Source organism: Thiocapsa bogorovii, from assembly GCF_021228795.1.
GTDB classification, from domain to species: Bacteria; Pseudomonadota; Gammaproteobacteria; order Chromatiales; family Chromatiaceae; genus Thiocapsa; species Thiocapsa bogorovii.
On record NZ_CP089309.1, the window covers coordinates 5099109 to 5329794 of the forward strand.

196 protein-coding genes, 1 tRNA gene and 2 pseudogenes (2 of these 199 only partly in view) are annotated in these 230686 nt (G+C 63.0%); 115 read left to right on the forward strand and 84 right to left on the reverse strand.

All coding sequences use genetic code 11. The features are described 5' to 3' along the window. Both aceE and LT988_RS22735 read right to left on the reverse strand, forming a co-directional pair. Positions 1–514, reverse strand: the 5' portion of a protein-coding gene (gene aceE / locus LT988_RS22730) for a pyruvate dehydrogenase (acetyl-transferring), homodimeric type (RefSeq protein WP_232407786.1). 2141 nt of this gene lie to the left of the window's left edge; 514 of the gene's 2655 nt are visible here — the first part of the coding sequence; it begins with the start codon at positions 512–514; the stop codon falls past the left edge of the window. 476 nt (positions 515–990) lie between these two features. Further along, positions 991–1218, reverse strand: coding sequence for a cysteine-rich CWC family protein (locus tag LT988_RS22735; protein ID WP_232407787.1), 228 nt, complete (start codon positions 1216–1218; stop codon positions 991–993). Between the two features lie 268 nt (positions 1219–1486). On the opposite strand from LT988_RS22735, the gene LT988_RS22740 reads away from it, so the two are divergent. The 3 genes from LT988_RS22740 to LT988_RS22750 all read left to right on the forward strand — a co-directional run bounded on the left by LT988_RS22740 (position 1487) and on the right by LT988_RS22750 (position 5855). Next, positions 1487–2686, forward strand: coding sequence for an adenosylcobinamide amidohydrolase (locus LT988_RS22740; protein WP_232407788.1), 1200 nt, complete (start codon positions 1487–1489; stop codon positions 2684–2686). Continuing rightward, a complete protein-coding gene (gene cbiB / locus LT988_RS22745; RefSeq protein WP_232407789.1) occupies positions 2677–3642 on the forward strand; it encodes an adenosylcobinamide-phosphate synthase CbiB in 966 nt (321 codons plus the stop codon). The genes LT988_RS22740 and cbiB overlap by 10 nt, the downstream gene beginning before the upstream one ends. Before the next feature lie 278 nt (positions 3643–3920). Next, complete coding sequence (locus tag LT988_RS22750) at positions 3921–5855, forward strand: tetratricopeptide repeat protein (protein ID WP_232407790.1); 1935 nt, start codon at positions 3921–3923, stop codon at positions 5853–5855. 209 nt (positions 5856–6064) lie between these two features. On the opposite strand, the gene LT988_RS22755 is transcribed toward LT988_RS22750, so the two are convergent. Both LT988_RS22755 and LT988_RS22760 read right to left on the reverse strand, forming a co-directional pair. Continuing rightward, positions 6065–7360: a DUF3422 family protein gene (locus LT988_RS22755; protein ID WP_232407791.1), complete on the reverse strand. Its 1296-nt coding sequence runs from the start codon at positions 7358–7360 to the stop codon at positions 6065–6067. Between the two features lie 177 nt (positions 7361–7537). Beyond that, the gene (locus LT988_RS22760; RefSeq protein WP_232407792.1) at positions 7538–7714 is read right to left on the reverse strand and encodes a hypothetical protein; all 177 of its coding nucleotides are present in this window, start codon (positions 7712–7714) and stop codon (positions 7538–7540) included. A 509-nt stretch (positions 7715–8223) separates the two neighbouring features. Here LT988_RS22760 and LT988_RS22765 point away from each other — a divergent pair. The 6 genes from LT988_RS22765 to phoU all read left to right on the forward strand — a co-directional run bounded on the left by LT988_RS22765 (position 8224) and on the right by phoU (position 13492). Beyond that, a complete protein-coding gene (locus LT988_RS22765; RefSeq protein WP_269752156.1) occupies positions 8224–8418 on the forward strand; it encodes a TraR/DksA C4-type zinc finger protein in 195 nt (64 codons plus the stop codon). Positions 8419–8925: 507 nt separating this feature from the next. Next, positions 8926–9879, forward strand: a complete 954-nt coding sequence (locus tag LT988_RS22770) for an acetylxylan esterase (RefSeq protein WP_232407793.1) — start codon at positions 8926–8928, stop codon at positions 9877–9879. A gap of 8 nt (positions 9880–9887) precedes the next feature. Beyond that, a complete protein-coding gene (locus LT988_RS22775; protein ID WP_232407795.1) occupies positions 9888–10616 on the forward strand; it encodes an esterase family protein in 729 nt (242 codons plus the stop codon). 364 nt (positions 10617–10980) lie between these two features. After that, the gene (locus LT988_RS22780; RefSeq protein ID WP_232407796.1) at positions 10981–12321 is read left to right on the forward strand and encodes a glycosyltransferase family protein; all 1341 of its coding nucleotides are present in this window, start codon (positions 10981–10983) and stop codon (positions 12319–12321) included. Between the two features lie 12 nt (positions 12322–12333). Then, the gene (locus LT988_RS22785) at positions 12334–12699 is read left to right on the forward strand and encodes a DMT family transporter (RefSeq protein WP_232407798.1); all 366 of its coding nucleotides are present in this window, start codon (positions 12334–12336) and stop codon (positions 12697–12699) included. 124 nt (positions 12700–12823) lie between these two features. Beyond that, positions 12824–13492 carry a phosphate signaling complex protein PhoU gene (phoU, locus tag LT988_RS22790; RefSeq protein WP_232407799.1) on the forward strand — a complete coding sequence of 223 codons (669 nt, stop codon included), beginning with the start codon at positions 12824–12826 and terminating at the stop codon, positions 13490–13492. 27 nt (positions 13493–13519) lie between these two features. On the opposite strand, the gene ppk2 is transcribed toward phoU, so the two are convergent. The 3 genes from ppk2 to LT988_RS22805 form a co-directional block, all read right to left on the reverse strand. After that, positions 13520–14440, reverse strand: coding sequence for a polyphosphate kinase 2 (gene ppk2 / locus LT988_RS22795; protein ID WP_232407800.1), 921 nt, complete (start codon positions 14438–14440; stop codon positions 13520–13522). A gap of 530 nt (positions 14441–14970) precedes the next feature. Beyond that, entirely contained in the window at positions 14971–15411 is a 441-nt protein-coding gene (locus LT988_RS22800; RefSeq protein WP_232407801.1) for a hypothetical protein, read from the reverse strand. 205 nt (positions 15412–15616) lie between these two features. After that, a complete protein-coding gene (locus tag LT988_RS22805; protein WP_232407802.1) occupies positions 15617–16564 on the reverse strand; it encodes a CHAD domain-containing protein in 948 nt (315 codons plus the stop codon). Between the two features lie 118 nt (positions 16565–16682). Between LT988_RS22805 and mgtE the strand changes: the two genes are divergently transcribed. The 6 genes from mgtE to LT988_RS22835 all read left to right on the forward strand — a co-directional run bounded on the left by mgtE (position 16683) and on the right by LT988_RS22835 (position 22529). Further along, positions 16683–17810, forward strand: a complete 1128-nt coding sequence (mgtE, locus tag LT988_RS22810) for a magnesium transporter (protein ID WP_232407803.1) — start codon at positions 16683–16685, stop codon at positions 17808–17810. Between the two features lie 381 nt (positions 17811–18191). After that, positions 18192–18749, forward strand: a complete 558-nt coding sequence (locus LT988_RS22815) for a hypothetical protein (RefSeq protein WP_232407804.1) — start codon at positions 18192–18194, stop codon at positions 18747–18749. Continuing rightward, entirely contained in the window at positions 18746–20380 is a 1635-nt protein-coding gene (locus tag LT988_RS22820; protein ID WP_232407806.1) for a bifunctional metallophosphatase/5'-nucleotidase, read from the forward strand. The genes LT988_RS22815 and LT988_RS22820 overlap by 4 nt, the downstream gene beginning before the upstream one ends. A gap of 360 nt (positions 20381–20740) precedes the next feature. Continuing rightward, a complete protein-coding gene (locus tag LT988_RS22825) occupies positions 20741–21001 on the forward strand; it encodes a hypothetical protein (RefSeq protein ID WP_232407808.1) in 261 nt (86 codons plus the stop codon). Positions 21002–21104: 103 nt separating this feature from the next. Then, the gene (gene pstS / locus LT988_RS22830; protein ID WP_232407809.1) at positions 21105–22151 is read left to right on the forward strand and encodes a phosphate ABC transporter substrate-binding protein PstS; all 1047 of its coding nucleotides are present in this window, start codon (positions 21105–21107) and stop codon (positions 22149–22151) included. Positions 22152–22172: 21 nt separating this feature from the next. Beyond that, positions 22173–22529: a hypothetical protein gene (locus LT988_RS22835; protein WP_232407811.1), complete on the forward strand. Its 357-nt coding sequence runs from the start codon at positions 22173–22175 to the stop codon at positions 22527–22529. A 286-nt stretch (positions 22530–22815) separates the two neighbouring features. Here LT988_RS22835 and LT988_RS22840 read toward each other — a convergent pair whose 3' ends face one another. The 13 genes from LT988_RS22840 to LT988_RS22900 form a co-directional block, all read right to left on the reverse strand. Next, on the reverse strand, positions 22816–23586 hold the full coding sequence (locus tag LT988_RS22840; RefSeq protein WP_232407813.1) for an HAD family hydrolase: 771 nt from the start codon (positions 23584–23586) through the stop codon (positions 22816–22818). A 188-nt stretch (positions 23587–23774) separates the two neighbouring features. Beyond that, entirely contained in the window at positions 23775–24773 is a 999-nt protein-coding gene (locus LT988_RS22845) for an SRPBCC family protein (protein WP_232407814.1), read from the reverse strand. After that, complete coding sequence (locus LT988_RS22850) at positions 24767–25045, reverse strand: hypothetical protein (protein ID WP_232407815.1); 279 nt, start codon at positions 25043–25045, stop codon at positions 24767–24769. Before LT988_RS22850 ends, LT988_RS22845 begins: the two co-directional genes overlap by 7 nt. 29 nt (positions 25046–25074) lie before the next feature. Continuing rightward, positions 25075–25428 (reverse strand): M48 family metallopeptidase, encoded by a 354-nt coding sequence (locus LT988_RS22855; protein WP_232407816.1) that lies wholly within the window; start codon positions 25426–25428, stop codon positions 25075–25077. Between the two features lie 402 nt (positions 25429–25830). Continuing rightward, positions 25831–27741, reverse strand: a complete 1911-nt coding sequence (locus tag LT988_RS22860) for a pyruvate kinase (protein ID WP_332460502.1) — start codon at positions 27739–27741, stop codon at positions 25831–25833. 184 nt (positions 27742–27925) lie between these two features. Continuing rightward, on the reverse strand, positions 27926–28588 hold the full coding sequence (locus LT988_RS22865) for a hypothetical protein (RefSeq protein ID WP_232407818.1): 663 nt from the start codon (positions 28586–28588) through the stop codon (positions 27926–27928). Positions 28589–28719: 131 nt separating this feature from the next. Further along, complete coding sequence (pstS, locus tag LT988_RS22870) at positions 28720–29796, reverse strand: phosphate ABC transporter substrate-binding protein PstS (protein WP_232407819.1); 1077 nt, start codon at positions 29794–29796, stop codon at positions 28720–28722. A gap of 78 nt (positions 29797–29874) precedes the next feature. Further along, positions 29875–30702, reverse strand: a complete 828-nt coding sequence (gene pstB / locus LT988_RS22875) for a phosphate ABC transporter ATP-binding protein PstB (protein WP_232407820.1) — start codon at positions 30700–30702, stop codon at positions 29875–29877. Positions 30703–30723: 21 nt separating this feature from the next. Next, positions 30724–31614: a phosphate ABC transporter permease PstA gene (pstA, locus tag LT988_RS22880; RefSeq protein WP_232407821.1), complete on the reverse strand. Its 891-nt coding sequence runs from the start codon at positions 31612–31614 to the stop codon at positions 30724–30726. Next, positions 31611–32588 carry a phosphate ABC transporter permease subunit PstC gene (gene pstC, locus LT988_RS22885; RefSeq protein WP_232407822.1) on the reverse strand — a complete coding sequence of 326 codons (978 nt, stop codon included), beginning with the start codon at positions 32586–32588 and terminating at the stop codon, positions 31611–31613. Before pstC ends, pstA begins: the two co-directional genes overlap by 4 nt. 527 nt (positions 32589–33115) lie before the next feature. After that, a complete protein-coding gene (gene pstS / locus LT988_RS22890; RefSeq protein WP_232407823.1) occupies positions 33116–34171 on the reverse strand; it encodes a phosphate ABC transporter substrate-binding protein PstS in 1056 nt (351 codons plus the stop codon). A gap of 239 nt (positions 34172–34410) precedes the next feature. Further along, positions 34411–35586 (reverse strand): YibE/F family protein, encoded by a 1176-nt coding sequence (locus tag LT988_RS22895; protein ID WP_232407824.1) that lies wholly within the window; start codon positions 35584–35586, stop codon positions 34411–34413. Between the two features lie 96 nt (positions 35587–35682). Then, positions 35683–37251, reverse strand: coding sequence for an alkaline phosphatase (locus tag LT988_RS22900; RefSeq protein ID WP_232407825.1), 1569 nt, complete (start codon positions 37249–37251; stop codon positions 35683–35685). 140 nt (positions 37252–37391) lie between these two features. On the opposite strand from LT988_RS22900, the gene LT988_RS22905 reads away from it, so the two are divergent. Together LT988_RS22905 and LT988_RS22910 are read left to right on the forward strand one after the other, a co-directional pair. After that, positions 37392–41537 carry a hypothetical protein gene (locus LT988_RS22905; protein WP_232407826.1) on the forward strand — a complete coding sequence of 1382 codons (4146 nt, stop codon included), beginning with the start codon at positions 37392–37394 and terminating at the stop codon, positions 41535–41537. After that, the gene (locus LT988_RS22910; RefSeq protein WP_232407827.1) at positions 41534–42286 is read left to right on the forward strand and encodes an aminodeoxychorismate lyase; all 753 of its coding nucleotides are present in this window, start codon (positions 41534–41536) and stop codon (positions 42284–42286) included. Before LT988_RS22905 ends, LT988_RS22910 begins: the two co-directional genes overlap by 4 nt. 205 nt (positions 42287–42491) lie before the next feature. Here the strand turns inward: LT988_RS22910 and fabA are convergent, their stop codons facing one another. Next, positions 42492–43007, reverse strand: coding sequence for a 3-hydroxyacyl-[acyl-carrier-protein] dehydratase FabA (gene fabA, locus LT988_RS22915; RefSeq protein ID WP_232407828.1), 516 nt, complete (start codon positions 43005–43007; stop codon positions 42492–42494). Between the two features lie 165 nt (positions 43008–43172). Then, positions 43173–44894 carry a proline--tRNA ligase gene (locus LT988_RS22920; RefSeq protein ID WP_232410639.1) on the reverse strand — a complete coding sequence of 574 codons (1722 nt, stop codon included), beginning with the start codon at positions 44892–44894 and terminating at the stop codon, positions 43173–43175. Between the two features lie 268 nt (positions 44895–45162). Between LT988_RS22920 and LT988_RS22925 the strand changes: the two genes are divergently transcribed. The 4 genes from LT988_RS22925 to ilvC all read left to right on the forward strand — a co-directional run bounded on the left by LT988_RS22925 (position 45163) and on the right by ilvC (position 49893). After that, on the forward strand, positions 45163–46191 hold the full coding sequence (locus tag LT988_RS22925) for a PilZ domain-containing protein (protein ID WP_232407829.1): 1029 nt from the start codon (positions 45163–45165) through the stop codon (positions 46189–46191). Positions 46192–46331: 140 nt separating this feature from the next. Then, positions 46332–48119 carry an acetolactate synthase 3 large subunit gene (locus tag LT988_RS22930; RefSeq protein WP_232407830.1) on the forward strand — a complete coding sequence of 596 codons (1788 nt, stop codon included), beginning with the start codon at positions 46332–46334 and terminating at the stop codon, positions 48117–48119. A 31-nt stretch (positions 48120–48150) separates the two neighbouring features. Beyond that, positions 48151–48642 (forward strand): acetolactate synthase small subunit, encoded by a 492-nt coding sequence (ilvN, locus tag LT988_RS22935; RefSeq protein WP_232407831.1) that lies wholly within the window; start codon positions 48151–48153, stop codon positions 48640–48642. Positions 48643–48876: 234 nt separating this feature from the next. Continuing rightward, positions 48877–49893, forward strand: a complete 1017-nt coding sequence (gene ilvC, locus LT988_RS22940; protein WP_232410640.1) for a ketol-acid reductoisomerase — start codon at positions 48877–48879, stop codon at positions 49891–49893. A gap of 781 nt (positions 49894–50674) precedes the next feature. On the opposite strand, the gene moaD is transcribed toward ilvC, so the two are convergent. From moaD to moaB, 3 genes are all read right to left on the reverse strand, one after another. Further along, positions 50675–50929, reverse strand: a complete 255-nt coding sequence (gene moaD, locus LT988_RS22945; RefSeq protein ID WP_232407832.1) for a molybdopterin converting factor subunit 1 — start codon at positions 50927–50929, stop codon at positions 50675–50677. A 97-nt stretch (positions 50930–51026) separates the two neighbouring features. Next, positions 51027–52277, reverse strand: a complete 1251-nt coding sequence (locus LT988_RS22950; RefSeq protein WP_232407833.1) for a molybdopterin molybdotransferase MoeA — start codon at positions 52275–52277, stop codon at positions 51027–51029. Between the two features lie 2 nt (positions 52278–52279). After that, positions 52280–52810 carry a molybdenum cofactor biosynthesis protein B gene (gene moaB / locus LT988_RS22955; RefSeq protein ID WP_232407834.1) on the reverse strand — a complete coding sequence of 177 codons (531 nt, stop codon included), beginning with the start codon at positions 52808–52810 and terminating at the stop codon, positions 52280–52282. Between the two features lie 76 nt (positions 52811–52886). Here moaB and LT988_RS22960 point away from each other — a divergent pair, with 76 nt between their 5' ends. Further along, the gene (locus LT988_RS22960) at positions 52887–53048 is read left to right on the forward strand and encodes a hypothetical protein (RefSeq protein ID WP_232407835.1); all 162 of its coding nucleotides are present in this window, start codon (positions 52887–52889) and stop codon (positions 53046–53048) included. A gap of 197 nt (positions 53049–53245) precedes the next feature. On the opposite strand, the gene LT988_RS22965 is transcribed toward LT988_RS22960, so the two are convergent. Together LT988_RS22965 and LT988_RS22970 are read right to left on the reverse strand one after the other, a co-directional pair. After that, positions 53246–53884, reverse strand: a complete 639-nt coding sequence (locus LT988_RS22965) for a CBS domain-containing protein (RefSeq protein WP_232407836.1) — start codon at positions 53882–53884, stop codon at positions 53246–53248. An 83-nt stretch (positions 53885–53967) separates the two neighbouring features. Next, positions 53968–54450: a hypothetical protein gene (locus tag LT988_RS22970; protein WP_232407837.1), complete on the reverse strand. Its 483-nt coding sequence runs from the start codon at positions 54448–54450 to the stop codon at positions 53968–53970. Positions 54451–54908: 458 nt separating this feature from the next. On the opposite strand from LT988_RS22970, the gene LT988_RS22975 reads away from it, so the two are divergent. Together LT988_RS22975 and LT988_RS22980 are read left to right on the forward strand one after the other, a co-directional pair. Then, a complete protein-coding gene (locus tag LT988_RS22975; RefSeq protein WP_232407838.1) occupies positions 54909–55448 on the forward strand; it encodes an HPP family protein in 540 nt (179 codons plus the stop codon). A 79-nt stretch (positions 55449–55527) separates the two neighbouring features. Then, positions 55528–55905: a nitrous oxide-stimulated promoter family protein gene (locus tag LT988_RS22980; RefSeq protein ID WP_232407839.1), complete on the forward strand. Its 378-nt coding sequence runs from the start codon at positions 55528–55530 to the stop codon at positions 55903–55905. A gap of 23 nt (positions 55906–55928) precedes the next feature. Here the strand turns inward: LT988_RS22980 and LT988_RS22985 are convergent, their stop codons facing one another. Further along, positions 55929–57110, reverse strand: coding sequence for an NnrS family protein (locus LT988_RS22985; protein WP_232407840.1), 1182 nt, complete (start codon positions 57108–57110; stop codon positions 55929–55931). Between the two features lie 389 nt (positions 57111–57499). On the opposite strand from LT988_RS22985, the gene uvrC reads away from it, so the two are divergent. The 3 genes from uvrC to LT988_RS23000 all read left to right on the forward strand — a co-directional run bounded on the left by uvrC (position 57500) and on the right by LT988_RS23000 (position 60163). After that, positions 57500–59383 (forward strand): excinuclease ABC subunit UvrC, encoded by a 1884-nt coding sequence (uvrC, locus tag LT988_RS22990; RefSeq protein WP_232407841.1) that lies wholly within the window; start codon positions 57500–57502, stop codon positions 59381–59383. Positions 59384–59386: 3 nt separating this feature from the next. Beyond that, positions 59387–59962 carry a CDP-diacylglycerol--glycerol-3-phosphate 3-phosphatidyltransferase gene (gene pgsA / locus LT988_RS22995; RefSeq protein ID WP_232407842.1) on the forward strand — a complete coding sequence of 192 codons (576 nt, stop codon included), beginning with the start codon at positions 59387–59389 and terminating at the stop codon, positions 59960–59962. Positions 59963–60088: 126 nt separating this feature from the next. Further along, positions 60089–60163, forward strand: a tRNA-Gly gene (locus tag LT988_RS23000). A 140-nt stretch (positions 60164–60303) separates the two neighbouring features. Here the strand turns inward: LT988_RS23000 and LT988_RS23005 are convergent. From LT988_RS23005 to LT988_RS23030, 6 genes and pseudogenes are all read right to left on the reverse strand, one after another. Next, a complete protein-coding gene (locus tag LT988_RS23005) occupies positions 60304–60729 on the reverse strand; it encodes a hypothetical protein (RefSeq protein WP_232407843.1) in 426 nt (141 codons plus the stop codon). A 67-nt stretch (positions 60730–60796) separates the two neighbouring features. After that, positions 60797–60928: pseudogene (locus LT988_RS25665) on the reverse strand (hypothetical protein); the annotation flags it as partial. Positions 60929–61134: 206 nt separating this feature from the next. After that, positions 61135–62772 (reverse strand): NAD-dependent malic enzyme, encoded by a 1638-nt coding sequence (locus LT988_RS23015; RefSeq protein WP_232407845.1) that lies wholly within the window; start codon positions 62770–62772, stop codon positions 61135–61137. Positions 62773–62859: 87 nt separating this feature from the next. Next, on the reverse strand, positions 62860–64275 hold the full coding sequence (gene fumC, locus LT988_RS23020; protein WP_232407846.1) for a class II fumarate hydratase: 1416 nt from the start codon (positions 64273–64275) through the stop codon (positions 62860–62862). Between the two features lie 281 nt (positions 64276–64556). Then, positions 64557–64766 (reverse strand): hypothetical protein, encoded by a 210-nt coding sequence (locus LT988_RS23025; RefSeq protein ID WP_232407847.1) that lies wholly within the window; start codon positions 64764–64766, stop codon positions 64557–64559. Positions 64767–64888: 122 nt separating this feature from the next. Then, positions 64889–65119 (reverse strand): hypothetical protein, encoded by a 231-nt coding sequence (locus tag LT988_RS23030; RefSeq protein ID WP_232407848.1) that lies wholly within the window; start codon positions 65117–65119, stop codon positions 64889–64891. A 212-nt stretch (positions 65120–65331) separates the two neighbouring features. Here LT988_RS23030 and LT988_RS23035 point away from each other — a divergent pair, with 212 nt between their 5' ends. From LT988_RS23035 to LT988_RS23045, 3 genes are all read left to right on the forward strand, one after another. Next, complete coding sequence (locus LT988_RS23035; protein WP_232407849.1) at positions 65332–66801, forward strand: transglycosylase SLT domain-containing protein; 1470 nt, start codon at positions 65332–65334, stop codon at positions 66799–66801. A gap of 258 nt (positions 66802–67059) precedes the next feature. Continuing rightward, entirely contained in the window at positions 67060–67308 is a 249-nt protein-coding gene (locus LT988_RS23040) for a hypothetical protein (RefSeq protein WP_232407850.1), read from the forward strand. 514 nt (positions 67309–67822) lie between these two features. Continuing rightward, positions 67823–71209: an autotransporter family protein gene (locus LT988_RS23045; RefSeq protein ID WP_232407851.1), complete on the forward strand. Its 3387-nt coding sequence runs from the start codon at positions 67823–67825 to the stop codon at positions 71207–71209. Positions 71210–71300: 91 nt separating this feature from the next. On the opposite strand, the gene LT988_RS23050 is transcribed toward LT988_RS23045, so the two are convergent. Next, a complete protein-coding gene (locus LT988_RS23050) occupies positions 71301–72191 on the reverse strand; it encodes an alpha/beta fold hydrolase (protein WP_232407852.1) in 891 nt (296 codons plus the stop codon). A 328-nt stretch (positions 72192–72519) separates the two neighbouring features. On the opposite strand from LT988_RS23050, the gene LT988_RS23055 reads away from it, so the two are divergent. Then, the gene (locus tag LT988_RS23055; RefSeq protein WP_232407853.1) at positions 72520–73281 is read left to right on the forward strand and encodes a tetratricopeptide repeat protein; all 762 of its coding nucleotides are present in this window, start codon (positions 72520–72522) and stop codon (positions 73279–73281) included. A gap of 8 nt (positions 73282–73289) precedes the next feature. Here LT988_RS23055 and LT988_RS23060 read toward each other — a convergent pair whose 3' ends face one another. Further along, positions 73290–76910, reverse strand: a complete 3621-nt coding sequence (locus LT988_RS23060; protein WP_232407854.1) for an SUMF1/EgtB/PvdO family nonheme iron enzyme — start codon at positions 76908–76910, stop codon at positions 73290–73292. Between the two features lie 444 nt (positions 76911–77354). On the opposite strand from LT988_RS23060, the gene tagH reads away from it, so the two are divergent. From tagH to LT988_RS23170, 22 genes are all read left to right on the forward strand, one after another. Then, on the forward strand, positions 77355–79049 hold the full coding sequence (tagH, locus tag LT988_RS23065) for a type VI secretion system-associated FHA domain protein TagH (RefSeq protein ID WP_232407855.1): 1695 nt from the start codon (positions 77355–77357) through the stop codon (positions 79047–79049). Between the two features lie 81 nt (positions 79050–79130). Continuing rightward, positions 79131–79652, forward strand: coding sequence for a type VI secretion system lipoprotein TssJ (gene tssJ, locus LT988_RS23070; protein WP_232407856.1), 522 nt, complete (start codon positions 79131–79133; stop codon positions 79650–79652). 9 nt (positions 79653–79661) lie between these two features. After that, positions 79662–80999, forward strand: coding sequence for a type VI secretion system baseplate subunit TssK (gene tssK / locus LT988_RS23075; protein ID WP_232407857.1), 1338 nt, complete (start codon positions 79662–79664; stop codon positions 80997–80999). Positions 81000–81002: 3 nt separating this feature from the next. Further along, a complete protein-coding gene (icmH, locus tag LT988_RS23080) occupies positions 81003–82361 on the forward strand; it encodes a type IVB secretion system protein IcmH/DotU (protein WP_232407858.1) in 1359 nt (452 codons plus the stop codon). A gap of 12 nt (positions 82362–82373) precedes the next feature. Next, positions 82374–85934 carry a type VI secretion system membrane subunit TssM gene (gene tssM / locus LT988_RS23085; RefSeq protein ID WP_232407859.1) on the forward strand — a complete coding sequence of 1187 codons (3561 nt, stop codon included), beginning with the start codon at positions 82374–82376 and terminating at the stop codon, positions 85932–85934. Next, positions 85916–86689 (forward strand): type VI secretion system-associated protein TagF, encoded by a 774-nt coding sequence (gene tagF, locus LT988_RS23090; protein WP_232407860.1) that lies wholly within the window; start codon positions 85916–85918, stop codon positions 86687–86689. The genes tssM and tagF overlap by 19 nt, the downstream gene beginning before the upstream one ends. A gap of 65 nt (positions 86690–86754) precedes the next feature. Next, complete coding sequence (locus LT988_RS23095) at positions 86755–87423, forward strand: PP2C family protein-serine/threonine phosphatase (RefSeq protein WP_232407861.1); 669 nt, start codon at positions 86755–86757, stop codon at positions 87421–87423. A 209-nt stretch (positions 87424–87632) separates the two neighbouring features. Continuing rightward, complete coding sequence (locus tag LT988_RS23100) at positions 87633–89114, forward strand: autotransporter outer membrane beta-barrel domain-containing protein (protein WP_232407862.1); 1482 nt, start codon at positions 87633–87635, stop codon at positions 89112–89114. Positions 89115–89318: 204 nt separating this feature from the next. Then, a complete protein-coding gene (locus tag LT988_RS23105) occupies positions 89319–91502 on the forward strand; it encodes a type VI secretion system Vgr family protein (protein ID WP_232407863.1) in 2184 nt (727 codons plus the stop codon). 28 nt (positions 91503–91530) lie between these two features. Then, complete coding sequence (locus LT988_RS23110; protein WP_232407864.1) at positions 91531–92091, forward strand: DUF6484 domain-containing protein; 561 nt, start codon at positions 91531–91533, stop codon at positions 92089–92091. 21 nt (positions 92092–92112) lie between these two features. Beyond that, positions 92113–92349 carry a hypothetical protein gene (locus LT988_RS23115; protein ID WP_232407865.1) on the forward strand — a complete coding sequence of 79 codons (237 nt, stop codon included), beginning with the start codon at positions 92113–92115 and terminating at the stop codon, positions 92347–92349. 5 nt (positions 92350–92354) lie between these two features. Beyond that, positions 92355–93461, forward strand: coding sequence for a DUF2169 family type VI secretion system accessory protein (locus LT988_RS23120; protein ID WP_232407866.1), 1107 nt, complete (start codon positions 92355–92357; stop codon positions 93459–93461). Between the two features lie 11 nt (positions 93462–93472). Beyond that, positions 93473–94504, forward strand: coding sequence for a hypothetical protein (locus LT988_RS23125; RefSeq protein ID WP_232407867.1), 1032 nt, complete (start codon positions 93473–93475; stop codon positions 94502–94504). A 2-nt stretch (positions 94505–94506) separates the two neighbouring features. Further along, entirely contained in the window at positions 94507–95637 is a 1131-nt protein-coding gene (locus LT988_RS23130) for a PAAR-like domain-containing protein (RefSeq protein WP_232407868.1), read from the forward strand. 21 nt (positions 95638–95658) lie between these two features. Next, positions 95659–96546 carry a hypothetical protein gene (locus tag LT988_RS23135; protein ID WP_232407869.1) on the forward strand — a complete coding sequence of 296 codons (888 nt, stop codon included), beginning with the start codon at positions 95659–95661 and terminating at the stop codon, positions 96544–96546. A gap of 225 nt (positions 96547–96771) precedes the next feature. Then, positions 96772–97020, forward strand: coding sequence for a type II toxin-antitoxin system RelE family toxin (locus tag LT988_RS23140; protein WP_232407870.1), 249 nt, complete (start codon positions 96772–96774; stop codon positions 97018–97020). A 3-nt stretch (positions 97021–97023) separates the two neighbouring features. Beyond that, on the forward strand, positions 97024–97230 hold the full coding sequence (locus tag LT988_RS23145; protein WP_232407871.1) for a type II toxin-antitoxin system Phd/YefM family antitoxin: 207 nt from the start codon (positions 97024–97026) through the stop codon (positions 97228–97230). Positions 97231–97759: 529 nt separating this feature from the next. Next, positions 97760–99094 (forward strand): group II intron reverse transcriptase/maturase, encoded by a 1335-nt coding sequence (gene ltrA, locus LT988_RS23150; protein ID WP_232407872.1) that lies wholly within the window; start codon positions 97760–97762, stop codon positions 99092–99094. Positions 99095–99284: 190 nt separating this feature from the next. Then, complete coding sequence (locus LT988_RS23155) at positions 99285–100547, forward strand: TIGR02270 family protein (RefSeq protein WP_232407873.1); 1263 nt, start codon at positions 99285–99287, stop codon at positions 100545–100547. Between the two features lie 273 nt (positions 100548–100820). Then, positions 100821–101561, forward strand: a complete 741-nt coding sequence (locus tag LT988_RS23160; RefSeq protein ID WP_232407874.1) for a M15 family metallopeptidase — start codon at positions 100821–100823, stop codon at positions 101559–101561. Beyond that, on the forward strand, positions 101558–102370 hold the full coding sequence (locus LT988_RS23165; RefSeq protein WP_232407875.1) for a hypothetical protein: 813 nt from the start codon (positions 101558–101560) through the stop codon (positions 102368–102370). The genes LT988_RS23160 and LT988_RS23165 overlap by 4 nt, the downstream gene beginning before the upstream one ends. 441 nt (positions 102371–102811) lie before the next feature. Further along, entirely contained in the window at positions 102812–103597 is a 786-nt protein-coding gene (locus tag LT988_RS23170) for a TIR domain-containing protein (RefSeq protein ID WP_232407876.1), read from the forward strand. 118 nt (positions 103598–103715) lie between these two features. Here LT988_RS23170 and tssH read toward each other — a convergent pair whose 3' ends face one another. The 11 genes and pseudogenes from tssH to LT988_RS23225 all read right to left on the reverse strand — a co-directional run. Further along, a complete protein-coding gene (tssH, locus tag LT988_RS23175) occupies positions 103716–106505 on the reverse strand; it encodes a type VI secretion system ATPase TssH (protein WP_232407877.1) in 2790 nt (929 codons plus the stop codon). Beyond that, a complete protein-coding gene (tssG, locus tag LT988_RS23180; RefSeq protein WP_232407878.1) occupies positions 106502–107593 on the reverse strand; it encodes a type VI secretion system baseplate subunit TssG in 1092 nt (363 codons plus the stop codon). Before tssG ends, tssH begins: the two co-directional genes overlap by 4 nt. Further along, positions 107557–109434, reverse strand: a complete 1878-nt coding sequence (tssF, locus tag LT988_RS23185; RefSeq protein ID WP_232407879.1) for a type VI secretion system baseplate subunit TssF — start codon at positions 109432–109434, stop codon at positions 107557–107559. Before tssF ends, tssG begins: the two co-directional genes overlap by 37 nt. A gap of 7 nt (positions 109435–109441) precedes the next feature. Next, positions 109442–109954 (reverse strand): type VI secretion system baseplate subunit TssE, encoded by a 513-nt coding sequence (gene tssE, locus LT988_RS23190; protein ID WP_232407880.1) that lies wholly within the window; start codon positions 109952–109954, stop codon positions 109442–109444. Next, positions 109947–110768: a type VI secretion system accessory protein TagJ gene (locus LT988_RS23195; protein ID WP_232407881.1), complete on the reverse strand. Its 822-nt coding sequence runs from the start codon at positions 110766–110768 to the stop codon at positions 109947–109949. Before LT988_RS23195 ends, tssE begins: the two co-directional genes overlap by 8 nt. A gap of 153 nt (positions 110769–110921) precedes the next feature. After that, positions 110922–111410 (reverse strand): Hcp family type VI secretion system effector, encoded by a 489-nt coding sequence (locus LT988_RS23200; RefSeq protein WP_232407882.1) that lies wholly within the window; start codon positions 111408–111410, stop codon positions 110922–110924. 114 nt (positions 111411–111524) lie between these two features. Further along, positions 111525–113018 carry a type VI secretion system contractile sheath large subunit gene (tssC, locus tag LT988_RS23205; protein WP_232407883.1) on the reverse strand — a complete coding sequence of 498 codons (1494 nt, stop codon included), beginning with the start codon at positions 113016–113018 and terminating at the stop codon, positions 111525–111527. Continuing rightward, on the reverse strand, positions 113011–113556 hold the full coding sequence (gene tssB / locus LT988_RS23210; RefSeq protein ID WP_232407884.1) for a type VI secretion system contractile sheath small subunit: 546 nt from the start codon (positions 113554–113556) through the stop codon (positions 113011–113013). Before tssB ends, tssC begins: the two co-directional genes overlap by 8 nt. 28 nt (positions 113557–113584) lie before the next feature. Further along, a complete protein-coding gene (tssA, locus tag LT988_RS23215) occupies positions 113585–114637 on the reverse strand; it encodes a type VI secretion system protein TssA (RefSeq protein ID WP_232407885.1) in 1053 nt (350 codons plus the stop codon). A gap of 1074 nt (positions 114638–115711) precedes the next feature. Further along, positions 115712–117058, reverse strand: coding sequence for an IS701 family transposase (locus LT988_RS23220; protein WP_232407886.1), 1347 nt, complete (start codon positions 117056–117058; stop codon positions 115712–115714). A gap of 448 nt (positions 117059–117506) precedes the next feature. Beyond that, positions 117507–117875: pseudogene (locus tag LT988_RS23225) on the reverse strand (IS4 family transposase); the annotation flags it as partial. On the opposite strand from LT988_RS23225, the gene LT988_RS23230 reads away from it, so the two are divergent. The 3 genes from LT988_RS23230 to LT988_RS23240 all read left to right on the forward strand — a co-directional run bounded on the left by LT988_RS23230 (position 117817) and on the right by LT988_RS23240 (position 120000). Then, positions 117817–118104 carry a hypothetical protein gene (locus LT988_RS23230; RefSeq protein ID WP_232410677.1) on the forward strand — a complete coding sequence of 96 codons (288 nt, stop codon included), beginning with the start codon at positions 117817–117819 and terminating at the stop codon, positions 118102–118104. The pseudogene LT988_RS23225 and the gene LT988_RS23230 overlap by 59 nt on opposite strands. Before the next feature lie 277 nt (positions 118105–118381). Further along, a complete protein-coding gene (locus LT988_RS23235; RefSeq protein WP_232407887.1) occupies positions 118382–119314 on the forward strand; it encodes an aldo/keto reductase in 933 nt (310 codons plus the stop codon). Further along, positions 119314–120000 (forward strand): DUF6064 family protein, encoded by a 687-nt coding sequence (locus tag LT988_RS23240; RefSeq protein WP_232407888.1) that lies wholly within the window; start codon positions 119314–119316, stop codon positions 119998–120000. Before LT988_RS23235 ends, LT988_RS23240 begins: the two co-directional genes overlap by 1 nt. 69 nt (positions 120001–120069) lie before the next feature. On the opposite strand, the gene LT988_RS23245 is transcribed toward LT988_RS23240, so the two are convergent. From LT988_RS23245 to LT988_RS23260, 4 genes are all read right to left on the reverse strand, one after another. After that, positions 120070–120504: a nuclear transport factor 2 family protein gene (locus tag LT988_RS23245; RefSeq protein ID WP_232407889.1), complete on the reverse strand. Its 435-nt coding sequence runs from the start codon at positions 120502–120504 to the stop codon at positions 120070–120072. Beyond that, a complete protein-coding gene (locus LT988_RS23250) occupies positions 120501–121136 on the reverse strand; it encodes a Uma2 family endonuclease (RefSeq protein WP_232407890.1) in 636 nt (211 codons plus the stop codon). Before LT988_RS23250 ends, LT988_RS23245 begins: the two co-directional genes overlap by 4 nt. Positions 121137–121251: 115 nt before the next feature. After that, complete coding sequence (locus LT988_RS23255) at positions 121252–122850, reverse strand: ABC transporter permease/substrate-binding protein (protein WP_232407891.1); 1599 nt, start codon at positions 122848–122850, stop codon at positions 121252–121254. Between the two features lie 14 nt (positions 122851–122864). After that, a complete protein-coding gene (locus LT988_RS23260) occupies positions 122865–123617 on the reverse strand; it encodes an ATP-binding cassette domain-containing protein (protein WP_232407892.1) in 753 nt (250 codons plus the stop codon). Positions 123618–123714: 97 nt separating this feature from the next. Between LT988_RS23260 and LT988_RS23265 the strand changes: the two genes are divergently transcribed. Both LT988_RS23265 and LT988_RS23270 read left to right on the forward strand, forming a co-directional pair. After that, positions 123715–125793, forward strand: a complete 2079-nt coding sequence (locus tag LT988_RS23265; protein ID WP_232407893.1) for a molybdopterin-containing oxidoreductase family protein — start codon at positions 123715–123717, stop codon at positions 125791–125793. Between the two features lie 150 nt (positions 125794–125943). After that, entirely contained in the window at positions 125944–126786 is an 843-nt protein-coding gene (locus tag LT988_RS23270; protein ID WP_232407894.1) for a hypothetical protein, read from the forward strand. Between the two features lie 76 nt (positions 126787–126862). Here the strand turns inward: LT988_RS23270 and LT988_RS23275 are convergent, their stop codons facing one another. Further along, entirely contained in the window at positions 126863–127828 is a 966-nt protein-coding gene (locus tag LT988_RS23275) for a hydrolase (protein ID WP_232407895.1), read from the reverse strand. A gap of 256 nt (positions 127829–128084) precedes the next feature. Here LT988_RS23275 and LT988_RS23280 point away from each other — a divergent pair, with 256 nt between their 5' ends. The 7 genes from LT988_RS23280 to LT988_RS23310 all read left to right on the forward strand — a co-directional run bounded on the left by LT988_RS23280 (position 128085) and on the right by LT988_RS23310 (position 137577). Next, positions 128085–129437 carry a TolC family outer membrane protein gene (locus LT988_RS23280; protein ID WP_232407896.1) on the forward strand — a complete coding sequence of 451 codons (1353 nt, stop codon included), beginning with the start codon at positions 128085–128087 and terminating at the stop codon, positions 129435–129437. A gap of 2 nt (positions 129438–129439) precedes the next feature. Then, on the forward strand, positions 129440–130531 hold the full coding sequence (gene aroC / locus LT988_RS23285) for a chorismate synthase (protein ID WP_232407897.1): 1092 nt from the start codon (positions 129440–129442) through the stop codon (positions 130529–130531). 198 nt (positions 130532–130729) lie between these two features. Continuing rightward, positions 130730–131881: an MFS transporter gene (locus LT988_RS23290; RefSeq protein ID WP_232410641.1), complete on the forward strand. Its 1152-nt coding sequence runs from the start codon at positions 130730–130732 to the stop codon at positions 131879–131881. 277 nt (positions 131882–132158) lie between these two features. Further along, complete coding sequence (gene glgX, locus LT988_RS23295; protein WP_232410642.1) at positions 132159–134249, forward strand: glycogen debranching protein GlgX; 2091 nt, start codon at positions 132159–132161, stop codon at positions 134247–134249. 291 nt (positions 134250–134540) lie between these two features. Beyond that, positions 134541–135770 carry a polysaccharide deacetylase family protein gene (locus LT988_RS23300; protein WP_232407898.1) on the forward strand — a complete coding sequence of 410 codons (1230 nt, stop codon included), beginning with the start codon at positions 134541–134543 and terminating at the stop codon, positions 135768–135770. Between the two features lie 50 nt (positions 135771–135820). Further along, on the forward strand, positions 135821–136822 hold the full coding sequence (locus LT988_RS23305; RefSeq protein ID WP_232407899.1) for a DUF4912 domain-containing protein: 1002 nt from the start codon (positions 135821–135823) through the stop codon (positions 136820–136822). 161 nt (positions 136823–136983) lie between these two features. Next, the gene (locus LT988_RS23310; protein WP_232407900.1) at positions 136984–137577 is read left to right on the forward strand and encodes an SOUL family heme-binding protein; all 594 of its coding nucleotides are present in this window, start codon (positions 136984–136986) and stop codon (positions 137575–137577) included. Between the two features lie 74 nt (positions 137578–137651). On the opposite strand, the gene LT988_RS23315 is transcribed toward LT988_RS23310, so the two are convergent. Both LT988_RS23315 and LT988_RS23320 read right to left on the reverse strand, forming a co-directional pair. Then, positions 137652–137840 carry a hypothetical protein gene (locus LT988_RS23315; RefSeq protein ID WP_232407901.1) on the reverse strand — a complete coding sequence of 63 codons (189 nt, stop codon included), beginning with the start codon at positions 137838–137840 and terminating at the stop codon, positions 137652–137654. A 165-nt stretch (positions 137841–138005) separates the two neighbouring features. After that, positions 138006–138329 carry a DUF1840 domain-containing protein gene (locus LT988_RS23320; protein WP_232407902.1) on the reverse strand — a complete coding sequence of 108 codons (324 nt, stop codon included), beginning with the start codon at positions 138327–138329 and terminating at the stop codon, positions 138006–138008. A gap of 415 nt (positions 138330–138744) precedes the next feature. On the opposite strand from LT988_RS23320, the gene LT988_RS23325 reads away from it, so the two are divergent. The 5 genes from LT988_RS23325 to fghA all read left to right on the forward strand — a co-directional run bounded on the left by LT988_RS23325 (position 138745) and on the right by fghA (position 144129). Continuing rightward, positions 138745–140418: a glutamine--tRNA ligase/YqeY domain fusion protein gene (locus LT988_RS23325; protein WP_232407903.1), complete on the forward strand. Its 1674-nt coding sequence runs from the start codon at positions 138745–138747 to the stop codon at positions 140416–140418. Then, entirely contained in the window at positions 140415–140996 is a 582-nt protein-coding gene (locus LT988_RS23330; RefSeq protein ID WP_232407904.1) for a DinB family protein, read from the forward strand. The genes LT988_RS23325 and LT988_RS23330 overlap by 4 nt, the downstream gene beginning before the upstream one ends. Continuing rightward, on the forward strand, positions 140993–141670 hold the full coding sequence (locus tag LT988_RS23335; protein WP_232407905.1) for a uracil-DNA glycosylase family protein: 678 nt from the start codon (positions 140993–140995) through the stop codon (positions 141668–141670). The genes LT988_RS23330 and LT988_RS23335 overlap by 4 nt, the downstream gene beginning before the upstream one ends. Positions 141671–141963: 293 nt before the next feature. Then, positions 141964–143073, forward strand: a complete 1110-nt coding sequence (locus LT988_RS23340) for an S-(hydroxymethyl)glutathione dehydrogenase/class III alcohol dehydrogenase (protein WP_232407906.1) — start codon at positions 141964–141966, stop codon at positions 143071–143073. Positions 143074–143283: 210 nt separating this feature from the next. Then, positions 143284–144129, forward strand: a complete 846-nt coding sequence (gene fghA, locus LT988_RS23345; RefSeq protein WP_232407907.1) for an S-formylglutathione hydrolase — start codon at positions 143284–143286, stop codon at positions 144127–144129. Positions 144130–144158: 29 nt separating this feature from the next. On the opposite strand, the gene LT988_RS23350 is transcribed toward fghA, so the two are convergent. Then, positions 144159–144854, reverse strand: a complete 696-nt coding sequence (locus tag LT988_RS23350) for a cupin domain-containing protein (RefSeq protein WP_232407908.1) — start codon at positions 144852–144854, stop codon at positions 144159–144161. Between the two features lie 236 nt (positions 144855–145090). Here LT988_RS23350 and LT988_RS23355 point away from each other — a divergent pair, with 236 nt between their 5' ends. After that, positions 145091–145528: a rhodanese-like domain-containing protein gene (locus tag LT988_RS23355; protein WP_232407909.1), complete on the forward strand. Its 438-nt coding sequence runs from the start codon at positions 145091–145093 to the stop codon at positions 145526–145528. Between the two features lie 35 nt (positions 145529–145563). On the opposite strand, the gene LT988_RS23360 is transcribed toward LT988_RS23355, so the two are convergent. From LT988_RS23360 to cowN, 4 genes are all read right to left on the reverse strand, one after another. Beyond that, positions 145564–146496, reverse strand: a complete 933-nt coding sequence (locus LT988_RS23360) for a DMT family transporter (protein WP_232407910.1) — start codon at positions 146494–146496, stop codon at positions 145564–145566. Positions 146497–146707: 211 nt separating this feature from the next. Continuing rightward, positions 146708–147328 (reverse strand): trimeric intracellular cation channel family protein, encoded by a 621-nt coding sequence (locus tag LT988_RS23365; protein WP_232407911.1) that lies wholly within the window; start codon positions 147326–147328, stop codon positions 146708–146710. A 326-nt stretch (positions 147329–147654) separates the two neighbouring features. Next, on the reverse strand, positions 147655–149568 hold the full coding sequence (ilvD, locus tag LT988_RS23370; protein ID WP_232407912.1) for a dihydroxy-acid dehydratase: 1914 nt from the start codon (positions 149566–149568) through the stop codon (positions 147655–147657). A 308-nt stretch (positions 149569–149876) separates the two neighbouring features. Next, entirely contained in the window at positions 149877–150173 is a 297-nt protein-coding gene (cowN, locus tag LT988_RS23375; RefSeq protein WP_232407913.1) for a N(2)-fixation sustaining protein CowN, read from the reverse strand. A gap of 345 nt (positions 150174–150518) precedes the next feature. Between cowN and LT988_RS23380 the strand changes: the two genes are divergently transcribed. Beyond that, entirely contained in the window at positions 150519–151448 is a 930-nt protein-coding gene (locus tag LT988_RS23380; protein WP_232407914.1) for an alpha/beta fold hydrolase, read from the forward strand. A gap of 119 nt (positions 151449–151567) precedes the next feature. Here the strand turns inward: LT988_RS23380 and LT988_RS23385 are convergent, their stop codons facing one another. From LT988_RS23385 to LT988_RS23425, 8 genes are all read right to left on the reverse strand, one after another. Continuing rightward, entirely contained in the window at positions 151568–154891 is a 3324-nt protein-coding gene (locus tag LT988_RS23385) for a pilus assembly protein (RefSeq protein WP_232407915.1), read from the reverse strand. A 21-nt stretch (positions 154892–154912) separates the two neighbouring features. Beyond that, positions 154913–155509, reverse strand: coding sequence for a pilus assembly PilX family protein (locus LT988_RS23390; RefSeq protein ID WP_232407916.1), 597 nt, complete (start codon positions 155507–155509; stop codon positions 154913–154915). Then, on the reverse strand, positions 155509–156558 hold the full coding sequence (locus tag LT988_RS23395) for a PilW family protein (protein WP_232407917.1): 1050 nt from the start codon (positions 156556–156558) through the stop codon (positions 155509–155511). The genes LT988_RS23390 and LT988_RS23395 overlap by 1 nt, the downstream gene beginning before the upstream one ends. Positions 156559–156569: 11 nt before the next feature. Continuing rightward, a complete protein-coding gene (pilV, locus tag LT988_RS23400) occupies positions 156570–157145 on the reverse strand; it encodes a type IV pilus modification protein PilV (RefSeq protein WP_232407918.1) in 576 nt (191 codons plus the stop codon). Continuing rightward, a complete protein-coding gene (locus LT988_RS23405) occupies positions 157145–157663 on the reverse strand; it encodes a GspH/FimT family pseudopilin (protein ID WP_232407919.1) in 519 nt (172 codons plus the stop codon). The genes pilV and LT988_RS23405 overlap by 1 nt, the downstream gene beginning before the upstream one ends. 27 nt (positions 157664–157690) lie before the next feature. After that, complete coding sequence (locus LT988_RS25345; RefSeq protein ID WP_269752080.1) at positions 157691–158191, reverse strand: type IV pilin protein; 501 nt, start codon at positions 158189–158191, stop codon at positions 157691–157693. A 303-nt stretch (positions 158192–158494) separates the two neighbouring features. Continuing rightward, entirely contained in the window at positions 158495–161698 is a 3204-nt protein-coding gene (locus tag LT988_RS23420; RefSeq protein WP_232407920.1) for an efflux RND transporter permease subunit, read from the reverse strand. A 3-nt stretch (positions 161699–161701) separates the two neighbouring features. Next, on the reverse strand, positions 161702–162727 hold the full coding sequence (locus LT988_RS23425; RefSeq protein ID WP_232407921.1) for an efflux RND transporter periplasmic adaptor subunit: 1026 nt from the start codon (positions 162725–162727) through the stop codon (positions 161702–161704). 569 nt (positions 162728–163296) lie between these two features. On the opposite strand from LT988_RS23425, the gene LT988_RS23430 reads away from it, so the two are divergent. After that, positions 163297–165693, forward strand: coding sequence for a penicillin-binding protein 1A (locus tag LT988_RS23430; protein WP_232407922.1), 2397 nt, complete (start codon positions 163297–163299; stop codon positions 165691–165693). A gap of 193 nt (positions 165694–165886) precedes the next feature. Here LT988_RS23430 and LT988_RS23435 read toward each other — a convergent pair whose 3' ends face one another. Next, complete coding sequence (locus tag LT988_RS23435; RefSeq protein ID WP_232407923.1) at positions 165887–166768, reverse strand: DUF6279 family lipoprotein; 882 nt, start codon at positions 166766–166768, stop codon at positions 165887–165889. A gap of 199 nt (positions 166769–166967) precedes the next feature. Between LT988_RS23435 and LT988_RS23440 the strand changes: the two genes are divergently transcribed. The 6 genes from LT988_RS23440 to LT988_RS23465 all read left to right on the forward strand — a co-directional run bounded on the left by LT988_RS23440 (position 166968) and on the right by LT988_RS23465 (position 173466). Next, positions 166968–167480, forward strand: a complete 513-nt coding sequence (locus LT988_RS23440) for an MOSC domain-containing protein (protein ID WP_232407924.1) — start codon at positions 166968–166970, stop codon at positions 167478–167480. After that, on the forward strand, positions 167477–167887 hold the full coding sequence (locus LT988_RS23445) for a hypothetical protein (protein ID WP_232407925.1): 411 nt from the start codon (positions 167477–167479) through the stop codon (positions 167885–167887). The genes LT988_RS23440 and LT988_RS23445 overlap by 4 nt, the downstream gene beginning before the upstream one ends. Positions 167888–168018: 131 nt before the next feature. Further along, a complete protein-coding gene (locus LT988_RS23450; protein WP_232407926.1) occupies positions 168019–170091 on the forward strand; it encodes a protein-disulfide reductase DsbD family protein in 2073 nt (690 codons plus the stop codon). 98 nt (positions 170092–170189) lie between these two features. Further along, complete coding sequence (locus LT988_RS23455) at positions 170190–170810, forward strand: thioredoxin family protein (protein ID WP_232407927.1); 621 nt, start codon at positions 170190–170192, stop codon at positions 170808–170810. Positions 170811–170887: 77 nt separating this feature from the next. Next, positions 170888–172090: an alanine transaminase gene (gene alaC, locus LT988_RS23460; protein ID WP_232407928.1), complete on the forward strand. Its 1203-nt coding sequence runs from the start codon at positions 170888–170890 to the stop codon at positions 172088–172090. A gap of 59 nt (positions 172091–172149) precedes the next feature. Next, on the forward strand, positions 172150–173466 hold the full coding sequence (locus LT988_RS23465; protein ID WP_232407929.1) for a homoserine dehydrogenase: 1317 nt from the start codon (positions 172150–172152) through the stop codon (positions 173464–173466). A gap of 241 nt (positions 173467–173707) precedes the next feature. Here the strand turns inward: LT988_RS23465 and LT988_RS23470 are convergent, their stop codons facing one another. From LT988_RS23470 to LT988_RS23515, 10 genes are all read right to left on the reverse strand, one after another. Further along, a complete protein-coding gene (locus tag LT988_RS23470) occupies positions 173708–174160 on the reverse strand; it encodes a DUF535 family protein (RefSeq protein ID WP_232407930.1) in 453 nt (150 codons plus the stop codon). A 209-nt stretch (positions 174161–174369) separates the two neighbouring features. Continuing rightward, positions 174370–175893, reverse strand: a complete 1524-nt coding sequence (locus LT988_RS23475; protein ID WP_232407931.1) for a fused MFS/spermidine synthase — start codon at positions 175891–175893, stop codon at positions 174370–174372. A gap of 420 nt (positions 175894–176313) precedes the next feature. Then, positions 176314–177369, reverse strand: a complete 1056-nt coding sequence (locus LT988_RS23480) for a DUF4340 domain-containing protein (protein WP_232407932.1) — start codon at positions 177367–177369, stop codon at positions 176314–176316. A gap of 217 nt (positions 177370–177586) precedes the next feature. Further along, a complete protein-coding gene (locus tag LT988_RS23485; RefSeq protein ID WP_232407933.1) occupies positions 177587–180526 on the reverse strand; it encodes a Gldg family protein in 2940 nt (979 codons plus the stop codon). Beyond that, positions 180519–181457 carry an ABC transporter ATP-binding protein gene (locus LT988_RS23490; RefSeq protein ID WP_232407934.1) on the reverse strand — a complete coding sequence of 313 codons (939 nt, stop codon included), beginning with the start codon at positions 181455–181457 and terminating at the stop codon, positions 180519–180521. Before LT988_RS23490 ends, LT988_RS23485 begins: the two co-directional genes overlap by 8 nt. 366 nt (positions 181458–181823) lie before the next feature. Continuing rightward, positions 181824–182021 carry a CPXCG motif-containing cysteine-rich protein gene (locus LT988_RS23495; RefSeq protein ID WP_232407935.1) on the reverse strand — a complete coding sequence of 66 codons (198 nt, stop codon included), beginning with the start codon at positions 182019–182021 and terminating at the stop codon, positions 181824–181826. Next, complete coding sequence (gene zwf / locus LT988_RS23500) at positions 182008–183498, reverse strand: glucose-6-phosphate dehydrogenase (protein ID WP_408648089.1); 1491 nt, start codon at positions 183496–183498, stop codon at positions 182008–182010. The genes LT988_RS23495 and zwf overlap by 14 nt, the downstream gene beginning before the upstream one ends. 161 nt (positions 183499–183659) lie before the next feature. Next, positions 183660–184676, reverse strand: coding sequence for a phosphogluconate dehydrogenase (NAD(+)-dependent, decarboxylating) (gene gnd / locus LT988_RS23505; protein ID WP_232407937.1), 1017 nt, complete (start codon positions 184674–184676; stop codon positions 183660–183662). Positions 184677–184904: 228 nt separating this feature from the next. Then, complete coding sequence (glgX, locus tag LT988_RS23510; protein ID WP_232407938.1) at positions 184905–186983, reverse strand: glycogen debranching protein GlgX; 2079 nt, start codon at positions 186981–186983, stop codon at positions 184905–184907. Between the two features lie 147 nt (positions 186984–187130). Continuing rightward, positions 187131–187538: a hypothetical protein gene (locus LT988_RS23515; protein WP_232407939.1), complete on the reverse strand. Its 408-nt coding sequence runs from the start codon at positions 187536–187538 to the stop codon at positions 187131–187133. 388 nt (positions 187539–187926) lie between these two features. Here LT988_RS23515 and LT988_RS23520 point away from each other — a divergent pair, with 388 nt between their 5' ends. The 4 genes from LT988_RS23520 (at position 187927) to LT988_RS23535 (ending at position 193951) form a co-directional block, all read left to right on the forward strand. Then, on the forward strand, positions 187927–190434 hold the full coding sequence (locus tag LT988_RS23520; RefSeq protein ID WP_232407940.1) for a DUF2868 domain-containing protein: 2508 nt from the start codon (positions 187927–187929) through the stop codon (positions 190432–190434). Continuing rightward, positions 190434–191867, forward strand: a complete 1434-nt coding sequence (locus tag LT988_RS23525) for a GTPase/DUF3482 domain-containing protein (RefSeq protein ID WP_232407941.1) — start codon at positions 190434–190436, stop codon at positions 191865–191867. Before LT988_RS23520 ends, LT988_RS23525 begins: the two co-directional genes overlap by 1 nt. Positions 191868–192176: 309 nt before the next feature. Next, entirely contained in the window at positions 192177–193475 is a 1299-nt protein-coding gene (bioA, locus tag LT988_RS23530; protein WP_232407942.1) for an adenosylmethionine--8-amino-7-oxononanoate transaminase, read from the forward strand. A gap of 119 nt (positions 193476–193594) precedes the next feature. Continuing rightward, the gene (locus LT988_RS23535; RefSeq protein WP_232407943.1) at positions 193595–193951 is read left to right on the forward strand and encodes a hypothetical protein; all 357 of its coding nucleotides are present in this window, start codon (positions 193595–193597) and stop codon (positions 193949–193951) included. A 208-nt stretch (positions 193952–194159) separates the two neighbouring features. Here the strand turns inward: LT988_RS23535 and LT988_RS23540 are convergent, their stop codons facing one another. The 3 genes from LT988_RS23540 to LT988_RS23550 are packed head-to-tail and all read right to left on the reverse strand — an operon-like array spanning position 194160 to position 195998. Further along, positions 194160–194645: an EVE domain-containing protein gene (locus LT988_RS23540; RefSeq protein WP_232407944.1), complete on the reverse strand. Its 486-nt coding sequence runs from the start codon at positions 194643–194645 to the stop codon at positions 194160–194162. Positions 194646–194680: 35 nt separating this feature from the next. Beyond that, complete coding sequence (gene rsgA / locus LT988_RS23545; protein WP_232407945.1) at positions 194681–195694, reverse strand: ribosome small subunit-dependent GTPase A; 1014 nt, start codon at positions 195692–195694, stop codon at positions 194681–194683. A 4-nt stretch (positions 195695–195698) separates the two neighbouring features. Then, a complete protein-coding gene (locus tag LT988_RS23550) occupies positions 195699–195998 on the reverse strand; it encodes a c-type cytochrome (RefSeq protein ID WP_232407946.1) in 300 nt (99 codons plus the stop codon). 209 nt (positions 195999–196207) lie between these two features. On the opposite strand from LT988_RS23550, the gene orn reads away from it, so the two are divergent. Further along, a complete protein-coding gene (orn, locus tag LT988_RS23555; protein WP_232407947.1) occupies positions 196208–196756 on the forward strand; it encodes an oligoribonuclease in 549 nt (182 codons plus the stop codon). A 187-nt stretch (positions 196757–196943) separates the two neighbouring features. Here orn and queG read toward each other — a convergent pair whose 3' ends face one another. After that, on the reverse strand, positions 196944–197990 hold the full coding sequence (gene queG / locus LT988_RS23560) for a tRNA epoxyqueuosine(34) reductase QueG (protein WP_232407948.1): 1047 nt from the start codon (positions 197988–197990) through the stop codon (positions 196944–196946). A gap of 278 nt (positions 197991–198268) precedes the next feature. On the opposite strand from queG, the gene LT988_RS23565 reads away from it, so the two are divergent. The 29 genes from LT988_RS23565 (at position 198269) to LT988_RS23705 (ending at position 227017) form a co-directional block, all read left to right on the forward strand. Then, entirely contained in the window at positions 198269–199780 is a 1512-nt protein-coding gene (locus tag LT988_RS23565; RefSeq protein ID WP_232407949.1) for an NAD(P)H-hydrate dehydratase, read from the forward strand. After that, positions 199777–200289, forward strand: a complete 513-nt coding sequence (gene tsaE, locus LT988_RS23570; protein WP_232407950.1) for a tRNA (adenosine(37)-N6)-threonylcarbamoyltransferase complex ATPase subunit type 1 TsaE — start codon at positions 199777–199779, stop codon at positions 200287–200289. Before LT988_RS23565 ends, tsaE begins: the two co-directional genes overlap by 4 nt. Before the next feature lie 76 nt (positions 200290–200365). Then, positions 200366–201730 (forward strand): N-acetylmuramoyl-L-alanine amidase, encoded by a 1365-nt coding sequence (locus LT988_RS23575; RefSeq protein ID WP_232407951.1) that lies wholly within the window; start codon positions 200366–200368, stop codon positions 201728–201730. 237 nt (positions 201731–201967) lie between these two features. After that, a complete protein-coding gene (gene mutL / locus LT988_RS23580; protein WP_232407952.1) occupies positions 201968–203800 on the forward strand; it encodes a DNA mismatch repair endonuclease MutL in 1833 nt (610 codons plus the stop codon). A 93-nt stretch (positions 203801–203893) separates the two neighbouring features. Continuing rightward, a complete protein-coding gene (miaA, locus tag LT988_RS23585; protein ID WP_232410644.1) occupies positions 203894–204817 on the forward strand; it encodes a tRNA (adenosine(37)-N6)-dimethylallyltransferase MiaA in 924 nt (307 codons plus the stop codon). A 393-nt stretch (positions 204818–205210) separates the two neighbouring features. After that, a complete protein-coding gene (gene hfq, locus LT988_RS23590; RefSeq protein ID WP_232407953.1) occupies positions 205211–205462 on the forward strand; it encodes an RNA chaperone Hfq in 252 nt (83 codons plus the stop codon). Between the two features lie 59 nt (positions 205463–205521). Further along, a complete protein-coding gene (gene hflX, locus LT988_RS23595) occupies positions 205522–206808 on the forward strand; it encodes a ribosome rescue GTPase HflX (protein WP_232407954.1) in 1287 nt (428 codons plus the stop codon). 303 nt (positions 206809–207111) lie between these two features. Then, positions 207112–208287, forward strand: a complete 1176-nt coding sequence (hflK, locus tag LT988_RS23600) for an FtsH protease activity modulator HflK (RefSeq protein WP_232407955.1) — start codon at positions 207112–207114, stop codon at positions 208285–208287. After that, positions 208284–209153 carry a protease modulator HflC gene (gene hflC, locus LT988_RS23605; protein WP_007194655.1) on the forward strand — a complete coding sequence of 290 codons (870 nt, stop codon included), beginning with the start codon at positions 208284–208286 and terminating at the stop codon, positions 209151–209153. The genes hflK and hflC overlap by 4 nt, the downstream gene beginning before the upstream one ends. A gap of 249 nt (positions 209154–209402) precedes the next feature. Continuing rightward, positions 209403–209606: a DUF2065 domain-containing protein gene (locus LT988_RS23610; protein ID WP_232407956.1), complete on the forward strand. Its 204-nt coding sequence runs from the start codon at positions 209403–209405 to the stop codon at positions 209604–209606. Between the two features lie 51 nt (positions 209607–209657). Further along, positions 209658–210842: an ATP phosphoribosyltransferase regulatory subunit gene (locus LT988_RS23615; protein WP_232407957.1), complete on the forward strand. Its 1185-nt coding sequence runs from the start codon at positions 209658–209660 to the stop codon at positions 210840–210842. Positions 210843–210852: 10 nt separating this feature from the next. Continuing rightward, positions 210853–212148 (forward strand): adenylosuccinate synthase, encoded by a 1296-nt coding sequence (locus LT988_RS23620; RefSeq protein ID WP_232407958.1) that lies wholly within the window; start codon positions 210853–210855, stop codon positions 212146–212148. A gap of 15 nt (positions 212149–212163) precedes the next feature. Beyond that, positions 212164–212430, forward strand: a complete 267-nt coding sequence (locus tag LT988_RS23625) for an OadG family protein (protein WP_232407959.1) — start codon at positions 212164–212166, stop codon at positions 212428–212430. A gap of 169 nt (positions 212431–212599) precedes the next feature. After that, on the forward strand, positions 212600–214387 hold the full coding sequence (gene oadA, locus LT988_RS23630; protein WP_232407960.1) for a sodium-extruding oxaloacetate decarboxylase subunit alpha: 1788 nt from the start codon (positions 212600–212602) through the stop codon (positions 214385–214387). A 5-nt stretch (positions 214388–214392) separates the two neighbouring features. Beyond that, on the forward strand, positions 214393–215526 hold the full coding sequence (locus LT988_RS23635) for a sodium ion-translocating decarboxylase subunit beta (RefSeq protein ID WP_232407961.1): 1134 nt from the start codon (positions 214393–214395) through the stop codon (positions 215524–215526). 133 nt (positions 215527–215659) lie between these two features. Beyond that, positions 215660–216172 (forward strand): YceD family protein, encoded by a 513-nt coding sequence (locus LT988_RS23640; RefSeq protein WP_232407962.1) that lies wholly within the window; start codon positions 215660–215662, stop codon positions 216170–216172. Between the two features lie 141 nt (positions 216173–216313). Beyond that, a complete protein-coding gene (rpmF, locus tag LT988_RS23645; protein ID WP_007194663.1) occupies positions 216314–216490 on the forward strand; it encodes a 50S ribosomal protein L32 in 177 nt (58 codons plus the stop codon). 62 nt (positions 216491–216552) lie between these two features. Continuing rightward, positions 216553–217581 (forward strand): phosphate acyltransferase PlsX, encoded by a 1029-nt coding sequence (gene plsX / locus LT988_RS23650; protein WP_232407963.1) that lies wholly within the window; start codon positions 216553–216555, stop codon positions 217579–217581. Then, on the forward strand, positions 217581–218537 hold the full coding sequence (locus tag LT988_RS23655; protein ID WP_269752081.1) for a beta-ketoacyl-ACP synthase III: 957 nt from the start codon (positions 217581–217583) through the stop codon (positions 218535–218537). Before plsX ends, LT988_RS23655 begins: the two co-directional genes overlap by 1 nt. 46 nt (positions 218538–218583) lie before the next feature. Continuing rightward, positions 218584–219534: an ACP S-malonyltransferase gene (fabD, locus tag LT988_RS23660; RefSeq protein ID WP_232407964.1), complete on the forward strand. Its 951-nt coding sequence runs from the start codon at positions 218584–218586 to the stop codon at positions 219532–219534. Beyond that, entirely contained in the window at positions 219521–220261 is a 741-nt protein-coding gene (gene fabG / locus LT988_RS23665; RefSeq protein WP_232407965.1) for a 3-oxoacyl-ACP reductase FabG, read from the forward strand. Before fabD ends, fabG begins: the two co-directional genes overlap by 14 nt. Positions 220262–220415: 154 nt before the next feature. Beyond that, positions 220416–220652 (forward strand): acyl carrier protein, encoded by a 237-nt coding sequence (acpP, locus tag LT988_RS23670; protein WP_007194668.1) that lies wholly within the window; start codon positions 220416–220418, stop codon positions 220650–220652. Between the two features lie 115 nt (positions 220653–220767). Further along, positions 220768–222006, forward strand: coding sequence for a beta-ketoacyl-ACP synthase II (gene fabF, locus LT988_RS23675; protein ID WP_232407966.1), 1239 nt, complete (start codon positions 220768–220770; stop codon positions 222004–222006). A 114-nt stretch (positions 222007–222120) separates the two neighbouring features. Continuing rightward, entirely contained in the window at positions 222121–222948 is an 828-nt protein-coding gene (pabC, locus tag LT988_RS23680) for an aminodeoxychorismate lyase (RefSeq protein ID WP_232407967.1), read from the forward strand. Beyond that, positions 222933–223946 (forward strand): endolytic transglycosylase MltG, encoded by a 1014-nt coding sequence (mltG, locus tag LT988_RS23685; protein WP_232407968.1) that lies wholly within the window; start codon positions 222933–222935, stop codon positions 223944–223946. Before pabC ends, mltG begins: the two co-directional genes overlap by 16 nt. Continuing rightward, on the forward strand, positions 223943–224644 hold the full coding sequence (tmk, locus tag LT988_RS23690) for a dTMP kinase (protein ID WP_232407969.1): 702 nt from the start codon (positions 223943–223945) through the stop codon (positions 224642–224644). Before mltG ends, tmk begins: the two co-directional genes overlap by 4 nt. Beyond that, positions 224641–225669 (forward strand): DNA polymerase III subunit delta', encoded by a 1029-nt coding sequence (gene holB, locus LT988_RS23695; RefSeq protein ID WP_232407970.1) that lies wholly within the window; start codon positions 224641–224643, stop codon positions 225667–225669. The genes tmk and holB overlap by 4 nt, the downstream gene beginning before the upstream one ends. Positions 225670–225672: 3 nt before the next feature. Next, positions 225673–226044 carry a PilZ domain-containing protein gene (locus tag LT988_RS23700; protein WP_232407971.1) on the forward strand — a complete coding sequence of 124 codons (372 nt, stop codon included), beginning with the start codon at positions 225673–225675 and terminating at the stop codon, positions 226042–226044. Positions 226045–226243: 199 nt separating this feature from the next. Next, positions 226244–227017: a TatD family hydrolase gene (locus LT988_RS23705; protein WP_232407972.1), complete on the forward strand. Its 774-nt coding sequence runs from the start codon at positions 226244–226246 to the stop codon at positions 227015–227017. Positions 227018–227101: 84 nt separating this feature from the next. Here LT988_RS23705 and pap read toward each other — a convergent pair whose 3' ends face one another. Further along, complete coding sequence (gene pap / locus LT988_RS23710; protein WP_232407973.1) at positions 227102–228679, reverse strand: polyphosphate:AMP phosphotransferase; 1578 nt, start codon at positions 228677–228679, stop codon at positions 227102–227104. Between the two features lie 236 nt (positions 228680–228915). Here pap and LT988_RS23715 point away from each other — a divergent pair, with 236 nt between their 5' ends. Together LT988_RS23715 and LT988_RS23720 are read left to right on the forward strand one after the other, a co-directional pair. Continuing rightward, positions 228916–229383 carry an NfeD family protein gene (locus LT988_RS23715; protein WP_232407974.1) on the forward strand — a complete coding sequence of 156 codons (468 nt, stop codon included), beginning with the start codon at positions 228916–228918 and terminating at the stop codon, positions 229381–229383. A 164-nt stretch (positions 229384–229547) separates the two neighbouring features. Then, positions 229548–230501 (forward strand): stomatin-like protein, encoded by a 954-nt coding sequence (locus LT988_RS23720; RefSeq protein WP_232407975.1) that lies wholly within the window; start codon positions 229548–229550, stop codon positions 230499–230501. A gap of 89 nt (positions 230502–230590) precedes the next feature. Here the strand turns inward: LT988_RS23720 and LT988_RS23725 are convergent, their stop codons facing one another. Beyond that, positions 230591–230686 carry the end of an undecaprenyl-phosphate glucose phosphotransferase gene (locus tag LT988_RS23725; RefSeq protein ID WP_332460587.1) on the reverse strand. 915 nt of this gene lie beyond the right edge of the window, so only the last 96 of its 1011 coding nucleotides appear in the window; the start codon falls outside the window, past its right edge; the stop codon is at positions 230591–230593.

Sequence of the window (230686 nt, forward strand, 5' to 3'; positions counted from 1 at the left end):
GGCCGTTGCCGTCGACCTCCTGGCGGAAGTTGTAGAGCTGCTCCTCGCTGATGCGTCCCTCCAGAAACGCGCGTGCATAGATGCCGGGCGCCGCATGGCCCTGGAAGAAGATGAGATCACCGCCGTGATCCTTGTCGCGCGCACGGAAGAAGTGGTTGTAGCCTACGTCGACGAGGGTGGCCGAGGAGGCGAAGCTCGAAATATGGCCGCCGAGCTCGGTCGAGAGCCGATTCGCTTGAACCACCATCGCCATCGCGTTCCAGCGCACGAAGGAGCGAATGCGCCGCTCCATCGCGCGATCGCCGGGGAAGCGTTCCTGCTGCTGCACCGGAATGGTGTTCACGTAGGCGGTGTTGGCGGTGAACGGGAGATAAGCCCCCGAGCGGCGCGCCTTGTCGATCAGTCGCTCAAGCAAAAAATGGGCGCGCTCGACGCCTTCGTTCTCGAGCACGGCATCGAGCGAATCGAGCCATTCCTGTGTCTCTTGGGGATCGATATCGGGCTTGTTGGTCATGATGTTTCCCGGAAGCGGTCGAAGCGGTCGGCACGGGCAAAGCGCGGATTATACCAGCGCTCCGAGTCTGCAATGCTAAGAATGTAGGTGGTCAATGCACGTCGGGACGGAGGCAGCCTCCAGCTTTCAGCCTTCAGTCTCCAGCCTCCAGCGATCAGCCGCCGGCCTTTCGGTGAGCGCGCCGCAAAGCGCCGGGGCGCCGGTGTAAAACCGCACGACTGTCTCGTACTGGATCCGGTTCGTGTGGAAACCCCGTCGGGCTCGCCCTGGACCTGCGGCGCCTGCTGGCCGTGTGAAGGGTCGTCGGCGCTCGCGATGCCGCCTTCAGATTCATCTATCCGGCGGCATGTCCGGGCTTTTCCCGGTGTCTTTTCGGTCCGTTGTTTGGGCCTTGATGGCGCCTTAAGTCGGGTCTCGGACGACGTCGCGTTGACGCGCGTATGTTGCGAAGTGCAGCCGCTGTCTCGTTCGAGGTTTCAATCGGCCGCTTGGCGATCGACGTCCGATGCGCCGCGCTCGCTGCACAAGCGGTTGACCTGCTCCAGACAGGTCACGCAAAGACAGTCCCGATACCGGTCTCCGAGGTATTCGAGCGCCTCCGCGGTAAGCACGACGCTCAGGCATCCGCATCGCTCGACCCGGTTTGCTTTGCATTCGAAGCTGGATCCGCAGCGCGGACAGGTCTTCATCTCGTGCTTGCCCATGCGCGTTGCTCTCGCTATCCGTGTTGGCGGGTGGATTGATCGACCGTCTTTTCGGTGTGGCCGAATGATGGGGCACAGAACCCGGTAGACGGATCCACTGATGCAGGTGATTTGCACACAACCAGAGTCTACACCCTCGCCGCGACACCTCGCAGACCCGTATGCGCCGTCTTCGTTGCAGCCGCGCCGTCGCTTGCGATAGCCTCGCGCGGCTGTCGCTCCGTCGCGCGATGGCCATCCATCCCCGTTTCCGTGATCGAGGTCCCGCATGTTGCTCGAAGAGACCGACCGTTACGCCCTGCATCGGCAGGGGCGCTATCTCGTCGTTGCCTTCGCGCGCCCGCATCGCGTGCTCGGCACCTGTCGGGTCAACGGCGGGATGTCCGAGTCGCTGACCCATCTCGCGAACCATCAGAGTTGCGAGGGCGTGGCCCATTTGGCGCGCTACGAGGCGGTCCTGGGTCTCGGAGCCCTGGACTATCACGCACGAAGCTGCTCAGAAGCCGGGCTTCCGCCCGAAACGACGGCCCTGATGGGGACCGCCGCCAACATGCAGTGCGCGGTGGTGGCGCACGCGAGTGCAGAGGATCTTCGCGCGACGGTGGTCGCCACCGCCGGGGTGACCGGCAACGCCGTTCGCGCGGGTGATCCGGCCGCTTGGCACGAGGAGGCCGAGGGCAGCCGTCCCGCTCGTCGCGGGCGTTCCGCGGAATCGGCCGATCAGCCCGGATCCGAGGGCGAGAACGTCCACGATCGACCGCCCGATGAGTCGGGCTCGGGGACCATCGTCACGCTGGTCCTGCTCAATCGGCCCTGTACGCCCGCATGCCTGGTTCGTGCGGCGACCATGGTCACGGAGGCGAAGAGCACGGCTCTGCTCGACCTGCGTATGCCCAGCTTGCAATCGCGAGGCCTCGCGACGGGCACCGGGACCGATCAGCTCGCCATCGCCGCCCCGTTGGTCCGCGCGGACGAATGGGAGCGTCACTGGGCGGGCGGTCACAACACGCTGGGCGCGTTGCTCGGGCGAGCGACGCACGACGCCGTCACCCGCTGTTTGCTGCTGCAGAACGGCATCGTTCCCGAGCTCAGGCGAACCGTCTGTGCGGCCTTGAGCCGTTTCGGTTGCGACGAGGCCGCGCTGCGGGCTTGCGCCGAGTCCGAGCTGGATGCGCCGGGCGCGGCGGTCTTCGCCGCGAATCTCCAGGCCATCGTCCATGATCCGCACAGCGCCGCCGCAGCCTATGGCCTAGCCGAGATCTTGGACCTGGTGCGCGCCGGGGTGCTGCACGCGGAGGTTGCGCGCGAGGCGATCCTAAACCAGGCGGCGTTGCTCGGAGCGGCCGTCGCCGTGAAACCCGAGCGGTTCGTCGCGCTGCGCAAGGAGCTGGTACCGCATCAAGGGTTGCCGGACGGACGCTTGGCCGCGCTCGCTGTCGTTCGGGGTTTCGCTCGCAAATGGGACTGACCGAGCATCTCGCACTCATCCTCGCGGCCTGTCTGCTGGACGTCTTGATCGGGGATCCCGTCTATCGTTTTCATCCGATTCGGATCATCGGGGCCTGGAGTCTCGCCTGTGAGCGCCTCTTGTTTGCCGTCGGGTTGAAGGGGCGGGCCGGCGGCGTCCTGCATTGGCTGCTGGTGGTCGGGGGCGCGTTGGCGGCCTGGTGGGGCGTTCGAGCCGGTCTCGGCGTGCTGCACCCGTGGGCGGCTTTTGGCTGGGATGTCTTCATCGCCTACAGCCTGATTTGTACCCGCGACCTCCTGGACCACGGACGCCGGGTGCTCGAAGCGCTCGACGATCTCCCGCAAGCCCGCGCGCGGCTGCGAATGCTGGTCGGTCGCGATACGGATCACTTGGAGCGCGACGGCATCGTACGTGCGACCGTCGAGAGCCTCTCCGAGAATCTGACCGACGGGGTTCTGACACCCCTGTGGGCGCTCTGTCTCTTCGGGCTGCCGGGTCTGATTCTGGTCAAGGCGGTGTCGAGTCTGGATTCGATGGTCGGCTACAAGAACGAACGCTACGGCCGGTTCGGCTGGGCCGCGGCGCGCTCCGACGATCTCGTGCATTGGCTCCCGGCACGGCTCTCGGTCCCCTTGATCGCGGCCGGGGCGGCACTGCTCAAGCTGCACCCGCGGCTGGCCTTCCGCGCCGCGCGCGACTATCACGCGATGCTCCCCAGTCCGAACTCAGGCTGGAGCGAGGCCGCCTGCGCCGGCGCGCTGCGGGTCAGGCTGGTCGGTCCGATTCGCTACGGAGGGGCTCTTGTTACCGAAGACTACATGGGTGATCCGGATTGGCCGGCCGATCTCGGGGGGGCGGACCTCGAGCGCGCGCTGCGTCTGATCCTCGTGGCCTGCTTCTTGGCGCTTCTCGTCGGGATGGCGGTTGCGCCGCTGCGAACGGTTCTGCCATGGTGAAGGTTCTGCGCGGCCGGTGACGTGAGCTGCCGGCGACCGGCTCGCTCGGAGCGCAATCTGTTCTAAACCGCGTCCAGAGCGAGATGCTCACTTTCGGGTGAGCTCGAAGTTTGATGCATCCATGGCCCTTAGCGGGGACGCGGTTTAAAATTTTCAGGTTTTTTAAGATTTTAAACCGCGCCGACTCCAACGGTCGTCAAGTCTGCCGGCGCCGATCCCATCCACAAACATCGCATACCGCGCTGGGCGCGGTTTAGTGTTCAGGTCTCGAGGTTCTCATGTCCAAAAAGTCCGCCAAGCCCAAGTCCAAGCCCGCGACGGGCGCCTCCGCCGTGCTGTCCAGTCAGCTCAAGGCGATCGAGCGTCTGATGGAGCGCCGGGACTACTCGACCGCAGCTCGCCGGCTGCGTGCCTTGATCGAGGCCCACCCGGATCAAAGCGGTCCCAGGCGCCTGCTCGTGGAGGCGCTGGAGAGTGGCCAGGGAAGCGGCGCTGCGGCCATCGCCGCCTTCGACTGGGCTGAGCGTCGACCAAAGAGCTTGCCTGCGCAGGAGATGCTCTTTCGGTACGCACTGCAGTTCGGGCATGTCATGTTGGCGGATCGCACCGCAGAGCGGCTGCGTGCGCTCGGTGCCGAGACGCGCGGGTTTCCGATGGCGCCCGCGATACGCGCGGATCTGCTGCGGCAGCCCGACGGGTCGAGCGCGACCGCCGAGCAGATGCTGCGCTTCGATATCGGAAAGCTCCATCTGGACGGGCATGATTTTGCCGGCGTGGTGCGTTGGCTGGACGGGGTCGATCTGACGCCGGCCAAGAACAATCGCGCGATGTCGCTGTTCCATCTCGATCGCATCGAGGATGCCCTGGCGGCCTTCCTGGCGTTTTGGAAGGAGGATCCGGACAACCTCTTCGCCTTGGGATGGGCAGCGCGCTTGCGACTCTATCAGGGTGACGAGACCGGCGCCCGACGCCTGACGACGCCCTTGGCCGCCGCGACGGCTCGCCGGGTCGAGGATGCCGTGCCCCAGCTCGATGCCCTGCTGCTGCTGGGCGAGGACAACGCCGCGTTGAGCGCCTTCGCCCGTGTCGAGCGGTCTGATTGGTTCGGTATCGGAGAGCCTCAGCAACAGGCCATGCTGAGCCATTTGGCCGCCTGCGCGGCGAGTCGGCTGGGCGAGGCAAAACGGGCGCGGGCGCTCTGCAAGGCATCGCTCGAGCGCGTGCCGAATTTCAAACCCGCCCTCGAGAGTCGCACCGTGATCGACGCCGCGGGCGATGCCCTGGCGTATCCGCCCGTGTTCGGTCTCGGACAGGCGTTGCCGCTGACCTGGCTGAACCGGATGCGTGATGCCGGGAACGACGCCTTTTCGCACCTCGCGAAGGTGACGGCCTCCAACGACTTTCTCGATGCACTCTATGTCGGCGGCGACGACGGCCTGCGCGGGCTGGTCGCCTTCATCCTCCAATACCGCGCCGAACAGGGCGATCCGGGCGCGGCCGAGCGTCTGAAACGATTTGCGCGCCTGCCGATCGGAACCAAGCAGACGCGCTTCGGGTTTCTTCGCACGCTCTACGACAAGGGTCTGCTGCCGCGCGACGAGCCGCTCGAGATGTGGGACGGCGAGCACGTCACGCAGGTCAAGCTGATCAACACCGAGATCAGACGCGATCTCGTACCGAGCCATCTTCCCGAGGATCTCGATATGCTCCTCGGACGCTCGATCGAATGTTTCAACACGCGTGACTATGCGGGCGCGGAGATCCTGCTGAAGCGGATCCTCGAGCACGCCCCCGGTCATCGTGTCGCACTGGGCAATCTCGCCGCGGCCCTCAGCGCCCAGGGTCACGATCAGGAGGCGCGAGAGCTGCTTCGCGATGCGGTTGCGCGTCATCCGGACTACATCTTTGCGCGCTGCAACCTGGCTGTCATGCTGATCGAGGACGGTGATCTCGACGAAGCCGCTCGTTTGCTGGAGGGGCTCTACGAGAGTCCGAGCCTGCACGTGCAGGATATCTTCGTGCTCTACGGCGCACTGGCGATGCTGAGTCGGGCACGCGGGGATCAGGCTGCCGCGGATGCTCTGATCGCAAATCTCGAGTCACTGGTCGAAGACGAGGACGACGCGCGCCGTCTCGCCCTCGCCAAGCGCTTACAGGGGCGGGTCAGGCCCGTTGCAGCCAAGGGCGGTTGGTTCAAGCGCTCGGGTGCTTAAACCGCGCCAGGCGCGGTATATGGTGTTTTTGGATGGGATCGGCCCCGGCGGACTTGACGTGTGTTGGAGCTGGCGCGGTTTAAGGTGATTTCGGGGAAAGGAACTACCGGCAGAGCCGAACCAAAAAGCGCTCGAAGGCTCTGCTCGGCGGTTTGCTTGAGACTTGTGACGTCAGGTGCTGGATGCCTTCCGGGCATGCGCAGTCGGGATCACTCCGATCCGGCGAGACGCCGCTTGATCCGTCTGAGTCCGAACCAGGCGAATCCGATTACGAAGGGTAGGGCGATCCCCATCCAGAGCGCGGCGTCGATCGGCGCGCCGCCGCTCTGCAGACCCTTGAGTGCGTATCCGATCAGGCCGACGCCGTAGTAGCCGATCGCAATCACCGACAGTCCTTCGACCGTCTCTTGCAGGCGCACCTGCAGATGGGCGCGGCGATCCATAGACTCCAGCAGCCGCCGATTCTGCTCCTGCAGCGAGACATCCACACGGGCGCGCAGGAGGCTGGTGATGCGGGCCGCGCGCTCGGCCAGATCGTGTTGGCGGCGTTGGGTCGCCTCGCAGGTCGCGACCGCCGGGGCCAAGCGCGCGTCGAGGAATTCGGACAGGGTCTGCAGGCCTTCGATCCTGTTTTGGCGCAGCTGCTCGAGCCGCTGTTGGATCATCCCGTAGTAGGCCCGCGAGGCATCGAAGCGATAGGTCGTTCTGGCCGAAACCGCCTCGATATCCGCGGCGAGGCTGGTCAGCTCGCCCAGCAGCTCGCTCTCGAAGGCCGGCTGATCGGATGCGCCTTGACTCGACAGGCGCGATGCCACCATCGCCAAGCGGCGATCGGCGTCGCTGAGCGCTCCAGACACGCTTCGCGCCAGAGGAAACCCGAGCAGGGCCATGGCCCGATAGGCGTTGATCTCCAAGACACGTTTGGCCAGTCGCCCGGCCTGATTGTCGGACAGACCGCAGTCGCGCAACAGGATCCACGAGTACCCGTCGGCATGGATCTTATGGTCCGACCAAGCACGCCCTGCACCCCCGACCACTTCCGATCCGATGACCGGGTTACCGTCGAAGAGCGCGACCAGCTCCTCGTTGGCGCGTTCGGGCTGATTGCAGGTCTCGATGGCCAGCGAGGTGGCGGTGATGACCTCGCCGGGCAGCTCGCGCAGCCAGTCCTGCGGCAGATCGTCGAGCAGCGGCTCGGCGAACGGGTGAACGAAGGCGCCGCGTTTGCTGAAGGTGTAGGTGACGAACTCGGTATGACGTTCCCAACGCAGACGCATGGGTCCGAGGTCGGTCCAATAGTGTTGATCCACCGTCTCCGGGATCGGTAGCCCGAAGTGCGACAGCAGCCGCTTCAGGTGCTCGACGTTGCGACCGCTCCCGCGCTCCCCGGAAACCGCAGCGAGGTGCGACACACGCTCGGGCGCGCGCAGCGGCTCGAAGGTCCGGGCGTGCAGCTCGTCGGTGACGACATGACGGAGCCGATGCTCTTTGAAGGGGAGTGACATGCCGTGATGATCCTTGTTGGGCAGCGCGAGTGTAGTCGGCGGTTGTGACGAAGACGAGTCTCGCTCCCGGCTCGATCGTCGTTAGCAGGTCGATCGCGCTTGTCCTAATCTTTTGCCGGCCGCGCAGGCGCGCGTGGGCGTTCCGGGCCGTAGCCTCTTGCTCGGCATTCTCGGGAGTCAGCTCACGCCCTGACCGGCGTCGGTCTCCGGCAGGTCGCCCTCGGGCTGCTCGACATCTGTCGCTTCGGATTGGGTGCTGCTGTTTTCCGCCCTGCGTTTCTGCTTCTCCTCTTTTTTCTTTTTCTTTTGCAGGTCGCGCTGACGTTTTTCGAACGCATAGTTTGTCTTGGCCATCGTCATCATCTCGCGATTCGGTGCCGCGACAGTCGAGACTGCCGGGCCCCGTCAAGAGGTTGGGGAAGGGATCGCGTGCGTCGGATCCCATTTTTAAACCGCGCCAAGCGCGGTATGCGATGTTCTTGGATGGGACCGGCCCCGGCCGACTTGACGGCCGCTGGAGCTGGCGCGGTTTAGGGTGATCTTCGAGCGTAACAGCATCCGCTCGATTGCTCTACTCAGGAGGGGGTTCTCGCACGGCGGAGCGGCCATGAGCGACGGCGATCGACCGTTCCGCGTTCCGCCCCGTTCTCTTGGGTGCCGCCCCGTTCTCTTGGGTGCCGCCGCGATCGTCGACGCCCGCCATCCGTCGAAAGGGCGGGAAGTCATACGCTTGTCACGGCCATCTGCGATGCTCCCGGCCATCCGTGGCTGATTCGGGGGCAGGTAAATTGGAACGCTTTGCAGATGAGCTCGACCTTACGCAGTTTCGAATCGATCAGCTGACTGCACTGGCAGTCGCCGCAATGCGTGATCAGGCAAGCCGTGTTGCAGGTCGCGAGCACTGTCTCGACTGTGGCGATATGATTCCTGCGAAGCGTTTGACATGTGTGCCGAACGCGACTCGCTGCGCACCCTGCCAGGATCGCGAAGAGCGTCTTGGTCGTGGCTTCGTGCCTGGCGCGCTGGTTGACGGGCCCCAGGCTCGTCGTTCCGTGTAAGTCTCGCTGGGGTCGCGTGCTCGCCGCACCAGGAGATTCGCCGGAGGAGTTCTTCGGCGGGATAAGACGGATGCCGTTGTCGCGGACGCGATCGTCGTCATTTTTTGGCGTCGGAGAGCGGACTCGGCTTCAGGTGCCGGCCGAGTACCTCGTTCCACCTTATTTTGGGTGCTCAGCGAGGCGAGAAGCGTTCAGCGGCTAGGCGCGCGAGTGAAGGAAGAGTGACCCTCTTTCAAGCTTGCGCAACAACGGCGCTGAACGCTTCTCGCCTCGCCCTTCGGGAGCCCCCCAAAGGCGCCAGGGCAGCGTTACAGCCCTTGGAAATAGCACCCACTATTCCCGGCGGTCTGTGCCTTGCCCTGACGCCTTTGGGGGCTCTGAGCATGCAAAATAAGGTGGAACGAGGTACTAGCGTCGAAAGAGCACCCGCGGGTATCGGGCGGCGACATCGGCACACCGTCGGCCTCATACTCTGCGCCTAGATCCAAGCTCGACGAGCCCCCTGCGATGCCTTTCGCCCACGGCTTTGCATTTGATCCAAGCTACGGCTATAGCCTGGATGCGCTCCTGGCTGTAGAGCCGCCGCCCGAGCCCGCCGAGTTCGGCGCCTTCTGGCGCAAGCGCTACGCGTGCGCCTTGACGGTCGAGCCGAACCCCCGCTTGAGCATTTCACGCGAGACTCACCCGCGTTTCAGAGTCCACGACCTTCAATATGACTCGACCGGCGGATTCCCGATTCGCGGCTGGCTTCTGACACCGCGCGTTGGCTCGCCTCGGCGAGGATTCGTGCTGGGGCACGGCTACGGCGGCATCGACGCTCCACCCTACGACCTTCCCCGCGACGACGGTGTCTATCTGGTGCCCTGCTTCCGAGGTCTCGGCCGCAGCCAGCGCCCGCCGATCTCGGCGGACCCCAATTGGCATGTGCTCCACGATATCGACAGTCGCGACAACTACATCCTGGGCGGCTGCGTCGATGACCTGTGGGTCGGGGTCTCGACCCTCCTTCTGCTCTTTCCGGAATTGGCCGGCCATGTCGGGTATCTCGGCATCAGCTTCGGCGGGGGGATCGGAGCCATGGCGATGGCCCGAGATGCGCGCATCGCACGCGGGCACCTCAACGTACCCAGTTTCGGTCACCAGCCTTTGCGGCTTGCGTTACCCAGTATCGGCAGCGCGGCTGCCGTCCAACGCTGCGTCGGTACCCAAAGTCGAATCGGCGATACCGTCGCCTATTACGATGCGGCGGTCGCTGCGCGGTCGATCCGTCAACCGATGCATGTCGCCGCCGCCCGCTTCGATCCGGCCGTGGCGCCGCCCGGACAATTTGCGGTCTACAACGCCATCCCCGGAGACAAGCGGCTGTTCGTTCTCGACGCCGGGCACTTCGACCATCCGGGGCGGGCGCGCCAGACACAGGATCTGCTTGCCGAGCTCTGGGCCTTCTTCGCGCCGCTGTGAGGTCAAAAATGAATCGCGAATACCACCGATGGTACAGCGACCGGCTCGGCCGGGACATGGAACTGCTGGTCTTCGGGCATGCGGGAGCCAAGGTTCTCGTGTTTCCGACGCGCGATGGGCGCTTTCACGAATATGAAGATCTGCGCTTGATCGAAGCACTCGGTCACAAGATCAATGCCGGCCAGCTTCAGCTCTATTGCGTGGACAGTATCGTTTGGGAGTCGCTCTACTGCGATTGGTGTCACCCCGCCGATCGCATCCGCCGGCATTGTGCCTTCGAGGACTATGTCCTCAACGAAGTGCTGCCCTTGATGGCGATGAAGAATCCGCACCCCTGCACCATCGCGCATGGCTGTAGCTTGGGGGCCTACCACGCCGTGAATATCGCGCTGCGACACCCTCATCTCTTCAAGAAGATCGCAGCCTTCTCGGGGCGCTATGACCTGACCTACGAGGTGGACTGCTTCCGTGATCTGTTCAGCGGTCATCGGGACGAGCTGATCTACTTCCACAGCCCCGCTCAGTTCCTCGCGAACCTCGACTGTCCAAACCGACTTGGCGCCCTGCGCGGCATGGATATCACCTTGGTTGTCGGCAACGAAGATCCATTTCTCGATCACAATCGCCGGTTCAGTCACTTGCTCTGGGTGAAAGGGATTTGGCATGCGCTGCACGTGTGGGACGGCCGTGCGCACCGCGGCCACGATTGGCGGCGCATGGCGCCGCTCTATGTCTGAGACCTGGTCTGGGACCGTGTCCGAGACCGGTTCTGAAACCGGCCCATTCTCGATCGCGGATCGGGATGGCATGCCTTTCGCGCTTCGATTGCGCGGGATCGGATCGGGCCCCGGCGGGCGGCCTCGCCGAGCCGATCGACCCCGCCTCCACACAGCGCTCGATGGTGAACGGCTCGGTGGTGGTGACCGATTGCATGACCCGCATCGACGGGCGTCACACGATTGTCACCGGAACCGTCGATAATCCTGCCTACCCTGACCGGATGTGGCCCAGCCGCCTGGAACCTCGCGTCGTGACTCTTCTCCCGCTGGCTGAACACCACAGATCCCCTCGCCGTTGCCGTAGCGCTCGGCGAATTCCCTCATGACGACCGTCGATCTGATCTGGTTCAATGCGGGCGGTGGTCATCGCGCCGCAGCGCTGGCACTGGAGCAGGCCATCCAAGATCAGGGTTTGCCCTGGCGTGTGCGCAAGGTCAACCTGGTACAGGTGTTGGACCCGCTCGGATACTTTCGCCGCGTCACCGGGATGGAGCCCGAAGAGATCTACAATCGGCGCCTGTCGACCGGTTTTACGCTCGGGCTGACGCAAGAGCTGAAACTGCTGCAAGGCATGGTCCGCTGGACGCATCCCCTCATGGTGCAGCGGCTGGCGTTGCATTGGCGAACGACCCGACCCGATCTCGTCGTCTCGCTGATCCCGAATTTCAACCGCGTGCTGCATGACAGTCTTGCCTTGGCGGACCCGGCCGTGCCATTCGTCACGGTGCTCACCGACATGGCGGACCACCCGCCGCACTTCTGGATCGAGCCGGATCTCGCTCAGCATCTGGTGTGCGGTACCGACTACGCGTACGCGCAGGCCGTGGCCGCCGGCTGCTCGCCGGACCGCGTGCATCGCAGCAGCGGGATGATCCTGCGCCCGGAGTTCTATACCCAGGCGCCTATCGCACGCTCCGAAGAGCGACTGCGCGTGGGACTGGATGCGGCGACACCGACCGGTTTGGTGTTGTTCGGCGGCACCGGGTCGCGGGCGATGAAGGGCATCGCCGCTCGTCTGCCGAAGACCCCTCTGATTCTGATGTGCGGTCGCAACGAGAAGCTGGCGGCGCAGCTCCGCGCTCTGCCGTCACAGGCGCCGCGTGTCGTCGTCGGCTTCACGACCGAGGTTGCGCGATGGATGCAGCTGGCCGATTTCTTCATCGGCAAACCGGGACCGGGCAGTCTGAGCGAGGCCGTTCACCAGGGACTGCCGGTGATCGTGACCCGCAATGCCTGGACCATGCCGCAGGAGCGCTGGAATACCGAGTGGGTGCGCCAACACGGCCTGGGGGTCGTGCGACCCAGTCTTCGGTCCATCAGCGCAGCGGTCGACGACATCACGCGGAACCTGCCCGAGTACCAAGCCAGGGTGCGCCGGATCGAGAACCGTGCTGTTTTCGAGGTGCCGCAGATCCTCGCGAAGATCCTGGAGCAGGCGCGACAGCCTGCTCGTTTCGCGAGCCGAGGTCAGGTGTCGGGTCTGGTCGAGTCATCCTCCGATCACCGCGAGCCGGTCGCGGCGGACCGGCCGGCAGGCCCGGGGTACCCGGCCCCGTTCCGGCGCTGTCCGTCGAAGGCGTTGCCCAAGATCTCGAAGCTCGGCCGCGCAATGCGTAAAAAGCGCACTCTCGTTGCCCCTGCGATCGTGACCAAAGAATCGTGAGCGGATGAGCCGATGAACACGACATTCGCTGCGATTGGCTGCGTTCTACTGTCTGTCACCGCGCAGTTTCTGATCAAGGCAGGCATGTCGAGCGTCGCGGTCAAAGCGGCCTTGGCGAAGCCCGCCGCGCTGCACGTGGCAGGAACCGTCATGCTCAATCCCGCCATCATCGGCGGCTTTGCGCTCTACACCCTCGGCGCCGTCGTCTGGTTGTGGGTGCTGGCGCGTTGGGACGTCAGCAAGGCCTACCCGTTGGAAGGCCTTGGATTCGCGCTGGCGTTGCTGGTTGGATTCTTGATCGGGGAGCAGGTGACCCTGCTTCGCACCCTGGGCGTGGTGTTGATCTGCGCAGGCGTGTTTGTCATCAGCGCGAGTTGAGCACGCGCATGGGATTTCCCGCGGACGGGTCGCGGTCATCGCATCGTCAAACTTGCTCGGTATCGTCCCTGGTCAACGATCGACCCCTCGGGTCAATCACCCTGAACTGCTCCGGAGATCGAGCATGGCTGAATCACTGTTGCTGGTTGAGAAAAAGCGCGACGCATTGCGGCAGGGCTTGCTCGTCCTCGGTGAGCACGTCGAGGTGGCGTTGCGTCAATCACTGGACGCACTGCGTGAACACGACCTCGACTTGGCTCGGAAGATCGTGGATGGTGATGAAGCGATCAACCTCCGTCGGCGCGTCCTGGAACAGGAGGCGCTGCTCGTGTTGGCCGCGTATCAACCGGCTGGCGCCGACCTGCGAATGGTTGGCGCCGCTCTGGAGATGGCGACGGAAATGGAGCGGATCGGGGACTATGCGGCGGACGTCGCACGGATTCTGCTGCTCGACGCCGATCAGGTCTTCCCGGCGCCCTTGATGATGTTCGTCGTCGAGATCGGCGAGGCCGCCGTCGCCATGTTCCGGGATGCCATGGCGGCCTATGGTCGCAACGGTGGAGACGCGGTGGCGGCGCGGGAGGTCGCGATACGCGATGATCAGGTCGATGCCCTCCAACGAGAGCTCATTGCCGCAATCGTCGCGTCGATCCGGAGCGAGCCGGAGGTCGCAGCTCGTTGCGTTGCACTCTCCTGGATGGCTCACAACTACGAGCGTGTCGCAGACCGTGCAACCAATATCGCCGAACGGGTGGTCTACATCGCGACCGGACAGCTGCCTGAGCTGAATTGACGCTCAGGCCTGACTGATCGCAATGCGTCAGTAGTGATTAGGGACGAAGAGTTGCTCCGGCAGGGGCTCGCGATCGTAATCCGGATTGAAGACGCGGTCGGGTAGCGAGATCTGCTCGTGCGGCACCTCCGCGTAAGGAATCTGGCTCAGCAAGTGGCGGATGCAGTTGAGCCGTGCCCGCTTCTTGTCGTTGCCTTCAACGACGAACCAGGGTGCCTCGGGAATATTGGTGCGCGCGAAGGTCTCTTCCTTTGCCTTCGTGTAGTCCTCCCATCGAACCCGGGATTGAAGATCCATCGGACTCAGTTTCCATTGTTTGAGAGGGTCATGGATGCGCATGAGAAAGCGCAGCTGCTGCTCCTCGTCGGTGATGGAGAACCAGTACTTGATCAAGCGGATACCCGAGCGCACCAGCATGCGCTCGAACTCCGGTACGTCCTGAAAGAACTGTTCGACTTGATCCGCGTCTGCGAAGCCCATGACGCGCTCGACCCCTGAACGGTTGTACCACGAGCGATCGAACAGCACGATCTCCCCGCCGGATGGCAGGTGCGGAACGTAGCGCTGGAAGTACCACTGGGTCTTCTCCTGCTCGGTCGGTTTCTGCAGCGCGACCACACGAACGACGCGCGGATTGAGGCGCTGAGTAATACGTTTGATGACGCCGCCCTTGCCGGCCGCGTCGCGCCCCTCGAAGATCACCAGGACCTTCTCGCCGGTCTGCTCGACCCAGTTGTGGAGCTTGATGAGCTCGCCTTGCAGCGCCAGCAGGGAGCGAAAATAGGTCGACCGATCCAGAGCCGCCGGGTGCTTGCGCTTGTAGGTCCTGCGAAGCTCTTCGGAGAGTGCCGGCTCGGAGATCTCGAGCTCGTAGTCTTCGTCGAGCGTATCCGCGAGCTCGGCCGTCAGCCAGTCCATAGCTTCAGGGTTTTCGTCGTCGATCGTCATCTTGTCGCTCCGTAAGGCCGCGAATGAAAGGTTTGTTTGAACGGACGTTCGCTATCACGAGGATCGAGCTGGCCTTTCTCGATCCTCGACGCCGCGATTGGATCGGCCCGCCAACACCGGGATTGCATGATCCCGGGACGCTTCATAACCCCCTGGACGGAAGTAAATCAGACGGAAATGAACCTTTCATGAACCTTAAGGTGATCAACACCATCGCTTCCAGTGCAATGCGTCGCTGCGGAGGCGTCCGGATCAGTGGGGTCCGTGTCGATCTCGGTTCTCGACGTCGAATTGTTGCGGTTCGATTGCGAGGGGCGGAAAGGTTGTCGCCGGCAAGGCCGGTCAGCCGACGCCGCCGAACCAAAAGGCGGTGTCTTGCTAGGCCAAGTCAGTTGGGATGTTCCCCGAGACCAACAGAGGGTGCGGGCGGTGCTTAGGACTCGCGGATGCCCTTCGGTCAATAGGTGTCCCGTCGTCGCGGCGGATTCGCACGCGCCTGGATGCGGCGTCAATAGGGTTCAGCCCAGAGCTCAGACCAAGCGGGCCGTGACGATTCCTGCGAGCTCGGTTTCGATCCGCTTCCAAGCGGCCTCTCGGTCGCAATCCCGGCCCTCGCCGGCGCGCCGGATCGACCAAGCCGAATACGCGTCCCAGGCCGGTGAGTCGCTGGTCAGGCGCTCCGCGAGAAAGGGTTTCTGATAGGCAATGCAATGGGGACCGTAACGCGGTTCGTGGTCGACCCAGCGGGTCTCGGCCGCCTTCTCGAGTGGATCGGCATATGAGATTCGACACACCTTCCGGGTCGGCATCTCGCACCAGAAAGGCTCAAGCCAAATCACGGCTGCGCCGAGCGTGGTTTCCGCCAAGAAGATATCGGCCACACTCCGGCGATCCAGCTCGAAAGGTCGATGGCGGTTCGGGAGAACAACCTGGAGCGCGATGCCCTGCTTGATGGCCTCGGCGAACGTCATACCAGCACCTTGTGACCGAAACGGCGACCGATTTTACCCGAGAGGTCCAGTTCGAGAAAGACAATGTTGTGAAGACGAGACGTACCGCGTAACGACCTCTGCCGCAGCGGCGGTGCTCGGGCCCGCCGCCGGGATGCGATGGCCGTGATCGAGCCCAAGCGTTGTTCGATGGAAGCGGCCGGGCGGCAAGGTTTTTTCGAAGCCCTCAGTCTTGGTGTCGTCCGTGGCCGTGCTTGTGCCACCAAGGATGCTTGCCCTGCACGAAAGCCTGCCAGTGGTCCTCGAAGCTGTCCAACAGCTCGCAGGATTGCCGCGTACGCCACCCGACCAGGCCACCGGAATAACGGATGACATCAGGGTCGGACTGTCCGGCGAGCAGGTCGTCGAGCAGGCTGCTCATGACCGATACGTCGTTGAGGACACCCAGCAGATCCTGTAGGCCCTTCAACCGGGTGATGTAGACGTCGAGGCCCGGTGTGATGGCGGAGAAGAACTCGGCGGCGTAACGCAGCTTCTTGCATTGGATCCGCAGCCGATGCAGCTGCCGGGCGTCGTTCTTGTCGAGGTCCGTGCCAGCCTCGAGGACCTTGCGCTCGGAGCGGTCCAAGCGCTTGCGTGCGTACTTGGCGACGTCCATGTCGAGCCGGGTGCGCTGTTCCTCCGCGAGATCCGCCTGCTCCCAGGCCCTGGTCTCGGCCCACTGCGGAAAGGCGAGCTTGATCTGTGCATAACGATCGCTGTCGAGCATGGCTCGAACCACCTCGTAGGCGGCCGCGCGGTGCTGCTCCGCCAACGTCGACAGCTTGTCTGCGCCGGGGAGCGGCAGCCTCTCCCGCACGGATGCCAGGCCCTCGGCGATAAAGACATCGAGGTCGCGAGCCCGACCAAGTTGGCTCGCCACCCAGCCCAATTCCTCGCTCCAGTGCCGGCTGATCTCCTTCGGGACGGCCGAGCGAAACGACGACAAGGCCGCGCGCATGCGACGGGAGGTGACGCGCATCTGGTGCACGCCCTCGAGATCATCCCAAGACCGGGCCTTCGCTTCCCATTGCGTCATGTCATCGAAGTTATGGCGCAGGATCGTCGCCAACGCCGCACTGACCGTCATTCCCTTGCGCAGCGGCACTTGCGTTCTCGCCTTCTTGTCAGTCACGGCAGGACTCTCCCCCTCGTGTCTCGGATGGGGTGATCCGGATAGGGAACGAAGCATGCGGCTGCGCGTGCCATTTCGCCGCCGTTTTCCGCCGTTTGCCTCTTCCCGAAGTATAGGCTTGATCCATTCGGGCGGTCCGGCGCAATGGAGCGAAGAGCCGCCCAAGCCGTCGGATGCCTTCGATGTGCTGGATGATTTCCCGGACGCGGTGGTGCGGCAAGTGCTCCCGCGGCTGCGCGAGCGCGAGGCGATCGCGGCGCTGCGCGGTTACCGGGAGGAATCGGCCGGCAGCATCATGAGCCGCAAGTTCGTCGCCGTTCCGCCGGACTGGAAAATCGGTCAAGTCACCGACGAGGTCCGCGCCCATGCGCCGGCGATCGGAAAACTCTATGCGGTCTACGTCGTCGATGCAGAGCGGCGACCGGTTGGCTACCTGCGGCTCCGTGATCTGATGCTGTCGCCCAAGGAGGCGCCGGTTCGCGACGTCATGAGTACCGACTTCGTTGCGGTCGGGCCGGATACCGACCGAGAGGAGGTGGCCAAGCTGGCGGATCGCTACGAGCTCTCGGTCGCCCCGGTCGTGGACCGCGACGGGCGGCTGATCGGGCGCATTACGCCGAAGCAGCTGCGCCGGGTGCTGCGCGAGGAGGCCGAGGAGGACCGCAACCTGATGGCCGGCCTACCCGCCGACGCGCGCCCCGACGAGTCGATCGGACGGATCGTGCGCGGGCGCATCCCCTGGCTCTTGGGCGGACTGGCCGGCGCCTCGATGTCCGCGGCGGTGGTCGGTGCCTTCGAAGACGAGCTCGCCAAGGCCGCGATCCTCGCGAGCTTTATCCCGATCGTCATGTCGATGGCGGGCAACGCCGGCATTCAGGCCGCGACCGTCGCCGTACAGGGCATCTCGACCGGCACCGTGACCTTCGGGGACCTCGGCTGGCGCCTGGCCAAGGAGCTGCTCGCCGCGCTTGCGAACGGCAGCATCGCCGCGGCGATTCTGATGCTCTTGGTGCTGGGCGTCGCGCAGATCGCGGCCTTCGACGCGCCGATCACCTTGGCTTTGACCGCCGGGCTTGCCTTGCTCGCCGTCGTCACGGTCGCGGTCGCGGTCGGCGCGACGATCCCGATCGTGCTGGATCGTATCGGGATCGATCCGGCGATGGCCACCGGTGTCTTCATCACCACCGGCAACGACATCCTCTCGGTGATGATCTTCTTTGCCCTGGCATCGTTGTTCTACCTCTAAGAGGCTGTCCCTTAGGTCTGCGACGCGCTCCAACGCGAAACTCAGCCGTTCTCAACAAGTAAAACTTGCCGGAATCACAGTAGCGCACCGATTCGAGAAGACCATGTTGTCGAGACGCGGGGTACCCGCGCCGACCTCAGCGGCAGCGGCGGTGCTCGGGCCCGCCGCCCGGATGCGATGGCCGTGATCGAGCCTACGCCGACGTCTGCTCTGCGATCCCGATCAGGAATCATCCAAGCGTCACCGTCCCTTCGATCGACTGTCACGGAACCTTGCCACACTATCGTCCCCGGTTATCGGATGGATCGCGGCTCGAACGCGGCTTCGCGACTCACCGGCGGGGATCTCAAGCCAGCATCGAACCGACCGGAGGACTCCAGCATGATCGACATCCGAGCCCCTTTGCTCGCCTTGGCGACCGCGTGGATCGCGTGTGTCGCCCTCGCTGCGCCCGGCGCGGCAAACGCCGGTCTGCCCGGAAAGCCCAGCCGCCCCGTTCTTTCGGTCCAGGATGCCGTTGCCTACGAGGGCGAGGGTCTGCTGTCCTTTCCGGTCATCCTCGACCGACCCGCGCCGAGGGCGCTGCGCGTCATCGCCGTTCCGCTCCGCGATTCGGCAATGCCGGTCAGGGACTATCGTCCCGGCGCCGTGTTGACCACGATCCCGGCCGGTGCCACCGAGGGTTCTCTCGGGGTCCGGATCCGTGACGACAAGGTCGTCGGTCCGGATGCCACCTTAAACCTGCACATCGTCGCGGCGCCCGGTGTAACCGTCGAGAAGGGTAGGGCCACCGGCACCATCCGCGACGATGAGCCGCTGACGATCAATCTGCTCCACATCAACGATCATCACTCGAACCTGCAGCCAACCAGCACGACGCTCGACCTCGGCTCATCGGGGGGGCGTTCACTGCCCCGATCGGCGGCTTCCCGCGGGTGACGGCCAAGATCAGAGAGCTCGAATCGCTGCTCGACAATGTCGCGAAGATTCACGCGGGCGACGCCATCACGGGCACACTCTTCTACACGCTGTTTCAGGGCGAGGCCGACGCGGATCTGATGAACACGGCCTGCTTCGACGTCTTTGCGCTCGGTAACCATGAATTCGACGACGGTGACGCGACTTTGGTGAAGTTCCTCGATGTCCTGGGGTCGGATCAGACATGCGATACAACGACGATCGCCGCTAACGTGATTCCGGCCGTCGGAACGCCGTTGGCGCCCGTGACGGCAAACGATTACATCCAGCCCTACGTCATCAAGGAGTTTCAAGGCCAGAAGGTCGCATTCATCGGGATCGACATCGCCGATAAGACGCGATTCTCATCGCAGCCCTTGCCGACCACGCAGTTCCTCGACGAGGTCGAGACCGCGCAAGCCTATGTCGACGCGCTCTCGGCGATGGGGATCGACAACATCGTCCTCGTGACCCACTACGGTTACAAAAACGACTTGGCGCTTGCGCAGGCCGTGACCGGTGTGGACGCCATCATCGGCGGTGACTCGCACACCCTGCTCGGCAATCTCGGTCAGTACGGTTTGCCCTCGGCCGGTGACTACCCGACCCTCACCACGAACGCGGACGGCGACCCGGTCTGCGTCGCGCAGGCTTGGCAGTATGCCCAGGTCGTCGGCGAGCTGGCCGTCACCTTCCGCGAGGGCAAAGTCGACACCTGCGGCGGTACGCCGCACCTCTTGCTCGGGGATGCCTTCGAGCGAAACCGTCAGCCGATAACCGAGCCGGAGCGTATCGAGATCCTGGGGCTCATCGACGCGGATCCGGACCTCGGTGTCGTGACCCCGGATCCAACGGCCGAGGCGATCCTCGCCGCTTATGCGGACCAGGTCGACGAGCTCAGTCAGGAGGTGATCGGCGAAGCGGGCGAGGTCATCTGTGAGCGGCGCGTGCCGACAGAGCCCCGCGGGAGCGCACCCTGCGACGGCGACGCCGTTTCCCTTTCGGGGGCGCAGCTAGATGTGAACGGCGGCTTCAGCCAGCAGGTCGTGACCGACGCCTTCCTGGCACGTGCCTTCCGGGCCGACCTCGCGCTGCAAAACGGCGGTGGCGTCCGCATCACGATCCCCGAGGGGGAGATCACGATCGGGACCGCCTACACCCTGTTGCCCTTCTCCAATACCCTGGTCGAGCTCGAGCTGTCGGGCCAAGAGGTGCTCGACAGCATCGAGGACGGTCTTGCCTTCTACGCCTCGAATCCCGGCGGCAACACAGGGGCCTTCCCCTATGGCTCGCGGATCCGCTGGAACATCGATATGAACCAAGCCAAGGGCGCGCGGATCAGTGCCGTCGAGGTGAAGGATCGATCCACCCGGATCTGGTCGCCTCTCGACCCCGCGGAGACCTATATCGTCGTGACCAACAGTTTTCTGGCCAACGGCGGTGACGGTTACGCCACCTTCAAGGCCGCCGCGGACGACGGGCGGGTGACCGACACCTTCATCAACTACGCACAGGGTTTCGTCGACTACCTGGTCCAGGATCTCGGCGGTGGAGACCTCTTCGTGCCGCTTCCCGAGGACTTCTCGACCCAGTCGTTTGAGCCCTTGCCTTAGCCTGACCGGTTTTCTCCCGTCCGGCATGGCTGCCGGCCGGGAGAAAGGGGGGATCGCGCAAAACCGAGCAAGCGAGCTCGTTGCAACCGGAATGGAATCTCTATATCGCGATGCCGACGACGGTAATGCCGCAACGGTCGCAGCCTCGATCCCCGTGGGTCCCGCGTCCGAGGAAGCCTAGCTCGACACGGAGGACGCCGACTCGTCGGGTTGGACACCTCACTGTCATCTGTTGAACACATTCAACAACTATCGTATGGGCTCATGGGCGATTCGGCCGAACATGGATCCCGGGTTCGACTCGCGGGGATGGAGTCAGCACCCCTTTGATCGCCCGAACCCGACGACTTGGTGCATCACATGGCGGATTCGGATCGCAAAACACCTCTCGAGAAGGTCGAAACGCTCTATGAGGAGCTCGTCGACTGGTACGAGGAGGGCTCGGATCGCGAGCTGCGCGCCGCATCCAAGCTGCTGATGATCGGCCTTCTCAAGCTTAAAGCGCATGGCGGGTTCGGGTGGCAAGGACTCGTCGAAGACTACGTCCTGATGCTCAAGCAGGATCCCGAGCGCTATGCGCGGATCCTCGAGGCCAACCGAGGCGAGAGCAAGAAAGCCTAAGGATGCTTGCGCGTGCTCCCGAACACCCCGTCCGGAACGGAGACCGACCGAACGGCCCACCAGATCGCACCCTCACCAGATCGACGACCGAGAGGAACTCTAGATGCCGTTATCTCCTGCCCTGCGTGTACTGGCGCTCGCCTTCGGCGCGCTGGTCTCCACAACCTTCTGGCAGCCATCCATTGCTGCGGACCCGATCAAGATCAACGGCGCGGGGGCGAGTTTTCCGGCTCCGCTCTATCAGCGCTGGTTTCGGGACTATTTCCTCGCGCATCCGAACATTCAGGTCGACTATCAGCCGATCGGCTCCGGACCGGGCGTCAACAGCTTTATCGAAGGTCGGCTCGATTTCGCAGGATCGGATCAGCCCTTGACCGATGAGCTGGCGCAGAGGGCAGGGGACAACATCCTCCAGCTCCCGTTGACGGCCGGGGCGGTCGTCTTGACCTACAATCTTCCGGGGATCGACGCGCTGCGGCTCTCGCGCGAAGCCCTCGCCGGCATCTTCCTCGGCTCGGTCGCACGCTGGAACGATCCGTTGATTCTTGCGGCCAACCCGGGTGTCGAGATCCCGGATGTGCCGATCGTGGTGGTCACGCGGGTCGACGCAAGCGGCACTTCCTTGGTCATGACACGGCATCTGAGCGCGATCAGCGAGGCGTTCGCGAAGGAAGTAGGCGTGAGCATGTCTCCGGACTGGCCGGCATTGCTGCGGGCGCGAGGCGGCCTGATCCGCGGAAGCGGCAACGGGGGCGTGGCGGCCTTCGTTCAGGCGACGGTCGGTGCCATCGGCTATGTTCAGTATTCCTATGCTCACCTACCCAACATGCAGATGGCTTCGATCGAGAACCGCGAGGGTGATTTTGTCTCGGCCGGGAGCGAGTCGTTCCGGGCGGCGATCGAGGCCTTTCGGGCGAAGCTTGATCCATCGCAGCTGAGCGATCCGGAAGGTGCGGGGGCTTATCCTATCTTGTCGTTGTCTTGGTTGGTGATGCGCTCCGGCGGGGATGATGCCAAGTCGCAGGCGATGCGCGACGTGGTGCGCTACGCGCTCGTCGACGGACAGGCGGATGCCTCCAAGCTGGGTTATATCCCCTTAAGTGAAAAGGCGGTTTCCTTGATTCTCGAGGAGCTCGATTCGAGGAAATAGCATGGATCGAGGAAAGCTGAAATGGTGAAATCGACGGCACTTCGAGGGGTTGCGCTCGGTGTGGCGGCCGGTCTGCTGGTCGTCGGCTGTACGCAAGAGACGCAAAACAAGTTCGGTCGGACGCTTCAGAATTGGACCGGGGCGAACGGGGTCCTTGAAGTCTATGCAGGGGAAAAGCTGGTCCGGCGCTTTATCAAGATCGACAAGCTCACGACGGCCAGCGCGACCCAGGGGGCAGGAGCACGACCCTATCGTTTCGGCTACGGGGTGTTGGATCTGAATCAGAACGGCGTCCAGGACGGCGGCGAAAAATCGGTCTATTTCGAGATCAGCGACTATTCCACCAACTACGTCTTCTACGGCGATCCTGGCTCCTGAAAAGGGAGGCAGTCCGGCATAAACATCCAGCCGAGCGGGAACCATAGCCGACTCGGTCGAATCAGCGAGGCTGGAGGCTGGAGGCCAAACCCTTAGGCGATTTCCGGGAACCAACATCCCAACTGCACATCGGATTCGCCGGAAGTGATGCCGACGGTGGTCGCGACGTTGCTTCCGGCCGATCAAATTTGCACGGAACGATCGACGTGTCGATGCGCATTTAGGTGCACCTCAGGCACCTTCAGGTTGTGCGGGCATGCGCAGTCGGGATACTGATTTTCGGAAATCACTTTAGACCTCCCCCCCGCAGCACGTCGGCAATCTCCCCCATCAGCCGCTCGAACGATGGCGCCAGGTGATCGATCACCCCTCGGTCCTTGCGTTTGAGGCTATTGCCGACGTAGACCGCTCCACCGCATCCGACCTCGCGTTTCGCCGCTCGGACATTCTTGCGGCTATTGTCGACAACGATACAGGACCGAGGCTCGACATCGAGCTCCTTGAGAACGAAGCGATAGCCTTGCGGATCCGGTTTGGGATGCAGCTTGTTCTTTTTATCGAGCGTCGAGATCGCATCGAAGATGTGCTCGGGCGGAAACATCTCGGTAAGCCCCTTGACCTCGAGAACCCGGAAGACGTTCTCGCGGACCCCGTTGGTCAAGATGGCAACCTGGATCTCATGATCCCTGAGCAGATCCAGTCCCTCGCGGATCCGGTCTTCGGCTCGACTGATGCCGCGATAGTCGAGGTTTCCGGTGCAGGCGTCGATGAGCCTCGCGAGGGTCGGCTCGATCGGGTCCTCCGCGGGCTTAAGCAATTTGGCGGTATGGTACAAGAGCGGTCCGAGCTGGAGACTCCCGCCCGCATCATAGATGGCGCGGCCTGCGAGTCGCATCATCTTGAGGGCGCGCTCGCCGAAATGCGTGCTGATCGCTGCGAAGACCGCCAGGGTCTGCGCCTTCAGCGCCACATCTTCTGCTTCGGTCGTGATCACGCCGTCGAAATCCAACAACAAGAGCCGCGCATCGCGGATGAGTCGGGCAGGCATTCCCGTCATGGATGACCTCGGATTCCGAGTAGGCCCTGGACGGGCCGAAGCTCGTCAAGGCGGAAACAAAAGGCCAGGCGAGCGGCCGCTGTTCGATACTACTCCAAGACGCCGATCCCGGGCGCAGCGCAACGAACTGCCCGAGTCGATACGGCGGTATTCGTCTATCGCGCGGGGGTGGCTGATCCCCTCGCGCCTCAGCGCAGCGGAATTAAGAGGGCGGTGCGCAGTTCCTTGGGGCTCTCGGCGCTGGACGGGTCGTTCTCGTAGATCTCCAGCATTGGGCGGTGCTTGTCGAGCTTGAGCTTGAGCATGCGGACATGGGCCACGGCGGCGTACCAGGCCAGCTCCAGAAAGTCATAGCTGCCGGTGAGGGTGACCCGGTAGTGTCGGCCGCCGTTGAAGTCCTTGCGGGCGAAGGGGCCGGCGGCGATGTCTGCGGGCGCCGGGATCGCCATGTCGCACTCGAAGCGGTTTTTCTTCACGTTCACCTTGTTATAGGCGCTGAAAGGCGGTCCGACAGGCGCAACACCGAGGGAAGCGAGATGGCCCGCGAGCTTCGGGAAGCCGTCCTCCATGGCCCGCACCATCGCATCCATCCTGCCGCTGAAGGGGATCAGCAGCGCGCTCTGCGGCTGCAGAGTGGTCTCGCCCTCGAAACGCAGCTCGGGCCGCGGGGCGTCCGGATCAAGCTGCCCGCGAAGCAGCGCCAGGCCGAGCTCGTAGTCCTTGCCGATCATCTCGCGCACCAAGGGGATCATGGGACGCAACAGGAAGGGCATGCTGCCGCGCAGGTACCAGGCGACCTCTGTCCCCTCGTCCGTTTCGGCGAATTCCCACCAGACATCCGACCCTGACTTGAAGGGTCGCTGGATCTCCAGTCGTTGCTCGATCCGCCCAGGCGGATCGAAGCGGATATGGGTCAGCCGGCCGGCGCCGATGAGGCGTCCATCCCAGGTATAGGAGCCGCCCGGCTGATCTTCGGCCGCACTGAAGTCACGCTTGGCATCGGGTTCGTGCAGCAGCCAGGGACTCCAGTCGTCCCAGCTTCGGAAATCGCGTACCCGGTCGAAGACGGCTTGCCGGTCGGCGTGCATGGTCAGACTGCGCCGGACCTCGTAATCCTTTGGAAGTCGGCTTAGATAGACGAGCCCGGCAGCGAGGGCGATGGCGAGGACAATCAGGACAATCAGCATGGCGATCTCCCGGTAGGCTGGATTCTCGGAAGTTTAGCCTTCCATTCGTTGCACGTGGATGAATCGAGACGTTTTTCGACGTCGAGGTCACCGATCTCGAAATACTGGATGCGCTCCATCACCTCCGGGAAGTGCTCGCGCACCATCGGCTCATGTTCGCGACGGCTGACGGCGATGATGCGATGGGCGGCTTTAAAATCCTTCGGCCGTGCGGCGATTGGATAACGGGCGCCGCCGCGAACCGGGATCGTGCGGCGTTGCAGCTCGGTCATGGCGAAGGCGGAGTTCGGCCCCTGCGTTCTTAAACGTCGAGCGCCGCCCCGTTCCTTCGCAGCCATTCCTTCCGCTCCCGGAAATCGGGTAGGACCTTGTCGACCTCGTTCCAGAATGCGTCCGTATGGTCGCGGTGGTGGAAGTGGCAAAGCTCGTGGACCAGGATGTAGTCGATGACGGTCTGAGGAGCCATCATGCACTTCCAGTGAAAGGCGAGCTTGCCGGAGGCCGAGCACGAGGCCCACCGGTGTCCAAGCTCCTTGACCTCGATGCCTGCCGGCTCGACGCCCACCTTGGGGGCGAAGTAGCCGACACGGCTGCGCAGTCGCTCGGTGCCCTTGGCGGTATGGTAATCCCGGAACGCGGATTTGGCCGCCGCCATCTCGCCATGGTCAACGAGGTCGCGCCGCAGCGTGAAGCGGCCATTCTTGAGCTAAAGCTTCTCTGCCTGGTCGGCGACCAGCAGAAGACGGTAAGCCCGCCCCAGGTACAGAAACCCCTCGCCGTTCATGTATTCGCGCAGCACCCCCAGTCGGCTTGAGATCCTGCCACTAGGCGAGGCTCCGGCAGATCCAGTATTGTTTGGACGCGACGGAAGATCTCTTCGAATCGCCTGCCACCTTCGGAGCCGAAGCGCTGCAGCTCGACGCGGTTCGAGCCGTCCGAAAGGGTCGGCAACAGCGTCCAATGCGCGACCGGGGAGACCGGCCAAGGCGATCCCTCGGATGCAAACGCCGACCGCGTGGACGGACTCGATACCGGCGATGCTCCGCGCCGTCTCTTGCTATTTGAGCTGCGCGACCGAGAGCTTGCGCAGCGTCGCCCGCCGCTTGACGTAATGCTCGTCCATGCGTCCGATGATGCCGTCGAGGAAACGGACGGTCTCGACGATGTTCGGCCCCTTGTTGAGCATGGCGCATTCGGCCTGGATGCTCATGGCGGCGTCCGAGACCTCCGCGCGCGACGGTGCCCCCTTCTTGGCCATGCCCTCGAGGATCTGGGTGGCCCAGATCACCGGGACATGCGCCGCCTCGCAGAGCCAGAGGATCTCCTGCTGCACCTCGGAGAGGCGCTCGAAGCCGACTTCGACCGCCAGATCGCCCCGCGCGATCATGATCCCGACGGGAGGCGAGTTGAGGCTTGCGAGCAGGATCCGCGGGAGGTTCTCGAAGGCCTGACGGTTTTCGATCTTGAGCACGACGCCGAGACGGTTGGCGCCGAGTCGGTAGAGCGCGTCGTGCAGATGCTCGACATCCTCGGGCCCGCGCACGAAGGACAGCGCGACCATGTCGGCAAACTTGACGACTGCCGGCAGGTCCTCGAGGTCTTTCTCGGTCAGGGCGGACATCTCGAGCGCGGTGTCGGGGAAGTTGATGCCCTTCTCGGCGCGCAGCTTGGCGCCCTGCGGCCCGGTATGGGTGATCTTGACCCGGATGCGCTGGCCGTCGTTTTCTTGAACAAGGCCGCCGATCTTTCCGTCGTCGAACCAAACCCGGTGTCCGTGCGCGACCTGCTCGAACGCCGCATCGAGGGTGCAGTGGATCTGTGCCGGCGCGACGATGCGACCGGATGCGTCCCGCTCGGCGTCCGTACCGGGTTCGTCGTCACGGGTCAAAATCAGGGTGTCTCCGGGCAGGAGGCCGATGGGGTTGACCACCTCGGGGATCCCGACGATGCGCCCTTCCCCGATCGACTTGCCGTCGCGCAGGCCCGTCACCGGTGTCTCGTCCTGAATATAGGCGGTCCGCTCGGTTTCGGCGATGAATGATCGACCGGCCGTCTCGACGATCTTCAGCTCATGGTTTTGACCGCGCGTGTCGGTCAGAGCAATACAATCGCCGACAGCGAGCCGCTCGAGCAGACCGCACTCGATCCGCAGGGTGTAGCGAATATCGCCGGGGGGCGGCTCGGCCGCTGCCGCTGTAGTCAGCCAAATACAAGCGGGCCTAGCGATGCGACCGAAGACATCCCGCTCGGGCGCCAATCGTTTCACCCGCCCGCTCGCGCGAATGGCGCCCGTGCGGAGCTTCGGACCGGCTAGGTCGGCCTGCACGCGACAGCTGCGCCCGACGACGCGCTCTGCGCGGCGCAGGTTTTCCACCATCGCGAACCAGGCATCCGGACCGTCGTGCGCGCAGTTGATGCGCATGACATCCATCCCGGCAATGAGGAGATCCTGGACCAGTTGCGCATCCGAGGCCGCTTCACTGGGCATGGTCACCATGATGCGAACGAATCGGTCCCGCGGCTCGGGACCCAGGAGCGCACGGGTATGATCCCGAAGCAACAAGGGGCCGGTACGGAAATCCACCGGCGGCTCCGGCGCCGGACCGAGATCCTTGCCGCTGAGCTGCTCCAAGATGGCCATGACCGAGTTGAGGCTGGCCAGGGCATGGGGCTCCAGGACGCCGAGCGACGAGAGCCCCAAGGCGCCGAGGTCCTGCTGCAGACTGCGGATGTCGTGTTGACGAATACTCAGATAGTGAAGGAAGTTGCGTGCGCTGTCGCGATGGCTGGGCTCGACCTTCTCGATCTCGGCCTCGTAGGCTCGCTCGAACTCGACGGCACCCTCGCGGAGGGTGGCGAGTTGGGCGATCGGTCTTTCCAACTGTCGGGATGTCGGGGTCGTGGTCATGGGGCGGGTGCCTGCGCGTTGGATCTTGGCCGCGCGGTGACGGCCGAATCCGGAGAACATAGGGCAGATGTGTTTCAGTTGTGTGATCCTGCTGCGAGGCGGGGGCTGCCGCAGCGGCACCGATCGAGGCTGATCCGCAGGGGTTGTCATCACCTGCGAAATACCCTCGAGCCGGACCGGCGCAGCGAGGTGTGCGGGTTGGGGTCGTCCCCGAGGAGGCGAGCTCAGTCTCCGGCCTGGATCGTCAGACAGCAGGCAAAAGATAGTCGGGTGCGCCGTTTCCTTTCAGGAGACGTGCAAGGCGCTTTTTGAGCTTCGGGATCGTAAACAGCATGCCGAGGCTGTGTTTGCGCGCGTCCTTGACCAGCGTGGAGGGGTCGAAATAGGCCTTGGCGTTGTCGACGGACAGCACGAAGGGCGGTCGGCCCTCACGCGCCAGGACGTAGCTCATAATCAGGGAGCCGGTGCGGTGGTTGCCTTCGAGAAAGAGCTGTGGACGACTCAGGATGTAGACGTAGAGACCGGCCGCGCGAAACCAGACCTTCTCGTCCCGGTGACGCGCGAGCCATTCCATAAAACCGCCGATGCCGGCACCCTCATGCTGGTAGAAGTGCCGCTCGGTCGAGGCGATATGCGTGGAGAACTCACGGCGCCTCTCGACATCCTGTCCGCACAACACGCAGGTATTGAGCTCCAACAGCCATTGCGAGTGTCCGACTTCGAAGGGGTCGAGCCCGCTCGCCAAGGCGTCGTCGACCATTCGGTAGCCGGCCATCATGTTCCGGCGCACCCTGTCGGTCATCGGATCCCGGGGTGTGCTCAGGGTCAGGTTGATCTGCTCGAAATCGGCCTGAACGGCGCGCAGGGACGTGTCGATTGCGCTCAAATTTAGACGCATGGGTTCCATGGCGCGATCTCCGGAGTCAGAACGGCCGGTCCCGCTGGCAGCGGTGCGGAGTTTGCGCGGGACGACCCTATGCGCGCGGGGCACACGGCTCGGGGCATCGACGGATCGATCCCTGGATCGACCTGCTTCGCCTAGCGGATCGTATCGAGGGCGCGTGTCGCTGCGGAGACGATGTTGGTCGGAAGCGGAATGTAGCCCAATGCCTCGGCGATCGGCTGTCCCTCGTTCAGGGCCCAGGTCACGGCAGCCTTCAGCGCCGCCGCCTTCTCGGGCTCCGGATAGGCGCCATAGAGCAAGAGCCAAGACAGACTGACGATGGGGTAGGCATCCGGCGCATCCGGATCGGGAACGAAGAGCCGCAGGTTCTCGGGCATGCGCTCCGCCGCTGCCGCTTCGAGTGTGCGCCGCCCGCTCGCGGCATCCGGCTTGACGAAATTGCCGGCCTGATTCTGCAGGGTCGCCATCGGCAGTCCCAGGCGCTTTGCAAAGAAGTATTCGACGTAGCCGATCGAGCCATGGCTGATCTTGATCTTGTGCGCGACCCCCTCGTTGCCGGTACCCGTCATGGCGCCGCCCGGCCAATCGAGCAGGGTTCCGACCCCAGGCCCCTCATTGCGCCAAGCCGGTTTGATGGTGCCCAGATGGTTGGTGAAGACGAAGGTGGTGCCGGAGCTGTCGCCACGCACGACGGTCTGGATGAGTTTCGACGGCAGCCCGAGATCCGGATTGGCTGCGACGATCCGCGGATCGTCCCACTTCCAGATCCTGCCCTTGAAGATGTCGACGTAGACGTCCCGAGGCAGACGCAGCTCCCCGTCGATCCCGGGCAGGTTGTAGGCGAGCACCACCATGCCGGCAGTCACCGGGATCAGCCTGGCGCCGCGGCTCACCTGAGCCATCTGCTCGTCCGTCATCGCCGAGTCGCTGGCACCGAAATCGACCGTCTCGGCGATGAAGCGTTTGACGCCCTCGCCGCTGCCCACGCCTTCATAGCTGAAACGCGCGTCGGATTGCTCCGCGTTGTAACGGCCGATCCACTCCTGGTAGAGCGGCTCGGGGAAGGTTGCGCCGGCCCCCGTGATGTGCAGCCCGGTCGGGGAATCCGCCGTCGATTCCGTAGATTCCGTCGACTCCCCGCCGCACGCCGCCAACAGGACCGAAACAAAGAGCGCCGAAACGGCGCGTGTGACCCCAAGAAACCTCGTCATGGCCCGTCCTCGTGAACTGAAACTGATGTGCGAAGGCGCCGCGCCCGCATGGGGCAGGGCGGGTGCGCGTCCGCAGGATCAACTGAACTCGCCGGAGACGTATTGCTTGGTGAGCTCCTCTTGGGGATCCTCGAAGATCCGGCGGGTCTCGCCCATCTCGACCAGGTAGCCGGTGCGTCCGCCTTGCGAGATATCCACGCCGAAAAAGGCGGTGGTATCGGCCACGCGAGTCGCTTGCTGCATGTTGTGCGTGACCAGGGCGACCGTGTAGCGCTCCTTGAGCTCGAGCATGAGCTGCTCGACCTGACGGGTTGCGATGGGGTCGAGCGCCGAGCAGGGCTCGTCCATCAGCAGGACATCGGGCTCGGTCGCGATCGCCCGGGCGATGCACAGCCGCTGCTGTTGACCGCCGGAGAGGGAGAGGCCGCTCTTGTTTAACTTGTCCTTGACCTCTTTCCAGAGTGCGGCGCGCTCCAGGGCCTTTTGCACGCGCTCCTCGATATCGCCCTTGTAGCGGTTCAGCCGCAGCCCGAAGGCGACGTTGTCGAAGATGCTCATCGAGAACGGGTTCGGCTGCTGAAAGACCATCCCGATATAGCGCCGGACGACAACCGGGTCGACATTCTTCCCGTAGACGTCTTGCCCGTGGTACTTGACGTGGCCTTCGAATCGAAAGATCGGGATCAGATCGTTCATCCGATTGAGGCTGCGCAGCACCGTACTCTTGCCGCAGCCGGAGGGGCCGATGAAGCCCGTGATCTTGCCCTTCTCGATCGGGACATTGCTGTTGCGCACGGCGAGAAAATCGCCGTAGAACACCTTCTGGAGCTGACAGTCGATCACGGTCGGGCCGACCGGCGTGAAAGCCGCTGCTCGCGGCGCCATTGCTTCAGCTGTTGCGCTCATGACTGATACCTCGGGATTGGGTTACACCTTGGACTGCCCGATGAGGCGCGCCAGGATATTGAAGACAAGGACGATCAGGACCAGCACCAGGGATGCGGCCCAGGCGAGCTCGATCTGGTTGTCGAACGGCATGGCCGAGAAGTTGTAGATGAGGATGGACAGCGAGGCGGTCGGCTCCATCAGCTCGGACATGAAGTAGTTGCTGAAGAGTGCCGTGAAGAGCAGCGGAGCGGACTCGCCCGCTGCACCGGCAACCGCAAGCATGATGCCGGTCAGGATGCCGGGCAGGCCGGTCGGCAGCACCACCTTCCAGATCACCTGACTGCGGGTGCAGCCCATCCCGAAGGCGGCATCGGTCATCTTCTGCGGCACCTGCTTCATGGACTCCTCGGCGGCCAGCACGACTGTCGGCAGCATGAGGACCGCAAGTGCCACACCGCCGGCGACCGCCGAGTAGCCGAAGTTGATGACCAACACCGCGTAGGTGAAGACACCCGCCAGGATCGACGGGAAGCCGGTCAGGGTCTTCGCCACGAAGCGCGCCGTTCCCGCCAACGGGCTGTGGGGATCGAGGATCGCAAGATAGATGGCCGCGAGCAGACCGATCGGGACGCTGATCGCGGTCGCGATGGCGACCATCACCAAGGTGCCGATGATGGCGTTTGCGAAACCGCCGCCCATCTCGAAGCCGGCCGGCGGCAGCGAGGTCAACGCCTCGATGTCCAGGCGGGCGCCGCCCTGGGTCACCAGCATAATGATGACCGAGAAGAGCGGGATGCTGCCAAGGATGGCGATGCCCCAGGTCAGGCCCGTCAGGATTCCGCTGGTGAGTGCCCGCAGCTCGAAAGGTCGGCGCTCCAGGCTCAACCGCTGTATGTCCTGCGGCCGGGATGTCAAGTCGATGTCGCTCATGCCTTGCCCTCGAACTTGCGAACGGTGTATTGCTGGATGCCCAGCCCGACAACGTTGACGACCAGTGTGATCAAGAGGAGCACCACGGCGGCATACATGAGCGCCTGGACCTCGATCTGGCCGGCCTCCGGGAAGCTCGAGGCCAGGAGAGAGGCCAGCGTGTTCGCCGGGGCGAACAGCGACAGGTTGATCTGGTTGCTGTTGCCGATGAGCATCGCCAGGGCCATGGTCTCGCCGAGCGCGCGTCCGAAACCCAGAACCAACGCCGCCAGGATCCCGGAGGAGGCGGTCGGCAACATCACCTTGAGAATGGCTTCCCAGCGAGTCGTGCCCATCCCGTAGGCCGCTTCCTTGACCTTGTAGGGGATGCGCCGGAAGGCATCGACCGTGATGGCGGCGACCGTCGGCAGGATCATGATGGCGAGCACCAAGGCCGCGGGCGCCATGCCGGGACCGCTCAGCTCGGTCCCGAAGATCGGGACAAAACCGAGCTCGCTATGCAGCCATTCGGCGACGGGGCGCAGCATCGGGATGACGACATAGATGCCCCAGAGACCGTAAACCACGGAAGGAATCGCGGCCAACAACTCGACGATGGTCCGAAAGACCGCGGCGAGGCGGGCGTGGATGAAGTCCTGGGTCAGGAAGATGGCGATCGCAACGCCGAAGGTTCCGCCTAGGATCAGCGCCAAAAAGGAGCTGTAGAGCGTTCCCCAGATCTCGGGCAGGACGCCGAATTCCTGAGTGCCGACATTCCAGGTCGTCCCCGAGACGAAGCTCAATCCGTGCTGCGCCATGGCCGGCAATGCCAGGCCACCGATCTCCCAGAGGATGAAGAGAATCAGGAGGATGATGAGCGCCGCACAAGACAGCGCGATGATGCGAAAGACTGAGTCGGCGAGGTAATCGCTCCCGGAGGGTGGTCCGGAAACGCTGCTTGCCGAGTCGGCATGCTCGAATGGATTCAGGGCCATGGGTTTGTATCTGCCTGGATGTGCGTCGATCTGAACGATGGACCTGCGGTCTCCTCAGCCTCGTCGGGCGGATCGAATGCGGTGGCTCCGCCCGTATGGGTCGCCTGTGAGGGCGATCCGGACGGAGGATCCGCATGGGCGCTCATGCCGGCTCACCCCATGTGAACCGGCGCGCCCCATCCCCCCGACATGCTCCGAAGACCCGGATCCTGTCCCGCTAAGCAAGGGTTCAACAACAAGTGATCCGACTTGGCCCCTCCCCCCCTCGCGGGAGAGTTTGGTGAGAGGGGAGAACGAACCGGAATGGCTCAGTTGTTTTTGAACCGTTACTAAACCGCGTCCAGAGCGACAAGCGTCATTTTCACTTTGTGTCGGGATTAGGGATTTTTCCTAACCTCGTGGAGACGTGGTTTAGAACTTTAGATTTTTTAGAACTTTAAACCGCGCCGTCTCCGACAATCGTCGAGTCTGCCGGGGCCGATCCCGTCCAAAAACATCACATGCCGTACCGGGCGCGGTTTAAAGGACTACTGGATCAGCGCAGAGACCTCGCGGACCTTCTCGACCACGTTTGCGGGCAGCGGGATATAGCCCATCGAATCCGCGCTCTTCTGACCTTCGGTCAAGCAATACTCGACGAGGTCACGCGCGACCTGCGCCTTCTCGGCGTCCTGCGTCTCCGGGAAGATGAGCCAGGTGTAGCTGACGATCGGATAGGCCTCGTCGCCGGCGGGATCCATGATCCAGGCGCGCAGATCCGGAACCTCCGAACCCGGCAGGTTGCCGGCGGGGAACTCGGCGGTCGCCAACGCCGCAGCGCCGCTCTCGGCACCGGCTGCGACGAATTTGCCGTCTTGGTTTTCGAGGATGGCGCTCGGGGCCTTCGTCAGCTTTGCGAAACCATATTCGACATAGCCGATGGCCCCGGGGGTCTGTTTCACCGTTGCGGTGACGCCGTCGTTTTTCGGTGCCTTGACGAACGTCGTGCTCTTCGGCCACTGCGGCGACTTCCCTTGGCCGATCGTGGTCTTGAAGGACTCGCTGACGGCGGAGAGATGTCCGCTGAAGACATAGGTCGTGCCGGAGGAGTCGGAGCGGACGACGACCGTGATGTCGTCGTCGGGCAGCTCGACACCCGGATTGGCTGCGGTGATCTTCGGATCGTTCCACTTCGTGATCTCGCCCGAGAAGATGGCCGGATAGACGTCGCGCGGGAGCTTCAGCTCCTCGACACCATCGAGGTTGTAGGTCAGAACGACCTCGCCCGCGGTCATGGGCAGCAGCACGACGCCGCTCTTGGCCTGCGCGATCTCCTCGTCGCTCATGGCGGCGTCGCTGCCCGCGAAATCGACGACCTGGTTGACGAAATCCTGGATGCCGGCGCCGCTGCCCTTGGACTGGTAGTCGACCCGCACGCCCTTGTTCGCGGCACTGAAATCCTTGAACCATTTGGCGTAGATGGGTGCCGGAAAGCTCGCGCCCGAGCCCATGAGCTTGACGTCGGCAAAGACGGCGGGCGAGAAGGCGGCGGCCGAAAGGCCCCCGGCGATCGCGACTGTCTTGAGTAGAGATGAGATTTGCATGAGAAAAAAACCTCCAGGTCGGACCGTGTCGGGTGTGATGGTCGGGTGTGATGAATCGACCGAGTAAGATTGTCCCGAAAGTGTCTGCCAAATCCGTGACGGCGACGTGATGATTAGGTGACGGTTCTGCGAAGGGTTGTGTTTGGCGTGGGCTTAACCGCGTCCGGAGCGCTAGGAATCGTTTTCAGTGTGCGTTTGGCTTCGGAGATACCCTTGATCCCGGTGAGGTTCGGTTTGGATCAGGCCGTTTCGTTTCGGGAGACCAGCCGGATCCAACTCGCCAGCCCGAGCTTTGCCGGCCCGAGCTTCGTTTGATAAAGCAGCCCGGCAATCAAGGCGGTGAAGGGAGCGACCGTGATGAGCCCGAAGCTACCGACCAGGATGTTGAGTGTCTCGGCGGCGACGAAGGGCGCGTTGAGGATGTTCTCCGCCGGCAGGCCTTTGGCCATGAAGAGCAGGAACATGCAGATGTGACTGCTCGAATAGGCGAGCAGCAGCGTGGTCGTCATGGTACCGATGACTGCGCGACCGACGCGCAGCCCCGACGCGATATGCTCCAACACGCCGATATCCGGTTGACTCAGCTTGATCTCCTCCATGCTTGCGGCGATGTCCATCGCCAAATCCATGACCGCGCCCGATGAGGCGATGAAGACACTGGCGATGAAGATATCGGTGAGTCGCAACTCGTAATAGCCCGAGTAGAGAAGCGACTCTGCGAAGGGGCGGATGGCGCCGTGCAGGTTGAATGCATGCGCGAACCAGACGGCGAGGCCGCAGGTCAGCAAGACGCCGAGCATGGATCCCGAAAAGGTCGCGATGCCGCGTCTGGTCAGTCCGCCGACCGAGAAGGTCACGACGCCGGTCAAGACGGCGACCACAGCAAGACCGGTCGGGATCGGCGGATAGCCGAGGAGCAGAAGCGGGAAATAGAGCTTCCAGAGAACCAGTGCCGCAAAGACAAAGGAGAGTGCGGCCTTCAGTCCGGTGACCCCGGCAACTCCGATCAGCAGAGCCACGAAGCAGCCGATGAGCAGCAACTGCATCTGTAGTCGATAGTGACCGCGGGCCATGCCGTGGGCCGGCTGCCCGTCGAGGAGATCGTATTCGACCAGGATGACCGAGCCCGTTTCGTAGAATTCGTCGAGTTCCAGCTTGCCGGTGAGCATGTTGGTGACGGCGATCTCCTCGCCTTTGGCCGGTCCGTCGAGCAATCGGACGGACAAGACCTGGGCCTCGGTCTTGATGATGAGGTTCGTGCGGACGCGACTGTTGTCGACGTCGACGATCAGTCCACGCGCATGAAGTCCGCGCTCGGCCGGCGGGCCTGGCGGTGCCAAATCCAGGTTGAACAGGAGGATGCAGACGACGGCGATGACCGCGGCAAAGAGCCATTCGCGACCTATTCTCGACACGGAGCGATACCTCGAATACAAGGATCTGAAACACGAAAAAGGCGCCGCGAAGGCGGCGCCGGGGCGCGGCGGGTTCGATCTAACCCGTCGTTGCGATCAAGGGCATGTTTTCGTGACCGGCATCTCGGGCAAACGCATGATCTTGGCGAGGCGCTTGGCGATGTCCGTGTTGTCGTAGAAGCCCGCCAAGCGCTCGGCAGCCCATCCCTGTGCGTACAGGGGTACGGGTACGCCGGTGTGGGAGTAGGACGTCCAGCCGATGCTGGCGCGCTCGTTGAGCAGATGGGTGATGGTGACGATGACCGGCTCGTAGCCGCCGTAGAGGAGCTTGTTCTCGTCCGTGCTGTTGTCATCGGCGCCGCACATGGACTTGTCATAGGCGTCTTCGAGCTTCTCCTTCTGATAGGTGTTCAGATCTGCCCAATCGAGGCCGAAGACATCGGCGATGAGTCCGAGCATGACCGTATCCTGCTCGAGGTTGTTCGATGCCTGCCAGCCGTCGCCCGCGCAGATGCTCTCGCTGTTGGCGGCCTTGTGCTCGGCCCATTGGTTCGCTTGGAAGTGCTCGTAGCTGTTCTTCTGACCGAGCAAACGATCGTAATAGGCCGTATAGGCGGTCGTCGCATGGCCGACGGTCATGCCGCCGGTCTCGTGATCGCCCGTGACGACGATGAGGGTTTCGTTCGGATGCCGGCTGGCGAACTCGATGGCGACCCCGACCGCGGCGTCGAAATCCAAGATGTCGCCGATATTGGCGACCGCGTCGTTCGCATGGCCGGCCCAGTCGATCTTGCCGCCTTCGACCATCAGGAAGAAGCCTTTGCGGGCCGAGCCGCGCTCCTTGTCCCAGCGTTTCTTCGGGCGATCTTCGAGATTGGCGATCGCGACCTCGACCATCTCCTTCAGCGAGAGATTGCCCTCCGGGCGGTCGATGGCGTACGGCATGGCAGAGCTGCGATCGAGTGTGGGGTTGATCGCGACCACCTTGTCCATCGGTTGAGTCTTGAGCGACAAGATGGACGAGCGGTCGTTGAGGACCGTGTAGCCGTTGGCGCTCAGCAGATTCCAAATATTATTGTCGGTATCGCCCGAGCGCGCTGGTCCCTCCGGTGCGACCAAACCGCCGCCGCCGAAAAACTCGTACCCGCTCTCGGCCAGCTGAGTCGCGATGTTGTTCATCAAGCCGCGATTCGTCACGCTGGCGTAATAGGTGGCCGGTGTTGCGTGATTCAGAGAGACGCTGCTGATCACCCCGACCTTCCTGCCGCTTTCGTGGGCGAGCTCGGCGATGCTCTTGTAACAGACCGATTGCGTCTCGGGGTCCATGTTGATCACGCCGCTCTTGGTCTTGAGCCCACTCGCGAAGGCCGTCGCCGAGGATGCCGAGTCCGTCATCAAGGCGTAGGCATCATAGGTCGTCTGCATGCCCGCAACGGGCATTTTGGTCATGTTGAGCCGGTTCTCTGGGCGCATGAGGTCTTCCGCGACCGTCGCCTCCCCGCCGTTGATGGTCGTCAAATAGGCCTCGGTGGCTTGGATCTGGGTATTCGACATGCCGTCGCCGAGGAAGAAGAACACATACTTCGGCAGCGCCGCGCTTGCCGATGTCGCTGCTGCAAGCAACGCGGTGGCGGACAGACTGAGGATCAGATGTCGGTGTTTCACTTGCCTTCTCTCTACTTCTCGTCATAGTTGGCCCTGGATGGACGGGGCCGGCGGACCGTTCCGGGGGCGACCGAGGTGTCTGGCGCTTCCCGAATGGCACGGAGCAATCTACAGAAAGACCCTTACTTTCTTGTGACAATATGCCGAACATTCTGCGACATCTGCTGCTGCTTCTCTTGATCCTGTCGGCGCCCTTGCGGGCGCAGATCGATGCCGTTGCGGAGGATTCCGGGCCGCTCGGCTCCGGACCCAGTTCCTCACCGAACATCCCCGCGGCGTTGCAGCCTTGGATCCCCTGGGTTCTGGAAGGCGGTCCCGAAGGGCAGGATCAACGCGACTGTCCGATTGATCCGGCCGACGGCGCACGCCTCTGCGCCTGGCCCGGGCGGCTGGAGCTGGCGCTGAGCGGCGCGGGCGGGATCTTCGCGCAGGTCTGGGAGGTCTTTGCCGAGTCCGCGGTTCCGCTGCCGGGCGGCGCGGATGCCTGGCCGCTCGGAGTCGAGGTCGACGGGGCCGCAGTCGCAGTAGTCCAGCGTGACGGCCGGCCAACGGCGACACTCGCGACCGGGATCCACCGCGTCACCGGACGCTTCGTCTGGGACCGTCCGCCGGACGCGCTCCTGATCCCGCCCATGGTCGGGCTGGTCGAATTGGTGCGCGACGGCCGCGCGGTGCCGACGCCGCGATTGGACCGGACCAACCGTCTCTGGCTCGGTGACCCCGCGGGGTCCGAGACCGAGCGCTCGGGCGATCGTCTGAGCCTGGAGGTCTATCGGCGCATCCAAGACAGTCTGCCGCTCGAGGTCCTGACCCGGCTTCGGCTCGAGGTGTCCGGCGGTGCGCGCGAGGTGCGGCTGGGCCCCGTGCTGTTGCCCGGCGGGATCCCGTTGCGGATCGACAGCCCCTTGCCGGCACGAATCGAAGAGGACGGGATGCTGCGGGTGCAGGTCCGCCCCGGGCGCTGGGTGGTCGATGTCATGGCTCATCACCAGGGCGACGTGTCCGAGCTGTCGCGTCCCGAGACCGGCGCACCCTGGCCGGAGCGCGAGATCTGGGCCTTCGCCGCGGAGCCCGCGCTGCGGCGGGTCGAGCCCTCCGGTCTCGATGCGGTGGATCCGCGCCAAACCGGGATCCCCGAGGAGTGGTCGCGCCTGCCGGTCTATCGGGCTGAGCCGGGCGCGGTTCTGCGCCTGGCCGAGCAGGCCCGCGGGGATCCGGATCCGGGACGGGACCGTCTGCGCCTAGATCGCGAGCTTTGGCTCGACTTCGACGGCAAGGGCTACAGCGTGCAGGATCGCATCGGCGGTCAGTTGTCGCGCGGGTGGCGCTTGGACGCCGGCCCGGCACTCGCGCTGGGCGCCGTGACCCTCGACGGCCGTCCCGTGCTGATCACGCGTCTGAACGACACGGCGTCGCCAGGGGTGGAGGTGAGACGGGGCATCCTGGATGTGGTCGCCGATGCTCGGCTCGAGTCGGCACCGGGACGCGTTCCGGCTTCCGGCTGGGCGACCGAATTCGAGAACGTCGCTGCACGGCTCTATCTCCCGCCGGGCTGGGATCTCTTGACCGTTCAAGGCGTCGACAACCTGCCGAGCACCTGGGTCGGTCGCTGGAGCTTGTTGGATCTCTTTCTGGTGCTGATCACGACACTGGGTATCGGCCGCATCTGGGGTTGGGGTTGGGCGTTGCTTGCCCTGCTGACGCTGGGTCTGACGTGGCAGGCTCCGGGTGCGCCGCGACTGATCTGGCTGCACCTGCTCGCCGCGGCGGCCTTGCTTCGGTTGATCCCGGACGCGCCTGTGCGGACCGGTCTTCGGCGCCTGCGAAGCCTGGTAACGCTCTATTTCCGATTGGCGTTGTTGGGGCTTGTGGTGATCGGCCTTCCGTTCCTGGTGACCGAGGTCCGGGACGGGCTCTTTCCGCATCTGGAACGCTCCTGGGCGGCGTTGGGCGACGCGGGATCGAGCACACGGACGACCGCCGCACCCCCGCCGGCGTTCGAGCTGGGACGCGCGATGGACACCGAGGCGATGTCGAAACGTGAGGGTCTATCCGGTGCCCTGTCCGAGCCCGCCGCCTCGATTCCCGAACCTATCGACCTCATGGATCCCGATGCGCGTCTACAGACCGGAGCCGGCATCCCGGACTGGCGCTGGAACAGTGTCGATCTGCGGTGGAGCGGTCCCGTCGGCGAGCGGGAATCGGCACGCCTTTGGTTGCTGAGCCCGACCTTGAACCTGGTGCTGTCGCTTCTCGGCTCCGTTCTCCTGGTGCTGCTCGGTCTGCGGCTGGCCGGGCTCGTCGGCGGTCGCGTGACCCACGGGGCGGGTCTGGCCCTGCTGGTTGCCGTGGGGCTGGGCACGGCGGTCGGTCCAGGACCCGTCTCGGCCGAGGATCTGCCGAGCCCCGAGTTGCTTCAGGAGCTTCGCACCCGTCTGCTCGCACCTCCGGACTGTCTGCCACACTGCGTCGATCTGCCCCTGGTGATCCTCGCGGCGACTCCGGATCGTCTGGTCCTGGATTTGACGATGGATGCCGCGGTCGCGGTCGCGGCACCCGTACCGGGCGGGGTAGGGGGCTGGCTGCCGACGGAGATCCGCGTGGACGGGGAGCCTTCGGACGGATTGCGCCAAGACGCTGCCGGTCGGCTCTTGCTGATGCTCCCCGCCGGCCGACACGCAGTCAGGCTCGCCGGCCCGCTGGCGAGCCGCGATCAGGTCGAGATCCCGCTGCCGATGCAGCCTCGGCTGATCCGGGCCACCGTCGATGGCTGGAGCCTCGAAGGGCTGGATTCCGGCGGACGCGCCGGCGCTCAGGTTCGCTTGGTCCGCCTCTCCGACACCGGCGCCCCGCATGAGACCTCGCTTGCCCAGGGTGCGCTACCACCGCTGCTGCGCGTCGAGCGGACCCTGCGGATGGGCATCGATTGGCGTGTGGATACCCGTGTGCGGCGTCTTTCGCCCGACGAGTTCCCGGTCTTGATCCCGGTGCCGTTGTTGCCGGGCGAGTCGGTGCAAACCCCCCGGGTCCAGGTCGAGGGTTCTGCGGTTCTCGCGGACCTGCCGGCCGGGCGCTCGGAGGTCACCTGGTCGTCGCGTCTGGAGCCGACCCGCGAGCTGCGCCTCGTCGCCGCCATAGATCCGCGCCTGAGCGAGGATTGGCGTCTCGACGTGGGACCGCTCTGGCATCTGGAGTACGAGGGTATCGCTCCGATCCACCGTCTGGGTCCGGCCGAGCGCTGGCTGCCCAACTGGCGACCCCTGCCTGGCGAGACCTTGGTCCTGACCCTGACCCGACCACTGGGCGTCCCGGGGCGAACCTTGACGATCGATCGCGTCGACACACGGGTCGAGCCTGGGCAACGCGGGACCCTTTCGACCCTAACCTTGGAGATCCGCAGCAGCCAAGGCGGAAGCCATGTCGTCCGGTTGCCGGACGCCGCCGAACCGATCGCCTTCAGCCTGGACGGCCGGAGCCTTCCGCTCCCCGATACGGCGCCGGAAGTCGAGCTGCCGCTGACGCCCGGATCGACCCGGGCCGAGCTGACCTGGCGCGAGCCGCAACCGCTCGGCCTCGGCTACCGGCCCAATCTGCCTGATCTGGGCAGCACGGCGGTCAACCTGAATCTCTCGCTGAGCCTGCCCGACGACCGTTGGGTCCTCTGGACTTGGGGGCCACGAATCGGTCCGGCCGTGCTTTTCTGGGGGATCCTTCTCGTTCTGATCGGGCTGGCCGCGGGCTTGGGTCGCAGTCGTCTGACGCCCCTGCGCATGCACGATTGGCTTCTGCTCGGCATCGGACTCATCCTGGCCGAGGTCTGGGTCGTGCTGCTGGTCATCGGCTGGCTCTTCGCGCTCGGCCTGCGGCATCGCTTGGACCCGCTTGCCCGTCCGGCCTGGCGCTTCAATCTGATTCAGACGGGGCTCGTGATCCTGACGCTCTTCGCCCTTGCGGGCCTCCTCGGCGCTGTCCAGCAAGGTCTGCTCGGGACACCCGAGATGCAGATCCGGGGCAACGGCTCGACCGCGACCGCGCTCAACTGGTATCAAGATCGCGGCGGGCCCGCGCTGCCCGATGTGTGGGTGCTCTCGGTGCCCATGTGGGTCTACCGCGCACTCATGCTCGGCTGGGCGCTCTGGCTCGCGATGCGGCTGCTGGACTGGCTGCGCTGGGGCTGGGAGGGACTGTCCAAGCCGCTGATCTGGCGCGAGACGGGGGCGTTCGAACGGAAGCGGCCGGCGGCGAAATCCACCCACGATGCGGAAGAGATGCGTCTGGATCTATGAGCCAAGTCCTGTTCAGCTTCTTTCGCTATCCGATTCGGCAGGTTCCTGGCGCCCTGCTCCTGATGGGGTTTCAGCGCCTGCTCGCCGGCCGCGACAGGCCCGCCGGCGTTGTCCGGCTGATGGGCTGCGGCAGCGGTGACGGATTCTCGGTGGTTCCGGATCTGCGTGCCTATTGCCTGATGCGCGTACTCGCGAATCCGAACGACGAGGCACGTCTGCGCCGGAGCCGGTTCTACCGCGCGGTCGCCGAGTCGAGCAGCGATCAGCTTCACTTCTCGCTGGCGCCCCTTTCCGGGCGCGGAACCTGGGACGGCGAGGCCGTGTTCGACTATCGGGGGGCATCGTCGACGGACCGGCCGCTGGCGGTCCTGACCCACGCCCGGGTCACGCCGGGGCGGGCGATCGACTTTTGGCGGAGCGTCCCGGGAATCCGCAGCCAGTTGCGCGAGACCCCGGGCTGCCCCTATCACATCGGATTCGGGGAGGATCCGCTGCTGACGCTGGCGACATTCAGTGTCTGGGACGCTCCCGCGAGCATGCAGGCGTTCGCCTATCGGAACACCCCGCATCATCGCGCAGGCCGCGCGTCACGGCAGGAGGACTGGTTGAGCGAGTCGATGTTCGTACGCTTCGCCGTCGAGCGTGTCGAGGGCCATCTCGAGCGTTATCCCCGCCTCGCGGCGATCCTGGGGTCGCGAGCGCGCCACCCGCAGCATCCCGACAGATCAGTGGAATCTCGGACACAGTGATATGACGGTGGCGTGTCGGGCACGCTACGCTCTACCCAATCTACGAGTAGGGAGTTTTTTGAAATGGGTCAAGCGGATGTCTGGCACGGAAAACTCTAAAAATGCTTTTCAAATCCTAAAACGCGTCCACCACCGAGCATCTTGGGTCCGCTGAGCGCTATGCTCGCTGCAAGAGATCGAATATCGCTCGGGACGCGTTTTAGCCTTAGAAACCCTCGGTCGAGGTAAAGAGCCCCACCCGCAGATCTTTTGCCGTATAGATGGTGCGCCCATCCACCTGCACCACGCCGTCGCCGATGCCGAGCACGAGCTTGCGCGAGATGACCCGTTTCATGTCGATGTGATAGGTGACCTTGCTCGCCGTCGGGAGGACCTGCCCGGTGAACTTGACCTCGCCGACGCCGAGCGCCCGGCCGTGTCCAGGGTTGCCGATCCAGGCGAGATAGAAGCCGACGAGCTGCCAGAGCGCGTCCAGGCCCAGACATCCGGGCATGACCGGGTCGCCGGGAAAATGGCACTGAAAAAACCAGAGATCGGGCTTGATGTCCAGCTCGGCGAGGATCTCGCCCTTACCGTTGGCGCCGCCGAAATCGGCGATACGCAGCACCCGATCCATCATCAGCATGTTCGGCACGGGCAATTGGGCATTGCCCGGACCGAACATCTCGCCGTGTCCGCAGGCAAGCAGTGCGTCGCGGTCGAAGGAGGCTTCTTTCGTCATTAGGGGTGAGGTCCTGTGTGTCTTGCGGTTCCAGGGGTTAGAGAGCCTCCAGCCTCCAGCCACCTGCCTTCGGCTTCGTTCGAGGTGGCGGGGCGGTGGATTGCACGCGAGGCGTTCGGTGTTGCGTCGCTCGTGCATGAGCGCGAGGATCGCTGGCAGCTGAAATCAGCCCGTCCGAAGCCGCGCCGATAGCCAGCCGACGATCTGCTCGATCGGGATAAGCTGGGTCTCGCTGTCGTTGCGGCCTTTGTACTCGACCTGTCCGTCGTCGAGCGACTTGTCGCCGACCACGATGCGATGCGGGATGCCGATCAGCTCCATGTCGGCAAACATCACGCCGGGGCGGGCGTCGCGATCGTCGAGCAGGACGTCGATGCCGGCCTGCTTGAGATCCTCGTAGAGCTGATTCGTCGCCTCTCGGACGCGGTAGGATTTGCCGAGCTTCATCGGCAAGAGTGCGACCTGGAAGGGCGCGATCGGCGCCGGCCAAGAGATGCCGCGCTCGTCGTGATGTTGCTCGATCGCCGCGGCGACGACCCTCGACACCCCGATCCCGTAGCAGCCCATGGTGAGCGTGGTGGCGCGCCCGTCCTCGCCGAGCACGTTCGCCTTCATGGCCTGGCTGTATTTACGACCTAGCTGGAAAATGTGTCCGACCTCGATCCCGCGCGCGATGCGAAGATGGCCCGAGCCATCCGGGCTGGGGTCGCCGTCGATGACGTTTCTCAGATCCGCGACCTCGGGAAGCGGCAGATCACGGCCCCAGTTCAAACCGAACCAATGCTTGCCGTCCTGATTGGCCCCGGCACTGAAATCTCCGGTCACCGCGACGCTGCGATCCACGATGGAGGGGATCCGCAGATCCTTCGGTCCCAGCGATCCGGGGCCCGCGCCGATCGCCTCGCGGATCTCGGCCTCGCTCGCCATGCGAAGCGGCGCCGCGACCGAGGGAAGCTTCTCGGCCTTGAGTGCGTTGAGCTCGTGATCGCCGCGCACCAGCAGAGCGATCAGAGTGGACCCACTCTCTGCGGAGGCGGCGACGACCAGGGTCTTGACCGTACGCTCGATCGGCTGAGAGAACTGCTCGACCAGATCCGCGATGGTGCGTGCGTCGGGCGTGTCGACCAGGCGCACGGTCTCCTGCGGGGCCGGGGCGACTTTGGCCAAGGCGAGGGCCTCGGCCAGCTCGACGTTGGCCGCATAGTCGCTGCTGTCGGAGAAGGCAATGGCGTCTTCGCCCGAGTCCGCCAGGACATGGAACTCGTGCGAGGCGTTGCCGCCGATGCTGCCGGTGTCGGCTAGGACCGGGCGGAAATCGAGTCCGCACCGACTGAAGATGCGGCTGTAGGCCGCGTGCATCTGCCGGTAGGTGTCTTCGAGCGATGCATCGTCGAGATGGAAGGAATAGGCATCCTTCATCAGGAATTCGCGCGCGCGCATCACGCCGAAGCGCGGGCGGATCTCGTCGCGAAACTTGGTCTGGATCTGATAGAAGTTGATCGGGAGCTGCTTGTAGCTCTTCAGCTCGTTGCGGGCGAGGTCCGTGATGATCTCCTCGTGCGTCGGGCCGAAACAGAAGTCGCGCTGGTGGCGGTCGCGCAGACGCAGCAGCTCGGGGCCATAATGGTCCCAACGGCCGGATTCCTGCCACAGCTCAGCCGGTTGCACCGCGGGCATGGAAACCTCCAGGGCACCGGCGCGGTCCATTTCGTCACGGACGATGCCTTCGACCTTGCGTAGAACCCGCAGCCCCATCGGCAGCCACGTGTAGAGCCCGGCGGCCAGCTTGCGGATCATGCCGGCACGCAGCATCAGGCGATGACTGGCGATCTCCGCGTCGGACGGGGTCTCTTTGAGGGTCTGTATCGGGAACTGAGAGGTGCGCATCGGGAGGGATTTCGGCGGCGTAAAGGCGCGAAGTGTATTGTTCAAACAGTGTCGAAACAACCGCGTCATGCCGATCCCGGCGGGACTGCGGCGCAAGTCCGGTCGATCGGCGGGTTCGCGGGATGTCGGATCCCTCTCTATACTTGCCGAATCCGCTGTAGGCTGGCGCTGGACAATCCATAGCTCAATTCAGCCGAAATCCGAATCGGGTTTGGCACCCGCGGGAGCCGAGCGCGAGATGACAACGGGAGTGGATGATTCGAGTCGCATGCAGACGACGCCCTCCGAAAACCGGCGCACCCAACGACGCATCACCGTGCGCATCCCGATCCAGGTCTATTTGCCCGGCACGGATCAACCCATCACCGCCATGAACCAGGATATCTCCTGGGGTGGGGCGCAGTTTGTCGCGGTCTTGCCGGTCGAGGCCCTGTCCGGCACGCTGCGCCTGGTTTTCCCCTGGCGAGGGCGCGACAGGGTTGCGATCGAAGCGCGGGTGGTGCGAGCGCAGCGTCTGGAAGCCGGCCACTTTCAGGTCGCGGTTCGTTTTGCGAGCCTCTCGCCGAGGAGTCAGTCCAGGCTGGAGAAACTGCTGCAGATGCTCGACGTGGCGGACGGGGCGGCCGAGTCGCCACCGGCCCCGCTTGTGCGCGAGCTCGAGGTTGCGGTCGACGAGGTCGGCGCCATGCGCGAGATGCTCGAACAGATCGGATCCGGGCGCCTGAGCATCACCGTGTTCGAGGCCTATCAAGCGGGTCAAAGCATCCGCTTGGCGATTCGTGGTGCTGACGCCCTGCCGAGCCTTCGCTTGAGAGCCCGCGTGCTCGAGGTCTCGCGGGTGAAGGTCGAAGGGTTCGCCCAATCGGAGCTCTTTGCGCTTGCGCTCGGATTCGAGCATCCGCCGACTGCGATCACGGCCTTCGTGGAGCTGCTGATCGCACAGCTCCCGCCGGTCTGGAAAGACCCGGAATCCAGCTTCGCGGGTGCTCCGGATTGGCTGCGCGCCATGCATTTGGCCAGACCGACGGAGGATCTCGCCCTCGGCGATCAACAAAGTGATATCTCTGTCCTCGAGTCGCGCTATCCCGACGTCTTGAGGAGTCTCGCGTGGGCTTGGGGAGACCCGGAAGCATTCGACCTGGCGTTCCAAGACCTGACGTTGGGCGACCGCGTCGAGCCGGGTGGTTGGCCCGAGGATGCATGGGACGAGCTGGGTCTTCTCCAGGATGTTCACGACAGCGCCTACGGACCCCCTGCGACCCGGCTGAGTTCGCTGCGACCGACGCGTTGTCGTTGAGTCGGTGCGGCGACCGGGCGCCTCGGGCGCGCTTCGATCCGCGCCGTGCCTCGGTTCGGCGCCTTGCTTGACCGGTCGCGTCGATCGCGGTACCTTCGACCGCTTTTCAACCCTGTTGGGACTGATCGGAGGTCACCGAGGTGGCACTGTCTGAAGCGCAATCCGTAGGGGCTGAGTCGAAACGGCCGGAGCGGAGGGGTGTTGAGCTGAGCGGGGCCGAGATCGTCGTCCAAGCGCTCGCAGACGAGGGCGTCGAGTTTGTCTTCGGCTATCCCGGCGGCGCCGTGCTGCACATCTACGACGCCCTGTTTCGCCAGGAGTCCGTCAAACACATCCTCGTGCGTCACGAGCAGGGCGCCTCCCACGCGGCCGACGGTTTCGCGCGCGCAACCGGCAAGTGCGGCGTTTGTCTGGTGACGTCCGGCCCCGGTGCAACCAACGCGGTCACCGGGATCGCGACGGCGTATATGGACTCCATCCCGATGGTGATCCTGACGGGTCAGGTGCCGACACCCGTCATCGGCAGCGATGCCTTCCAGGAGGTCGATACTGTCGGTATCACCCGACCCTGCGTGAAGCACAACTTCCTGGTCAAGGACGTGCGCGAGCTCGCCGTGACCATCCGCAAGGCCTTCTATATCGCGATGAGCGGTCGGCCGGGACCTGTGGTCGTCGACATTCCCAAGGACGTCACGGACCCGAACATCAAGATCCCGTACGACTATCCCCGCGACGTCAAGATGCGTTCTTACAATCCGGTGCTCAAAGGGCATCCGGGGCAGATCCGCAAGGCCGTCGATCTGATCCTTCATGCCAAGCGACCTGTCTTCTACACCGGCGGCGGAGTGGTGCTCGGCGAGGCATCGGCGCAGCTGACGGATTTCGTCCGCACAACCGGTTTTCCCGTCACCAGCACCTTGATGGGGCTCGGCGCCTATCCGATGACCGATCCCCAGTTTATCGGCATGCTCGGGATGCACGGCACCTACGAGGCCAACATGGCGATGCACGAGACCGACGTCTTGATCGCCATCGGCGCGCGCTTCGATGATCGGGTCACCGGCAAGATCGAGCACTTCTGCCCGCATGCGAAGATCATCCATGTCGACGTCGATCCCTCCTCGATCTCCAAGAACGTGAAGGTCCATGTTCCGATCGTGGGGCAGGTGGCGAACGTGCTGTCCGACATGCTCAAGCTCTATCGCGAGCTGGCCCCGCGCTCCGACGAGCAACCTGTTGCCGATTGGTGGGCCAAGATCGCGGAGTGGCGTGGCGTGGATTGTCTGCAATACGACCGCAACAGCGCCGCCATCAAGCCGCAGTTCGCGGTCGAAACGCTCTACAAGGTGACCGACGGGGATCTTTATCTGACCTCGGATGTCGGGCAGCATCAGATGTTTGCCGCCCAGTTTTATCCCTTCGACAAGCCGCGGCGTTGGATCAACTCGGGTGGCCTGGGGACCATGGGCTTCGGTCTCCCGGCGGCGATGGGGGTGCAGTTGGCGTTTCCGGATGCGCAGGTTGCCTGCATCTCCGGGGAGGCGAGTATCCTCATGTGCATCCAGGAGCTTGCCACCTGTCTGCAGTACGGGTTGCCCGTGAAGGTAATCCTGCTCAACAACGGCTACATGGGGATGGTGCGTCAGTGGCAGGAGTTCTTCTACGAGAGCCGCTACTCGAACTCCTATGTCGATGCCCTGCCGGACTTCGTGAAGCTCGCCGAGAGCTTTGGGCACGTCGGCATGCGTGTCGACCGCCCGGCCGATCTGGAGGCCGCGATGACCGAGGCGTTCGCGATGAAGAATCGCCTCGTGTTCATGGACGTCATCGTGGATCCGACCGAGAACGTCTACCCGATGATCGCCGCCGGCAAGGGCCATCACGAGATGCACCTGGCCCCGAGTCTATCGGATCGCGAGTTGGCTTAGATCGCGTCCCGAGCGAAAGAGATCTTAAGACATGAGACACATCATTGCCGTGCTGCTGGAGAACGAGGCGGGTGCACTCTCGCGCGTCGCCGGGCTCTTCTCGGCCCGTGGCTACAACATCGAATCACTGACCGTTGCTCCGACAGACGATCCGACCCTCTCGCGGATGACCCTGGTGACCACGGGCAACGACGATGTGGTCGAGCAGATCAAGAAGCAATTGAACAAGCTGATCGACACCGTAAAGCTGCTCGACCTCTCCGAGGGTCCGCACATCGAGCGCGAGATGATGATGATCAAGGTGCGCGCCGAGCGGCAGGACCGCGAGGAACTCAAGCGCCTGACCGAGATTTTCCGTGCCAAGATCATCGATGTGACCGATACGAGCTATGTCATCGAGTTGACGGGGGCATCCAAGAAGCTCGACGCCTTCATCGGCGCCGTGCCTGAGGGGCTCATCGTCGAGGTTGTCCGCTCGGGGCCCACCGGCATCTCGCGCGGCGACAAGGGTCTCACCATTTAAACCGCGTCCGTGTTCGACCCAGGGTGAGAGATGAGCCGGTTTCCCGTGAATCGGGTCTGTCGCCTGTCCTTAGCCTTTGTGGCGGACGCGGTTTAAATCTTTACTTTTTTGGGATTGAGCTGCTTGCGCGGTTGCGGTTCGCTTTAACGAATCGGACCTGACTGAGTGCCTGAAGGCCGTGCGTAGACCGATCCGCCTCATTGATCTCCAGCTGAAGGATTCACTCCAATGACCATCAACGTGTATTACGACAAAGACGCCGATCTCTCTCTCATCCAGGGTAAGCAGGTCGCGATCATCGGTTACGGCTCGCAGGGTCATGCCCATGCCAATAACCTCAAGGATTCCGGCGTGTCGGTTGTGGTCGGTTTACGGCCCGGTTCGGCCTCTGCGGCCAAGGCGGCCAATGCCGGGCTCGAGGTCCGCTCGATTGAAGAAGCAGTGAAGGGTGCAGACGTGGTGATGATCCTGGCGCCCGACGAGCATCAGGCCGCCCTGTATCGCGAGCAGGTTGCACCCAACATCAAGCAGGGCGCGGCGCTCGCCTTCGCCCATGGCTTCAACGTTCATTTCGGCCAGATCACGCCCCGCGAGGATCTCGACGTCATCATGATCGCGCCCAAGGGTCCGGGGCATCTGGTGCGCTCCACCTACACCCAAGGCGGCGGCGTGCCCAGCCTGATCGCGGTCCATCAGGATGCAACCGGTCAGGCCCGCGACATCGCGCTGGCCTACGCTTCGGCCAACGGCGGCGGGCGAGCCGGCATCATCGAGACCAACTTCCGCGAAGAGTGCGAGACCGATCTTTTCGGCGAGCAGGTCGTGCTCTGCGGCGGGTTGACCTCGCTGATCAAGGCCGGTTTCGAGACCCTGGTCGAGGCCGGTTATGCGCCCGAGATGGCCTACTTCGAGTGCCTGCACGAGGTCAAGCTGATCGTCGACCTCATCTACGAGGGCGGCATCGCCAATATGCGCTACTCGATCTCCAATACGGCCGAATACGGTGATCTGACGCGCGGTCCGCGGATCATCACCGACGAGACCAAGGCAGAGATGAAGCGCATCCTCGGCGAGATCCAAAACGGTCAGTTCGCCAAGGAATTCATCCTCGAAAACCAGGCCGGCGCGGCGTCGATGAAGGCCATGCGCCGACTCGGCGAAGAGCATCAGATCGAAGAAGTCGGCGAGCGGCTACGCGACATGATGCCCTGGATCCGGGAGAAGAAACTGGTCGACAAATCCCGCAACTGATCGACTCTGCTCTTGCTTGGTTTCGGGATCCGATCAGTCGGATCCCGAAACAGACGAAAGGCCATGCCCCCGCTGGGTGCATGGCCTTTTTGAATCACGTCGATATTGTTTTCCTGTGTGTATCCCGGACTCGCCTGTAGCGGTTCCTTCAATATGCGCTCGCTTCGGTTCGTGAAATCATCAATTCTGTGCGTTCACCGAAAGCCTCGGTGCACCGTTCCGACCGCTCATCGCCGATGCATGATCGCTGTCGACGGGATCTATCCGTGTTTGGCTCGGAAGATAGGTCGACGGCAACGCCATCCCGAGCATACATCCATAGAAAAACGACCACCCCGCCATCGCACCGAACAACTGATACGTGTACGTCATGACACTGCTCCTATCGAGCGACGCGATCGTAAGGACGCCTTTTCGTCGCTTGCTCTCGGCCGCGATCGGCAGGTCGAGCGGTGGAAGCTGTCCCGGTTGATGGGGCGATCGACTCTGACTCCGCTGTTCCTGTCCCTGTGACTAGAGCGTACGTCAGCGAGAGGAATGCAATCGGGACCGAGGTCTCGTTTCCGATGGGGACTTCGCTGTCGGGCGGGACCTCCGACCGATGCACATGGGTCTGAAGAAAAGTGCACGAATCGAGCGCTTGACGCAGCGGACACTCATGCAGAGGCCCTTCGAGCCGAGGGTTCCGGGCGCGACAGGCGGAGCACCGACATCACAGGGGCAATCGAACACACTACGCCCCGTACGATCGATCAGTTCATGTTGATCCGGCGTGCGCGCTCTATCCGCCGGTGACCGGCGGGAAAAGTGCGATCTCGTCGCCGTCTTTGATCCGCGTGTCCGGCCGAGCGATCTCTTGATTCACTGCGACCAGTACGGATTCGCTTTCGCCCAATGCCGTCGACCAGGGCTCGCCGCGCGCGCGCAGGTGTGAGAGGAGAGCCGCAACGGATTCGATGTTTTGCGAGACATCCATGTGCTCCCGCGCCAGTCCAAGGCGCTCTCTGAGCCGAGCGAAATACAGGATATCGATCATGTTGTCGTCCGATGCTAAACCGCGTCTGGGGCGGCCTGCGCAGTTGTTGGATTGGATCGGCTACGGCTGAAACCAGGCGTACCGCGGCAGACGCGGTTCAGCCGAAGAGACCTTTGAACGGGAGGAAGTCCACGAGATCGCCTTTGCGGATCACACGTCCCTCCGGGATTTCGACCAGACCGTCCGCCCAAGCGACGGAGGAGAGTACGGCGGACGAGCGGCTTGGGAAGACCGAAAGCTCCGGATTGCCGTCTTCGGCGGTCTGAATGCGCGCACGGTGAAACTCCCTGCGCGTGTCCGGGCGTGACCAGTCGAATCCGGCGCGCACCTGGAGGGTGAAAGGGGCGAGATCCCCGGCGATACCTTGCTGCCGTCTGATCACCGGGATGCCGAAGAGACAAAAGGTCACGAACAGCGAGACCGGGTTACCTGGACTGCCGATGAAGGGCGTAGTGCCGATCCGACCGAAGGCCAGCGGCTTGCCGGGGCGGATCGCGATGGTCCAAAGCTCGAGCGTGCCCACACGCTCGAGCGCGGTCTTGATGTGATCTTCTTCGCCGACCGAGACGCCGCCGCTGCCGACGATCAGATCGGCCTGTGCTGCTCCGTTCAGCAACGCCTGCTCAGTGGCTGACAGGGTGTCCTCGACGATGCCCAGATCCACAACGTCGCAGTCGAGTTGGTCCAGCAACCCGAACAGCGTGAAGCGGTTGGAGTTGTAGATCTGCCCGGGACCGAGCGCTTCACCCGGCATCACCAACTCGTCGCCGCTTGAGAAGACGGCGACGCGCAGACGTCGATACACGCGGATCCGCGCGGCGCCGACCGAGGCGGCCAGCCCCAGATGCTGGGGCGCAAGACGAGTGCCCGCGGCGATGACCTCGGCGCCGGTACGGATGTCCTCGCCGAGACGGCGGATGTTCGCGTTGGCTTTGCAGTCGAGCGGGACTTGGACCCAGCCCTCCTTGGCCTCGCAACTCTCCTGGACGACGACGGTGTCGCACCCTTCCGGGACCGGCGCACCCGTGAAGATACGCGCCGCCGTGCCGGGTTCGAGAGCGGTCCCGGTGGCGCCGGCGGGGATCCGCTGAGCCACGCGCAGGCGCCCGCCGGCGGGCGCCAGATCCGCATGACGAATCGCATAGCCGTCCATCGCGCTGTTGTCCCAGGCGGGGACGTCGATCGTGCTCGTGACCGGCTCGACCAGCACGCGTCCGAGACCCTCGGCGATCGCGACGGTTTCGGTCCCGTCGACGGGTTCGACACGTGCGAGCAGGCGTTGGAGTGCCTGTTCCTTGGTCAGCGCCGCACGTTCGGGCGGGTCGTAACCGCAAGGATCCATGCTCATTATCAGCGCTCCAGCAAGCGCGGCATGAGCTGCGCGAAGTTGCACGGCTGCGTGCGGCTGTCCAGCTGCGCCAGCAGGATGCGATCCCAGGCGGTTCGGCAGGCACCGCTAGACCCCGGCAAGCAAAAGATGAAAGTCCCGTTGGCGAGTCCGCCGAGTGCGCGTGACTGTAAGGTAGAGGTGCCGATCTCCTCGAGCGAAAAGCTCCGGAACAGCTCGCCGAAACCCTCCAGCGGCTTGTCCAGCAGGGGCGCAACGGCTTCGGGCGTGCTGTCTCGACCGGTGACGCCGGTACCTCCGGTGCTCAGGACAACCTGAATCTCGGGGTCGGCAATCCATTCGGAGAAGACCGCGCGTAACCGGTAGATGTCGTCCGGGACGATCCGCTTGGCCATGACCCGGTGTCCGGCCGCCTCGGCGCGCTCAACCAAGAGTCGTCCCGAGGTGTCGCTGTCTTCGGTTCGACTGTCCGAAACGGTCAGAACGGCGATCTTTAGGGGCAGAAATTCTTGGTTTTTGAAGTGCTCGGGCATAGCATTGTCCTGTGCGGCGTGTCGTGATTGTCGCTCTGTATCCGGTCTTGTTGCATTGTATTCGGATGACACCTTCATGATCAGCACCGGAACATTGATGCTCTGCAAGGCGCTCCTGACCGCGGGAGCAATCATGGGCTTCCTGCTTCGGGAGCTCTGGTTGTTGCGTCGGATGAAACGCGAGGACAAGGCGCGCAAGGAAGAGCCGCCGGGCGCGTCCGGCACGACCGACCGTTGAGTGAAGCGCTGGATATGGCGACATCTTTCGCCCCCCGAGATCCGTCCGAAGACCCTCGCGAGGGCCTTCGCACGGCGCTGGTCGATCGTTCACGACTCCGGCCTGTCGCCGCATCCCGTCCCGAAGAGTGCCGATTGTAGCGTGCATGCGAGCTGGCGACCTTCGCAGAAATCCGGAGGTCGCGCCAGCGCCCCGCATCAAAACGACTGGACCTCGAGTTGGCAGGCAGCGAGAAAATCCTTGCGCATCAGGAGCCCCATCAGACGGTCACGATCGTCTACGACCGGCATGCTGCGCCCGCCGTGGTTCCTGAACGCGGACATGATCTCCGAGAAACCGGCGAGCTCGGTCACGGTCACCGCCGGGGCCGTCATCATCGTGCTTGTCGGCGTTTCGTGACAGCATTCGGCGAGACGGTCGTGGTGTTCGAACAATCGGGGAAGCAGCTCCAAAAAGCTATCCGCCCCGAGTCGCTTGAGAATATCCGTCTCGGTCAGGATCCCGCTGACCCGTCCGCCGTCTGCGACCACCGGAAGCGCCTTCACGCCTTGCCGCACGAAGAGTCCGGCCGCTTGCTCAAGCGGTGTCGTCGGATGCAGCGGTTGGATCGGCGAGCGCATGAGATTCCTCGCACACATGCGGCTGTTCATGCGCTCCACGGCGTGGGCATGAGCGAGGTGATAGATGGTTCTGAAGTCCGTCGTCGTGATGTCGATGTAACCGGGGATTTCCCGCATCGCATCCAGGATATCGGCGTCCGAAAGCGCGAGCTCCAGGATCTCGTCGATGCTGTCGTCGTCGGGTTCGTGAAAGGGACGAAGATGGTTCTCTGTCATCTGATGACCCCCGAATGATCGGCTTCATCGCCGCAGGCGTGGCTCATTAAGCGTCGATCATGCTCAAGTCGCCTTGAGACAGGTCAATCCGGTGACCTCCTGCGATGTTCGAGCGCTGGGCTTGGCGCCGGTTCGGACCGGGCGGCGTCCATTCCCAGCACCTGCCGGAGAAGCTGTCGCGAGCGTTCGGCGATCGAGGTCTGCGAGAGGTCCCGCTCCGCAAACAAGAGGTCTCGAGCAGCCCGCCGATCCTGGTAGATGACCTGCTCAGGCGTCGGGTTGAAGGGCTGCTCCAGGCTGATTCGGGCGATCCGTCCAAGATTCACACCGCGACCGTCGTCGAGCAGGATCAGGTGCGGTGCGAGACCCCGCACCGGGTCCGGTTGAGGAAACTCCAGGATGTCGAGCAGGATGTAGGGCTGTCCGGTCTGGCGAATCCCGAGTTGGATCTGGGTCGGCTCGAGCTCGACGAGAAAGATGGTCTGTCCCACGGCGCCGCGCAAGCGTTCGATTTGCCCCGCGTACGCGGAACTCGGCCAAATGTGTCCGGCGACGTCTTCGTTCATCGATCAATCGCCGCGCGGCTGTTCCGCTCGCGGCGGGGCAACCCGACGCCGCCGATTGATGGCGTCATCCGCACGGCCACGGTGCGGATCGCGCACCTCCGAGGTCGCCGTAAGTCCGTCGATGCGCAAGCGAAATCAGAGGCGGATGGTCGCCCCAGTGTCAAGTGAAGATAATCCACGATACGTTGCCTCGATGCGCCCTCGTCGCTTGGGAATTGGCGGTTCCAGGACCACGAGTCAACAGTTGGGTTGAAACCTCTCATGGGCGCGAGGCGACCCGATCGTGGCTTCGATGGTCAGGCTTGATATGGGTCAAGGTCCTCGTCGCGCCTCGAGATTCAAATCCGGGTCATCGGGTTCCCGCGGTTGTGGACCAGGTCGTACGCGCTCGCGATCCGCACCGCAGTCACATCGACATACCCGGTACGCAAGCCAACCGGAGGCATGCTTTGAGCCTGATGGCCTACGTCCGAAAGATGCGCGGGACCACCCGCGGAAGTCCGCCGCGGGTGAGCGATCAGGAGGTCTTCTGGTCCTGGATCGGCGCCTTTCTCGGGATCGGTCTGGTCGGTTGGGTCCATCAGGCGTTCTTCTCGGAGATCGACCTCACGCTCACCATCGGCTCGCTCGGTGCATCCGCGGTCCTGCTCTACGGGGCGCCGCGCAGTCCATTGGCCCAGCCTCGCAATCTGGTCGGCGGTCACGTCATCTCGGCGCTGGTCGGCGTGACCAGCTGGAAGTTGCTTTCTGCAGACCCCTGGCTGGCCCAATCGGTGGCCGTGGCGACGGCCATCGCGCTGATGCATCTGAGCAAGACCCTACACCCGCCGGGCGGCGCAACCGCGTTGATTGCCGTGATCGGCTCCGACGAGATTCATGCGATGGGCTATGACTACGTGCTGATTCCGGCAACACTCGGACCGCTGCTCCTCTTGGCGGTAGCCCTCCTCGTGAACAACATCCCGGCAACACGTCGTTATCCGGAGAACTGGATATGAGAGGATCCGGGTCGCGTCTTGCGAGGGATTTCGGGATTGATTGCAAGACCCGCTTCTAATCCGAATCCGAGGATAGCCAATGCTGTTCGGCCGTCGCATTACGCGCGAGAAGAGGACCATCGCCGCCATGATGGCGATCTACTGCCGGGATCATCACCCGGGCCACGAGGGACGATGCGCCGAGTGCGTCGCGATGCTCGATTACGCGCATCGCCGTCTCGACACCTGCCCTTTCCAGGAAGAAAAGCCGGCCTGCAATCTCTGCGAGGTGCACTGCTACAGCGCCCTGATGCGCGAGCGGGTCCGCGATGTGATGCGCTATTCGGGCCCGCGCATGCTATGGCCTCATCCGATCCTGAGTCTCGGGCACATCCTCGACAAGTTCCGTCCCGCGCCGACGTTGACGAAGACGCGTGCACGGATCGACGAGGCCCGATCGGACAGATCGTCCGAGTGATGCACGAGTGTCCCGAAGCCGCCTCAGCCGGGTCGCCCGTCCGGTCGGGGCGCGAACAACATGGGTGCATGAACCCATAGAAAGAGTCCGAAAGCGAGGATCCAGCAGAGCCCCGCGCTCATCAGCCAAACGTGGTAACCGGCCGGGTAGATGAGCGGTGCGAGACCGCGCAGGCCGGCGGCGAGGTTGATGAGTATGAAGGCAACGACAGTCAGGCGAGCGGCCTGCATCACACGTCCCGTGTGGCCGACGGCCACGCGAGCCATCATCCCGAGCGTCACCACGCCGATCGCCCCGATGGTCAGGGTGTGCAATGCGCCGCGAGCGGGCAGGGTGGTGAAGGCGGGGAGTCCGTCCAGGATCAGGCCGACCGCAAGCCAGAGTAGACCCACATAAAGCACCGTCAACATGGGGGTTGTCCAGATCCGTCGGTCGTACCAGCCGGCGATCCGCACCAGAAGCACCAGGCCCAACGCGATCGCGAAGGCGCCCGCCTGAGGTCCGTAGGGTTGGATGAGGTCCGCGCACAGGAGTGCCGCGGCAAGGAGGAAGGTCAGCCGCTCGACGAACGGAAAGCTGTGCGGTTTGGCGCCGGTGATCCCGCGTTCGATGAAGAAGGGCATCACCCGGCCCGAGACCAGCAGCATCGTCAGGATAACCACGTCGAGCATCAGACGATGACCTCGCGCCGCTCCGCCCGGAAGGAAGCCGAGCACATCCAGATGGACCAGCGCGCTCGCGAGTGTCATGCCGGCGAACAGCAGCAGAAAGACGCGGTTCACCGGGTTGGGGCCGAACCACAGCGGCCGTCGCAGTGCGAAAGCCAGCACCGGGAAGAAGGCAACATCCGTCAGCGCGACCACCAAGGGCGGCAGCCCGAGCCAGGGCATCAGGCGCCCGGCCAGCCAGAGCGCCACCAACCCCGCGAGTGCCGGGCCGGTCGGTGTGTCCATGCCGCTCCAGTTGCGCACGGCGGTCAGCAGAAAACCGGCAATGACTGCCGCCAGATAACCGAACAGCATCTCGTGAGCGTGCCAGGCCGGCCCTGCGAGATAGCCGGGCTGAGGAAACCGCCCCGTCAACATCGCGAGCCAGACCAGAACAGACAGAAGGGCGGCGATCCCGGCGGCCAGGAAGAAGGGCCGGAAGCCGAGCGCAAGCACGCTGATCGGTCTCTTGGTCTTTGTAAGCGAATCGACGCGCATCGGGGTGGTTGTCCTTGTCGGTGGTCGGCGCAAGCTGGAGCGAGTGCGTGGGTTGAACCGGCGTCCGGGCGTCGCGGGGTCATGGTGTGCTGTCGCAACAAGGCACCGTAGCGATGGCCTGTCGGTGCGTCCTTGACGTGGGTCAAGATGATGCGCCGGCCCGGGGGTGAGGCGAGGAGGTCTTGTCGTGACTCCGGCCATCGCGGCTGTGGCGCAAAGCGCCACCAGGCATGCGTGTCACCGCAGAGCGGGTGTCAAGAGCTGATGGATGAGGGCAGGGGCGGTCCCCTGAGCGAGGTCTGCGCGTGATCGGTTCGGGACGACGTCGCGCGGTAACCCCTCGGCGTTTGGTCTGGATCGGCATCGGTCATTTGCGCTCTAATCCGGCCATGAACGACACCACCGCGAACGAATCGACTGCCGCTCCGGATGCAGAGGACGGTCGGCTCGGGCTCGACGCCCCGGCGCGAGCCCTCCTCGAACGCATCCCCCAAAGCCCCGGCGTCTACAGGATGCTCGATGCCGATGGCACCGTGCTCTATGTCGGCAAGGCCAAGAACCTCAAGCGCCGGGTCTCGAGCTATTTCAGTCGGGCACTGACACGTCGTCTTCAGGTGATGGTGAGCCAGATCGCCGACATCGAGGTCACGGTGACCCGCACCGAGGGCGAGGCGTTGCTGCTCGAGAGCAACCTCATCAAGTCCTTGCGCCCGCGTTTCAACGTCCTGCTGCGCGACGACAAGAGCTATCCCTTCATCTACCTCAGCACGCAAGACGACTTTCCGAGACTCGCCTTCTATCGAGGGCCGCGCAAATCCAAAGGCCGCCTCTTTGGCCCCTATCCGAGCGCCTGGGCCGTGCGCGAGACCCTTCAGCTGCTGCAGAAGCTGTTCCCGGTGCGCCAGTGCGAAGACAGCTTCTTCAACAACCGCTCCCGACCCTGTCTGCAATATCAGATCAAACGCTGCAGCGGCCCTTGTGTCGGACTGGTTAGCCGCGAGGAATACGCCGAGGACGTTGCCCACACCATCCAGTTCCTCGACGGGCGCGCCGAGGAGGCGATCGCCGATCTCGGACGCGGCATGGAGCAGGCCGCCGCCGCGCTCGAGTTCGAGCGCGCCGCCGTCCTGCGTGACCAGATCGCGACCCTGAGCCGCATCCAGCAGCGCCAATACGTGAGCGGGGAGGGTGGCGACCTCGACATCATCGCCTGCGCCCAAGCGGGCGGGACGAGCTGCGTACAGGTCTTCTTTATCCGGTCCGGGCGCAACCTCGGCAACAAGGCCTTCTTTCCGAAGACACCCGACGACACCGACGATGCGACCCTCCTGGCCGGATTCCTGGCCCAATTCTATGCCGACAAGCAGATCCCCCCCGAGCTGGTGGTCAGCGTCGAGCCGGAGGAGCGCGTGCTCTTGGAGACGGCGCTCTCGCAACGCGCCGAGCGGCGCGTGCACATCAAATGGCGAGTGCGTGCCGAGCGTGCCCGCTGGCTCGAGATGGCTCGCGGCAATGCCGAGGTCGCGCTCAAGTCGAGGCTCGGCAGCCAGGCCGGTTACGGGCGCCGCATCGAGGCACTGCGCGATGCGCTGGATCTACCCGAGCGGCCCCAGCGCATGGAGTGCTTCGACATCAGTCACACCCAAGGCGAGCGCACCGTCGCCTCGTGTGTGGTCTTCGACGGCGAAGGGCCGCGCAAGTCCGATTACCGACGCTTCAATATTGAGGGCATCACCCCCGGCGACGACTACGCGGCGCTCCACCAGGCCCTAACACGGCGCTATACCCGGGTCAAGCAGGGCGAGTACCCGATCCCGGATATCCTCTTCATCGACGGCGGACGCGGCCAGATCCGCTCGGTCGGCGATGCGCTCCAAGAGCTCGGTATCGCCGGCGTACAGGTCGTGGGCATTTCGAAGGGGCCTGATCGTCGCCCCGGAACCGAGCTACTTTGGTTGTTGGACGTGGAGTCGCCGCTTATACTGCCGAGCGATTCCCCCGCCATGCATCTGGTTGAGCAGATCCGCGACGAGGCCCATCGATTCGCCATCACCGGTCATCGGCAGCGCCGTGCCAAGGCACGCACGACCTCGACGCTGGAAGGGCTCGCCGGGATCGGGCCGCGTCGTCGCCAGCGTCTTCTGAAGCAGTTCGGCGGCATCCGCGGTCTGGCCCGTGCAGGGGTCGAGGACATTGCCTGCGTGGACGGCATCGGCCGACAATTGGCACAACAGATCTACGACGCCTTTCACGAGGAGGCCGCGGGGCCCTGACGTATGTGGAATATCCCCAACCTTCTGACGATGCTCCGGATTGTCCTGATCCCGGTGTTCGTCGTCGTGTTCTATATCGAGGCACATTGGGCGCCCTATGTCGCCGCCGCGATCTTCGGCGCCGCTGCCTTGACGGACTGGCTGGACGGCTATCTCGCACGTCTCTGGGAGCAGACCTCGCCGCTCGGCGCCTTCCTCGACCCGGTCGCCGACAAGTTGATGGTCGCGGTCGCGCTCGTCCTGCTGGTCCAATACGACCCGCGCGTCCTTCTGGCGCTCCCGGCGATCGTGATCATCGGACGCGAGATCACGGTCTCCGCGCTCCGCGAGTGGATGGCCGAGATCGGCGCGCGCGCCAAGGTCGCCGTCTCGATGACAGGCAAGATCAAGACCACGGCACAAATGATCTCGATCGTGCTTCTGATCCTGCGCGAGACCGTCTTCGGACCCTGGGTCTATGAGTTGGGCGTCGTCCTACTCTACGTCGCGGCAGTCCTGACACTCTGGTCGATGGTGCTCTATCTGCGCGCGGCGTGGCCGAGCCTGTCCGGTCAGGTCGATGTCGATGGGCGCGATTGAAGCCCGTTGGGATCGGGTTCGGAGCGATCAGCGCCCCAGTGTCTCCAGCGTCCCTTCGCACCGCGGGAGGAGCCACATCCGGGGGTTGACAGCATCAAGAAAGGCACTAGAATACGCGGCTCCAAAGCGGGAATAGCTCAGTGGTAGAGCACAACCTTGCCAAGGTTGGGGTCGCGAGTTCGAATCTCGTTTCCCGCTCCAAATGATTCAAGACTTTAGAAGCCGGCTTCGCGCCGGCTTTTGTCTGTCTGCCCAAACGGTGCCCATAATTTTTGGCGACGAGATCGGGGTCACGGCCTTCGGCGACCACGATCTCGAATTCGAATCCTGCCCGTCAGCGCCTATTTCGTGACCCTGTTGTCTCGGGACGCGACGGATCGGGCGAGCCAATTCCGCGTTCCCTCCAGGTCGAGCAGATAGCGATCAAGAGTCTCGTGCTCCACCCAAGACGGCATCAGGGGCTGGAACTTGCTCAGGCGATAGCCCGGAAGGTTCCGACTGATGTCCTGCCAACGCTCGGTATCTTCCCGGAACCCGACACTGCCGCGTTGCCCCAATGCGTCGCTGAAACGTCGGCCGTCGACACCCTCGCCGCGAACGCGCACCGGAACATTGTCCGCGTTGATCTTCCAGTCCGGTTCGATTGCTGCGATGGCATGCCGCGGGGTGGAGTTGATGGTGTCGTCTGCGTAGGTCCACCAGCCGGAGAAATTCCTCGCTGGTGATCCCGCGGAAGTCCGCAACGCCCGATAGCTGCGACCAAGCATCCTCATTTGCGACGGTGGCGCAAATTCCAATGCGTTGCAGGTCATGTCGAGCGAGGCGAGCCAAACGCTCGACGACGCTTATCAGATCTGCCCCACGGTCTGTGCCCGCCAGCGCGTGAATCTCGTCGACAACGAGGAAGCGCAGATCTGCGAAGAGCGCAGCCGCATCCACACGCGGCGACATGAGCATCACCTCCATTGATTCCGGAGTGGTCAAGAGCAGCTCGCAGGGCTCGGCGAGAAAACCGCGCCGATAATCCTATCCATCATGCGTCCGCAGCTCGGACGGCGGAACTGATGCCGGAAGCCCCGTGGCTATCGCTCTGCGCCAAAACAGTTCAGCCGGCACGCACGCGCGCAGCGGCGCTTTTCTCGCTACGCTGCTCCGCGCAATGTCGCGGCGGCTCAGACGAGCTTTGGGTATTCGGGCCGATAGACATGGCCTCGAATGAAATCGACCATATCAGTCGGACGATCGACGCGCGCGAGGCCCAGGTCGAAAACGAGTCGTGCGACCCGAGCGGCGGTTTGGATTTCGGTCTCCAAGATGTTCGACTGGGGCGGATAAAGGAGCCCCTGCTTTAGCATCTCGGGCGGCACCTGATCCGCGACCGCCGCCGCTGCCTCGATGAACATTTCGTCGGTGACGCGACTGGCCTGGGTCGCGAAAATCGCCATGCCCACCGCCGGGAAGATGTAAAAATTGTTGGCTTGTCCCGGCAGGAAGACCTGCCCCTCACAATGGACCGGATCGAACTGGACGCCCGCTGCATAGATCACCTTGCCCTTGGACCAGGTGTAGGCCTGCTCTGCGGTGCATTCCGCGTGATCGGTCGGGTTCGACAGGGCGAGGATCACCGGGCGCTCGTTCACCTGCGACATCGCCTCGACAACCTCTTGGGTGAAGGCGCCGCCAACCGTGCTGACCCCGATGAGCGTCGTCGGCTTCAGGTGCTTGATCGCGGCGGCGAAGTCCGTGCAGGGCTCGTTCGGATGCGCGTAGGGTAGCTGGAAGTCCACGAGGTCCGTGCGGCTCGGCTCCAGCAGGCCATTGACGTCGAACATGTGCACCTTGGCCTGCGCTTCCGTGAGCGACATGCCTTGGGAGACCAGCGCCGAGCACAGAAGGTTGGCAAGGCCGATGCCCGCCGATCCGGCGCCGAGGAAGAGGTAGCTCTCGTCCTTGAGTTGGGTGCCCTTGAGCTTCACGGCATTGATCATCCCGGCCAGGGTGATACCGGCTGTGCCCTGAACATCGTCGTTGTAGACGCAGTAATGGTCGCGGTAGCGCTCGAGCAAATGCACCGCATCCACCCCCGTCCAGTCCTCGAAATGGATGCAGCAACGCGGAAACACGTCCTGCACCGCCTCAACCAGCTCGTCGACGAACGAAAAAAGCTCGTCCGACGACGGACGCGTCTTGCGCAGCCCGAGATAGAGCGGGTCATTCCGGTATTGCTCGTTGTTGGTGCCCGCGTCGAGATACATCGGGAGTAGGTGCTGAGGGGGCACCCCGGCTGCGGCGGTGTAGAGCTGCAGCTTACCGATCGGGATTCCCATGCCATTGGCACCGAGGTCACCGAGACCGAGGATGCGTCCACCGTCGGTCACGCAGATGAAGCGGATGTCCTTCCGGGGCCAGTTTCCAAGGATGTCCCGGACCTGCCCGCGCCGCTCGATCGAGACATACATTCCCCTGGGTTGGCGGTAAATGTGACCGAACTTGAGACACACCTCGCCGATCGTAGGATCGTAGACGATCGGCAGGAAGCGGGCCGGGTCGGACATGATGGTCCGGTAAAAAAGGGTTTCATCGTGGTCGAGCAGATTGACCAGGAAGATGTAGCGATCGAGGTCGGTGGTCTTATGGCTGAGCTGCAGCATCACCCGGCGCAGTTGCAGATCCTCGGTCTCGGTTACATCGGGTACCAGACCCACGAGGTCCAGGGCCTGCCTTTCGGCCTCGGTGAAAGCGGTGGATTTGTTCAGGGACGGATCTTGAAGCAGCTCTGAGCCGCGCTTGGAAATGGTCGTCATGGTCATCGTGTTTAGGCCTCGGATTGACAGGATGGAACGGGGCTGAGGGGCGACAATGGACATCAAAATCGGCGGCACGCTTAACCGATGCCGCTAACCCCGTCGGGGGGCTTGGGCGATGTAGGGATGCGTCATCTTCGCCGGGTCCACCACCCGGTCGAATTCGTCTGCAGCGACGAAGCCGAGCTTCAATGCGGCCTCGCGCAGGGTCATGTCGTGGTCCAGGGCATAGTGGGCGACCTGCGATGCCTTGTCGTAGCCGATCACTGGGCTCAGGGCGGTCACCAGCATCAGCGACCGCTCGACAAAGTCTGCGATCCGCTTCTCGTTGGGCTCGGTGCCCTCGACCAGGAAGACGCGGAAGTTGTGACAGCCGTCGGCGATCAGCCGCGCGGATTTGGCGACGTTGAAGATGATCAGCGGCTTATAGACGTTCATCTCGAGATAGCCGCTGGCTCCGCCGATACCGACCGCCACATCGTTGCCCATGACCTGGGCAGCCAGCATCGCCAGCGCCTCGCACTGCGTCGGGTTGACCTTGCCCGGCATGATGGAGGAGCCTGGCTCGTTTGCGGGAATATTGAGCTCCCCGAGTCCGCAACGCGGTCCGCAGGACAGCAGCCGGATGTCGTTGGCGATCTTGAACAGCGATACGGCCAGCGTCTTGAAGCTGCCGTGCAGATGCACAAGAGCGTCATGGGCGCCCTGCACCGTGAACTTGTTCGGCGCGGTGACGAATGGCAGGCCGGTCAGCTTCGCGATCTCTGCGGCGGCCTCGCTCTCGAAGTCGGGTGCCGCGTTGAGGCCGGTGCCCACTGCGGTGCCGCCGAGGGCGAGGCGGTAGACGCCTGGCAGCGCCTGCTCGATCCATTCGGCGGCTTCGTCCAACATGCCGACGTAGCCGGAAACCTCTTGGCCCAGCGTCAGCGGCGTGGCGTCCTGCATGTGGGTGCGGCCGATCTTGACGAGTCCGCTCCATGCCTTGGCCTTGACGTCGAGCGCGTCACGCAGCGCGCGCACGGAGGGCAGGAGCTTTGCGGTCGTCGTCACTGCTGCGGCAATACACATCGCCGAGGGAAAGGAATCGTTCGACGATTGCGACATGTTGACGTGGTCGTTCGGGTGCACCGGGTTCTTGGCCCCGAGCGGGCTGCCGGCGAGCTGGCAGCAGCGGTTGGAGATCACCTCGTTTACGTTCATGTTGAACTGGGTGCCGCTGCCGGTCATCCAGACATGCAGAGGGAATTGGTCTTGGTGCTGACCGGCCAGGATCTCGTCGCAGACCTGCACGATCAGCGAATGCTGCTGCTCGCCCAATCGCCCGCCGGCGTGATTGATCGCCGCCGCAGCCTTCTTCAGCGTCGCATACGCGCCGATCATCTCCCGCGGGATCAGGTCGTCGCCGATGCTGAAATGCTCTAGCGACCGCTGGGTCTGAGCGCCCCAGAGCTTGTCTGCGGGGACCTGGACCTCCCCAAGGCTGTCGGTTTCGGTGCGGAACTCGGTCATATGGCGCTCCTAGAAATGTACGCTGAAGGACGCGCGCAGTAACCGCAATCCGTTGCGCCCACTGCAAAAGACGAAGGTAGTGCCTATCCTGATCAGTCGCGCGCATGCCGGTTTTTTTTGAGTCGCGCCGATCTCGCACTGCGGAGTCGGGCTTGGTTCAGCAGACGCCGGCTTTGCAACGCCTTATACCGGGAGCGTCGTCTGCCATCCATGTCTCATTTGGGACGTATCGAGGGTGCATGGTGGCGCTTCACCAGCGGTGGAGTTATCGCCGAGGTTTGTCAGCTCGATCTCTGAGCGTTCAACCAGCCGTCCTGCCACGGCGACCTTCCAGTCTCAGGACGACACACCCGCTCCACCTTGTCCAGAAGGGCGCGGTCGGCTAGGACCGCCTGACGCAGCTCAGCCCAATCCCGCCAGCGACCGCGTGAGATCAAGTCGTCGATGGCGGCGAGGGTGAAGCCTTGATGGTTGAGGTGGCGATGAATCATGGCGATCCCCGGACTTTGTACGATGGTCGATGCTTGAGATGTTACGCGAACGATGCTGGAGAAGTGCCGCGCTTCTGCGATTGTTGGAGCTGGTACGATCGCCTCCATAGCCGTGCCGACCGTCACGGATTCGAACGGGACACAAAATCAGCAGCGTGATCTTGAAGCACTGCAACCACGGCGAGGCGGGTGATCTGTTGGCCTTTACGCTTGCGCGTGAACTCGACGTCGCTTTCATGGTGTATCAGTGGCGCGGGCGCTGGTCCAAGCCCCACGGCCCGGTACATCAAGGCCGACGCGACCTGCTCCGATTGTTTAACCAGCGTCCATCGGACGCTTTGGTCAGAGGACATTGACGTCAACTCCACGCTCATGCGGGACAGGTTACTAATTTCACCCAAGCGCCTCGATTGCTTGCTTGAGCAGGTCGCCGCCACTGCCTGAAATGGCTAAAGTCGGGACATTGTGATATGGCTAGACGAAGGTGAGATACGTCGGCTTTCCACGTACGGAGACTAGAACCATCGATTCCAATACTGGCAATCGTGAACCCGTGGTCCCTTTCTTGAGCGTCGAGTTGATAGACGCATCGGGTAGAAAGCACGTGCGAAGCGTCGATACCGCGGTGCTGATCGGACGTGGAGCGGACTGCGCGATCAAGATTCAGCACTCCCTGGTCAGCCGTCACCACCTGGCGCTTTATCCGGAAGGGGGGCGCTGGTGGGTCCGGGATCTTCAGAGCAGCAACGGCACCTGGGTGGCCGGGCAAAGCATCGACAAGCTGCCGGTGGCCGGCACGACCAGGGTGCAGCTCGGCATCGATGGGCCGGTGATCCAGCTAACCCCGCCCACGCCTCCCCCCGTCGAAGGGCAGCCCGACTCCATCCAAGATGTCTCCCGGCGTTACTTCGACCGGAACGCGACGGGCGTCGCCGGCGAGCACACCATGATGATCAGGCAGGCTTACAAGGATGTGAAGCGCCGGCATCGGCGTATCTACATCTCGCTGCTAGCCGGTCTGGCAGTGTTGCTGTCGATCATGGGCGGGGTGGTCCTGTTCCAGTACAGCCAGTTGGAGAAAACCAAGCAGCTTGCCAAAGAGACCTTCTATGAAATGAAGGAACTTGAGCTGCACATCGCCGACCTGGAGGCGGATATCCAGCGCGATGCATCGGCCTCTGTTAAGGCTCAGATCGCCGAGTCGAAGCGATTATTGGCCGGTATGCGGGAGCGCTATGATGACTTTGTCGAGGAGGTGCAGGCGAGCCGGATCGTCCAACTGAGCTCGGAAGACGAGATCATCCTGCACATAGCCCGCGTGTTTGGCGAGACCGAACTGGACCTACCCGACGATTTTGTCGCGGAAGTCAAGAAGTATGTCCGCAAATGGCAAGCCACTCCGCGTCTGGAGCGTGCCATCCGCCGTCTGCATGAAAACGGTTACGCGCCGACGATCTACCGTGAACTCGTCGCTCAGGATCTCCCGCCGCAATTCATGTATCTCGCGCTGCAGGAGTCCAGCTTTCGTCACGATGCCGTCGGTCCGCCCACCCGCTACGGACGTGCCAAAGGCATGTGGCAATTCATTCCTGATACCGCGAAACGTTATGGTCTTACGCCGGGGCCGTTGCAGAACACCGGCCAATACGATCCGGACGACGACCGGCACAACGTCGCCAAAGCGACCAATGCGGCCGCGCGCTACCTGAAATACATCTACAGAACCGACGCCCAGGCATCCGGGCTGCTCGTCATGGCTTCTTACAACTGGGGTGAAGGGAACATCATCAAGCGCCTTCGGAAGATGCCGAAGAATCCACGCGAGCGCAACTTCTGGAAGTTGCTGCGGGACCATAAGATTCCGGACGAGACCTATAACTACGTCTTCTATATCTTCTCCGCTGCAGTCATCGGCGAAAACCCTCGGTTGTTCGGCTTCGATTTCGACAACCCGCTGTTGGGCCTCGGAGCAGCGCCGGGGCCGCGCATCCGCACTGAAGATCTGGGTCTCGCCAGCAAAAACGTCGCGCACTGACAGGTGAAAAGGGGGCAGCGCAGCAGCCCGTCGAGTTACGCGCTCGCAGAAGCTCAGCGGCCGCTTCCGTCATGACAAACGCCCGAGGTCGGCATGATCCGGCCGACCGTGTCGGTGGTTCGGTCTTGGTTGAGGTGTGCTTCACCGGGCCCGCGGGGCTCGGGCGCGTCTTACGCGCAGTGCGCCAAGCGCCAAGAGCTGCACGCGCGGCATGTCACGCTCGCCGACGCGCTGGGCGGCATGCTAGAAGCCACCTGAGTGATCGCCCGCGAAGTCGACGTCCCGCCCGGCGGGAAGCCGATCGAATGGCGGCGCCGGACCAACCGGATGAACAGCACTCCGGAGGCCGCCGCCGAGCGCTCGCCTGTGATCTGGCCGCGGTGGGTTCTCAACATCGACTGTGGTGATCCCGGCCAGCGCACCCGCAATCCCCTCATCGCTGCCGTCATGGGGCTGGTCATACGAGGTAAGCGGGAAATTTCAGCAAATTATAAAATTACAAAATGAGTGTTTCGTGTTCGATTGTTCGTGCTAAAGGAGACAGCACGCTCGAGTTCGAGAGCCAACGAGGTGCGTTTCCGCCACACAAAATTACATTAATGATGTTAAATTGTTTAGTAATTTTTTTAAATACATATACTTACACGAAGGCGCTTCCGTTGTAGCTAGTGCTTTTGCTAAAAGTGCGACGATTTTGTTGCATTTACGTTCGTGTGTATGATATCAACGCGTGAAGACGATATGGAAATTGGCACACGCGCTTAGTAAACAGGGGCTCGATGCCGGATTAAAGTTAGGATAAGTGCGAAATTTGATGACGATGGCAAGTACCTGACCCGAGTCATTCGACCGGGACGCCGCTGCCCATGCGACCGTCAGTGTTTAACTGCTGGCAGCCGATGTATGAAACGTCTTCTGAAGACAGGGGGAAGAACGAATGATGCGGAAATGCCATAGTCATGTTGTCTCCGGTCGGTCGCGGCGGGTGCCTAAACGAGCGGCGACTTTGCTAGCCGCGGTCTTGAGCTTCGCGGCGGCGTCTGCTGGTGCGGTGACTTTAACCGTCACCCCGGATAATTTGACGTTACAAAAGGCTGACCCGCCAAACTCGGTCTCCGCCACTGCCACGGCAACCCTTGACAGCCGTCAGTCATGCGAAGGTGATTTTCCAATCAGCGATTATACATATGAGCAGTTCTGGAACTGGTCTACCGATAATGGGAACCTCTGGAATCCGTCAAGCGGAGAAACAGTCGCTGATAGGAATACTTCGAATTTCTCATACACAGATGCTGGAGAGCTTCAGCATTGCAGTCAACTTCCGAGCACAATCAAAGTCAAGGCAACGTGCAAGATATACGGCGGGGTAGACGACTCTGGCGAACCCATCGTCATCGACGCCGATGCCCCACTGCAGGGTCCTGGTGTTAGTGAAGATCAGGATACTGTTACCGTCACTTATCTCAATCCGCTGACCATCCCTGGCAACACCCAGGTGCTTTCGGGATCGCCAGGCGCGACGGTCACCTTCAGCACCGCGTTCAGCGGCGGCAAGGCACCGATCTCGCCTGAGAGCCCCACGCCGCTTGGGGGGGCGGTCACGATTTCAGGCTCGCAATTGACCTACAGTTATCGTATACCCTCAGGCGCGCCCGAGGGCGCGCTTGAGGATATCGTCAAAGTCAATGGTCAACCCACCAGCTGTGGCGGCAACTCGGCCCAGATTGCGGTGACGATCAACGTGCTAGCGGGCCCCAGCATCGCGCCGGATCCGCTCATGCTGTCGGGCAGTCCTGGAGCGACGGTGAGCGGCGATCTTGCGGTCAGTGGAGGTACCGCAGACTATCGCTGGCAAGCGAACAACGGCGGCAGCGTAGACCCGACGGCCGGTTCCTCGGTCACCTACAGCTACCGCATCCCGGAGGACGCAACCGCCGGCACACGTTCCGACACGGTCACGGTAACCGATGCAAATGGCGCCACTGACGAGGCGACTGTGACCATCAATGTATTGCCAGGCCCCACCATCGAACCCGATCCGCTCACGCTGTCGGGCAGTCCTGGAGCGACGGTGAGCGGCGATCTTGCGGTCAGTGGAGGTACCGCAGACTATCGCTGGCAAGCGAACAACGGCGGCAGCGTAGACCCGACGACCGGTTCCTCGGTCACCTACAGCTACCGCATCCCGGAGGACGCAACCGCCGGCACACGCTCCGACAGGGTCACGGTAATCGATGCAAATGGCGCCACTGACGAGGCGACCGTGACCATCAATGTAACAGAAGGCCCCACCATCGAACCCGATCCGCTCACGCTGTCGGGCAGTCCTGGAGCGACGGTGAGCGGCGATCTTGCGGTCAGTGGAGGTACCGCAGACTATCGCTGGCAAGCGAACAACGGCGGCAGCGTAGACCCGACGACCGGTTCCTCGGTCACCTACAGCTACCGCATCCCGGAGGACGCAACCGCCGGCACACGCTCCGACAGGGTCACGGTAATCGATGCAAATGGCGCAACATACACGTCACGCGTTAGTATTACGGTCACCGAAATTCCTCCTACTCCAGATCTATCCGTCAACCCGAACGCCCTAAAGTTAACGGGCGCTGCCGGCACGGAAGTTAGCAGTGACGAGTTGCAGGTCACCGGGGGGTCTGGCAGCTTTGCTCTTTCGGCGGAGAAGGGAACGGTCGAGAGGAAAGGGAACGCCGTCCTCTATACGTACCGCATCCCGCCAGGATCAAGCGGGACGATCACAGACAGGGTAACGGTCAGTGACAGCGATCCTGATGTAGCGCCTGTCACTGTTCCTGTCACCATTGAGGTGTTGCCCCCGATCGCGGTGACACCGTCTCCGTTGGAATTGTCGGCCTTGTCGCTGGTAGGTGTTGAAGGTGAAGCATCGGAGCCGTTCGCTGTTTCGGGCGGTACACCACCGTATTACCTCAGCGTCGCAAGCGGCGGTAGCGGAACAGTCGAGCCCGCACGCCTAGACGCCCCGGGCTCCGCCACCTATGCCGTTGCAATTCCCGCGAGCTCCGCGGCGGTCGTGATCAGCGACCTCATTGTGATCACGGATTCGAGCGGCAACAGCGTTGAGGCGCCGGTGACTGTCCAGGTGGCGGCATCCGATTCGTTGTCTAGCCGTACCGATCTCACGCCCAATCAGCGTAACGTTGCCAGTGCCATCGAGACCGTGTGTCCGCAACTCGGCAAGATGTCGTCACGCACCGCCGAGCAGGAAGACCTATTTCAGCAATGTTCGGAGATGCTCGAGAACTCCTCCAGCAGCGGTATTCCGAATACGCTGACAGAGATCACCACGGAGAAGGCAAGCGCGTCGACCAGTGTCGGTGTGGAGACGGGTACGCAGCAATTCGCCAATATCGGATCGCGTCTTGCTGCACTGCGCGGCGGTGCCACGGGCGTGAGCCTGAGCGGTTTGAGCTTCAGCGTGGATGGGCAAGCTCTGTCGGCGGGGCAGGTCGCCGACGCGACGATTACTCAGATGTCTGGCGGCGCGGCAAGCGCCGACAACTCCTTCGGCCGCTGGGGCTTTTTCCTGAACGGCTCGTTCAACTTCGGTGACAAGGACACGACGCAGAACGAGTCGGGATTCGATTTCAGCACCGCTGGGGTTACCGCTGGAGCCGACTATCGGTTTACTGACCAGTTGATTGCGGGTGGTGCTCTCGGTTATGCCAAGGCAGATACGACCTTCGATTCGGACGGCGGCGGGTTGGACACGGAGACCTGGCACATCGCCGGCTATGGCACTTATCACTGGTCCGATCGGGGCTACGTCGATGCGATTGTCGAATATGGTTGGCAGAGTTACGACTCGACTCGGAACATTCGTTACCAGGTCGCATCGACCACCGGTGCCATTAGTCGCCAGGCTCAAGCAGACTACGATGGTACCCAGTTCGGTGTCAGTATCGGTACAGGTTACGACTTTGACGAAGGCCCGATATCATATGGGTTTTACGGACGAGCCGGTTATCTCCAAGTCGATGTAGACGGATTTACGGAGAAGGGTGCGGGCGGACTGAATCTGAATCTAAACGATTTCAGCTCAACCTCGGTCACGACGACGCTTGGGGCACGCCTCTCAAGGGTTTTCAACACCAGTTATGCCGTGTTGGTTCCCCAGGCGCGGGTAGAATGGGAGCATGAGTACGATCAGGATGCGGATATGTTGGTGGCGAGTTTTGCCGCCGATCCCATCGCATCGGCGTTCGGGATCGATACCGATAGCCCGGATCGGGACTACTTCCGTGTGGGTCTCGGTATTTCAGCCGTCTTTCGGTATGGGCTTTCGGCCTTCATCAATTACGATGCGTTGCTGGATAAGTCGGATTGGACCGACAACCTGATCGACGTTGGGGTGCGATGGGAGTTTGAGTAGCCGGCGTTGTTGCGGGCCGCGTCCAGCAGGTCAGTTTCCGGTCGATTCAGCACATGGGTTTCTGTGGGCCCTCGCGCCCGCAGGAACGAGTTCAAGTCTCTTTTGCCCACATGATGCTCATGTGTCGGATGTCCTCTAGGATGTCCGGCCAGAGCGCTTCCCAACAACAGCGATGGCTGGCGAACTTGACCGCGAGCGTAGTCCGTGGGTCGACGTTATCACCGGGCGGGTCGTCAACATCGTTGAGTGCAGCGCGCACCAGCGACGGCGGCACATTCGTGTCGCGCTCACCAACCACGTGTAGTTGCCGGATTTGCGACGGCAAAGGGCCACGCGTGGCCGGGTTCAACGAGTCGTGCAGGGGGGTGTAGCCGTGCAGCTCGGTCCAGGCGTCGATGTCGAGGTTGGCGGCGATGGTGACGAGGGCCTTGGCATTGCCGGCGCGCTCCGCGATCAGCCAGGCGAGAACGCCGCCACCGCTGTAGCCGATCAGAACCACATTCTCGTAGCCGTTCTGGTTGACAAACCCCTGGAGCGCCTCGGCCATGGAGGCTACCACGGCCTCTGAGTAGCGGCCGCTGGTCCATTTGGATGGGTCGCAGGCGCTACTTTGGGCGAGTCCGTGGTAGCAGGGCCTGCCGAGAAAGAGGCTCGGGTCGGGGTCCATGCTCATCAACCGCAGTGTGACCGGATTTCTTGGTGTCGGGTCGGTTGCAATGCGGGTTCCACCGATCCAGGGTGAGCCGTCGCCCGAAAGATAGACGTGTAGCGTCGAGCCATGGTTGCGGCCACGGCTGTAGTAAGCGAGATGCGTGAATCCGCGCCCGATGAGATGGCGTTTTTCCAGTTTATAGTCGGCGGCAATGCGATCGGTCTTAGCCAGGTGATCGGCACAACCTGCCCAGAGCATGACTGATGCCGAGAGAGTGACTCGAAAAAGCGGCAGGAACCGCCTATGCTTACCGTAAAACCAACGGTTCATCTTGCGGGGCGACTCCGTGCCACAAACGTTCGCATCGGTTCGATCATGTCATTTCATTCCTCTCGCATCCGCGACCATGAACGGAATATCGAGTGTGATCGCCAAACAAATGTCCTCGTCAACAAAGCGGTATCCCAGGTTGGCGATGCGCGACAGCCTAATATCGATTGTGGCTATAACGCTACTGGCTGGGTGCGTCTCGACGTCAACGCGAGACGATACCGGGGCCGGCGCACAGCCGCTCACGGCAACCTCGGGAGAGAGTGTCGAGGACTATGTGCTGGTGGATTGCTTGCTGCCAGGACAAATTCGGCGACTTGGCACGAACATGACTTATCTCACGCCGAGGCGCGCGGTGAAGGCGACCCAGCGGGACTGTGCGATCCGCGGCGGCGAATATGTCCTGTTCGATCGTTCCGACTATGGCAGCGCTCTGCAAGCCTTGCTGCCCAAGGCCCGTGCCGGGGACGCAGTTGCGCAAACCTATGTCGGCGAGATCTACGAGAAGGGTCTCGGACTCCCCGGTCCCGACTATGCCAGCGCCGCCGAATGGTATCGCAAGGCGGCGAACAACGACCACGGTCCAGCTCAGATCAGTCTTGGATCGCTCTACGAACGCGGACTCGGCGTTCCGAACGATAAGTCCGAGGCGTTGAACTGGTATCGCCGCGGCTCCGGGTTGACACAGGATAAGTTGATCTTCGAGTCGGCGATGAAGGCTGAACGCGCGGCGTTCAATCGCGAACTGGCGTTGCGCAATCAGGTTGCAGCATCGTTGAATCAGCAACTGCGCCAGGCGAGGCAGCGTCAGGCGACTGAATCGAGCAGTCCTAAAGCACCCGCGACCGCCGCAGCGGCCAGCACGAAGGAATTGGAACGCCTCATCGAAAGTCAGCGCAGGGACGCCGAGCGGGCGGCAGCAGTTAAGGATGAACAGATTAAGGCTTTGGACAAGCTCACGGAAGAGGTTCCGGGACAGAGCGGCGATTCGAGCGGCAAGGCGGCGCAAGCAGGAAAGCTAAAGCTGAGTTTGCGACAACAACGCGACGAATTGCTGGACACCTCTCGTCGCCTAGCTGCATCGAAGTAGCAGCTCGCTTAAGGGTCTTGCGCAAGTCTGAAGCCGACGAAGCTGTATCGTGCTTCCGGGAAGTTTCTATTCCGGTAGGCCGACCGGATCGGTGACGGCCCGCTGTTCCAGGCACCGCCGCGCATGACGCGAGCGGCGTCCGATGCGGGAGCCGCGCAGACCTTCTCGGAGCCGCCATAATTTTCATCGTAGTCGGAGCAGGTCCACTCCCAGAGGTTACCCAGCATGTCGTAAAGGCCCCACGGGTTGGGTGCGAACCGACCGACGGAAGCCGCCCACTCATGTTTGTCGTCACAAGGGAATCCGTCCTCCCACTCATGACCGGTGTCGGCGACGCTCGCATTTCGACAGGCGTTTTGGTCGATGCTGTCCCCCCAGTACCTGGCTGACGTTGTGCCTGCGCGTGCCGCGTATTCCCATTCTGCTTCAGTGGGCAGTCGGAAGGTGCGTCCCGTTTCTTGATTCAACCACTTAATGTAGGCGCTGGCGTCGTTCCAGCTGACGCAACTGACTGGAGAGTCTGGTTGGTTGTCTGCCGGCTGCTTGTTGGGTCTGCGCCATTGCGCCCATGGCTGATAGGCCCATTTGTCGCGCCGGTTTTCGCTGTCGAAGGTCCAGCAACCGTACTGACCGCCGACGCCGCGCTCGGCATCTGTCCGATAGTTGGTGTCGTTGACAAATCGCTCGAAGGCATCGAACGTGACCTCAAACTTGCCGATCAAGAAACTGTCGACGCAGATCTCGTGAAGGGCCTCGTCGGTTTCACGTCCGATTTCGTCCGGTGGGCTGCCCATACCGAAACACCCGCCTTTTACCGAAACCATGACCGGCAGAAGTCGACGCCGTATCAAGTCGCGATCTCGCTCCAGGTCAGCGAGCCTTGGATGTTGTGGTTGGAGTTGGCGAAGCGCTGCCAGGGCTGGATCCGCAGCCTCTGGATCTTTGCCGGCGAGCGCCCGCGCTGCCAATGTCGCGTACGCGTCGCCGAGGCGTGTGAGTCCGTCCCGTACGCGTTGATCTTGGTCGTCGAGATCAAGGGCTCGACGGAAACAAGCGAGAGCCTCCTCCAGGCTGTCAAAATCCTGAGTCTGTGTCCCCAAGACCGCTTCGCATTCCGTCGCAATCCGCGCGAGCTCCTCTTGTTTGTCGAGGGCTGCTTTCAGTTCGCTGCGATAGGTGTCGATACTCCGATCGTCCGGAGACAGCAACAATGCCTGCTCGGCGAGCGTAATCGCCTGCTTGAGATGGCCTTGGGCCTCCTGCCCGCGAGCCTGCTCCAGCAAGGCCGCGGCGTCTCGTTGTCGCTGCTGTTGTCTTTCGCCCTGAATCGCCGTCTTGAGTTGGAGGAGTTCCCGGTTGTCGGGGGCGACCCGCAGACCGTCTTCGATTCGTGCCAGGCTGTTGTCGAATGCCTGACTGCGCTGCAACTCGCGAGCCTCGGCGATTGCGCGCTCGACTTGTCCGCGTTGTTTCAACCGAGTCTCGATGTCGGTGCGCATCTGAACCAGCGCCGTGTCGTCGGGGGCGAGACCGAGACCCTCGTCGGTGAGCCTGAGGGCTTCATCCAGGTCGCCGCCGGATAGGCTTTCGCCGGCGCGGGCAAGGAACTGCTCGGCGCGTTGCCGATTCATTTCTGACAATAAGCTGTTGCGGAAGCTCAGCAGCCGCGGGTGATTCGGCTCTTTGGCCAGCGCGCTGTCGATCAGCGCGAGACTCTCGGTATCGTCACCGTCCTCTTGTGCTTGGCGCGCGTGTTCCAATTGCTCGGTGACCCATGTCTCGCGCGCCTGTTGCCGCCGCGTCTCCAATTCTTCGCGCATCTGCGTCAGTTCGCGATCATCCGGGGCGATCACCATGGCCCCGGAAAGACGTTCCATGCTTTCGTCGAATGCACCCTGATCCATCAGGGTGCGCGCCTCGGCCTTGGCTGTCTTGACCTGGCGTCTGTGCTGCAATTGCGCCTGGACCGAAGATCGCAGTTCCGGCAGCTGCCGGTTGTCGGGGTCGAGACGCAGCCCATCGTCGATCAGTGTCAGGCTCGCTTCAAGGTTCCCGCGGTCCCGCGCGGACTCTGCTTGGCTTAGCAGTTCGTTTGCCTGGGCCTGACGCCGTTCGATCATCATTCGGGTGACCCGATCACGTAGACGCGCCATCTCCGCGTGCTTCGGAAGCCGCTCCAATCCCATGTCGACCAAATTCAGGCTTTTTTCGAGGTCGTCCTGCTCGATGGCGCGCTCCGCCTGCTGCATGAGGTCGCGGACCTGCTTGTGCGCTTCAAGATAATCGCGAAGCAGGGTCAGTCGTCGATCTCCCGGTGTCGTCGCGAGTCCGAGGTCGACGAGGTCGATACTGCGTTCAAGCTCGTTGCGTTCGAAATGGGCGACTGCCAGTTGTTCATAGTTGGTAGCGGTTGCCGGCCGATCGGAAGGCGGTGCGGGCAGGTCGATGTCGACTGCTGAAGCAGAGCCGCTCGGTGCCTCTCTGTCCAGCAGGTACCAGCCGATGGCGACAGCGAACGCGATCGATACAACGCCGACGGCGAAGGCGACCGTGCGTGGAAAGCCGATGCGGCCGCCGGCTCGGCCGAATGTCCCCGATTTTGCGGTTTGCGTCGAGGCATCGCCGAACTCTTCTGAAGGTGCGGCCGGCCTGGACGCGGTGCTGGATCGTTCGACGATCTCCGATGTCTCCGGGGCGGCCTTGCGCCGACCTCGAGCCGAGGATTTGACCACCGTCGGTGCGTACAGGTCGTTCGACTCAGAGCCGAGCAGGAGTCCGCGCCATTCTTGGACCGACTCCGGACGTTTTCCGGGTTCCAGCTCGCATGCTCGATCAATCGCTTGCAGGAAAGATTCAGGATAGAGCCCTTTGCATAGCCCGCTGGCGGGCGGCTGCGGATCGGCCAGCAGTCTTTGCGACGCGCTCCGTGGCGGCGTGCCGGTTACCGCGCGATAAAGCGTTGCGCCCAACCCGTAGATGTCCGTCCAAGGGCCTTGCTCGCCGATGTCCTGATGTTGCTCAAGAGCGGCGTAGAGCGGCGTGTATGTTGCGAATACCGATCTCTCGCCGCTTTTCGCGACGTAGCGAGCCGAGCCAAAGTCGATCAGTACCGGCGATCCGTCGCTTCGGATCAAGATATTCGCCGGCTTGATGTCGCGGTGGACGATACCGGATGAGTGAACCCGTTCCAGACCATCCAGCAGCGGGTCGAGGATTGTGCGCAGTTCCGCGAAGGATAGCGTGCCGCGCTCTTCGAGCCATGCGGACAGCGGTTGTCCACGCTCGAACTCCATGAACATGTAAGCGCTACCGTTGAGCTCGCGATAGCGTGTTACCCGGACGATATTTCGATGGGGCACGGGGCGCCCCAGGCCCCAGAGTGTCTTGGCCTCCTGCAGGAAGCGATCGAGCGCCCACGAGAAGGCTTCGGTCGTTGCCGGCGACAGAGGAACGATCTGGCCGTCCGGCTGCCGCGTTGCGAGGTCCGTCGGGAGGAACTCTTTGATGGCGACCGTTTCGTCCAGGTAGGTGTTGTCGCACTGATAGACGACACCGAAAGCGCCGGCCCCTAGGATCTGAACGATCCGGAACTCCTCGATCATCGCACCTACGGGTAACGCCTGGTTCACGATGAGCCCCGGCGATCGTCCGAAGGTCTGTAGCGTTGGACGCGTCTCACGATGGGTGCGAAGGGAATCCAGTGCGTGTTGAGGTCACCTTGTCACTGCCTGTATCGCTGGCCTGGATTGGGTTTGACGCTTGTGCTTGAGCACTAAGGTTACGATCTAGCGAGGCGTTAAGCCTCCTTCGGATGCGGACCGCCAGCCAGCAGGGACGGGACAATACCCAAAGATACGAGCAGTGGACGGACAGCGCAACGACTACCCGTGGTGAAGAACGAATCTTGACTCTCCGTCTGACCCCTTGTCGTCCACGCCCCGGTGCTTCTGGATAACCGGACTCAGTGAAGGCGCTTGCCGGGGTCCGATCGGTTATCCTACGTCTTTAATTGACAATTGTTCGCTTGTGTTTCAAGAATGGCTGCATGGCATTTGCGGACCACGGGGAATTGCATGGGGTTGGTCGTTACCGTCACCGCTTACAACGGTTTCCCGCCGCAGCACCCGGTGAGCGCCCGCTCGACGGATCAAACGCTAGTCTTGGGCCGCCACCCGGATTGCCAGGTCGAGTTGCGGGACCCGGAATGTTTGGTGTCCGGCCGGCATGCGCTGATTGCGCCTCTTGGCGACGGTTTTGCGATTACGGATATCAGTACCAACGGTACATTCCTGAACGATGCTCCGGAACCGATTCCTGCCAACCAGCCGGTAATTTTGAACGACGGCGATCGGCTGGCCATTGGCCCCTATCTGTTACGGGTTGCATTGGAAAGTTCTGATGCGTCACCCGTCGCGGATCCCTTCGCCGTCTCGGCCTCTCCCATCCCATCCACTCCAGATGCCCGTTCTGAGAAGGGCGCGCTGCCTGGGTTCCCTGAGTCCTCCGCGACTCCGGATATCATGGACCTGCTCGACCCCGGATCGAGCGCTATTCAAGGCGGGGCCTCGCACACTGATGCCGCTAACGGATTAGGCTTTCCAGGATCGGGCGGGGCGCCGTCAATGTCCAACCAACCGGGTGAGCGAGCAGTCTTGTCAGCAGGCAACGAAGGGCCAAGGCCTTCCGTCGAGCACATGCACTTGGGCGTGCCCACGACGGGATCGGCAGTTCATCCAACCGGCGCTTCCGCAGGGCACGGTGGCTCTCCGTCGGCGGCGGGCGCTCCCGTCGACAAGGACGATACTCATCCGCAAATCGGCATTCCGGACGATTACGATTTACTGAGCGACGCCTTCATCCCGGATGATGACGACGGATCTCCTGCCGCTGAGCAGCGCAATGCGTACTGTAGTGACCAGCGCGATGAGTCGGTAGCAGCCAGTCCGGACTCGGCTCAGGCTGTCGCTTCGGCTCCGGAGATCGACGCGCCGCAGGTCTTGCAGATCAATCGAGGCACTGTCGAGACAAATGGTGCGGAAGCCGGTGAGGAGACGGCACTGTTTGCACCTGCGGGCGTTGCGGCTGGCGCGGCTTTGCCGATCGAGGATTCAAGGCGGCGACAAGCCAAGATTCCCGCCGAGACTCCTGCCTATGTTCCCGGGGCATCTGCCGAACTGAACGCATTTCTAGCCGGTTTGGGTGCCGGCGATGCTGAGGCAATTCCCGATCCGGAGGCGCTTATGCAGACATCGGGTCAACTGCTGCGTGCCGCGACGGAGGGCATGATCGCAGTCATGATGGCGCGCGCCAGTTTTAAGAGCGAGTTGCGGCTTGAGGTCACGACCATCCGCTCTCGCGAGAACAATCCGTTTCAGTTCTGTGTGGATGCGGACGATGCGATCGATCGACTGCTGTTGCGCCGCGGCCGAGGATTTCTCGACCCGGCCACCGCAGTACACAAGACCTTCGACGATATTCAGGCGCATCAAATGGCGATGATCGCCGGCCTCCGCGCGGCGTTGAAAGCGCTGCTCGCCCGCTTTGAGCCGGAACGCCTTGAGAAGCACTTTGACGGAGAATCCCACCTGGACAAGTTGCTGCCGATGGCCCGCAAGTCGAAGTGCTGGGACCTTTTCGTGTCGACGTTCGATCAAGTCGCGGAAGACGGCTCCGAGGATTTCATGCGACTGTTCGGCGACGCCTTCAATCGAGCGTATGAAGAACAAATCAAGCGCTTGACAAACGCAAAGCGGCGTGATTCGGGCTAAGCTCGTTCGAGTCGAAGATTCCAGCATGCTTGGATGCAATGATGCCCGTCGCATTTCCCTTTACGACCGGAAATCAAAATAATGCGCAAGCCAACACTGTTCTCCCGGCTCATAACAGCGATCCGAGTTTTGCTGTCGTTGCCTTTCTTGACGGTGCTGGCGTTGACGGTTCTCTCGGTTCAGGGCTGTGGTGGCTCGAAGTTGCCAAAGCCTCCCGAGCCGACGACGATGCAGGTGTACCTGTTGGCGAGCAAAGACCTGAACAGCGGCTCGGGACGGGGCGCGCTTCCGGTCGTCGTGCGTATGTACGAACTAAAATCGACCGGCGCGTTTTCGGGCGCCGATTTTTTTAGTCTCTACGATCACGAGACAGAGACCTTGGGGGCGGAGTTGGTCGCCAAGGATGAGATCGCACTTACCCCCGGACAAGACCGCAGGCTGGAAAAGACTTTACCCCCGGATGCGGCATTCCTCGGAGTTGTTGCAGCGTTTCGCGACATCGATCGCTCACAGTGGAGGGATATCGCCGTGTTGAAGCCGAACTATGCCAACAAAGTCACGATAACCGTTTCAGCCGACAGCATCACTGTCGCGACCCAATAGGAGGCGATCGTGGCTTGGACGAATCGCGTGATCTGGTCGGAAGGACTGTTCCTGAAGCCACACCACTTCCAGCAGCAGGACCGCTATATCGAACACCTTGTCGCGTCGTCATACCGCGCCGGCGCTCCCTTTGCTTGGGGTATGCGTCGCCTTCGCTTCGACCTGGATCTCCTGACGCTCGGAAAGCTCGGGGTGACCGAATCCGTGGGCCTGCTGCCCGACGACACCCCGGTAAATGCGCCGGCGAATGATCCGCTCCCTGCGCCGATCGCTCCGGCCGGAGGTGTTGCCGGGCAGGTCGTCTATTTGGCGTTGCCGCTGCGACGCCCCAACGCCCGTGAGAGCGGCGGTCCGGACGACCCGCAGCCCATGTTGCGTTACCGGGCCGGCGAAGAAACGGCGCGCGACAACACCGGCGCCGAGCAGACCGAAGAGGTGTTGGAGGTCGGGCGGCTCGATCTGCGCTTGCTGATGGAGCGCGACAACCGTGACGGCTTCGCCTGTTGCGGTGTCGCGCGCATCCTGGAGGTGCGTGCAGATGGGCAACTTTTGCTCGATCCCGAGTACATTCCGCCCTGTGTCGATATCGCCGTCAGCGATCGTTTGTTTGGCTTCCTCGAAGAGCTTCTGGGTCTATGCCGTCGTCGCGCTGATGCCCTGGCCGCGAGGGTTCGGGTCGGAGCGAGCGGTGGCGTATCGGAGTGGGCCAACTTCCTGCTGCTGCAATTGATCAATCGTAACGAGCCATTGATTGCTCATCTGGTGGAGATGCGGGGGCGACATCACCCCGAGACACTTTATCGTGAGTTGTTGCATCTGGCCGGGGAGTTGGCGACCTTCAGCACCGACGACAAACGCCCGCCGACGTTTCCGGCTTATCGGCACGACGATCTCGACGCTACATTCAGTCCCGTGTTCGCTGCCTTGAGGGAGTATCTAAGCCGTGAAGGCGTGGAGCGCGCCATTCAGATCCCGATTCAGGAGCGTAAGTTCGGCTTCCGTGTGGCATTGGTCGGCGACAAGTCATTAATCGTCGACGCGCGTTTCGTGCTGGCTGCAAAAGCCAGCATCGACGCCGAGAAGCTGCGGAGTCGATTTCCCGCGCAGGCAAAGGTCGGTCCGGTGGACAAGATTCAGGAGCTGGTCAAACTGGCACTGCCCGGTGTTGGTCTGCATCCCATGCCCATGGCGCCGATGGAGTTGCCTTATCACGCGGGCTTCAACTACTTCGAGCTCGACCGCGGCAGCGAGTACTGGAAACAACTCGGCGCCTCGGGTGGCTTCGGGATGCATGTCGGCGGCGAATATCCCGACCTCGAATTAGAACTCTGGGCGATCCGCGCATAACCTATGAGCCAGGATGATCCATTCTTTTCCGGTGATGAAGGCGGTCCGACCGTTATCCGCCCGATTCCGGGTGGCAGACGTCACCGCGCGGCTGCGCCTCCGCCGTTGCCTTCTGCGGGGGCACCGTCTGCTGATTGGCGTGCGGACCTCGGTGCTTCGCTGGCGCAGAACCCACTGGCGGGATGTGCGTCGGGACTGCTCGCTGCCGCTGCGCAACTGCGCGGTACGGCTGCGCATCCGAACCCCTCGGCATTGCTTGACGGCTTGGTGCGACAAGTCCGCCAATTCGAGACCTGCGCCCGCGCCAGGGGAATGACCGACGCCGTGGTGCTGCCCGCGCGTTATGTGCTCTGCGCACTTCTCGACGAGTCGGTGCTCGACACCCCCTGGGGGAGTGAGAGCGTTTGGGGCGAGCGGGGACTTCTGATCAGCTTTCATAATGAAACCTGGGGCGGTGAGAAGTTTTTCGAGGCGCTGGAGCGGCTGTTGGCCTACCCGAGCGGCAATCTGAACCTGCTCGAGCTTCTCTACCTATGCCTCGCGTTGGGCTTTGAGGGTCGATATCGTGTGCGTGACGACGGACGCAATGAACTGGAACAGGTTCGCGAGCGTCTCTTCCTGGCGATCCGGAGTCAGCGCGGAGAACCCGAGCAGGAACTCTCCCCCCATTGGAGGGGTTTCGGGCAACGCCGCGACCCGTTGATCCACCAACTTCCGCTTTGGGTGCTTGCGGCGATCTCCGGCATTGCTCTGCTCGGGCTATTCAGTCTGTTTACATTTGCGCTGCACCGTGCGTCCGATCCCGTGTTCGCAGGCTTGGCGCAGGTTGGTCGAGACATCCCGACACCGGTTGCTCCGCGCGAAGCCGTCCGCCTGGGCGTGGACACTGACGAGACGACAGCCAGCGGTGTTGCCCCGCCGACATTGCGTATGCTGCTTGCGGAAGACATTGCGACCGACCGGCTCGAGGTCGTCGATCGGCCTCTCGGGCAAACGGTGATCTTGCGCGGCGACGGGCTGTTTTTGTCGGGCAGGGTCGACGTGAGGCCCGAGTTCGTGGATCGTCTGAAACGCGTCGGCGAGGCGTTGCTCCAGTTACCCGGGCAAGTCCTGGTGACCGGACATACCGACAGCGTCCCCATCAGAACGCTCCGTTTCCCGTCCAATCAGGTGCTGTCTCAAGAGCGCGCCGACAATGTGCGCACACTCCTTGCGGATGTGATGGGGGATAGTGCACGGCTGGCCGCCGAAGGTAGGGCCGATACGGAACTACGGGTTCCCGCCAACCCAAAGGATGCGCGCAATCGCCGAGTCGAGATTACCCTGATGCCTGCCGCTTCGCGGCTTAAAGGCGCCGAATAGACAGGCGAGCTGATGAAAAAACTTTTCGCATTCATTGGGAAACGTTGGTTTTTGAGTCTGCTCGGGACAATCGCCTTAGCGATATTGGTTTGGTTCGCAGGCGATCTGATCGCCATCGGCGGTCGCACGCCGATGGCGTCGCCCGTCATGCGTCTTGCGGTGATCGGCTCTTTGTTCGGCGTTTGGGGGCTCTGGCAGATCGGTTCAGCGGTTCGTGCGCGGCTGCGCAATCGTCAACTGGTCGATCGTCTGGCCGCATCTCAAGCAAACGAAGCTGATCCCGCCGAAGCGGCTTCGGCCGAAGAGTTGGCGGTGCTCAACGAGCGCTTTCAAGACGCACTGAGTTTGCTGAAGGGTTCGGAAGTGCGGCATCGGCTGGGAGGGCGATGGGTGTACCAGTTGCCCTGGTATCTCATCATCGGGCCGCCGGGCTGTGGTAAGACCACGGCGCTATCGAACTCCGGCCTGCGGTTTCCGCTGGCGGAGAAGGTCGGAAAGGATCCTATTCAAGGCGTCGGCGGCACCCGGAACTGCGATTGGTGGTTTGCCGAGGACGCGGTGCTGCTGGATACCGCCGGTCGTTATACCACCCAGGATAGCTATGAGCAGGTCGATAGCGCCGCCTGGCAAGGCTTTCTGGGGATGTTGAAAAAGCATCGCCCGCGGCGCCCCATCAACGGCGTGCTGGTTGCGGTCAGTCTGGCTGACCTGTTGCAGCAGTCTCCGACCGAGCGGGCCGCGCACGCGGTCGCTATCAAAAAGCGCCTGCAAGAGCTGTATACAAGTTTCAAGATCCGTTTTCCGGTGTATGTGCTCTTCATGAAGGCCGATCTTGTAGCCGGTTTCATGGAGTACTTCGCCGACCTCGGCAAGGAGGCCCGAGAGCAGGTTTGGGGGGCGACCTTCGCTCTTGACGACGAAGGCATCGGTCCGGCGCCGGTTGATGGGTTAAGGGAGGAATACAAGGGACTGGTCGACCGCCTGGCCCAGCGTCGGCTCGCTCGTTTGCAGGACGAGCGTGATCCGCGCAAGCGCAGCTTGATCTTCGCCTTCCCGGAGCAGTTTGCAGCGCTCGAAGACCTACTCGACGAGTTCGTACGCGATATCTTCACCCCCAGCCGTTACGAGGTTCGTCCGTTGCTACGGGGCGTCTACTTCACCAGCGGCACCCAGACCGGAACACCGATCGACCGCGTCCTTGCCGGTATCGCGGCAAATTTCGGTCTGGCGAGGCAGGGACAGCAAGCCTTCGAAGGGACCGGGCGCGGCTATTTTCTGGCGCGGCTGTTTCGTGATCTGGTGTTTCCGGAGGCTGGGCTGGCCGGGCTCAATCCGCGCCTCGAGCGGCGTCGACGTTGGCTGCGCAACGGTGCCTATGCAGGGGCTATCGGCTTAGCGCTAGTCGCCGCCGCGGCATGGACCACCAGCTACAGCCGGAATCAGGCCTACACCGAGGAGGTCGACGCCGCACTGGTCGAGATCGATGCGCAGATCGACGCCCTTTCGTTGACCGAACGCGACCCGGTCGCATTGTTGCCCCTCCTTGATGCCGCGCGCCATGTGCCCGGTGGTTACGCCGATCGCGACCGCAGTGTGCCCTTGTTGTCGGGGCTGGGACTCTATCAGGGAAACAAGCTCGGTCCCGAGGCCGAACGTGCCTACCAGCGGGTATTACTGAAGGCCTTGCTGCCGCCTGTCATGCTGCGTCTGGAAGACCAGGTGCGTGAGGCCGGCGGGGACCCCGAGTTCCTTTACGACGTGCTGCGAGTGTACCTGATGCTCGACAGCCCGGAACACTATGACGCCGAGACGGTGCAATACTGGGTCAGCCGCGATTGGGATCGCAACCTGCCAAGGACGACAACAACAGAGGAGCGCGAATCGCTGAAGGATCATCTGCAGGCGCTACTAGAACGGCGCCCCGTGCCACTGCCGCTTGAGCTCGATGCCGGGTTGGTCGCTCAGTCCCGCGACATTCTTAATCGCGCGCCGCTCGCCGAGCGCGTTTACGAGCGGCTCAAGAGTGATGGCCTCGGCGTCGCGTTTTCGGATTTCTCCATCAGTGACGCAGCCGGCGACTATGCCAAATTGGTCTTCGAGCGACGCAGTGGGCGCCCGCTTAATGAGGGCATACCCGCGCTCTACACCTACGACGGTTACCATCAGGGTTTCGCGGACCAAAGCCAGCGACTGATTGACGCGACTGCCGAGGAGACCTGGATCCTGGGTTCGCAAGCGCGGTTGCAGCCGGGTTCCGAACAGGCACGCCGCCTGGTCGACGATGTTCGGCTCTTGTACATGCGTGACTACGTGGATGCCTGGACTGACCTGCTGCAAGACATCGACATCGTGCCGCCGCGCGACATTCACCACGCGGCCGAGATCGCGCGAATCCTTGCCGATCCGGAGCAATCCCCGCTCCGGCGCTTGCTGACTGCAGCCGCGATGCAAACCGAGCTGGATCGGAGGCTTGATGAGCCACGGGCAGTAGATGACGAAAACGCTGCGGCGTCCCCCGGCTTCCTCGCCCGCGTCGATCGTTACTTCGGTGACGGCGAGAAGGCAGATGCGTTGATCGCGGACGACGAGGCGCCCGAGTCCTACGTCACACGCCGCTTCAGTTGGTTGCATGACCTGGTGCTGGCGCCGGAGGGGCAGGCTGTTCCGATCGACAAGGCGCTCGGGCTTCTAGACCAGATGCATCTGCAGCTCAAATCGGTTGGTGCGGCGGCGAGCTCCGGGCGCGGCGTGCTCGCCGCCGGCGAGAGTGCCGAGATTGCGGATGTGAAGCGCGTCGCGGCCGAGATGCCCGAACCCGTCTCGCGCGTAATGGCAACCTTGGCGCAAGACAGCTCCGACATCGTCTCGGGCGGCATGCGTTCCCAACTGAATCGGATCTGGACGGCGGAGGTCTTGCCGTTTTGTCGTGAAGCGATCCATGACCGGTATCCGTTCGATCGGGGCAGCTCGCGCGAGACCACTCTGCACGACTTTGGCCGGCTGTTTGCACCTGACGGACTGTTTGACCTGTTCTTCAAGGAGAATCTGAGCCAACTGGCGGATACCTCCGGTGCGCGCTGGCGTTGGCTCGGGAGTGGAATCGGCATCTCCGACGAGGTGCTGGCGCAGTTCCAGCGTGCTGCCGTGATTCGAGAGGCGTTTTTTCTAGCCGGCGCCAAGCTGCCGGCCGTGGAGTTCGAGCTCGAACCGGTCTCGTTGGATGCTCGGGCGCAGCAACTGATTCTCGATATCGGCGGACAGATCGTCGACTATCGGCAGGGACCGCCGACGCCGCATCAGCTGAAATGGCCGTCTCCGCTCGCACCGGGGCGCGTCCGCTTGGTCTTCGTTGATGGTGCAGGTGGACGGCCAAGTGTGACCTATTCCGGCCCCTGGGCCTGGTTTCGGCTGTTGGACTCTTCAAACATGCGTTCCACGAGTCAGCAAGAGCTGTTCCGGGTCGGGTTTTCCCTTGCCGGCTTCAGTGCCCAGTTCGACCTGCGTGCGGTGAGTGTTCGCAACCCGTTCAAGTTGAGCGAGCTCAGGGGGTTCCGATGTCCGGACCGCTTATAGCCACAACGAGTGCCGGTGCTTCGGGTCTGTTCGGCAAGTTGCCGGGGCAGGGTGATTTCCTAAGCCGACGCCTCCCGACTGAATTCTTACAGGTTTGGGACTCCTGGTTACAGACGTCGCTTTCCGAGAGTCGGACCGCGCTTGGCGGCGGCTGGCTCGACGCCTATCTCACAAGCCCGATCTGGCGTTTCGTGCTCACGCCAGGAATCGCTGGCCAAGCCGCGTGGGCGGGCTTGATGATGCCAAGCGTCGATCGGGTCGGGCGGTACTTTCCGCTCACGGTCGCTTGTCCGTTGCCTGTGGGCGTGAATCCATTCTTGGCAGTGTCCTCCGCCACGGGTTGGTTCGATGCTGCACAAGCGCTGATGCTCGACGCCCTTGAAGGGGTGCTGAGCCTTGATGAGATGGATGCACGCTTGAGAGAACTTGCGCCTGCGCAGATTCCGTTCTCCAGGCTCTCCGACCCCGATCTACCCGATGTCTGCGAGACGCTCGGATGGCGTCTTGGGCTGCCCAATCCGCTGTGCGTGCCGGACGTGATGCCCGGCCTGTTGCACCGTGCCTTGATTGACGTGTTTTTTGCTTACAGCCTCTGGTGGTCGGAAGGCTCCGAGCGGGTCTCGCCGTCATTGCTGGTTTGTCAGGGCTTGCCCCCCGATCCGGCATTCACAACCCTCTACACGGGCGACTGGTCCGCCGGTCGGTGGTGGAACCTCGAAGAGACGTCCGAGCAGCATCGGAGTGAAGCCGTATGACGTCCGCGACGCAGAACATGCGCTGGGTTTCAGCCGGTGCGACACACCCGGGAGTCCGGAGAAGCATGAATCAGGATGCCTTTCTCGATCGACCCGACATCGGTCTTTGGGCAGTCGCGGACGGCATGGGTGGTCACGCCTCCGGCGAGCGGGCAAGCAAACTGGTCGTCGAGGCGCTCGCTCAGCTGCCGGTGCCGGAACTGTTGGGACGCTCGGTTCGGCACGCCGAGTGTCTCATCGCGGAGGCCAACCGGCGTCTGATCGACGAGGCCAATGCGAGTGGCGACGAAATCATCGGCACCACGGTGGTCGTCCTGTTGGCGATGGGAGGTGCTTGCGCGCTGTTGTGGGTTGGGGACAGCAGGATATATCGCCTGCGGGACGATCGATTAGAGCAACTGACCCGAGATCATACGGAGGTTCAGCAGTGGGTTTCCGAAGGCAAGCTCTCCGCCGAGCAGGCCGAGTCGCATCCCTATGCCGGTGTGTTGTCGCGCGCGGTAGGCGCCGAAGACGAGATCCAGGTCGACTCCGTACTCGAGCCATTGATGGGAGGCGACCGTTATCTGCTTTGCAGTGACGGGTTGACGAAGGAGCTGACGCTTGAACGGATTGAGCAATTGCTCGGCTCCGGAGAGCCCCCGGAGGTCGTACAGGCTCTGGTTCAGAACGCGTGTGCGGCGGGCGGACGGGATAACGTGACTGCGGTGGTGGTCGATTTTCTGAATCGCTAGCCCGGCACGACACTTCAGTCCCGATATCCGACGCCCGGATGCGATCTGCATACAGCGTCAACACGACACAAGAGAAAATTTTCATTACCACATTGACGGGGACGATTGATGTGGTATTTTCGGATTCACTTTGTGGATGGTCCGCCAGGTTGGTTTTCTTGCTACACGATATTCCATACTTAAGGCAATGATTATTGGAGTGGTTCGCTATGGTGACATCGCGTGAGTGTGCGGATTTGACGAAGGACGGGCCTTTTTCCGAAAAGCCTTTTAATGCAAGGGTTATAGCCCAAGCCGTAGGCGTATCTGCATTCTGTCTACTTCCCTTTCAGGTCATCGCTCAGACTCTGCCGGGCCCTGAACCAATACCCGATCCAGAACCATCGCAGGATCCGTTTGCGGGTTACAGCGATGCCTTATCGCAGACAACCATAAACGGCCAGATCACGGGCGCCGCACTGGTCACGACCTGCGCGACGGGTCTAAACGGTAGCGAAGGCGCCGCAAACAATCAGCGTTTCCAGCTCGACTGTGGTCGCATCATCTTGGGCGCGAATACGGATGAGAGCGGCTCGGTACAGGCGTTGAACGATTTGCCGGCCGAACAGATCAACGCGCAGAACTCCGTTGCAGTTAGGTCAGCAAATCTAGGCGTTTCGATCATCCAGAGCCGGCTCGCGAAACTCCGGCTCACCGGGCAACCAGCGGCCGACCCATCGACGCTGATCGCGGACTACCCCTTCGGGCAGTCAGTCACGGGCGGTGCCGCGGGCGGCGACCTGACGACGGGCCGTCTCGGCAGTTTCCTCAACGCCCGCTACATTACCGGGAACGCGGATTCAACGGAGTATCAGCCGGGCTATGATTTTGACGGCTGGTCGATTCTGGGTGGTGCCGACTACCGTTTCGACGACAATCTGATCGGGGGTGTTGCGGTCCGTTATGCCGATGGCAAATCGGACTACGACAGCAACCGCGGCGACCTTGAGGGTGACAGCTGGGGCTTGTCACTATACGGCTCCTACAGTATGGACAACGGCCTGTTCTTCGATGGCCTGATCGGCTATGCCCAAAGCGATTACACGATGAAGCGCCGGATCAACTACACCACCGGCGAATTCGAGGCAGGCGGCACGACCGTCGACGCCGCCTCCGCGTCACAGGTGGCTACATCCGACCCCAACGCGGACGTCTGGAACGTCAACGTCGGTGCCGGCTACACCTTCTACCGGGATGCATGGTCAGTTACGCCCTCGCTGCGACTCAATTACCTTCAGAACGCCGTCGACGGCTACAGCGAGACGATGTCTGATCCGCTGGGAGTCGGCGGCAGCATGGCGTTGGCCATCGACTCCCAGACCTTCGAGTCGTTTACATCCGACTTGGGCGTTCAGGTCTCACGAGCCATCAGCTCCGGTTCCGGAGTCTGGATTCCACAACTGCGGATCGGATGGGTGCACGAATTCGAGAATGGACAAGAACAGGTGGGTGCCCGCTTTGTCAACGACATCAACAATCAGCCGCTGTTCGTTTTGACCCAGACGCCCGACCGCGACTATGCGGATCTGAGTGTCGGCATCTCGGCCCAGTTCGCGGGCGGACGCTCGGCGTTTGTCTCTTACAACACCCTGCTCGGCTATGAGGACGTCACATACAACGCCATCAACGCCGGCGTGCGTCTTGAGTTCTAAAGACTACTCGCTGCGGTGTAACCCGGGCGCAGCGTCCTGCCACGGATGGCCCTCCGCCTACGCCGATGGTGCTGGATCGTAATAGGCACCGTCCGCTGGAGGCAGCCAAGTCCGGTGAAAAGGGGGGGATAAATTCCGCCGAGATTTAGCCAATGAGATTCAGTCTGCTATATTTGGTCGAAGCGTGTTGAATAGGTAGCCCACATGCCCCTGCAACAGCAGAATCGGTCGCTGTCGGTCTCCACCCCGTTGGGTGACGATGTGCTGCTGCTTCGCGGCATGACGGCCACCGAGGAATTGGGGCGGCTGTTCGAGTACGAGCTCGATCTCATCAGCGACGTGATCGACGTCAAGCACGAGGATCTGCTGGGCCAAAGTGTCACCGTTCGGCTGGATTTGTTGGATGGCAAGCAGCGTTACTTCAACGGCATCGTCAATCGCTTCTCGCAAGTGGGTTTTGACGGGGACTTGGCAGTCTACCAGGCCACGCTGGTGCCCTGGACCTGGTTCCTGACCCGCACCGCGGATTGTCGGATCTTCCAAGAGCAGACCGTCCCGGACATCGTCAAGGCGATCTTCCGCGAGCATGGCTACACGGACTTCGAAGAACGTCTCAGCGGCAGCTACCGGCAGTGGGTGTACTGCGTGCAGTATCGCGAGACCGACTTCAACTTCATCAGCCGTCTGATGGAGCAAGAGGGGATGTACTACTACTTTACCCACGAAGACGGTAAGCACAAGCTGATTCTTGCCGACAGTTACAGCGCCCACGGCCCCGCTTCGGGAGCCGACGAGATCCCCTACTATCCCCCCGATGCGACCTCGCTCCGGGAGCGGGACCACATCAGCGATTGGTCGGTCGTACAAGCCGTGCAGCCCGGCACTTTCGCCCATACCGACTTCGACTTCACCGCACCACGCAAAAGCCTGTTGGCCAAACGCAGCAACCCCAAGTCGCACGAGCACGCCGATCTCGAGGTCTACGACTATCCCGGCGAGTATGTCGAAACCGGTGACGGTGAGTCCTATGCGCGCGTGCGCCTCGAAGAACTGCATGCCGGTTACGAGACGGCGCGCGCCGAGGGCAATGCGCGTGGTCTGGCCATGGGTCACCTGTTCAACCTCACCAAATACCCGCGCGACGATCAGAACCGGGAGTATCTCATCGTCTCTGCCCATTACCGGCTGCAATCGGATGTGTTTGGGTCCGGTGCCGACCTACCGCAGGGCGACGTCTTCCAATGCAGCTTGACGGCCATCGATGCCCAGACCGCCTTCCGTCCGTCGCGCACGACGCCGAAGCCCATCGTTCAAGGCCCGCAGACCGCCATTGTCGTGGGCAAGGCCGGCGAGGAGATCTGGACCGACCAGTACGGCCGCGTCAAGGTTCAGTTCCACTGGGACCGCTATGGCAAGTCGGACGAGAACAGTTCCTGCTGGGTACGGGTTTCACACCCCTGGGCAGGAAAAAATTGGGGCGCCATTGCCATCCCGCGCATCGGGCAAGAGGTCATCATCGATTTTCTTGAGGGCGATCCTGACCAGCCGATCATCACAGGCCGGGTCTATAACGGCGATCAGATGCCGCCTTGGGGTCTACCCGCGAACATGACTCAGAGCGGAATCCTGAGCCGCTCGACGAAGGCTGGAAGTGAAGCCAATGCGAATGCCATTCGGATGGAAGACAAAAAAGGCTCGGAGCAGCTCTGGATCCATGCAGAGAAAAACCAGGACATTGAGGTCGAGAACGATGAGACCCACTGGGTCGGGAACGATCGACACAAGACCATAGACCACGACGAGACCAGTCACATCAAGCACGACCGCACCGAAACCGTCGACAACAACGAGACCATCACGGTGCACGGAAACCGCACCGAGACCGTGGACAAGAATGAGACGATAACGATCCACCAAAATCGCACCGAAACCGTCGATAAGGAAGAGACGATTACCGTCCATGGTGGACGTACGGAGACCGTCGACAAGAACGAGACGATTACCATCAGCGGCGGGCGAACGGAGAGCGTGGCCAAGGACGAAAGCATCAGCATCGGTGCCAACCGCAGCGAAAACGTGGGCAAGGACGAGAGCATTTCGATCGGCGGCGCGCGTACCGAGTCCGTCGCGAAATCGGAGAGTGTATCCGTGGGCGAGGCCCGCTCGGTGTCGATAGGAAAGGACGACAGTCTGAGCGTCGGCAAGAACCTGTCAATCAATGCCGGTGACTCGATCACCATCACGACCGGAAGCGCCAGCATCTCGATGAAGAAGGACGGCACCATCGCCATCAAGGGCAAGGATATCTCCATCCAGGGAAGCGGAAAGATCAACATCAAGGCATCGAGCGACATCACGATGAAGGGCTCGAAGATCCTTCAAAACTAATCCGAGCTTCCACCCAAGAAGGTTGCCCATGAGCGTGAGAGATGCCTTGGCCGAGCGGGTCTTCGATGCCCAAGAAGATGAGGCGAAAGAAGATAAGGTAAGCGAAAATCTGCTGCGACCGCTGATTGAATCACGCCCGCCGGCACCGCTGGCGGCAAAGTTCGGGGCGGGAGTCTTGATTGGCGAGCTGATCGGCTTGACGAACGACGGGTGCACCCCGCTCGTGCTCTACCCAAGCCAGCCGGGCACGGCGGCATTGCCGGCTCGCACCGTGATTGATCTGCAGGGGCCGCACATCGGCAAATCGGTCGTGCTCACGTTTGAAGGCGGAAATCCATCCAAGCCCATCGTGATGGGTGTGCTGCGCGAAGGCGACGGCTGGCCGCTTCCGGATCAACCGGGACAGGTCGAGGTCGACGCGGACGGCGAGCGGTTGCTCGTCAGCGCGAAGGAGCAGGTCGTGATTCGCTGCGGAAAGGCCAGCATTACATTAACCAAGGCAGGCAAGATATTGATTAATGGCGCCTATGTTCTAAGCCGCTCATCGGGCGTGAATCGGATCAAAGGCGGCTCGGTGCAGCTGAACTGAACGGATCGCCAAGTGATCTCGATGACTGACTCAGCGTGGAATGAACATGAGTGGAACTCCATCGAAGAGGTCTTGGCACTCGAACTCCCCGCTGGCGAGAGGCTGACGGGGTTCTCCGGCGCCGGTGCCCCGCAGAAGCTCTTCGGCTCGATCCCACTCACGGCGAAGGGAAACAGAATGCTCGTCGGCAGGGTTCGGCAAATCTTCTTTCCCGTGAAGAACCCGCTCTGGGTGAAACACTTTCGCAATCTGGTATAGCCGAGATGGACCTGATCAACGCCACACGCATGGTCGCCGGCTACACGATGGGCATGGAGCCCAGCGGCCGGGAGTTGCTGGTGGTCGTGATCAAGGGCACCTTCGTCCTGCCCCGGACCTCGGCTGAGCCGCTCCGGTTGGCGGATGAGCAGTTGCCGCTCGTGATGGCGGACACCTTCACCGGCGAGCCTGGTTTTTCTGCGCCGGTCTATGAGGTCGACTTTGCGCCGCGCAAGAAACGCGTCGATGTGCTGCTGGTCGGGAGCGCCTACGCACCCGATGGTCGTCCGGCAACTCGGGTTCAGGTCGGCTTGCGCGTGAACGGCATCACGAAAACGTTTGCGGTCGTCGGCGAAAGGGTCTGGCAGGCCGCTTCGACCGGGGTGAGCGCGAGCGCACCGCGGCCGTTCACGGTTATGCCCATCGGCTACGACCGCGCGTTCGGCGGTGTCGACAACCGCCACGAAGACCCCAGCCAGCACGCTGCGTTCATGCGCAATCCGGTCGGAAAGGGGTTCCACAGGCACCTCAAGGGCGAATGGGTCGACGGCTCACCCTTGCCCAACGCCGAGGAGGTCGACCGGCCGATCCAGCGGCCCGACGACGCATACCTCCCGATGGCCTTCGGCCCCCTCGGCCGCGGATGGGACCCCCGCTACCGCTATGCGGGCACCTATGACCAGAACTGGCTGGACGAGCACTTCCCCTTCCTTCCGCCCGACTTCGACGAGCAGTACTACCAGGCCGCGCCGCTCGACCAACAGATTGACGGGCCGCTCGGCGGGCAGGACGTGGCGATGACCAACCTGACGCCGGACGGGCGACGCAGCTTCACCGTCCCCGCCTTCGAGGCGCCGGTGCACGTCTTCCCCAAGAAAGCCGAACGCGAAGACCTCAAGGCCAAGCTCGATACCCTGGTGCTGGAGCCGGACCTCGAGCGCCTGACCATGACGTGGCGCGTGGCCCGGCCCCTGAAGAAGAACATGTTCGAGATCGCCCAGGTCCTGGTCGGAAAGAAGGGCAACCAATGGTGGCAACAGCGCGAGGAGGTGGCTTTTCCCATTCCGATCGTCGCTGAAGATCAGGTCCCTCCTCCAGAGGGCGAGGCTTGAGGGCGCAACAGATGCCTATCCAGCCCATCGCAATCAAGAGCACCGGCCTCGTGACCAGCGTGGGGCTTTCGGCGCCCGCGGCGTGCGCCGCCATCCGCGCCAAGATCAGCAACCCCACCGAAACCCGCTTCATGGGAAGCGACGGCGAATGGATCATGGCTCATCAGGTGCCGCTTGCGGAGCCGTGGCGCGGCCTCAGCAAGCTCACCAAGATGGCGGCGATGGCGATTGCCGAGTGTCTCGATGGCATTCCGAGCGCGGACTGGGCGAGTATTCCGTTGCTGCTCTGCGTCGCCGAGCGCGAGCGCCCGGGCCGACTGGACGGGCTGGACGAGCATCTGTTTCTCGACATCGAGAACGAGTTGGGCTCAACGTTCTCCCCCGAATCCACGATCATTGCTGCGGGGCGGGTCGGTGTCGCTGTTGCGCTTTCCCAAGCACGCAAGTTGATCTACGAGGGCAGCAAGCCGCGTGTGTTGATCGCTGCAACAGATAGTCTGCTCACCTGGCCTACACTAAACGTTTACGAGCGGGAAGACCGCCTCCTCACCGCGGGCAATTCCGATGGCTTTATGCCCGGTGAGGCCGGCGGGGCACTATTGGTCGGGTTACCTCATCGCGAAACCGAGCTAATTTGCCCTGGAGTTGGCTTTGGCTTTGAGAACGCGCACGTTCGGTCGGACCAGCCTTTGAAAGCCGAAGGTTTGGCATCGGCGATCAAAGAATCACTGCGCGACGCAGGACGCACAGAGTCAATCCTTCAATTCAGGGTTACCGATGTGTCTGGAGAACAGTATTACTTCAAGGAGGCAAGTCTGGCGTTCAGCCGTCTAGACCGAACTAAGCGTAAGCAGTTTGACTTCTGGCATCCCGCTGAATGTGTCGGTCAGACCGGGTCGGCGATAGGCATAGTCATGCTTGCGGTTCTTAAATCCGCGTGTGAAAAACGGTACGCGAAAGGGGACAACATTCTGGCACACGTTGCGAATGATAATGGGAAGCGCGCTTCGATGATCCTGGCCTGGCACTCTAAGAGGACTTGAAAGTGGCCAACAAGGTGTTTTCAAACGGAAGAGAAGTGGCATGTGCCGCGGGAGCCGGCAAAACGATCTGCGCCATGCCAGACGTATGCTTTACGCCGCCAGAGAACCCTGCCACTCCCCCTGGAGTTCCTGTGCCGTACCCAAATACCGGCTTTGCATCCGACACTACTGATGGAAGTAAGAGTGTAAGGATTTCCAAGAAGGAAGTCATGCTAAAGAACCAGTCTTTCTTCAAGAAATCGACTGGAGATGAAGCAGGGTGCGCCTCAAAGAAAGGAGTAGTTTCAAGCAAGAACACGGGCAAAGTGTATTTCATAAATTGGTCTATGGATGTGCTGTTCGAGGGTGCGAACGCTGTGCGTCACCTGGATATGACAACGAACAATCACGCGAGCCCCCTAGCCAATGAGGCTATCCCATGGCCATTCCTAGACACCATGACACCCGCACAGAGAAAGGCTTGCGCTGGCGATGTAAAAAAGGAGAAGGCGGCATGCAAAGATTACAAGCCGTATAAGAAAAATGGTAAAGACGTTTGCGCAGAAGCAGGCCTCTCCGGTTCTTACACCAAGGATAAGGCGACATCAACCAAGCGCGCTCAGTCTGCTAGCGCTGATCCGTGCTCAGCAGCGAGACGATGCCGCTTGGTACCGTTTAATGCGAAGCCCCAAGATGGAATCAACGGATGTTGTCCAGCGCAGACGGGCGATCACATCGTACCAAAGAGTTCGTTTTTCAAGACATCCGTAAGCGATGGCGAAGCAATGCCCGGATGGGAGGATTACAGAATTGACGATGCACCCTGCATGTGTCTTGAGGGCGGCAGTTGCACGGGGAGCCATGGCCTACGCCACGCGCACCATAAGGCCTCCAGCGGCATATCCGCGGGCACCCACCGGTCTTTCGATAAGGAGGTTAAGCATTGTGCGGCTGGCGCCAAGGCAGTGGCACCCCAGTGTAACCAGGACTGCATCGAAGCGCAGCTGAAGGCAGGCCACAAAGGAATGGGAGACCAGAGAAAAGCGGTTAAATACTCACCGACAGGCAAGAACTTTATGGGCAATGTCAAAGCGCTGCTAAAGAAGATATCGGACATGTTGCCAAAGACAGGTGTGAGCAGTTCGGGTGCTTAGATTTTCTAGGGTCGCAATTAAATGAAAAGTGAATTTGTAGCAGCACGAGAGTTCGTTCGCGGTATTGCTTCGCGGCGCGACCGAGTTTTTGTGATTAGCAAAGGGAAGGCATTGCTGAAGCAGGATATCGCCCATACTAGCGTGGTCGGAGTTGAAGCAGGGCAATGGGTTGACTGTGTCGACTCCGAATGGGACTCAAGCGCCATTGCCGTTGCGAGAGCACCATCGACTAAGCTAATTGTGATTGGCGAGGATGGGGATGTACTTACTTATTTGGGTGGTGGACTATCCGAGAAAGAGAAACTTTCCCCCGATCCGATCATGATCAGAAATGCGCGCGGCATTTCTGGCTATATTTTTGCCTGCGGCATGTCGCGTCAGGTGTACAAGCGCGTCGACGAGCACCGCTGGGTCGACATGAGCGCATCACGCCCCGGCGATACCGAAAGCTTGGGATTTGAAGCTATCGATGGATACGCCGAGAATGAAATCTACGCCGTGGGATGGGGCGGTGAAATTTGGGAATTTGATGGTTCCAATTGGCACAATAGAAACAGCCCCACCAGCGTCATCTTAACGGGGGTTTGTTGCGCGCCTGACGACATGGTTTATGTCACAGGGCAACAAGGCGTTTTAATCAGAGGTAGAAACGATTCTTGGGACACCGTTCCATGGGACGACGAGGTAACGGTTGATCTTTGGGATATGTGCTGGTTTCAGGACAGACTATACGTGGCGACGTTGTCATCGCTCTACACGCTGATCGGAAATAGATTGGTCGAGGTAGACTTTGGCGACATACCAACGCCGACCTGCTTCAGTCTAACTACGGTGGAAGGCGTCTTGTGGTCCATCGGCCGAGACGATGTAGTGTCGTTCGATGGAAATAGGTGGACAAGGTACGACTGAGGGAATTCGGGGTCACAGAATTCGGGGTCAGGTCTTTTCTTTTGCCTCGATTTTTGGGTGAAAGGGGATGCGGGTTCAGTGCGTGTTCGGAGGACAATTTACTCAACTCTGGAAATCCGTTCGAGGAAATTAATGATCTCCTAACGAGGCCTTTCGGCCAAACAAATGGGCTGAAACGCAGGCGTTAGCCCATATCCGAACCGTCCGATAGCAAACGAATCCCGTATGAAGGTCGAACTAAAGCCACAGGCGGTAAAGGATATGTGTGGCCTTCAGAAACCAGACGCTGCTCGTATTGCAAAGAAGCTTAGCGAGCTGGAAAGTGGGCTGACCGGAGACATCAAGCGCCTCACCGACTTCACGCCGGAGTATCGGCTGCGCGTCGGTAACGATCGGGTGCTTTTCGAGGTCGAAGAGGCTACAGTCGTCGTGTACCGCGTGATGCACCGAAAGCATGTTTACGCAAAGAGGTGATTGATGAACTTGCATCCTCAGTTTATAGGGAAAGAGGGTTCTGAAGAATACGTGGTCCTTCCCATCGAGGAGTTTCGCGCAGTGGCGGAAGTTCTCGAAGATTATCAGGATTTACAGGATCTCCGTAGCGCCAAGGAAACTGAGGCTACTGCAGCCGCGACTTCGTTGGCCGATGTCGTAACTCAACTGGGCCTCGGCGAGTATCAGTAGCGGAAAATAGGGGACAGTGCGGCCTGGCAAGGCCGCGTGTTCTAGCGGGTGGAACTCCCGCCTGGGTAATCGCTAGCCACGAGCCCGGTATCGAGCCTTGCGGCGCGGCTGGTAACAGCCGCGTCGATGCGTAGGCACGACAGCAGGCGAGGTGCAAAGGTAACGGGTGGAGCCGACCTTGAAGGTGTTGAGCCCCGAAACATTTGGTCGGGAGTGCCGACGGGTTTGTCCCTCCGGCAGGCAACAGTCCGTGTCGCGTCATGGCGAGTGGCACGGGTACTCCCCGGGGTCCGAGGCCGTATCGAGCCTGACATCGAGAGCACGCGGTAACCAGGGAGATCCGTGTATCGGTCCGTCGGAGGCGGGCACCCGCGAACAAGTGTCAAAAGCGAGGACGCGGGCAGCGATGCGCGGAAGTCGGAGCCACCTATAGTAGCGTTGATACCCGGTAATGCGGGCGGAGCGAAGGGGTGGCGGTTTGAGACAACGCAAGAGTGAAACACGGCCCTACACCGAGAGGACTCTGACCGTGACCAGCAAGCTTGAGCGTTTCACACTGATGGCGCGCGCGGAACCGCACACGCGGTTCACGTCCCTGATGGGCATGTTGTTTGACCCGGAGGGGTTGCGCGAAAGCTTCGAGCGCCAGGACGGACGCAAGGCGCCCGGAGTCGACGGGGTTAGGAAGGACGACTATGCAGTGGGTCTGGACGCGCGTCTGGAGGATCTGTCGGCACGGATTCGCCGTCTGGGGTACCGGCCGTTGCCGGTGCGGCGCACCTACATCCCGAAAGGGGACGGCCGTTATCGGCCGTTGGGGGTGCCGAGCTTCGAGGACCGCCTGGTCCAAGATCGCCTCGGCCGCATCCTTCAGGCCATTTGGGAGCCGGAGTTTCGGGACTGCTCGTTCGGGTTTCGGCCGGGTCGCAGCGCGCACGATGCGCTGCGCCGGGTGGCCGAGGTCATCACCAACGGGCGCACGCAGTGGGTGGTGGAGGCGGACATCAAAGGCTTCTTTGATCATCTGTCACACTCCCACCTCATGGACTTCCTGGAGCACCGCATCGGCGATCCCAATCTGTTGCGGATCGTGCGGCGGTTCCTGAAGGCCGGCATCATGGAGGACGGCGCGTTCACGGCCAGTGAAGAGGGCGCCCCACAAGGGGGTCTGGTCTCGCCCGTGCTGAGCAATATCTACCTGCACTACGTCCTCGACCTTTGGTTCGAGAAACGCTTTGCGGGGACCTGCACGGGACGGGCGTACCTGATTCGCTATGCCGACGACTATGTGGCCTGCTTCGAGCACGAAGGCGATGCACGGGCCTTTCTCACCGAGATGACCGCACGGCTGGCGCAGTTCGACCTGGAGGTCGAGCCGAGCAAAACGGCGCTGCTGCGTTTCGGCAGCGACCAGCTGGGTCGGACGCGGGCGGAGACGCCCGGACCGCGTACCTTCAGCTTCCTCGGCTTCACTCACTGTGTCGGGAAGAGCCGGCGGGGGCGCTTTGTTGTCGGGCGTAAGAGCGACGGCAAGCGGGTCGGCAAGAAGCTCAAGCTCCTGAGCGAGCGTCTGCGGGGGTTGCGGGCGCGAGGCGGGCGGGCGATGGTGGCGTACCTGATCCGGCATCTGCGCGGACACATCCAGTATTACGGTGTGAGCGGCAATAGCCGGGGCGTATCGGGTTACCTTTACGCCGCAACGGGCCTGTTGTTCAAATGGCTCAACCGGCGCAGCCAACGTCGCTCGTTGACCTGGAAGCGCTTCTACGCGGTCATCAAGCCCATGCTCCCGACGGCGCGGATCATTCACGACCTCTACCCCGTTCCTTGGTGGAAGACTCAAGCTGGGAGCCGGATGGTGTAACACTCCAAGTCCGGTTCTGCGAGGAGCCGGGAACAAACCGTCGTATGGCCGAGATCATGTGGCACCGCCGGGAAACCAGGCGGCAAACAGAGAACACAAACATCAGCCTAACCGACGGTGAGGACCCGGCTTACTCTCCGACCACGAATACAGCAAACAATACCGACGCTTCGGCTCGACATCACGGCGCATGCTAGCCAACTCCCACCGACCCATTCCGGCGGTAGTCCAGCAACACGCCGAGGAAGCGGCATTGCTTCGCCACACCCGTTCGGTTCTGGTCGACGCGCCGCACGTCAAGCTGCATCACCTGGCGCGCCTGGATGAGCGGATCGCCGCACATTTGGACGGACTGGCGGTGGCTGGTGAGTACGGCTCCGGGCTATGCGAAGGGGCTTTGGAGAGCCCCGGGACCGGCGAAGTGTTCGCTACCGCCGTGGGAGCGATCGAGGCCAAGGATCAAGGACGCTTGGAGAAGCTCTACGCGATCGCGAAGACTATCCCGGAGGCGAGACGCGGGCTGATCTCCGCCTTTGGGTGGGTGTCGGCTCAACATCTCGAAGGCATCGTCTCGGGCTTGCTGGGCTCGGCCGACGCCTTTAGGCGACTGGTCGGCATTGCCGCCTGCACGATGCACGGGGTTGACTCAGGCGCGGGGCTTGCCAAGGCGATCTCCGATCCCGAGCCGGCCTTGCGTGCTCGCGCCCTGCGTGCCGCCGGGGAGTCGGGCCGGCGGGATCTGCTACGGGCCTGCGTCGCGGCCCTGAAAGACGAGAATGACGAAGCGCGTATCTGGGCCGCCTGGTCCGCCGTGCTCTTGGGCCGAGACGAGCAGGGCGTAAAAGCGTTGGCAGGCATCGCGCTGTCGCCGAGTCCGTTTCGCGAGCCGGCGCTGAGATTACTGCTGAAGGTCGTGGACCAAGCCGACGCGAAAGAGCTGCTTAGGCGGTTGGCCAGCGACCCCGCTGACCGGCGACTCCTGATCCTCGGTTCCGGATTCGCCGGCGACCCGGCATACCTGCCCTGGCTCATCCAGCAGATGGATGACCCAAAGCTTTCACGCTCGGCGGGCGAGGCATTCGCCCTCGTCACCGGCCTCGATCTCTCCTTCCTCGATCTCGACCGGACCCCTCCGGAAGACCTCGAGTCCGGCCCGAGCGAAAACCCCGAGGACGATGACGTCGCGATGGACCCCGATGAGAGCCTTCCATGGCCGGACCCGGCAAAGCTCCAGCAGTGGTGGGTCGCAAACAGCGTCCGCTTCCGTCCTGGTGCACGTTACTTCATGGGCGCACCCGTCAGCCGCGAGCATTGCACCGAGGTCCTCCGAAACGGTTTCCAGCGGCAGAGAGCCGCGGCGACAGAATACCTCTGCCTGCTCAACCCGGGATCGACGTTGTTCCCCATTCGCGCCCCCGCGTGGCGGCAAAAGCGCTGGCTTGAGTCCGTCTAGCATGGCCTCTGGGCTCTGCAGCAGAGCAGGGGTCACGCTTTCGACTGTTCGGGACCTCGGTTCCAGCTAAATGTTGACCGTATGCGCTGACTGGCCTTATGTGCTGGTGCTACGTGCCTCTCGCACCGTCGGCCCACTGTGTGAGTTGCGCCAACACGCCGAATGGCCAATTGTGCCAGGCAGGAAATCCAGGCGCCGTCTTGATTGCCAATTTATGCAGAAAATTCAATTTTCTAGCATCTCTGAATCAATTTGACAACGAGTGGTGTTTAGATGCCAATTAATCAGAGCGTATACATCAAGAAGTCCGTGGGTTACGGGGGCGTAAATCAATTTCAGGATGCAAAAGTCGTTCAGGCTCAGCTCAATGCTCAGCTACCTGCAGTTCACACGAGACTCGCCGTCGATGGCAGGTGCGGGCCGGTAACCATTGCGACCATTCGTAGCTTCCAGAAGTTGGTTGTTGGCCTGAGGAACCCGGATGGACGGGTGGATCCAAATGGCAAGACCCTGATCGCGATGAACAGTCCGGGGTCGGAGGCAAAATGGCGGCAGATCTTGGCCGTTGATCGAGCAAAGTGGGGGGGCGATAGCGCCCGCTGGAGTCAGGAGAAGAAGCTAGCGAGCATGAACCCCGGATTTCGCGTTAAGGTCATGGCTGTACTCGGTGCATTGAGCAAGCGGGGCTTTGAACCGAAAGTGTTCTATGGGTGGCGATCGGTGGAGGTGCAGCTGGAACTGGTGAAAAAGGGTAGGAGCAAGGTCAAGTTCAGTTTCCACAACGCCCAGAAGCCCAACGGTATACCGAACTCCTATGCGGCGGACATTATCGATCGTCGGTGGGCATGGACCGCAGCGGCCGAACAGAATGGCTTTTGGGATGCGCTTGGGGCAGAGGCCAAAGAACGGGGACTTGTGTGGGGCGGTGACTGGACGTCCTTCAAAGATGTGGCGCATATCCAGGGACGGCGGAACAGCGAGCTTGTGACAGTAAAACGTGAGAGCGGCTTATGAGACATCCGCTGATTGCACTGTTTATGTTGGGAGCCGCGATTACGGCAGGGGTGGGGCGACCAGCAGTTGCCGATTCCCCGGCTACGTGGTTGACCATCTTGGCTACACAGGAGAGTCTGCGAGACGCGCTCGCCAACGCCCATCAGCTGCAAGATGGAGGTAGGGGCCTACTGATCGTTGACACGGACGATTGTCGCAATCTGCGAAAAGGTCTGTTCGTCGTCGCCGGATTGTTCGCCGAACGGGCGCCGGCAGAATACGCGGTTGCCGAGTGGCGCGAGCGCGGCGTCCTAGATGCCTTTGCGCGGCGCTGCGACGTGGTCGCTCCAAGCCCGACGAGCGTAGGAGTTCCAGCCATTGACCCATCTTTTGCGCGGGGCCCGATCGACGCGGTGAACTGGGGCCTTGAGGACGCGGTGAGCCGTGCCCTTGCCCTGGACGACGGTTGGATCGCCGTCATCGTGCCACGATTGGAAATAGCTCCGGAAGACATTCGGGAGGGGCTGCGCGTCGGTGTTCGCGTCGACAATCCTGGTTTGAATCGCGTGCTGGGTCTGTCCAGGGATTGTATCGACCCGCAGTTTGAAATGACGAAAACCCATATCGCGCTTACCTGCGTCGAAGAATCCGCAGCGACGCATCTGTTGCACAGCACCCGACTGTACGCCCTAGCAAACGGCAGCATTGTCGCCGAAGCGATGCGCTGCACCAATCCGACCATAGAGGGATATGGCTGGACCTGCGAGAAGGAGTCAGTTAACGCCGAGGGAGACTTGGAGCTGGAGTCTTTCAGGTTAGCCATCCCGTAGCTTCGGTGTCATATCTACGAGATCGTGTGAAGAGGCAGACCCATCGGCGCATGGCGTTCTCCTTAAGGGCTGGAGTCTGCGCGGGAAGTCGGGGTCACTATGCTGACCCCGATCAATGGCACGATTCACTATCACTTCGTTATCGAAAAGCCGGACGCAAACCTATCGGCGGTTATGCGCCGAACCATGGCGCGGTCTCTCCACCGCAATGTCTGTACAGTGAGTAGGAGATCCTAAATCCCGACTTCTGGCCGGATTATTGATGCGGTTGGTCTGCGGAGTGGTAAGCCTCAGGTCTTATAATCAAGATTGGATGACAATCGGCACTGGATTGTTTGAGATATTTTTAATCTGGCCAGTGCTCGTTTTGTAAGGATTGCCTGCCTGAGGACTGCGTTCCGACGCGGATGGCGCATGAGTAACTGAATCGGTGCGCGCGTTATGACTCAAATCTTCATCAGTCATTCAAGCCTAGACCGCGATTTCGTGGTTGCACGGCTTAAGCCGGCGCTGGAAGCCTGTGGCTTAGAAACCTGGTGTTCGTCGACGGATCTCAAGATTGCGGCGAATTGGGAGCAGCAGATTCGTGCGGCGTTGGCACGGGCAGACTGGTTTGTTGTCGTGCTATCGCCCGACTCGCAGCGTTCGGAGTGGGTTCAGGCCGAGACGCATTGGGCCGTGGAGCATCTGACGGGGCGGGTGATTCCAATCATGGCGCGGAGTTGTAGGCCTGTTGATTTGCACTTGCGACTGGGTACATTACAGTTCGTCGATTTTCGAGCTGATTTCGAGCTGGCAGTTCGCGACTTGTTGGCGTTGATCCAGGCGGCTGCGCACGGTCATTCGACGGGATGCCTGGGCTTGACCGCGGCGGATGGATCGGAGCCGACGACCCTCGTTGCGCAGACGCGGCACGCATCGCTCCTGGTCCGAGTTGTCCGCGTTCATGGGGCCGAGTATGAGGAACGCCTGTATGTGCATAACTCGGCGACGATTGGTCGTTCTCCGCAGGCGCATTTGCGCGTTGACGATGATTGTGTGTCCCGACGCCATGCCCGCTTTGACGCGGTGACGTTCGACGGGAGAGTTTGCCTCACGGTGATGGACCTCGACAGCGCAAACGGAACGTTTTTGAACGGCGAACCGGTCCAGGTACCCCGGAGAATTGCGCCGGGAGATATAGTGGCGGTTGGAAGCTGCGAGTTGCATGTCCGGGAGATCGCTTGAGTAAGCGTGTCGCGAACGTGTCGGCCAATCGATGACGGGGGAACATCATGTCGGGGGCTGGGAACTTGCCGATCATCGAGTCGATTGTTTCGCAAACAGACATTGTTGGCGCTCTGAGTCAGTCGAAATCTAACTGAAAGCCGTCATCGTTTACCCCGATCTTGACGCCGGCAACCGCCCGACCGTCCATGCTGCGGATCAGTAGTTCGCGGCTGATCTCCGGTAGCACGGAGTTGGTGAGGATCGCATCCACCACGCGGGCGCCGCTTTCCACCTCGGCACATCGCGTGGCGATGAGGGTCACGACCTCGTCGCTGAAGGTCAGCGGGATGCGGTGATTGTCTTCGATGCGTCGCACGACGCGCCCGAGTTGCAGCCGAATGATCGCTGCCAGCATCTCGTCGTTGAGCGGATAGTATGGGATAGCGACCAAGCGGCCGAGCAGTGCCGCCGGGAAGGTCTTTAGCAGGGGTTCGCGCAGCGCGGTGGCGATGCCCTCGGGTTCCGGCATCAGGTCCGGGTCTTGGCACAGACCCATGACCAGATCAGTACCGACGTTGGTTGTGAGCAGGATCAGCGTATTGCGGAAATCGATATGGCGGCCCTCGGCGTCTTCCATCCAGCCCTTGTCGAATACCTGGAAGAAGATCTCGTGCACGTCCGGGTGGGCCTTTTCTACTTCATCGAGCAGGACGACGCTGTAGGGCTTGCGCCGCACCGCCTCGGTGAGAATGCCGCCCTCGCCGTAGCCGACGTAGCCGGGTGGCGAGCCCTTGAGCGTGGAGACGCTGTGTGCCTCCTGGAACTCGCTCATGTTGATGGTGATGATGTTCTGCTCGCCGCCGTAGAGGGCCTCGGCCAGCGCCAGGCCGGTCTCGGTCTTGCCGACGCCGGACGGGCCGGCGAGCAGGAATACGCCAATGGGCTTGTTGGGGTTGTCGAGGCGGGCACGAGAGGTCTGGATGCGACGGGCGATCATATCCAGCGCGTGGCGCTGGCCGATGACCCGCTTGTTCAGCGTCTCGGCCAGTTGCAAGACCGCCTGCACCTCGTTCTTGACCATGCGGCCCACCGGGATGCCGGTCCAATCCGCAACTACCGAGGCCACGGCTTGACTGTCGACGCTGGGTAGGATTAACGGGCTTTCACCTTGCAGGCTATGCAGCTTGGTTTGTAGCTCACGCAAGCGCTCCAATGTCTCCGCGCGCGCTTCGTCGGACAGCGCCGGCGCTGCGGCCGTTGCCTCATCCGCGGATACCGCGGTCGCCTCCTGAGCTTCTGGGTTTGAGGTGGTGGCGTCGGTCTCAGATCCTGCGGCTTGCTCCAACGTGATTCCCGTGCCTTCCACCGGTGCGGCTTGGCCTCTCAGCTCGGCCCGCAACGCGAGAATGTCTTTGACCAACTGATTCTCGTTGTCCCAACGGGCTTCGAGCGTGGTGAGCAGTTCCTGTTCCGCAGCCTGCTTTTCCCGGGCTCTTGCCTCACGCTCGGCGGTGTCGACACCGACGGCGGTCTCGTGGGCGATGATGTCGAGTTCGGTCTGCAACGCCTCGATGCGGCGCCGACAATCCTCGACCTCACCCGGGACGGCGCTTTGGCTGATAGCGACCCGCGCACAGGCCGTATCCAGCAGACTGACCGCCTTGTCCGGCAATTGCCGGGCCGGGATATAGCGATGAGAGAGGCGCACGGCGGACTCAAGGGCCTCGTCGAGCACTTGCACCCGGTGATGCTGCTCCAAGGTCGATGCGACCCCTCTTGCCATCAAGATGGCCTTGTCTTCGCTCGGTTCGTCCACCTGGACCACCTGAAAGCGACGGGTGAGGGCGGGGTCTTTCTCGATGTACTTCTTGTACTCGCTCCAGGTGGTTGCGGCCACCGTGCGCAGCGTCCCGCGAGCCAGGGCGGGCTTGAGTAGATTGGCGGCGTCGCCAGTGCCGGCGCTGCCTCCCGCACCGATCAGCGTGTGTGCCTCGTCGATGAATAGGATGATGGGCTTGGGCGAGGTCTGCACCTCGTCGATGACCTGACGCAGGCGGTTCTCGAACTCGCCCTTCATGCTCGCGCCGGCCTGGAGCAGGCCCACGTCGAGGGTGCGCAGCGTGACGTCCGCGAGCGGCGGCGGCACTTCACCGGCGGCGATGCGCAGCGCGAATCCCTCGACGACGGCTGTCTTGCCGACGCCGGCCTCGCCGGTCAGGATCGGGTTGTTCTGGCGCCGGCGCATCAGGATATCGATGATTTGACGGATCTCCTCGTCGCGGCCGACGATGGGGTCGATCTCACCGTTGCGCGCGCGCTCGGTGAGATCGATAGAGAACTGCTTCAGTGCCTCCTGCTTGCCCATCTGCGCCGGGGCAATGGCACCGCTGGCTTCACCGGGGGCCGCGCCGCCCCCGACCCGAAATCCGTCGCTGGTGCCCATGCCGGCCTCGGGTGAGTCGGCGAGGAACTCGGCGAAATCCTCGGTGAGACGCTCGGCGCTGATCTTGTCGAACTGCGCCGAGATCCCGAGCAGACCGGTGCGCAATCCGCGTGTCTTCAGCATGCCAACCATCAGGTGCCCGGTGCGGACCTGGGTCTCGCCGAACATCAGCGTGCCGTAGACCCAGCCGCGCTCGACGGTTTCCTCCACGTCCGACGACAGATCGGCGATGGAACGCGACCCGCGCGGCAAGCGATCGAGGGCATCGGTGAGGTCTTTGGCAAGCCGGGCCGCGTCAAGATCGAATTGACGAATGATCCGATGCAGATCCGAGTCTTGATTCTGCAGGATCTGATGCAGCCAATGCACGAGCTCGATATAGGGATTACCCCGCATTTTGCAGAAAACGGTCGCGCCTTCGATGGCCTTGTACGCGAGCGGGTTAAGCTTGCCGAAGAGCGCGCTGCGGCTGATCTCGGTCATCGTGCGGATCCTCCATTGGATACGGCTTGTTTTATTGTTTCTGGCGAAGGCGCGTTGATCGTTGTGATGATACTTGGGTCGAGCTTGAGGTCATCGCCGTTACGGCCGAGTGGACGGCTCTTGACCCAGGTCGTCCAGCCCAGCCTTCCCGCTTGGCCCAGGCATGTCTGCGGGACTTCCGGCTGCGCCAACACCGGGTTCAGATCCCAGCCGATCTGATCGCCGATGTAATTGCGCACGATGGCCTTGACCGCATCCAGGCTCTTGCCCCCCGGCAGCAGGCGCAGGTAGTCCGGCAACTTCAGCGGTCCGATGCGGACCCTGAACTTGGACTGATGGTCCCAGACGCGGCCGCCGACCGTCGTCGTCTGACCAAGCGCACCGGTGTTCGGCGACTCTCCGAGGCGCCAGCGGCAGTCATTCGGCAGCGTGAGCCAATGGCCGACGAATTCCTCGATCTGGACCGGCAGTTTCAGAAAGTCCGCGAGGATGGCGCGCAACCCTTCCGGATGCCGTGCCTGGCAGGCGAGATGACCGGTGAAGTGCAGCTTTAGGAGATCTGGCATCTTGTCCCGATCGGCGCAGGAAAACATGCCGGTGCCCTGCAGCGCGCCGAGGTAGACGGCGAATCGGTGCCTGTCGGCACGGTCGAAGGCGACCGCGGGCTGCGCCTGTGCCCAGGCTCGGTAGAACAGCCCGAGCATGCGGTGATTGAAGAGATCGAGAAAGCGGGCGAAGGTGGGGTCGTCGTTGTTGCGCAAGCGGTCCCGCGCGTAGTCGGTCAGGTGCAGAGGCAAGGGGCCATTCGGGCCGAGAAGACCAAGAAAATGGACCAGCAACAGCGGCGGGAGTCCGGCGCCGCGGCGCTGCAGAGCGGCAAGTTCGGCCGGTGCAAAGATCATCGACGGTGTCTGGCCGAGTCGGATCGGATCGTCCGCCGCCTTGGCCGAGCTGGCGACCCGTGGTCGCTCGGGATACCGGCACTCCAACTGCCGCAGCGTCTGCAGGAAACTGAAACGCCAGGGTTCGCGCTCCAGTTCGCTGAGCAGCGCTAGAGGGTCGGGCGCAGGCCGATGGTCGCCGGCCATCGCTTCAGCTCTCCGCGGTCGGGGGTCGTGAGCAAGGTCTCGGTAAATCCGTTGATGGAGGCATAGCGCGCGAAGAAGCGCTCGAGGACCGTGCCTAACAGGTATGCACCGGTCCCCTCGAAGGCGCTCTCATCGAGGTCGAGCGCGATCTCGATTCCACGGGCATAGGTGATCGGGCGCACGCCGGGGAGACGGCGCGTGATGGGGCGCGAAGACACCGAGCGGAGCCCCTCGAGCTGATGGCGCGCCCCGGCGACGGTGAGGTCCGCGTATAGGGCCAACAATTCGCGCAGCGCTCCGGCACCGGTTCCGCCGTCGGTATCGGTGATGGACAAATAGTTCAGGGAAAGATGGCTGATCAGTCGCCAGGCCGTATCGCCGTGCGCATGGGATGGTTTCGGCGCGGTCGGTCCAGCACGCACCCGCACGGCCTGCACCGGAGCCCCGGATTCGAGAGAGAAGTCCGTCTTGCCCGCACCCACGGGCATTTGCAGCGGTAGGTCTCGATTGGTGCAGAGACAGGTGACCCCGAGCTGGCGCAGTTCTGCTGACCAGGGTGCCGCGGCGGCATCGACCAGGTTGACGTAGAGTTCGCTGCCGGAATAGCTCGATCGCGGACCCTGTCTGCGCTGACGCGACGAGAGTCTGCGGGGGACGCGGTGCACGCTGTAATAGGCCGGATGCTCGTCGGGGTGGGTTAGGTCGGTTGCGGCGTAGAAAGGACGAAATTCGCGGGAGGTCGTGCTCGATGCCCCATAGCCGGATACACCGTCGACACGATAGATCTCGAAGTCCATGGGTCGTATGCGGTCCGGGACGACATGGAATTCGGGCCCGCCCTTGTCGAGATGGATGCGATCGCAGCGCTTGGGAAACAGGTTGATGGCAGGCGTGCAGTGCAGTGCGAAGTTGCCGGCATCGAGGGCGCCGTCGAGTGCCTTCGCCGGCGACGGCAGGAGTACGATGATGTCGACCTCTGGTGCGTTCAGTTGAGCCAGTGCCGGGGCCAGACCGTCCAGCGCTACGAAGAGGTAGCGCTCGGGAAACGCGAAATACTCGTGGAGGTTGCGATAGCCTTGGAAAGAGGCCAGCGTGTATGGCAACAGGGCCTCGTCCGCCGAGAATCCAAGGGGTTTCAGCGTGGAGCCGGGAAGTTCCGTCAGCCAGGGCAGGGGGCGCGGCAACGGCTGTATGAGTACGGCGACCGGATTCGCGGTGAGCTGTTCGTACAGCGTGAACGGCACCTCGTCGCTGCCTTGCAGGAAGAGCACCAATTGGTCGAGTTGGATGTCGCGCAGGTTCAAGCCCGCGGTTGCGCGCAGGCGCAGGCGGATGCCCGCCTTGCTGCGGTTCAGGGCTGGCAGGTCGGTCTTCGCGACCGGGCCGGCATGGCTGAAGTATTCCGCCTGGGTGATCTCGATGGGCCAAAGAACCGTCTCGTGCGCTGTGCGGTACTCGCACGCTGTCTGCTCGCCCTTGCCGAGGGTCCCGCGCAGCAGGGTATCACGCGGGATCGCGAAGCCGGCTGCCAGCGCCCCCTCGGTCGGGTCCGGCTGCAACTGCACGACGGCCATCGACGGCGTTGGGGCCAGGTAGTGCGGATAGATCATCTCCAGCAGGTGCTGGGTGAAGGTCGGAAATTCGTCCTCGATCTTGAGCTGGACGCGAGCGGCGAGGAACGCGAAACCCTCGAGCAGGCGCTCGACGTAGGGGTCCGCGCATTCGAAGGCGGTGAGGCCGAGGCGGCCGGCGATCTTCGGGAACTCGGCTGCGAACTCCCCGCCGATTCCACGCAGGTGTTGGAGTTCTCGGTTGTAATGGGCGAGGAGACGTGGGTCCATGATCGCGTCAGTCGCCGCCTCCTGTTGCTTCCACGACGGCCACCTCACCGGACTCCAGATCCACTTCGGTCTTCAGGTAGAGCTGTTGCGGCAGGGGTTGCCCCCAGAGCTCGCCTTCGATGTCGAAACGGATGGCGTTGTGGTTCATGTGCGACTCGTCGACGACGGCGCGAATGACCAGCGACTGTCGCGTGATGCGCGGCTCAAAGCGCAGGATGGCTTGGCGCAGATCGCGTTCCAGCGTGAGGACATCCAGGCCGGACACATGCCGCCCGGCCAAGTCGGGCAAGCCGAAGTTCAATACGGACTGCCGGACCTCGGGGAAGGCGTCCAGTTCCGCAACGGATGCCAAATCGCAGGTATTCAGCAGCCATTTCAAATCACGTAAGACGCAGGCCTTGAGCCGCCGCGGCGACAGCACCCGGTCGTCGCGCGACTCCTCGGTCGTCTTGGGCGCGTTGTCCGTTAGTCGATCGAGTAGCGATGGTTGCAATCGCTCCTTCGGTGTCAGTTCAGCCATCACCGGTTCCGTCGGCTGCCGAATTGGTCTGTTCCAGACTGATCTCGCGTATACCTAGCAGGGGGTACTCACCCTGATCGGTTGCGAGCATCCGTTGTCCCAGCCCGACGAACAGCCCTGAGCCGCGCTCTAGCCAATCGGTACGGCGTGCGAGTCGGATGCTGGCGTCTTCGCTGAACTCAGATCCCGGATAGCGGGTCGGTACCAGCGCCACGGATTCACCGCCGTTGGTCCAGGTGACTCGAGCGGGTACCCACACGAGGTCGCGAAGATCGCTGGGTTCTTCGAAACGGATACAGCGAATGTGTTGAAAGGGGACCCAGTTGTATCGTCCGTTCAGCACCATTTCCACGACCGGTCCTAAGCGCATATCGGCGTCGGCGATCCATGCGAACGGATCGCCGTCAATTTGGCCGGCCGTCGCCGGGGCCTCGTCGAATGCCTCAGAGCGCAACCCTTGTGATTCCTCCGCTTTGCCTTGTCCGCTCAGCCGAAGCGCTTGGAACAGCAGTGCGATCCAGCGCTGGGGTTCACCAAAGACGATGGGGTCGCGCTCACCGGCGAAGACGCGCTCGCGCAAGACAGCCGATTGCAGCGCAGGTCTGTAGGTTCCAGCCATTGCCAGCGTGCCGGCGTCGAGTTCAGCTGCAACATTCAATTGATTCAGGGCCTTTTTCCATTCGCCCAGGACCGAGAGCAGTTGGAACAAGAAGATCCGGAGTTTTGCATCGGCCGGCGCCTTGCGTACCTGCGACTGAAGCTGTTTCAGCGCAGTGTCAAGATCGCCTTCTTTCAGCGCCTGTTCTGCGTCCATCGGGCTTCTCCACCGCCGAAGGAAAGTCCCCCAGCCGAACTCGGTTCGAGGACAAAATGAGGCGCTGACCAAATGGTCAGCGTCGTATCGTCGATAATGCCAAGAGGGACCCACCCTCCTGCATCCTACCCCGGAGAGCGATGCGCAGACCCCTTATTCCTGGACGTTCTTCTCCAGACTCCATGTGCGATCGGTGCTTGAGCCCGGAGCACCCGTGTGATCAATTGGTGTGTATTCCCATTTGATCTTTCCGTAGGCGAAAGAGACCTGCTCGATGGGTTTGATCTCATCGCCTTGCGATCCACCCGGCGTGATCGATGTGACGATGCAATCTTCCAGCACGTACTTCATGAAGCAATGCTTGTCACCGGTCGCGAGGCACAACTCCAATTCGATTTTCGGAATATGCTCGCCTTTAGCGCACTTGATGTTGAGGTCGCAGGTCGCGTTGTCGATGGTCTTTGCGACAACGAGATCTTGGAAATCAGCACGGCCCCCAGTGCGCCCCCCCGTTGCGCTGGCGCCCGACACCGGTTGACTAACGCCGTGACTGTAACTCAAAATTTCGATCCATTTGTCGTGTCCGTCGTCGGTGCTCTCTCCATCGACGCCCTCGATCTTCATGAACATGTCGACTGCCATCGCTCATTTCCTCCGACTCTCTTTTATATGCCCCTGAGGGCGAAGTTTGTGCGGCGGAATTTTGACCGCACGGATGAAGCCCGCGTTGATCGCTGGAGCAGGTTTATCTCTTCTTCAGCCCTTTTCCGAGGGAAGTCGCGACACGAGGCGTAGCGATACCGTCAAACCCTCCAACTGATAGTGTGGCCGGAGATAGAACTTGGAGGTGTAGTAGCCGGGGTTGCCCTCGACTTCTTCCACGACGACCTTCGCGGCTGCGAGCGGTTTGCGTGCCTTATCGACTTCGGACGCATTGGCCGGATTGGGTTCGACGTATTTGTTGATCCATTTGTTGAGCCATTTCTCCATGTCTTCGCGCTCCTTAAACGATCCGACCTTGTCTCGGACAATCGCTTTGAGGTAATGCGCGAATCGACAGACGGCGAACAAGTAGGGCAAACGTGCGGCCAGGTTGGCGTTTGCAGTTGCGTCCGGGTCATCGTACTCGAAGGGTTTTTGCAATGATTGCGCTCCGATGAACGCGGCAAAATCGGTGTTCTTCTTATGCAGCAGCGGCATGAATCCGTTCTTGGCCAGCTCAGCTTCCCGCCGATCGTCGATCGCGATTTCTGTGGGGCACTTCATGTCGATGCCGCCGTCGTCGGTCGGGAAGGTGTGCACCGGCAAACCTTCGACCGCACCGCCCGATTCCACACCGCGAATACGGGAGCACCAGCCGTAAAGTTTGAATGCCCGATTGATATTCACGGCCATGGCATAAGCTGCATTCGACCAGGTATACCGCGAATGGTCTCCGGCGGCAGTCTCCTCTTCGAAGTCGAACTCTTCGACCGGATCGGTCTTGGCTCCGTAAGGCAATCTGGATAGAAACCGCGGCATGGCCAAGCCGATGTAGCGCGAGTCTTCGGATTCACGCAAAGACTTCCAGGCGGCATACTCCGGGGTCTGGAATATTTTTGTTAGATCGCGTGGGTTACTCAACTCTTGCCACGACTCCATCTGAAATACGCCCGGATCGGCGCCGGTAATGAAGGGAGTATGTGCGGCAGCGGAGATCTGCGCCATCTGTCCCAGTAGCTCGACGTCTGGCGGACTGTGATCAAAGTAATAGTCACCAACCAGGCAGCCAAATGGTTCGCCGCCGAACATGCTGTATTCTTCCGTGTAGACCTTCTTAAAAATAGGGCTTTGATCCCAAGCGGTGCCCTTGAATTTTTTCAGATTTTTATGGATTTCCTTTTTCGAAATGTTCATGACGCGAATCTTGAGCATCTCGTCTGTTTCGGTGTTGTTGACAAGGTAGTGCAATCCCCGCCAACTGCCTTCCAACTGACTGAAATCCTGGTGGTGCAGGATCAGATTGACCTGCTGGGTGAGTTTGCGATCGATCTCCGCGATGATCGATTCGATGGTCCGAACCGCGTCATCCGAAATGAGCCCGGTTTGTTCCAACGCCTGGGCCGCAAGGGTGTGAACCGCGTCTTGGACTGCCTCTCTTGCGCGGTCTGATCGCGGTTTGAACTCTTGCTGCAGAAGTGAAGCAAAGTCCCCTGCCGGCGCCGTCTCAAGTTGGACCGCGGATTCGGCTTGTTTCTCGGTCTCAGCCATTCTTGTTGTCCTCCGCGGCGGCGGTGTCGGCTTGGCCTGCTTCGTGCGGTTTCGGCATACTCGCCAGAGATTTGAGCAATGCGGGGTCGTTCAACGCGTTCGCGATGAGGTCTTCGGCCCCGCTTTTACCGTCCATGTAGGTCAGGAGGTTCGACAGCTGCGTTCTGGCTTGCAGAAGCTTGTTCAACGAGTCGACCTTGCGTGCGACCGCAGCGGGGGAGAAATCGTCCATGCTCTCGAAGGTCAGTTCAACATTGAGGTTGCCTTCACCAGTTAGGCTATTCGGCACCTGAAAGGCGACACGAGGCTTCATGGATTTGAGTCGGTCGTCGAAATTGTCGACGTCGATCTCAAGGAAAGCGCGGTCGCCGACGGGTGGAAGAGGGGTTTCCGGTTTGCCGGACAGATCCGACAACACGCCCATAACAAAAGGCAGCTGAATGGTCTTCTCAGCACCATAAAGCTCCACGTCATACTCGATCTGGACCCTGGGTGCCCGATTTCGAGCGACGAACTTTTGACTACTCTCTTTGGCCATCTTCTCTCCCCCGTCTTATTTAAACCGTTTATGAATCAGGTCCCTTGATCGCCGTAACCTTATCCAATGCCTCGGGTACTAGGTCGTTCATGATCGCCAAGAAATCCATCGTGGCGAGGCGGCGTGCGCGCTTCAATAGCAACGGTACGGGACTTGACGGCTCACTGCGTGTGTAGTAAGCACAGACTGCGTCAAGCACGCGAACGACGTCATCTCGACCCGTGATCTGCATTGAATCGGCATTGGACGAGGACATCCTTCCGCTGCCGCCATGACCGGACACACTGCTTGGTTGATGTGCGCTCGAGTCGGCATCGGGCGCGGCGTCTGCTGGCCGACGTTCGTTCAGGCGGGCACGCAGAGTCGTTTCGATACTCGACAGGAGCGTTAGCAACGCGTCGAAATCCGGAGACGCCATCGCCTGGACGTGCGCCCCCAGCGATGCGCTCAGTGCGCGAATCTGCTCCGAAGCAGAGGCTGCGGCGATCGCGTGTGACGCAAGCTCGTCTAGGTCGCAGTCCATGAATGCCGCGTGCACGGACGCGGTGTCCAAAGGCGTCACGCCGGATGGCGGTTTGGACTTACCCTCCGCAAGCTCGATATCGCGTAAAGAGAGGGGGCCGAAGGTGCGTGAACGAATCAGAGGCGCATCGCGAAGGGGCGTGAGAAGGACGGTTGGATCGGTCAGCGTTGCCAGTACGCTGATCCTCTCGGTCGCGTCGTTATCGTCGGACGCGTCGAGGGACGGGTACAGTTGATCCCAATAACGATCAACGATGCCGACCAGAACTTGTATGCCCGCTTGCAAGCCCGGCAGAGAGGATGTTCGAATCAAGGCCCGCAACAGCAATGTGGCGATGCGGAGATCTTTGGACTGCAGCAGAATGTCCACACAAGCGCTCTGGACTCTTTGCCAGTCTGGTTGTTCCGCCGGGACGACAGTATTGCCCATGACCCGCTCAGGCGTTCCGGCTGCGAGCCTCATCACCTCAAGGAATGCCGGATCGTACTCCCGGTCCTCACCCGCGGGCATCTCTGCGGAAACAGGCGTCAGCAGCGCGTCAACATCGATTACCGGCATCACGGTTGCCCCGAGTTGGTCTTAGCGGTTCTTCGTGCCCCGTGTTGCGTGCAATGTCTTTGTCGCATCGACGAGACGATTGGATAGGTTTTACAAACCTAGCCGGCTGCTGGGATTTTCTCTCGCGATGCTAGTCCAAATGGGCGCGATATGCCAAGCTGAAGTTTCCCCGTTTTCTCATGCGACCAAACTCGTGACCGCAGCGACGAGGGATTTCGTGTGCCCTGGCCGGGATCGTCGCAGTCGACCCCGAAGTTCAGGGAGAGGTTAGGTTTCCTCGATTCGGGAAGTGCTCAAAACGTCTCTATGGCGGTTTTCGTGTTGGGCTTTCGAGGCCCGATGCTAAAGAAATCAAGCAGAAGATCGGCAGTGAGCGGAAGCAGGCCCGCAATCCCGATGCGTTCAACAAACATCGGCAGTTCTGCATCGTGGCCAAAACTATCATCCGGATCGATGGCCTCAGGTTTGAGCAGCCTCCCGCGCGGCGCGCCGGATATGCCTTCGCCGATTTGGGTGGGCGCTCGCCCATGATCTCGCCGACGTGGGTTTCGGAGTCGACTGCGGCGATCCCGGCCAGGGTACACGAAATCCCGTCGTCGAGGCAGTCATGGGGATGGTCAACGTAGGAAAACGAGAAACTCGGTTTTGTTACTTCCTCTAATTAAGAATGGGCGGTCGCTACTCTTCAGCTCTAGGTCGATCTTATGAACGTAGAGCTGCATGACCGATACCCGCGATTCCAACCGGAATTGGCCCGATCACGTGCTGCCTGCCAATGGTGTCTACGTCGACTACATATTGCACCTCACCGCCAGCCAACACCTCGTGCGGTAGGGCCTTTCTCTGGCTTGGGTCGGTGGTGGAAAAGAACGGTTGGGGCCTAGCTCGACCGACGTATGCCTGTAGCTCAACACCTGCGGGAACGCGAAGCTGATATAGCTTTCCAAACGAATTCCAGTCGTAGCACACAGCAGTTCCATCGCGAACCACGAGCTTAAGGTAGTGGTTGATTAATGAAACCTCCGAGTGGTGGTCCGTAATAAAATCGATCACCTTACCTCGACTTTGGCCAATCTAGGCGGTCGCCGCGAGCTGTTCCAGCAGGCGATCGAGTCGCTTGGACGAAATTAGGACCATCTCCCCCTCGGACCGTGAGTAGGCGTAATTCTCCTCGGCCCAGATGGTGCGCCGCACCAGGGCCAGGCAATCGGAGAAGGTGGCGTGGGACTTCAGATACCAAGCCGTGGAGCGCGGCAGGGCGTCCCAGCGCTCGCGCCACCGGTAGACCATGAGACAGACGAGCGAGAACAGCGCCATCAGCATCGGCGTGGTGCGTGCGATCGCCAGATCGTTCCACTGGCGCTGGGTCTCGACGCCGAGGTGGCGACGGACTTCCTCGAAGGTGACCTCGAGCGACCAGCGCTGAACAAACAGCTCCACGACGCGGGCCGGCGCCATGTTCAGGTCGGTGGTAAAGAAGGCTTGCGTCGGCAGCCGGCCCTCGGGATCGACCACGAGCACCCAGCGAATCGGCAACGGCGGCCATCCCGCGGTGTGCCACAGACACACCTCGCTAAGCAGGCGCAGCGTTTTGGGCTGTCCGTACCATTGAATCGCGACCTCCTCGCCTCGGGTGCGCGCCGCCTCCTCGCGTGTGGCGAGCTTGGCCAGTACGCCGCCTTTCTTCGGCTTGGGGCCGCGCCGCCCGGCGGGCACCGGCTCGGGAAAGGCGAACAGGCGTGCATCCAGGCGCAGGCGCGTGACCAGGGTCGCTTGCGCGGCCAGCACTTCCCCCCCCAGCTGAATGCAGGAGTAGCTGCCGTCGCCGAGCAGGATCCAGCGGCGTTGCTGCAGCCAGCGCGAGACCAGCCAGACCATCCCGATGGTGAGCTCCACGACCGTGCGATGGCGCCGCCCGGCCGCCTCGTCGGCCCGTTTCGACGGTGCCAAGCGGGTGAGAAAAGGCAGCGCCCAAGGCCGCGTGCTCCACGGCACGGCCACCAACAACGCCATGCAGATCCACTCCAGCCCCAAGCAGGTCACGACTTTGCTCCGTGACGAGCGCACCGCATCGCGATACATCCCCTTCGCTCGAATGCGCGCGCCCTTGCGCCGTTCCAGCGTCTCGTCGACCGCCACCACGATCGGCACCTGCGCCGGCAACATCCCGAGCAACAACCCCAGCAGAATCCGCGCCCCTTGGCGCGACGACCAACGCGCCCGATTCAGCACCCGGTGGTAACGCTCGAAGCGCCGCTCCGCGCTCAGCCCCATCGCCCGCAGCGCCGCCGTCACCGTGCGCGGCCCTTGCGCCAGCAGCGTTCCCGTGAGCAAGACGTGCAGATGCGCCAGGGTCGGCGCGGTGAACAGGCCGGCAAAGGGCTGCAGAACAGATACAATCGCGGCAGGCAGAGGGAACATCCGCAGGCAGGTCCGAGGTTTTGGTCGACATCGGACGATACCGTCCGCGGCCCTCTGCCGCCACATCAATCGGGTCTGTCACCGTCGCTCCCGGCGCCTCGCGGCGCTTCCGCCGAGGCCCGGAAATGGCCAAAGTCGAGCTTACAAAAGTACCGTTCGTTAAACCAGTATCGCCCGAACGGATCATTCGCACGGCCAGCCGATGTTGTTCCAACCAACCGCATGAGCGCAACCGGCCCTCGGACGCGTACCGGTCGTGGATTTCCTTCAAAGCTGGCGCGCTCATCGGGAGTGAGTTGGAATTTGACGTTCATTTCGTTCTCCTCGGTGTTTGCGTTTACGTTTCACGCCAAGCTCCCTGGAAGTCGACTGGAGCGACGCGAAATCATTAGTAATCGTTTCGTCCATCCCATTACATACGTCTCATGACTCATGGAGCTGTCGGGCACTATCTTAGCCCGGCGGCGAAGTCCGTGACGCGTTGCAGGCCGAGCCAAAGCGTCTTCACGCCGGGTTCGTCGTCGCCCTTGCGCCCGAGGAATCCGCCGAGGCCGGCAATCAGGCGGATCACGGTGTTGAGGCGTGGCGGCTCTTTGGGCGGGGGTTTCTCGGAGAGCGTGTAGGCGGCCTGCCACTCTTCGGGCGCGAAGAACAGCTCGGCCTCCAGCTTCGGCAGGGTCCGACCCAAGCGCATCAGCTGCGCGACGCGCCAGGCGACGACCAGAAACAGCGCCAAGGCGCGCTCGAGGCGTTCCAGGGTGCTCAACTGCAACGCCTCCACGCGGCAGCCTTCCTTCAACACCAAGAACAGCCGTTCGGCACACCCGACGCGTCTCCGGCAGCTCGGCCGCCAGCTCGGCGACGCGCGCAAACCCCGCTTGCAGATCGCACACCCGGTCGAAGATAACGGTCGCAAGGTGCGAGCAAGCTGCTTCGACGGCCTGCCAGTCATGCCAGTGTGGCGCGAGGTTCTTGCACTCGCTAAGCTCGGTTTCTTCCAGGTCGTAGGGCAGCGCGTTGGCAAGATGCACCTGCAACTGCCGTAGCGGCGACTCCCCATTGTCCTGCGGGTAGAGTGGATCGAATGTTTGCAGTGCGCGCGCAACGTTCATCGCCCATGTCATCGGCCAAGCAAAGTCGCCATCCTCTAAGGCCCGGACCCTTCGACGATGGGCAGGGTCAGCTCGTTGCCCGAGTGCGACCCAAGCCGGATACGCCTTATCGATTGGGCTGATCGATGAGCTCTTTGCAACCATCCCATGGATGATGGTCAAACTCCGGGATTCTAAAGTCCGCTCGGCGGATGCCATTCGGAGGTTATCTATGGATCGATCTTGCGTATCGAGTCGGCGTGCCTTTCTTGCGGCCCTTGCGGTCGGGCCTTTGCCCTTCTTCACGCTTCCGGGCAAGGCGAGGGCGGTGGAGGGACAATTCCTCGCCAAGCCCATCCCATCGACCGGCGAGCCTCTGCCGGTCGTCGGCATGGGAACCTGGATCACCTTCAACGTCGGCGACGACCCGGTGGCGCGCGATGCGCGCACCGATGTCTTGCGGACTTTCTTCAACTCGGGCGGCGGCATGATCGACTCCTCGCCCATGTACGGCACGGCCGAGGCGGTCGTCGGCAGTTGCCTGGCGCGGCTCGATCGCCCCAAGGGTTTGTTTTCGGCGACCAAGGTCTGGACCTCCTCGACCGCGGAGGGTCTCGAGCAGATCGCGGCATCGGAGCGTCTCTGGGGTTTGCCGCGACTGGATCTTCTGCAGGTCCACAACCTGGTCAACTGGCGCGACCATCTGGAGACCCTGTCGGCGATGAAGGCCGACGGGAAGGTGCGTTATATCGGTATCACCACCTCGCACGGTCGTCGCCATGCGGAGCTTGCGCAGATCATGGAGACGCAGCCGATCGATTTCGTGCAGTTGACCTACAACATCGCGGATCGCGAGGCCGAAGCCCGTCTGCTTCCGTTGGCGGCGGAGCGGGGGATCGCGGTAATCGCCAATCGGCCCTTTCAGGGCGGTTCACTGATCGACCGCGTCGAGCGCCACCCCTTACCGGGTTGGGCGCGCGAGATCGACTGCACCGCCTGGTCGCAGATCCTGCTCAAATTCATCGTCTCGCACCCCGCCGTGACCTGTGCCATCCCGGCGACCAGTCGGGTGGATCATATGGAGGAGAATATGGCGGGCGGGCGCGGTGGTATGCCGGATGCGGCACTGCGACGCCGCATGGCTGCCGACGTCGCCGCGCTCTGATGGACCTCCTGAGCTACTCGCTCGTCGACCTGATCCCGTTTTCGCGCGAGACCTATTTCAGGCTGTTCGAGCGCTACAACGTCGGGGTGTGGCCGGCGCCGATCATCGGGCTGGCGATGGGGCTGATGGCCCTGTTCACGGCGCGTCGGGTAGAGGGCAGGGTGCTTCGCGCGCCGTTTCTTCTAGCCGGGGTCTGCTGGATTTGGGTCGGTTGGGTCTTTCAGATCTACTGGTACGCGCCTTTGAGCTGGCCGGGGCTCTATTTCGGGGTCGGCTTCGTGCTGCAGGGCGTGCTACTGGTCATCCTTCTCGGGTGGCGCCCGGTTGCGGGGTCGCCGGAAGGCGCGGATAGGGGGTTCGGCGCGGCGATCTGGCTCCTCGTTTTCGCACTTGCGCTGCAGCCACTGATTGGTCTTGTCTCCGGTCGGCCCTGGTACGGCCTGGAGGTCTTCGGCAGTGCACCGGATCCGACGGTTGTCGCGACGCTTGGTTTCCTGCTGCTCGTTCGCCACCCGCTGCGCTGGTTGCTGTCGATCATCCCGCTCGCCTGGTGTCTCGTCAGCGGGGCGACCCTCTGGGTTCTGGGCCTTCCGACCTGGCCGGTCATGCCACTTGCCGCCTTGCTCTACCTGGGCGTCGTGGGTTGGCCGTGGGCGTCCAGGCGAAGCGTGCTCAAGGCCCCGTGAGCTGCCGCGATGCCCTCCTGTCCTAACCCTCGCGGACGGGAAGCAACCGGCGGATCCCGGCTCGACGGTTCAGTGCATGCGGGGCTTCGGCGCTTCCGTAACTGTCCTATCGGGTCGTTTTCGCATGAGCGGCAACGAGGCGTGATGGGCGGTCATCCGCCAGCCCTCTGCGGTCTGCCGGTAGACGTTCGTCGCCAAGATCCGGTTGGGCTCCTCGCGAGAGCGGCTCGGGCGGATCAACTCCTCGACCAGATGGACGGCAAGCTCCCGGGTCGCGGAGCGTTGGATCACGCGGTAGTGCAGATCCGGCGGCTCGGCCCCGGTCAAGACCTCGCGCCAACTGCGCAGCACCTCGCTGCGCCCCAGCAGGAGATCACCGCCGGGGTGGACGCAGACGGGGCTTGGCTCCTTTGCCCAGACCCCTCCCATTAAGGCGATATCGAGCGTCTCGAAGGCGGCATAGAAGGCGGCTTCGACCTCCTCCGGGGTCTGGAATTGGCTCATCTGCCTGAATCCGGCCCCGCCGGGGCGCCGAGGAGCGCGGTGCGCAACGCGCGGATCGCGCGCGTTTGGGTCGGCTCTCCCATGCAGCGGACGATGAGGGCGGGATCGAGATCGGGCAGCGCGCGGCTGCGCGTCGCGGCGAGATAGGTCTCGTCCTGCAGCACGAAGAAGCGCAGCGTGCCGTCCTCCCAAAACCAGACCTCGGGCACGCCGAGTCCGCGATAGACCGCGAGCTTGTCCACACCGCCGCTGGTCCAGATCACCTCGATCGCGATATCCGGAATCTTCGATGCCGGGCGGATCGGGCCGACCAGATAGCACTCGTCCGCCTCGGCACCGAGCCGCTTCGCCTTTTCCTTCAGGGTCCAAGAGCCGTAGCCTTCGAGCTCGATGTCCCTGATCTCGGCATAGGTCTCAAGTAGACGGGCGAGCCGCTTCTTGAGCGATTCGTGGTCGACGGAAGGTGTCATCAGCTCCAGCTCACCGTTGAAATAGGTGATGCGCACTCCGCCGTCGTCGCCGCGGGCGGACAGCACGGCCTCGTAGTCGTCCCAGCCGACGTTGCGCAGGAAGATACGTTGATCGACATGGTCGGTGTCGCAGACGGACGAAGCCTGGTTGGCGGGCATCATGGCTGTGGTCGCTCTCGGTGAGCTTTGTGTCCTTTGCGCCTTTGCGGTTCAAAATGCCGGATCTAGTTCAAAGATTAGTCGCCTGCCCGAGCCGGGGCAAGGACACCCGGCACGCTCATGGCCGGGGTCTTTCGGGATTGGGATCCGCGTCTGCCATGACCCCGTCCGTCGGTTTCAAGCGCAGCCCGCGCGGCACCACCCAGCGCTCGGCAAACTCGAAAAGCCCTTGGAGTCCGAGCGCGAGCAACGCAGCCGGGACGGCGCCCTGCATGATGAGCGCGGTGTCGTCCAGGCGAATCCCGGTGAGGATCGGCTGTCCGTAACCTCCGGCGCCGATGAGTGCCGCGACGGTGGCCGTGCCGACATTGAGCACGGCCGAGGTCTTGATCCCGGCCAGAATGGTGTTGGCGGCCAGCGGCAGCTCGATCAGGCGCAGGCGTGCGCCGCGGGTCAGCCCGAGGACGTCGGCCGATTCGCGGACCGGCACCGGGATGTCCATCAACCCGGCGTGGGTGTTGCGCACGATGGGGAGGAGGCTGTAGAGAAAGAGCGCGACGACCGTCGGCAGCCAGCCGATCCCGAGCCAGGGGATGAGAAAGACGAAGAGCGCGAGCGAGGGGATGGTCTGGATCATCCCGGTGATGCCCAGGATCAGATGACCGAGCCGCGCCTGCTGCGCCGCCAGCACACCGAGCGGCACGGCGAAAAGAATGGCCGCGCCGAGCGAGACCCCGACCAGTCCCAGATGCTCGAGCGTGCGTTGGCCGAGCTGGCTCCAGAAACCTCGACCCGAAACCTTGACCGCGAGCCCGAGGCGCTCCGATAAGAGGCGAGCGGCGACCGTTTGCTCGGAGTCGCCCTCCAGCTTCACCGCCCCGTTCATGCCCGCCATGGTGGGTTCGTCGATGGCGCCTTCGAGACGGCGAAAGGCGGTCACGGCGTCGGGCGCCTCCTCGGCCAGCTCCGCGCGGTAGAGCAGGATGGCTTGGTAGTCCTCGAAATAGCCCAGATCGTCCTCGAGCATCCGAAGCCCGTAGCGGGCGATCTCGGCATCCGTGGTGTAGACCACCGTCACGTCCAGATGTCCGGCGGCGATGCCACGATAGACCAGGTCGTGATCCAACCCCTGCACGCGGGTTTGGGGGAGTCGGTAGCGCTGTCTCAGGCCCGGCCAGCCGTCGGCGCGATCCAAAAACTCGCTGCTGAAGCCGAGTCTCAGGTCCGGATGGTCGCGCAGATCGGAGATGCGTTGTAGGCCGAGCTGCTCCGCCAAGACCTCGGGTACCGCGATCGCGTAGGTGTTCTCGAACCCCAGCGAGGCCGATGATCGCACCCCACGCGACGCGAGCGCCGCCTCCAGCAATTCGGGCGAGGAGACGTCCTCGTCGGCCAGGATCTCGCGGGCCAGTGTGCCGCTGTATTCCGGATAGATGTCGATCTCGCCGCTCAGCAGCGCGCCCCAGAGGATGCGTGTCCCGCCCAGCTCAGCGCGATGACGCGCCGGGTGGCCGGCGTCGAGTGCCAGCAGGCGCAGCGTTTCGCCCAAGATGACCGACTCGGTGAACTTCTTCGAGCCGATCGTCACCGGGCGGGGTGTCGATTCCTCGGCGGACGGCTCGGGCGAACAGCCGGCGAGTCCGATGGCCAGCAGCACGGCGACGACGGTCGCAAGCACGAGGACGACGGCTGGAAGCCGGCGGCTGGAGGCCCTCATCGATGTGCCGCGCCTCATCCTCCCGCTCCTAGCAAGATGCGCTGCGGCTCGCGTTGCGCTGCGACGAACTGCGCGACAAAGGGTTCTGTGGGACTGTCGAGGAGCACCCGCGGCTCGGCCTGCTGGACGATGCGACCGGACCGCAGCAGGACGATCCGATGCCCGAAGAAGACCGCCTCCGCCAGGTCATGCGTCACCATCAGCACCGTCTTGCCGAGTCTGGCGAAGATGCCCTTAAGCTCGCGCTGCAGCTCGAAGCGGATCATGGGGTCAAGCGCTCCGAGCGGCTCGTCGAGCAATAGGAGGTCGGGGTCGAGCATGAGTGCGCGCATGAGGGCGACGCGCTGACGCTGACCGCCGGAAAGCTCGATCGGGTAGCGCGCCAGCAGCTCGGTCGGGAGTTGCACCAGGTCCGCAAGCTCGGCGAGACGCTGTTCGCGACGCTCGCGCGGCCAGTCGAGCTGGCGCGCCATCAATGTCACGTTGTCGCGTACGCTCAGATGCGGGAAGAGACCGCCGTCCTGGATCATGTAACCCATGCGCAGCCGGGCAGGGCGCATACTTCCGGTCTCCAGCCGGGCGCCCTCGAACCAGACCTGGCCACGATCGGGCCGGATCAGACCGGCGGCGAGACGCAGCAATGTGGATTTGCCGCAACCGCTAGGGCCGATCAGAACGGTGGTCTGCGCCTCCGGTACATCGAGGTCGACACCTGCGAGCGCCGGTGTACCGCCGTAGTCTTTGAGGATCCCCTCGAATCTCAGCATCGCATGATTCCCGTCGGCTGTGCATGAGCGCTTGAATTCGTGCCTCTTGGCTCGAATTCCAGTGCATCGTCAAAAGGAGCTTCAGGATTCTCGCCGTATGTCGTGGAAAACCAGTACCTGTTACGAGTGTGATGCCAACTGCGGGATTCAGGTCGAGCTTGACGACGACGGCGAGCCGATTCGCGTCCAAGGCCCCGATTGTCCGCGTTGCTACGTGCAGCTGGACCGACGCAACCACCCCGACCGCATCCTCTATCCGCTCAAGCGCGTCGGTCCGCGCGGGAGCGGCGAGTTCGAGCGCGTCTCCTGGGACGAGGCCCTCGACACCATCGCCGAGCGTCTCAGCGCTGCGAAGGCCGAGCATGGCGCGCCGGCCGTCGGCTTCTTCGCCGGTTACACCAAGGAGGCCCGTCCCCAGCTGCAGCGTCTGGCGCACGCCTTCGGCTCTCCGAACTACCTGACCGAGAGCGGTTGCTGCTTCTCGGCGACCATGGTGGCCGAGAAGGTGACCTTCGGCTACAAGATCAAGACCACGTCGACGGTGGTCTCGCCGAAGACGCGTTGCCATCTCATCTGGTCGACCAACCCGCGCGGCTCGATTCCGCCCTTCGATACGCACCCGCTGGTCCTGCGCAGGCCGGGCAAGACCCTCATCGTGGTCGACCCGCGTCGCACGCCGCTCGCCGAGGAGGCCGATATCCATCTGGCGATCCGCCCCGGGACCGACGGCGCACTCGCCTTGGGCTTCCATCATCTGATCTTCGAGAACGGCTGGCAGGACCAGGCCTTCCTCGACGAATGGGCCAACGGTGTCGAGGGCTTCCGAGACTATGTCCGCGACTTCACGCCGGCGCGTGTCGCCGAGATCTGCGGCATCGCGGAGCAGGATCTGCGGAGGGCTGCCGAGCTGTTCGCGACCACGCCGCCGGCCCAGATCACGCTGTCACCCACCGCGACGGTCCAGCACAGCAACGGCTTCCAGAACCACCGCGCGGTCATCCTACTCTCGGCGGTGACCGGCAACCTCGACCGCGAGGGCGGCAACCGCTTTTTCAACGACAAGGCCGCGCCCAAACCGATCGAGCTGTTCGACTACTGCCGCACCCATCTCCCGCCGCGCGTCGGCGACGAGGTCTATCCAGTCTGGACACGCTATTGGCCGGCGGCTCAGAGCATGCTGCTGCCCGATTGCATCCTGGACGGGCGCCCGCAACCCATTCGGGCCCTGTTGGCGATGGGCATCAACACCGCCATGTGGCCCAACTCCAAGCGGATGGAGCAGGCGCTCGGCGCCCTCGATTTCTTCGTGGCGACCGACTTTTTTCATAACCCGGCCACCCGTATGGCCGACTTCGTGCTCCCGGCGGCGACCAGTCTGGAGCGCCCCGCGCTGATCGCCTATCCCGGCTGTGCCTATCAGGGCGAGCTGCGCTATCGCCGGCCGGTCGTCGCGCCCAAGGGCGAGGCGCGTCCGGACGGCGAGATCTTCCTGCAGCTCGGCGTGCGACTCGGCATGGCGGACCAATTCTGGAACGGCGACCTTGCCGCCTCCTGGGCCGAGGCGGCCGAAGGCATCCCGGAGGAGATCCGCCGCGAGGTCTACGACAACCCTGACGGCGTGGTCGTTTATGCCGAGGCGATTGAGGATCTGGTCGAGAGCGGCTTTATGGATGCCGATCGACTCTATCGGCTCCGTGGTTTCCGCACGCGTACCGGAAAGGTGGAATTCGACTCGGACGAGCTGCGCGAGGCCGGTCATGATGGACTCCCGATCTATCGCGAGCCGGCCGAGAGCCCGATCTCCACACCCGCGCTGGCGGTCGACTATCCGCTGGTCCTGACCAGCGGGGCGCGCACCAAGTTCGACACTCATTCGCAGCACAACTATATCGAGCGGATGCGCCGCGCGGTCCCGCACCCTCTGGCCGAGATCCACCCGGACGACGCGGCGCCGCGCGGCATCGAGAACGGCGATCCGGTCATGGTCAGCTCTCCGCGCGGCTCCGTGCGATTCCTCGCCAAGGTGACCGACCGGATCAAGCCGGGCGTGGTGCATTGCACCCACGGTCGGAACGACGCGAACATCAACGAGCTGACCGACGACAAGCACCTGGATCCGATCAGTGGGTTTCCGCCCTTCAAGTCGCTTTTGTGTCAGGTGGAGCGGGTGGTTTAGAGCCCCCAGCCTTCAGCCTTCAGCCTTCAGCCTTCAGACGGAGCTTGTGGGATTGCAGGCGTGAGCCCTGGATCTTGAAAGGTTATTTCCAATCCGCAGAGACTTGTCGCAGGAGGCGGGAGGCTAACCCCCAACCCGAGGTCCTAGAACGTGTCCTTCATAGGTGTACTGCCCGAACGCGAGTCCTTGTTCCAACCTTCGCCCCGGTGCGATGTCGGGGTGAACGATGCAGCCGCTTGGCGGCTTAACCCCGCGCATCGACAGGTCTACGACAAGCTCTCTCTTGCGCTCGATGCGGGTTTGCGTGCGGCGCCCTGCGGTGTCGACCCGCGCGACTGCGGGATCGCGCCCGATGCGCAGGTGTTCGTCAAGCCCATCGTCAATCTTGCCGGTATGGCAGTGCGCGCCCGCGCGTTGCCCGCCGACGCCGTGCCGATCGAGCCGGGCAGCTTCTGGTGCGAGCGGCTCGAAGGTCCGCACACGAGCAGCGATTGTCTTGTGCAGGACGGACGGGCAGTCTGGTTTGCCCATACCCGCGGCTCGACCGAGAAGGATCGGGAGCGACCGATCTATTGGGAGGTCGGAGCCGATCTGCCCGACTTGGAGCCGTTGATGGCGGATTGGGTTGCCCGACACCTGAAGGGCTATAGCGGTCTGTGCAACCTGGAGATGATCGGCGGGCGACCGATCGAGGTGCACCTGCGGGGATCGAACGGATTTTTCGACTTCTACGGTCCCGATTTCATTCCGGCCTGGGTCGCGCTGGTCGATGGGGACGCTTTCAGGTCGCCGCCGCGGATACCGGGTGGTTTCGTGATCTCGGTCTTCGGCGAGATGCCGATCGGCGAAGCGCAGCGCGAGGCCGCGGCCGAGCAGGGTGTCCGGATCGATCTCGATACCCGCACCGCCGATCGTGCGGCGATCCTGCGCTGCTCGCAGAAAGATGTCGGGCTGGAGGTTCTGCGGAGACTGACGGGGCGCACCCTCGCCTGAGCGATCTTCGAGCACCAACCACCGGCCTATGCATGCACCCGGTAGACCCTCCCCGTAGCTCGCCTTAATCGCCCATTTAGCCCGGTCGGCATGTCTTCCTTAGGCCGCTGACGATCCGATCCTCGAGCCAGTAGTGCGCACGCCACGGCCAGCGGCCGTCGATGAAGCCGACATGGCCACCGTGATCGGCGAGCTCCAGGGTGATCCCTGGGCCGAGCTCATGCTCCCAAGGGATGGTGGTCGGAAACATGAATGGATCGTCGACGGCCTGGATGATGAGCGTCGGGGTGCGGATGGTCGGAAGGTACTGCCGGCAGCTCGCCCGGCTGTAGTAATCGAAGACGCCCTCGAACCCGTTCAGGGGTGCGGTTACCGAGTCGTCGAACGCGTTGAAATCACGGATGGCGTCCAAATCGACGTCGAGCGGGAAGCGCCGCCCGGCGAACTTCCGCCGCAGGCTGACCTTGAGCTTTCCGAGCAGATAGCGCCGATAGATCTTGGAGAATCCGATATCCAGTCTGAGCATGGCATCGCGTAAGACGAAGGGGACCGACACCGCGATGGCGGATCCGACGGCGGGCTGCTCGGTTTCCCCGAGATATTTCAGCAGTAGGTTTGCGCCGAGCGAGAAACCGATCGCGGCGGCCGGCGGACCCTGGGGGTCCGCACGGAGGACGGCGAGGACCTCGGCCAGGTCTTCGGTGGCACCCGAGTGGTAGGCCCGATCGAGCCGATTGGGCTCCTCGGAGCAGCCGCGCAGGAACATGAAAAGGGGTTGATAGCCCTCGCGTTCCAGGCGGGCAACAAGAGTCGCGGCATAGTGAGACTCGAGCCCGCCCTCAAGCCCATGAATCACCAGGACTCGCGGTCCGGCGCCACGGCCGATCGCGAGATCGATGAAATCGCCGTCCGCCAGCTCGATGCGTCGGCGCGCGAGATCGGGTCGCCGCCGCGGCCGCGACAGACTCGGCCAAAGCGTTTGTAGGTGTGCACCTGGAAGCCACCAGGCCGGTCGGAAGGTGCTGCGTGTGATCGCGCCCATGGTGGACGAAGTCTCCTTGTGATCCAGGCCGAATTGACCGAGGGTGCGCAGGCTGAGCCGGCATTCTCCGAACCGCTGTTGCTCTCGGCGGCGGCTCGGCGAGATCGGCTCGTGCAGGATAGGCGCGTCGGCGTGACCGCACCGGGTTTGATTGCGCGTGCCGAGCTCCCCAGATTGAGAGGCGGGCTGTTTGTCCCCTATACTGGCGCCCTTCAGGGTACCACCTGACCCCGCGAGCCCGACCAAGGAAGCCAACATGCGAACACGCCTTTCGACCCTGATCGCCGCACTACTTTGCGGTCTGGCAACGGCGAGCCAAGCCGAAGATCTGCTTCAGATCTACGACCTGGCAGTTCAGAGCGACCCGACGATTCGCGAGGCCGAGCAAAATCTCTTCGCGACACGCGAGGTGAAACCCCAAGCTCGAGCCCTGCTCTTGCCGAATCTGAGCGTCGTCGGCACGGCGGACTATCAAAACGTCGATGCGAGCGGGACCACCAGTTTCGGGACGAGTTTCAGTCGAAACGATACCTTCGGCACCCAGGGGGTCCAGGCCGTGGTGAGCCAATCGGTCTACAACCGGGCTAACTGGATGACCTTGAGTCAGACCGAAAACATTATTGCCCAGGCCGAGGCGCAATACCGCGATGCCCAGATCGCCTTGATGGTCAATACGACCGATGCCTATCTCCAGGTCTTGCGCGCTTCCGACGCCGTGACTGTGCAGGCCGCGTTGGTTCGGGCGAACGAGCGCCAACTCGAGCAATCGCGGCAGCGCTTCGAGGTCGGACTGGTCGCCATCACGGACGTCAACGACAGCTTGGCCGCTTACGATCAATCGCGCGCCAATCTGATCTCGGCGCAAAACCTCCTCGACAACGCTTGGGAGGCGCTGCGCCGAATCGTCGGCCCGATCCGCGTGCCGCTCGCGCGTCTGGGCGATAAGCTGCCGCTCGCGCCGCCGGACCCGAACGACATCGATGCCTGGGCTGAAGCCGCCATGCGTGGGAACTACGGCATCATTGCCGCAAGCGAGGCGGTCGGTGCAGCCAAGAAGTCCATCGAGATCGAGCGTTCTGGCTTTTATCCCTCGGTGGATCTGCAGGCCGGCTACGACATCGCGCGATCGGGAGCGGAGTTCAACACCGACTCGGATACGGGCTTCGTCGGACTGACCGTCAATGTGCCCATCTACCAAGGCGGCGCGGTTGCGTCTCGAACCCGCCAGGCCGGTTTCAACTTCCGCGCGACGCAGGACCAACTCGACGCGACGCGCCGTCAGGTCGATCAACAGGTGAAGGACGCCTTTCGCGGCGTCATGTCGAGCATCGCCGATGTGCAGGCGCGACAAGCCGCGGTGGTGTCGGCGCGCTCGTCGCTCGAGTCCACGGAGGCCGGCCAGGAGGTCGGAACCCGCACCCAGGTCGACGTTCTGAATGCTCAGCGCCTGTTGTTTCAGGCCGAGTTCGATTATCTGAGCTCGCGCTACGACTACATCCTCAACGGCGTGCGTCTGCACCAGGCGACCAGCACCCTGACGCGGGACATCATCGCCAGGGGCAATGCCTGGCTCGATCCCTCGGACACCGTGCAGCCCCCGGCCTACTGAAGATGTCCGGGAACAGCTTCGGGCGCGTCTTCGTCTTCACCAGCTTCGGCGAGAGCCACGGTCCGGCCATCGGCGGCGTCGTCGACGGCTGTCCCCCCGGCCTTGCACTCGCGGCCGCGGATCTGCAGCGTGACTTGGATCGACGCAAGCCGGGGCAGTCGCGTCACACCACCCAGCGGCGCGAGTCCGATACCGTGGAGATCCTCTCGGGTGTCTTCGAAGGCGTGACCACGGGAGCACCTATCGGGCTGCTGATCCGCAACGAGGATCAGCGCTCCAAGGACTACTCGGAGATCGCCGCGCGCTATCGGCCGGGTCACGCCGACTACACCTACGACCAGAAATATGGTCGACGCGACTATCGCGGCGGCGGGCGTTCCTCGGCGCGGGAGACCGCCGTGCGGGTCGCGGCCGGGGCGATCGCCAAGAAATACCTGTCCGAGCACGCCGGTATCTTGGTGCGCGGCTATCTGTCGCAACTCGGCCCGATCCGCCCCGCAAGCCTCGACTGGGATCAGGTCGAGCGCAACCCCTTCTTCTGCCCCTGTGCCGAGACGGTGCCTCGACTCGAGGCGTACATGGACGAGCTGCGTAAAGAAGGCAACTCCATCGGCGCGGCGATCACGGTCGTGGCGAGCGGCATGCCGACGGGTCTCGGCGAGCCTGTATTCGATCGGCTCGATGCCGACATCGCCCACGGCATGATGAGCATCAACGCCGTCAAGGGTGTCGAGATCGGCGCCGGCTTCGCCTGCGTCGAGCAAAAGGGCACCGAGCACCGCGACGAGATGACCCCCGAGGGGTTTCTCTCCAACCACGCCGGCGGCATGCTCGGCGGGATCTCCTCGGGCCAGGACGTGCTGGTGCGCATCGCGTTGAAGCCGACCTCCAGCATTCGGCTGCCGGGTCGTACCATCGACACCGCCGGTCATGCGACGGAGGTGGTCACCAAGGGGCGACACGACCCTTGCGTCGGAATTCGTGCCACACCCATCGCCGAGGCCATGCTCGCATTGGTCCTGATGGACCACCTGCTGCGGCATCGCGGCCAGAACGCCGGGGTCGTCCCGCCGACACCGCCTATCCCCGCCTGAACCGCATCCGTAACAACAGGCGTCGATTCGACACCTGTTCGCCGTGATCCCTGGCCGCGACCTCCACGAGGCGCGGGGCGGGAAAGCCTCAATGAACGAAAGCGCGTCGACTGTGGCCCCAAGGGCCCGCCCGAGGTCGATTCAGGACCCCAAGTAAGCATGTCACGACGGACGCGGTTTAGCGCTTGGCCAGACGCGATGCCCTACTGGCGACTTTCCGGCTATTATTTTTTCTATTTCGCCGCCCTAGGTGCCTTGGTGCCTTTTTGGGGCCCCTATCTGCAATCGAAGGGGTTCGACGCCCTGGCGATCGGCCAACTCATGGCGATCCTGGTGGGCACCAAGATCGTCGCGCCGATGCTTTGGGGGCATATCGTCGACATCACCGGTCGGCGAATGCCGATCGTGCGTTTCGCCGCGCTGGTCTCGGCGGTGACCTTTATCGGCGTCTTTCCGGCCGAACGCTTTTGGACCATCGCGGCGGCCATGGTCCTGTTCAGCTTCTTCTGGAACGCATCGCTCCCGCAGATGGAGGCGGTCACCTTCAATCACCTGCGTCATCGGCCTGCGGGCTACGCCCTGATTCGGCTATGGGGCTCGGTCGGGTTCATCTTGGTGGTCGCGATTTTGGGCGTTCAGTTGGAGTCGGCGCCGATGAGCGTGGTGCCGATCTGGGTGCTCATCCTTTTCGTCGGCATTTGGCTCTCGACCCTGGCGGTCCCGGACAGTGCGCCCGTCACCGGGGGGCACGCCACCCTGTCGTTGCGCGCGCTCCTGGCGCGTCCGGACGTCAGGGCATTCCTCGCCGCATGCTTTCTCATGCAGGCGAGTCACGGGATCTATTACGCGTTTTACTCGATTCATCTTGCCGCGATGGGGTACTCGACCTCCGCGATCGGCGCGCTTTGGGCACTCGGCGTGGTCGCCGAGGTGCTGGTGTTTCTCGTGATGCGCAACCTGCTTGAGCGTTTCGGCGCGCGCCATGTCTTGATCTGGAGTCTGGCGATCGCGGTCGTTCGGTGGATTCTGATCGGTATCTTCGTGGCGATCCCAGCGATTGCGATCTTTGCCCAACTCATGCACGCCGCCACCTTCGGGACCTTCCATGCCGCCGCGATCCATCTCGTCCATCAGTATTTTCGCGGACGCACCCAGGGGCGCGGACAGGCCCTGTACAACAGCCTGAGCTTCGGTGCCGGCGGGGCGCTCGGCAGTCTGATCGGGGGGCTGCTCTGGAGCAGCGCGGGTGCAGGTGTCACGTTCGGGATCGCATCGGGTGCCGCAGCGCTTGGACTGCTCGCGACCTGGCGCTGGGTGGATCGTTCCCCGACGAAGGTTGCCGGCCACTAAGCCGCCCCCGTTGCGGCATGCGTCGTTTGTTGGATTGGCTGGGCCGCGCCAGCTCAGACGACTGAGCTTGCGCGGTTTAAGGTATTAAAAACGTTAAAGTTTAAGCCGCGCCTTCGCTAAAGGTCGTGGGTGCACAAAACGTCGAACGCACTCGACAATGAGCATCTCGCTCTGGACGCGGTTTAACGGGTCGCGTGTTATTCTATTTCCTTTCGCGGGTCCGCCGACGCCGCCAACCGCACCGAGCTTTCTCGGTTTGAGCTCATTCATCACAGCCATGCCAGTCGATCAAGGTCCTTTTCAGATCCTACCGGGTCGGCGCTACCCTAACGGGGCGAGCGTCGAAGACGACGGGGTCAACTTCTCCGTGTTCAGCCGCCATGCCTGCGGGGCCGAGCTGCTGCTGTATCGGAGCGCGGACAGCGCGGAGCCCTCCCAGGTCGTTCGGCTGGATCCGGAGGTCAACCACACGTTCTTCTATTGGCATGTTCTCGTCGTGGATCTTCCGCCGGGAACCCACTACACCTGGCGCATGGAAGGTCCGTTCGAGCCCCGTGCGCACGGTTGGCGTTTCGACGCCGGGACCGAGCTGCTGGACCCCTGGGCGCGCGCCGTCAACCTGTCGCATTGGGATCGCTGGAGTCGCCTGAACAAGGGGGTGAAGCCGCATGACTCGCCCCGCGCCCTGGTCCTTGCCGAAGAGTACGATTGGGAGGGAGACACGCCGATCCGCCGCCCGACCGAGCAGACGATCATCTACGAGCTGCATGTCGGCGGCTTTACCCGCCATGCCAGCTCGGGCGTGCATAACCCCGGGACCTTCCTCGGTCTGATCGAAAAGATCCCGTATCTGAAGGATCTCGGCATCACACATGTCGAGCTGATGCCGGTCATGGCGTTCGACGAGCAGGACGTCCCGCCGGGTGTCTGGGAGGCCGGGCTACGGAATTTTTGGGGCTACAGCAGCTTCGGTTTTTTCTCGCCCCATCCCGGTTACTGCGTCACGCCCGAGCAGGGCACGCATCGGCGCGAGTTCCGCGACATGGTCAAGGCCCTCCACAAGGCCGGGATCGGCGTCATCCTGGATGTGGTGTTCAACCACACCAGCGAGGGCGGCAACGGCGGTCCGATCATGAGCTTCAAGGGGCTCGGCAACGAGACCTTCTATTGCCTGGACAGTCTGGACAAACGCATCTACATGGACTTCACGGGCTGCGGCAATACGGTCAACGCCAATCACCCCGTGGTGTCTCGTTTCATCATCGACGCCCTCGAGTATTGGGTCCGCGAGATGCATGTGGACGGCTTCCGTTTCGATCTCGCCAGCGCCATGGCACGGGACTCGGACGGACGGCCGATGGCCAATCCGCCCGTGCTCTGGGCGATCGAGCTCTCCGATACGCTCAGCGCGTCCAAGATCATCGCCGAGGCATGGGATGCCGCCGGTCTGTATCAGGTCGGCAGCTTTCCGGGCTATCGCTGGATGGAATGGAACGGCTGCTTTCGCGACAGCGTGCGGCGGTTCGTTCGCGGCGACCCGGGGCTGGTTCCGGAGATCGCGACCCGGCTCGCGGGCAGCAGCGACCTCTACCAGGCCAACCTGCGTCAGCCCATCAACAGCGTGAACTTCGTCACCTGCCACGACGGCTTCACACTCTGGGATCTCGTTTCCTACGAGCGCAAGTACAATCATGCGAACCGCGAGGATAATCGCGACGGGACCGACAACAACCTGAGCTGGAACTGCGGGGTCGAGGGTGAGACCGAGAACCCCGAGATCCTCGCGCTGCGCCGACGTCAGGCCAAGAATCTGTTGACCCTGATGTTCATGAGCCAGGGTATCCCGATGCTGTTGGCCGGCGACGAGGTGCTGCGTACCCAGCAAGGCAACAACAACACCTGGTGCCAGGACAACCCCGTCGGCTGGTTCGACTGGTCGTTGGTCGAGCGCAACGGCGATATGCTGCGGTTCGTGCGCGGATTGATCGCATTGCGCAAGCGTCATGCGAGTCTGCGTCGCCGCCACTTCCTGTCCGGACAGCCGCGCAACGGCAGCGATTTTCCGGATGTCGTGTGGCATGGAACCACGCCGGGCGATCCGCCTTGGGACGACCCGGACGCTCGGGTGCTCGCCTTCACCTTGGCGCGCGCGCGCCAAGACGAGGACTTGCTCTGCGTGCTCATCAACATGGATGCCGAGGCGAAGCGCTTCGAGATTCCGAAGATCGAGCAGTGTCGGTGGTTCACTGCGCTCGACACCGGACGGGCGAGCCCGACCGATCTGATCCTGCCCGAGGATCAGATTGCGCTCGAAACCGCGTCGGTCCTGGTGCGTTCGCGTAGTATTCAGATCTTGGAGGGACGCTAAACCGCGTCCAGAGCGAGATGCTCACTTTCGAGTGAGTTCGACGTTTGGTGCATTCACGGCCCTTAGCGGAGACGCGGTTTAGAATGATATATTTTTAATACTTTGAACCGCGCCGGCTCCGACCTTTGTGGAGACGCGGTTTAAATCTCCTTTCATCCCTTAAACCGCGTCAGCTCCGACCGTTGTCGGAGCTGACGCGGCCAAGCCAATCCAAAACACTACGCGTATCGAACCGGGCGCGGTTTAAGGCGCCGACGATCCAGACAGGCATCTCCCTGACTGTGGTGATTCATGACTCGGACCGACATTTATCACGCCCTCGGGTTGCACATGCACCAGCCGCCGGGCAACCTGCGCCTCCTGATCGATGCCAATCCTTGGGAGGCCGAGGAGATCATTCGGTGCTATGAGCGCGTGCCGCGCTACGCCCTGGAGTATCGCGACGTCGCAAGGCTGCATGTCGGGTTTTCAGGTGTGTTGCTCGAGCAGCTTATCGATCCGGAGATCGTCGACCGGTATCGTCACATCGTCGACATTCCGGCGATGCTCGAGCGCTACCGAGAAGCCGACAACATCGAGCTGATCGGCATGGGCTACTCCCACCCGATCTTCCCTTTGATACCGCATGCCGATTGGTCGGAGCAGCTTGCCTTGGGACGGGCGCAGATGGAGCAGGTCTTCGGGCGCGCGCCGCGCGGCTTTTGGCCCCCGGAGATGGCCTTCACCATGGCGATGATTCCCGCGCTGGTGCAGGCCGGCTACGACTATGTGGTCGTCGACGGCGTGCATGTCCGGCCGGAGGACGGCGTCAGCGACGTCTTTCGCCCCTATATCGCCTGCCATGAGGGCGTCTGCATCAGCGTCGTTCCGCGCGATCGCGATGTCTCCAACGCCCAGGAGAGCGGACTCAACCCGCGTTGGTTTCGCGACGAGGTCCTGTGGCGGACGGCAGGCTCGCCGAGGCCGGACGAGAGGCGGCTCGTCACGACCTGGTCGGACGGCGAGAACGGCGGCTGGTTTCGCCAGACCCACGAGCCATCCGGATTTTTCGGTCACTTCTTCGCGCCTTACATGGAGCAGGTGCGCGACGGGACCTGCCCGATCATCCCGGTACGTCTCGGGGACTATCTCGGGCGGGCGACGCCGACGGCCTATGCGCAGATCCAAACCGGTGCCTGGAACGTCGGATCCACCTCCGGAGAGGATCTCTCACAGTGGGCGGGCAGCGAGCGGCAGCGCGAAGCGGTCGCGGAGGTCGCACGGCTCAGTGCCCGCTATTGGCAGCTCGTGCGTGGATCCGCGGATGCGGCCGCTCAGGGCGGGGAGCCCCTGTCGCGTGCTCGTCGCTTGATTCTCGAGGCCGAGACCAGTTGCTTTCTCTTTTGGGGCGATTCCTGGATCCCGTATCTGCAGGAACGCACCCATGACGCATCGCTCGCATTGGACGCGGCGGAGATCGCGCTTGTGCAGCCGCCCCGGGCGAATGCGACAGGGCTTGGTTTGGGCGGCCTCGCGGAGTGAAACGGACGCTTGTTCCACGGTTCCCCTTACGAGAACGAGGGACGCATCTCGTGCTCGCAAGCGCAGGCGATGGTGGACTTTGCGCCTTCTGGCACCTCTCGGGCGACGACGTGATCCCCGCCACGGCCGGTTTCGCACGCGGCGGCGCAAAGCCGGTGCCGGTGCTGCGTCTACGGCGCCTTGACGCCGGCGGTACAACGCAGGTGAAGGAAGTCACCCTGCCGCTGCGGGGTCCGGGGGGGCACGGGGAGCAGATCTTTGCGGTCGATCCTAGGCCGTCGCGTTACGACGCCGAGTTGGGTCTGAGCGACGCTGCCGGTGGTTGGGTGATGCTCACCCGTTCAAATGTTCTGGAGCACGGCGCGCGGGTCGATATCCGCTTGTCGCCAGCCGAGCGCCCGAAGATACCCACCGATAGGTCGATCAAGGCGCCGGCGCCGTCTGCGAGGCCCCTAACGGATCATCCGCAGACGGGATCTACAGCGCCGCCGTCAATACAGCCGCGCGAGCAGTTCAACGCGCCGCCTACTGTTCCCGAGCAGCCGGGGATCCGCGCTGTCGACGTCTTGGCGCGGCGCCGTGCGGGCCTCGATCAGGGCCCCGGTCGCGATCCGGGCTTTGCTCACCACCGCGAGGCCAAGCCGTTCGCTGAGGGCCCGTTACAACCTGGTCGCACCGATCAATCGACGACCACGCCGTCGGATTTCGATTCCGAAGCCTCAGCGTCGCGAGACCCGGTGTCGGGATTGCGAAGCGAAGTTGCCGTCCCCGAGCCGGCTGATTCACCCGGCCGGCGCTCGAGCCTATCGCCCACCGCGCCCGTGCGTTACGGCCAGCCGACGCCGGGCAGCACCGAGCTGATGATCGAGGCCGAGCTTCGTGTCAACGGCTGTGCCGCACCCGGCTCGCTGATTGATCTCTTCGGACACCCCTACCGTGTCGGACCGGGAGGCCGTTTCCAGCTGGTCATTCGGGTCGATGATCCGGAATTGATCAAGCGGGCTTTCGAGCTCAATCCTCCGAACCTGCCCGATCGCTCCACGGACGCCTAAGCGCGCAGGCGGGAAGGGTACGGCCACTAGTACCCCGTTGAGGTCGATGTCGATAATGGGAACAAGGTGCACTTCTGATGATCGGATCAAGATTGAATACTCTGCGCAGGACGACGACCCTGGTCTGCGCCCTTCTTCTGGTGTTTGGAGGGACTCCTGCGATGGCCGTCGAGGAACCGGATTACACGGTTGTTCGGACCTTTCCGGATTTCGAGCTTCGGCGTTATCCGCCGTATGCCGTTGCGGAAACCGAGGTCGCGGGCCCCTTCGACGAGGCCGGGAATCAGGCGTTTCGCATCCTCGCCGGCTACATCTTCGGAGACAATCGCGCGAAGGCCAAGATCGAGATGACGGCGCCGGTCAGCCAACGGCCTGCGGCGGACGAGGGCGAGCGCATCGAGATGACTGCACCCGTGGTGCAGCGTCCTGCGAGGGGGGCCGAAGGCGAGACCTTCGTGGTCAGCTTCGTCATGCCGGATCGGTTTACGCTGGACACCCTGCCCGAGCCGAGCGACCCTCGTGTGCGCCTGCGTGAAGAGCCCGGCAAGCTGATGGCGGTGCGCCGCTATTCCGGCCGTTGGACCGAAAAGAGCTATCGCGAGAACGAGACCCGGCTGCTGCGTGCCGTTGAGGAAGCCGGTCTGAAGCCTCTCGCCGCACCCGTCTATGCGCGCTACAACTCGCCCTTCTCGCTCTGGTTTATGCGACGAAACGAGGTCATGGTCGAGGTTGCGGAGTCCGGGACGAACCCTTGACCGAGTGCTCCGATTCCGAGTTTGGCCGAGATCGATGCTCGTCGGGTCGCATGCGACGAGCAAACCGGCCTCTCTCAACGGGTCTCGGCGGATCGTTCGGAGAGAATCGGCGCCGCGCCCGGCGACTTGGCCTGCTGCTTTTCACGCGCCTCGGCGTCCTCGCGCCGGATTCGTCGCGTCACGGCGAGCTGCCACAGACAAAATCCCATGGCGCTGCCGAAGAACAATAGGGCCTGCAGTGATTTGAAGGTGGAGTAATCCATCTGGCCTCCGGTCGGCTTGAGAGTGGTTTGACGATGGAAGATCTTGCCGCCGCCTTGCTGCTGCGCCTCGCGTTGGCGCCCCGCGACTCTCCGGAGATCGTTTCGACCGGACCGCGACTCAACGCTGTCCTTTTCATGGAAATCAGCAACCGCCTGGGGCGCGCGTCAGTCCCACATGACATATTCGCCGTCGGCCGCCGCTGCGGTCAGCAGCTCGATCAAAGGCAGCGCCCGATGGGCAAGACTCACATATTGGCCCTCTTTGCCGTCCTGCGGTGACGGTTGAGTGCCGCTGGGAGCCGGGTCGAGCGGTTCCTCCGCGTGCTCCTCCACTGCAGCCTTCAGTCTTGACAATGCCGCCGGGATATCCTCCGGCATCAGTGCCCCCGGGACTGCACCGCTGTGTCCCATGAGTTTGAGGAGGGCGACGGCGACGTCGCCGAACATGGTGATGTTGGCATAGGCCTTGGTTCGAAATGTGACCAGCATGAACGATGACCTCGAGTGGGCTGAGTGTGTCTCGAATGGGCGGTAGGTCAGGATAGCGCAACTCGCCGCGGTAAGGGCGTCCTTTACCCGAGGCCCTCGGGCGCGGATCTCAAGCCGTCCGCGACCCTTTCAATCCGGGCGGCAGACGCTAGAATGCGGTGCTCGGGGCCGATTCGGGGATCGCACGGCCCACCCGCCAATCTCAGTTAAACCGCGCCCAGAGCGAGAAACGTCGTTTTGTGGCTTTCTCCAGCTTTGCGCCACGACGGACGTCTCGGTGAGGCGCGGTTTAAGACATTGACAAATATAATTTTGAATACCTTTAACCGCGTCGCCTCCAGCGCTTGTCGAGTCTGCCGGGGCCGATCCCATCCAAAAACATCGCATACCGCGCCGGGCGCGGTTTAAGAGCATCATGAGCGACACCGTCGAGACGCCACGAACCAATTTCATCCGCCAGATCATCGAAGCCGATCTGGCCGCCGGCAAGCATACGCGTATCGTCACGCGCTTCCCGCCCGAGCCGAACGGTTATCTGCATATCGGGCATGCCAAGTCCATCGTGCTGAATTTCGGCATTGCGCAGGCGTTCGGGGGCACCTGCAATCTGCGATTCGACGATACCAATCCGCACAAGGAAAATGTCGAGTTCGTTGACTCCATCAAGGCGGATGTGCGGTGGCTCGGGTTCGACTGGGGAGAACGGGTCTATTTCGCGTCCGATTACTTCGAGCAACTCTACGGATTCGCCATCGAGCTGATCGAAAAGGGTCTGGCTTACGTCTGCGACCTGACCGCCGAAGAGACCCGCAGCTACCGCGGCACCTTGACCGAGCCCGGACGGGACAGCCCCTACCGCAACCGCTCGGTCGAGGAAAATCTGGACCTCTTCAAACGGATGCGCGCCGGCGAATTCCCGGACGGCGCCCGCACCCTGCGCGCGCGCATCGACATGGCTTCCCCGAACATCAACCTGCGAGACCCCGTCCTCTATCGGATCAAGCACGGGGTTGTCCATCATCAGACCGGCTCCGCCTGGTGCCTCTATCCGACCTACGACTACACCCATCCCATCTCCGATGCGCTGGAAGGCATCACCCATTCACTGTGCACGCTCGAGTTCGAGGACCATCGCCCGCTCTACGACTGGTGCGTGAACAACGTCTCGGTGCCCTGCAAGCCGCGTCAGATCGAGTTTAGCCGGCTGAATCTCGAATATACGGTCATGAGCAAGCGACGCCTGACCGAGCTGGTCGGCGAGCGTCATGTCCACGGTTGGGACGACCCGCGCATGCCGACCGTCGCCGGACTGCGGCGTCGTGGTTACACGCCGGGTGCGATCCGTGACTTCTGCGAGCGTGTGGGGGTGACCAAATCCGACAACCTGGTCGAGATGGCCCTGCTCGAAAGCACCATTCGCGACGACCTGGATGCGACGGCGCCGCGTCGCATGGCCGTGCTGCGTCCGCTGAAGGTGGTGATCACAAACTATCCAGAGGGCCGAACCGAGTCGATCGAGGCGCGCAATCATCCCAAGGACGAGAGGCTGGGCCTACGTACCGTCCCCTTCGGACGCGTGATCTATATCGACCGGACGGACTTCGAGGAGGTCCCGCCCAAAGGCTTCAAGCGTTTGATCCCGGGCGGCGAGGTGCGACTGCGCAACGCCTATGTGATCCGCTGCGAGGAGGTGGTCAAGGATGCAGAGGGCAATATCGTCGAGCTTCGGGTAACCGCCGACCTCGAAACGCTCGGCCGCAATCCGGAAGACCGCAAGGTGAAGGGCGTGATCCATTGGGTGTCGGCCGATCATGGGGTGCGGGCCGAAGTCAGGCTGTATGATCGGCTGTTCCGCGTCCCGGTGCCGGGCGCCGGCGGGGCCGATTTTCGTTCCGACATCAACCCAGATTCATTGCGCATCCTCACCGGCACAGTGCTCGAACCGGCACTGCAGGATGCCGAGGCGGGCGCCCGTTTTCAGTTCGAACGCGAGGGCTACTTCGTGGTCGACGCCGATTCGACGCCGGAGCGCCCCGTCTTCAATCTCACCGTCGGGCTCCGCGATACCTGGGGTAAGAGCCGGCCATGAGCGACGCGCGAGACGATCTCAAGGCTGCTCCTGCCCGGATCCCGTGGCATGAGCGTCGCGCCGCTGATCTCGGGCTGCGTCTTTACGCGTCCTTCGTGTCCCCGGCAGCGATCCTGCGGGCGTTCCGGCGCGATGCTCTGCAGGCCAGAACACTCGCGCAAGGCCTCTCGGAAGAGCAGGGGAGAGCTCGGGTCCGGATCGCGCGCTTTCCGGGGATCGAGGAGAGCAGCCGCGATTGGTCCGTCTACATGACGCTCGACCATCTCGTCATGGTCAATACCGCGGTGATGGTCCTGATCCACGCGATCTGCACCGATCCCAATCACGGCGCCGAGATCGGTCTGGAGGACGTCCGTCCGCATGAGGACGCCGGGCCGGACCGGATCCTTGCGCTGGAAGCCGCTGTCGAGCGCTACACGGATGTGGTCCAGCGATTGGGTACGCTGCGCGCGCGGGAGCGCCACCCGCATCCTTGGTTCGGCCCACTCAACGCCCGCCAGTGGCACGCCGTGGCCGCGATTCACAATCGAACGCATCGTGCCCAGATCGAAAGGATCCTGCGGCGCCTCCAATCATGAGTGCGGCCGAGGAGGCGCGCGGCCCCGATGGCCTCGCGCGCCTTTATCGCGATCTCGTCGACTGCCGGCGTTGCGCCGGGATGCAGGGGCCACCCGTGCACGGTCAGGCCGTCATCTCGCCGGTCATGATGGTCGGCCAGGCCCCGGGCACGCGTGAGATCCTGCAGGGCATTCCGTTTTGCTGGACCGCCGGCAAGACGCTCTTTCGTTGGTTCGAATCCATCGGGATCGACGAGTCGACCTTTCGCAGCCGTGCCCTCATGAGTGCCGTCTGTCGCTGCTTTCCGGGCAAAAACCCGAAAGGCGGCGATCGGGTTCCCGATGCCGCAGAGGTGGAGCGATGCAGCGGCTGGTGGCGAACGGAGGTCGAGATCGCGCGGCCCCGATTGATCATCCCGGTCGGCAAGCTCGCCATCACTCAGTTCATGGCGTCCAAGCGTCTGAACGATGTCGTCGGAGCCCAATGGCCCTATCGCTCACCGAGCGGTTTGGAGGCCGACCTCATCCCTCTCCCGCATCCATCGGGAGCCTCGACCTGGTTCAAGATGGAGCCGGGCAAGACGTTGCTCGCGAGAGCGTTGTCGCTGATCGACGCGCACCCGGCCTGGCAGGAGATTCGGATGTCTTCTCCTGTGGTGCAAACATCCCGCGCCGGTCGGATCGGCGCAACCTGATGCAAGACTCGGTCGTGTCGTCGCGATCGGTCTAAACCGCGTCCAGAGCGATATGCTTATTTTCGAGTGAGCACAACGTTTGGTGGATCCACAACCTTTGGCCAGGACGCCGTTTAAAATAGTATGTTTTTTAGAATCTTAAACCGCACCGACTCCAGCGGTCGTCAAGTCTGCCGGGGCCGATCCCATCCAAAAACGTCGCATACTGCGCTGGGCGCGGTTTAATTCGGGAACACTCGCTTCCGCGTCGCGCCTGCGGCGCCCCCTTCCGCCGATCACCACCGGAGAGAACCATGAAAGCACGTGCCGCCGTCGCCTGGGAGCCTGCGAAGCCTCTGTCCATCGAAGAAATCGACGTCGAGGGTCCGAAGACGGGCGAGGTCCTGCTCAAGGTCATCGCCTCCGGCGTCTGCCATACCGACGCCTTCACGCTGTCCGGACAGGATCCGGAGGGTGCCTTCCCTTGCGTGCTCGGACACGAAGGCGGATGCGAGGTGGTGGAATGCGGCCCGGGCGTGAAGGGTCTGAAACCGGGCGACCATGTCATCCCGCTCTACATCCCGGAGTGCGGAGACTGCGAATACTGTCACTCGACCAAGTCCAACCTCTGCCAATCCATCGCCTCGACGGTCTGGACCGGCTACATGCCGGACGGGACACGTCGCTTCTCACACCAGGGCAAGCCGATTTTCCATTACATGGGCTGCTCGACCTTCTCCGAATATACGGTCGTGCCCGAGATCGCTTTGGCGAAGATCAATCCCGCGGCGCCGCTCGACAAGGTCTGCCTGCTCGGTTGCGGAATCACGACCGGAATCGGTGCGGTTTTGAATACGGCCAAGGTCGAAGCCGGATCGACGGTCGCGGTCTTCGGTCTCGGCGGGATCGGCCTGTCCGTCATCCAGGGCGCTGTCATGGCGAAGGCTGCCCGCATTATTGGCATCGACCTGAATCCGGCCAAGTTCGAGATGGCCCGCCAGCTCGGCGCCACCGACTGTATCAACCCGAGGGATCTCGCGGGCAGCGTCACCGAGGCCATCGTCGAGATGACCCGGGGCGGCGTGGACTATTCCTTCGAGTGCATCGGCAACGTGGACGTGATGCGACAGGCGCTCGAGTGCTGCCGCATGGGATGGGGCGTGTCCACCATCATCGGCGTGGCCGGTGGCGGTCAGGAGATCCGCACCCGGCCGTTTCAACTGGTGACCGGCCGCACCTGGAAGGGCAGCGCCTTCGGCGGCGTCAAGGGTCGCAGCCAACTGCCCGGCTATGTCGAGCAATACCTCGCCGGCGAGATCGAGGTGGACCGGATGGTGACCCACACCATGCCGCTGGAAGACATCAACCATGCCTTCGATCTGATGCACAATGGCGAGAGCATCCGCTCCGTCATCGTGTTCTAAATCGCGTCCAGAGCGAGATGCTCACTTTCGAGTGAACTCAACGTTTGATGCGTCAACGGCCCTTGACGGGGACGCGGTTTAAAATGGTTCAAGATGGTTTATTTTTTAGTTTCTCAAACCGCGCCGTCTCCAGCGGGCGTCAAATCTGCCAGGGCCGATCCCGTCCAAGAACATCGCATACCGCGCTGGGCGCGGTTTAAGGAGGTCACGATGGAACGCATCGAACACATTCGCGAATTCGGCGGCTGGCTGGAGCGCTATACCCACGACTCCGCCGCCTGCAATTGCCGCATGACCTTCTCGGTCTACCTGCCGCCTCAGGCCGAGGCCGCGCCGGTTCCGGCGGTCTATTTTCTCTCCGGGCTGACCTGCACCGACGACAACGTCCGGGTCAAGGCCGGCGCTCAGCGCTATGCCGCCGAGCTGGGCCTTGCGCTCGTGATGCCGGACACCAGCCCGCGCGGCGAGCAGGTGGCCGATGCGCCGGACCGTTACGATCTCGGGCAGGGAGCCGGCTTTTACATCAACGCGGCGCGTGAGCCCTGGGCGGCGCACTATCGGATGTTCGACTACGTGAATCTGGAGCTGCCGACCTTGGTGGAGCGCGAGCTGCCGCTCATCCCCGGACGGCGCTCCATCACCGGGCATTCCATGGGCGGGCACGGCGCCTTGATCAGCGCACTGAAGAACCCCGGACTCTACCGCTCGGTTTCCGCATTCGCGCCCATCTGTAACCCGGTCGAATCCGCCTGGGGTCGAGGCTGCTTCGCCGCCTATTTGGGCGAGGATACGCCGAGCTGGAAGGACTGGGACGCCACCGAGCTGATCCGCGCGGGTGCCGAGTCCTTACCCTTGTTCATCGACCAGGGGACCGACGACGAGTTTCTCATCGAAGGCCAGCTCAGACCCGAGGCCTTGTCGCAAGCGTGCAAGGAGCGCGGCATCCCGCTGATCCTGAGGATGCAGCCCGACTATGACCACAGCTATCACTTTATCGCCACCTTCATCGGGGAGCATTTGGCCTATCACGCGCGTGCTCTGACGGCTCGGAGCTGAGCCCGTTTGCGGGCCCGATCAGCCTCGTGTCATAGCCCGCCGACGCGCACGTAAATCAGGCACCCTACGTCCGAGAAGGGGGTGTGTTGGCTCATGTGCGGACTGCGGATCCAGGTCCCTTGCGGATAGCGTCCATGCTCGTCGGCAAATTCGCCCTCGAGTACCAGGATCTCCTCGCCGCCCCAATGCGTGTGGCGCTGGAAGTGCGTCCCGGGTGCCCACCGCACCAGCGCGACGCTCTGCGGATAACCGCCCTGCGAATACAGGGGTCGTACCTCGAGCCCGTCTACGAGTCCGGGTCGCCAACTGTCCCTCGCGGTCGTGTTCTCGACCAGACGCGGCCGATCCATCCCCGGGTACTGACGCAGACGCACGAACAGGGTACACCCGGTCTGCGAACGCGGTGAATGTCGACTGCCGTGGGGATTCATCAGGAAGGTCCCGGCCGGGTAGTCGCCGCGCTCGTCGGAGAAGACCCCATCCAGCACCAGGATCTCCTCGCCCTCCGGATGGGCGTGCTCAGGAAAGGCCCCTCCCGGAGCATAGCGCACCAGGCTGGTCACGGGGCCCGACTCGCCCCCCTCTCGGTACAGCGGCTTCCGCGAGACGGTGCCGCTTGGGCTGGGCTCCCAGGGCATCGACGTCGTTTTGATCACCACGCGCTGAGTCGTGTCGGCGTTGACGTCGGCCAGGGCCGGGGAGGACGGGGACTTTAGGGTGTGCATGAGGACTTCCATCATCAGAGCGCGGATCGGCCGGGGAGTATCAGCATCGTCGACGAGTAAGTTGCGGCGGTCGACCCCCTCGTCAACGGACCGCCAAGGCCAAGACTGTCATCCGTTTCATTCCAACGACATCTGTCTTCGGGAGGCAGTGCACGATTGCGACTTGGATTGACGGCACGGGACCCGATCTCCGACGCCATCCAACGAGAGTCGTTTTGATTAAGGAGCCTGTAACCATGTCCGTTCTTCGATCCATCCGCCACAACGCAGTCGTCGCGCTTGCGGCGCTTTCTCTGATCGGCTGCGTGGCGCAAGCCGACTCGACCCTGACCGCCACCGAGGCGATGGAGAAGGCCCGCGCCGGCGAGATCACATTCATCGACATCCGCACCCCGGCTGAATGGCGACAGACCGGGGTTGCGGAAGGTGCGCTCACGATCGACATGACCGCGCCGACCTTCGTGCAGGACGTTCTGAAGGCCGTCGATGGTGATAGGAACGCCCCCATCGTACTCATTTGCCGCACCGGAAACCGGACCGGCTACACTCGAGACGCGCTCGAAAAGCTCGGGTTTACCAATGTCTTGCATGTCGCCGAGGGCATGGCGGGCAGTAAGGCCGGTCCCGGCTGGGTGCGCCGAGGGTTGCCGGTGGAAAGCTGCAAGACCTGCTGAGGGACCGGGCCGGTGGAGAGCCTTCGGGGCGGGCGCTAACGGAGGTGCCGATCCGCCCGTCCGCCCGACTTCCGCCATCGGATGCCGTTGGCTAGAGCGATGCCCGCGCCGACCATCAGTCCGCCGATCAGATGGTAGGCATGTAGGCGCTCCCCGAGCAGCAAGACAGCAAGTCCGGCGCCGAAAACCGGGATCAGGTGCATGTACTGCCCGGTGCGGTTCGGCCCCATCTCCGTCACGGCGCGGTTCCAGAACACGTAGGCAAGCACCGACGGAAACACGGCCACGTATCCGATCGCGGCGAGGTTGGTCGCGTTCGGCTCGAAACGATGCCCCAAGGCGAGATCCCAGCTATAGAGTCCCGACAACGGGAGAAGGCCGATGGCGATGATCGCGGCGAGAAAGGTTTTGGGGTCCAACGCCGTGGGACGCCAGCGCAGGAAGACCGAATAGAGCGCCCAGTCCAGGCTTGCGGCAAGGATCCATAGATCGCCGCGGTTGAGCTGCATTTCACCGAACAGCCTGAACCGACCTTCGATCGCGATGACGACCACCCCGGCAAGCGAAAGCAGGACTCCGATGACCTGTGTGATCCGCAGCGGGGCGCGGAAGAGCACGACGGACAACCCGATGATCACCACCGGCGTCACCGAGGTGAGCAGCACGCCGTTCGTTGCCGTGGTGTGCTGAAGGCCCAAGTAGGCAAAGGTGTTGTAGCCCGTGACCCCCAGCAGGGCGAATAGCGTCAGCACGGCCCAATGGCGACGCAGCAGAGCACGCTGTCGCCAAAGACCGGAGTACGCGAACGGCAGCAGAACGAGCAGCGCGATTGTCCAGCGCCAAAAGGACAGGGCGATCGGAGGGATGTCAGCGCGCAGGGCTCTGGCCATCACGAAATTGCCGGCCCAAAACAGCGGCGGAAGCGCGGCCAAAAACCCGATCGGGATGAGCCGGCGGAGCGCGGTCATCGGCCTGTGATCTGTTCGCATTTCCGGGATGCTGTCGACGGTCCGGCGATCAAACCAGGATACGGAGTCGTGCGGCCGTAGGCCCGTTCGAGAACCGCTCGACACACGCGATGGTTCAGGCGCGAACCGGGCTGATCACGGCCGACCTGCCCAAGCTCGACGCCGAGGCCGAATCAACAGGTGCACCCGGCCCGATCGTGGGCATCCCGCTTCAATCCTCCATGTTGCGAGGCCAGGGCGGGATTCGCCAATCCATGCTCAGTGCCAAGAGGCGCAGCCCGGTCGTGGTGACGGCGCCGGCGATCAGCGCCAGCCAAGGCTCTGCGCCAACCGCGTCGAAACCGATGAAGATCCAGCAGCCGACGAAGGCGCATAGGGCATAGGGGCGATGATCCTGGAACACGACGGGGATCTCGTTGCAGAGCACGTCCCGCAACACCCCGCCGAAGACGCCCGTCACGACACCCATCATGACGACGACGATGAGCGGCATCTCCGCAGCCATCGCCAGCGCAGCCCCCGAGACCGCAAACAGCCCCAGCCCAAGGGCGTCCGTGAGGTTCATGAGCCGATCCGCCCAGCGATGCCGCATCAAGCCGAGCAAGGGCGAGCCGATCACGGTCAGCCCCAAGACCAGCCACACATACTCCTGATGCTGTACCCAGAAGAGCGGCCGGCGCTCGAGGAGGACGTCACGGAGCGTTCCGCCGCCGAACGCGGTGACGAAGGCGACCGTGAAGACCCCGACGATATCCATCCGCCGCCGCGCGGCCTCGATGAGGCCTGATATGGCGAACGCGATGATGGCGCCGATTTCGATGATGGTCAGCATAAGCCTTTAATTCCGCCAGGCGACTCGCACTGCCCGCCAGGGTCTGGACGCAATTCCCGCCGGATCCTTCCGTGAGGTTCGCCGACCCCTGACTCCATTCCGGGATGCGTCCGGAGAAGCAGAGCTGACCACAAAGAAAGAACTTCAGATCGCACTCCAGGGGCCGTTCAACCGCCGGTTTTAGGATGATGGGCATCCTGCTCGGAGGCGTGATGGCCCTTTTGCTCGAGTCCTTTCTCTAAACCGCGCCGGCTCCAACGGTCGTCAAGTCTGCCGGCGCCGATCCGATCCAAACAGATCGCATACCGTGCCGGGCGCGGTTTAGGTCATCCGAGCCGCGACAAATCCCGGACGGCCCCGTGAGCCGCGCTGGTCGTCAATAAGGCGTAGGCCTTGAGCGCCGTCGAGACCTGACGATGCCGGTCGAGCGGCTTCCAGGCTGCAGCACCCCGTGCCTCCATGGCGGCCCGGCGGGCGGCGAGGGTTTGATCGTCCACGGCGAGGTGGATGCGCCGGCTCGCGATCTCGATTTCGATTCTGTCGCCGTCCTCCACGAGCGCGATCAAGCCGCCCTCTGCAGCCTCGGGCGAGACGTGGCCGATCGACAGCCCCGAGGTCCCGCCGGAGAATCGCCCGTCCGTGATGAGCGCGCAATGTTTCCCGAGCCCTTTGGATTTGAGATAGCTGGTCGGATAGAGCATCTCCTGCATCCCGGGTCCACCCTTGGGCCCTTCGTAGCGGATGACGACCACGTCGCCCGTCTTGACCTGATCGGTGAGGATGGCGGTCACGGCGTCTTCCTGACTCTCGAAGACGCGGGCCGGCCCCACGAAGGCACGGAGCACCGAGGTCGGCACGCTGGTCGTATAGCGCAGCTCGTCCTTCTCGATCGCGTCTGTCTCGAACATGCTGGGGTCGACGCCGGCGGTCTTCACGATACAGCCCTCTTCGGCCAGATTGCCGAAGAGTACCGCCAGGCCGCCGTCGCGGCTGTAGGCGTGCTCGAGATCACGGATACAGCCCTCGGCCCGATCCAGGTCCAGATCCGGCCAGAGCTGGGCCTGGCTGAAGGCCACCTGGGTCGGGATGCCGCCCGGCGCAGCCAGATAGCGCCGACGCGCCTCTTCATCCTCCGTGTAGCGCACGTCCCAGCGCGCGAGCGCCTCGCCGAGCGAAGCGCTGTGAACGGTCGCTAGATCGCGATGGATGAGCCCCGCGCGGTCCAGCTCGGCCAGGATGCCGATCACGCCGCCGGCCCGATGGACGTCTTCCATATGATATTTCTGGGTCGAGGGCGCGACCTTACAGAGGTTGGGCACGCGGCGGCTCAGCCGATCGATGTCCTCCATACTGAAGGGCACGCCGCCCTCGTAGGCCGCCGCGAGCAGATGCAGCACCGTGTTGGTGGATCCGCCCATCGCGATGTCCAAGCTCATGGCGTTCTCGAACGCCTCGAAGGTCGCGATCGAGCGGGGCAGTGCGCTGGCGTCGTCCTGCTCGTACCAGCGGCGTGCGAGCGAGACGATCAGCCGGCCGGCCTCCAGGAAGAGATCCTTGCGCGCGGCATGGGTGGCGAGCAGCGATCCGTTGCCGGGCAGGCTGAGCCCGAGCGCCTCGGTCAGGCAGTTCATGGAGTTTGCGGTGAACATGCCGGAGCAGGATCCGCAGGTCGGACAGGCGGAGCGCTCGAGCTCGGCGACCGATGCGTCGCTTTGGGTCTCGTCACCCGCGGCGACCATGGCGTCGACTAGGTCCAGATGCAGCTCTTCGCCTTTGCGAATCACCTTGCCGGCCTCCATCGGCCCGCCCGAGACGAAGACCGCCGGGATATTCAGGCGCAGCGCGGCCATGAGCATGCCGGGCGTGATCTTGTCGCAGTTGGAGATGCAGACCAGGGCATCCGCGCAGTGGGCATTGGCCATGTACTCGACCGAGTCTGCGATCACCTCGCGCGAGGGCAGGGAATAGAGCATGCCGCCGTGCCCCATTGCGATGCCGTCGTCGACCGCGATGGTGTTGAACTCCTTTGCCACGCCGCCGGCGGCTTCGATCTCGCGCGCGACGAGCTGGCCCATATCCTTCAGATGCACGTGGCCGGGGACGAACTGGGTGAAGGAATTGACGACCGCGATGATCGGTTTGTCGAAATCTCCATCCGTCATGCCGGTGGCGCGCCAGAGCGCGCGAGCGCCGGCCATATTGCGGCCATGGGTGGTGGTGCGTGAGCGGTACTGGGGCATGGGAAGCTACCTGGCGGGAAGGATCGGATCCCGCCAAGTATACCCGGCTGAAACGCGCCCGATAGGGCATGGCGGGTTCGGAATTTGGGTTTGCCGGCGTGCGACAAACAACCTCGGCAGGGCGCGTTTCAGGGTGTTGAGAACTCCATGAACCACGTCTTCGCCAGGGTCGAACATGACTCAAGCCGTTTACATGCTAAAGAATCTGTCTTGGACTCGTTATCTTGAACCGCGTCCGCGCCGATGTCGCGGGAGAATGCGAGCTTTTGAGACCCACCCCGACCCACACCGGGGGCACGGGACGCGGTTCAACAACACTCCGTCTCGAGGACGTCGAGCTCGGCGATCAGCTCGGGTGCCTCGAGGCGATCCAGCAGGTCGCGGATATCGTTGAGATGACAGTGGATGTGATAGAGCTCGTCGTGCGCCGGCCCCTTCTCGCCGTCGAGCTTGGCCGCGAGGTAGGTCCAGAAGGGATCCCGTCGGTCGGGGTCGAGCATCAGGTCGCGGAGCCCGGCGACGAAACGCTGCGCCCTGGCGTCGCAGTCGAGTCCGAGAAAAGAGATGTAACGGTCGCTGAAGGCAGGTGTGTTGTCGGTCGTCATCGTCGCTCGTGAACAGGTCATCGGGGCATTCCGCGCATGCTAGCGCATCCCGGCGCCCTGCGGGTCGGACTCAAGTCCGAGGGCACGCAGCCAACCTTTGCCGGTGGCGTCGGGCTGAAGCCCGAACCCTGGGGACTGTGATCCGTGGAGGTGCTCGTCCGGCATACGGACGCTTCCCGTCACGGTGGATCCGACAATGGTTTCGACATCGTCGCTCCTCCGACGCGTCGGCGTATAATCGTACGAAATATCCGGATTTAGACCGGCCCAGGATTGGCTCCTGCCGAGCTGCCCGTCAGACAACGGCCGAAACTCATCGACAATTCAGAGGCGGAAGACTTGACCATGACCGGAGAGACCACGACTACAACCAAGAGAAGCGCCGGTCGAAAGGGGCGGGGGATTCCTCTCGGCGAGGCGGTCGATGCACCGCGTTCGCAGTTCACGAGCGCAAACGGCTGGCGGATCGCCTATTACGCCGACACCTCGGCCAGGGGGCGGCCACTGGTGCTGGTGCATAGCGTCAACGCCGCGCCGAGTAGCTTCGAGGTCAAGCCGCTGTTCGAGCACTACCGCTCCAAACGTCCCGTCTACAGCCTGGATCTACCTGGATTCGGCCACTCGGAGCGTCGCCCGGCGGGCTATACGCCAAAGCTCTTCGCAGACGTCCTCGCCCGGTTCCTGGAGCAGGTCGTCGGGCAGCCCGCGGACATGGTTGCGCTGTCGCTCAGCGGGGAGTTCGCGGCACGTGCGATCGGCAACAAGCCCGGGACGGTCGCCTCCCTGGCGCTCATCGCACCGACCGGATTCAGTCAACGCGTCCCGCCGGGGCCTGGTTTCGGTCGGATCGTCCATCCGATCCTCAAGACTCCCGGACTGAGTCAACTCCTCTTCGATCTCGTCGCATCCAAGCGCAGCATCCGGTACTACCTCGGACAGTCCTTCGTCGGCGAGCCGCCACAAGAGATCCTCGACTACGCCTACGCCACATCACATCAGCCGGGAGCGCGACACGCCCCACTGGTCTTCCTCTCAATGCAACTCTTTACGCCGGAAGCGGGCGACCGACTCTACGCTAAGCTCACGGACCTGCCCGTGCTGGCGATCGCCGATCGCGACCCCTACGTCGATTTCGAGCGACTTGACGACTTCATCGCCCGTCACCCGAATTGGTCACGCCAGCGTTTGGCGCCGAACATGGGCCTGCCGCACTGGGAGCGGTTGTCGGAGACCCTTGCGGCTTTGGATGCCTTTTGGCCGAAATCGGGCGGTTAAACCGCGTGCAGAGTGAGCGGCTCCCTCTTGATTGAGTCCAAATCGGTTCACTCCGACTCTCGACGTCCACGCGGTTTGAAACGCCCGATCATCAGTCACGTTTAAAAGTGTAGACGTCCTCAACGATCCGTACCGCTGCTCCAAAAGACGCGGCCGCGTTTGTTCGCGATGGCCGGCCTGATTTCTTGCGGGCTGATCGGCGTGCCGGTCGAGCCGTCGCGAGGCGGTGCGCCGATGACAACGGTGGTGGGCTTGCCATCCACCGGCACGGTCGCGAGCACGGGCGCGGGTGGCAAACCGCCGCCGGCAAGATCGCTGGATCTCCGTCCGCCGCAGGTCTCGGCAACACCGATCGCACCCGAGCCGTTGAACAGGTTCACCCAATAGCCCGAAGCGATCCCGATCGGTCGTGAGCAGATCCCGACCCCAGATCCGCCGGGACGGGAGGTACTGAAGGTCGCCATGCCGGCGACGATAAGCGCGTTGGTCACGGTCTGCTCGCCGCGATTCTGCAGATCCATGAACCAGCCCCGATGCTGCGACTCGGGCGTCAGGATTTCGTCCGCGCATGTCGTGTTGGTGCTGTAGTCGAGCAGCATTGTGGTGTCGTCGAGATCGATCGGATGGGTTTCTGCCGTCGTCGGATCTTCGTGCGGCCTGTCGAGGAAGACATAGAAGCGATCCTGGATGCTGGAGGTATAAGGATAGTTCGTCTCCAGCGGCCGTTCCCGATTGCCGGAGCCGAGCGCGAGGTAGACGTAGCCCTTGTAGGGCATGACCGCCGGTCCGTAGAGGAACTTACGCCCGCCACCCTGAGTTGTTGCGATCTTGAGCATCGACCAGGATTCGGGCGAGAGCGGTGCGTCGTCGTTGGCCGAATCGATAAAGCTGATGCGGTAGAGATTTCCTCCGGTATCAGTGGCATAGGCCAGGTCCATCGTGCCGTCATAATCCAGATCCACTAGGCTGACGTCTGCAGTGACGGGGCGATCCGTCGCGAAGGTTCGGATGATCGCGCCGGTTGCCGCGCTAAGAACGTAGATCGTCCGGCCCTTGCTGCTCCCGCAGCTTGGTGTGGCCGAGTCCGTGTCCTCGCAGGCGTCATAGCCTCCGCCCATCACCAGCACCGGATCCGCACCGCTCAAATAGCCCGCGACATAGCCGGCGTTCGGAATGGACCAGGTCTGGCCGATGTCGGTAAACCCGCTCGAACAACTCGTATCGTTCGTCAGGTTCGGGCATCCGACGTACCACTTGAGCGTGGGATTGTCCGGCGACGTGACATCTAAGGCATAGACCAGACGTCCGCCTCGCCGCATTGTCGGAAAGATCCACACCGCAGAGGCTTGATTGTCCAAGCCATAGCGCACGACCTGACCGATCGAGCCATCAAAGAAATAGTCCTTCGGAAGCGGATTCGCGGCCTGATCCTGATTCGGGTAGGCCACCAGTGGCTCATTGGCACGAAGTCGCGTCAATTTATCGAAATGCTCCGGCGCGATAAACGACCACCGCTCGGCACCGTTGGTCGCATTGACCGCTCGTAGAGTTCCGTCATTCGCGCCATAGAAGACGGTTACGCCATGGTAAGAGCCATAATTCACCGGCAAAGGGCGCGAGTGTACGATGTCGCCGTGGATGGTGGGTCGCGGATCAGTCAGGGTATTGTCCTTAATGATGTGGTCAATATCCATGCCGCGCGTGTAGTCCACGAGCTCGGAGTCTAAACTGGTATTCGACGTATTGAATGCAACCAGTGCATTGCCAGATCGTGTATAAACATGGCGATTCGCGATCGTTGAACGGCGCAAGACCTGACCGGCGCCGCCCTTCTCGACGAAAGGTCCGTCCGGCTTGTCCGAGTAGGGTTCGGCCGTGCCCAGGCACTGACTCATGGGTTCAGGAACAATACCCAATAAGGCCCAGTAATCCTCCGAGTCCGTCGTCCAATAACTCGCTGCGCACTCGGCAACGAAACCACTCAGGTTGTTGACGGCTCGTCTGCCTTCGGCATCGGCAAGGTCAATCCGGTCGTCGAAATGAGCCAATTGATAGCGCTTTAGGTTGCCGAACCAGCGCGGACGCGCGAGTGGCTCAGGGCGAAACATCCCGATGAAGACCTGATTCTCGTTTTGCGCACGGTTGGTCGCGCTGATCGGCAATGATGCGGACGCGAAAGTCGAATTCACTGAGATGATCTCTGAGATGATAGTCCCGATCGCATCCTCAAGCGCCTCCTGACTCTTTGCCATAAAATAGCCACCACCGCCGACTTTCGCCGTGCTTAAGAGGAGGCCGGTATGCTCCTTGCTTTGCTGGGCGTTGAAGACATCGATCGTATATGTGATCACGCGCCCCCGCGGATCATCCGTGGTGGCGCCCGGAATCGGCACGCCATGCACGAACATAAACTTGGCCCAATCGTCAAGATTCCAGGCCGCCCCAATCCGGCTGTCGAAATCGCCGGTTGGAATAGCCGTATCCGTGGTGATTTTTCCTATTAAATCATAATTATCTTCGTTGCTCTTGCTGCATGTATGAGGCGTCTTAACGTTAGAGCCGCATAGACACTGGGAATAACCAGCTTCCCGGCAGGCGCCGCCTTCAGTATTTTCGGCTGCCGTGCAATCGGTCTGTTTCTTGTAACAGGTGTCAGTGTATCCTAGGGCGACGTTTTCACCGCGGCTGTCGATTATGAATTCAGGAATCGGAATGGGTCCGGTGCCGCTGGGCGCCAGTCCATCCGGGGTGCCGCCCGCGGCGGTCACGAGCGATCCAAGCGCGCTTGAATTTTCAAGATCGTCGTTTGTTACACCGGTTTGAACCGCGTTGGCGATAAAGATCACATAGGTGTCGGCGCAAAGATTATCACTGGTCAATGGCGACGCGAATCTTGAGTAATTCGTCTGGTAGCCCGCGGAGTCTGCTAGACTTGGTGTTCCAGCACCATTATTGACTGCGTTTCCTCCGATGAGATACTGGTAGACATCCTGCATCAGATAGCCATATTTCGGTTGCGCCGGACGCTTTTCAGCAGGTTCGTTAATATTGTTGTAGATCCGATCAAACTTTGCGTTCAGGACGGCCTGATTCGTTGCGTTTAATGGCTTGATGGCATGTCGGACATAACCGGCATCGACATTGGGCTCCTGCGTTGCAAACATCATCACGCCGACGTTCACCTTGTTGGTCAAACCCGTTAGCGCATTTCGGATCGCGCGCACCTCGGCTTGCCCCTGGACCACCCCTTTGGGCAGCCAGTGCTGAGCATTACGACTCCAGTTTGCCGAGTTGTCGAGCACGAACAGGATATTCGGCGTCGTCGTTTCCGTGCCTGTTCCGCCCACGAAGATATCGATGTCCTCCGCCCGGGTCGAGAGACAGATCAGGAGCAGGCCGGCCGTAAGGCCGATCGCTTGATGGCTCCTTACGAATGTGAACATGTGAGTTCTCCTGTTCATCTGTTACGGGCACTCGGTCGCGACGTCGTTGTTCGACACCCGAACGCTGACGCCCTGTCTCACCCGTGCTTCGGCTTGCGTCATGACGTCAACGGCAACGGCCCTGAGATCCCATACCGATGCGGAGCACATCGACTGACCAGTGGCGCCGGCGCCGTCGACCGCGCCTCCTTGTTGAGTGCCGATGAAGCAGCCTTGATCATTGATGTCGGTCACGTCGAGCTCATCGTTACGTGTCGGTGTCACCAACATGCAACTCGGCTGCGGATCCGTGAGTGACACCTCGATATCGAGCAGACCGTCTCCGTCGATGTCATGGCACTGGTGATTCTTATGACCTTCACAGAAAAAGACGGCCTTTGGACTATCTGGCGCGAGGCTTTCGATCAACAGGGCGAGATTCTCGATCGCGACTTCCAAGGTGTCTTCCGCGGCCTTTCTGGTTTGCTCACGACTCTCCAGATTTGCAACCACGACTAGATTATTGCTGCCCATCTCGAAGACCGAGATGCCGATCAAGGTGGTTACCAATAGCATAATGAGGGCGATGATGAGCACCGCGCCGCTGTGGCGAGAATTGATGCCTCGATGGCCGTCCATCAGTTGGTCTCCCGAGGACCGGCGATATTGTTCAATCGCACGGTCTTACTGTAGGCTTGGCGCTTGAAGCTGTCCTGGAATGGGCCAAACTCGCCCTCGCTCCCGAGTCGATAGGTCCGCTCATCCTCATAGCCGTCGGTGGGCAGTACATTGCGTGCAATGAGATGGATTCGAACCGCGACGACGTTACGCCAATCATCCCAATGCAGCGTGCCAGCCTGGCTGTACAGATCGGGATCGCCATTCTCATCGGCATCGACGCCGTATTCAATTTGCAGGTGTTCGATCCCTTCGGCGATTGGTGTGATAATGTAGCCGTCCGCAGCTAATTCAGCGCGCTTCAGAGTGGGGATGCCGTCGTTGGGGCGATTGTTGCGCGCTACATAATAGACGTGATTGAGCAGTCGGTAGATGGGTGCCAAGACGTTCGGGTCGCAGACCCGAGTCATGCCGCCTGCGAAGGCAGCTGTAGAGGTTGCAACGATGGGCTGCGCACCTGCGATACAGGCCGGCTGTTGGATGTGCAGGGCACCGTCCTGAAAGGCATCGCACTGGTCCTCGTCAATGTCGCAGGTACTGGCACGGCGCACAACGACAACATCGTTGCCCGTGCGGACGTCATCCATTGCACTGCAGCCGTTTGGTCGGTTTGCGATATCGTCCGAACCCTGGATCGGAAATGCCCGTTCCAGCTTCATACAGACCTCGTTCGGGCAGGTTAGCGGCAAACCGTTGTTAGGTAGATCGAGACACAAAAGTAACCATCCGGAGGTGTTGGGTATTCCGGCCTCGCCGTAGAAGCCCGTATTGCTCAGATCATCGGCGAGGGTTTGCAGGGCATAGCGAGCATTCTGGATCTGGCCGATGGATTTCTGCAGCTCGTAACGAGTTCGGCTGTTGTTGGAAAGCACGAGCGCGAGGCCGCCGAGCAGGAAAAGCCCGATGGTCATGGCGATCATCAGCTCAATGATGGTGAAACCGCGCGCGCGCGCCGGTCGAGGTATCGGCTGTTGCAATGCCGCGACGTGAGGAGAGGTGATGCTGAACATGTTTAGCCGCCTCAGTCCAAGTCCGCGAGTGTGACCCGCACCGCGAGAACCCGACGCATGGTGTCGTCAGGGTATTCGCCGCTTCCACAGGTCAAACTCGGGGAGACGGTTTCGGTGAGTCCCTGCCAGGCCACGGTGACCAGAAAGGTTTCCGGATCCTCATTGATGCGATCGATACAGCCGCGCGCTCCGAGCATGGCGCCGAGGAAGCGGCCGTCATTGGCTGTTGTGCCCACGCCCTTAAGCGCCTGGCTCCATTCGCAGAGATCCCGTGCCGGTAGGTTTGCTTCGTCGCTACAGTCATTGCTTGGATCATTGGCATCGCCGTCTCCAACGGTGGTGGTCGTCCCCGTGGTTGCATAGGCGCCGGCCTCGGCCGCGCGCCGCTGGGTCGCGATACGTGCCGCCATGTCCTCGACCAGTACCAGGGCGTGGGCGCGTTGATATGACTCCATCTGGGTGGCCGTCATCTTAGCCTGGAGTCCAGCCAGGCTCAGCAACCCGAACGCAATGATCACCGCGGTCACAAGGATCTCGATCAGCGTGAAACCGGATTGCCGACAACCTTGGAGCGGACGGTTGATCATTACGGGCAACCTGTCCTCATGAGCGTCGGCTGACCGCTGAGATCGACCCCGATACAGCGTTTATCCGCCGAGCGACTCGTCTTGGATGCAAACTCGATCCCCGCGATACTGCTGCCACGCAGCCGCCCCGAGGCACGATAGATGATGCTGTCCGGTCCACCGCTTATCATCACGCCATCCAAAGCATCGCCATGGATCAGGGCATGGTCGTCATCGCTCGGATCATTCGCCACCCAGCCGGATTCCCAACCGATTTCGGCATCCGTTGGCGACAGGGTGACATCGCGATTGAGTCGGATCGCCTCCGAACGGGTGCGCCACAGGGCCATCTGAAAATCACCGGCCGCGGCGATGGTGCGTTGCGAGGCGACGAAGTTTGAAAACGAGGGCACCCCGATGCCCGTGAGGATCACCAGAATCGTCACCGCGATCATGAGTTCAAGGAGCGTGAAGCCAGCGCATTGCCGGGGAGGAGCGCCCGCGATCAGACCACAAAAGGCCGTATGACGTTTGCGCATGTCTGTTTCTCCAAATGCGCTCATACTTCACCAGGCATCCGCCGGAGTCTTGGCGCCGGCCTGATTGATCGTCAGGACCGCACCGCCGAGATCCGCGACTTGCTGTGTGCCGACTTTCGGCGCCGCAGTGATCGTGAAGCCCGGTGGACTGACCACGATGGTGAAAGGCTCCGTGATCGTGTAGAACTTGGCGACATGCTCAGGGATCGTCGAATTCAAATCAGCGACCGACGAGGCATATCTGCGTGCGTCCATTAGAAATTGCTGTTGCCGTTGCGCCAGGTCCATCAAAAATGACTGCGCTTCGGTGCGATTGGCTCTGCGGAAATATTCCTGATAACTCGGATAGGCCACCGCGGCCAGGATGCTGATGATGGCGACCGTGATCATGAGCTCGATCAGGGTGAAGCCGCCCTTGCGACCGGCGAGCGGGCTTGCGGGTTCTTGGGCTGCTCTGAACATGATAGATGGCTCGGTTCTCGATCCCACGAGCACTGCCGCGGGGTCTCTAATGGTGGAGATCGCCATCCATGGAGTCTTCGCCGAACAGGGGATCGTCGTGCGGTGACCCCGTGAGATCGACTCCGAACTCAGGGGCGCAGGCTCGCCGGCGGAGCACATAAGCCGATGACCGATCCTTGACCTCGCATTGAGTATGGCCGGTCGCGCGGATTGAAGATTTCGGTCAGCTCACAAAACCGACAAAAAATGCCGGAATCTGACCATCGCGGGTTGACAAGAGGAAAAAAGGGCGGGGCGATTGGCCCGTGGGTCTGTGGGATTTGGCTTTCGAGACCGGCAACAGCGGATCACTGTTGTGGGAAAGCGCGGTCAACGATTGCTCGGGTGATTCAACTCCGAGCGATCGCCTCTGTTTTTGCTGCGCGTTGCCCGTTTGGCGTCTCGTTTTTCTTCCCATTCGGTCAAAAGATCCCACGCGACCGGGACGACAAAGAGCGTGAGAAATGTCGCAGTTGCCAGGCCAGTGACGAAGGTGGATGCCATCGAACCCCAGATGACGGAGTAGCTGGGGATGCCGAGGGCCATCGGCATGAGTCCCAACGTGGTGGTCAGGGTGGTGAGGACGATGGGTCGCAGACGCAGGCGTACGCCCTCGCGGATGGCCGCGTGGCGGTCGAGTCCATCTCGGTAGCGTTGGTTGACGAAGGCGAGGAGGACGAGCGAGTCGTTGACGACCACGCCGGTGACGCCGACCACGGCGATGAAGCTGTTGATGGTGAACAGCGACTGGGTGACGACCTTGCCGAAGACGATCCCGATGATCGAGAACATGACCGCCGAGAGGATGATCAGCGGTTGGGTGTAGGACTTGAACTGGGTTGCGAGGATCAGGTAGATCAACAGCACGGCGAGGCCGAACGCCTGGGCGAGGCTGTCGAAGGAGCGTTGGGTTTCTTCGAACTCGCCGCCGAAGATCAGTGTAGCCCCGGGGTAAAGGGCGCGTAGCTCCGGGTATTGAGCACGCACCCAGGCCGTGACCTGGGCGGAGGAGATTGGTGCGCCGGAGCGGATATTCGCGGTGACGGTCAGGCTGCGTTGGCGTTGATAGCGTTTGAGCTCGCCGGGCTGGACCTCGGCGATAGGCTGGACAATGTCGCGCAGCAAGACCGGCCCGGAGGGGTGCTCGAGGACCGGAATGTCGAGCGCGGCTTCGGGCGCGTCCAGATAGGCGGGGTCGACCCGGAGCTTGAGGTCGACCTCTTCGTCGCTCAGACGGTATTTGCCGATGTAGCGCCCGTCCAGGACCGAGGCGGCCATGCGTGCGGCGTCGCCCGCGGTGAGGTCGAGCTCGCGGGCGCGTGACTCGTCGACCGCAAGCCGAAACACCCGCGAGGGGATACCGCGATCGTCTTGAAGATCGATCAGGTTGGGGCCGAATTCGGGATGGTCCCGCAAGCGCTGCAATAGATCAGCACTCATCCCCCGCACGGCTGTTTCGCTCGATCCGGCAATCTGGATGTTGACGTCCTTTCCGGTGGGTGGACCGTCCTTCTCGGCTCGGACGCGGATCTTGACGTCTGGCTCTGCAAACTGCTCGATCAGGCGCTCGCGCATCCGGTCGAGATGCCCCAGCGGGTCGTCGAAGGCCTGATCTGACTTGTTCGGCAAGGCGACCATGACCGTGCCCAGATGGCGTCCGAGCTCGTCTTCGTAATCCTCGCTGATGGTGAAGCCGGCAAAGCCGGCGGCGGAGCGTGCGTAGCCGGGGCCGTCGGCCATGATGAAGCGGGCGATCGCCTTTACGCGTTCGTGAGTCTGCTCGATCGGCGTCTCGGGCGGGCCTTCGATGAAGGCATAGTAGGTGGTGTAGTCGTCCGGGAAGAACTGAATACGCACCAGGGGCGCAATGCCGGCGATCGAGACGCCGAGGACGGCGATGGCCGTGAGGAAGGCTACGAGCACCACCGATAGGCTCAACACCCGAAAGCGCATCGTGACCCGGATCAGGCGATCGGTCATGGCTCGGAGAAGACGCATCAAGCGGTTTTCCCGCTCGCTGTGCACGCTGTCTCGGCCGGCTGCCGATGCGTTCGGTCGTGGTCCGAAATCAAGGTAGTGCAGTGGTAGGATCAACAAGCACTCGAACAGCGAAGCCAAGATGGCGAAGCTTACGGCCTTCGGGATGAGCGCGAAGAACTCGCCCGTGGAGCCGGTCATGATCAGCATCGGCAGGAACGCCGCGACAGTCGTGGCGGTCGCGGAGATCACCGGCCAGGCGACCTCGGCGGTACCCTCGATGATCGCCTGCTCGATCGGCTCGCCATCCTGAACATGCCGGTAGATGTTCTCCACGACGACGATGGCATCGTCGACGATGATCCCGGACACCAAAACGAAGCTGAAGAGCGTGATCTCGTTGAGCGAGTTGCCGGTCAGCTGCATCAGGACCGCGGTGACCATGAATGAAAAAGGAATCCCGACGGTGACCAGGCCGGCGTTGCGTATCCCCATGAAGTACCAGAGGATCAGGCTAACCAGCATGACCCCGACGATCATATTCCAGCCAAGGGTTTGGATGGATTCCTTAATGTAGGTTGTCGAGTCTTGGGTAAGGACAACCTCGATGCCTTCCCGCTCGAGCAGGGGCGCGATCTCCTCGATGATGGTCTCGGCCGCGGCGTAGATCTCCATGGCGTTGCCGCCCTTGGCCTTGAGCAGCCGCAGTGCGACACCGTCCTTGCCGTCTGCGGAGGTGATGACGCTCGGGGTGCGATACCCGAGGCCGGCGTCCGAGATGAGGTCGTCAACGGTGACGAAAGAGCCGTCGGCGTCGCGTCGGACCACGGTGGTGACCACCTGGTCGCGGGTGCGGAAGCGCTCGTCCACGCGCACCACGTATTCGCCGGTGCCGTCGCTGAAATCGCCGGCCGGGAGGGTGACGTTGGCGTCCTGCAGGGCCGCGGCGACCTGATCCAGGCTCACGCCCTGCGACTTAAGCTTCCAGGGATCGAGAAAGATGTGGAACTCGCGACGCTGCTCCCCGTCGAGCTTCACCTCGGTGACCCCCGGAATCTGGGCCATGCGAATCTGCAATTCCTTCGCGATCAGTGACAATGCGCGGTTGGAGCGATCGCCGACGAGGTTGACCGCGACGACAGGCAGCCAGAACGAGGTACGAATCAGGTCGAAGCGCGGTGGGTCGACGCCTTGGGGAAGGCGCTCGAGGATGCTGAGCACGCGAAAGCGCAGCTCGTCGTATAGAGCGCCGTAATCGGTATCGTCGCGAAACTTCACGACCAGGGTCGAGCGCTCGCGCACCGAGTTGGCGCGGATGAACTCGACGTGCTCCAGACCGTCGAGCGCCAGCTCGATCTCACGCGTGACCAGGGCTTCCACATCGCGGGGGGAGGCGCCCGGATAGACCGTTGTGATGACGACCTTGCCGAAGTTGACCTCGGGATAGCGCTCGGTCGGCAGGGCGTCGAGCGCGAAGACGCCGGCGACGATCATGAAGACGAACAGCAGATTAAAGAGCACCCGCTGGCGGAGGGTGAAACGAACGACGGCGCGCACGGTTCAGCGACTCCCGAACACGCGAACGCGATCGCCGGGCTTCAGCCCCGTGGCCTTGACACGGATGAGGTCCGGGTTCAGCGCGTCGGGGCCGAGAGTGAGCGCCGAAATCCGCTCGCCGCTCTCTCGAATGACCCAGGATTCCTCGTAGCTGGAGTCGAGCGCCGATGGCGGGAGACTGACGGCGCCCGTGACTTCGGGCAGGCTTAGGCGCAGACGCATGCGAAGGCCGCCGCGCGCGGGTTCCAACGGTTCGGTCAAGGCCAGCTCCACGGCAATCTTGCGGGTTTCCGGATCGAAGCCGGGGTTTACGCGATAGATGCGTGCCCGGGTTGAATCGCCGGCAGTGTTGCCGACGTCGAGGATCTCTAACGCGAGATCCGATCGTGTCTGCTCAAGGGCGGCGAATTGCTCCGGGGTCAAGGCGAAGGGGACCAAGAGGGTCGAGAAATCCGCCGCGCGACCGACCGTCTCGCCGCCGCGGACCCATTGTCCGAGCTCGATACTGCGTGCGGTGACCGACCAACCGACCGGCGCCGAGATGGTCGCGCGCGCCAAACGCTCTTCGAGCATGCGCCGTTTGACATTCAGCGCCCTCAAGGCGTGACTGTTGTCGCGCAGCGATTGCTCGAGCGTGTCCAATTGGGAGGCCGAAGCGCTGTTTTGGCGCACCAGCTCCCGAAATCGGGTGACCTCGCGTTGATCGTATTCGATCTGCGAGCGCAGACGTTCCTCTTGGACGCCGACCTCCTCGAGATCGAGCTCCAAGAACGTGGTGTCCAGTTGAGCGAAGCGCCCGCTCTCGTCGATCCGGTCGCCGACATCGGCGAAGAGCGCTTGGACCCGCCCGTCCGTCTCTGCGACCAAGGGTGCCTCGGCGAGGGCGCGGGTAAACCCTACGAGTGCGATCTCTCGCATCGCGGGGACCGCGGTGACCAGGGCCGGCTCGGAGATGTCAGCAGCCGCGACACCCTCGAGCGCGGCGATCAGCAGACAAGCCGCGGACGCTGTGAGTCGAAAAAATCTCATGAGAGACGCGGTTTGTGCCGACAGTGTCGCGTCGCCCCCAAGCCGGGATGGAGATCGCAGGGGAACGAATCCAATTCGCGCATGACAAGCCCTCTCCAGTGTTTCGACGCCAAGCTGCCGTCGGTTTCGCCGGCGACGACCTGAGGTTCGGATCGCGTTCGACGCCCGATCGAGCGCGGCCGGCTCAGACTGCCCTAGTGTACAATCGCTCGCGAGAAAAATGACGAAGAGACTTGCTGCACCCGGGAGACATCCGCGTCGACCGGGCGGGGCGGGCGGAGGGGTACTTGAACCGAAAGTCCGATAGCTCGACGCCGGGATCCGGTGGGGGTGTGCCGCCCGAGAAACGTTCGACGGAGCGCGAACGGGTTCGTTCCGATTTCCGATCTGATGCCGGCTCCGACGCGGATTTCGGCTTTGAGCCGGGCGCGCGCTCGCAGCCGCCTCGCCCGAGTCCGACATCCGAGGGGTCGGCGGCGCGTGCCGCAAGAATCAATCATCGCCGTGATCGGGGTTCATCACGGCGCGGCCGCTCCGTTTTCGGTTGGTTCACCGGCTTTCTCGCCGTCTTGGGCGCGCCCCTACAACTCCTCGCACTGGGGCTGCTCGGGGCGGGTGTCTTCGTAGCGGTCCATGCACCGGAGCTTCCGAGCGTCGAGAGTCTGCGTCAGGTCCAGTTCGAGGAGCCGCTGCGCGTCTTCAGCAGCGACGGTGGTCTGATCGCGGAGTTCGGCGTCGAACGCCGCCGTCCGGTGGCCTACGAAGACATCCCGCCGCTGGTGGTCAACGCCTTTCTCGCCACCGAGGATGCCCGCTTCTTCGAGCACGGCGGGGTCGATGCGATCGGCATGGGCCGCGCCTTGCTGAGCTTCGCCTCCACCGGCACCAAGGCTCAGGGCGGAAGCACCATCACCATGCAGGTGACCCGAAACTTCCTGCTCAGCTCGGAAAAGACCTTCCAACGCAAGCTCGCCGAGATCTTGCTCACGCTGCAGGTCGAACGGACCCTGACGAAGGATCAGATCCTCGATCTCTATCTGAATCAGATCTTTTTCGGGCACCGCGCCTACGGCATCTCGGCGGCCGCCGCGCTTTACTACAACAAGGAGCTCGACCAACTCACACCCGCCGAGGCGGCGATGTTGGCGGGTATCCCGAAGGCGCCCTCCAGCAACAACCCCGTCACCAATCCCGAACGGGCGCTCGAGCGACGCAACTACATCCTCTCGCGCATGCTCGAGCTCGGTCAGATCGATCAGGAGGAGTACGAGATCGCGGTCTTGACACCCGATATGGCGCGACTGCATCGACGTCAGCCGGATCTCGACGCGGGTTACATCGCGGAGATGGCGCGCCAGACCATTGTCCAGCATTACGGCGAGGAGGCTCTCAGTCAGGGGTTTCGGGTCACCACGACGATCGATTCGCGTTTGCAGAGCGCCGCGCAGGAGGCGGTGCGCCGAGCCTTGCGCGATTACGACCGCCGCCACGGCTATCGCGGGGCCGAGGCCAAGATCGACCTCGAGGGTGCGACGGAGGCCGACATGGACGCTTATCTCGAGACCGTCACGACGATCCCGGACCTGACGCCCGGACTGGTGACGCGCGCCTCCACCGGCGAGGCGGAGGTCTACATCGGCTCGGGTCGTCGCATCGAGCTGGGCCTCAAGCAGGTGGCTTGGGCACAGGAGTTCCGCAACGCGAATTGGCGCGGCCCCCGGCCGAGGCGGGTAACGGACGTGCTTGCGGTCGGCGATCTGGTGAGACTCCAACGCGATGGCGCCGCGAAGGATGGCGAGGGAGATTGGGAGCTTGGTCAGACGCCGAGTGTCGCCGGCGCCTTGGTCTCGATCGCGCCGCAGGACGGCGCGGTGCGCGCCTTGGTCGGGGGTTATTCGTTCAGTGTGAGCAAGTTCAACCGGGCCGTCGATATGCGCCGTCAGCCAGGCTCGAGCTTCAAGCCCTTCGTCTTTGCTGCAGCACTGCATGAGGGCTGGACGCCGGCGAGTCTGATCAAGGACGAGTCCGTGAAGCTGACCGGGGACCAGGATTGGAACCCGCGTAACTCGGATCGCAAAGAATTGGGGCCGATTCGGATGCGGCGTGCCCTGGCGCTCTCGCGCAACCTGGCGGCCATCAATCTGCTGCAGAGCGTCGGCTTGGAGGACGCTCAAAACTACATCCGGGCTTTCGGATTCGACCTGGATGCCATGCCTCTGGGTCTGTCAATGGCGCTGGGGACGGGCGAGATGTCGCCGATGAAACTGGCCGAAGGCTATGCCGTTTTCGCCAACGGCGGATTCCATGTGACGCCCTATTTCATCCAGCGGATCGAGAGCGGCGACGGGCGGATTCTCTTCGAGTCCAACGCACCGCGATCCTGCTCGGATTGTTGGTACCGCTACGGCGATGATTCGGCGCGGGTGCAGGGCACGCAGGCCGGCGCGAAGGCCCCGCAGGTGATCGACCCGCGGATCGCCTATCAGATCACCTCGCTGCTGCGCGAGGTCGTCGAGGCCGGCACGGGAACACGCGCCAAGAAGCTGAAGCGCGAGGACATCGTGGGCAAGACGGGCACGACCAACGACGTGCGCGATTCTTGGTTTGCCGGCTATCAGGCCGACTTCGCCACGGTCGCCTGGATGGGCTTCGATGATTTCGAGAAGCTCGGCCGGGGCGAGGAGGGCGGCCGGGCCGCGCTGGGCATGTGGGTCGATTTCATGGGCAATGCACTGGAGAATCTCCCGATCGCACAGCTCGATCCGCCGCCGGGCATGGTACAGGTGCGGGTCGACCCGAACCGCGGCACCGAGACCAAGGCCAGGAACGGTATCCTCGAGATGGTGAACGAGGAATTCAGCAATGCCCTTCTCGGTCCCGAGCCGGTCAGAATCGCGGGCCCGACCCGGAAGAAGGACACCTCCGTGCGTCGCTCCGCGCCGCGGGTGATGGACGATCTCTTCTGAAGCTAAACCGCGTCTCGAGCCATTTAGGACGTTTGGTGTGAACTCCTCCGGCTCTTTAATTCAATAGGTTGGAGCTGGACGCGGGTTAGAAAGTGAAAAAATTTTTACTCTTGAACCGCGTCGACTCGAAATCCTATTGGTCCCGGAAGCGCTTGAAGCTCATGCAACTGGTGCATGATGCTCCGGACGCGGTTCAACAGGTCAGCTGCGCCATCTTCGGTTGCTTCTGAAGCTTCATGAAATCATCCCGAAGATTACGTAAGCGCTTGTTCAATCGATCGCGTTGACTGGCGTCGAAGGTCTTGCCGAGACTGACGAAGAGCTCGCCGATCCGCTCTCCCAGCACGCGGCCGCCTTGTTCGAGATCCGCTGGCAGATCGTCGAATTCGACGAGCCAATCCGTGAGGAATCGCGCGATCTCGGGCTCGGAGGCCTTGGCTCGGATCAGCGCCATCAAGCGCTCTCGTTTGCCGGTGCGATACTCGACTAGGCTCGCCTGGGTGTCGGGCATGCGGCCGGTCACCTCCGCGACGATCGCCTGCTGCTCGGCGCTCAGCGGGCCGGTCCAGTCCTCGATGGATTCAACGTAGCGACGCGCGCGTTTCTCCTTCTCGCGCGTGCTGCTGCGCCCGGCAACCTCTGCGCGATCCTCTGCGGCCTCTTTGCGGAAGCGCTGTTCCAGGCGCTCGATCTGCGCCGGAGTCAACTCGGCCAGAAGCGGGGCGGCAAGGGTCACGGCGAAACGCGCTTGGCGCTTGTACAGATCCCGAAATCCCTCGGTCAGGCATCCCATGTTGGTTGCATCGAACCCTGCCTCGCTTGCCGAGAGGGCTTCGTCGAAATAGGCCGCCAGATAGGGCAGCTCTTCGGCGCGATGGCGTGCCAGCTCGGCCTCCAGAAGGGGCTCCCACCGCTGCAGCTGGGCTTGCTCCAGGTCCAGGTAGTCCTTGGCGTAGGCCGTCACGAGAAAGTCGCCGGTGTTGTATGCAATACCGACACGGCTGCATCCCGCGATCGTGAGTGCGGTCGCGACGATGGCCGCGGCGAGGCGGAGCGGGAGAGAGATTCTGGGCATGGCGAATGACGTCTGGTTGAGGTTGTTCTTGGTCGGAAGACAGCGCGAATGCCAACCTTATCAGTCAGCGCAACGGCTGTCCGCGGTTGGACGGCACCGAGGCCGAAAGGATCCCTCGGGCCGTATGCACGTCTTGTCCTGTTTCTCGTTGCCCCGATCTTGCCTTGACGAGCAGAGTTTCAATCCACGGGCGCGTTGCATGAATTCTCTTTCTGATCTCCTTTCCCGATTTCCGTATCTCGGCGAGGTGGTGTGGATCGGTCTGCGGCCGGGGCGGCGGGCGGATATCATCCCCTGTGAAGCGGCGACCGCGTTGGCCGGGCGCGGCCTGGAGGGCGATCATTACGCGGGGAGATCGGGTTCTCGCGGGATCACGCTCGTGCAAGCCGAACACCTTGCGGTCTTGGGTGCGCTCTTGCGACGGGATCCGATCGATCCCGCGGTGCTACGGCGTAATCTTGTCGTCTCAGGTGTCAACTTGACGGCGTTGAAAGGCCAACGATTTCGTATCGGGACGGCGGTGCTCGAAGGAACGGGTCCGTGTCCGCCCTGCTCGCGTATGGAGGAAGCACTGGGTCCGGGCGGATACAACGCGATGCGTGGCCATGCCGGAGCGAACGCGCGGGTGGTCACGAGCGGGATGATCCGGCTCGGTGATGCCGTCGTTCGGCTTCATGACGCGATCGATCGAGAGGAGACTCTTCCGCGATGAAATGCCCCTTCGCCGCTCCACTCATGAAGGCCACGGCGGCCTGCCCGCATGCTCGCGAGGTCGTCCGCCGAGGTGGCTCTGAATTCGACTGCGACTCCGAGCTTGCACATGACCGTTGCGAGCAGGTTTTCGCCGGTCTCAAGGCGTGCGCGTTGGCCGCCTCGAACATCGAGGACGATCCGACGCAGATGCCCCACAGTTTGCTGGTCAAGATCCAGTCCGGGGGGCTGATCGGTCTCCAGCGTCTTCTCGGGGAGCCCGACGCGGAAGGTCGGGTGGCCGATATCGGCGACTTGGTGACACGTGCGTCCGCGCACTTCGGCGGAGCCGATCGCATCCCATACGCGGCGCTGACCGAGGATATGACGGCGTTCAGATTGGAGCGGCGAGCAGGGCGGCGCCGGTAATGACGGAAGCGTTCACCGAGCCGTGGTCGAGCAAACTTCGGCGCCAATCGGGTCATTGCCGGGTCTCTCGGATCAGCCTCGCTCTGCTCGTGTTATCGCTCGTCTGGGCGAGCTTGGTCTCGGCCAACCCCGTGACAACCGAAAACGTGACGGCTCGCTTGGTCGCGGAACGAATCGAGATTGCGCCGGGAGAGACGCTCGACTTGGCCCTCGTGTTTGAGATCCGACCGGGATGGCACACCTACTGGCGCAATCCGGGCGACTCGGGAGATCCGCCGCGCATCGACTGGACGCTGCCGGAGGGTGTCGAAGCCGGTCCTCTGCGCTGGCCGAGACCGGAGCTGATCCCGGTCGGTCCATTGGCCAACTACGGATACTCCGAGCGCGCCGTTCATCTGATTGCCCTTTCCGTGCCGGCGGATTGGCCGATCGGCGAGCCCGTGCGCATCCGCGCCGATGTGGATTGGCTGGTGTGCGAGGAGCATTGTGTTCCGGAGTCAGGCCGCCTCGACTTGACGCTCGCCACTGTTGCCGTGACCCGGGCAGCGACCGGGGCCGCGGTTGGACCTGGCCCGATCGATCCTGCACAGGCCGAGGTCTTCGCCGCGGCCCGCGCGGGATTGCCGCAAGGGCGGATCGAGGGTGCGGTCCTCGGCGCTGCAGGCGAGCGTCTCGGTCTCGTCGTGCCGGCACAGGAACTGCCGGAGACGATCGAGGGGGTGTGGTTCTTCGCAGGTGCTTGGGGCCTGATCGAGCACGCCGCGGCGCAGCCCTGGCGAAAGGTCGGGAACGTACTGCGGATCGATCTATCGCCCGGCGCGGCTGTCGAGCAAGCTGCGCCCGAGGGCCTCCTGGTGGTCGCGGACGCGCGCGGGGAGGTCCACTCCTACGAGGTCGCCGCGGTGCGCGGGCCGCTGGCCGAAGACACCGCTCGCGATCGCCCGATCGGGTTGCCGTTGGCCTTCCTCTTTGCATTCCTCGGCGGCCTCATCCTGAACCTGATGCCCTGCGTCTTTCCGATCTTGGCGATGAAGGCCTTGAATCTGATCAATGGCCTGTCCGGGCAAAGCCCGGACGCGGCGCGCGATCGCGCTGTTCACGGCGTGGCCTACACCGCGGGAGTGCTCCTCTTCTTCACCGGGCTCGCGGCGCTCTTGTTGGCCTTGCGTGCCGGCGGGGCGGCCGTCGGTTGGGGTTTTCAGCTCCAGTATCCGCCGTTCGTCGTTTTCATGGCCTACGTCTTCTTCGTGATCGGTCTGAGCCTTTCGGGCGCGGTCACGATCGGCGCCCGGCTGATGAGCCTGGGTGGCGCTAAAACGGGATCGGGTACCGCGGGTGCCTTCGGAACCGGCGCCTTGGCAGCCCTGGTCGCTGCACCCTGCACCGCGCCCTTCATGGGAGCCGCCTTGGGCTACGCCGTCACGCTGAGTTGGCCGCTCGCGTTGGCGATCATGCTGACCTTGGGATTCGGCCTGGCGCTCCCCTTTCTCGTGTTGTCGCTGGTGCCGCGGTTGGCTCGTCTGCTGCCGAGGCCGGGGGCCTGGATGGAGACCCTCAAGCAGGCGCTCGCCTTTCCGATGTTTGCGGCTGCGGCCTGGCTGGTTTGGGTCCTGAGCGTGCAGACCGGATCGGGCGGGGTCGCGCTGGTGCTCGGCGGGCTGGTGTTGTTGGCCTTCGGGCTCTGGTTGCGCGAGCGCTCACGCAGCTTGCCCTCGGCGCGGCGACGCTGGGCTGTTGCCGCAACGTCGGCGTCGCTGGTCGGCGCCCTTTATCTCGGGTTGGAGACAGATCGGTTGGCGTCTGCGACGCTGTCGGAGAGCGAACAATCTGCGAGCGGACTCGCGAGCGAGCCCTATTCGCCGGAGCGTCTCGCCACGGCGCGGGACGCGCGCCGACCTGTTTTCGTCAACATGACGGCCGCTTGGTGTATCACCTGCCTGGTCAACGAACGCGTTGCCTTGAGCGCGGTGGAGGTTGCGCAGCGCTTTGCGGATGCCGGGGTGCTGTATTTGAAGGGCGATTGGACCAACCGCGACCCTGCGATTACCGCCTATCTCGCCGATCACGGTCGCAACGGCGTCCCGCTCTATGTCTTCTACCCGCCCGACGGGGATCCGCAGGTCCTGCCGCAGATCCTGACCGAGGACATGGTGCTGCGCGCGATCGGCTCCTCGGCGCCGGGGTCGTCGGGGCGCGATGGATGAGTCGAGTCCAAGACGTCGTGTCTCGGTGGCCTTAAGCCGACAGAAATCGCCGAAGCATCACGGATCAATGATCACCCACCAGAGAGAAGGAGAAAACCATGAAGCACGCTTTTCCGAAGACCCTTGCCGTGGGCGCTGTCACATTCGCGGCGGCGCTGAGCTTCAGCGTTGCCGCCGCAGCCCCGAAGGTCGGCGCTCCGGCCCCGGATTTCAGCGTTGTCGACACGGCCGGCGAGACTTGGACCCTTGGCGGTCTTGCGGGCAAAAAGGTCGTCCTGGAATGGACCAATCACGATTGCCCTTACGTGGTGAAGCACTATGCCTCGGGCAATATGCAGGCACTGCAGAAGGAGGCGACGGATGCGGGTTACGTCTGGCTGTCGGTGATCTCCTCGGCGTCGGGCAAACAGGGTCATGTCAGTCCGGCGCAGGCCGATGACCTCAGCGACGATCGAGGTGCCGCACCGACCGCGGTCCTGCTCGATACCTCCGGGGCCATGGGCCGCGCGTACGATGCCAAGACCACGCCGCATCTGTATGTGATCGATCCCGAAGGGACATTGGTGTACATGGGCGGCATCGACGATAAGCCGACGACCGATCAGGCCGATATCCCGGGTGCAACCAACTACGTGCGTCTCGCCATGGCGGATCTTGCAGCCGGCAATCCGGTCGCGACCCCGGTGACTCGGCCCTACGGGTGCTCGGTGAAGTACTGATGCGTCGGCTTTGAATCTGGCGAGCGGGACTGTAGACTTCAGCGTTTTCCCCACTCCCAGCGTCAAGAGGTTGTTCAGTGGTCGCCCCCGAGCCCGAATTTCACCGCATCAAGCGGTTGCCGCCCTATGTCTTCAACATCGTCAACGAGTTGAAGGCCGAGGCGCGAGCACGCGGCGAGGACATCATCGACTTCGGAATGGGGAATCCCGACCAGCCGACCCCGCAGCACATCGTCGACAAGCTGGTCGAGGCGTCGATCCGCAAGGACACACATCGCTATTCGGTCTCGCGCGGGATCCCGCGGCTGCGCCGCGCCATCTGTCATTGGTATCGCGATCGCTTCGATGTCCATCTGGACCCGGACAGCGAGGCGATCGTCACCATCGGCTCGAAGGAAGGACTCGCTCATTTGGCGCTTGCCACCATGGGGGCCGGGGATTCGGTCCTGGTGCCGAATCCGGCCTACCCGATCCATCCCTATGGATTCATCATCGCCGGCGCGGACGTGCGTCATGTGCGCCTGACGCCGGATGTGGACTTCTTCGAGGAGCTGCAACGCGCTATCCAGGACTCTTGGCCGAAGCCCAAGATGCTGGTGCTGAATTTTCCGGGTAATCCGACCACGCAGTGCGTGGAGCTGGAATTCTTTCAGAAGGTGATCGACATCGCCTCCGAGCACGGGATCTGGGTGGTCCACGATATCGCCTACGCCGATATCGTCTTCGACGGCTACCGAGCCCCTTCGATCCTGCAGGTGCCTGGGGCGAAGGATATCGCTGTCGAGTTCTTTTCGATGTCCAAGAGTTACAACATGCCGGGCTGGCGCGTCGGCTTCATGTGCGGCAACCGGACCCTGGTCGCCGCGCTTGCGCGTATCAAGTCGTATCTCGACTACGGGACCTTCACGCCGATCCAGGTCGCGGCCATTGCCGCCTTGGAGGGACCGCAGGATTGCGTGCGCGAGATCAGCAACACCTACGAGAGCCGGCGCGATGTGCTCTGCAGCGGACTGAACGCCGCGGGTTGGCCGATCGAGCCGCCGAAGGCGACCATGTTCGTCTGGGCGCCCATTCCCGAGCCCTATCGGTCGCTCGGCTCGCTCGAGTTTTCCAAGAAGCTCCTGCAGGAGGCCAAGGTCGCCGTCTCGCCCGGGATCGGCTTCGGCGAATACGGGGACGGCCACGTGCGTTTCGGGCTGATCGAGAACGAGCATCGCACTCGACAGGCGATCCGCGGGATCAAAGAGATGTTCCGCCGCGAGTCGCGGGCCGGGAGCTGAGCTTTCGAACAGATAGACGTCCGCTTCGGCGAACCGATTTGCGAACAAGGGGTGTATGAATGGAACCGGTGAAGGTCGGACTTCTGGGCTTGGGGACGGTCGGCGGCGGCACCGTAACGGTCTTGTCGCGCAATGCCGCGGAGATCGCGCGTCGCGCCGGTCGCGGGATCGAGATCTCGCATGCAGCGGCGCGGGACTATGATCCCGAGCGTATTCAAGGCCTAGATGCCATCGGGCGGATCGGCACCGACGCCTTCGCCGTGGTCGAAGACCCCGAAGTCCGGATCGTCGTCGAGCTGATCGGCGGGTATTCGCCCGCGCTCGAGCTGGTGCTCAAGGCGATCGAGAACGGCAAGCACGTGGTCACGGCCAACAAGGCGCTGATCGCCCGCCACGGCAACGAGATCTTCGCCGCGGCGCGCGAGCGCGGCGTCGTGGTGGGCTTCGAGGCGGCGGTCGCGGGCGGGATTCCCATCATCAAAGCCTTGCGCGAAGGTCTGGCGGCAAATCACATCGAGTGGATCGCCGGCATCATCAACGGCACCGGCAACTTTATCCTGACAGAGATGCGCGACAAGGGTCGGGATTTTGCCGATGTCCTCGCCGAGGCCCAGGCGCTGGGCTACGCGGAGGCGGATCCGACCTTCGACGTCGAAGGCATTGACGCCGCGCACAAGCTGACGATTTTGAGCTCGCTCGCCTTCGGCGTTCCGCTCCAATTCGAACGATGTTTCACCGAGGGTATCTCGAGGGTCGGTGCGTTGGATGTCGCCTACGCCGCGGAGCTCGGCTATCGCATCAAGCACCTCGGCATCACCCGTCGCTGCGAAGGCGGGATCGAGCTGCGGGTGCACCCGACGCTGATCCCCGAGCGCCGCCTTATTGCGAATGTCGACGGGGTGATGAACGCCGTTCTGGTGAAGGGTGATGCGGTCGGGCCGACACTCTATTACGGCGCCGGGGCGGGCGCGCTGCCGACGGCCTCGGCGGTGGTCGCGGATCTGGTGGATGTCACACGCGCCTTGACGACGGATCCCAACAACCGGGTCCCGCATCTGGCATTCCAGCCCGACGAGCTGGCCGACACACCGGTGATGCCGATGGAGGCGGTGCAGACCGCCTATTACCTGCGCCTCTCGGCGCTCGATCAACCCGGCGTCATGGCCCGGATCGCGAGCATCCTGGGCGAGCAGGGCATCAGTATCGAGGCGATCAAGCAGAAGGAGCCGGAAGAGGGTCAGACCCATGTTCCGCTGGTGATGCTGACCCATCGCGTCGTCGAGCGGCAAATGAACGAGGCGATCGCCCGGATCGAGGCGCTGGACTCGGTACAGGGCGAGGTCACTCGGATTCGGATGGAGACCTTGTCGGGCTAATACAGTGCGCGCGGCGCCTCTGCTCCGCGACTCTGTGCGTCACGCCACACGGATTAAACCGCGTCCAGAGCGACCTCCGTCATTTTTGCTTTGCGTTCGGTTTGGGAGAAATCCTCGATCTCGGTGAGGCGCGGTTTGAATTTTAATCTTTTTAATCATTTAAACCGCGCAGGCTCCAGCAGTGGCCAAGTCTGCCGGCTTGATTCCATCCACAAACATCGCATACCGCGCCGGGCGCGGTTTAAGGCCACAGGCGAATGGCTGCGACCACCAACGCGCCGACGCTGATCGTCAGGCCGAGAGACCAGAACATGAAGCGGTCGAGCCGCCGGGTCAGCTCTTCGAAGCGCTTGTCCATGGATTCGAAGCGTTTGTCCATGGATTCGAAGCGTTTGTCCATGGATTCGAAGCGTTTGTCCATGGATTCGAAGTGCTTGTCGACGGCGTTGAAGCGCTGATCCATGTTCAGCTGCATTTGCTCGAAGCGCCTATCAACGGCATCGAAGCGCTTGTCCATTTGCACCAGAATGGTCTGGATCAACTCGCGTTGGTGCCTGAGCTCCTCCTCTACGCGCACCATGCGCTCGCGCAGCTCGATCTCGTAGACAGCCGGGGGCTTGGCGAACGACTGCTCGGCGAGCCATTCGCCCAGATGGGCCTTGATGAATTCGATATCTTCCCGTGCCAGGGCCATCTGCCCCTCCCGTCGCGCTCCGTCCGAATATTTGCTCTAGTCTAAACCGCGTCCAGAGCGAGATGCCATTTTTCGAGTGAGCGCGACATTTGGTGCATCCACAATCCTTAGCGGGGACGCGGTTTGAACCACCTTGCTCGCGGTGTCGGCTCAATACCGAACCGACCGGGATCGCGAACCTCCGCTCGACCTCGCCGCGGTATTCATGTTCAACGCCCTAGGTCATCGAAATAGAACTCCGAGACCAACCGCTCGACGGGGACATAGTCGTCGGTCAACAGCGGAAGCGCGTCGAAGGCGGTTCCCGTTCGCATCATGGGCTCGGTCGCCCGCAGCCAGCGATGATCGAATCCGCGTCGGGCGACGAGCGTCTCGGGCGGATCGCGGGCATCGCTCGCGGAGATGACGAAGGTCATGCGCTCCGCCTCGGGCGGGACCATGTCCATCCAGACATGGACGTGCTCGAATGATTCCGACAAGGTCTTCATCATGCTCTTGACCAGGCGCGGATCCGGAAAGGCGTCCAGGACGTTGAGCAGATAGATCCCGTTCGGAGCCAGGCGTGACTTGACAAGCTCAGCGTATTCAAGGGTCACGAGGTGGTAGGGGATGGAGATGTCGTGGAAGGCATCGGAGACGATGACGTCGTAGCGCTCGGTCGGCTCGCGCGTCAGGACGATCCGCGCGTCCTCATGGACAACCCGCATCCCCTTGGTGTCGAGGAACAGCTGCTCCTCGGCCGTGCGGGTGACCAGCGGGTCCAGCTCGGCGACCGTCACGGCGGCGTTCGGGGTCCGTGTCCGAACCGAGCGGGGCAGCGTGTAGGCGCCGCCGCCTGCGAAAAACCAGCGTAGCGTCTCGGCCTTCTCTTCTCCGAAGTGCTCGAGTGCGAGTTCGTCCATCAACTGCACGTAGGGCGAGATCAGCATGCCGGGCTCGGAGTCGTGGTTGGTCCCGTGGACCAGATGGTCCAGGACAAGGCTGCGTGCGACGCCGAAGGGTGCGGTTTCCGAGTCGTCGACGACCCTGATGCAGAAGTAGTTGCTCTCGCGATCGCAGGGATTAGAGAAGCCGTTGCGTGCGTCCGTCACCAGGATCAGAGCGACAGCCGAGACAAGCACGAGGTCAGGCGCCACGCGCGAGCGCCCTTTGAAGAACGGCAGTGCCAGCAGAAAGAGCCCGAGGGCCGTGCCGATGATGATCCCGCGCGTGCCCAGATACTGAATCAGCACGTAGCCGGTGACGAAGGTACCCAAGATGCTGCCTAGCGCCGCGAGTGCGTGCATGCGTCCGACGATGTGGCCGGTGCGGCTGTCCAACCCCAGCGCCAAGGTCGTCAGAAGCGGCGTCACCACGCCTAGCAATACCGCCGGCATGAAGAAGAGCGCGAGGACGTAGAAGAAGCTCGCGCCCAGCAGGGTCATCTCCCGGGCCTCGATCAGCGGTGCGACCAGCGTCAGGAGAAACAGGATGCCGAGGCTGAAGAACCCGGCCAGGGCAAGCGTGATACCGGCCGCCAGCTCGTTGCCGCCGCGGTCGGCCCAGATCCCGCCGAGCCAGTTGCCGAGCGACAACCCGGCAAGGATCACACCGATGATGGCGGTCCAGGTGTAGAGCGACACCCCGACGTACGGCGCGATCAGGCGGCCCGCAAGGATCTCCAGGACCAGCAGGAACGCCGAGCTCAAAAAGATGGTGACGCCGTACCAGGTGATACGCAGACGGTCGGACACGATGGACTCCGAGAGTGGGCTAACGGTCCGCAAGGATAGCGAAGGGCAGGAGCCGCGACCAGAGGACCACCCGTCCGGGAAGGCGCCACGCCGGCTCGTCAAGCGGCTGGAAGCCGCTCTTACGGCCGGGAGAAGCGGGTTCGGCGCGGGTTGCGAGAGCGTCGTCTGTAGAGCGCGACCCTGCCTGCCGTCGCGCTCGCGGAAGAGGACGACTGCAAGTCGTCTATCCCGGGGTGGGTCGCCGCTTCGCGACGACGCTTGGCGTCATTTCCGGCCGATCCTTTGCGCAAGGTGCGACCGGGGAGTCGAGGCGTGTCGGGGCAGGGCGCGCCGACGAGGCGCACCGGCCCCTCCTGCAAGGGGGCGCAACGCCGCGGTGGTGCGAAGCGGGTCCGGAGTCGGAACCACGCTCGCGATGCGTCATTCGGTGGGTTGCGGCTCCGCGCTCAGCTCCTCCGGCATGGGCGGTGTCTCCGAGGGGCTCGAGGGCTCGACGCTTGCCGATGGATCGGCCGCGTCGTCTCTCGCACGAAGATCCGCGACCTCCATGTCGAGCAACTCCCCTAGATCGAATTCGGAGAGCTTGAAGAACCAGGGCCGATCGGCGTCCTTCAGGACATAGTCCTGGCTGTCCTTGGCTTGCGAGACCCGGTAGTGCCGCTTCGATCCGTCGGCGAGCCCGATCTCGAGCTCGAAGAGCGGATCCTGCTGATTGTAGGCGGGATCATCCACGACGCCGAGGACGCCGCGGTAACCCAGGTTGGCGAGGCGCAGCACCAGGGCCGAAACCGTCTCTTCATTGAGCGGCCGATCGTCGCCCGCGAGCCCCCAGACGCCCGTTTCGTCCTTGCTCAGGATCCAATCTCGCGTGGCGATGCGGTTGATCTGCTCGCCCTCCAAGCGCAGGAGCCCGACCTCGATCCAGTCGTCTCGTCGCGCGGAGACGTCGGACAAGGCGAGCCGCAACTCATAGACGGCCGGCTCCCCCGGGAGACGCGAGAAGACACGTCGGAAGCCGGGCGAATCGCCGATCAGGAGACCGGCGATCGGCCCCGTCTTGCCGTCCAACGTCAGGCGCCGCTCGAAGGCGTCGTCGGCGACCTTGAAGCGCTCGCGGGCCGCTTCGCTGGTGGCAATCGGAAGGGGTCGCTTCAGCGCGGCAAGCTCCTTGAGGAGTTGCTCGACCTTGGCGCTTTGAACCGGGAGCTCGTCCAGATCCGCGTCGACCCAGGTGCCGTCGCGGCGCACGAGGGTCACGGACTCGGTTCCATCTCCGTTCTCGATACGCAGGGATTGGACCTGATCGGGCGTCATCCCGAGCAGCGGCACGTCCACCGCGCTCGGTGCGAGTGCGCGACCGCCCCCCAGATTCAAACCGAGTGCGAGCAGAATCTGCAGGACCAGCAACCCGGCAAGCCCCACGACGATCGGCGCGCGCAGGTCCGGGCGCCAGCCGGTATCGGATTGAACAGTCATGTCGGTCATTCTCGTCTTAAACCGCGCCCGGCGCGGTATGCGATGTTTTTGGATGGGAACGGCCTCGGCAGACTTGACGGCCGCCGGAGTCGGCGCGGTTTAAGGTATTAAAAAATATATTTTTTTAAACCGCGTCCCTACTAAGAACCGTGGATGCACCAAACGTCGAACTGACTCGAAAGTCAGCATTTCGCTCTGGACGCGGTTTAACCTTGGATCAAGCACGCGGATGAGCGCCCAGAATCGCCTCGTCGGCCCGCTCGCGCCGCGCCCTCGCGCGTCGGTACAGCCAATACACCAAGGCAAGGCCGGCGAGGGCGAGGACATAGTTCAGGGTCTCCCAGAAGATGCGACCCTCGCGACCCACCGGCTCGAGCAGCCGGTTGAACTGGCCGCGCCCGCGCAGGGTGAGCAGGCCTCGATCCTCCAGCGACCAGTCGACGGCGTTCTGCATCAGCTCCAGCGGTTTGAGGTAGCGGCTCTGCGTGGCCTCGGTCGCCAAACTGATCGCGGTGTCCGAGAGGAAGGTCGAGGAGCCCATCAGGATCAGTCGAGCAGAGGCGGGCGAGGTCTCCACGACACCGGAGATGACCGGAGTCTTGTCTGCGACCGGTTCGCCCGTTTCAGGGTCGATTGCCTGCGCGTCGGCATCCTCAGGCGCTGCCTCTTCGGACGGGGTGTTTTCTTCGGGCGAGTCATCCAGGAGAGGCGAGGGACGCCCCGCGAAGGCCGAGCCGAAGCGTCCCTCGACCGCGACGGCGAGCACTCGGCTGCCACGATCCTCGCCGCGCGGGAAACCGAGGCCGCCGTGCGTCTCGAAGTCAGGTTGCATGTTCTCCGAGTCGCTGGTCCAGGAGCCGGACGAGCTCTTGATCAACTCGATCACACGCCGATCGGCATTCTTCTCGGTATCGACCTGAATCGGCGAGGACCAGTTCATGGTGATCTGGCCGAGGCTCGAGGTGATTCCCGAGTCCTGCGCGAGTCCGTCGCTGCGGACATCCGGGAAGTAGGGATAGTCGAGTGTTTGGATCTCCTCGACCGTGAATCCGCCCAGATCGCGCTGCACCGGGATCGGGAAGGGCGTGTTCTTGGGGTCGAGCACCAGGCTCGGCTCGAGGGTCAGGCCTTGATGACCGAGCCAGTCTTCCAGCCCCGTCGGGGCAGCCCGCGCCGCGATGGAACCGCCGGTCAGGTCCAGGGCGAAGCTGGACGCGGCCAGGATGACGGTCCCGCCCTGCATCAGGAATTGGTCGATGGCGAATTGCTGTCGCTCATCCAGGGCCTCGGGTCCCACCACCATCAATAGATCCGTCTCTTCGGGGACCTGACCGGATGCGAGATCGGTCTCGCGCAGGTTGAATCCGGTGCGCAGGGTCTCCTGCAATAGGCCGTAACCGGATCCGGCGGCCGGTTCGCCGAACATCCCGGGGGTCGACGGCGGCGTGTAGAGCGCAATCGTGCGCAAGACGCCCGGCGCGAACCGCTTGATACCGGCCTCGATGGCGCGCTCCAGACTCGCGCGATCGAGCGCTTCCGGGAGCGGAACCGGAATGGCCTGCTCGCCGGATTCGAGCACCATGTAGAAATAGAAGGGCGTGGGATCGAGCAGGCTCACCACGAGCGGCTCGAATCCGAACTGCTCCGCAATCGTTTGGGCCAGCGCGCCGTCGCCGGCCGCAGGATCCTGGATCTCGAAGCTGAAACGCGCTCCGCCCTTCGCGGCGAGATCGGACAAGATCGACTCCAGGTCGGCCCGCAGCTCGGGCAAGGGCTCGGGCAGACGATCGGCCGGGGAGACGAAGCCACGGAACCGCACCGGCTCGCTCAGATTGGCGAAGAGATCGCCGGCGCCCTGATAGCCGTAGAGCACCTTGCGGATGACGCGTGTGAGATCGTACTCGGGATTGCGCAGGCGCACGTCCAGATCGGTTTCGCCTTGGACCTTTACGTCGATGAGGTCTTGAAAGCCGAGCGTCTCGAACTGATCGCCGTACTTGATCAGGATGTCGAAGTAGGAATTGACCACGGAGGCCTGGTATTTGGTCGCGGTCTGGAAGGCAACCGGGCGGATCCCGTACTGCTCGCCGGCCTCGCGCTCGAGCTCGGGCGAGCGTTGAGGATCGACGAATTCGACTTGGACTCGGCCGCCGCCCGCGATCTGATACTCACGCAACAGATCGCGAATCTGGGGAACCAACGGGGCCAGCAAAGGGTGGGTGTCCGCGCTGAAATAGCCGCGGATCAGGAGCGGTTCTCGGAGTTGGCTCAGATAGGTCCGGGTCGCTTCCGAGATCGAGTAGACCCGACCCTCGGTAAGATCCACTCGGGCACTGCCGATCGCGCCGAGCCAGAGGTTCGCGGCCAAGATGTTGGCGACCGCGAGCCCGGTCACCAGGGTCCAGCGTCGATGATGCCGTCGGTTTGCGTCCGCTTCGGCCCAGCGCAGCCGCTCCAGGCTGTAGAGCGTCAGAGCGAGGAAGGCGCCGACGATGCTCAGATAGTAGTAAAGATCGCGCAGATCGATCACGCCGCGCGTAATGGACTCGAAGCGCGAGCCGCTGCCGATCAGTCGGAGCAGCTCGCCCCCGTCATGCCCGACTAGATTGGTCAGCGCCGGCGTGCCGATCAGGTAGAGGAGGGCGCCAACCAGGGTGGTTCCGATCAGGGCGACGATCGGGTTGTCGGTGCGCGAGGAGACGAACAGACCAATCGCCAGGTAGGCCGAGGCCAGCAGCAGGGTGGCCAGATAGGCGCCGACCACCGGGCCCCAGTCCATCGGCCCTAGGAAAGAAACGGTCAGCGGGATCGGCACCGTCAGAACCAAGGCAATCGCGACCAGGGCCAGACCCGCGAGGAACTTGCCGAGGACCAGATGCAGGGTGGGCACCGGTAGGGTCATGAGTGTTTCGAGCGTCCCGGCGCGTCGCTCCTCGCTCCAGAGCCGCATGGTCAGGGCCGCGCAGAGAAAGATCAGCAGCACCGGCATCCAGTCGAACAGAGGGCGGGCATCGGCGATGTTGCGCGCGAAGAAGGCGTCGACCCAGAAGAAGACGAAGAGCGAGACCGCCAGGAAGGCGCCGATGAAGAGATAGGCGACGGGCGAACCGAAGAAGGCACCGAGCTCGCGGCGTGCGACGCGCAGAATGTCAGGCATGAGCCACCTCCATCTGCTCCAGGGTCACGGCTCCGAAGAGGTCTTCGAGGTCACGCCGCTCGGGTGCGAGCGCGTAGAGGTCCCAGGGTTGTCGGCCGAGTGCCTTCGCGACCAGAGGCGCGAGCGCCTGCGGATCCTCCGCGCTCAGGGCGAAATACTGCAGACCCGCATCCCCGTCCCACGACTCGACGGCCGTGACCCCCTCGATCTGTGCGAGCACCGGCCGCGCCACATCCGGCGAGCAGTCGAGCGTGACGAGCAGTCGTTTGGGACGCCCGATAGCATCCAGTGCGCTGTCGAGCGCCAGTTGGCCGCCGCGCATGATGAGCACTCGACTGCACACCGCTTCGACCTCTTGGAGGACATGGGTGGAGATGATCAGGGTCGCATCCTTGGCCAGCTCGCGGACCAGGCTGCGCATGTGCTGGATCTGCGAGGGGTCCAGGCCGTTGGTCGGCTCGTCCAGGATGAGGATGGCGGGCTCGTGCAGGATCGCCTGCGCCACGCCGACGCGTTGACGATAGCCGCGCGACAGTGTGGCGATGATCGCGGTCGCCTTGGGGCCGAGGTCCGTGCGCTCGATCGCACGCCGGATGGCTGCAGGACGGCGGTCGTCGGGCATTCCGTGCAGTGCTGCCTGGTAGTCCAGGTAATCGATCACCCGCATCTCGGGGTAGAGCGGACAGTTCTCGGGCAAATACCCGATGCGTCGTTGCGCCGCGCGCCGCTGCTCTGCGATATCCATCCCGTCGATCCGGATCGAGCCGCTGCTCGGCTCCAGATAGCCGGTCATCATCTTCATGATGGTTGTCTTGCCGGCCCCGTTGTGGCCGAGCAGACCGACGATCTCGCCGCGGCCGATGTCGAACGACACCTGTTGAACCGCCTTGAGCTCGCCGTAGCTGCGACTCAGCTCGCGAACCTCGATCATGATGTCTCCTGCTGAACCGCGTCCCAGGCACTCTACGTCGGAATCGTCCGGGATCGGGCCTCGGCGATCCCGGGTCCGTCGGAGCGGACGCGGTTCAGGACTTTTTTGTTGGGAATAGAAACCGCGCCGAGGATCGAGCGATTCGCAAACGCCGTGTCCTGTTTCGGGACAAACTCGGCTCATCGGATCTTCGCGCGGTCGAGCGTCCGCCGGGTCTCGAACGCCGTTCGGGCGCGAATTTCACCCGAGGCGGGCTCCGGATGCAAGACCTGTCGAGACCGTTCGTTGTCGTCATCGACGATCGATCCGACAACGACAACGATCTCGAAGGGTCTCGATACAGTTCCTGTCCTGCGCGATCAGGCGTCAATCGCCGTCGCGCTCCAGGGCGATGAGGAGATCGTCTTCGAGGTCCGGATCCATGGCGACTTGGACGACGATCGGGGCGCAGCAGACCTGGCAGTCTTCGATGTAGGTTTGTGGAACGGCGCTGACGTCGATCGTGATCTCGATCGGAGCGTCGCACCAGGGGCAATGCGCATCACGCGTCTCAAGTGGGTTCATCGGGGGTCGTAATCCGCCGCCAGAGGCGTCCGTCGTTCTTGAGCAGATCGCCCGCCGCGGCCGGACCCCAGGTGCCGGCGGCATAGTTGGGGAAGTCGCGGGCGGGCATGGCCGACCAGACATCCTGAACCGACTCGACGATTTCCCAGCCTTTCTCGACCGTGTCGGCGTGTTTGAAAAGGGTGGCGTCGCCGTTCATGCAATCGTAGATGAGTGTCTCGTAACCCGTTGCCGGGGCATTGCCGAAGTAGTCGGCATAGCAGAAATCCATATTGACCGTTCCCACACGCATCCGCGGTCCCGGGATCTTGGCGCCGAAGCTCATCTGGATGCCTTCGTTCGGCTGGATGCGCAGCACCAGCATGTCCGGGTTCATCTGGGCTGTGTCGGCGTCCTTGAACATGATCTTGGGCGCCCGCCTGAATTGGATGACGACCTCCGTGTATTGGGAGGTCAAGCGTTTGCCGGTGCGCAGATAAAAGGGCACCCCGGCCCAGCGCCAGTTGTCCATCGTCAGCTTGAGCGCAGCAAAGGTCTCGGTGCGCGAATTGGGGTCGACCCCGGGAGACGAGCGGTAAGCGGGTACCTTCTCGCCGTCCGGCATGACGCCCTCGCCGTATTGCCCTCGCACCGCGTTGGTGAGGACCTGCTCGGGCGTCAACGGATGCACGGCGTCGAGGACCTTGTTGATCTCGTCGCGCACGGCTTGGGAGTCGAAGGAATTCGGCGGCTCCATGCCGAGGAATCCGAGCAGAACCAGGAGGTGGTTCGGGATCATGTCGCGCAAGGCGCCGGCGTTATCGTAGTAAGGGCCGCGATGCTCCACGCCGACGGATTCCGCCACCGTGATCTGGACATGATCGATGTGTTGACGATTCCAGAGCGGCTCGATGAAGCCGTTCGAAAACCGAAAGACCATGATGTTCTGGACTGTCTCCTTGCCCAGATAGTGGTCGATCCGGTAGATCTGGTCTTCGTCCAGTGTCTCGTGAAGCATCCGGTTGAGCGCCTTGGCGCTGTCCAGGTCGTTACCGAAGGGCTTTTCGATGATCACGCGACGCCAGTCGTTCTCGCTCTCGGCGGTCAGGCCGACGGCACCGAGCAGGCGTGTGATGTCGCCGAAGAGCGAAGGCGGAACAGCGAGATAGAAGAGATAGTTTCCGTCTGTTCCGCGCTCGGCGTCGATCCCGGACAGGCGCTCGCAGAGCGCGACATAGGTCGCCTCCTCCGTGATGTTGCCGGACATGTAGTGAAGCCGATCGCACAAGCGCGCCCAAGTCTCTGCATCCCAGGCGCTTCCGACGTGTCGCTTCACCTCCTCGCCCATCATCGACTGAAAGGTCTCGTCGTCCATCTCGATGCGGTCCAACCCGACGACCGCGAAGGTGTCGGGAAGCAGGTTTCCGTGGCAGAGATGAAAAAGCGCCGGGATGAGTTTGCGCTTGGTCAGATCGCCCGCCGCACCGAAGATGATCATGGCGTTCGGCGGAGCGGGCGGTGTGGTTTCGGCGGTCAAGCGCTGCGTGGGCAATTGATCTCTCCTTTTCTTCTTCAAGTTAAACCGCGTCCAGAGCGAGATGCTCGTTTTCGAGCGAGCTCGACGTTTGGTGCATCCACAGCCCCATGCAGGGACGCGGTTTAACTTTTGGGCTTCTCGTGATGACCGCCGAACTGGTAGCGCATCGCCGAGAGGATCTGATTGGCGAAATCCGCCTCGCCACGCGAGCTGAAGCGCTCGAAGAGCGCTGTCGTGAGCAGCGGGGCAGGTGTTCCGGTCTCGATCGCCGCGAGGCAGGTCCAGCGGCCCTCGCCCGAGTCCGAGACCCGACCGCCGAACCCTTCGAGCTGCGGGTCTGCGCGCAGCGCCGTGGCCGTTAGGTCCAAGAGCCAAGAGGCGACCACGCTGCCCCGACGCCAGACCTCGGCGACCTCGCCGACGTCGATGCGATACTGATAGTGCTCGGGATTGGCCAGCGGCGCGGTCTCGGCATCCACCGTGTGCTCGTTCAGCCCGACACCGGCGTGCTTGAGGATGTTGAATCCCTCCGCATAGGCGGCCATCAGGGCATACTCGATGCCGTTGTGGACCATTTTCACGAAGTGACCGGCACCGCTGGGACCGCAGTGCAGATAGCCTTGCTCGGATCGACTGAAGTCGCCGCTCCGACCCGCCGTGCGTTCGATCTCCCCCGGGCCGGGCGAAAGGGCGGCGAAGACGGGATCGAGCCGCTCGACCGCCTCGTCCTCCCCGCCGATCATCAGGCAATAGCCCCGCTCCAGACCCCAGACGCCTCCGCTGGTCCCGCAGTCGACGAAGTGGATCCCCTTCGGTGCGAGGCGCTTCGCGTGGGCGATGTCGTCGCGGTAGTTCGAGTTGCCGCCGTCGATGATGGTGTCGCCGGCGGCGAGATGCGGGATCAGGTCGTCGATGACTCGGTCCACGACGGCCGCCGGGACCATGATCCAAACATTGCGCGGTGCTTCGAGCTTGGCACAGAGATCGGCCATGTCCTGCGCACCGATTGCGCCTTCGGCGACCAGCGCGGCGACCGCGGCGGGATCCCGATCGTAGACGACACACCGATGTCCGGCGCGCATGAGTCGGAGCACCATGTTGGCGCCCATTCTACCGAGCCCGATCATTGCGAGTTGCATGTGAAGAGTCCCCTATTGGCGGCTGGAGGTCCGGAGATTAAACCGCGCTAGGCGCGGTCTGCGATGTTTTCGGATGGGATCGGCTTCCGGCAGACTCGACGACAGCTGGAGTCGGCGCGGTTTAAGAGATTAAAAAATATATTATTTTAAACCGCGTCTCTGCTAAGGATCGTTGATGCAGCAAACGTCGCGCTTACTCGAAGGTGAGCATCTCGCTCTGGACGCGGTTTAAGCGGCACGTCCTTCGAGCACCATCAGGCTGCGCTGTGCAACCCTGATATGCAATCCGGGTGACAGGCTCGGATCGTAACGATCCAGGATCGAGGGTTCGCGGTCGGTGTCGATTGCCACTTGCCAGGACCATCCCGGGATCTTCGGGACTGCGAACTGCAACGGCACCTTCCCCATGTTGAGCATGACGTGCAAAGGAGGTTCGTCGGCGGTGATCCCGGCGAGCGTGAAGGCCAAGGATTGAGCCGCGGGGTCGTCCCATTCCGGAGAATCAAGCTCCACCCCGTGCCACGTGATGTCCGGCAACGTCTGTCCGTTGGCGGGCTCGCCGGTCAAGAAACGACTGCGATGCAGGGTCGGATGGCGTTGACGAAAGGCGATCATACCCCTGACGAAGCCGTGCATTCCGCAGTTGTCCTCGAGCAGGGTCCAATCGAACCAGGAGATGGTGTTGTTCTGGCAATAGGTGTTGTTGTTGCCCTGCTTGCTCTGCAGTACCTCGTCGCCGCAACGCAACATGGGAACGCCCTGGCTCAGCATCAGAATCGCGATGAAGTTGCGAGCCTGGCGTCGACGCAAGGCGAGGATCGCGGGATCGTCCGTCGGACCTTCGACACCGCAGTTCCAGCTCCGATTATCGTTGTGGCCATCGCGGTTGTCTTCGCCGTTGGCCTCGTTGTGCTTGTGGTTGTAGCTGACCAGGTCCCAGAGGGTAAAGCCGTCGTGGCAGGTGACAAAGTTGATGGAGTTGCTCGGCAGCCGTCCACGGCTCTGATACATGTCGCTCGAGCCGGTCATTCGTGTCGCGACCTCGGCGATCAGGCCGGAATCGCCTTTCACGAAGCTACGCATCAGGTCGCGATAGCGCCCGTTCCACTCCGCCCACCGAAAGCCGGGGAAGTCGCCGACCTGGTATAGCCCGGCCGCGTCCCATGCCTCCGCGATGATGTGGGAACGACCGAGTGCGGGTGAAAGCTCGGTTGCCCACAGGATCGGCGCGTGATACTGAGGATTGCCGTCCTCGCCGCGTGCCAGGGCGCTGGCCAGATCGAAGCGGAAGCCGTCCACATGCATCTGCCGAACCCAGTAGAGCAAGGCATCGATGAGAAAGCGCGTGACGATCGGATGGTTGCAGTTCACCGTGTTGCCGCAGCCGGTGTAGTCGCGGTAGATACGCCGATCGGAGAAATCCAGATGGTAAAAGACCTCGTTGCCAATCCCTTTGAAGCTGATCGTCGGTCCGTCTGCGCCGCCCTCGGCCGTGTGGTTGAAGACAACATCCAGGATGACACCGATGCCCGCACGGTGCAGTGCCTTGACCAGATCGCGAAACTCGTCGCGAGCGCGCGACGGATCGAGCGCGAAGCCGGGATGCGGCGCGAAGAAACTATGGCTGCTGTAGCCCCAATAGTTCTCCAAGCCCATGGCCGCGGTTTTCGGCGGGACGTCTTGGGGATCGAAGGCCATGATCGGCATCAGCTCGACATGCGTGATCCCCAGATCCCGAAGATAGGGGATCTTTTCGATCACGGCGCCGAAGGTGCCGGGATGCGCGACCCCCGACGATGGATGGCGCGTAAAGCCGCCGGCGTGCATCTCGTAGATGACCGCGGCGTTGAGCGGGATGTGCAGGGGCGCGTCGCCCTCCCAATCATAATTGTCGCGCACCACCTGCGCGCGGATCGCGGTGGCGACATTGTCGCCGGGGCGGCAGGCGATCTCGCGGTTCCACAGACGGTCGTCGATGGTAACGGCCCAGGGGTCGAGGAGTGCCTTCTCGCCGTCGATCCGACACCCGATCTCGCGGGTGTTGCAGGCCCCGTGGATGCGCCAGTTGTAGAAGACTCCCTCGCCCAGACCCTCTACGAAGATGTGCCAGAAGAAGAAGGTTCGATTCACCTGCGGATCCAGGGCGATGATCTCGTAGGGCTCGGGACTGGCTGGCGATTCGAACAGCAACAGCTCGATGTCTTCCGCGTAGCGCGAGAAGATGCAGAAGTTCACCCCGTTGTCCGTTGCTCTGGCGCCGGCATTGTCCCAGTCGCCGGGTTGAACCGAGTATCTCGTTTTCGCCATCCGCGTTCTCCTGACGTGGGGCCATCGGGACGTCCGCCGGATCTTTAAAGATACCGATCGGCACTTAAACCGCGCCGGCTCCAGTGCCCGTCAAGTCTGCCGGGGCCGATCCCATCCAAAAACATCGCATATCGCACCGGGCGCGGTTTAACGCCGATCGCTGCCGGGGATCATCTGCTGAATCACACCCATCGGGTTGACCGCCGGAATCTGGTCGCCGCCGCCGACGATGCCCGAGAGGCGCTCCATGGCGATGCGCATCCGCCCCATATCGTCGGCGATGGCGGGCAAGGTGGCGACCTGCTCGCGCATGCCGGAGACGTCTCGAGCGAGCGAGGTCATGTCTTGACGCATCCGGCCCATGTCTGCCGACATGGATGACATCTCGCGCGCCATCAGCGCGACGCTCGCGGACATGTCATGCATCAGCTTGACCATATATAGAAATGCGACGCCGGCGACGAGCGCTGCGGCAAGGACCGCGAGGGACGGCAGGACAGGACTCGAATCGCGCGCCATGGCATGCTCCGATGAATCACCGAGAGCGACGATCATGACATGTCCGGGGACCCGATTGCACGGTTGGCGAGTGTCCGGTTCAACGGGTCCCTATCGGATAGAGGGCATCGGACGGATACCCCTGCGAGCTCGCGGCTTCCACGACATCCGCGCCGATCGGCAGCGCCGAGGGTGTATGCTCGCGTGTCGGTGTCGTGAACGTGAATTGAAAGCCGGACTGTGGGATATTTCAAGAGAGGGTCGGGCACGGTTGTGATCAACCCGAGTCGACCTGATCGATAAGAATCGTCAAAGGGTCGCATCCGAGCCCTGGATCATGCTCGTTGCGTCTGCCGAAGGCTCCAAGCAGAGCCTCTGACACGATCATCGAAGGGTGCCTGAACAGCACCGGGGGACCAGCACCGAGGAGTCTTGACGCATCCCTATGGATTTCAGACATCATCCGAACGATTCGGGCAAGGTCCATGCCGCGCCCGATGAAGCGCGCGATTGGGCAGTCGCCGATCTGATCGACTTCGAATATTACTTGGAGGCCGACGAGCGCGAGCTGCGCGAACATCCGTCGGCGCGCAAGACCCTTGCCGAGCGAGACCGCTCCCTCTATCTCGAAGCGATTGCGCCCGAGATCGGAGATGAGCCGCCGCATACCCCGACGCATCGGCGTTTTAGCCTGCGCCGGTGGCTTGCGGCGCGCCGTAACGCGGAGCGCCCGGAGATGCGCGGAATCTTGCCGGGAGCGGCGTTCGGGAGCGCAGAGCGCCTGGTGACCATGCTGCTCGCGGTCGTCGGATTCATCGCCGGGGTCGGCGTAGCCTCCGCGCTGCTCAGCTACGACGGAACCCGTCCGGTGAGCGTCTCCTGGTATCTGTTTCTGCTCGTGATCGTGCAGTTTCTATTGGTGGTCTCGGTCGCCACGGCCTGGACGCTGCGCAAGGTGCGCGGTCGAGGCGCCGGTGCGGCTCCCGGACTCCTCATGCACATTGTGCGTCCGCTCGTGGCCAAGGCCGCGAGCTGGCTTCAGCGCCAACGGATCGGTCATGCCGCGGCCGAGATTCAGGATCAGGCACGCGCTCGGCAGGGCCTCTTCAAGGCGCAGTACGCGGTCTATGGTCCGGTTTCCTATCTGCCCTTGTTGATCCCGGCCCAGGTCTTCGGGGTCGCGTTCAATCTCGGCGTTATCCTGACGACCGTGCTGCTGGAATGGTTCACCGACCTGGCCTTCGGGTGGGGCTCGACCCTGAACGTCCACCCCCAGACGATCTTCGACATGACCCGTTTGATTGCGCTTCCCTGGAGCTGGCTGTTCGGCGAGGGCGTCGGTTACCCGAGCCTGGAGCAGGTGGCCGGCTCGCGCATCATCCTCGAGCACTGGGCGACCGCCACCCCGACCATCAAGCCGGATCCGGCGCATCTACGTTCCTGGGGCTCGTTCCTGGTCCTGGCCGTCACGACCTACGGGCTCCTGCCCAGATTGATGCTGTGGAGTGGGTCCGTTTTGGCCCAACGCATGATTCTGGCGCGCTTGCCCTTCACGCACAGCCGAACCCAGGCGCTCTACGCCCGCATGCTCTCGCCTCGCATCGAGACGACACCCAGCGGTGGGCGTGCGGGCACCGAGATGCCGATTCCGGCCGTGTCGACGCAGCGCAAGCCCCGCGCCTCCGGGGCGGGCGGCCTGGCCGAAGCAGCGCCGACGACCTCGGCGCGTCCTTGGCGCAACGCGCTGGTTCGGCGTGTCGAGCCGGGAGGCGAGGCGTCGCCGCCCCCGATCGCGCCTCCCGCGCCGAAACCGGCCACCCCGGCCGTTGCTCTGCCGCCTGTCGAGGTTGCGAAGGCGGCTCCTGCCCGGGAGCCCGAGCAGCAACCTGCGCAGCCGCGCGAGGCCGAGGCACCCTCACGTGCAGCCGAGGACACAACCGCGGTTGTCGCGGAGGGCGCCGTCGAGGTGCCCGTATCCGGCACGATCGACCGCGCCGCGACCCCGCCGTCGGTTCGTCAGAGCGAGCGCGAGCCGAAACCAGCACCCGAGCCGACGGCGCTGCCGAAGCCCGCGCCTGCTGCGCCCGTCATCCCCGAGCCGACACCTGCCAGTGATCGAGCGGCGGCCGGCGAGGCATTGCCTCCGGCGACCCCGCGGCCGGTTGCTCGGCCCGAGTCCGAGCCACAGACCGAGTCAAAGCCCGAGGCGGCTGAGGAAAGGCCTGCCGAGACGGAAGGCCGACTCGAAGAGCGGCCTGCAGCACCCGCAATCCCTGCGACTTCGCGCGCCGAGACGAAGAAGACGAAGGCACAGGCCGCCGGCTTGCGGGGATCGGAGTCGAAGAGCCCCGAGAAGCCGCCGACCGAGACCCCTGCCCAACCCTCGGCCCAGCCGCAGATCGCAGAGACACCGAAGCTTTCCCCCGAGCCCGCTCCGACGTTGGAGACCGCCGCTCAGACGCCGCCGACGTCGACACCGGCACACGTCATCCGCTTTGCCCCCGATGCCTGTTTGCTTCTGCTGCATGTCGACGTCGATGACATCCTCGAGGACGAGGACCGCCCGCGTCTGGAGCAGATGCTCATGCACCTCACCGGATGGCAAGTTGCGGCGACGACGACCGTCGGCGCCGGCAGCGCGATGACCGACGAGGCGCTCGGTATCCTGGAACGTGGCGACTGGCAGGCGCCGCCGCCGCGGGTCGTCGTGATCGAGGATGGCTCTCAGCCCCCGATCACGGAGAGCCTGCGCTTCCTGCGCGAGCTGCGCGCCGCGGCCGGGACGCGCGCTCAGATCTTGCTCGCCTTGGTCGGCGATCCGACCGACGATGACCGTCTGCCCCCGATGCGCCCATTCGACTATACGGACTGGCAGCGCAAGATCGATCAGATGGCCGACCCTTATCTGCGCCTAGAGATGCTTGCGCCGCCTCACGAGGATGGAGACGACTGATGTCCGGGAAGATTCCAAGACTAGCGATCATGGGGCACCCGAATGCCGGCAAGTCATCCGTGGTTGCGACCCTCACCGAGAACGACCTGATTCAGATCGATAAACGCGCGGGTACCACGACCGAATCGAACGTCTACCCGGTCGTCATCGACGGGCGACCGGTGATCGAGTTTATCGATACCCCGGGATTTCAGAATCCCAACGCGATCCTGGAATGGTTTCAGGCACAGAGCGGCAAGCGCGAGCTGGCCCGGGCATTCGTGGCCGCCCATCGAACAGATCCTCTCTTTACGCATGATTGCGAGCTCCTCGAGCCGGTTGCCGAGGGCGCCGCCATCATTCTGGTGGTCGACGGCTCCAAGCGCATCAAGGAAAAGGATCGGGTCGAAATCGAGCTGTTGCGCCTGACGGCACGACCGCGCATGGCGATCCTGAACAACCTCACCAACAACACGCGATACATGACGCAATGGCGCGATGCGCTCTGCAAGGCGTTCAATTCGGTGCGCGATTTCAACGCCCATCGCGCCACCTACGGCGAGCGCATCCGGTTGCTGCAGGCGCTCAAGAGCATCGACCAGCGCTGGGAGCCGCTCGTCGAAGAGGCCATCCAAGCCTTCGAGCATGACTGGAACCGGCGCACCGATCAGGCCGTGACCACCATCCTGGATCTGCTTAAGGAGGCACTCACCTTCAAGGTGTCCAAGACCGTGAAGGAGAGCAAACTGGTGTTCGAGAGCGGCCGCGAACGCGTCAAGGAGGAGGTGATCAGGGCGTTTGAAGACGGGCTGCGCCAGCTCGAGACCAAGGCCCAGGAGCAAATCCGCGCGAATTTTCGCCACCACGTCTGGCACATGCCCCCGGATTCCATCCTCGGGAAGGATTTGCTCTCGGAGGACGTAAATCAGGCGCTCGGCCTCTCCAAACGCCAGCTTGCACTCGTCGGCATGGCTGCGGGTGCGGCCTCGGGCGCGACCATCGACCTCTCGACGGCTGGGCATACCTTCGGAGCCGGCGCGCTGATCGGTGCGGCAACGGGCGGCGTCCTGGGGTTCGTGGGAAGCAAGGCACTGGCCAAGCTGAACATCGAGCGTGCGTCGGGGACACAGCGTTTCACGGTCGGACCGGTTCAAAATCCGCGCTTCCCCTTCGTCCTTCTGGATCGCATCGTGCTCTACAGCGCGCGTGCCATGAACTGGTCACACGGTCGTCAGGCCGCGGAAGAAGACGCGGCGGACAAGGTCCCCGAGAAGGAGATCCGTCGGACCGGGTTCACGGAGGAGCTGCCCGCCGCGCAGCAGCGCGATCTGGCGCGGTTCTTCAACGCCGCGAAAAAGGGCAAATCCGAGCGCGAGGAGGAATGTCGCGCCATTATCAGAGATATCCTGTACGGACTGGCGGTGAGCGAGATCGACAGTCGTGCGGATCTTTAAAACCGCGCCCGGTGCGATCCGCATCGTTTGTTGGGCTGGCTTGGCCGCGTCAGCTCCGACAACTGTTTTGAGCTGGCGCGGTTTAAAGTATTAAAAAATTAAATTCTAAGTAACCGTTTAATAACAACTGATCCATCTTAGCCCATCTCCCCTCGCGGGAGAGGAGGGGTTGGGGAGAGGGGGAGAAAGAACCGGAATGGCTAAGTTGTTTCTGAACCGTTTCTAAACCGCGTCACGACAAAGGTCGGAAAGATCCTTGAGGCCGATACAACATGAGAATAACGCAGGTCGCTCCGCACACGGTTTAGGATGAGAGAGGACCAGCTGATCGGGATCGACCGGGCTCACGCCTGGCATCCCTACACTTCCACCATCGATCGCGATCCGGTCTATGCGGTGCGCTCGGCTTCGGGTTGCCGGATCCGGCTTATGGACGGCCGCGAGTTGATCGACGGCATGTCCTCCTGGTGGTGTGCGATCCACGGCTACAACCATCCGGTTCTGAATCAGGCCGCGCGCGATCAGCTCGACGCCATGTCGCACATGATGTTCGGCGGGCTGACCCACGAGCCGGCGGTGCGCCTGATCGACACGCTGGTGACGCTGACCCCTGAGCCGCTGCAGCACGTCTTTCTTTGCGACTCGGGATCGGTCTCGGTGGAGGTCGCCATCAAGATGGCCATCCAATACCAGCAGGCCGCCGGACGACCCGAGCGGCACCGGCTCATGACGATCCGTTCGGGGTATCACGGAGATACCCAAGGGGCCATGTCGGTCTGCGATCCCGTGACCGGGATGCACCATCTCTTCAATCGCGTGTTGCCCGAACAGGTCTTTGCTCCGGCGCCCGCGTGCCGCTTCGGCGAGCCCTGTCGGCCCGAGCAGATCGCCGAGTTTGCGGACTTGATCGAACGGCATCACGCGGAGTTGGCCGCGGTGATTCTTGAGCCGATCGTGCAGGGTGCCGGGGGCATGCGCTTCTATGGCGCAGATTATCTCAGGGAGGTTCGCCGGCTCTGCGATCGCTTCGAGGTGCTCCTGATCGCCGACGAGATCGCGACCGGTTTCGGGCGAACCGGTGCACTCTTCGCCTGCGAGCATGCCGGAATCGCCCCCGATATCATGACCCTCGGCAAGGCCCTCACGGGCGGCTATTTGACGCTGGCGGCGACGCTCGCGACCGATCGGGTCGCCCATACCATCTCTTCGGGCAACCCCGGCGTCTTCATGCACGGCCCGACCTTCATGGGCAACCCGCTCGCCTGCGCGATCGCCAACGCGAGCATCCATCTCCTGCTTGCGTCGGACTGGCGAGCGAACATCGCTCGAATCGAGCGTGGTCTAGCTGCCGGGCTGGCGGGCTGCCGGGACCTTGCGGGTGTAGCCGAGGTGCGCGTGCTCGCTGCGATCGGTGTGGTCGAGATGTCTGCGCCCGTCTCAATGCGCGACATCCAGCAGCGCTTCGTCGCGCGCGGGGTCTGGGTGCGCCCTTTCGGCCGACTCGTTTATCTGATGCCGCCCTACATCATCGACGATGCGGAGCTTGCGACGCTCTGCACCTCGGTTGTGTCCGTCCTCGGCGAGATGGCTGCGGAATCATCCGAATAAGCGATAGGGCACACGGACGGAGGACTGGTGGTTGGGTCTGCGTTGCCGCCCGAACGCCCCCACCTGCTGGGCATGTCGACGACGCCGAGCCCGATTCCACATGCTTGAGGAGCCATGCTATGCAAGACCGTCCCGTCATCAAAACCGCAATCCCGAAACGCCGCTATCAGGTTGGCAGTCACTCGGCATCGCTGCTCGGCGAGATCGAGAGCGGCGACGGCCGTTACTACCGCTACATCCTCGCGTTCGTGCCGTCCGGGCAGCGCGAGCCCGTCTTCTATGTCTGCGCCGAGCCAAGCCCGCCTGCGGAACGCGCCGATGGGGCCTACCGGCTCGGCATCGTCGGCGAAGTCATCTCGGAGGTCGTGGATACGGATGATCGTTGGGGTGATCTGGACACCTTCGCCGAGCAGGCACTCAAGCTGGGCCAGCAGGCGCTCGGGTTGCAGCAGGCCGCTGTCGCCCGACTGATGTAACGCGGGCGCCGCCGGAATCCATGCAACCCGCGTGGATCACGCGACGGCTTCTCACGCGAACATCGCCAGTCACGGCCGTCAACTCACGTTGTTTCCACCTCGCAAATCTTGGCGAAGGTCTGGATCCCGATCAGCAGCTTACGGGGTTGAATGGCAGATCTCGACGGCGCGAAGGTGACTGGGTTCATCCCCGACATCTCCTCGGCGACTAAGAACCGATTTCGGCTTCGGACTCGAGCGCGAGTATGAATTCCCATTGCTCGGGCGTGACCGGCATGATGGAGAGCCGATTGCCCTTGCGTACGAGCGGGAAGCCGGAGAGGGCGCCCTCGGCGTGCGCCTTGAGCTCGGCGAGCGAGATGGTCCGCTTCAGATGGCGCACGTAACGGACGTCGACCAGATACCACCGCGGTTCGTGCGGGTCGCTCTTGGCATCGAAATACTTCGCCTCGGGATCGAACGCGGTGCCGTCGGGATACGCCTCGCTCGCCACCTCCGCGATCCCCACCACGCCCGGCAACGCGCAGTTGGAGTGATAGAAGAGGATTTGGTCGCCCGGACGCATGTCATCGCGCATCATGTTGCGGGCCTGGTAATTGCGCACCCCGTCCCACGGCTCGGTCCCGTTCGGACGCGCGGCCAGGTCGTCGAGACCGAAGGCGTCCGGCTCGGATTTCATCAGCCAGTAGTTCATCCTGTCGTGTCCTGATGAGGCATCGCGTGGCGGTGTCAGGTACGTGCCTGCTCCGTTTCGGCGAGCAAATGTTTGAAGTTGGCGAGCCGTTGAGGGGCGATGAGGCCCTCTGCGACGGCGCCGTGGATCGCGCAGTCGGGCTCTTGGTCGTGTCGGCAGTCGGCGAACCGGCAGTGACCGATGTAGGGGCGGAGCTCGCGAAACCCTTGCTGAAGAGCATCGCGGTCGAGCGGGCCGGTGCGGAAGCTGCGCACGCCCGGCGAGTCGATCAAGGCGCCGTCGTCGGCCAATCGATAGCTGGTCGCCGCCGAGGTGGTATGGCGCCCGAGTCCGGTGGCCTTGGAGAGTCGACCGATCTGGATCTCGCGATCCGGCAGCAACGCCTTGACCAAGGATGATTTACCGACGCCGGACTGGCCAACCAGGATGCTCGTTTGGCCTCGGAGGTGACGGATGAGGTCGACCAGGGTCTGCGGCTCGCGCAGACTGGTCCAGAGGAGGGGATAGCCGATTGCCTCGTAGTAGGCGAAGCGTTTTTGAAAGGTTGCACGTTCGTCCGCGTCGAGCAGGTCCATCTTGTTGGCCACGATGATGCCCTCGACACCCATGATCTCCGCCGCAACCAGATACTGGTCGATCAGATAGTCGCTCGGCTCGGGCCGCGGCGCGATCAAGATCACCAGGCGCGTCAGGTTGGCCGCCAAGGGCTTGTCGCGACCGCCGAAGTCGGGGCGACTCAACACCGTATGCCGCGGTAGGATGGCTGTGACGACACCCTGATTGTCCGCCGTGCGTTGCCAGACCACGCGATCCCCGCAGACCGGATAACCGATGTTCTGACGCGACAGACAATGCACGATGCCGCCGTCGGCGTCTTCGATCGCCAGATTGGCCCCGTGTCGCACCACCACACGGCCCTCCGCGGGCAGCGGTTCGCCCTCGATCTCCGACAAAGCGTTTTCGACGCGCGCGGCGAGGCGCTGACGGCGGCGGTCCTGGATGGTTTGGATCCGCTCGATTTGGCGTCCGGACAGCCGCCGTTTCGTCACCGGCTCAGCGCTCGAAGTTGTAGTAGTTCTGGTTCAGATAGGTGGCCACGTCTTTGATGTCCTCATCGAACCAACGCAGCCCGAGCGCGGTCTCGCAGCGCTGTACCTGCCGCTCGAGTCCGTCGAGCGAGGTGACCATGCGTCCCTCCCGCGTAAAGATCTCGCTGCCGTGGCAGCTGAGACAGTTGTCTTCGTAGAGCTCTTTTGCGTTCTCGGTGGGTTGCGCCTGCGCCGTGACTGACCCGAGACCGAGAAGGAGTGCTGCTGCGGCGGCAGCGGCGAGGAATCGCGGTTGAATCTTCATCGATCATGCTCCGGATGGGTGTTGAAAAGAGGATGAGGCGTTCTCGGCCGTCCGGGACGTTCTGCTGGGTCCCGTTCCTGTCTCGTCGTGACGGGTGCAAAGCTCGCCAGCAGGCGGCGACGCCGGTACTCTAGCCGATGATGGTGTCGACTGCCGGGTTAGACCAGGCGGCTGGCTCACCCGATGACGAATTGCAGGAGAGCAGGCATTTGACCAAGAACGAAAATAACTTGATCTGGCTCGATCTCGAGATGACGGGGCTCGACCCTGCGACCGATCGTATCCTCGAGATCGCGACCATGATCACCGACAGCGATCTTCGCATCCTGGCCGAGGGTCCCGTCGTTGCGATCTATCAGCCGGAGACCGTTCTTGCGGGCATGGACGATTGGAATCGCGACCATCACGGCCGCTCCGGCCTGCTCGATCGGGTGCGCGCAAGCACGCAGGCCGTATCGGACGCCGAATCGACGACTCTGCGCTTCCTCGCGGATCTCGTCCCGCCCGGCGCTTCGCCCCTGTGCGGAAACAGTATCTGTCAGGATCGACGCTTCCTCGCGCTCTGGATGCCGAAGCTCGAGGCCTACTGTCACTATCGCAATCTGGACGTGAGCACGCTGAAGATCCTCGCGCAACGCTGGGCACCCTCCGTGGCAAGCGCGTTCAAAAAAGAGTCGCGACACCTGGCCATGGACGACATCCGCGAGTCCATCGACGAACTCAAACATTATCGCATGCATCTTTTGCGCCAGCTTTAAACCGCGCCCGGTGTTGTATGCGTGACGTGTTGAAATGGTTCGGCCGCGTCAGCTCCGGTGACTGTCGGAGCTGGCGCGGTTTAAAGGATTCGAAGATGTTGAATGCTAAACCGCGTCTCACCAGGATCGAGGATATCTCCGAAGCCATACGCACAATGAAAACGACGCATGTCGCTCTGGACCCGATTCAACCGATCTGCCGGAGCGCCCAGCCGACATGCTCCCGAATCAGGGCATGCGGATGGTCTGCACGGCTGACCAGGGCTTGTTTGACCTCGGGCGACGCCGGGGCGTTGCCCAGCGCGACGGCGATGTTTCGCAGCCAGCGGAGGTGGCCGATGCGACGGATCGCGGAGCCTTGCGTCCGGTCGAGAAAGGTCGTCTCGTCCCAGGCAAAGACATCGACGAGCGAGGCCGTATCCAGCCCGTGGCGGGCCTGAAAATCAGGCTCGACGGCGAGCCGCGCGAAGCGATTCCAGGGACACACCAATTGGCAGTCGTCGCAGCCGTAGATACGGTTCCCTATCAGGGGTCGCAAATCCTCCGGGATGCTGCCGCCGTATTCGATCGTGAGGTACGAAATACAGAGGCGGGCGTCGAGCGCATAGGGTGCGACGATCGCGCGGGTCGGACAGACCTCGATGCAGGCCCGGCAGCGGCCGCAGTGATCGGCGATCGGGGTATCGATCGGCAGCGCGAGGTCGGTGTAGATCTCGCCGAGAAAGAACCAGGAGCCGGCCTTGGGATGGATGAGATTGGTATGCTTGCCGATCCAACCGAGTCCGGCCTTCGCGGCCAGTGGTTTCTCCATGACGGGTGCGGAGTCGACGAAGACGCGGTAGCCGAAGGGGCCGATTTCGGCGAGGATATGCTCGGCGAGGCGCTGTAGCCGTCGTCTGAGCAGCTTGTGATAGTCACGACCCAGCGCGTAGCGCGAGATGAAGGCGCGCGGCGGGTCCTCGAGCGCGGCCTGCATCGCCGGGAGCGACTCGGGCAGATAGTCCATCCGCACCGAGATCACCCGAACCGTCCCAGGCACCAGGTCGGCCGGGCGCGAGCGTTTCAAGCCATGGCGGGCCATGTAATCCATGGTGCCGTGACGGCCCTCGGCGAGCCAGGCCAGCAGGCGTGACTCGGCCGATGCAAGGTCGGTGTCGGTGACCCCGACCTGCTGGAAGCCCAGCTCCAGGCCCAGACGTTTGATGCGGGTGACAAGCTCCCCTGTCGGGATCATTCCGGTGGAGTCTCGGCTCTGCAAATGCGCATGTCCGAAGGATAGACCGCATCCGACGTCGATTCGAACCTTGTGCTTCGAGAAGGCGCCGTCGAGCAAATCGAGCGAACAAACCTCTCAAGCAAGACCATCGAGCATATCGGGATCCATGAACGCCGAGCGCCGCAAGACATCATGCTGGATCGACTTGATCCGCCTCGGGACCAAGGTGCCTCGTGTCGTCCGCAATCGATCCAGCGCGAGAACGCGACATGTCATCCCCGCCGCGGACTAATCCGATGCCCGACAGTGATCGTCTGCCGCATGCGCTTTATCGGGCCGAGCAGGTGCGCAACCTCGACCGCTGCGCGATCGAGCAGCACGGCATCCCCGGCGTCGAGTTGATGAATCGGGCCGGAGAGGCGGCCTATCGGATCCTGCGCGAGCGCTGGCCGGACGCGCGTGATCTCACCGTTCTGGTCGGTGTCGGCAACAACGGCGGTGACGGCTATGTGATCGCACGGCTGGGGCGGGCCGATGGTCTGTCCGTGCGCCTGTTGCAGCTCGGGAACCCGCAACGCCTCATGGGCGATGCGGCCCTCAGTCGCGACGCCTGGCGTGACGCGGGCGGGACGATCGAGCCCTATCGTGGATTGCCGCGGCGCTCGGATGTTCTGGTCGATGCCGTCCTCGGGACCGGACTGGAACGCCCGGTCGAGGGTCTGTGGGCCGAGGCGATTCAGGCACTCGACAGGCAGCGCGTACCGGTGCTCGCCGTCGATATCCCGTCGGGTCTGCATGCCGACACCGGGCAGGTCATGGGCGTGGCGGTGCGCGCGGATCTCACCGTCAGCTTCATCGGACTCAAACAAGGTCTCTTTATCGGGGCCGGACCCGAGTACTGTGGCGAGATCCGTTTCAGCGCGCTCTCGATCCCGGCCCGGGTCTATTCCTGCGAGGTGGCATCGGCGCGACGCATCGACTGGGATCAGCAGTCGGTGCGTTTCGGGCGACGTCCCCGCACCGCGCACAAGGGCACCTTCGGACACCTGTTGGTGATCGGCGGCGCACCCGGTCTATCCGGTGCCGTGCGGCTCGCCGGCGAGGCCGCGTTGCGGGCCGGGGCCGGATTGGTCACGATCGCCACGCATCCGGCACACGCCGCTTGGCTGAATCTCTCGCGTCCCGAGCTGATGGTGTCGGCGGTCGAGACCGCGACGGATCTGGCTCCTCTGATCGCGCGAGCCGATGTCGTCGCGATCGGCCCGGGGCTGGGTCGCGAGGCGTGGGGCCGCGATCTTTGGGAACACGTCCTTGCCGTCGATAGGCCGATGGTCGTCGATGCCGATGCCCTGAACCTCCTCGCCGAGGCACCTCGCTCGGGGATGGATTGGGTGTTGACGCCGCATCCGGGGGAGGCTGCACGCCTGCTCGGGACCGACGTCGCTTCGATCGAGCAGGATCGCCCGGCCGGCGTGCACGCGCTACAGGGGCGCTTCGGCGGTGTCGCTGTTCTGAAAGGCGCCGGGACACTGATCCGAAGCGATCCGGCGCGCCCGCTTGCGGTCTGCAGCGATGGCAACCCCGGAATGGCGACCGCCGGCTCCGGGGATGTCTTGACCGGGATCGTCGGCGCCTTGCGCGCTCAGGGTCTCGACGCGGAGGAGGCGGCCTGCGCCGGCGTCTGTCTACACGCGGCTGCAGGGGATCGGGCCGCGCGGAACGGCGAGCGCGGGCTCGTTGCGGGCGATATCATCGCCGCCCTTCGCACGGTCGCCAATCACGTGCCCGCGCCGCAGGAGGACGTATGATCGAACAGTGGCTGCCCGATCCCGAGGCACAGCTCGCCTTCGGAGCGCGGATCGCCGCGCTCTTGCCGCCGCGTCTGATCGTCTATCTCGAGGGCGACCTGGGGACCGGCAAGACGACCCTGACGCGGGGTGTTCTCGCGGGGCTGGGCCATCGCGGTGCCGCGCGCAGTCCGACCTATACCCTGCTCGAACCCTACGAGCTGGCGGACCGATGCATCAACCACCTGGATCTCTATCGCCTCGGTGATCCGCAGGAGCTCGAGTATCTGGGGCTGCGCGATCTGCTCGCCGAGGATGCCGTCTGGATGGTGGAGTGGCCCGAGCGCGGTGTCGGGATGTTGCCGCCGCCCGACCTGGTGATTGCGATCGAGTACGTCGCGAACGGCCGGCTCCTGCGTCTGTCGGCCCGGACGGCATCGGGCGAGTCTGTGCTGGAGGCGCTGGCCGGACTTGCCTCCCGTGTCCCGGCGCGTTCCGCATCGCCTGAGAAGTCGGATGTAATCCAATGATGCAATTTGGAAAGGCGTCTTTGGGCATGCTATCGTTCGACGCACGATCGATCGGATCGGGAGCAACCGGAAGGCCGTGCTCGTGAATAGGCTGATCTCGACGCTTCTTTTTCTCCTCCTGCTTGCGGTTTCGGCGCAGTGCGTCTTCGCGGAGCAGGCATCGGTGCAGGGTACGCGGGTCTGGACCGATCCGGAGAAGACCCGGCTGGTCTTCGAGACCTCATCGGCGATCACACACCGGATCTTCCCGCTGGACGAGCCGGATCGACTCGTCATCGACCTCGACGACGCACGCATGCAGAGCAATCTGCCGAAGGTCGACCTCGGTGACCCCGTTCTGGTCGGCCTGCGCGGCGGGGTGCGAGGCGGATCGGATCTGCGCATCGTGCTGGATCTCAAACAACCGGTACGGGCCAAGAGCTTTGCGCTGAGCCCGAACGAGCGCTACGGACATCGGCTGATCATCGATCTGACACCGAAGGACGGTTCGAGCGTCCGGCGTGTGGCGCTGCCCTCGTTCCCGAATTCGTCGGTTCGCAAAAGCGGGGCACCTCGAGGTGAAGGTCCTGCGATTATCGTCGCCATCGACGCCGGTCACGGCGGCGAGGATCCCGGTGCTATCGGCGCCGCCGGGACCCTGGAGAAGGACGTCACCCTTGCGATCGCGCGCGAGCTCGCCAAGCTCGTCGACCGCGAGCCGGGTCTCGAGGCGCTGATGATCCGCGACGGCGATTACTATATCGGGCTACAGGAGCGGATCGGGATCGCACGTGAGCGCCGTGCCGATCTTTTCGTTTCGATCCATGCCGATGCCTTCACCAACGCGACTGCGCGAGGCTCCTCGGTCTACACCTTGTCCTTCAGCGGGGCGAGCAGTGAAGCGGCGAAATGGCTGGCGAATCGCGAGAACAGCGCGGATCTGATCGGCGGCGTCGATCTCGCGAACAACGACGATCTGTTGGCGACCGTACTGATGGATATGACACAGAACGCGACCATCGAGCAGAGTACTCAGGCCGCGGCCATGGTCCTCGCCAACCTCGGGCGGTTGGGCGTCGTCCATCGCGGCGACGTGCAGCGAGCGGGGTTTGCCGTTCTCAAGGCGCCGGACGTGCCTTCGATCCTGGTCGAGACCGCGTTCATCAGCAACCCGGAAGAAGAGAAGCGGCTGCGTGATCGGGGCCATCAGCGACAGCTCGCCCAGGCGATCATGGCCGGCGTGCTGGGGTATTTTCGCAAGTATCCGCCTCACGGGACGCTCGTCGACGCCTCACTGCAAGGCGGCGGAGGCGCGCGCGAATACGTCATCGGTCCGGGCGATACCCTCTCGGGGATCGCCAAGCGGCACAGCGTCAGCATCTCCGCTCTGCGCGCCCGCAACGGTCTAAACGACGACATCATCCGGGTCGGGCAGGTGTTGGCGATTCCGGAGGATTCGTGAGGCGCTTTGCGCCGAGCCTCCAGCCTCCTGCCGCCAGCCTCCTGTCTCCTGCTATTGGCTTTCAGCAAAGAATTACTCCGAACGCACGTGTGGTCGAGGTCGGACGCTCTTAAATCGCAGGGGAATCGCCTTGATGCCGGACAGGATCGGCAAAACCGTCGCCTGCAGAGTGAGGCAGGAGGCAGGAGGCAGGAGGCTCCCCTTGCCCACGCCCCGCGCTTCTGTTCCCATCCGCGCATGTCCAGGCCGATCCGCATCCTCTCCAGTCATCTCGTCAACCAGATCGCGGCGGGCGAGGTTGTCGAGCGTCCGGCCTCGGTCGCCAAAGAGTTGATCGAGAACAGTCTCGACGCCGCGTGCACGCGCGTGGAGATCGACGTGGAGCGCGGCGGCATCAAGCGGCTGCGTGTGCGCGACGACGGGCGCGGCATCCCGCCGGACGAGTTGGTCTTGGCGCTCTCGCGTCATGCCACCAGCAAGGTCGCCGATTTGAGCGATCTGGAGGCGGTTTCGACTCTGGGGTTCCGCGGCGAGGCATTGCCGAGCATCGCCTCGGTGAGCCGGCTGCGTCTGGTCTCGCGCAGCCGCGACGAGCCGACGGCACTCGAGGTCACGGTAGGCAGCGACGGGGCCTTGGAAGCGCCACGCCCGGCGGCGCATCCGCCGGGGACCAGCGTGGATGTCCAGGATCTCTTCTACAACACCCCCGCACGCCGGAAGTTTCTGCGTAGCGAGAAGACCGAGCTCGGCCATCTGGAGCACGTGGTGCGGCGCATCGCCTTGGCGCGGCCGGAAATCGCCTTCCAGTTGCGTCACAACGGCAGGACGCTCTACGACCTGCCGGCCGCCGCCGACGCTGCGGGGCGGCGGGCCCGTCTCGAAACCTTGCTTGGAAACGCCTTCGCCGAGCAGGCATTGACCCTGGACGAGGAGGGCGTCGATCTTCGCCTTTGGGGTTGGGTCGTGCGTCCGGCGTTCTCCCGCAGCCAAGCGGATCAACAGTTCTTCTACGTCAACGGTCGCATGGTGCGCGACAAGCTCGTGAGTCACGCGGTGCGCCAGGCCTTCAGCGACCTGCTCCATCACGGGCGGCATCCCGCCTATTTGCTGTTCCTGGAGCTGCCCGCGCGAATGGTCGACTGCAATGTCCATCCGTCCAAGCACGAGGTGCGTTTTAGGGAGGGTCGGCAGGTTCACGATTTCATCTTTCGCGTGCTCCAGCGGCGTCTCTCGGCCGGGGTGCTCGGCGAGTCTCCGTCGGCAACCGGGGGCGCGTTTGGGACGGGCCGGGGGGCGCGGGCCGAAGACGAGCCGGTGGCCCGTCTCGGTGGCGTTTCAGGACCCACCATGCGTCTCCCTCTGGCCGTCGGCGACGGCCGTGGAGGGTATGCCGAGCGTTTGCAGGCCGATCTGGCATTTCAGCGACCACCAGCGGGGACCGGGGTCGACGACGCGGCCGAGCGCACAAGCCGCGAGGACGTGGAGGGGCACCCGCTCGGTTACGCCATCGCACAGATCAACGGGGTCTATCTCCTGGCCCAGACCCCCGATGGGCTGATCATCGTCGACATCCATGCGGCCCACGAGCGGATCGGCTACGAAAGGCTGAAGACGAGCTGGCACTCCGGCGCCGTGATTCGCCAGCCGCTGTTGGTCCCGGTATCCGTCGCGGTGGCCCCGCGCGAGGCCGATCTGATCGCATCCCGGACCGACGACCTGGCCGCGCTGGGCCTGGTCATCGATCGCATCGATTCCGGCACCTTAGTGGTGAGGGAGGTCCCGGCACTGCTGCGACAGGCCGATCATGAGGGCCTGGTGCGCGATCTCTTGTCGGATCTCGCCGTCCACGGCAGCAGCGCCCGACTCGACGAGGCCGTCAACGCGGTGCTCTCCACCATGGCATGCCATGGCGCCGTGCGGGCCAATCGCCGCCTGACCCTCGATGAGATGAACGGATTGCTGCGCGACATGGAGCGTGCCGAGCGGATCGACCAGTGCAATCACGGCCGTCCGACCTGGATCCGGGTGGGTTTCGACGAGCTCGATCGCTGGTTCTCGCGCGGACGCTGAGTGCGTGGAAAGCACGTGACCGATTCACCCGAAGGACCCGCGCACGCGCAATCGAGCGATGCGTCCGGGTACCGTCCCCTCGCCATCCTGCTCATGGGCCCGACCGCGTCCGGCAAGACGGATCTCGCCGTCGAGCTGGTGCAGCGACTGCCGTGCGAGATCATCAGTGTCGATTCGGCGATGGTGTATCGCGGCATGGACATCGGCACGGCCAAGCCAACACCCGAGGTACTGGCCGGAGCGCCGCATCGTTTGATCGACATCCTGGACCCCGCCGAGGCCTACTCGACTGCCCGCTTCCGTGAAGATGCACTCGCGGCGATGGCGCAGATCAGCGCGCAGGGCCGGATTCCGCTCCTGGTCGGCGGCACCATGCTCTATTTCAAGGCGCTGCAACAGGGCCTGGCCCGACTGCCGAGCGCGGATCCGGCGCTCCGCCAAGCCCTGTCCGACGAGGCCGGCGTCATCGGCTGGTCCGCGATGCACGCGCGACTGGAGCGCCTGGACCCGCAGGCGGCGGCTCGGATCCACCCGAACGATCCTCAGCGTATTCAACGCGCGTTGGAGATTCATGCCCTGACCGGCCGGTCGATGAGTGCGCTGATCGAGTCGGCTGCCGAAAGCGCCGAACTGCCGTATCGCCTCCTCAAATTGGTGCGCGCCCCGGCGGATCGCGAAGCGCTTCGCGAGCGCATTGCCCGGCGCTTCCGCACGATGCTGGAGCAGGGCTTGGTCGATGAGGTGGCACGTCTGCGCGCGCGCGGCGATCTCACCTCGGATCTGCCGTCGATGCGGTCGGTCGGATATCGTCAGGTCTGGAGCTATCTCGACGGCACGCTCGATGCCGACGAGATGTGTCTGAAAGGCATCGTCGCCTCCAGACAACTCGCCAAACGCCAGTTGACCTGGCTGCGTGCCGAGTCGGCGACCCATTGGGTCGCCGACGATCCGGATCCGCTCGACGCGGCGCTGCGTCTGATTCGGATGGCTCGATCGACGGCGCTTCATGCGCGCTGAGGCGCATTCCGGGCGAGTCTTCTCGGCGCGAAAGTCTTGAAGGCATTGAACGCCCGGCGCATTCCGGTGTCTCCTTCCCGTCGGCCTGATTGCGCAGCTGTCTGGCGTTGGAGTCCGATGCGTGGCACTCTATTTGCTGGCCTTTGTTTACAGAAAGGTCCACATGTTGCGGCGATCACGTCGATCCGCTTTCTTGCGTCGACAAGGATCGGGGCGATGCACGGCGGCATGGTGAAAGCGCAGCGTTTCGACGACACTAAACGAGGCTTTTCGGCGGGTATGCCTGTCCCGGCTGCTGTCCTGCCTGCTCCACCCCGGCTTGATTGGCAGCGATCATAGCCAAACCTTTTTGCCGGGCAAACCTAGGCGACTAAAACAACAAGGAGTCACTCCATGTCTAAAGGCCAAAGCCTCCAAGACCCTTTTCTGAACGCCCTGAGGAAGGAACGCGTCCCCGTGTCCATCTTTTTGGTCAACGGAATCAAGCTTCAGGGCCAGATCGAATCCTTCGATCAGTTCGTCGTGTTGTTGAAAAACAACGTCAGCCAGATGATTTACAAGCATGCGATATCGACCGTCGTACCTGCCAGAAACGTCAAGCTCCCGCCGGCGGAAGGGGCAGTGCCGGAGCCGGGCAATACATGATCGGGGTCCAGCCATAGTCGGCTCGCGCGCGGAGCTTCGTCGCCGCGAGGGAGGTTGCTGTGTTTGAGCGCCCGAGCGCCGGCGAGCGCGCTGTTTTGGTGCACTTGGATATCGGCTCGACCGCCGAGCCCGACGAGCGCGAGGAGTTTCGTCGCCTGGCGGTCGCCGCGGGTGCGGAAGTCGTCGGCACCCTGCGGGGCTCGCGCTCTTCGCCCGACCCGAAACTCTTTATCGGAACCGGCAAGTGCGAAGAGCTGATCGCACTGGTCGCGGGCACGGAAGCGGAACTGGTGATCTTCAATCATCCGCTCTCGCCCGGCCAGGAGCGCAATCTCGAGCGCCTTGTCAAATGTCGCGTCGTGGATCGCTCCGGCCTGATTCTCGACATCTTCGCGCAGCGTGCGCGCTCCTTCGAGGGCAAGCTGCAGGTCGAGCTTGCGCAGCTCAAGCACATGTCGACCCGGCTGGTGCGAGGATGGACCCACTTGGAGCGCCAGAAGGGCGGTATCGGTCTGCGCGGCCCCGGCGAGACCCAGCTCGAGACCGACCGCCGGCTGCTGTCCAAACGGATGACCGTGCTCGATCGGCGCCTGGACCGCATCCAGGTGCAGCGCGCCCAGGGGCGCAAGGCACGCGACAAGGCCGAGCTGCCCGTGCTCTCCCTCGTGGGTTACACCAACGCGGGCAAGTCCACACTCTTCAACCGCTTGACCGAGGCCGGTGTCTTTCAGGCCGATCAGCTCTTTGCGACCTTGGATCCCACCTTGCGTCGTTTGACCCTCCCCGATGGCGGGCGTGTGCTCGTGGCCGACACGGTCGGCTTCGTCGGCCGGCTTCCGCATGAATTGGTCGCGGCGTTTCGCTCCACGCTCGAGGAGACGCGCAACGCCGCACTCTTGCTCCATGTCGTGGAGGCATCGGCGCCGCATCGGTCCCGTCTCGCGGCCGACGTGGAGCAGGTGCTCGCCGAGATCGGAAGCGACGCAATCCCGCGCCTGGAGGTCTACAACAAGGTCGATCTGCTCCCCGACGAGTCGCCGCGCATCGAGCGGGACTCTGCTGGCTTGCCGAGCAGGGTCTGGCTGTCCGCGCAGACGGGCGCCGGGGTCGATCTGCTGTTGCAGGCGATCTCAGAATGGTTGGGGCGCGAACGGATTCGATGCTCGCTGGAGCTTGAGCCCGACGAAGGGCGGTTGCGGGCTTGGTTGTTTGAGCATGCGCAGATCATCTCGGACGTGCCGAAGCCGGCGGGGGGGTGGTCGATGGATCTTATCATCGGACGGCCGGACCGGGAGCGCTTGGCGGCCAGGAGCTCGCGGTTCGCGAAAGAACAGGCGAGCAGCTGACGATCGACTCGAAGCGCGACCTTCCTGCAGTATCGTCAGCAGCCGGGCACGCGCGTTCGCCATGCGATGTTTGCCATCGGCGGACCGGTTCACCTAGAATTCGGGGGCTAATCAACTGGGCCTCGATGGCATCATCGCTTGATATCGTCGCGCTTCGTCGGCACTCTGGAAGAGTCATCTACGGGCCCGAAGGCCCAGAGCGCGTGGAATCCAATTTGCGCACCACTCTCGCACTCCGCACATCTGCTGCGGAGGCGCCTCTCACCCATCACTCAACAGTCGAATTCGACAGACGGAGAAGCTATGGCCTGGAACGAGCCAGGTGGCGGTAACAAAGACCCTTGGAGCGGCAAGGGCGGCGGCGATCAAGGCCCTCCCGATCTCGACGAGGTCGTCCGGAAACTTCAAGAGCGGCTCGGCGGACTGTTCGGCGGCAATAAATCCCCGGGCGGATCATCCGGAGGCGGTGGCGGCTTCAACCTCCCCGGCGGAGATTTCAGCTCTCGCGCCGTCGGAATTGTCGTCGGGATCCTGTTCGTCATCTGGCTAGCGACAGGCATCTACATCGTCGAGCCTGCCGAGCGAGGTGTCGTCACGCGCTTCGGTGCTTATGTCGATACCACGGGCCCGGGCCCGCACTGGCACGTTCCCTGGCCGTTCGAGACCGTCACCAAGGTGAACGTCGACGAGATCTCGACCTTCAGCCACTCGGCGTCGATGTTGACGCAAGACGAGAACATCGTCGACGTGGAGCTGACCGTGCAGTCTCGTATTCAAGATGCTGCCGACTATCTGTTTCAAGTCGCCGATCCAGATCAGACCCTGCGCGATGCAACCGTCACGGTGGTGCGTGTGACCGTGGGCGGAAGCAAGCTCGACTTCGTCATGACAGAAGGTCGCGGCGCGGTGGCCGTCACCATCCAGGAACGCGTTCAGGCGCTCATGGATCAATATCAAACCGGCTTGTTGGTCACGTCGGTGAACATGCAACCCGCAAAACCGCCCGAGCAGGTCAAGGCGGCCTTCGACGACGCCATCAAGGCGCGCGAGGACAAAGAGCGGCTGGAGAACCAGGCCGAGGCCTACGCCAACGAGGTCCTCCCGCAGGCACGCGGCGAGGCGGCTCGGATCATCGCCGATGCTCGCGCATACCGCGATCAGGTCGTCGCCAGATCCGAGGGTGAGACGGCGCGCTTCACGGCGATCCTCACCGAGTATCTGATGGCGCCGGAGGTCACGCGACAGCGTCTTTACTTGGAAACGATGGAGCAGGTCTTGGGTGATAGCAACAAGGTCATCATCGATGTGGAAAACGGCGGCGACAGCCTTCTCTATCTACCGATCGACCAACTCATCAAGCAGCGGCCGGACACGGCGGCAAACCTGTCGAAGCCTGAGCCATCCGCCCCGGCCATTGCATCGGAGGCCGCCGATCGTCCGCAACGATCGGTCGATCGTGATCGGAGGGTGAGGCAATGAATAAGCTGAAAACCTTCTTGCCGCTAGGCTTGGCCGGTCTCGTCATCGCAGTCTATGCCTTCACCTTCGTCGTGCAGCAGTACGAGGTCGCGATCAAGCTGCGACTTGGTCAGATCATCGGTGACGACTACCAACCCGGTCTGCATTTTAAGGTGCCGGTTCTCAACAACATCAAGGTGTTCGATCGACGGATCCAGACCATGGATTCTCGTCCGGAGCGTTTCCTCACGATCGAGAAAAAGGATGTCATCGTCGACTCCTACACCAAGTGGCGCATTTCCAACGCTGCGCAGTTCTTCCGGTCGACCGGCGGCAGCATTGCGCGAACCTCTCGCCTCTTGTCGGAGCGTGTCAACACGAGCCTGCGCAACGAGTTCGGTAAGCGCACGATCCAAGAGGTCGTCTCCGACGATCGTCTTGCTCTGATGGCCCTCCTGACCAAGGAGGTGAACGAGAACGCTCAGGATCTCGGGATCGAGGTGGTCGACGTGCGCGTGAAGAAGATCGACCTGCCGCCCGAGGTGAGCGAGTCGGTCTACTCGCGGATGCGTGCCGAGCGCGAACGCGTCGCCCGGGATCTTCGGGCGCAAGGCGGGGAGGCGGCGGAACGGATCCGCGCGGATGCCGATCGCCAACGCACCGTCATCGTCGCTGAAGCCTTTAGAGAGTCCGAAGAGACGCGAGGCGAGGGCGATGCACGGGCGGCTCAGATCTTCGCGAACGCGTTTAACCAGGATCGTGAGTTTTACGCCTTCTTCCGCAGCTTGAGCGCCTATCGATCGGCACTCGGACAGGAACGAGACGTGATGGTTTTGGATCCGGATTCGGACTTCTTCCGGTTCTTCCGCGACCCCGCCGGGGAGTAATCCCCGAATCGTCGTGCCTCAACGAACGCCTCGGCTCTCCGAGGCGTTCGCATGTTCCGAGGCACGCGCCTTGAGCTCCGCACAAAACCGATCGTCCTCTCTCCTGCGGAAACACCTGCATAGCCGTGCAGCTTGTCGTCGATTCTAAACTTTCGCGCGACACTAGGGTTGGACAAACGTCACAACGTCTGAAAAGATGCCCGCCTTTGGCCGATGCGCTCCCTCCTAGCGCATTGGGATCCGCAGTGAGTGTCTCGGGGTCACGCCTTGGTGCATGATGTCTTGGTCGCGGTTGCGCTCGTGCTTGTCATCGAAGGCATCTGGCCGTTTGTGAATCCGGACGGGTTTCGACGCATCCTCCTGCTGATGGCTTCCGAGGACAAGCGCGCGCTGCGTATCGCGGGCCTCGCCAGTATGCTTTCGGGCGTGGGCCTGCTCTATCTAGTCAACTGAGGCTCCCGCCAGACGCGCCAATCGAGACGAAGAACCGGGGCTAAAACACGCATGAACGAGGAACGCTGGCTGTTGCCGGCCGGGATCGACGAGGTACTGCCTGCTCAGGCGCGAGTAATGGAGACACTGCGGCGCGAGCTGTTGGATCTCTACGCGAGCTGGGGTTACGAGCTCGTTATCCCGCCTTTCATCGACTATCTCGAGTCGCTTCTGACCGGAACCGGTCAGGATCTCGACCTTCAGACCTTCAAGCTGACCGACCAGCTCAGCGGGCGGCTGCTCGGTGTGCGCGCCGACATGACCCCGCAGGTTGCCCGGATCGATGCACACCACCTCAGACGCGATGCCCCGACTCGGTTGTGTTATCTCGGGACGGTCCTGCATACGCGCAGCGACGGATTCGCAGGCACCCGCAGCCCCCTGCAGATCGGGGCCGAGATTTACGGGCATTCGGGGATCGAGAGCGACACCGAGATCCTGCGGCTGATCATGCTGACCTTGCGAGCGGCAGGGATTCGGGAGACCTATCTGGATCTGGGGCATGTCGGAATCTATCGCGGTCTCGCCCGGCAAGCGGGACTGTCTCCCGCCGGGGAGCATGCGTTGTTCGACGCACTGCAGCGCAAGGCCGTTCCCGAGATCGAGACACTGATCGCGCGGCTCGGTCTCGGCGGCGCCCCGGCGCGCATGTTGTCCGCCTTGGCAGAGCTCAACGGAGCGGATGCGCTCACGCGCGCCGAGACGCTCCTGCGCGAGGCCGATCGCCCGGTGCACGATGCCGTCGACTACCTGCGCCGACTCGCCGACGAGCTTGGTCGCTGGCTCCCGGATGTTTCCATCCATTACGATCTGGCGGAGCTGCGTGGTTACCGGTATAAGACGGGGGCGGTTTTCGCCGCCTTCGTCCCCGGCTGGGGGCTGGAGATCGCGCGCGGCGGACGCTACGACGACATCGGGCGCGTCTTCGGTCGCGCACGTCCCGCTGTCGGCTTCAGCACGGATTTGAAGGAGCTGCTGCGTCACGGACAACGGGTCGATCAGAGCGACGAGGCGGTCTGCGCGCCCTGGTCCACATCGCCGGCATTGCAGGAGGCCGTCGAGCGGCTCCGTGCCTCCGGACGGCGCGTCGTCCATGCGCTGCCCGGGCCGGAGTCGGATCTGCGCCATCCGGACTGTCGGCAGGTCCTGGTCGAACGTGACGGGCGTTGGGAACTAGACGATATCCTCGCGGAGTAGATGACTAAAGATGGGCAACAACGTCGTTGTAATCGGCACCCAATGGGGTGATGAAGGCAAAGGTAAGGTGGTGGACCTGCTGACCGACCGTGCATCGGTCGTGGTGCGGTTTCAAGGGGGCCACAACGCCGGGCACACCCTGGTCATCGACGGCGTGAAGACCGTCCTGCACCTAGTCCCGTCCGGCGTGTTGCGCGAGGGCGTGCGCTGCCTGATCGGCAACGGCGTGGTGCTCTCGCCCTCGGCGCTGCAGGAAGAGCTCGCCATGCTCGAAGCCTCCGGCGTGCCGGCCCGCGAGCGGCTCGGCATCAGCGCGGCCTGTCCCTTGATCCTGCCCTACCACATCGCGCTCGATCAGGCGCGCGAGCTCGCCCGCGGAGTCAAGGCGATCGGAACCACCGGCCGAGGGATCGGGCCCGCCTACGAGGACAAGACGGCGCGTCGCGGCATCCGTCTCGGCGAGCTTCTCGACACCGAACACTTCAAAGAGCGCCTGCGCGAGGTCATGGAGTATCACAACTTCATGCTCGAGCATTACTTCAAGGCCCCGAAGCTGTCCTATGACGCGGTCCTCGACGAGTACCTCGATCATGCCGAGGCGCTGCGGCCACTCGTGGTGGATGTGCCCGGTTATCTGCATCACTGCCGTGCCGAAGGCAAAGACGTCCTCTTCGAGGGTGCCCAGGGTGCCCTGCTCGACATCGACCACGGCACCTACCCTTACGTGACCTCATCCACGACAACCGCCGGCGGTGCGGCGAGCGGCAGCGGTGTCGGGCCGCGCGACCTGGATTATGTCCTCGGGATCGTGAAGGCCTACACCACCCGCGTCGGCGCAGGACCCTTCCCGACGGAACTGTTCGACGACGTCGGCGACCTTTTGGGTCAGCGGGGCAATGAGTTCGGCGCGACCACCGGGCGCAAACGACGCTGCGGTTGGCTCGACATGGTCGCGCTCAAACGTTCGCTCGCGATCAACAGTGTCACAGGGATTTGTATCACCAAGCTCGACGTGCTCGACGGCCTCGACACCATCAAGATCTGCACCAGCTATCTCCTCGACGGCGATGAGGTCGATGCGCCGCCGGTCGGGGCCGACGCGCTCGAGCGCTGCGAGCCGCGCTACATCGAGATCTCGGGTTGGTCCGAGTCGACGGTCGGCACGACCTCGTACGAGGCGTTGCCGGCCGCGGCGCGCACCTATCTCGAGACGATCGAGCGCTTGGGAGGGATCCCGATCGACCTCGTCTCCACGGGTCCGGATCGGGTCGAAACCCTGGTCCGTCGCCACCCCTTCGATGTCTGATACCTGACTGACGCCATGGACACCGCCGTCGTGGACCTTTTGACCGAGGGCCTCTGGCTGATGGTCATCGGCCTGGGAATCGTCTTTACCTTCCTCGCGATCCTGGTCGGCTTGCTGGTGTTGGTGTCGAAGGCGGTGGCACGCTGGGGTCCCGAGGACGTGCCCCCGGAGACCAGGGTCGCGACGCATCCGCTTGCAGCACCGCCCGCGGCCGACGACACGCGATTGATTGCGGCCATCGGTGCGGCGATCCAGGCCTATCGCCGACGGCATCGGCCTTGACGCATCGACCTCGCCGGGTCGTGCCGCGATCGGATCTCGGCGCTCGCCCCCCGCATCGCGTCGCATTTGTGCACGACCGCACGAGTCCGACGAACGTCTTCGTCCCACGCGCGGCGATCGGCACGCGACCTGACGATCGGTCATCACTCAACCCGAGATCGAGTCCCGCATGAAGCCATCCAACCCACTTGCCATCACCGATGTCGTCCTGCGCGACGCACACCAGTCCTTGCTTGCGACCCGACTGCGTATCGAGGACATGCTCCCGATCGCGCCCAAGCTGGACGACGTCGGCTATTGGTCGATCGAGAGCTGGGGTGGTGCGACCTTCGATGCCTGTATCCGGTATCTCGGCGAAGACCCCTGGGATCGACTGCGCCTGCTCAAGGCCGCGATGCCGAAGACACGTCAGCAGATGCTGCTGAGAGGGCAGAACCTGCTCGGCTACCGGCATTATGCCGACGACCTGGTCGAGACCTTCGTGGAGCGCGCCGCCCTCAACGGAATCGACGTCTTCCGCATCTTCGACGCCATGAACGACGTGCGCAACCTCGAGACCTCGGTCAAGGCCGCGTTGGCGACCGGCAAGCACGCCCAAGGCACCATGTCATACACGGTCAGCCCTGTACACGACCTGGAATACTGGGTCGACATGGGCCGGCGTCTCGAGGACATGGGTTGCCATTCGATCTGCATCAAGGATATGGCCGGCCTACTCAAACCCTATGTCGCCGAGTCGCTGGTGACCCGGTTGAAGGAGACCTGCAGCGTTCCGATCGCTATGCAGAGCCATGCCACGACAGGCATGAGTACCTGCACCATCCTCAAGGCGGCCGAGGCGGGCATCGATATGGTGGATACCTCCATCTCCTCGATGAGCATGACCTATGGGCATTCACCGACCGAATCGGTGGTCGCCATCCTCGAAGAGACGGATCGCTCGACCGGATTGAATCTCCCCCTGCTCGAAGAGATCGCGGCCTATTTCCGCGAGGTCCGTAAGAAATACGCCAAGTTCGAGGGAGCGCTCAAGGGTGTGGACTCGCGCATCTTGGTCGCTCAAGTGCCTGGGGGCATGCTCACCAACATGGAGAATCAACTGCGTGAGCAGGGGGCTACCGATCGTCTCGACGCAGTCCTTGCCGAGATCCCGAAGGTTCGCGCGGAACTGGGTTTTCTCCCCTTGGTCACACCGACCTCCCAGATCGTCGGCAGCCAGGCCGTCCTCAACGTCTTGATGGGCGAGCGCTACAAGAGCATCACCAACGAGACTGCAGGCGTCCTGAAGGGCGAGTACGGGGCGACGCCGGCCCCGGTCGACGTCGAGCTCCAGCAGCGCGTCTTGGCCGAGGGCGAGGCACCGATCACCTGCCGTCCGGCCGACAATCTCACGCCCGAGCTCGACGTGCTCACCGCGGAGCTGCAGCGCTTGGCCGAGGAGCGCTCTCTGACGCTTGCCTCGGATGTCGTGGACGATGTCCTGACCTATGCCCTGTTCCCTCAGGTCGGCCTCAAGTTTCTGGAGAATCGGGGTAAACCGGGTGTCTTCGAGCCGCCGCCCTGGGATGAGCCGGTGCGTCCAGACGTCGTCGCGCCCGCGGCGGCTCCGGTCGCTATCCCTGCCGTCGCCGAACGCTATCGGGTCGAGGTCGACGGCCGCAACTATCACGTCGTCATCTCTCCGGAAGGCGCTGTGGAGCAGCTGACACCCTTACCGAGTGCCTCCTTGCCGCCCCCGGCCGCCGGTCGTGACGTGCCGGCCCCGCTTGCGGGCACGGTGGTCTCGGTGCGGGTCAAGCCCGGTCAGGTCATCGCATCCGGAGAGCTGATCATGCTGCTCGAGGCCATGAAGATGGAGACCGAGGTCCGGTCGCCGGAAGCCGGAACGGTGCTGGCGGTCTCGGTGAAGGAGGGCGACAGCCTTCAAGTCGGCCAGACCCTTCTGACCCTAGGCTGAGCGACATGGAGGCGCTTCTTACCCTCTGGCAGTCCACCGGCATCGCCAATGTCACCTGGCGCGAGCTGCTGATGCTTATGGTCGGCCTCGGCCTGATCTATCTGGCGATCGCCAAGCGCTTCGAGCCGCTCCTGCTGCTGCCCATCGGATTCGGTGCGATTCTCTCGAACATACCGATCGCCGGGATGGCCGGGCCGGACGGAATGATCGGCATGATCTACCACGTCGGTGTCGAGACCGGTATCTTTCCTTTGCTGATCTTTCTCGGCGTCGGCGCACTCACCGATTTCAGCGCCTTGATCGCCAGACCTTCGACGCTGATCCTCGGCGCCGCGGCGCAGTTCGGCATTTTCGCCACGCTGATCGGTGCGCTTGCCCTCAATCTACTGCCCGGGTTCGATTTTACTCTGGCGGATGCCGCCGCGATCGGCATCATCGGCGGGGCGGACGGGCCGACCGCGATCTTTTTGGCCTCGCGTCTCGCCCCCGACCTCCTCGGCGCGATTGCGGTCGCCGCCTATTCCTACATGGCACTTGTTCCGATCATTCAGCCACCGATCATGCGTGCTTTGACGACCAAGGCAGAGCGCAGCATCGTGATGGAACAGCTGCGCCCGGTCTCGCGCCTGGAACGCATCCTGTTTCCTTTCTCCGTCCTTTTTCTCTGCGCCCTCCTGTTGCCTTCGGCAGCCCCGCTGATCGGAATGCTCACATTGGGCAATCTCCTGCGTGAAAGCGGGGTCGTGGAGCGCCTCAGCCGTGCGGCTCAGAACGAGATCATCAACGTCGTCACCATCCTGCTCGGACTGGCAATCGGGTCCAAGCTCTCGGGCGAGCTCTTTCTCACGACGCAGACCTTGGGAATCCTGGTGCTCGGTGCCGTCGCCTTCAGCATCGGTACCGCTGCCGGAGTCATCATGGGCAAGATCATGTGCCGCCTCAGCGGGGGGAAGGTGAACCCGTTGATCGGTGCAGCCGGTGTCTCCGCGGTCCCTATGGCTGCGCGGGTCGTGAACAAGGTCGGGTTGGCCGAAAATCACCACAATTTCCTGCTGATGCATGCGATGGGCCCAAACGTTGCCGGCGTGATCGGTTCGGCGGTCGCCGCCGGCGTTTTGCTCGCTCTGGTGGGCCCATGACCAGATGCGGTTTAGGTTGACGTTGCGATCGTAAATACGCTATTTTGGCGCGCTTATGTCGAGTGCCCTTTCTGAACCAATCGATCCCTGGCGAGCATGTCGCCGGGATTTCGTCCTCGACGGCGATGTGTGCTTGAGTGAATTCCAGCGGCTCGCCGCTGCCATGGATGCACCTGAGCAGGAGGCACGCCGGGTCGATTCGGAACTCGAGGAACCTGCGGTCCTCGGCGCAGCCAGCGTCGAGCTTCGGTTTTCCCGGGATCGAGACGGTCGGTGCATCGTAGCGGGTCGAGTTCGCGCGACGCTTCGGTTGTGCTGTCAGCGCTGCCTCGGCGAGGTTGAGATTCCGGTCGACGCTCGGATCCAGCTGGCGTTGATCCGCCGGGACGAGGAAGCGCTCGATCTCCCCGAGCATCTCGACCCTTGGCTGGTGACCGAGGAACGGCTCGTTCCTCTGGACATGATCGAAGACGAGCTGCTGCTGGCGGTTCCCGTCGTTCCGCGGCATCCTGTCGGATCCTGCACGGCGGGTCCGGTTGAACATGGCGAGGCGACTGCATCGGCAAGGAACCGGGAAACGGGATCGGAGGCTAGGCGAGGGCCCTTCGAGATCTTGGCCGCACTCAAACAAACACCCGGGAAATGAGCACACGGGACGGTCCGGAGGCTTGAGCTCGGCGGGTCCCCGCTGCGCAGGAGACCGTCCCCCAACAGCATTCATCGATAGATTGGCAAAAACATCGCGATTCCGCTCGAGTAGCGGCCGCGCGTTATTCGGAGATCAAAGATGGCCGTTCAGCAAAATCGAAAAACCCCGTCCAAGCGTGGCATGCGTCGCTCGCACGATGCCTTGAGCAAGCCGACACTGTCGGTCGACCCGACCAGCGGCGAGACGCATCTTCGCCACCACGTGACACCGGACGGTTTCTACCGGGGCCGCAAGGTTCTGGATCGCTCTGAGTGACCGTACGCGGTCGCCTCGGAGCTCTAAAACCAGCGTACGACCGCAGCTCGAACGTTCTCGGGATGGGATCTGTCTCGACAATCGCGCTCGACGCCATGGGGGGCGATCACGGCCCGGGTGTCGTGATTGCCTCTGCGCTTCGCTTCCTTGCAGCCTCGGATCGCGTCGATCTGATTCTCGTCGGCGACGAGAGGAGGATCGGTCAGCACCTCGGAAACGCCGACCGGACTCGACTGAAGATCCGCCCGACGACCCAAGAAGTCGGGATGGACGAGGCGCCGTCAAAAGCGTTGCGGGGCAAAAAGGATTCCTCGATGCGCGTGGCCATCGATCTGGTCAAGAGCGGCGAGGCGGACGCCTGTGTCAGCGCAGGCAACACCGGAGCGCTGATGGCGACCGCACGCTTCGTGCTCAAGACCCTGCCGAGCGTCGATCGCCCGGCGATCATTACGGCCGTGCCTTCTCTTCACGGACACACCCATATGCTGGATCTGGGTGCCAACGTCGACTGCACGGCCGAGCATCTCTTCCAATTCGCCGTGATGGGCAGTGAGCTGGTCACCGCCGTCGAAGGCGTTGCTGCACCGCGTGTCGCGCTCCTGAACATCGGTCAGGAAGAGATCAAGGGCAACGAGCAGGTCAAGCAGGCCAACGAGCTGCTCCTGCGCAGCGGCTTAAACTATGTCGGCTATGTCGAAGGCGACGGCATTTTCCTCGACGACATCGACGTGGTCGTCGCCGATGGATTCGTCGGCAACGTTGCGCTCAAGTGCAGCGAAGGGGTGGCCAAGTTTGTCAGTCACTCCCTGAGCACCCAGTTCAAGCGAACGTGGCTCAGCAGGCTCGCCGGGCTCGCCGCGATGCCCATTCTCAAACAGTTTCGCCGTACGATGGATCCCCGTCGCTACAACGGGGCCAGTCTCCTCGGTCTGCGCGGGATCGTGATCAAGAGTCACGGCGGTGCAGACGAGATCGCATTCGAGAATGCAATCCATATCGCGTTGAAGGAGATTCACGCGAACATACCCAAGCGGATCGGCGAGCAAGTCGGCCGGCACCTCGACAGCGGACAATACAAGGCGATCGCCTGATGATTTACTCGCGCATCCTGGGGACCGGGAGTCATCTCCCGGCCCGGACGATGACGAATGCCGATCTGGAGGCGATCGTCGACACCACGGCGACCTGGATCTTCGAGCGCACCGGCATCGAAAAACGCCATTTGGTCTCCGAAGGGGAAACCTGTTGCGATCTCGCCGAGGTCGCGGCCCGCCGAGCGCTGGATGCGGCCGGTCTGCGGCCTTCCGACATCGACTTGATCGTCGTCGCGACGACGACACCGGATCAGTTTTTCCCGAGTACCGCCTGCCTCCTGCAGCAGCGTCTCGGCGTCCACGGTTGCCCGGCCTTCGACCTTCAGGCGGTCTGCACGGGCTTTGTCTACGCGGTCGGCGTTGCCGATAAGTTCATCCGCACGGGCGCCGCCACACGGGCGCTGGTGGTCGGGGCCGAAACGCTTTCACGTATCCTGAACTGGGAGGACCGCGGCACCTGCGTCCTCTTCGGAGACGGAGCCGGCGCAGTGGTTTTGGAAGCCGCTGACGAGCCGGGCATCATTTCGACACATCTGCACGCAGACGGCTCCTACAAGGACCTGCTTCAAGTCCCGGGAGGACTCGGCAACGGGCATCCCGACGCCCGATTCATCGAGATGAAGGGGAACGAGGTCTTCCGGGTCGCCGTCACGACGCTCGGGCGCATCGTCGACGAGACCCTTGCGGCCGCCGGTATGTCCAAGTCGGAGATCGACTGGTTGATCCCGCACCAGGCCAATATCCGAATCATTCAGGCAACCGCGCGCAAGCTGGATCTGCCCATGGAGCGCGTCGTGGTCACGGTCGCGGAGCACGGCAATACCTCCGCGGCCTCGATTCCGCTGGCCTTCGATCAGGCCGTGCGTGACGGGCGCATTCAACGTGGCGAGCTCCTCTTGATGGAAGCCTTCGGGGGTGGTTTCACCTGGGGTTCGGTCTTGGTCCGCTACTGATCGGTTTGTCGACGTTCGATTCGTTGCAGGTTCGTTGCCGATAAGGATGACACACATGATTGCCGCTTTCTTCCCCGGTCAAGGCTCCCAGTCGATCGGGATGCTCGATGCGCTGGCCGAATCGTACCCGGAGGTCCGCAGGACCTTCGATGAGGCATCGGATGCCTTAAATCTCGACCTATGGCGTTTGGTCAGCGAAGGCCCGAAAGCCGATTTGGATCTCACCCGGAACACCCAACCCGTCATGCTGACCGCCGGTATCGCGGTCTGGCGCGCCTGGCAGCAGGCCGGCGGATCGCCGGCGCGTCTGATGGCCGGTCACAGCTTGGGCGAGTATTCGGCCCTGGTCGCTGCAGGAGCCATGAGCTTTGCCGACGGGGTGCGTTTGGCGGCCGAGCGTGCGCGCTTCATGCAGGAGGCGGTCCCGGCGGGCGAGGGTGCGATGGCCGCCGTACTGGGTCTGAGCGATGCCGATGTCGTGGCGCTCTGCGCCGCGCAGTCCGAGGGCGCAGTGCTCGAGGCGGTGAACTTCAACGCACCGGGCCAGGTCGTGATCGCGGGCGAGACCGCGGCCGTGAACCGTGCCCTCGGCGCCGCCAAGGCTGCGGGCGCAAAGCGTGCGGTGACCTTGCCGGTCAGTGTCCCCTCGCATTGTGCATTGATGCGTCCCGCCGCGGATCGACTCGCCGAACGGTTGGCTGCGATCGAGATCCGGGTCCCGGAGGTTGCGGTCCTACACAACGCCAGCGTGCAGAGCGCCACCGACAGCGCGGAGCTGCGCGATCAACTGGTCCAGCAGCTGTATCGCCCGGTCAGGTGGGTCGAGACGGTGCATGCCGTCGCCGCCGAAGGTCTTCGCATCGCGATCGAGTGCGGCCCGGGTAAGGTCCTGACGGGGCTGAACAAACGAATCGACGACAATCTGACGACACTGCCGGTCTTCGACCCGAAGTCACTCGAAGCGGCACTGGAGGCGATAGGCAATGCTGAAAGATGACATCGCGCTCGTGACGGGCGCCTCGCGCGGGATCGGTCGTTCCATTGCGATGGCGCTGGCCGAGCAGGGTGCCGCCATTGCAGGTACCGCAACGACGGCGGCCGGCGCGCGGTCGATCGAGGACGCCCTCACTCAAGCCGGTTACCGGGGCATCGGGGTCGTGCTCGACGTTTCCGATCCAGCCTCGGTCGAGACCGCAATCGGGGAGATCGCCGAGCGCTTAGGTGCACCCGGGATTCTTGTCAACAATGCGGGGATTACGCATGACAACCTCCTCATGCGCATGAAGGACGAGGAGTGGGATTCGGTCATCGAGACCAATCTCAGCTCGCTCTACCGCGTCACCAAGGCCTGTTTGCGTGCGATGACCAAGGCTCGGAAAGGCCGGATCATCAATATCGCCTCCGTGGTGGGCGCCATGGGCAACGCCGGTCAGACCAACTACGCAGCCGCCAAGGCAGGCATGATGGGCTTCACGAAGGCGTTGGCCCGGGAGGTCGGATCACGCGCGATCACGGTCAACTGTGTCGCACCCGGGTTCATCGATACCGACATGACCCGAGCACTGCCCGAGACGCAACGTCAGTCATTGATCGGGGGCATCCCTTTGGGGCGTCTCGGACAGCCCGAGGAGATCGCTGGCGCCGTGGTCTTTTTGGCCTCTCCCGCAGCGGCTTACATCACCGGCGAGACCCTACACGTGAACGGCGGCATGTACATGGCATGAAAGACATCGTCGTCGATATGATTAAGATCAAATAAATCAGATCCTTGTGCTTTTTTGCCGAGGATTGATGCGGCTTTCATCGGCCGTCGATTGTCACTAGAATACCGCCTGGTCCAGCGAGGGCCACCTTAATTCATCCGGAGGAATCAGCCCCATGAGCAGCGTTGAAGATCGAGTCCGCAAAATCGTTGTCGAACAACTCGGCGTCAAAGAAGAGGAAGTGACCTCGGAGGCGTCCTTCGTCGACGATCTGGGCGCGGACTCACTCGACACGGTTGAGTTGGTCATGGCCCTCGAAGAAGAGTTCGAAACCGAGATCCCGGACGAGGACGCGGAGAAGATCACCACCGTCCAACAGGCCATCAACTACATCAACCAGCACCAGGCCTAGGCAGGTGTCCGGCACCCGGGTCGGGTGCTCCGAGGCTCGAAGGCCGTCGGCCGCAGCTGGATGCCGGCGCGGCGGCGAGCGTCGAATATCGCGTTTCGAACGAAAGGGGTAGGCAATGTCAGGCAGAAGGGTAGTGGTCACCGGTTTGGGCCTCGTGGCGCCGGTCGGTTTGGACGTCAAGTCCTCCTGGGACAACATCCTCGCCGGCAAAAGCGGGATCAAACCCATCACCCACTTCGATATCGAGCCGTTCAGCACTCGCTTCGGTGGCCCGATCTATGGCTTCGAGATCGGCAATTACGTCTCCGAGAAAGAAGCCAAAAAGATGGATAAGTTTATCCATTACGGAATGGCTGCCGGCTGTCAGGCGATCGCCGACGCGGGGCTCGAAATCGATGACTCCAACCGTCGCCGTATCGGTGTGGCGATTGGATCCGGGATCGGAGGGATCACGGGCATCGAGAACAATTACGAAGCCTACCGCACCAAAGGGCCGCGTCGGATCTCACCCTTCTTCGTTCCTGCCAATATCATCAACATGGTTGCCGGCAACCTCTCGATCAAGTTCGGACTGAAAGGCCCGAACTATTCGATCGTCTCGGCGTGCAGTACGGCGACGCACAACATCGGAGAGGCCGCGATCATGATTCGCCACGGCTACGTGGACGTCATGATCGCCGGCGGCGCCGAAATGGCAACCTCGCCTGTCGGACTCGGCGGGTTCGCCGCGGCCCGAGCGCTCTCCACGCGCAACGACGCGCCCGAGGCGGCCAGCCGGCCGTTCGATCGCGATCGCGACGGCTTCGTCCTCAGCGACGGCGCCGGGGTCGTGGTGCTCGAGGAGTATGAGCGGGCCAAGGCGCGCGGCGCACCCATCTATGCCGAGCTGGTCGGTGTCGGGATGAACTCCGATGCCTTCCATATGACTGCGCCGTCGGAAGACGGTGAAGGCGCCTGTGAATGCATGCTGCTCGCTCTCGCGGACGCAGGTCTCGACAAGGACCAGGTGCACTACATCAATGCGCACGGCACCTCGACACCCGCGGGCGACGCAGCCGAGACGATGGCCATCAAGCGCGCGTTCGGACAGCGCGCCTACGAGATCCCGGTCAGCTCGACCAAGTCGATGACCGGTCACATGTTGGGTGCTGCCGGCGGGGCGGAGGCGATCTTCACGATCCTCGCCATTCGCGATCAGACCGCGCCTCCGACCATCAACTACGAGACTCCGGATCCGGACTGCGATCTCGACTACGTCCCCAATACCGCCCGAGAGATGCGCATCGATGTCGCATTGACCAACTCCTTCGGATTCGGCGGTACCAACGGGACCCTCGCTTTCCGCCGACCCTAGGGTCGGTTCGCGAATCGAGTTCGACGCCGCTTGGTCGGTCCGTCGCCTTCCTCTCCGATCGACGATCCGTCGGCTGACGACAGCGCCTCCGGTGCGATCGGGACTCGACGCGTCTTGGTCGACGGGCTTGAGCATGATCGGCTTCCTGTCGGGGATCGCGGTCTGCACTATGGCGACGGGCTGTTCGAGACCATTCTGATCCGCGAGGGAATGCCTTGTCTGTGGAACCGCCATCTGGCGCGTCTCGCGCTCGGCGCCGATCGGCTGGGGATCCCGCAGCCCTCGCGATCGGTTCTGCGCGAGGAGGCTGTTCGGATCTGCGCGGCACTCGATGATGGCATTCTGAAGCTGATCGTCACCCGCGGCGTCGGCGGTCGCGGTTATCGGCCTCCGGCCTCGCCGCACCCCCGGCGCATCTTGCTGGCCTATGCCTCGCCTCCGAACGTCGATCCGCTTGCGCACGGGGGTGTCGCGATCCGATATTGCGAGACACCAGCGTCCGTGAATTCGCGTCTGGCCGGGATCAAGCATCTCAACCGTTTGGACGCGGTGCTTGCCCGACAGGAATGGGACGATCCGCAGATCGCCGAGGGTCTGATGTGCGACGACGCCGGTGACGTCGTGGGCGGGACGATGACGAATCTCTTTGTCTGGAACGGTGTCGCGCTCGCCACGCCTGCGGTGACGCGCAGCGGCCTTGCCGGAACGGTGCGTTCGGTCGCACTCGAAGCGGCGGCGCGGGCCGGGATCGCTTGTGTCGAGCGCCCCGTCTCGCGAAGGATGCTCGAGGATGCCGTCGGACTCTTCCTGACGAACGCGCGGATCGGCGTCTGGCCGGTTGCTCGCCTTGCGGGGCGCGGGTTCGACCCCGACCGGCTGCCCGTCGATCTCTTGAAACAGATCCGCCGATTGGCACAGACACCTGAATGGCCCGATCCATGATCAAGCGCGCCTTCCTTGTTTCGATGCTTGCTGCAGGCGCACTCGGCGTCGGTCTCTTGCTCGACTACGGCGCCTTCGTCAAGGCGCCGGTGCCCTTGCCGGAGAAGAGTACGATCATCGATATCCCGCGCGGGACCTCGCTGCGCACATTGGCGCGCCGGATGACCGACGAGGGGATCCTGAAACACCCCTACTATTTCATCGCCTTGGCCTACCGGCAAGGTGACCAGGCGCGAATCAAGGCCGGCGAATTCGAGCTGACCGCCGGGATGACCCCGGTCGACGTCTTGGCGCGCATCACCTCGGGCCAGGTCGTTCAGCATCCCGTGACCCTGGTCGAGGGCTGGACCTTCCGGCAGGCGGTCGCGGCGATCGACGCCCAGGATCGTTTCACGGGTGAGCTGTCGGATCTCTCCGACGAGGCCCTGATGGCCAAGCTCGGTCGCCCCGGCGAGCATCCGGAAGGGCGCCTCTTTCCGGACACCTACCGCTTCCCGCGCGGTACGCCGCGTCTGTCGGTTCTACAACGCGCCTTCGAGCGCATGGAACAGGTCCTGGCAGAAGAGTGGGCCGGTCGCCGCGACGGGCTCCCGATCGACAGCCCCTACGAGGCCCTGATCCTCGCATCGATCGTCGAGAAGGAGACGGGCGCCGCGCATGAACGCCCGGAGATCGCGGGTGTCTTCGTGCGCCGCCTGCGCAAGGGGATGCGTCTGCAGACCGATCCGACGGTGATCTACGGCATGGGCGATCGTTACGAGGGCCGCATCCGACGCGCCGATCTGCGCGAGGCCACCGCTTATAACACCTATGTCATCGACGGCCTTCCGCCGACACCCATCGCCCTGCCGGGGCGGGCCGCTATCCATGCCGTGCTCAATCCCACGGACGGGGACAGCCTCTATTTCGTCTCGCGCGGCGACGGCACCCACGTCTTCTCGGCCACGCTCGACGCGCACAACCGAGCGGTTCGCCGCTATATCCTTGGTGAGCCATGAGCCTTTCGAGCGCGGTGAAGTCAAAGCGGGAGCGGGGCTGCTTCATCACCCTCGAAGGTATCGAGGGTGCCGGGAAATCGACACACATCGCCCCGCTCTCGACGCTTCTGGCTTCGATGGGGCTTCGCGTCGTGACGACGCGCGAACCCGGAGGATCGCCGATCGCCGAGCGGATCCGCGCCTTGCTGCTCGATCCGGGCAACACCGGGATGGACGAGACCGCCGAGCTGCTCCTCATGTTCGCGGCGCGGGCGGAGCATCTGAGCAAGACGATCCGACCTGCCCTGGAATCCGGTGCCTGGGTGCTTTGCGATCGCTTTACCGACGCGACCTACGCCTATCAAGGAGGGGGGCGCGGCTTGGATCCGCGGCGCATTGCGGCCCTCGAGACACTGGTGCAGGGCGACTTGCGGCCGGATCTGACGCTCCTTTTCGATCTCGCGCCTGCGCTCGGGCTTGCGCGCGCACGCGGCCGCGGGGCCGCCGATCGTTTCGAGTCGGAGACCCTGCACTTCTTCGAGGCGGTGCGCGCGGTCTATCTCGAACGGGCGCGTGCGAGCCCCGAACGCTATTACCTAATCGATGCGGCTGCACCCTTGAGCGACGTCGGCGAGCAGGTGGAGCAGGCCTTGCGAGCCCTGATCGAGACCCGTCGGGGCGAGACCGTCGATGTGTCCGGCACCGGAGAAGAGGCGTGACCGGGCCGATACCGCTCGCATTGGATGCCCCTTTGCCCTGGTTGGCCGAGGATTGGATGCGCCTGGATCGAGCCAAAGCAGACGGTCGGCTCGCGCATGGCCTCTTGTTCAGCGGAGCGCGCGGCATCGGCAAACGTCATCTTGTCGAGCTGCTGGCTCGGTCGATGCTGTGTGGCGCACCGACGGCGGACGGACTCGCCTGCGGACGCTGCGACGATTGCACCCTCATCGCCGCCGAGAGCCATCCCGATCTGTTGCGCGTCGGCCCGGATCCGGATGCGAAATCCGAAGAGATCCCGGTGGCGGCGATTCGCGCGCTCGTGGATCGGGGCGCACTGACGCCGAGCCGAGCCGCATGGAAGGTGACCCTCGTGGATCCTGCGGATCATCTCAACGCCGCTGCCGCGAATGCCCTGCTGAAGACTCTCGAAGAGCCGCCGGGGGCGGCTCTCATCGTTCTGGTCACGGAGCAACCCGGGCGCCTGCCGGCGACGATCCGCAGCCGCTGCCGACAGATCCGCATCCCGACACCGTCAACTGCGGACGCGCTGGTTTGGCTGTCCGGGCGAATCCCCGAAGAGACCGCCGAATTGCGCCTCTGCCTTGCGCACGGCGGTCCGCTGCGCGCGTTGGAGGAGCTCGACAACGCCAGGCTGGAGCAGCGGCGTGAGCGGATCGCCGGGTTTCTCGCGGTCGCGCGCGGGGAGCGTGACCCGCTGGTGGAGGCTTCCGCCTGGAACGGCCTCGGACCACGGCTATGCTTGGATTGGTTGGCCGGCTGGCTGGTCGACCTGGTGCGTCTTGCCGCAAGCGAGCATCCGGCGCAGCTCGCCAACCCGGATCAACGCGAGGCCTTGCGAGCGCTTGCAGGGCGTCTGGAGCCGACCGCCCTGCACCGGCTGCTGCAGCGGGTCCTGCGTGCACGTGCCCTGGTGGAAACCAGGGCGAACCCCCAATTGCTCTTGGAATCCTTGTCGATCGAATGGCTCCGCGTCGGCGCGGGCCAAGCCATCAGGAGGTCTTGACCCATGGCGACACCGGGCGCGTCCACCGGGTCCCTCGCGGGACAGCAACGTATCCTCAGTTTCGCGATCAAGGACAAGGCTGCGCTCTACGCCGCATTCATGCCCTTTGTCAGAAACGGGGGGCTCTTCATCCCGACGACGAAGCGCTACCAGCTCGGCGACGAGATCTTTCTTCTGCTGCAGTTGATGGAGGAGACCGAGCGTATCCCGGTTGCCGGTAAGGTGGTTTGGGTGACGCCGCCGGGTGCCGAGGGCAGTCGTGCGATCGGTGTCGGCGTGCAGTTCAGCGACCAGGACAAAGGGATGGCCCGCCGCAAGATCGAGGACTATCTCGTCGGCGCCCTCAACTCGGATCGTCCGACACACACCATGTAAACCGCGTCCAGAGCAATATGCTTCATTTTCACTGTGCGTATGGCTTTGGAGACATCCTCGATCGCGGTGAGACGCAGTTTAAAATTTAATCTTTTTCAATAATTTACACTGCGCCAACTCCGACAGTCGTCGGAGCTGGCGCGGCCAAGCCATTCCAACAAATTACGCATACCGCACCGGGCGCGGTTTAGGAGAGCGGATGCTCGTCGATTCCCATTGTCACCTCGATCGTGTCGATCTTCGCCGATACGATGGCAACTTCAACGCGCTCGTGCAGGCGACCGCAGATGCCGGTGTCACGCACATGCTCTGCGTCTCGATCGACCTGGAGCATTATCCGGACATGCGACGCCTCGTCGATCCCTTCGAGCAGATCGCTGTTTCGGTCGGCGTGCATCCGAATCAGGAGCACGGAGAGGAGCCGACCGCGGAGACCCTGGTGTCTCTGGCGGCGGATCCGCGGAACGTCGCGATCGGCGAGACCGGATTGGACTATTTCCATCGCGATCTGGATCCGGCCCTTCAGCGCGAACGTTTCCGCGTCCACATTGCAGCGGCACGCGCATGTGGCAAGCCGCTGATTATCCACACGCGCGATGCGCGCAAGGATACGATCTCGATCCTCCGCGAGGAGGGCGCCGACGCTGTCGGCGGCGTGCTGCACTGCTTCACAGAGAATTGGGAGATGGCGAAGGCCGGGATGGACCTGGGTTTCTATGTCTCCTTTTCCGGGATCGTCACCTTTAAGAATGCCGAGGAGCTGCGCGACGTCGCGCGTCGCGTTCCGCTCGATCGCCTTCTCATCGAGACGGATTCGCCCTACCTTGCGCCGATGCCGCATCGCGGCAAACCCAACGAGCCCAAGATGGTCGCCCATGTCGCGAGCCGAATCGCCGAGCTTCGCGGGATGGATCCGGCAGAGATTGCCTCGATCACGCGGGAGAATTACTTCCGTCTGTTCGCCATCGCCTAAACCGCGTCCGGAGCGAGATGCCCGTTTTCGAGTGAGCTCGACGTTCTTTGTATCCACAACCCTTCGCGGGGACGCGGTTTAGGATCATGACTCCGACTTGCCGTTCGATCCCTTCTTCCCCTCCTCGGGACGCTTTTCACCGCACGGCAGGTAACCGGCCGTGGGCTCGGGGTCGCGCTTGAGCGCTTCGCGCACGGTGTCGCAGACGGTCTTGAGCACCTTCACGCGCGCGTAGGGTTTGTCGTTGCCTTCCACCAGGGTCCAAGCCGCATGCTTGGTGCTGGTGCGCACCACCATCTCGTTGATCGCATCCTTGTATTGCGGCCATTTCTCGCGGTTGCGCCAGTCGTCGTCGGTTATCTTGTATTGCTTGTACGGGACAGCTTCGCGGTCCTTGAAGCGCTTGAGCTGCTCGTCTTGGCTGATGTGGATCCAGAATTTGAGTAGGATGACGCCGCTGTCCACGAGCTGCTCTTCGAAGCGATTGATCTCCGAGTAGGCGCGACGCCATTCGGCATCGCCGGCGAAGCCCTCGACCCGCTCGACCAGAACGCGTCCGTACCAGGATCTGTCATAGAGGGTGATATAGCCCGCCCGCGGGACGTGACGCCAGAAGCGCCACAGATAGTGGTGCGATTTCTCCTCGTCGGTGGGCGCGGCGACCGGGATCGTGCGATAGAGACGCGCGTCGACTGCGGTCGTGATCCTGCGGATCGCGCCGCCTTTACCGCCCGCATCGACACCCTCGAAGACCAGAACAGTCGATCGCTTCTTGTTGTAGGCGCTCCAAGCCAGCTCGTTGATCTCGGTCTGCAGGCGCTTCATCTCCGCCTTGTAGGTGTCCTTGTCCAAGGCGAGCGAGAGATCCAGTTGATCCAGGAGCGTGATCTGGGCATTCGCACCGCTCGGGAGCTCCGGACTCCCGCTGCTGGCCTTGACGCTATCCGAGGGGGTCTCTCCCAACCGCGAGCGGATGGCGTGCAGAAGGGTTTTGCCGACAGTCAAGTCCCGGTAACGCCTGTCTTCGGCCTCCACCAGATACCAGGGGCAGACGCCTCGGTCGGTGTGGCGGATGACACGCTCGGCGACCTGCTCGAATGCGGCGTACTGCTCGGAGAATTTGCTCTTGTCCGGGAGCATCTTCCAGCGACTCTTGTCGTCGCGCGAGAGCTCTTTCAGGCGCGATTTCTGTTCCTCTTCGGACATGTGGAACCAGAACTTCAGAATGAGTGCGCCGTCTTGGATCAGCATGCGCTCGAAATCGACGATGCGGTTAAGCTCCCCGTCGAGCTCCGCATCGCTGCAATGACCCTGGAAGCGATGCTCGATCGGGGTCTGATACCAGCCGCCGAAGAGGATCGAGATCTCGCCGCGGGGCGGCATCGAACGCCAGAAGCGCCAGTAGCGCGGACGCGCGCGTTCCTCGTCGGTCTCGTCCCAGAAGGCGAAGGTTTGAACACCGCGGGTATCCAGCCATTCGTTCAGCCGGTTCACCACCTCGCCCTTTCCTGCCGCCTCGACGCCCGAGATGAGAACAACGACCGGGATATCGGAGTCTTTCAGGTCGCGTTGGGCCGAAAGAAGCTCGGTGCGCAGCTGTTCCTGCTGCTCTTTGAAGTCGTCCTTGCTGACCGAGCGGCCAACTTTTGTCGATTCGAACATGCGTCTTATCCTCAATGATGCGGGATCCGCTTCCGCGTCCCGGGCACGCAAAGCGGGAAACGGTAGACTTCGGGGGTATGTTCTTCGCAAGGGACGGATCGAGCAAGCGCTCTAACGCGATTGATTTTCCGAAGATCGGCTGGTCCGGCGGCATCGGCGTATGCCATGCGGTCGTTCGGATGGTAAAGTCCCGGCTGATCCCGGCAACGGATGGAGCGATCGGTGCGAGCCTTTCCATGATCGACTGGACCTTTACCCCTGCCTCCCTCTGGACCCTGATCGGTGTCGTGCTGATCCTGTCCGAGCTTGCGCTGCCCGGCGTCATTGCCGTCTTCTTCGGCATCGCCGCGCTGTTGGTCGGATTGCTGCTGTTCCTCGATGTCCCGATCGACCCGCCCGCACAGATCCTGCTTTTCGGTGTACTCGGCGCCGCGCTTCTGTTGTTCGCGCGCCATCGCCTCAAGCCCTGGTTTCGGGGTCAGGTGGAAACCGGCGGGAGCGGCAGTGAGGTGTTGCCGGAAGGCACCCCGGCACGGGCACAGACCGATTTTGTGCGCGGAGCGGGTGTCGTGTCCCTCAACGGCGTTCGGTGGAACGCCGAGTCCGCAGATCCCATTCATGCGGGCGACCCGGTCTGGCTCACCGGCCGGCGAGGCCTTGTCCTGCACGTCAGCGCAACGCCTCCGAACGTCACCGATTCCTGAGGTGAGCCTTGCGGCATGCGGGTCAGGAGCATCGGTGCGGACGCATCGCCTTTTTGCTTTCTCGTCTAAACCGCACCGACCGACGGTGCGTGATGTTCCCAAGCGAGATCCCTTATACAACATTGTTTTTGAAAGTGAACGCGGTTTAGAGGAGAACCTGCACGATGGATGACATGTACCTCAGCATCAGCACCCTGATTTCGATCGTCGCGGTGGCCGTCATCGTGATCGCGTTGGCCAAGACGGCACAGATCGTCCCCCAGCGTTCGGCCTTCATCATCGAGCGTTTGGGGCGCTATTCGCGCACCCTGGACGCCGGATTCCACATCCTGATCCCCTTCGTGGATCGGGTTGCCTACCGGCATACCCTGAAGGAAGAGGCGCTCGATGTCCCGAAGCAGCAGTGCATCACCAAGGACAATATCGCCGTGAGCGTGGACGGCGTCCTCTACCTTCAGGTCATTGACCCCCAGTCGGCGAGCTACGGGATCACCGACTATCGATTCGCGTCCATGAGCTTGGCGCAGACGACGCTGCGCTCGATCATCGGTCAGATCGAGCTGGATCGGACCTTCGAGGAACGCAGCAGGCTCAACGAAGAGGTCGTCAGCGCTCTCGATGACGCCGCGCAGCCTTGGGGCGTGAAGGTCATGCGCTACGAGATCGCGGATATCGTGATGCCGGGCACCATCACCGACGCACTCGAGCAGCAAATGCGCGCCGAGCGTGAGCGCCGGGCGGTCGTGGCCCGCTCGGAGGGCGAGCGACAAGAGAAGATCAATATCTCCGAGGGTCAGAAGATCCAGGTCATTAATCTCTCGGAAGCCGAGAAGGAAAAGCAGATCAACGAGGCCGAGGGCAAGGCGCGCGAGATTCAGATGCTCGCCGAGGCGACCGCGATCGGGATCGAACGGATCGCCGAGGCCATCGAAAAACCCGGCGGAAAGGACGCCGTGAGTCTGCGGATCGCCGAGCAATACGTCCGCGAGTTCGGGCGCGTTGCGCAGTCCGGAACCACGCTGATCCTACCCGCGGAGCTCAGCAATATCGGTGCAGCGGTCGCGGGTTTGGCCAAGACACTGCAAGCGGTCGGCTCGGCCGAGGTGACCAGAACCTGAAGGATCGGACACCGTAGGCCGGGGTGAGCTTGCGAACCCCGGCTTCTCGGTCGCTCCAGGCCGATTTCGCTCGATCCCCGACATCGACGTCAGTACGCGTTTTCGGTGTTGAAGAGCGCAAAAGGCGTTCTGAACATGATGTAGAGGTCGAACAGGACCGACCAGTTCTCGATATAGTAGATATC

What these genes read in the sequence shown, in the direction of transcription:
- LT988_RS22735 (WP_232407787.1), bottom strand. Translation starts at nt 1,218, where the DNA reads ATGGGCAAGCACGAGATGAAGACCTGTCCGCGCTGCGGATCCAGCTTC.
- LT988_RS22740 (WP_232407788.1), top strand. Translation starts at nt 1,487, where the DNA reads ATGTTGCTCGAAGAGACCGACCGTTACGCCCTGCATCGGCAGGGGCGC.
- cbiB (WP_232407789.1), top strand. Translation starts at nt 2,677, where the DNA reads ATGGGACTGACCGAGCATCTCGCACTCATCCTCGCGGCCTGTCTGCTG.
- LT988_RS22750 (WP_232407790.1), top strand. Translation starts at nt 3,921, where the DNA reads ATGTCCAAAAAGTCCGCCAAGCCCAAGTCCAAGCCCGCGACGGGCGCC.
- LT988_RS22755 (WP_232407791.1), bottom strand. Translation starts at nt 7,360, where the DNA reads ATGTCACTCCCCTTCAAAGAGCATCGGCTCCGTCATGTCGTCACCGAC.
- LT988_RS22760 (WP_232407792.1), bottom strand. Translation starts at nt 7,714, where the DNA reads ATGGCCAAGACAAACTATGCGTTCGAAAAACGTCAGCGCGACCTGCAA.
- LT988_RS22765 (WP_269752156.1), top strand. Translation starts at nt 8,224, where the DNA reads ATGCGTGATCAGGCAAGCCGTGTTGCAGGTCGCGAGCACTGTCTCGAC.
- LT988_RS22770 (WP_232407793.1), top strand. Translation starts at nt 8,926, where the DNA reads ATGCCTTTCGCCCACGGCTTTGCATTTGATCCAAGCTACGGCTATAGC.
- LT988_RS22775 (WP_232407795.1), top strand. Translation starts at nt 9,888, where the DNA reads ATGAATCGCGAATACCACCGATGGTACAGCGACCGGCTCGGCCGGGAC.
- LT988_RS22780 (WP_232407796.1), top strand. Translation starts at nt 10,981, where the DNA reads ATGACGACCGTCGATCTGATCTGGTTCAATGCGGGCGGTGGTCATCGC.
- LT988_RS22785 (WP_232407798.1), top strand. Translation starts at nt 12,334, where the DNA reads ATGAACACGACATTCGCTGCGATTGGCTGCGTTCTACTGTCTGTCACC.
- phoU (WP_232407799.1), top strand. Translation starts at nt 12,824, where the DNA reads ATGGCTGAATCACTGTTGCTGGTTGAGAAAAAGCGCGACGCATTGCGG.
- ppk2 (WP_232407800.1), bottom strand. Translation starts at nt 14,440, where the DNA reads ATGACGATCGACGACGAAAACCCTGAAGCTATGGACTGGCTGACGGCC.
- LT988_RS22800 (WP_232407801.1), bottom strand. Translation starts at nt 15,411, where the DNA reads ATGACGTTCGCCGAGGCCATCAAGCAGGGCATCGCGCTCCAGGTTGTT.
- LT988_RS22815 (WP_232407804.1), top strand. Translation starts at nt 18,192, where the DNA reads ATGATCGACATCCGAGCCCCTTTGCTCGCCTTGGCGACCGCGTGGATC.
- LT988_RS22825 (WP_232407808.1), top strand. Translation starts at nt 20,741, where the DNA reads ATGGCGGATTCGGATCGCAAAACACCTCTCGAGAAGGTCGAAACGCTC.
- pstS (WP_232407809.1), top strand. Translation starts at nt 21,105, where the DNA reads ATGCCGTTATCTCCTGCCCTGCGTGTACTGGCGCTCGCCTTCGGCGCG.
- LT988_RS22835 (WP_232407811.1), top strand. Translation starts at nt 22,173, where the DNA reads ATGGTGAAATCGACGGCACTTCGAGGGGTTGCGCTCGGTGTGGCGGCC.
- LT988_RS22840 (WP_232407813.1), bottom strand. Translation starts at nt 23,586, where the DNA reads ATGACGGGAATGCCTGCCCGACTCATCCGCGATGCGCGGCTCTTGTTG.
- LT988_RS22845 (WP_232407814.1), bottom strand. Translation starts at nt 24,773, where the DNA reads ATGCTGATTGTCCTGATTGTCCTCGCCATCGCCCTCGCTGCCGGGCTC.
- LT988_RS22850 (WP_232407815.1), bottom strand. Translation starts at nt 25,045, where the DNA reads ATGACCGAGCTGCAACGCCGCACGATCCCGGTTCGCGGCGGCGCCCGT.
- LT988_RS22855 (WP_232407816.1), bottom strand. Translation starts at nt 25,428, where the DNA reads ATGGCGGCGGCCAAATCCGCGTTCCGGGATTACCATACCGCCAAGGGC.
- LT988_RS22860 (WP_332460502.1), bottom strand. Translation starts at nt 27,741, where the DNA reads ATGTTCTCCGGATTCGGCCGTCACCGCGCGGCCAAGATCCAACGCGCA.
- LT988_RS22865 (WP_232407818.1), bottom strand. Translation starts at nt 28,588, where the DNA reads ATGGAACCCATGCGTCTAAATTTGAGCGCAATCGACACGTCCCTGCGC.
- pstS (WP_232407819.1), bottom strand. Translation starts at nt 29,796, where the DNA reads ATGACGAGGTTTCTTGGGGTCACACGCGCCGTTTCGGCGCTCTTTGTT.
- pstB (WP_232407820.1), bottom strand. Translation starts at nt 30,702, where the DNA reads ATGAGCGCAACAGCTGAAGCAATGGCGCCGCGAGCAGCGGCTTTCACG.
- pstA (WP_232407821.1), bottom strand. Translation starts at nt 31,614, where the DNA reads ATGAGCGACATCGACTTGACATCCCGGCCGCAGGACATACAGCGGTTG.
- pstC (WP_232407822.1), bottom strand. Translation starts at nt 32,588, where the DNA reads ATGGCCCTGAATCCATTCGAGCATGCCGACTCGGCAAGCAGCGTTTCC.
- pstS (WP_232407823.1), bottom strand. Translation starts at nt 34,171, where the DNA reads ATGCAAATCTCATCTCTACTCAAGACAGTCGCGATCGCCGGGGGCCTT.
- LT988_RS22905 (WP_232407826.1), top strand. Translation starts at nt 37,392, where the DNA reads ATGCCGAACATTCTGCGACATCTGCTGCTGCTTCTCTTGATCCTGTCG.
- LT988_RS22910 (WP_232407827.1), top strand. Translation starts at nt 41,534, where the DNA reads ATGAGCCAAGTCCTGTTCAGCTTCTTTCGCTATCCGATTCGGCAGGTT.
- fabA (WP_232407828.1), bottom strand. Translation starts at nt 43,007, where the DNA reads ATGACGAAAGAAGCCTCCTTCGACCGCGACGCACTGCTTGCCTGCGGA.
- LT988_RS22920 (WP_232410639.1), bottom strand. Translation starts at nt 44,894, where the DNA reads ATGCGCACCTCTCAGTTCCCGATACAGACCCTCAAAGAGACCCCGTCC.
- LT988_RS22925 (WP_232407829.1), top strand. Translation starts at nt 45,163, where the DNA reads ATGCAGACGACGCCCTCCGAAAACCGGCGCACCCAACGACGCATCACC.
- ilvN (WP_232407831.1), top strand. Translation starts at nt 48,151, where the DNA reads ATGAGACACATCATTGCCGTGCTGCTGGAGAACGAGGCGGGTGCACTC.
- moaD (WP_232407832.1), bottom strand. Translation starts at nt 50,929, where the DNA reads ATGATCGATATCCTGTATTTCGCTCGGCTCAGAGAGCGCCTTGGACTG.
- LT988_RS22950 (WP_232407833.1), bottom strand. Translation starts at nt 52,277, where the DNA reads ATGAGCATGGATCCTTGCGGTTACGACCCGCCCGAACGTGCGGCGCTG.
- moaB (WP_232407834.1), bottom strand. Translation starts at nt 52,810, where the DNA reads ATGCCCGAGCACTTCAAAAACCAAGAATTTCTGCCCCTAAAGATCGCC.
- LT988_RS22960 (WP_232407835.1), top strand. Translation starts at nt 52,887, where the DNA reads ATGATCAGCACCGGAACATTGATGCTCTGCAAGGCGCTCCTGACCGCG.
- LT988_RS22965 (WP_232407836.1), bottom strand. Translation starts at nt 53,884, where the DNA reads ATGACAGAGAACCATCTTCGTCCCTTTCACGAACCCGACGACGACAGC.
- LT988_RS22970 (WP_232407837.1), bottom strand. Translation starts at nt 54,450, where the DNA reads ATGAACGAAGACGTCGCCGGACACATTTGGCCGAGTTCCGCGTACGCG.
- LT988_RS22975 (WP_232407838.1), top strand. Translation starts at nt 54,909, where the DNA reads ATGGCCTACGTCCGAAAGATGCGCGGGACCACCCGCGGAAGTCCGCCG.
- LT988_RS22980 (WP_232407839.1), top strand. Translation starts at nt 55,528, where the DNA reads ATGCTGTTCGGCCGTCGCATTACGCGCGAGAAGAGGACCATCGCCGCC.
- LT988_RS22985 (WP_232407840.1), bottom strand. Translation starts at nt 57,110, where the DNA reads ATGCGCGTCGATTCGCTTACAAAGACCAAGAGACCGATCAGCGTGCTT.
- uvrC (WP_232407841.1), top strand. Translation starts at nt 57,500, where the DNA reads ATGAACGACACCACCGCGAACGAATCGACTGCCGCTCCGGATGCAGAG.
- pgsA (WP_232407842.1), top strand. Translation starts at nt 59,387, where the DNA reads ATGTGGAATATCCCCAACCTTCTGACGATGCTCCGGATTGTCCTGATC.
- LT988_RS23005 (WP_232407843.1), bottom strand. Translation starts at nt 60,729, where the DNA reads ATGCTTGGTCGCAGCTATCGGGCGTTGCGGACTTCCGCGGGATCACCA.
- LT988_RS23015 (WP_232407845.1), bottom strand. Translation starts at nt 62,772, where the DNA reads ATGACCATGACGACCATTTCCAAGCGCGGCTCAGAGCTGCTTCAAGAT.
- fumC (WP_232407846.1), bottom strand. Translation starts at nt 64,275, where the DNA reads ATGACCGAGTTCCGCACCGAAACCGACAGCCTTGGGGAGGTCCAGGTC.
- LT988_RS23025 (WP_232407847.1), bottom strand. Translation starts at nt 64,766, where the DNA reads ATGATTCATCGCCACCTCAACCATCAAGGCTTCACCCTCGCCGCCATC.
- LT988_RS23030 (WP_232407848.1), bottom strand. Translation starts at nt 65,119, where the DNA reads ATGTCCTCTGACCAAAGCGTCCGATGGACGCTGGTTAAACAATCGGAG.
- LT988_RS23050 (WP_232407852.1), bottom strand. Translation starts at nt 72,191, where the DNA reads ATGAACCGTTGGTTTTACGGTAAGCATAGGCGGTTCCTGCCGCTTTTT.
- LT988_RS23055 (WP_232407853.1), top strand. Translation starts at nt 72,520, where the DNA reads ATGACTTATCTCACGCCGAGGCGCGCGGTGAAGGCGACCCAGCGGGAC.
- tagH (WP_232407855.1), top strand. Translation starts at nt 77,355, where the DNA reads ATGGGGTTGGTCGTTACCGTCACCGCTTACAACGGTTTCCCGCCGCAG.
- tssJ (WP_232407856.1), top strand. Translation starts at nt 79,131, where the DNA reads ATGCGCAAGCCAACACTGTTCTCCCGGCTCATAACAGCGATCCGAGTT.
- icmH (WP_232407858.1), top strand. Translation starts at nt 81,003, where the DNA reads ATGAGCCAGGATGATCCATTCTTTTCCGGTGATGAAGGCGGTCCGACC.
- tssM (WP_232407859.1), top strand. Translation starts at nt 82,374, where the DNA reads ATGAAAAAACTTTTCGCATTCATTGGGAAACGTTGGTTTTTGAGTCTG.
- tagF (WP_232407860.1), top strand. Translation starts at nt 85,916, where the DNA reads ATGTCCGGACCGCTTATAGCCACAACGAGTGCCGGTGCTTCGGGTCTG.
- LT988_RS23095 (WP_232407861.1), top strand. Translation starts at nt 86,755, where the DNA reads ATGAATCAGGATGCCTTTCTCGATCGACCCGACATCGGTCTTTGGGCA.
- LT988_RS23100 (WP_232407862.1), top strand. Translation starts at nt 87,633, where the DNA reads ATGGTGACATCGCGTGAGTGTGCGGATTTGACGAAGGACGGGCCTTTT.
- LT988_RS23105 (WP_232407863.1), top strand. Translation starts at nt 89,319, where the DNA reads ATGCCCCTGCAACAGCAGAATCGGTCGCTGTCGGTCTCCACCCCGTTG.
- LT988_RS23110 (WP_232407864.1), top strand. Translation starts at nt 91,531, where the DNA reads ATGAGCGTGAGAGATGCCTTGGCCGAGCGGGTCTTCGATGCCCAAGAA.
- LT988_RS23115 (WP_232407865.1), top strand. Translation starts at nt 92,113, where the DNA reads ATGACTGACTCAGCGTGGAATGAACATGAGTGGAACTCCATCGAAGAG.
- LT988_RS23120 (WP_232407866.1), top strand. Translation starts at nt 92,355, where the DNA reads ATGGACCTGATCAACGCCACACGCATGGTCGCCGGCTACACGATGGGC.
- LT988_RS23125 (WP_232407867.1), top strand. Translation starts at nt 93,473, where the DNA reads ATGCCTATCCAGCCCATCGCAATCAAGAGCACCGGCCTCGTGACCAGC.
- LT988_RS23135 (WP_232407869.1), top strand. Translation starts at nt 95,659, where the DNA reads ATGAAAAGTGAATTTGTAGCAGCACGAGAGTTCGTTCGCGGTATTGCT.
- LT988_RS23140 (WP_232407870.1), top strand. Translation starts at nt 96,772, where the DNA reads ATGAAGGTCGAACTAAAGCCACAGGCGGTAAAGGATATGTGTGGCCTT.
- LT988_RS23145 (WP_232407871.1), top strand. Translation starts at nt 97,024, where the DNA reads ATGAACTTGCATCCTCAGTTTATAGGGAAAGAGGGTTCTGAAGAATAC.
- LT988_RS23155 (WP_232407873.1), top strand. Translation starts at nt 99,285, where the DNA reads ATGCTAGCCAACTCCCACCGACCCATTCCGGCGGTAGTCCAGCAACAC.
- LT988_RS23160 (WP_232407874.1), top strand. Translation starts at nt 100,821, where the DNA reads ATGCCAATTAATCAGAGCGTATACATCAAGAAGTCCGTGGGTTACGGG.
- LT988_RS23165 (WP_232407875.1), top strand. Translation starts at nt 101,558, where the DNA reads ATGAGACATCCGCTGATTGCACTGTTTATGTTGGGAGCCGCGATTACG.
- LT988_RS23170 (WP_232407876.1), top strand. Translation starts at nt 102,812, where the DNA reads ATGACTCAAATCTTCATCAGTCATTCAAGCCTAGACCGCGATTTCGTG.
- tssH (WP_232407877.1), bottom strand. Translation starts at nt 106,505, where the DNA reads ATGACCGAGATCAGCCGCAGCGCGCTCTTCGGCAAGCTTAACCCGCTC.
- tssG (WP_232407878.1), bottom strand. Translation starts at nt 107,593, where the DNA reads ATGGCCGGCGACCATCGGCCTGCGCCCGACCCTCTAGCGCTGCTCAGC.
- tssF (WP_232407879.1), bottom strand. Translation starts at nt 109,434, where the DNA reads ATGGACCCACGTCTCCTCGCCCATTACAACCGAGAACTCCAACACCTG.
- tssE (WP_232407880.1), bottom strand. Translation starts at nt 109,954, where the DNA reads ATGGCTGAACTGACACCGAAGGAGCGATTGCAACCATCGCTACTCGAT.
- LT988_RS23195 (WP_232407881.1), bottom strand. Translation starts at nt 110,768, where the DNA reads ATGGACGCAGAACAGGCGCTGAAAGAAGGCGATCTTGACACTGCGCTG.
- LT988_RS23200 (WP_232407882.1), bottom strand. Translation starts at nt 111,410, where the DNA reads ATGGCAGTCGACATGTTCATGAAGATCGAGGGCGTCGATGGAGAGAGC.
- tssC (WP_232407883.1), bottom strand. Translation starts at nt 113,018, where the DNA reads ATGGCTGAGACCGAGAAACAAGCCGAATCCGCGGTCCAACTTGAGACG.
- tssB (WP_232407884.1), bottom strand. Translation starts at nt 113,556, where the DNA reads ATGGCCAAAGAGAGTAGTCAAAAGTTCGTCGCTCGAAATCGGGCACCC.
- tssA (WP_232407885.1), bottom strand. Translation starts at nt 114,637, where the DNA reads ATGCCGGTAATCGATGTTGACGCGCTGCTGACGCCTGTTTCCGCAGAG.
- LT988_RS23220 (WP_232407886.1), bottom strand. Translation starts at nt 117,058, where the DNA reads ATGTTCCCTCTGCCTGCCGCGATTGTATCTGTTCTGCAGCCCTTTGCC.
- LT988_RS23235 (WP_232407887.1), top strand. Translation starts at nt 118,382, where the DNA reads ATGGATCGATCTTGCGTATCGAGTCGGCGTGCCTTTCTTGCGGCCCTT.
- LT988_RS23240 (WP_232407888.1), top strand. Translation starts at nt 119,314, where the DNA reads ATGGACCTCCTGAGCTACTCGCTCGTCGACCTGATCCCGTTTTCGCGC.
- LT988_RS23245 (WP_232407889.1), bottom strand. Translation starts at nt 120,504, where the DNA reads ATGAGCCAATTCCAGACCCCGGAGGAGGTCGAAGCCGCCTTCTATGCC.
- LT988_RS23250 (WP_232407890.1), bottom strand. Translation starts at nt 121,136, where the DNA reads ATGATGCCCGCCAACCAGGCTTCGTCCGTCTGCGACACCGACCATGTC.
- LT988_RS23255 (WP_232407891.1), bottom strand. Translation starts at nt 122,850, where the DNA reads ATGAGGGCCTCCAGCCGCCGGCTTCCAGCCGTCGTCCTCGTGCTTGCG.
- LT988_RS23260 (WP_232407892.1), bottom strand. Translation starts at nt 123,617, where the DNA reads ATGCTGAGATTCGAGGGGATCCTCAAAGACTACGGCGGTACACCGGCG.
- LT988_RS23265 (WP_232407893.1), top strand. Translation starts at nt 123,715, where the DNA reads ATGTCGTGGAAAACCAGTACCTGTTACGAGTGTGATGCCAACTGCGGG.
- LT988_RS23275 (WP_232407895.1), bottom strand. Translation starts at nt 127,828, where the DNA reads ATGGGCGCGATCACACGCAGCACCTTCCGACCGGCCTGGTGGCTTCCA.
- LT988_RS23280 (WP_232407896.1), top strand. Translation starts at nt 128,085, where the DNA reads ATGCGAACACGCCTTTCGACCCTGATCGCCGCACTACTTTGCGGTCTG.
- aroC (WP_232407897.1), top strand. Translation starts at nt 129,440, where the DNA reads ATGTCCGGGAACAGCTTCGGGCGCGTCTTCGTCTTCACCAGCTTCGGC.
- LT988_RS23290 (WP_232410641.1), top strand. Translation starts at nt 130,730, where the DNA reads ATGCCCTACTGGCGACTTTCCGGCTATTATTTTTTCTATTTCGCCGCC.
- glgX (WP_232410642.1), top strand. Translation starts at nt 132,159, where the DNA reads ATGCCAGTCGATCAAGGTCCTTTTCAGATCCTACCGGGTCGGCGCTAC.
- LT988_RS23300 (WP_232407898.1), top strand. Translation starts at nt 134,541, where the DNA reads ATGACTCGGACCGACATTTATCACGCCCTCGGGTTGCACATGCACCAG.
- LT988_RS23310 (WP_232407900.1), top strand. Translation starts at nt 136,984, where the DNA reads ATGGCCGTCGAGGAACCGGATTACACGGTTGTTCGGACCTTTCCGGAT.
- LT988_RS23315 (WP_232407901.1), bottom strand. Translation starts at nt 137,840, where the DNA reads ATGGATTACTCCACCTTCAAATCACTGCAGGCCCTATTGTTCTTCGGC.
- LT988_RS23320 (WP_232407902.1), bottom strand. Translation starts at nt 138,329, where the DNA reads ATGCTGGTCACATTTCGAACCAAGGCCTATGCCAACATCACCATGTTC.
- LT988_RS23325 (WP_232407903.1), top strand. Translation starts at nt 138,745, where the DNA reads ATGAGCGACACCGTCGAGACGCCACGAACCAATTTCATCCGCCAGATC.
- LT988_RS23330 (WP_232407904.1), top strand. Translation starts at nt 140,415, where the DNA reads ATGAGCGACGCGCGAGACGATCTCAAGGCTGCTCCTGCCCGGATCCCG.
- LT988_RS23335 (WP_232407905.1), top strand. Translation starts at nt 140,993, where the DNA reads ATGAGTGCGGCCGAGGAGGCGCGCGGCCCCGATGGCCTCGCGCGCCTT.
- LT988_RS23340 (WP_232407906.1), top strand. Translation starts at nt 141,964, where the DNA reads ATGAAAGCACGTGCCGCCGTCGCCTGGGAGCCTGCGAAGCCTCTGTCC.
- fghA (WP_232407907.1), top strand. Translation starts at nt 143,284, where the DNA reads ATGGAACGCATCGAACACATTCGCGAATTCGGCGGCTGGCTGGAGCGC.
- LT988_RS23350 (WP_232407908.1), bottom strand. Translation starts at nt 144,854, where the DNA reads ATGCACACCCTAAAGTCCCCGTCCTCCCCGGCCCTGGCCGACGTCAAC.
- LT988_RS23355 (WP_232407909.1), top strand. Translation starts at nt 145,091, where the DNA reads ATGTCCGTTCTTCGATCCATCCGCCACAACGCAGTCGTCGCGCTTGCG.
- LT988_RS23360 (WP_232407910.1), bottom strand. Translation starts at nt 146,496, where the DNA reads ATGACCGCGCTCCGCCGGCTCATCCCGATCGGGTTTTTGGCCGCGCTT.
- LT988_RS23365 (WP_232407911.1), bottom strand. Translation starts at nt 147,328, where the DNA reads ATGCTGACCATCATCGAAATCGGCGCCATCATCGCGTTCGCCATATCA.
- ilvD (WP_232407912.1), bottom strand. Translation starts at nt 149,568, where the DNA reads ATGCCCCAGTACCGCTCACGCACCACCACCCATGGCCGCAATATGGCC.
- cowN (WP_232407913.1), bottom strand. Translation starts at nt 150,173, where the DNA reads ATGACGACCGACAACACACCTGCCTTCAGCGACCGTTACATCTCTTTT.
- LT988_RS23380 (WP_232407914.1), top strand. Translation starts at nt 150,519, where the DNA reads ATGACCGGAGAGACCACGACTACAACCAAGAGAAGCGCCGGTCGAAAG.
- LT988_RS23385 (WP_232407915.1), bottom strand. Translation starts at nt 154,891, where the DNA reads ATGTTCACATTCGTAAGGAGCCATCAAGCGATCGGCCTTACGGCCGGC.
- LT988_RS23390 (WP_232407916.1), bottom strand. Translation starts at nt 155,509, where the DNA reads ATGGACGGCCATCGAGGCATCAATTCTCGCCACAGCGGCGCGGTGCTC.
- LT988_RS23395 (WP_232407917.1), bottom strand. Translation starts at nt 156,558, where the DNA reads ATGTTCAGCATCACCTCTCCTCACGTCGCGGCATTGCAACAGCCGATA.
- pilV (WP_232407918.1), bottom strand. Translation starts at nt 157,145, where the DNA reads ATGATCAACCGTCCGCTCCAAGGTTGTCGGCAATCCGGTTTCACGCTG.
- LT988_RS23405 (WP_232407919.1), bottom strand. Translation starts at nt 157,663, where the DNA reads ATGCGCAAACGTCATACGGCCTTTTGTGGTCTGATCGCGGGCGCTCCT.
- LT988_RS25345 (WP_269752080.1), bottom strand. Translation starts at nt 158,191, where the DNA reads ATGGCGATCTCCACCATTAGAGACCCCGCGGCAGTGCTCGTGGGATCG.
- LT988_RS23425 (WP_232407921.1), bottom strand. Translation starts at nt 162,727, where the DNA reads ATGAGATTTTTTCGACTCACAGCGTCCGCGGCTTGTCTGCTGATCGCC.
- LT988_RS23435 (WP_232407923.1), bottom strand. Translation starts at nt 166,768, where the DNA reads ATGCCCAGAATCTCTCTCCCGCTCCGCCTCGCCGCGGCCATCGTCGCG.
- LT988_RS23440 (WP_232407924.1), top strand. Translation starts at nt 166,968, where the DNA reads ATGAATTCTCTTTCTGATCTCCTTTCCCGATTTCCGTATCTCGGCGAG.
- LT988_RS23445 (WP_232407925.1), top strand. Translation starts at nt 167,477, where the DNA reads ATGAAATGCCCCTTCGCCGCTCCACTCATGAAGGCCACGGCGGCCTGC.
- LT988_RS23455 (WP_232407927.1), top strand. Translation starts at nt 170,190, where the DNA reads ATGAAGCACGCTTTTCCGAAGACCCTTGCCGTGGGCGCTGTCACATTC.
- LT988_RS23465 (WP_232407929.1), top strand. Translation starts at nt 172,150, where the DNA reads ATGGAACCGGTGAAGGTCGGACTTCTGGGCTTGGGGACGGTCGGCGGC.
- LT988_RS23470 (WP_232407930.1), bottom strand. Translation starts at nt 174,160, where the DNA reads ATGGCCCTGGCACGGGAAGATATCGAATTCATCAAGGCCCATCTGGGC.
- LT988_RS23480 (WP_232407932.1), bottom strand. Translation starts at nt 177,369, where the DNA reads ATGACTGTTCAATCCGATACCGGCTGGCGCCCGGACCTGCGCGCGCCG.
- LT988_RS23485 (WP_232407933.1), bottom strand. Translation starts at nt 180,526, where the DNA reads ATGCCTGACATTCTGCGCGTCGCACGCCGCGAGCTCGGTGCCTTCTTC.
- LT988_RS23490 (WP_232407934.1), bottom strand. Translation starts at nt 181,457, where the DNA reads ATGATCGAGGTTCGCGAGCTGAGTCGCAGCTACGGCGAGCTCAAGGCG.
- LT988_RS23495 (WP_232407935.1), bottom strand. Translation starts at nt 182,021, where the DNA reads ATGAACCCACTTGAGACGCGTGATGCGCATTGCCCCTGGTGCGACGCT.
- zwf (WP_408648089.1), bottom strand. Translation starts at nt 183,498, where the DNA reads ATGATCATCTTCGGTGCGGCGGGCGATCTGACCAAGCGCAAACTCATC.
- gnd (WP_232407937.1), bottom strand. Translation starts at nt 184,676, where the DNA reads ATGCAACTCGCAATGATCGGGCTCGGTAGAATGGGCGCCAACATGGTG.
- glgX (WP_232407938.1), bottom strand. Translation starts at nt 186,983, where the DNA reads ATGGCGAAAACGAGATACTCGGTTCAACCCGGCGACTGGGACAATGCC.
- LT988_RS23515 (WP_232407939.1), bottom strand. Translation starts at nt 187,538, where the DNA reads ATGATCGTCGCTCTCGGTGATTCATCGGAGCATGCCATGGCGCGCGAT.
- LT988_RS23520 (WP_232407940.1), top strand. Translation starts at nt 187,927, where the DNA reads ATGGATTTCAGACATCATCCGAACGATTCGGGCAAGGTCCATGCCGCG.
- LT988_RS23525 (WP_232407941.1), top strand. Translation starts at nt 190,434, where the DNA reads ATGTCCGGGAAGATTCCAAGACTAGCGATCATGGGGCACCCGAATGCC.
- bioA (WP_232407942.1), top strand. Translation starts at nt 192,177, where the DNA reads ATGAGAGAGGACCAGCTGATCGGGATCGACCGGGCTCACGCCTGGCAT.
- LT988_RS23535 (WP_232407943.1), top strand. Translation starts at nt 193,595, where the DNA reads ATGCAAGACCGTCCCGTCATCAAAACCGCAATCCCGAAACGCCGCTAT.
- LT988_RS23540 (WP_232407944.1), bottom strand. Translation starts at nt 194,645, where the DNA reads ATGAACTACTGGCTGATGAAATCCGAGCCGGACGCCTTCGGTCTCGAC.
- LT988_RS23550 (WP_232407946.1), bottom strand. Translation starts at nt 195,998, where the DNA reads ATGAAGATTCAACCGCGATTCCTCGCCGCTGCCGCCGCAGCAGCACTC.
- queG (WP_232407948.1), bottom strand. Translation starts at nt 197,990, where the DNA reads ATGATCCCGACAGGGGAGCTTGTCACCCGCATCAAACGTCTGGGCCTG.
- LT988_RS23565 (WP_232407949.1), top strand. Translation starts at nt 198,269, where the DNA reads ATGCCCGACAGTGATCGTCTGCCGCATGCGCTTTATCGGGCCGAGCAG.
- tsaE (WP_232407950.1), top strand. Translation starts at nt 199,777, where the DNA reads ATGATCGAACAGTGGCTGCCCGATCCCGAGGCACAGCTCGCCTTCGGA.
- mutL (WP_232407952.1), top strand. Translation starts at nt 201,968, where the DNA reads ATGTCCAGGCCGATCCGCATCCTCTCCAGTCATCTCGTCAACCAGATC.
- miaA (WP_232410644.1), top strand. Translation starts at nt 203,894, where the DNA reads ATGGGCCCGACCGCGTCCGGCAAGACGGATCTCGCCGTCGAGCTGGTG.
- hfq (WP_232407953.1), top strand. Translation starts at nt 205,211, where the DNA reads ATGTCTAAAGGCCAAAGCCTCCAAGACCCTTTTCTGAACGCCCTGAGG.
- hflK (WP_232407955.1), top strand. Translation starts at nt 207,112, where the DNA reads ATGGCCTGGAACGAGCCAGGTGGCGGTAACAAAGACCCTTGGAGCGGC.
- hflC (WP_007194655.1), top strand. Translation starts at nt 208,284, where the DNA reads ATGAATAAGCTGAAAACCTTCTTGCCGCTAGGCTTGGCCGGTCTCGTC.
- LT988_RS23615 (WP_232407957.1), top strand. Translation starts at nt 209,658, where the DNA reads ATGAACGAGGAACGCTGGCTGTTGCCGGCCGGGATCGACGAGGTACTG.
- LT988_RS23620 (WP_232407958.1), top strand. Translation starts at nt 210,853, where the DNA reads ATGGGCAACAACGTCGTTGTAATCGGCACCCAATGGGGTGATGAAGGC.
- LT988_RS23625 (WP_232407959.1), top strand. Translation starts at nt 212,164, where the DNA reads ATGGACACCGCCGTCGTGGACCTTTTGACCGAGGGCCTCTGGCTGATG.
- oadA (WP_232407960.1), top strand. Translation starts at nt 212,600, where the DNA reads ATGAAGCCATCCAACCCACTTGCCATCACCGATGTCGTCCTGCGCGAC.
- LT988_RS23635 (WP_232407961.1), top strand. Translation starts at nt 214,393, where the DNA reads ATGGAGGCGCTTCTTACCCTCTGGCAGTCCACCGGCATCGCCAATGTC.
- rpmF (WP_007194663.1), top strand. Translation starts at nt 216,314, where the DNA reads ATGGCCGTTCAGCAAAATCGAAAAACCCCGTCCAAGCGTGGCATGCGT.
- plsX (WP_232407963.1), top strand. Translation starts at nt 216,553, where the DNA reads ATGGGATCTGTCTCGACAATCGCGCTCGACGCCATGGGGGGCGATCAC.
- LT988_RS23655 (WP_269752081.1), top strand. Translation starts at nt 217,581, where the DNA reads ATGATTTACTCGCGCATCCTGGGGACCGGGAGTCATCTCCCGGCCCGG.
- fabD (WP_232407964.1), top strand. Translation starts at nt 218,584, where the DNA reads ATGACACACATGATTGCCGCTTTCTTCCCCGGTCAAGGCTCCCAGTCG.
- fabG (WP_232407965.1), top strand. Translation starts at nt 219,521, where the DNA reads ATGCTGAAAGATGACATCGCGCTCGTGACGGGCGCCTCGCGCGGGATC.
- acpP (WP_007194668.1), top strand. Translation starts at nt 220,416, where the DNA reads ATGAGCAGCGTTGAAGATCGAGTCCGCAAAATCGTTGTCGAACAACTC.
- fabF (WP_232407966.1), top strand. Translation starts at nt 220,768, where the DNA reads ATGTCAGGCAGAAGGGTAGTGGTCACCGGTTTGGGCCTCGTGGCGCCG.
- mltG (WP_232407968.1), top strand. Translation starts at nt 222,933, where the DNA reads ATGGCCCGATCCATGATCAAGCGCGCCTTCCTTGTTTCGATGCTTGCT.
- tmk (WP_232407969.1), top strand. Translation starts at nt 223,943, where the DNA reads ATGAGCCTTTCGAGCGCGGTGAAGTCAAAGCGGGAGCGGGGCTGCTTC.
- LT988_RS23700 (WP_232407971.1), top strand. Translation starts at nt 225,673, where the DNA reads ATGGCGACACCGGGCGCGTCCACCGGGTCCCTCGCGGGACAGCAACGT.
- LT988_RS23705 (WP_232407972.1), top strand. Translation starts at nt 226,244, where the DNA reads ATGCTCGTCGATTCCCATTGTCACCTCGATCGTGTCGATCTTCGCCGA.
- pap (WP_232407973.1), bottom strand. Translation starts at nt 228,679, where the DNA reads ATGTTCGAATCGACAAAAGTTGGCCGCTCGGTCAGCAAGGACGACTTC.
- LT988_RS23715 (WP_232407974.1), top strand. Translation starts at nt 228,916, where the DNA reads ATGATCGACTGGACCTTTACCCCTGCCTCCCTCTGGACCCTGATCGGT.
- LT988_RS23720 (WP_232407975.1), top strand. Translation starts at nt 229,548, where the DNA reads ATGGATGACATGTACCTCAGCATCAGCACCCTGATTTCGATCGTCGCG.